Origin of the sequence: Amycolatopsis melonis (assembly GCF_040064235.1) — a bacterium.
Lineage (GTDB): Bacteria > Actinomycetota > Actinomycetes > Mycobacteriales > Pseudonocardiaceae > Amycolatopsis > Amycolatopsis melonis.
On record NZ_JBDZYD010000006.1, the window covers coordinates 224,319 to 449,103 of the forward strand.

Below are 224,785 nucleotides of genomic sequence, written 5' to 3' on the forward strand. Positions count from 1 at the left end.
AGTACCCGGGCCGGGTTTACCGGATTCCTTTTACGTAATCAGATCACGTTCCTTGTTGTCAGTGTTTTCCCAGGTAAAAGACCTTCTTTGAACCTGCGGCCCCCACATGTAGTATCCCTGTAGTTCATGTCCGGATGGAGGTGGGCTAGCAATTTTAATTCGATTCATGGAGGTAGATATGAGTCAGGTTGAGGTTTTCCAGTTTGTGTTGACGATCGTCACGGACACCGGCAACACGGTGCGCGTCGGGGTGTTGATCATGATGCTCGCGGCGCTGCTGTTTGTTTGCCTTCTCGGGATCCTGCAGGTCCCGGGCGTGGCAGCGGCCCTTGGTGGCTGGCTGCTCGGCGGCGGCGCGGTCGGAAGGACTGTTATGCAGCGGAAGCGTGGTGGCCGCGCTCGGCGAGGGCGAGTGGGGAAGTGAGGTCGTCGTTGCCGGTTGGCCGGGGCGCCGGGCCGGGTGGCGGGCGGGGGCGGTGCGCGGGCGGGCCTCGTCCGCAGGGGCCTCGACGTCGGTGCGCGGGGCGCCCGGGCTTGGTGGTGGCGGCCAGGCGGCGGGCCGTCGCCGGGCGGGCCCGCGGTCGGGGTGGACAGGCTCGGCTCGAGAGCGTGTGGTGCTCGTCGACGGGTGCGGCGTGCGGTGGGTGTCACGTCCCCGTGTGTGCGCAGCTGGTGCTGCGGGCTTGACCCGCGGCGGAGCGGTCGGCGCGTGCCCGGCCGTCGGCGGGTTCGGCCGCGGCCTGCGGGCGCTGCGGTGTCTCCGCGGGCCGGGTGTCCAGACCGGTGCGGGCGCTGCTGATGAGGGTCCGTGTGGTGCGTGCCGCGGCCGGGGAGCTGCTCGTGAGCAGCGACGTCACGCCGCGATAAGCCCGGTGACGAAGATGCCCGCCTTGCTGCCGGGCCGCTCAGAACAGCAGGTGCTCGCAGCCGATGTGCTGGCGGGCGCTGAGGAGGTACTCGCCGGGGTAGGCCCTGGGGATCCGGTCCCAGAACGGGCGGGAGCTCGTCTTCTCCGGGGTGATGAACCAGCGGTATCCGGGCAGCTCGGTGCGCAGCTGTGCCAGAACCCGGGTTCCGATCCCGTGCCGCTGCTGGTCGTCGACGAGGCCGATTTCGCCGAGCATCCCGCACTGGCAGGCGTGTAGCTCGACGAGGAAGCGGTAGTTGTCGTCGCGGTGGCGTCGCTGCAGAACGCTCCCGACCTCTATGGCGCGGTCACCGCCGCGGGAACGAGCCGAGCAGAGATTCAGGCGCCGGATCGACGGCGGGTCTACTCGCTCGCCGTGACCGCACCTGCGACGACATCGCCGAACGGTGCGGCAGCTGTGGCTGCGGCTGGGCAGCCGTCGTACTGGTCGGCCAGCCTCGAGGCGCTCGCCGCCGGTCGCAGCGTCCTCGCCGGCGAGGACGGGTTGGTGTTCCTCGACGACGCGGACCAGGACGCGCAGCGGTTGTTCGTCGTGTCGGCCGGCAACGTGCGGTCCTGGCATCCCGGTGAGCAGCACCTCGACCGCAGCGATTTGGAACCGGCGGAAGACCCGGCCCAGGCGTGGAACGTCCTGACCGTCGGCGCGTACACCGAGCTGGGCTCCATGACCGGCGCCGCCGCCGACTTCGCCGGCTGGACGCCCTGGGCACCCCGCGGCGAGCTCTCGCCGTTCAGCCGCACCTCGATGGCGTTCAGCCGGGCCTGGCCGGTCAAGCCCGACGTGGTGCTCGAGGGCGGCAACGTCGCCTGGTCGCCGGACGGCACCTTGTTCGACACCCCGCTGAACCTGCAGCTGCTGACCACCAACGCGCCCTTAGGAACCACACGGCTGCTGACCACGACGCATGCCACCATCGCCGCCACCGCGCAGGCCGCAGCCTGTCGGCGTCGGTGATGGCGGAGTACCCGGCGTTGTGGCCGGAGACCGTGCGGGCACTGATCGTGCACTCCGCCGAGTGGACACCCGCAATGAAGGCCCAATTCCCGGCCAACAAGAAGAAGGCACCCCGCATCGCGCTGCACCGCCGCTACGGCATGGGCGTGCCTGACCTTGCCCGGGCCACCGCAGTGCGACCGATGCTTTGCCCCTGATCGTCCAGGACACCATCCACCCATTCGCCGCTGGCACCATGCGGGAGATCCACTACCACGACCTACCTTGGCCCATCGACGTGCTCGCCGACCTGGGGAGGCGCAGGTCCGTCTGCTGGTGACGTTGTCGTATTTCATCGAACTCAACCCGGGTCGGCGCGGCTGGCAGCGTCGTTACAGCTGCGCCTCCCACGGTCTTCGCTTCGACATCCGCCGGGCGACCGAGTCCAACGCCGAGTTCCAGAAGCGCATCAACGAGAAGGCCCTGGCCGAAGACGAGCAGCGAGCCACTTTCAGCAGTGACACCGGCGAGTGGTTCTTCGGCCCAGACGACGAGCGCGCACCAGGGGCCCTGCACACCGACATCTGGACCGGCAACGCCGCCGACCTCGCCCAGCGCGGCGCTCTGGCCGTGTTCCCGGTCACTGGCTGGTGGAAGGAAAACAAGGCACGCGACCGCAGCGAGGACGGCGCCCGCTACGCCCTGATTCTCTCGATCGAGACACCAGACCTCGACGTCGACGTCTGGACACCCGTCGCCCCACAGATCAACGTCCCCGTAAGCATCACCACGGCAACGTAGCTGCCATCAATTCGACTTGCCGAAGTCACGGCGGTGGCTGGTGGGCCCTGATCGACCCCTCGACCGCCGCGCAGGTCACCGAAGGTCAGGTAGCCTCGCCGCCTGCAGCTGGTCGTGGTGCCATCTGCCGTCCGCGCCGGGGTCGGGCTGATCGAGCTGCGATGGGGCGCGACGATCTACGGCCAGGTCGAGCTGTCGCTGTGCCCGGTCGACCGATGCGGCCTGCTGCTCGGCCTGCACGTCGAGCCCCGGCACCGGCCAGTGACGGCGATAATGCCCTAGGTAGACCCCTGGCGGCTGAGCGGACGTTAGCCATCCACTCGGGCGCCGACGAGCCGACCGCAGAGTTACGGATGCGGCCTGGTTCGGGGACCGTGACTGGAGTGAGGTCCGGCGGCTCGCTGCTGAGGCGTTGACCTGTCTGGCACTGTGATTTCCACAGAGGTCTGCCTGGCTCGGGCAGGCGCGTAGGCCGTAACGGCGCGACCAGCGGCATGAGAGCGCGTTCACGCACAGTGATTGGATGCGTAACGGTGATGGGACATGGCGCGACTAGAACACCACCGGCGCCAGCATTGCCGTAGATCGGTCCGGGCATGGACTGGAGGTACGCGGTGGCCGTGTTCGTCGAGGTGAGTGTGGGCGAGAGTTGCCTTAGGATGGCGAGTTGGCTGGGCACTTTGGGCTGCTCCTTCGCTCCATGGAGCGGTTTGTGCATGGGTGGCGCTGTGGGCCGGGTTGTTACGCAGTCGGTCGGTGCGCGATGGTGATGATGTGAACGCAGGACGTGTGACTCTCGTCATAACACTCTTCGTTGTCGCCGGGCTCAGCGGATGGTTTGCTGTGGCCCGTTGGGACGACGCGAACAAGATCGCGACCGCAGTCTCGGCGCTAGGCTCGCTGGCTGCCGTGGGGGTCGCCGTGTGGGCCGCCTTGCGAAGCCCCTCCGGGCGAACCGCGGAGGCCACGTCTCGAGCCGCGACGCCGCCAGTCACGGCGAGCCGCACGGGGAAGGCCGGATCAGGCCGCGGTGGAGTGGCCAACACTGGTGTTAGGGCCAAGGCGGCGAAGGTGACGGGCTCGGTCCGGGCGATCCGCACTGGCGACGCCGACGCGTCCGACGGCGGGACCGCCAATACCGGCGTCCACCTCGACTGAGGTGCCGAGCATGGGAGCCTCCCGAGCATCCGCGGCGCGGACCGGCGCTGCGACGGCGAGAGGTGGTTACGCGAACACCGGTGTGCACATCGGCGATGTTTCGCTGGTGACCGGTGCGCCTGTACGGACCGCGTACATGGCGCAGGTCCGTCGGATCGCACCGGCGGAGCTCCGCGGCCGGGACGAGGAACTGGCTGAGCTGGATGCTTTCTGCACGGCTCCGGAGACCGCTGGCACCTACCGGTGGGTGCGAGCGGCGGCGTGGACGGGCAAGTCGGCGTTGCTGTCGTCATTCGTTCTCGCGCCGCCACCGGGTGTGCGAGTCGTGTCGTTTTTCGTCACTGCGCGCCTGTCCAGCCAAAACGACCGGGTGGCATTCACCGACAACGTGCTGGAGCAGTTGCTCACCATCTTGGACCAGGAGCCGCCGCGGCTGCTGGGGGAGTCGACCCGCGAGTCGCATCTGCTCCGGTTGCTGGCCCAGGCCGCCGAGGCGTGTCGCGAGCGCGGTGAGCACTTGGTGCTGGTGGTCGACGGCCTCGACGAGGACCGCGGCGTGACTACCGACCCGGACGGCCACAGCATTGCGGGTCTGCTCCCGGCCGAGCCGCCGGCCGGGCTGCGGGTGTTGGTTGCGGGCCGGCCAAACCCACCAGTCCCCGGTGACGTACCTTCCGGACACCCGCTGCGTGACCCGACCATTGTGCGGACCTTGGCGGCTTCTCCGCACGCGATCGCAATCCGCCACGAGATGGAACGTGACCTCAAGCGGCTACTGGGCGGGACCGTCGCCGAGCAGGACTTGCTAGGCCTGCTCACCGCCGCGGGCGGCGGCCTGACCGCAGCGGACCTCGCTGAGCTGACCGGCTGGTCACTTTTCGAGGTCGACGACCACCTGCGCACCGTCGCCGGTCGCAGCTTCGCTGATCGTTCCGCGCACTACGCTCCTACGACCGGGCCCCGGGTGTATCTGCTGGGGCACGAAGAACTTCAGGTGGCGGCACGCGATGTGCTGGGGCTGACACGCCTGGCTGGTTATCGCGACCGCCTGCATACCTGGGCTGATGAGCACCGCCGCCGTGGCTGGCCCACGTCGACCTCGGAGTATCTGCTGCGCGGCTACCACAATTTGCTCCGCGAACAGGCGGACCTACCCCGGTTGGTCGCGCTGGGCACCGACCCGGCCCGCCAGGACCGCCTGCTAGACATTTCCGGTGGCGACACGGCCGCCCTCACCGAGATCGCCACGACGATGGACCTCGTCGCCGCTGCCGATGAACCGGACCTCGAGACACTGGTCCGGCTCGCTGTCCATCGTGATGGACTCCGCGATCGCAACCGCGCCGTCCCGACGGAGCTTCCCGCCGGTTGGACCCTCGTCGGCCGCCACAGCCGTGCGACGAACCTCGCCCTGTCGATGGCGGACAAGGACGATCGGGGGGAGGCCCTACTCGCCATCGCGGCCGCGGCGGCCGAAATCGGTGAACAGGACCACACGACCGATGCCCTTGCCGCGGCTGAGTCCATCGCCTGCGCCGCCCCCGATGATTTCTTGCTGTCGGAGGTGGCCGAGGCCGTAGGCAAGCTGGGCGACCTGCCGCGGGCGGCCCGTCTCGCCCGCGCCGTGGGAGAGCCCGACTGGCGAAGTGACGCTCTGGTGGCGCTTGCTGAATGGGCTGGCATCGACGAGGGCCGGACTTTGATCGGCGAGGCGATGGAGCATGCCAGGACCGTCCGTGGCCCGCAAGCGCGGAGCCGGGCGCTGATCGCCTGTGCGCTGGCGGCGAATAAGCTTGGCGACGCGTCGGATGCCCTAATTGATGAGGCAGGAGAAGCGGCGCGACTGGTCAGCGATCCGCGCTGGCGTGGTCCGGCTCTGGTGGATCTCGCAACCGCGGCAGCGAGAGCCGGCGCGCGAGACCGTGTTGAATCCTTGGTGTCCGAAGCCGTGGCTGCGATCGAGCTGGTCGCTGACCCGCGCCGCCGCAACCAGGCCCTGGTTCAGATCTCGGACAGGGCGACTCGGCTCTGCGGGCACGAGCGAGCTCTGCGAATAGTCAACGCAATCTCGGAGCAAGACGAGCGAGATCGAGCCGTCGAGGAGATCACTGCCGCCGTCGCTGAGGTAGACCACGACCTAGCCGGGAAGCTACTGCCGTCGATCACTAATCCGAAGTCTCGGGAGCGTGCCGCGAGTCGCATCGCCCAGGCTATCGCCAGCACCGCTGCGAAAGCCGGGAATCATCACCGCGCCGAAGAATTGACCGGTGGCCTTGCGGCCGCAGTCCGGGACAGGGCGCTGGTCCGGTTCACCCGGGCGGCGGCCGAGGCCGGGAACCACCAGCGGGCCGAACAGTTGGCGAAGATGGTGGCCGAACCTGCTTCGCGTAGCAGTGCACTGACCGACGCCGGTTCCGCCTGTGCTCGCGCAGGCGATACTGAACGTGCGTCCCACCTTCTCGCCGATGCCGAACGATGCGCTCGGTCGGTCATTTGGCCGGGGATCAGGGCAACGACGCTGGCCGAACTTGCACGCGCGCACGCCTCCCACCCCGGACCGGAGGGGCCCAGCGCCGACCTTGTTACCGGTCTGCTCGAACGGGCTGTGGCGCTGACCGACGATCTCGACGCGGACGAACGCGTCTTCTTGATGGTCACCGTTCTGAAGACCGCAGTTTCGGCCGAGCTGTCCGCCCCGGTAGAGGTCGCTGTCGAGCGTGCGCTGAGGACCATTGAGTCTGTGGCCGACGAGGGCGAGCGGGATGACCTGCGCGGGTGGGTAGCTTCTGGGTTGCTGACCGCCGGTGATCATGATCGGGCCGAAGCGATCGTGCGTTCCATGACCGACCCGGGCGAACTGATCGACGGTCTGTTGAACCTCGCCCGCGCCGCCGCGACAGTGGGCCAGCGAGATCGAGCCCAGGGCCTTCTCGACGAGGCAGGCCGGCACGTCGACTCCACCGGCCACCGCCGCGTCTTCGCGGCCGCGCAGATCGCGTTGGCCGCGATCGACTGCGACGAGCGCCGACTAGCCGAGCAGCTGTTAACGTACGCAGAAGATGTTGCCGACGCTGTCCTGGACACCGATGAGCGGGAAGCGGCTCTCGCCGGAGTAGCGACCGGACACGCCCGTATCGGCAACCTTGCGACTGCGGAGAAGCTTGTCGGCACCTTTTCCAATCCCGGCATTTGCGCAACCGCGTTGGCCCAACTAGCCAAGAGCGGCCCAGCCAACCAGGCAAGCCGACTCCTCGACGCCGGTGAACGGATCGTCGAGGCGGCACCTGATACTGAACCGTGGGTGAGCTCGACCCGGGCCGACCTGGCCGAGGCGGCCCAGGCCGTCGGTGATGCCGACCGGGCCGATCGGCAGGTTCGAGCCATCTCTAAGGCCGATTCGCGAGAAGATGCGATTGACAGGATCGTCCGCGCCGCCCTGGTCCGCCCCTGCGTGGAGCGAGCCGAAGCTGTCGCCCGGATCTCCACCGACGCCGAGAATCGAGCCCTGTACCTGCTGCGACTCCAGCCGTACCTGCCGCAGGAGCGCAAAGTCACGATCGTGGCGGAGGCAATACTCGCAGTCGAGTGGGCTCAAGCTGTGAATCAATTACTCTCGGCGCGGCCAGAGCTGGTGTGGACGATAGCGCAGGAGGTCGACATCGTCTGGAACCGAAGCTAGTCGTCTTAAGCTTTCTCGCTTCTACTGGGCGTTCGAACGTCCCAACTTGTCGTCGACGTAAGAATCTGACTACCGCACACAGTCGCTTCGTCCACGGGACCTGTTACGCACCGTGCTGATCAATCGCTGGCCACCAAGACCAGCTCGAGTTCGCTCATCGGCAGAAGCGGATATTCCAGCGGCATAAACCGGGGTCGCACGATCGATCGACGAGCTGCTCAAGAGGGCGGTTTCCCAGACAATTGATGGCGCCAACGGGCGATGTGGTGGCGGGTGGTCAGGGTGTGGGGATGGTCTGGGCCGAGCACCCGTAGCCGGTCGGTGAGCAACTCTTCGAACGCGGCGACGGCTCCGGCCGGATCACCCGCCTCACCTCGCCATCTGGCGAGGTGGTGGCGAGTTGTCAGGGTGTGGGGATGGTCTGGGCCGAGCACCCGTAGCCGGTCGGTGAGCAACTCTTCGAACGCGGCGACGGCCCGGGCCGGGTCGCCCGCCTTACCTCGCCAGTACGCGATGTTGTGGCGGGTGATCAAGGTGCGAGGATGCTCTGGGCCGAGCACCCGTACTCGGTCGGTGAGCAACTCTTCGAACGCGGCGACGGCCGCAGCCGGATCACCCGCCTCACCTCGCCATCTGGCGAGGTGGTGGCGGGTGGTCAAGGTGTCGGGATGGTCGGGACCCAGCACTCGCTCGTGATCGGTGAGCGACTCCTCGAACGCGGCGACGGCCGCAGCCGGATCACCCACTTCACCTCGCCATCTGGCGAGGTGGTGGCGGGTGGACAGGGTGTCGGGATGGTCGGGACCCAGCACTCGCTCGTAGTCGGTGAGCAGCTCCTCGAACGCGGTCGCGGCCCCACCTGGGTCACCCGCCTTACCCCGCCATCTGGCGAGGTGGTGGCGGGTGGTCAAGGTGTCGGGATGGTCGGGGCCCAGAACTCGCTCGTAGTCGGTGAGCAGCTCCTCGAACGCGGTCGCGGCCCCACCTGGGTCACCCGCCTCACCCCGCCAATGAGCGATCTTGTGGCGGGTGGCCAAGGTATGAGGATGATCCGGGCCTAGTTGTTCTGCGGCGGTGGTGCGGAGCCGGCGATAGTAGGTTCCGGCCTCGGTGACCAAACCTCGGTCGCCGAGGCTGTCCCCCGCCCGGAACAACACGGCATGTCCGTCGGGCTTCCAGAGGTGCTCGCCGGCCATCGCGGCCAGTGCGTCTGTGTTGGCACGCAGTACCTGCCCCAGCGCGGCGTCGCGCTCCGGATCAGGCCAGATTTCCAGCAACGCGTCACCCGCTGCAGCTGCCAGCGCCGCATGCCGCTGACTGGGCAAGGCGTCGTGGGTGGCGCGCTGTACCAACGCGTGCACCCGCACCGTCCGGGTTTCCGACGCAGGGTCCAGGGTGATCAAGTTCAGCCGGCTTAGGCACCCCAGCCCGTCACATGCCTGCTCAGCACCGACTTCCCGTCCCACGTGATCCCCGAGCAGGTCGGTCACGGCTGAGGTGGTGAACAACGCGGCGGGAATGCCGTGGGGGTCCAGCACGCTGACCACCTCCAGCAACACCCCCGCGGTCCCGGCCGGCTCCAGCCGGTTGGCCTGCTCGACCGACAACGACCACGTTGTGGCCACCGTCGCGCGGTGCTCATCGGGCAACCCGTCCGGTTCGGGCAGCAGCGAAGCCAGGCTCTGCTGACGGCTGACCCACCGCGCTAGGTAGCCGGTGCAGGACAGCTCCCGGTCCAGCATGTATGCGGCGGCCTGCGCCAGCGCCAACGGCAAATACCCCAGCTCAACCGCCAGCTCCGCCACACTGTTGGCCAGGTAAGGCCGGTCGGCCAGCGCCGCCCGCAGGTACCCCTCCGCCTCAACCGCGGTGAACACGTCGACCTCGACCAGGCAGCGGCCATGTCCGCGGAGCGCGGCGTCCCGGCGCCGGGTGGTCACCACTACCCGCCCACCTGGAGCAGCTGGAGGCCACAGGCCACGCAGATCGGCCGGGTTCTGCACGTCATCGAGCACGACCAGCCATCGCACAGGGCTGGCGGCCAGCCATTCCAGCAACCACACCGCACCGTGCTCTGGGTCGACGTCCTCAACGCCGGCCAGGTCGGCGGCCAGGCGTGCGTAGCTGGACACGATCGCCTCCCGCGATCCCGCCGTCACCCACACCCACACATCCAGCTCACCCGCGGTCCACAGCCGCTGGGCGTAATTCAGCGCTACCTGAGTCTTGCCGACCCCGCCCAACCCCGACACCACCCCGGTGTGCATCCGCGGCCGGCCGGTCAGCACCGCGGCGTTCCCGCTCTCCAACGCTTGCACCAGAAGGCGTGTCGTCCCGGCGCGGTCCTGAAAGGCCGCTGCTTGCTGCGGAGGAACTCCGGTCCGATGCGGCAGAGGTACCGACGGGCGAGGCTGGTGAAAGTGCACGTTGCCGTAGATAGCCCCGGTTTGAATTACGTTCCCGGATACGTCACCGTCCACGCTGTTGGCCGTGCCACTGGCTGGCGGCACCTCAGGTCGGTGACTCATCGACCCAGTATCCCGATCCCTGCTCCACCAAGAGAGCAAAAGCCGACATGCTGCCCCAAACGGCTGAGCGCACCTCCGCGGCCCCGCCAGCATGCCGAGCCGAATTCAACCCTGAGCTACAGACCACGTCGAGCCGACGACCCGTCTGCTCGTCGGCATGTGAGAGGACGTTGCAAAGCTGGCCTGGGTGCCGCGGCGTCCCGCGATCTCGACGCCGGCGTCCTGACCTGGGCCGTACTTCCTGACACGTCGGCAGCTCATGGCGTGATCTCCGTCCCTGGCGGGCGTCACCCACCCGCCAGCCTCCTCCATAGTCTGTGGTCATGGTGTCGAAGGCGTGGGCGATCGAGGTGGTGGAGCGGCATCTGGCGGGGTGGTCGACGCGGGGTGGTCCAACGATGGTGATCACTGACGTCGGTCCGCACCGGCTCGGTTGGGTGATCCACGCTCAGGGTGAGCGTTATGTGCGCACCCGCGAAATGATCGACATGGTGGTGGGCCACGGTCCCTTCCTGGTCGATGGGGTGGACGGCAGTTTGCACATGGTGCACGCGGCCGGTGATCTCGCGTCCGGTGAGTGGATCGAGGACTATCTCGAGCAAGTTCGCGGGATTGAACGCGGTGACCCGCTGCGGATCCAGATAACTGAGCTGATCGATTCCGGTCAGCGCCTCGACGCGCTTCGGTTCGTGCGGGCGTCCGCATCTGATCTCGGAGCGCAAGGCGCCAAGGAGTACATCGAAGCTGTCGCAGCCGGCGTGCCAGTCCCGGAGCACGTTCGCTCTCACTTGCCCCGGCCGCCGGTCAAGCGCAGGGTGTGGTCGCGTTTGTCAGGACCGAATCTGTACACATGACCGTTGGTTCTTGTCTTGCGCGCCGGTTCAGCCGGCGCGGGCGCGCCTTGAATGGCTTGGCCCGTGTCGACAGTGGGCCAGAAACGGCGGCCTGTGCGTCTCCTATGGGGCTCCGTTGCCGAAGTAGTGCCTGACACTGGGCGACACTTCACGACACCCCAACTCTGTGAAAACACCGATTGACCTGCACTTATCGGTGCAGAACGGCACGCGGCGACACTCACCACTACACCAGAGCGGCGGACTTGTAATCAGATGGTCAGGTCGTCCCTTCTTGGGGGCAGCCGCCCAGAGTGCGTGGCACAACGCCGATGGCGTCGTTGGCGACTGCGGGTAGGCGCGCGGCGGCCTGGCTGTCGAACTAGGGGCGATTTAAGGGCGAAATTGCATGTGGAACCAGGTCGACTGTCGTCGACTCAGAGCATGAGCGATTGCAAATATCCCAGCTAGACCGACTGACGTCGACACGAAACGACTCGAGCCAATAAACCGGAGGGTTCTTGGTTCGAGTCCAAGCGGGGAAGCAGAGGCCCAGGTCATCGACCTGGGCCTTCTTCGCGTCTTGGCTCGATCGGCCCGAGGTGTCCAGAAACTCTCCAGATTCACGCCGCCGTCTCAGTGGTCTCCAGCGCGGCGGCCGACGCCGGGTTCGCCTTCCGCCGGTTGCGGTAGTGCCGCTCCACCACCGCGTCCGTGTTCCCCGGCTCGTCCAGCGAATCGCTGGATGCCTGCCTGTCGCGGGACGAGGTGACCGCGAGCGTGTGACCTCCCCCTTGCCGGAGCGCTGGCGGGCGGTGCCATAGTTGCCGTTCATCGCACTGGGGGAGATGAAGATGACCTGCCGTCTTGTGGCTGCCGTCGTCCTGGCGGCTTTCGGGCTCTCCGCATGTCAAGCCGCACCGGCAGGGCAGCCTGCCGAGATACCCACCTCGCGGGCGGACATCCTGGTGGAGAAGCCGGGCAGCGAGCCGGTGGCGACCTATGCGGGCACGCCCGTGTACTACGCGTGCGCGGTGCTCACCAAGGACGTCGTCACCGCCGCCGGGCTGAAGTACGTCGATCGCGCCACGGTCGGCGGAACCCGGCTCAGCCCGGGCGGGGACCGCCCGGAACTGGCCGGCACCACCTACGAACCCATCTCGTGCGGTGTCCGTGTCCAGCGGCCCGCGGGCCGTGGCGGCAGCGATCCCGAGCTCGTTCTCGCGACGCTCAACGTCAAGCTCTCCAGCGATTTCGCGTGGCGTTCCGCCGCGCTGCCCCGGTCGGGGACCGTCGCGACCGCCCACGGTGTCCGGTACGCCCGCCTCGCCGGCAAAGGGGACGACGAGGTGACCGTGGCGTTCGACGACGGCGGTCACGGTGGCGCCAACGCCTTCACCCTCACCGTGCGCACCTTTTCGGCGATGACCGGCGGCGAAACGGCCTTGGCCAAGCTCGTCGACGGCATCACCAGGAACATCGCCGCGGGCCCCCGGTCGATGCCCGAACGCAGCTACCCGGAGCCCTACAACCTCGTCGCCAGACCGTGCGATGCCCTGCCGCCCGAGGTCTTCACTGCGGTTACGGCTCTGCCGACCGACGGACTCCAGAAGGAAATATTCGGCGAAGGCGAGAACTTCGGGGTGCTTCGCAACGCCATCCAGATCACCTGCAGCCGCATGTCGCTGCTCGACCGGATCCGGCGCGACTCGGCAAGCTTGACCGTCGAGCAGACGATCTACGCAGAGGGCCCGGCGATCGCGGCCGACATGACCCGGCAGCTCTGCGACTACATGGCGACCAAGGGGATGGGCGGTCCGCTGGCCCAGCCTGTCGGCGACGTCAGTTGCGGCATGCCGGGAGAGCACGTGACCGGCGGAGCCACCGTCTACTTCCACCTCGGCCGTACAGTCGTCCGGGTAAGCCTCAACGCGGACACGATCACCGGGCAGCCCGCGGTCGCCAAGGTGGCCGAGGGCGCCCAGCGGATTCACCGCCTCCTCGACCGCTGAGCGGCTTCGGTGCCGCCCTCCGGGAAGGGCGGCACCGCGGTCCTCAGCCCTTGGCCGTCAGGTCCAGCAGGCGGCCGGTGAGGTCGAGGTGCTCGTCCACGCTGCCCGTCAGGTACGTCAGGTCGACGAACGTGTGGTCCGGGTCGATCAGCTCGGTCATCTTCGCCACGGCCGCCGCGATGTCCTCCGGGGTCGTGCCCGGGGCCGCGTTCACGCGCAGGGCCACGCCGAGTGCCTTCGGGTCGCGGCCTGCCTTCTCGGCGTCCTCGCGGATCTTGGCCAGGGTCGAGGTCACCATGTCCACCGGGAACTGCTCGGGCACCGACCAGACCGGGAGCCAGCCGTCCGCTCGCTCGGCCACGCGGCGCAGGGCCTTCTCGCCGAAGCCCGCCAGGTGGACCGGGGGCTTGCGGACCGGCTTCAGTGCCACGTTGGTCTCCGGGATCGCGTAGCCGACGCCCTCGTGGGACACGACATCCTTCGTCCACCACGTCTCGAGGAGGTCGAGCAGGTCGTCCAGGCGCTTGCCGCGCTCGCTCATCGGGATGCCGACCGCCGCGTACTCGTCCGGGGACCAGCCGATGCCGAGGCCGGGCAGGAGGCGGCCGTTGCTGGCGACGTCGATGCTCGTCAGTGTCCTGGCCAGGTTGGCGGGCTGGTACTGGGTCGCGTTGATCGTGCTGGACCCGAGCACCGCCGTCTCGGTCACCGCCGCCGCGATGGTCAGTGCGACGAACGGGTCCTGGGCGGTGTGGAACTCCTCTGGCATCGTTTCGTAGCCGGGGTAGGGCACCGCCGGGGCGACCGGCGACAGCAGGCGGTCGCCGACCCAGAGGCTCGCCGCCCCCGCCTTCTCCGCCTCGCGCGCGTACCGCGCGATCCCGCCCGGGGTGGCCGCTGCCTTGCCGAACACCGGAAGGCTGAAACCAAGTGGCATTGCTTCTCCCCTGAAGCGTGAACGGACCTCGCCGGTCCTGCTGCCAGTAGTACTCCCACCTGGTTGCCCGTTCAAGCAGTTCGGGGCCGGAGGCCGTCCAGCACGAGGTCGAGGAACCGGCGCCAGTCGCCGCTGCCGGTACGCACCACCGAGGACAGGCAGCCGACCAGCAGGAACACGTCACCCACCGTGCAGTCCTCGCGCAGCAGGCCCGCCGCCCGGTCGTGGTCGAGCACCTGCGCCACCGCGGATTCCAGGCCGGCGCGGGCGTCGCCGCGGGGCTCGCTGCCCGCCGAGCCGCGGGCCGCTTCGACGGCCGCCGACAGGCCGCGGTCCCGCGCCAGCACGTTCCCGACGTGCCGGAGATAGCGCTCCAGGCCCGGACCTTCGCCGAGGCAGCGCGTCCGCGCGTACCGCTCGATCTCGGCGAACCGCTGTTCCGCCGCGGCCTCGACCAGCGCCCGCCGGTCGGGGAAGTGCCGGTACACCGTGCCCACCCCGACGCCCGCGGCGCGCGCGATCTCCGGCAGCTGGACCTCGTCGCCGCGCTCGGCGAACAGCGTGCGGGCCGCTTCGAGCACCCGCGCCCGGTTGCGTTCGGCGTCCGCGCGTGGCCTGCGCTCCGTTGACAAGACTCGACCTCCTCCGGCTAATCTGGAATCGGAGTCCGTTTCCACTTAGCGGAGGATACCCCATGACCAAGGCACGTTTCGTCCTGCTGGAGCCCGGCGAGGTGCGCCGCGGGCGCGTCCGGCTGCCGCCCGCGTTCGCGGTGAAGGCGATGACCGAGGACACCGAGGGCCGGTTCTCGCTGCTGGAAGTCACGCTGGTCCGCGACATCCCGCGGCACACCCACTTCGAGGCCGACGAGTGCCTCTACGTCCTCGACGGCGAACTCGGCATCGACTTCGACGACGAGTCGCACGTGGCCGGGAAGGGCGCGTTCGTCGTGCTGCCGCACGGTGTCCCGCACGCCCTGCGTGCGGTTTCCCAGCCACCGCCGCGGGTTCTGCAGATCTCGTCGCCGGGCGGCTGGGAGCACTACCTCGAGGACCTGATCGAGGCGGGCCCGGCGGTGCTCACCGATGGCAGGCTGGACCCGGTGAAGATCAACCCCGTCGCCGCCCGGCACGCCATCGCCTACGACGGGTGAACCAGGTCCAGGCGCGGGGTTTCGCCCGGTCCCGCCGGGAAGTACCCGAGGAACGTGACCCCGTCGTCCTGGGCGGTGAACTGGGCGATGCGCGTCGATTCCGGTTCGTAGAAGATGTCTCCCGGCATGAGCACCGACTCGGCTTCGCCCTCGATCTGGTAGACGGCCGAGCCGCTTTCGATGCTGCCGAAGACCGGTCCATTGTGGACGTGCAGGCCGGGGCTGTGGTGCGGTGCGATCGTGATCCGGCGGACTTCGACGTGACCGACCAGGCGGGGTTCCGGCAGCTGCTGGTCGAGCAGCAGCTGCCGGGTGACGGCGGGGACGGCGGCCGGTTCGCCGACCTCCGTCCGGCGGCCGTCGGCGGGAATCTCCTCGATCGCCAGGTGCGTCATCGGCGTGGTGTCGGTCGCGCCGTGCCAGTGCCATTCGCCGGGCTCGACGCGGACGGTGTCACCGGACCGGATCAGCTGGGCCGGGCCGCCTTCGCGCTGGACGTAGCCGGTGCCGTCGGTGACGACGAGAACCTGCCCGAGCGGGTGCCGGTGCCAGCGGGTCCGGGCGCCCGGGGCGAACTGCACGCGGTCGACCCGGGTGCGCGACGGGCCGTCGGGACCGGCGAGCGGGGTGATCCACGCGCTGCCGGTGATCGCGTCGGCGGGCGCGGCGGTGCTGGTGGCCGGAAGGTGGTGGACGTGCACGGAAACTCCTGAGTCGTCAGAGGGCGGCGAGCAGCGAAAGCACGCCGGACACGGCTTGGTCGAACGGTTCGGGCGCGGCGGCGGCCCTGGCCAGCACGTAACCGCCCTGCAGGACGGCCACGATCGTGGCGGCCAGCGCGGCGGTGTCGGCCGTCGCGGGCAGCTCGCCCGCCGACCGGCCTTCGTCGAGCACCTCGGCCAGCCGCGCACGCAGGCGGCCGAGTGTCTCGTCCACCGGCGCGCGCAGCTCGGGATCGGCCACGATTTCGGGATCCTGGGTGAGCCTGCCGATGGGGCAGCCGCGCAGGACTTCGCGCTCGCGCCGCAGGTAGGCGGTGATGCGGTCGACGGCGGTGCCCGGCGTGCGCAGCTGGGCCTCCGCCGTGGCCAGCAGTTCCGCGGCACTGCGCCGCACGGCCGCCAGCGCGAGGTCCTTCTTGCCCGCGAAGTGGTGGTACATGCTGCCCTGGCCGGCGCCGGCCCGCTGCTGGATGGCCTTGGGGCTCGTGCCGACGTAACCCCGCTCCCACAACAGCTCGCGCGTGCTGTCGATGAGCTGATCCCTGGTCCCCATGGCCTGGACTGTACATACCAGTAGGTACAGAATCAAGTGACCCACGTCATGTCACAACCTCGCGGCGCCCGGTGTCTTGATGGCCGGCCCGGCAATGCGACCCTGGAGAGACCATGAGCGACCACGCCACCGACACCTTCGTCGCGCACCGGAACCTGCTGTTCACGGTCGCCTACGAGATGCTCGGCTCGGCGGCCGACGCCGAGGACGTGCTCCAGGAGACCTGGCTGCGGTGGGTGCGGGTCGAACCGGCCGAGGTGCGGGACGCCCGCGCCTACCTGGTCCGGATCACCACCCGGCTCTCGCTCAACCGGCTGCGCACGATGAAGCGCCGCAAGGAGGCCTACGTCGGGCCGTGGCTGCCCGAGCCGCTGCTCACCACCCCGGACGTCGCCGACGACGTCGAGCTCGCCGAAAGCGTGTCGATGGCGCTCATGCTCGTCCTCGAGACGCTGGCGCCGACCGAACGCGCCGTCTTCGTGCTGCGCGAGGTCTTCGACGTCGGGTACGACGAAATCGCCGAAGCCGTCGGCAAGACGCCCGCGGCGGTCCGCCAGATCGCGCACCGCGCGCGACGGCACGTCGACGCCCGCCGTCCCCGCGAGACCGTCTCCGCGCGCCAGACCCGGGCGGTGCTGGAGTCCTTCCAGCGGGCGCTGGCGGACCGGGACCTGCAGGGCCTGCTCGACGTGCTCGCCCCGGACGTCGTGCTGATGAGCGACGGCGGCGGCGTCAAGCAGGCCGTGCCGCGGCCGGTCACCGGCGCCGACCGGCTGGCCCGGCTGGTCCTCGGCGGCATCGGCAAGGCGGCCGGGGTGCTCACCACCGAGCCCACCACGGTCAACGGGAACCCGGCCCTCGTGCTGCGGCTCGACGGCGAGCTCGACGGGGTCATGGCGGCCAGCGTCGAGGACGGCCGCATCACCGGCCTGTACTACGTCCGCAACCCGGAGAAGCTGACCCGGGTCGGGGCCGAGACGCCGTTGACGCTGCGCTGACCCGGGCGATCAGGACGGGTAGGGAGCCGGGTACTTGCCCGGGTGCGGGGACGCCGGGGCCCGGGGGAGGCTCGCACGTGCCCGCCGAAGATCGAAGGGGACGATCGGCGGTCCCTGAGCCGGCCGGTCGCGTCCCCCTGCTCCGGGGCGTCCGCGCCCCCGCCGTCCCGGAGTCGCGACCGGCTTTCTTCCCCGGCACCGGTTCGCCGGACGCGCGAAAGCGTTGCGGGTCAACGGCACGGGCCGCTCAGCCGTCCCGATGAGCCTGTTGCGACCCCGAGGTGAGCAGCACGTAACCTGCGCCGGCGCCCAGCAGTGCCACCCGGACGACCAGCTGCAGCCGGGTGAAGACCCCCTCGAACTCGCCGAAGACGCCCGCCACGAGGACGGCCAGCCAGGTCGCCAGCACCAGGACCAGGCCGACGACGGCGATCCGGCGCCAGCCGGGCGGCCACCACAGCACCAGGCTGGCGGCGCCGACCACGAACACCGCGTTCAGCAGCAGGGAGAGCACGACGTTGCCGGGGACGGCGGCGTAGCCCAGCACGAGCGCGCCGAACACACTGACCGACATCGCGCCGATCCGCGACTGCCACTGCACCGGAGCGAGCCGGCGCAGCGGCGGCCCGGCCAGGAAGAAGCTGATCCCCGAGACCGCGAGCACGATCCGGAACACCGGCGGCCCGGTCAGCAGCGCGTCCACCGGATCGCGCACCGGCGACACGCCCGTCGGCACGAAGAACTCGAGCAGCCAGCCCGAATACGTGATCAGGCCGGCCCCGACCAGGAGGATCGACGCGATCCGGGCTGTGCGCACAGCGGCAGCCTAATACGGCCGCCGCGGATTGCCCGGGTCACGGTGCGTGAAGCCGCCTTCGACGGCGGGTCAGGAGGCGGTCCGGTGCGAGTGGACACACCACGGTAGGTAGTGGACGAACCGTGCCGAGCCGCGGCGGCCGGCCACAGCGGACGGGACTTACCGGTGCTTCGCCGTTCTGTCCAGGCGGTGTTCAGGTGAACTTGCCGGACGATGAGCACACTCGGACACGACATCTTCGTCCCGTTGTCGCCCCGACAGGGGTAGCGCTAACAGAATCTTCCGATTAATCTGATCGCCAGCCGCAATATCGCGCCACCGAGGGGGCGGTTCGTTGCGCTGTATGTATCAATGGCATACGCAGAATGCGGTATGCACGAATGAACGGTGAATGACAGAACCATGGTCGGAGCGGGTGTGTCGATGGCCACTTTATCACTCTACGAACACACCGGCGGGCAGCTTGACAGACTGACTGAGGTGCTCGGTTTCGACCCCGCCGATCGGCGTCCCCGCGAACTGCTCGGTAAGTTACTCGGACCCGGTGGCGAGAGCAGTCTCGCGGATCCGCCGTCATTCTCCTCGAATGTGGCAGACGACACAACTCCGATCGAATTTTCGGTCGCATTTGACACAACGGGCGAATGTGCGGTACGCGTGCTCGGGGAGAGTGCGGTGCCGTCGGCGCCGCGGGACTTCCTCGACTCCGTCGCCGCCGAGTACCGCCTCGACACCACCCGGCTGGACACGGTGAGTGACCTCTTCCTGCCGCCCGGGGAGCGCCAGGGACCGTTCACCCTGTGGTACTCGCTGATCTTCCGCCCCGGCCGCGACCCGCGGATCAAGGTCTACCTCAACCCCCAGATCAGTGGCCCGGCCCAGGCGGATTCCCTGGTCGGCGAGGGACTCCGGCGGCTGGGCATCCCGGGCGCGTTCGGTCCGGTGACCGAGCACGCTCTTCCCCGCGCCGGGCAGGACAGCTTCGCCTTCTTCGCGCTCGACCTCGACCGGGGGCCGCGGTCGCGGGTGAAGGTGTACGTGGCGCACGAAGCCGCGGACTGCTCCGACGTCGAACGCGCCGCCGCGCTCGTGCCCGGCGTCGACCCGCTGCAGATCCGTGAGTTCTGCGCGGTCCTCGGTGGCGGAAAAGGGCCCTTCCGGGACCGGCCGCTGGTCTCGAGCTACTCGTTCGTCGAAGGTCACCAGGACCGGCCGGGCAATTACAGCCTTTATCTCCCGATTCGCAGCTATGTCCCCGACGACGCTGTCGCGCGGGCGCGGGTGCAGGCCATCCTTGCTCAGTACGACTTCGACGGCGAAAAGCTCGACGACGCGATCTCCGCTGTTTCCGGCCGGAACCTCCGAAACGGTGTCGGCCTGATTTCCCACGTCTCGCTGCGGGTGGGGGAGTTCGGCTCGGGAATCACGGTGTACCTGTCCTCGGAAGCCTATCGGGTCATGCCCGCCCGCCGTCGCCCTGTGCTCGGTGTTTCGCGCTGAAAACGGGATGAAAACACGCTGAAACACCGGGCTTCCCCGGCTCGTTCGTCACAGTGGAGGAAAACAGACATGCGGACTTTTCCGCCGTACCGGGCCCAGGTCGTCACCGAGATCCCGATCACCACGCGGCCGCAGCGGGAGCAGGCGCTCGCCGCGGCGGGCTACAACGCCTTCAACCTGCCTGCGAACATGGTCACGATCGACCTGCTCACCGACTCCGGCACCGGCGCGGTGTCCACCGCCCAGGAGGCGGCTGCGACCGCCGCGGACCGCTCCTACGCCGGTTCCGAGTCGTTCTTCCGCTTCCGGAGTGTTCTTTCCGAACTGACGCACTACCCGCACATCCTGCCGGTGCACCAGGGCCGGGCCGCCGAGCGCGTGCTCTTTTCCGCCGTGCTCGCGCCGGGCAGGATTTCCCTGAGCAACACGCATTTCGACACGACGCGGGCGAATGTCGAACTTCTCGGCGCCGAGGCACGGGACCTGCCGTGCGCCGAGTTCGGTGACCTGGACAGCCGGGAACCGTTCAAGGGCAACATCGACCTCGCCGCCGCGGAGCAAATCCTGACCGGTCCGGACGGGAACCGGGTCGGCATGATGCTGGTGACCATCACCAACAACGGTGGCGGCGGGCAGCCCGTGTCGATGGCCAATCTCAGGGCCGCGAGCAAGCTGTGCCGCGCGCACGGTGTGCCCATCTTCCTCGACGCCGCCCGGTTCGCCGAGAACGCCTGGCTGGTCATCCAGCGGGAAAGCGGGTACCAGGACAAGACGCCCCGCGAGGTCGCCGAGGAGGCGTTCGGGCTCGTCGACGGCTGCGTCGCCAGCCTGAAGAAGGACGGCATCTCGCCGATGGGCGCGTTCATCGGCCTGAACGACGCCGAGCTCGCGCAGCGCTGCGAGACGAACCTGATCGCGACCGAGGGCTTCCGCACCTACGGCGGTCTCGGGGCGCACGACCTCGACCGCGTCGCCCAGGGCCTCCGGGAAGTCCTCGACCCGAACTACCTCGGCGCCCGTGCCGCCGAAGCCGCGCGGCTGGCCCAGCAGGCCAACGATGCCGGCGTCGACATCGTCCAGCCGCCGGGCATCCACGCGCTCTACCTCAACGCCGGACGCCTGCTGCCGCACCTGCCGGCGAGCAGGTTCCCCGGGCACGCGCTGGCCTGCGAGCTCTACCTGGAGGGCGGGATCCGCTGCGTCGAGCTGGGCTCGCTCTACCTCGGGACGCTGGACGAGCACAACGAGCTGGTGACGCCCGCGCCGTTCGAGCTGGTCCGGATCGCGCTGCCGCGCCGCGTCTACACGCAGGGACACTTCGACTACGTGGCCGAGGTGCTCGCCGACATCGCGAAGAACCCCGAGCGGGTGCCCGGTTACCGGATCGTCGAAGCGCCCGCGACGTTGCGGCACTTCAACCTCCGGATGGCACCCGCCTGAGGTTCCCCGCCGACGATCCCCGCACCGGGACTCAGACGCGGACCGGCACCACCGTCATCGCGTGCTTGACCAGCCGGATCAGCGCGAGCTTGCTCGAGTCCCGGTCGCGGGCGTCGCACATGACGATCGGCACCCGGTCCGGCACGACCAGCGCCTCGCGGATCTCGTCGGTGGTGTAGCGCGGCGCGTTGTCGAAGCAGTTCACCGCGACGACGAACGGGATCTTCCGGCGTTCGAAGAAGTCGATGGCGGCGAAGCTGGTCTCCAGCCGCCGCGTGTCGACGAGCACGACCGTCCCGATCGCGCCGCGCGCCAGGTCGTCCCACATGAACCAGAAGCGGGCCTGGCCCGGCGTCCCGAACAGGTACAGCACGTGCCGCGGCGAGATGGTGATCCGGCCGAAGTCCAGTGCGACCGTCGTGGTCGTCTTGCGCTCCACGCCGGACAGGTCGTCCACTCCGGCGCTCGCCTCGGTGAGCACCTCTTCGGTGGTCAGCGGCGGGATCTCGCTCACCGAGCCGACCATCGTGGTCTTCCCGGCACCGAACCCGCCCGCGATGATGATCTTGACCGGCGTGGGGACCAGGTCCGCCCCCGCGGGGTCAGTACTTGATGAGGCCATCGAGAACCGCCTGGAGTGTTTCGAGGTCCGGCGCCTGCACCGGATTGTGGGAGGGGGAGCGCGTGATGACGAGACCGCGTTCGATCAGGTCCCCGACGAGCACGCGCACGACCCCCAGCGGGATCTTCACGTAGACCGCGATCTCGGCCACCGACACCGGACGGCGGCACAGCTGCACGATCGCCTGGTGCTCCGGGCCCAGCCCGGCGGGCTCCTGCTCCGAGCGCAGGGTCATGACCTGGGTGGACAGGTCCAGCCGCGCCGTGTCGGACGGCGTCCGCCCGCTGGTGATGGTGTACGGCCGGACCAGGGGCCCGGCAGCTTCGTCGTACCAGCCGTCTTCGGCACTCATGTGGCCTCCCGCAGGACGCCGGCCGCCTCGCGCGGCGCGGACGCCATGTAGTCCCCGACCCGTTTGACCAGCCGGCTCATTTCGTAGGCGATCATCTCGACGTCGACGTCGTCGGCGGCCAGCACGGCGAGGCAGGCACCCTGGCCCGCCGCGGAGACGAACAGGTAGCCGCGTTCCATCTCGATCATGTTCTGCAGCACCGGGCCGCGGTTGAACTGCTTGCTCACCCCCTTGGCGAGGCTCTGCAGGCTGGAGGCGATGGCCGAGAGCTGGTCGGAGTCGTCCTTGCTCATCCCGGCCGACTTGCCGATCAGCAGCCCGTCGGCGGACAGCACGATCGCGTTCTGCGCCCCGACCACGCGGTTCACGACGTCGTCGAGCAGCCAGTTGAGATCGGGTTTGGCGTTCCCGTACTCGTTCATGCGGCGAGACCTTGACTTTCCTGTGTGGACTTTCCTGGGTGCTGGCTACGTCTCGTCCGGCCCGCCGCGGCCGCGGCGGGTGCCCTTGTGGAACGCCGCGAGCGTGCGCGCGGTGCCTTCCCCCGGTGCGACGACGTCGTCGGAGTCGTCCGGTTCGTGCTCGAGCTGGGCGACGAGGTTCTGCTGCGGTTCGCGCCGCGGCAGCCGGGGCCGGTTGTCGGTCGGCTGCTGCTCCGCCGCGGACGGCGGCGCGGCGGCGGGCTCGGGGTCCGGCACCGCCGCGGGCACGGACGGCAGGGCGTCGGGCTCGGCGAGCGGGCGTGCCGGGTACGGCCTCGGCTTGGTGTCTCGCTTCATCGGGATCTGGCCGCTGAACGAGCTGGGCGTGTCCATCGAACGGAGCGGGCTTTCCGTGGCCTGCGGCGCGGGAGCACCCACCGGGGCGAGGACCGCGGTCTGCTCGGCAGGCGAGGTCTCGGCGGCCGGGGTCCCGTGCTCGCCGGCCAGGTGCTGGGACGGGATGAGGACGGTGGCGCGCAGGCCGCCGTAGCGGGACGGGTCGAAGGTGACGGTGATGCCCAGCCGCGCGGCCAGCCGCGCGACCACGAACAGGCCGAGGCTGGAGTCGGCCCGCAGCGCCATCGCGTCGAACTCGGGTGCCTCCGCCATCATCGCGTTGGCCCACTCGCGGACGGCTTCCTTCATGCCGAGGCCCTGGTCCGACACGTCGACGACGACACCGCGCGCGACCATGCGGCTGGTCACCTCGACCGGCGAGCCGGGCGGGGAGAACGACGTCGCGTTGTCGACCAGCTCGGCGACGAGGTGGATCGTGTCGGCCACGGCGGCGCCGACGATGGCGACGTCCGGCACCTGCTCGACCTGGACCCGCGCGTACTGCTCGGTCTCCGAGACCGCGGCCCGCAGCACCTCCATCAGCGCGACCGGCTTGCGCCAGCGGCGGCCGGGCTGCTTCCCGCCGAGGATGATCAGGTTCTCGGTGGTGCGGCGGGCGCGCGCGGCGAGGTGGTCGAGCTGGAACAGCGACGCCAGCTGCGTCGAGTCGTCCTCGCGGGCTTCCATCTCGTCGAGGATCTGCAGCTGCTGGTGGACCAGGACCTGGTTGCGGTGGGCGATGCCGAGGAACACGTTGTGCACGCCGCTGCGGGCCTTGGCCTCGCTCGCCGCGGCGTTGACGGCGGTCAGCTGGGCGACGTTGAACGCCTCGGCCACCTGGCCGATCTCGTCGCGGCCGTGGTCGAGCTGCGGCAGCTCTTCCTTCAGGTCGACCGGTTCGCCGCTCTTCAGCCGCTGGACGATGTTCGGCAGCCGGTTGCGGGCGAGGTCGAGCGAGTCGTTGCGCAGCCGCGCGAGACGCGTCATCAGCGTCCGGTCGACGAGCGAGCGGGACACCCGGACCGCGACGATGATCGCCGCCAGCGAGGCGAGCAGCGCCAGGATGCTGCCGAGGATGACGTTGCGCAGCTGGGCGTCCCCGGAGTCGATCGCGGCCGCCGACACCTTGTCCGCCTGGGTGATCGTCAGGTCGGTGAGCGCCTTGGAGACCTGGCCGGTGGCGTTCTCCCAGTCGGCGGCGCTGACGGGCACGCCCGCCTGCTCGCCGGTCGACCACGGGCCGTGCTTGAGGAGGGCGTCCTCCTGGGCCGACAGCTGCCGCCACGCGGCGCTGTCGACGAGCTTCTGGTAGCGGTCCCGGACCTCGGGTTCGAGGAAGGGCGCGATCTGGGCCAGCTGCATCTTGTAGAAGCCGGACAGCTCGGCGAACTGCACGTAGTCGTCGGGGGCGAACGTCCCGGCCGCGAACGCGGTCGAGACGAGCGACGTCTCCCGCGACATCATGTCGCCTGCCCGGAACACCGCGGTCGCCGAGATGGCCCCCGGCACGGCGGTGGCGTCGGGCACGATGCGGGCCTGGGTGTCGAACAGGCTCGACGCCGTGTCGAACACGCCGTTGTAGTAGCCGTTGACGTGCGCGCGGTCGATGCTGCGGAAGTTGACCTGCGAGCGCAGCACCGGCAGCTGGTCGAACTGGGCCTTCAGCGCGTTGACCTTGGTCGCGATCTCGTCCGGCGCGCTGGAGATCGTCGAAGCGAAGGCCGCCTGCAGGGCGCCGAGCCGTTCGTCGGTGGCTTTCTGCTGGTCCTGCAGCCGCGCCGGGCCGAGCGCCGGGTTGTCCAGGTACTGCAGGGCCAGCTGGCGTTCCTGCTGGAGGGAGGACAGCGCGGTCACGGCGGGGATGGAGACCTCGCGCACGGAGACCGCGACCAGCCGCACGTAGAGGCCGTTGAAGAGAAAGTACGAGGCGACCGCGGTCCACAGCACCAGCAGCGTGATGCTGGGAATGAGAACGGTCCTGGTCAGCCTTTTGCGGATCGACTTGTCGTACGGCCGGTCCGACTCGTCCTTGTCAGCTTTGTTCAGCACGGCGGTTCACGAACTCCTGAGTGACGGTCGGCGAAGAATGGGGAACCGGACGAGGAAGCGGACACGACGAACCACCACAGCTGCCGCTCGCCTCACCCTCCGTGTTGCCGCGGAATCGATCAGGGTCCGTTTTTTACCACGAACCCCGCTGCCCCGGTGCCGCTGACCCACCTGCCGGACGGCCGTCCAGGGGGCCGCGAACAGCGTTTACTGTCTGCATCGGGGCGATTACCGGTATTTCCTCAGGTACCGGCGCCGCGGCGAAATTCGGTCTACCGGGCATTGGGCCGAACGGGTGAAAGTGAAATGATCGATGCGGCGTCTCGCGTGTCCGGGACGGTGGAAAGAAGGGTGTCACATTTGCCCGGAAGTACCCCGCGGGCGGGCGGGTACCGCTGTCCGGTCTGCCGCCTGCCGATGGTGTTCGCCGGGCACGACTTCGCGACGTCGTCGCGACGGGACGGCTCACGGCTGGGTGGCCGCGCAGGTGTGAGCCTGGCGGCAGGGTGTGACGGAAGCCGAGGCGCTGGCGGCGCGCGACCCCGGCGACCTTGCCGGACGCCTGCGGCGATGACTCCGGCCGGGTGGCTCCGAGGTTCTCGAACGCCGCCGCTGTCGACCTTCAATCCCCTTCAGGACACTTCGCGCCCGCCAGCACTCGACAAAGTGGCTGGGATTGTCAAGCAATCTGTACATCACCTATCCTTCTGTAAACCTCAAGGAGGAGGGTGTGATGAGCGAACCGCAGTGGCGCGACCGCAAGCGGTACCTGTGGCTGATCGGCCTGGTGGTGCCGTCCCTGGCGTTCCTCGCCATCGGCCTGCACGCCGCGACCGGGTGGGGCGGGTGGTTCTGGATCGGCCCGGTCGTGATCCTCGTGATCGTCCCCGCCGTCGACCTGGTCGCCGGGCTCGACCGCGGCAATCCGCCCGACGACGTCCTCGAACGGCTCGAAAACGACCGCTACTACCGGTGGATCACCTTCGCGTTCCTGCCCGTCCAGTACCTCGGCTTCACGGTCGCGTTCTGGCTGATCGCGCGCGGCGATCTCACCGTCGCCGACAAGATCGGGCTTGCCGTCTCCATCGGCTGCATCGGCGGGATCGGCATCAACACCGCGCACGAGCTGGGCCACAAGAAGGAGAGCCACGAACGCTGGCTGTCCAAGATCGCGCTCGCGCAGAGTTTCTACGGCCACTTCTACATCGAGCACAACCGCGGCCACCACGTCCGCGTCGCGACCCCGGAGGACCCGGCGAGCAGCCGCGTCGGCGAGAGCTTCTACCGCTTCTGGCCGCGTACCGTCTTCGGCTCGCTGAAGTCGGCGTGGCGGCTGGAGCGCAAGCGCTACGCCCGGCGCGGCAAGCACCCCTTCCGCCTCGGCAACGACGTCCTCAACGCCTGGCTGATGTCGGCGGTGCTGTGGGCGGCGATGGTCGCCTGGCTCGGCGCCGGGATCCTGCCGTACCTGGTGATCCAGGCGGTCGTCGGATTCTCGCTGCTGGAGGTCGTCAACTACATGGAGCACTACGGCATGCTGCGGCGCCGGGTCGGCGTGCCCGGCAGGCGCCGGTACGAGCGGGTCGATCCCAGCCACAGCTGGAACTCCAACAACATCGCCACCAACGTCCTGCTCTACCACCTGCAGCGGCACAGCGACCACCACGCCAACCCGACCCGCCGCTACCAGACCCTGCGCGACTTCCCCGAATCGCCGGTGCTGCCCACCGGGTACGCCGGGATGATCGTCCTCGCGCTCGTGCCGCCGCTGTGGCGCCGCGTGATGGATCCGCGCGTGCTCGCCCACTTCGACGGCGACATGGCGCGCGCCAACATCCAGCCCGGCAAGCGCGCGAAAGTCCTGGCGCGCTACGGAACCCGCGTCACCGCGTCCGTGCCGGAGGCCGCCGACACCCACGGCGACGCCACCGAGGGCGGCATGTGCCCGGGCTGCGGGTACGTCTACGACGAGAAGCTCGGCGACGAGCGGGAAGGCTTCCCGCCCGGCACGCCGTGGTCGGCGATCCCGGACTCGTGGTGCTGCCCCGACTGTGGCGTGCGCGAGAAGGTCGACTTCGTCGCGCCGGGCCGGGTGGGTGCGTGATGCGGATCGAGGCGGACCGCGGCCGGTGCGACGGTCTCGGCATGTGTGAAGCAATGGCGCCCGACTTCTTCGAGGTCGGCGACGACGGCACGGTCGTGGTGCTCGACGAGCAGCCGGGCGAGGAGCACCGCGCGGACGTCACCGCCGCGGTCGACGCGTGTCCCGTGCTGGCGCTGAAGCTGACATGACGCTGGTCGTCGTGGGCGCGTCGCTGGCCGGGCTGCGCGCCGTGGAGTCCGCCCGCCGCACCGGCTACCGCGGCCGGATCGTGCTGGTCGGCGCCGAGGAGCACCTGCCCTACGATCGGCCGCCGCTGTCCAAGGCGTTCCTCGCCGCCGGCGGGCCGCGGGTGGTCGAGCCGTTCCACTCCGAGGAGGTACTGCGCGGCGAACTCGGTGTCGAGCTGATGCTGGGCGCGCCGGCCGAAAGCCTCGACACCGACGTGCGCGAGGTGACCGTCGCCGGGACGGCTGTGCGCTACGACGCCCTGGTCATCGCCACCGGCGCGACCGCCCGCCGCCTGCCGGGGGCGCACTCGCTGCGCACCGCCGAAGACGCCTTCGCGGTGCGCGCCGCGCTGGACCGAGGGGCGCGCACGGTGGTGGTGGGGGCGGGGTTCATCGGCGCCGAAGTCGCGTCGGCGGCCCGCGCCCGAGGGCTGCCGGTGACCATCGTCGAGGCGGCCCCGGTCCCGCTCGCCCGCGCGGTCGGCGAGACGGCCGGAGCCGTGCTGGCCGGACTCCACCACGCGGCGGGCACCGACCTGCGGCTGGGTACCGAGGTCGAGGCCGTTGTGGCGGGTGGTGTGCGGCTGGCTGGTGGTGAGGGGCGGCTCGGTTCCGGGGTCGGCGGCGTTGTGGCTGGCGGTGAGGGGCGGTTCGGCTTCGAGGCCGACGCTGTCGTGGCTGGTGGTGTGCGGTTGGCTGGTGGTGAGGGGCGGTTCGGCTCCGAGGTCGAGGCCGTTGTGGCTGGCGGTGTGCGGCTGGCTGGTGACGAGGCTCGGCTGGGCACCGGGGTCGGCGGTGCTGTGGCTGGTGGTGTGCGGCTGGCTGGTAGTGAGGGGCAGCTGGGCTCCGGGGTCGGCGGCGCTGTGGCTGGTGGTGTGCGGTTGGCTGGTGGCGAGGGGCGGTTCGGCTCCGAGGTCGAGGCCGGGGTGGCTGGCGGTGTCCGGCTGGTCGGTGGTGAGGTGCTGCCCGCGGACCTCGTGGTCGCCGGGATCGGTGCGGCGCCGGCGACTGGCTGGCTGGAGGGCAGCGGGGTTCCGCTGCACCCCCGGGACCGTGGCGTGGTGTGCGATGCCACCCTGGCGGCCGGGCCGCCGGGCGTTTACGCGGCGGGCGATGTTGCACACGTGGCGAACCCGCTGTTCGACGGCGAGCCGATGCGGCTGGAGCACTGGACGAGCGCCGCCGAGCAGGGGGCGGCCGCGGCTAGGCATGCGCTTGACCCCGCATCGGCGCGGGCGGTGGCGACCGTGCCGTACTTCTGGTCCGACTGGTATGGCCATCGGGTCCAGTTCGTGGGGACGCCGCACGCGGATGAGGTTGTCACCACCGGCGACGTCACGCTGTACCGCCGCGGCGAGCGGATCGTGGGCGCGCTCACCGTCGACCGGCCGCGGGAGATCATGAAGTACCGCAGGCGGATCGCCGCGCGTGGTCGCTGGGCGGAGGCTCTGGACTTCGCGGGTACGGCCTAGAATGACGATCATGAGCGCGGCACTTCCGGCACCGCCCGAGGGCGGTCCGCACCGGCGGCCGATCATCGCCGCGGCGATCGAGCTGACCGCGCGGTCGGGCTGGCAGGCGGTCACCATGGCCCGGCTGGCCGAGCTGGCCGGCGTCAGCCGCCAGACGGTGTACAACGAGATCGGCTCCAAGGCCGCGCTGGCCGAGGCGATGGTCGCGCACGAGCTCGACCGGTTCCTCTCGGTGGTCGGCGCCGCGTTCGACCGGCACCCGGACGACCTCGTCGAGGCGATCTACGAGGCCGTCCGCGCGGTGCTCGAACTGGCCGAGGACAACGTCCTGCTGCGCGCGATCGTCTCGGCGACCCACGGCACGGCCCCCGAGCTCCTCCCGCTGCTGACGACCGACGCCGGCGCGCTGCTGACCCAGGCCAAGGCCGTGCTGGCCGAGCGCGTGGCGGCGTACCGGCCACCCCTCGCGGAGGCACAGGTTGGTGTGGTGATCGACCTGGTGGTCCGCGCGGTCCTCAGCCACGTGATGCAGCCGTCGGACACGCCGGCCCGCACGGCGGACGGCCTGGCCTGGATCGCGGCGCGCGTCCTGGGCGTGGACGCCACGCCGTCGCTGCGGCACACCTGACGCGTCAGCCGGCCAGCTCCCGCATGCGCTCGACCGCCCGCCGCACCTCGGCGAAGCCGGTGGTCAGCGGGCTCAGCCCGATGCGGATGCCATCGGGACGGCGGAAGTCGATCAGCACACCGTGGTCGATGAACACGCGCGAAAGCCGTTCGGCGTCCGGATGCCCGACGGTGACGTGCCCACCGCGGCGTTCGTCGTCCCGCGGCGAGGCGATGGTGAAGCCGAGCGGAACGAGCCAGGCATCGGCGAGTGCCAGCACCCACCGGCCCAGCGCGACCGCCTTGGCCCGCACCCGTTCGATGCCCGCTTCGGCCAGCAGCGCAACGCCTTCCTGCACACCGGCCATGCCGAGCACCGGCGGCGTCCCGGACAGGGCGCGGCGAATGCCGGGCGCGGGCACATAGCGCGCGGCCATGCCGAAGGTGTCGGCGGCGCCCATCCAGCCGGTGATCGGCTGGCCGAAGGCCGCGTGGTGCCGGGCGTTGACGTAGAGGAAGGCGGGCGATCCGGGCCCGGCGTTGAGAAACTTGTAGGTGCACCCGACGGCGAAGTCGGCCCCGGCGGCATCCAGCGCAACGGGAACCGACCCGACGCTGTGGCAGAGATCCCAGACGGCGAGAGCGCCATGGTCGTGCGCCAGCCGGGTAATGGCGGCCAGATCGGCAATCGCCGCCGACCGATAGTCCACATGCGACAGAACAACGGCGGCGGTCCGCGCCCCGATGACGCGCTCGACGTCTTCGGGCAGGACCCCGGCGAGCGGATCGGCGTCGATCCACCGGACGGTCAGGCCCAGCTCGTCGGCGACGCTGTCGACGAGGAACCGGTCGGTGGGAAAGTTGGCGGTGTCGGTGACGATCTCGTCCCGCCCCGGCCGCAGCGCAACGGCGGCCCGGAGTGTCTTGTAGAGACAGACGGAGGTCGAGTCGGCCACAATGGTCTGACCGGGCGCGGCACCGAGGGCAACGCGGCCCAGCTCGTCCCCGATCTCTTCGGGCAGGGTCAGCCAGCGCTCGTCCCAGGACCGGATCAGCCGGCCACCCCACTCCTCGGCAACGAGGTGCTGCAGCCGTTCCGCGGTGGCACGAAGGGGACGGCCGAGGGAGTTCCCGTCGAGATAGGCGACAACACCGGGATCGGTGATGGGAAGGAACCGATCCCGAAACCCGGCCAGCTCGTCTTCGGCATCGAGCAGGGCGGCACGTTCGGCGGAGATGTCGTGCGTCATACCGCCATCATGCTCGGTCGGCTCGGCCGGACGGGCTGGAGATGCCGTTCGACGAACACCTCGGCGGCCTGCCGGGCAAGGTTCCAGAATCCGCACCACGGAACGGATTCCGAACATCACCCCGCCCTGCTCAATCCCCACGAGCAGGGCGCAGATCGCAGCCACCCACGATCGCATGACCGCGAACAGCTCACCGAGACGGTCGGCGATGGCGACCGGGCCGGCGTGCAGGGCGAAGGTTCTGTCCACGACGTCCACGTTACCGGCCGTCGAACAGAAGTTCGACTACACGATCAGGTGTCGAACACCCCCGGCTCAGCCGTTCTTCTTGAGCCGCACCGCTTCCTTGCGGACCTCGGCCTGGGTGGCGCGTTCCCGGACCAGCCAGTCGGGGTTTTCCGCCTTCAGTTCCTCGATCTGCGCGGTCGTCAGCGGTTCGGTGATGCCGCCGCGGGTCAGGCCGCCGATGGAGACGCCCAGCTTCGCCGCCACGACCGGCCGCGGGTGCGGGCCCGTGCGGCGCAGCTCGCGCAGCCACTCGGGCGGGTTGGCCTGCAGTGCGTTCAGCTCGTCGCGCGAGACGACGCCCTCCCGGAACTCGGCGGGCGTGGCTTCGAGGTACACACCCAGCTTCTTCGCCGCCGTCGCGGGCTTCATCGTCTGGGTGGTCTTGTGCGACGTCATGCCGTCCAGGGTAGCCAGCGGCCCGCCCGGTAGCCTGACCCGGTGACCTCGTTCCGTCTCGCGTACGTCCCCGGGGCGACGCCCGCCAAGTGGGTGCGGACCTGGGGTGAGCGCGTGCCGGACGTCCCGCTGACCCTCGTCCCGGTGGCCGCCGCGGAAGCGACCGGCCTGCTCCGGGAGCGCGCTGCCGACGCGGCGTTGCTGCGCTCGCCGATCGACCGGGACGGCCTGCACGCCATCCCGCTCTACACCGAGACGACGGTTGTCGTGGTGCCCAAGGACCATCTGATCGCGGCGGCGGACGAAGTGTCCACAGCGGACTTGGCGGACGACGTCGTGCTGCATCCCCTCGACGACACGCTGGAGTGGCCGTCGCTGCCGGGGCGCCCGGCCGTCTCGCGGCCGGAGACGACGGCGGACGCCGTCGAGCTGGTCGCGGCCGGCATCGGCGTGCTCGTGGTGCCGCAGTCGCTCGCTCGGCTGCACCACCGCCGCGACCTGACCTACCGGCCGGTCGCCGACGCGCCGCAGTCGAGCGTGGCGCTGTCGTGGCTGGACGAGGAGACGACCGACCTGATGGAGCAGTTCATCGGGATCGTCCGCGGCCGCACGGTCAACAGCACGCGCGGGCGGCAGCAGCAGGCGCCCGCGGAACGCAAGCGGCCGGAACGCAAGCCCGCCGCGGCGAAACCGGCGCGGCGCGGCAGTGCCGGCGGGGCCCGGCGGGGAAAGCCGCGCCGCCGGTCCTGAGAATCAGGCGGTCGTGCAGACGCAGTTGCCGTCGGCGCGGTCGGGCAGGTCCGGATCGTCGAACCAGAGGCCGTTCTCGCCGAGGTAGCGGAACTGGATGACCGTGCCCGGCTCGACGTCGACCGACGCCGAGCGGCGGCCGTTCGACCGCGGGGTGAGGTGGTGCCGCCCCGGCGTCCAGTCGTTGAACGAGCCCACGACGCTCACTCGTCCGGGTGGCGCGCCGATCGGCAGGCTGAAGGTGACGCGCTGGGTGCCGGCCCGGCTCTTGCTGATCTTGATCACGCGGTGGCGGCCTTTCGCGGAGACGGTCGGGGAGGACGTGCTCGGCACTGAGCGCCGACATGATCGCACAGCTGTGACGATTTGGTCACGCGCAGTGCCCGATCGGGTTACGGCACGGCCCAACGGGCCGCCACCGACCGGGTGGTCCTGCGGGTGAACCATGATCATCCCGGGGTTGGCGGTGGACGGCGGTGGGAAACTGTCTGCCGTGACCGTCGCCGCTGATCGTCAAGTCAAGGACCCGTGTGCCTGGCTCAGCGCCGTCACCCACGAGCTCGCCGGTGTCCATCCGGCCGACACGCGAGCGGTGCTCCTGACGGTGTGGGACGGGCTGGTCGCCGCCCGGCTGGCCGGGTTGCACGCGGCCGCGGCTTCGCCTCGCTGGCGAGCCCGGCAGTGCCACGCCGAAGCGGTCGAGTTCGATCTCGCCGTGCAGCTGGCGCGCAACTGCACCGTCGGCACCGGCCTGGCCATCCCGGCCCGGCTGCCCGGAGCCGCGGTCGCCTGGTCGAGTGAACGCGCCGACGCGGCCATCGCGGCGGTGATCGCCTTCTGCGGCACGGCGGAAGAGGTGCTGCGGCGGGCGGGCGAGCTGACGCCGGTGTGGGAGGACAGCCTCCTCGGGCCGGTCGCGCTGACCCGCTGGCTCGCGGACTGCTGGGCGGGCCGCCACCCGGGCTGCCCGCTGCGGCTGCCGGTGCCGCCGCCCCCGTGGTGGCGCTGAACCGCCGTCCGTCAGGGGAAGTCTGGGCCCGCGGACGCGGCCCGGAGCGAGAGGAGGCCGGGGTGAGCGAACCAGCGGCCCCGCTCATGAGACTCCCGGACGCGACCCGCGCGGCGGTGCACGCGGTGCTGCTGGCCGAGCTGACGGCCGCGGGAGCGCGTGCCCGGGTGGCGGGCTGGCCGCCGGAGGTGCTCGCGGCGGTGTTCGACGCCCGTCGGCGCGTGGTGGTGGATGGGGTGGCGTGAGGACGTGCCTGGGGCGTGAGGTGTGGTGTTGTGAACGACTCGTTCATGTCGTCAGACGTCATGAACGAGTCGTTCATGACACCACCCTCAGCGGTCCAGGATGGCCAGCACCGTGGCCACGATCCCGTCCACCCGCGCCCGGTCCGCCAGGGCCGCCGCCAGCCAGGCGTCGCGCGATCCCTCCTCGCGCCACCCGGCTTCCGGGGTCACCTCGGTGCCGCCGAACACCAGGCGGATCACCGTTGCGACCGCTGCTGCCGGGGGTTCGCCGCGGTCCAAGCGGCGCTCGATTGCCCTCAGTGCCTTCTCGGCCAGGTCCGCCAGCCTTGCGTCCTCCGCTTCGTGCGGCTCGGCCAGTGGCAGGGCCGGGAACTCCGCCGGCACCGGGGCCACCGGGGCCTGCTTGTGCCCGAGCGGGCGCTCCACGTGCTCCGCGTGCCACTTCGGCCGGGTGCGCATGGCCGCCAGTACCGTGCGGACCTCGCGGTCGAGCGTGTCGCGGGCCGCCGGGGGGTCGCCCGTCAGCTCGATGCGGCGGGCCGCCCAGGCGTCCAGGGGCCACAGCTCCGCGCCCGCCGTGGCCGGCACCCCCACCCACACCAGGATCTGGACCGCCAGGTCGCACAGCCAGCGGTCGCCGCCCAGTTCCGCGGCCAGCCAGGCCGGGAGGCGAGGTCGTTGCAACGCGCCGAGTTCGCCGCGGCGGCGGCGGTGTGCGTCGACCGTTGCCGGGCTGAGGCGGGTGGCCAGCCAGCCCTCGAGGTTCTCGATCGGGCCCGTCGCGCGCCGCAGGGCGTGCTCCACCACCGCTTCGACGTCGTCGTGGAAACGGTCGAGGCAGTCCGGGCGGAGCCACTCCAGCCCGCGCGCGCAGTCGGGGTGACGGCGGCGGCGCTCCAGCGGCTTGGTGATCCGCGTGAAGACCAGCGGCCAGGCCACGGCGTACACCGCTCCGCGCAGCCGGGTCAGCGCGCCCGGCGGGGCGGCCTCGGCCGAGCCGGCGAGCAGGCCGGCGCGGGCCAGCCTGCGGACCCCGGCGACGTCGGCCGGTCCGATGGCCGGGTGGGTGCGGTCGGGCAACCTTCCTCCCGATTGTCGTCGACGGGAAAATGGTCGGTCAGGCGGCGAAGCGGAAAAGGTCACCGGCTGGCCCAATCGCGGCGGAACTGGCCACCGGCTGGCCAATTCCGAATCACCTGATCGGCCCACGGAATACCGCCGATCGCCCGGAACCCCGCGTGTCACAATCGGTTTCCGATGGCACAAGAGGACGGTCTGCTCCGGGAACTCACCACGTTGCGCCGGGGCTGGGGGCTGGAAGCCGAACGGCTGCGCAGCCGGCTCGGGCCGCTCGTTTCCGGCTGGTGCGAAATCCACCGGACGACGAGCGACCGCGATGCGCGGCGCGTGCTGCGCGAAGCGATTTCCGCGGCGATCGCGGAATTCCCGGCCGACGACCGGCTGGCGGTGAACATCGCGCTCGGCATCGCCCCCGGCGCACAGCACGCCCTGCTCAGCGACCGGGTCGGGGTGCTCGCGGAACGGCTGCGCGTTTCCGAGCGCACGGCCCGGCGGCGGATCGACCGCTCGTTCGCCCGCCTCGCCGCGGAAATCGAAGCCGGTACGCAGCCGGGTGTGGACGCGGACCCGGACAGGGGCTGGTTCGTCAAGCGGCTCAAGGCTCTCGTGCGGCTGGATACCGCCGAGCCGGAGCTGATCGAGGAACGCGAGATCGTGGCGACCCGCGAAGGGCTCTGCCTGATCTCCGCGCAGTTCACCGTGCCGCGCCTGGGTGACGGCCGCGACGGCGAACGGTGCGTCGCGGCCGACGCCCAGCACGGCGTCCGGATCCGGCACGGCGAGCGCGAGGGCCTGCGGCACTTCCGCTGGCTGCTCGACCTACCGCGTCCGCTGGCGCGCGGGGAGAGCCACACCTATTCGCTGGTGCTGCGGATCCGCGACGGCAAGCCGATCCGGCCGTCGTACACGTTCCTGCCGCTGGTGACGTGCGAGTCGTTCACCGTGCGGGTCCGCTTCGACCCGCTGCGGCCGCCGCGGGCGGTGTGGCGGCTGGACCGCGTCGCGCCCTCGGTGCTCACCGACCCGCCGCAGCCCGGGCCGGACCTGCCGCTCGACGGCGCGGGCGAGGTGGCGCAGGAGTTCACCGCGCCGCAGCTCGGGTACGCCTACGGCCTGCGCTGGCTGCCTGCCGAAGATATTCCTTGACAGGAATATTCTCCTGTGTGAATACTTAGCGGCATGGAACGGATCGCCGCAGCACTGGGAGACGCCGCCCGGTGGCGCCTCGTCGAGCTTCTCGCCGAGCGCCCCCGGTCGGTCGGGGAGCTGGCGGAGCTGACGGGGCTGCGGCAGCCGCAGACCACCAAGCACCTCCAGACCCTCGCCAGGGCCGGGCTGGTCGCCGTCTTCCCGCTCGGGCAGCGGCGCGTCTACGCCCTCGAAGCCGAACCCCTGGCCGCGTTCGCCGTCCGTCTCGGGGAGCTGGCCGACGCCACGGCGGCGCACGCCGATGAGCGGGACGTCCTGGCGCGGTACCGGGCCGCGGTCGAGGCGGACACCGCGGCCGCGGACCGGGACCGGTGGGCGGACGGGCGCACGTTCGCGTTCGACCGCCTGCTCCCCGTGCCGCGCGACGTCGTCTGGCGGCACTGGACGGACCCGGACCTGCTGGCGTCCTGGTGGGTCCCGCCGTCGATGACGGTCACCACCTGCGTCCTGGAACCGGAGCCGGGCGGGCGAGCGGTGGTCGCCTACCGCGACGCCGACGGCGAATACCGCTCGGAAGGCCGGGTGCACACCGCCGACGCGCCAGGGCACCTCGTGTTCGATCTCGCGGTGACGGGCCCGGCCTCCTTCACCGGCCACTACGACCTTGAACTGACGCCGGACCCGGCAGGTACCCGGCTGCGGCTCGGCCTGCGCATCACCGCGACGACCGTCGAGGCCGTCCCCTTCATCGCCGGCATCGAAACCGGCTGGGGCCAGGTCCTCGACAACCTCACCGAAGTCCTCACGAAAGGCTGAAAACCATGACTCGCACCGTGACCGCCAACCTGAGCCTCACCCTCGACGGGCGCTACCACGGCCCCGCCGGGCCCGCCGACATGGGCGCGATCGTCACCTATGCGACGACCGACGTCGCCCGCCGCCACCTCACCCGCATCTGGGAGGGCGCGACGACGGCGGTCCTCGGCCGCCGCAACGCCGAAGGCTTCCTCGGCTTCTGGCCGACGGTCGCCGCGGACGACAACGCCGACCCGCGTGACCGCGGCTACGCGAAGTGGCTGGTGGACGCGGAGAAGGTGGTCTTCTCGACGACGCTGACCGAGGCACCGTGGGAGCGCACCCGCCTGGTGAACGCCCCGGCCGCGGAGGTCGTCATCGAGCTGAAGGCGTCCGGATCGGGGGACATCCTGGTCAACAGCAGCGCCAGCGTGATCAAGGCGCTGCTCGCGGCGGATCTGATCGACCGGCTGTACCTGCTGATCTGCCCGGAGATCGCGGGCGGCGGACCCCGGCTGTTCGACGACGGCCTGCCGTCGACGAAGTGGCGGGTGGCCCACCAGGAGACGGGCGAGCTGGGGGAGACGGCGGTCGTCTACGACCGGGTGCGCTGAGCGTGGTGGTCCGCGAGCAGCGGGCCGGCGCCGACGGCGTTCCGGTGGTCTCCTACCTGCGGCGGGAGAGCGGGGGACGGCCGTGGGCGGACCGGGTGACGGTCCTGGGGCCCGGCGCCGCCGACGTGATCGTCCGGGAGATGTCCGGCTGGGCGGTCACCGGCCCGCGGTCCCTGGCCGCGGAGCTGGTGGCGCGGGGAGCGACGCTGCTGCGTGCGTCGCACCGGATGACGTGCGACCTGTCCGTGCGGCGCCCGCCGGACGACTGGGCCGGCCCGGCCGCGGCGGCACCGCTGCGCTTCGGGCCGGCGGCCCGGCCCGTCGAAGACCTGTTCCCCGCCTGGCGCGCCGCCTATGCCCCGGGGCACCCCGACTACCGGGCGGAGTACGAAGACGACGCGGCCTTGCGTGACCGGTTCGAGGCACTGGTGGCGGGGGCGGCGTACGGGCCGTTGTCCCCGCTCAGCGCGGTCCTCACCGACGGCGGCGTGGTGGTGGCCGGGCTCCTGCTCAACGACTTTCCCGGGGAGGTGCCGTGGGGCGGGTTCCTGATCACCGACCTGTTCCGGCACCCGGCCTATCCGAAGGCGGGGACGCTCCTGCTCCGGCGGACACTGGCGCGCGCGGCCGCGGCCGGGCTGGGCGCGGTGGGGCTGGTGGTCACGGACGGCAACCCGGCGCGGCGCCGGTACGAGCAGCACGGATTCGAAGTCTTCGACAGCCCGGCCACCGTCCGGATCCTCTGAAGTCCCTTGTGGACACTCCGGGTGGGGACTCATGGGGTTGCGAAGATCGAGTCAGGAGCCGTAAGGTACTCGCTGGGAGCGCTCCCAGAGACCTGCCGGCGCTGTCCGCCGAGTTGTCGCGGGGTATGCGGAGCCCGGACTTCGGAGCGACGTGATGCGGCAGGAAAACCGTGCTGGGCTGCCGGCACCCGTTCGGGCGGGCGTGCTCGCCAATGCCTGTTTCACCGGATTGATCAGCGTCGCGTTGCCCTTGCTGTTGGACGGCCGCGGCGTGGGCAAAGGACAGATCGCGGCCTTCTTCGTGCTCACCGCACTGACCGCGGCGACACTGAACCTCACCGTCGGCCGGTGGTTGCGGGGAATCCCCGCCCGGTGGGCGATCGCGGGCAGCGCGGGTGTGTCGGGCCTGGGCATGGTCGTGCTGGCGGCAACGTCAGGGCACGCGCTGATCTATCCGGCCGGCATGTGCGTGATGGCCATGAGCCTGGTCTACCCGCGTTACGTCGCCATGGCGGACCGGTACTCGGCGCGCTCCGCCGCACGCACGATGGGCGGGCTGCGCTCCTTGTACGTCATCGGCTATGTGGCGGGCCTGGGAGTCTTCGCCGTCGCCGTGGAACTGGAGCGCCTTGCCGGCCCGGTGTTCCGTCCAGTGCACGTCGCGGCCGCACTCGCGGCGCTGAACGTGGCGGTGGCGTGGCTGCCGCCGAAAGAGCACCCCGGCCGAGCCGGTGGCGGATCGACGCCGGCTCCGGTGCGCCATGGTCGTGGGCTGCTGATCGCCGCCGCCGCGGCCGTCCTGCTGCTGCGGGCCGCGGACAGCCTGCGCGGCGTGTACCTGCCGCTGTACGCCGTCAATACCGGTGTGCCGGAGTCGGGAGTTTCGGTGCTGTTCGCGGTCACCGCGGTCGTGGAGTTCGCGGTGCTGCTGCCCTTGAGCAGGGTGAGCGAGCGTTATGGCAGCCGCACGGCGCTGGTTTTCGTCTGCCTGGCAGGCGCGATGTCGTTCCTGCTCGTGGCCGTGAGTTCCGGTTATCCCGTACTGCTCGGCTCACAGGTCGTCTACGCGGTGTTCACGGCAGGATTCCAGAGCATCGGCATGGTGCTGCTGGGCGAAGCCCTGCGCTCCGGCATGGGCGGCGGCGCGGCGCTCTACACTGCGCTGGTCCAGGTCGGCTCCACGATCGGCATCGTGGCTCCGCTGCTCGTGCCCGGCTACGATCCGGCCGTCTTCCTGATCGCCGTGGCGTTCTGCGGGGTCGCCGCCGCGTTGCTGCTCCCCGGCCGGGCCGCAAGAACCCCGGAAGCTCCCCCCGACGCGGTCCAGCGCGCCGAGCCGCGCTGACTGCCACGGAGAACACCTGGCTGCGGTACCCCGCGGCACCGCAGCCAGGGATCCGGTCAGGTGGTGCAGGCCGCCGCGTTGAGGGTGACGGCCGAGGGCGTGCCCGACGGGCCGTTGGCGGTGAAGCCGAGCGACACCGCCGCTCCCGCGGCCAGGGACGGGCTGTACGTCGGCGCGGTCACGGTGACCGTGGTGCCGCTCTGGGTGAAGGTGCCGTTCCAGCCGCTGGCGATGGTGGCTCCGGCGGGCAGGGTGAACACGACCTGCCACGGATTGGCGGCATTCGCCGCGGTGTTGGTCACCGTCAGCGTGCCCTGGAAGCCGCCCTGCCAGGAATTGTCCAGCTTCCACGCCGTCTTGCAGCCGCCGGTGCCGCCGCCGGTCGTGGGCGTGGTCGTCGTCGGGTCGGGATTGCTGCCGGCAGGCGGGATGAGGTAGGGCTGCAGGATGCTCTGCTTGGCCTGGTTGACCGTGGTCCAGTCGTCGTTGAGGATGCCGCCGGTGTCGCCGGAGTTGGGGTTCCACGACCAGTAGGTGAACGAGATGCCGTTGACGCCGGTTCCGGTGTAGGCCATCAGCTTTTCCAGCCACACCTTGTCGACCGGGTTCGCCAGCGTGGTGCCGAACTCGCCCATCATCAGCGGCGCGATGTTCTGCTTGTACAGGTAACCCCAGTACTTGTCCCAGATCCCGGGCAGGTTCGCCGGGTAGTCGGGTGCGCTGAACCACGGCTGGTTGTAGACCGACGTGGCGTACTCGTGCGGGGAGTACACCACCCGGCCGGGCACGGACAGGCGGACCGGGAACTCGCCTGCCTTCGACAGGTTTCCGCCCCACCAGCCGCAGTCCTCGTCGTTGGACGGGTCGCCGTCCCACACGTTCGACAGCCCGCCGCTCGGGCAGCTCACGCCTTCGACGAAGATCAGCCAGTTCGGCTGCACGGCGAGGATCGCGTTGCCCGCGCGCTCGGCGGCCAGCCGCCAGTCGCGCGCGGTGTCACCGCAGCCCCAGCACGCGCCGGTCGCGGCCGGGTTGGTGCCTTCGGCGTGCGGCTCGTTGTGCAGGTCCGCGCCGATGACCGTGGTGTTGCCCGCGTAGTGCTGGGCGAGGGTCTTCCAGTCGTTGATCCAGGTGCTCTCCGGGACGCCCGCGGTGTACCAGAGGGCGGTCTGCCCGGCGCTGGTCGGCCGGTGCCGGTCGAGGATGACGCGCATGCCCTTCTGCCCGGCGTAGCCGATCACCTTGTCGAGGATCTGCAGCGGGGAGAGCCCGACCAGGTCGGGGTTGGTGTAGTCGTTGATGCCGGTGGCCTTGGCATCCGGTTTGAGCGCGTCGTCGGAGAACGGGACGCGCAGGGTGTTGTAGCCCAGCTGGGCCATCTGGTCGAGCTGCTGGCGCCAGGTGCGGCTGGACCACAGGCCGTGGAAGGTCTTGTTGTCGGTCTCCATCCCGAACCAGTTGAGACCGGTCAGCCGAACGGTCGCGCCCGTGCTGTCCAGGATCTTGTTGCCGCTGGTGTGCAGGTACCCGATGCCGGTACCGCTTGCCGCGGCCGCCGCGACCTGGCCGGTCCCGCCGAGGGTGACCAGCCCGCCCGCGGCCAGCACAGCCGCGGCCAGCGCGCCGAGCGCCTTTCTCCACTGCGTCATCTGCTCTCCTTTGAGCAATAGCGTTTCTGGGAGCGCTCCCAGAATGGAGGGTAGCGAACAAGATGACGCTGTCAAGGGAGCGCAGGCCGGACCGAACCTGCCAAGCCGCGCCAGGGGAGCGTGGGCCGGACCGAACCTGCCAAGCCGCGCCAGGGGAGCGTGGGCCGGACCGAACCTGCCAAGCCGCGCCAGGGGAGCGTGGGCCGGGCCGGACCTGCCAAGCCGCGCCAAGGGAGCGGAGCCGGACCTGCCAAGCCGCACCAACGACGGGGGCCGGACCTGCCAGGCCGCACAACGATGGGGGTCCGGGGGCTTGCCCCCGGCTGGGGTGTGGGGCTTGGCCCCACAAGAAACGACGATGATCGAGGGGTGGCGAAGGCGTGCCCGCCGAGTAGGGGATGCCATCGATCGAGTGGGGCGGGCGGGGCTCGAACCCGCGGCCAAGGGATTATGAGTCCCCTGCTCTAACCAACTGAGCTACCGCCCCCGGACCCCGGCGCGCAGGCAGTACGAGTGTTTGCTTACGCACAGAAGACTCTGTTCGCTTCAAGTTATCACAGCGGCCATCCGGGCAGATTCGGTAGGCCGAACAGGTTGTCGTGGCCGCCGACCGGGGCACGCTCGTCTAGGTTGCAAGGGCGTCACCGCTGACCGGAACGGCGGGAGGGAACATGGTCGCCACTCCGCCTCGCCGCCGGGTCGTCCGGCTGGCGTTGCTGGACGCGTTCACCGCGGGGGCGGGCCTGGGCTACCTCGCGCACCAGTACCGGGAGGCGCTCGTGGCGAACTCCGCGGCCATCGGCCTGGCGCTGCTCTTCGTGTTCGTCCTCGGGTATCTGGTGCACGTCGCCGCGCGGGTCCTGCGGCGGGCGGGCTCGCGTGTCGACGCCATTTTCGCCGAGGAACTGCGGAACAAGCCTTCGCCCGGGCCGCGGTGACGGAAGTCGTTGGCGGGTAACGGGAAGGCTGCGGATTCCGCTCAGCTTCCGCCGCTGCTGGACGTGGTGGGCGTCGTGGTTGGCGTCGGCGTGTCTGCGGTCGTTGTAGGCGGCAGGGTCGTCTTCGGTGTCGTCGGCGTTGTCGGGAAGGTCGGTGTCGTAGCGGCACCGTAAGCCGCGTAGGTGAACCAGATCTGGCCGAACGTCTTCGGCGTCGTCTGGGTGAACATCGCGCGCACCTGGAACGTGGTCGCGGTGTAGGAGCCCTGGACCGTGTTCAGCGTGAACGCGTTGAACGCCGCCGGGGTGTTCGGCGACACCAGGATCGCCGCCGGGACCTTGCCGAGGCTGTGTGTCACCGTGCAGAAACCGTTGCCGTCGGTCACGCAAGTGGCTTCCGCCGCCTGCACGATCGGGGCCGGTGACGGCCCGACCGCCGCCGACGCGTCCGAGAACACCACCGCTCCCGCCGTGACCACCGAAGCCCCGGCCAGTGCCGCGAGCGCGATCCGGACCTGACGTCCCATGACGATCCTCCCCCTGAGTCGACTCTCGAATCGCTCCGGCGCCCGCCGTTGTTACGGCCGCGGTTTGTACGTCCCGTGTACGCCGCCGCTGCATGCTCGGCCCATGCGGACTTCGCGTACACAGTGGAAACTCACGCTCGTGGCCGGCACGCTGGCCGCGGCCGCGTTCGCCGGCGTCCCGGCGCAGGCGGCCACGCTGCCGGCCTGCCCGGTGATCGTCAGCCACGGCGGCTACCCGACCGGCGCCGACCCCTGGGACCGCGACCAGCTGCGCGCGCCCAACAACTTCAAGGCGGTCGACACCCTGATCGGCCAGGGTTCGGGCGGCTTCGAGGCCGACGTCCAGCTGACCAAGGTCGCCGTCGGCAGCGACGGCACGGTCAGCGGCAAGGCCGTGATGTGGCACAACACCTCGACGCACGGGCTGAACGGCGTCAAGAAGAACATCACCGACATCTACTGGTCCTCGGGCAGTGACAAGCTCGAAGGCCGGACGCTGCAGTGGGGTCCGTACAAGGGGGAAGGGATCTATTCGCTGCGGCAGTGGCTGGACCACGTCGCGGCGAAGGGCGCGTACGCCGAACTCGAGATCAAGCCGGAGACGAAGGTCTTCCTGATCAACGGTTCCGCGGCGGTGAAGGCCAAGGCGTGGAGCGAGATCACCGACCCGGTGCGCGAGCGGTACCAGAAGCAGGCGATCACGGTGTACTCCCACGACGCGGACATCGCGGCGGCGCTGAAGTCCCGCGTGGCGGCGGGGACGTTCCCGGCTGTCCTCGGCGGCGGTCCGTCGTGGCCGGACACCGTCAAGTGGGAAGAGCCCCCGCCGTCGTGGAGCGGAAACTCGGCGAGCTGGCAGGCGAACCTGGCGACGGCCCCGAAGCGCGTGGCCACCAGCTGGACGCCCGACTACAAGAAGTGGCTTGCCGGCCGCTGTTCCTGACCGTCCACTGAGGACCGGCCGGGGAGCTCAGGCGGGCACGAGTTCCCCGGCTTCGGCGCGGGCATAGCGGCGGGCCAGTGTCGCGCAGACGATCAGCTGGATCTGGTGGAACAGCATCAGCGGCAGCACGATCAGCCCGACCTGCGCGTGCCCGAACAGGACGGTCGCCATCGGCAGGCCGCTGGCCAGGCTCTTCTTGGACCCGCAGAACACGATCGTGATCCGGTCGGCGAGCGGGAAGCCCAGCAGCCGGGCGCCCCAGCCGGTCACAGCCAGCACCACCGCCAGCAGCACGCAGCACAGCACCACGAGCACCAGCAGCGGCCCGAGGTCGAGCCGGTGCCAGATGCCTTCGGTCATGCCCGCGCTGAACGCCGTGTAGACGACCAGGAGGATCGAGCCGCGGTCGACGAGCTTCAGCGGGGCGGCGTGGCGGGTGATCCAGGCGCCGATCCAGCGCCGCGCCAGCTGGCCCGCCACGAACGGCACCAGCAGCTGCAGCACGATTCCCAGCACGGCCGAGCCGTCGACGCCCGCGCCGTCGCCGGCGAGCAGCAGCGCCACCAGCAGCGGGGTGAGCACGATCCCGGCCAGGTTGGACAGCGACGCGCTGCAGATCGCGGCCGCGACGTTGCCGCGGGCGATCGAGGTGAACGCGATCGACGACTGGACCGTCGAGGGCAGCACGGCCAGGAACAGCACCCCGGCGGCCAGGTCGGCGGGCAGGACCGACGCGGGCAGCAGCGTCGCCGCGAGGCCGAGCAGCGGGAAGAGCACGAACGTCGCGCCGAGCACCACCGCGTGCAGCCGCCAGTGCCGCAGCCCCTCCAGGGCCTCCTCCGTGGACAGCCGGGCGCCGTACAGGAAGAACAGCACGCCGACGGCGATGGTGGTGGCCGCGCCGAAGCCGGTGGCCACCGCGCCCGACGCGGGCAGCAGGGTGGCGACGCCGACGGTGGCGAGGATCGCGAGGACGAACGGGTCGAGCCGGAACCGGGACATGGATCTCCTTCCGCAGCCATTCTCGGCGCCGTCGTGGTCATTGTGAACCCCGATGACCGAACTGACTGTCATCGTGAATCGCGATAAAGTGACCTGGTGCTGGACCCTCGCCTGTGCCGTTCGTTCCTCGCCGTCGCCGAGACCCGCAGCTTCACCGCGGCCGCGCGGCGCCTGGGTGTCGGCCAGCCGACGGTCAGCCAGCACGTCCGGCGGCTCGAGCGCGACGCGGGCGGGCTGCTGTTCGCGCGCGACACCCACACGGTGGAGCTGACCGCGCGCGGCCAGGCGATGCTGGGCTTCGCGCAGACGATCGTCGACACCGAGGAGCGCGCGCAACGCCACTTCCGCGGCGCCGAGCTGCGCGGCCGCGTGCGCTTCGGCGTGTCCGAGGACTTCGCGCTCGGCGAGCTGCCGGAGATCCTGCACCGGCTGCGCCGCAGTCACCCGCTGGTGGACGTCGAGCTGACCGTCGAGCTGTCGGACGTCCTGACCCAGCAGCTGCGCGCCGGCCGGCTGGACCTGGTGCTGGGCAAGCGCCGCCCGGGCGCGCACCACGGCAGGCTGCTCTGGCGGGAGCCGCTGGTGTGGATCGGCTCGGCGGCCACGGTGCTGGAACCGGGCCAGCCGGTGCCGCTGGTGCAGTACCCGATGCCGTCGATCACCCGGCAGCTGGCGGTGGAGGTCCTCGAACGCGCGGGCCTGGAGTGGCGGGCGGCGTGCCAGACGTCGAGCCTGACCGGCCTGCGCGCCGCGGCGGCGGCCGGGCTGGGCGTCACGCTGCACGCGCGCAGCCTGGTGCCGGCGGACCTGGTCGAGCTGGACGGGCTGCCCGAGCCCGGGGACATCGAGTTCATGCTGCTGGCCCGGGAGTCGGTCGCCGGACCGGCCGCGGCGCTCGCGGAGTTCATCCTCGACCGGGTCGCGCGCTAGCGGGCGCCGAGGCTCAGCCGTCCTCGCCGGTCAGCAGCCTGCGCAGGCGGCCAAGGGCGCGGTGCTGGGCGACCCGGACCGCGCCCGGTGTCGAGTCCACTGCCGCGGCCGTCTCCTCCGCCGACAGCCCGACCACCACCCGCAGCACCACGATCTCCCGCTGCTTCGGCGGCAGCACGTCCAGCAGCCGGGCCAGCCGCTCGTTCAGCTCGAAGTGCAGTGCCCGCTGCTCCGGGCCGACGGCCTCGCTGACGCCGTCGGGGATCTCCGGGACCGGGTCGCTGCGGTTGCGGGCCGCCGCGCGGTGTGCGTCGGCGACCTTGTGCTGGGCGATGCCGTAGACGAACGCGAGGAACGGGCGGCCCTGGTCGCGGTAGGACGGCAGGGCCGTCAGCACGGCAAGGCAGACCTCCTGTGCGACGTCGTCGGCCGAGGCGAACGAGCGCTCGTGCCGTCCGACGCGGGCGCGGCAGTAGCGGACCACCAGCGGCCGGATCGTGGCGAGCAGGCGGGCGGTCGCGGCCTCGTCGCCGGCGATCGCGTCGGCGACCGGCTCGTCGTGGCGCCGCCAGTGCGGCGGGAACGTTTCGGCGGGCTTGGCCGCGGTGGTGATCTCGCGGACGAGTGCCCGGCTGTGCACCCGCAGCAGCGTGGCCTCCACGTCGAGGCCGCCGCGCAGCGAGTCGTGCAGTGCGGCGTTGGACTCCCGCAGCAGCTCGGTGATCGCCCGATCCCCGTACTCGGTTGCCGGCATTCTGCTCACCTTTCCGTGTCCCGCTGGTCCCCGGGCCGGGCGGCCCGGTGGCGCCGGAGGCGTTCCCGCACGTGGCGGAGGGTGGAACGGACGGTCGCGGGCGCGATCCGCAGCGCCTCGGCGATCTGCGACGGCGTGAACCCGTCGAGTGACCAGGTCAGCACCAGCCGCTGCTGGCCGGGGAGGGAGGCGAGCAGGCCGAGCAGGCCCGAGTGCTGCTCGACCAGCCCGGCGAGGGCCGCGTCGTCCTGCGGGTCGCCCGCCAGCGTCCAGTCCGGTTCCGGGCCGCCCGAGGTGTCGAGCAGCCGTCCGGCGACGCGGCGGACCCAGGCACGGGGATCCCCGGTCACCGGCCACGCCTCCAGCGCGTGCAGCATCGCCTCGGCGGCGACGTCGCGGGCGGTCTCGACCTCGAATCCGGCCTTGCACAGGAACGCCACGAGCGGCGGGAAGTCGGCGCGGAAGAACGCGTCGAAGTCCTCGTGACCACTCACGGCCCCCTCACCACCCCTCGCCTCACAAGACAGGAGCGGTGAGGAGCCGCCTACGTGTAACGATTCGATCAAGACTGCCTGGTTGGAGTAATGCAGTGCGCTGCATTGGTGACGCGAAGTGACGGACGCATGGAGTCGGAAAGGCCGGGTATCCGGATCCGGTGACCGACCGAGACACGATCGAGGACACGATCGAGCACCCGCTCCGGCCGCCGCTGCGGCCGGAGTGCGCGGGCGACGTCGGCGATCGGCGGCCGGGGGATGCGCGAACGGCGGATTCCGGTCAGTGCGGTTCGGCTGCGGGAAGGGCGGCGGCCCGGGGTGGCGACACCGGCGGGAGCACCCGTCCCGCCTGCCGGGTCTTCGGCCGCGCGTGGGCTGGAAAGCCTTGTGGCGTCCGGAAAAGACCCGCTCGTCCCGGCGGGCCGGCGCTGCGCTGAGCCGGCCCGCGCCGCCGTGCCCGTGCTCGCGGGCCGGGTCGCGCCGCGGCCCGGACTCGCCGATCGGGTGACGTGATCGACATCGAGATCCCGGGAAGAAGGGCGTACTCTCATGTGTTGCAGTCTTGGTTGCCCGGAGGGTGAGCCGGGGACCGAAGCCAAAACCCCCTTGACCCAGGCGGATACGCTCGCGCGCCCGCCGCGGTTAAGTCGGTTGACGTGCACCGACAATGGGAAGCAGTAAGAACGAGGGAGGTGAACGAAGGAAATGGAAGCCACGATGACGGGCTGGGCGGAACTCGCGGCCTGCAAGGACGAGGACCCGGAACTGTTCTTCCCGATCTCCGAGGTCGGCCCCGGCGCCCGGCAGACGGCGCAGGCGAAGGCCGTGTGCGCGCGCTGCCCGGTGCGCGCCGAATGCCTCGGCTACGCGCTCGACAACGGCCTCGACCACGGCGTCTTCGGCGGCACCACCGCGGACGAACGACGCCGGCTGGTGCGCACCGCACCGCAGCGGCATCGCGCTGCCTAAGGCTGCGCCGGTGACCTCTTCCCGGCGACCTCGAGCAAAACACCAATCCGGCGGAATACGCTTCCGGAAGTGTGTGTGCCCGGGCGGGTGATTCTCACGGGAATCACCCGCCCGGGCATTTTTTGCGCCCGTGGTGGAATTGTCCCCGTGGGATTTCGCCCGGCGTGCGGTGTTCCGCGGCGGCCCGCGATCCACCCGTGTGCGGCGGGGGCCGGACGTCATGAACGAGTCGTTCACCTCGCCTGACGTCATGAAAGGGTCGTTCATGTCGTGGGGTGGATGCTCACCGGGGTAGGGGGTTCGGACCGGCCGGCTCAAGACTTCGCCGGAACCCTGCGATCGGCCCCGGCGCACCCGGGCTGAAAGACTGCGGGGGTGAGCGGAACGGTGCTGGTACTCGGCGGACGCAGCGAGATCGGGCTGGCCGTGGCGAAACGCCTGGTCAGCGGGGACACCCGGCGGTTCGTGCTGGCCGCGCGGCCGGGCACGGACCTCATCGTGCAGGTCGGCGAGCTGCGCGCGGCCGGCGCCGAAACGGTGGACACCGCCGAGTTCGACGCCGACGACCTCGCCGCGCACGGCCCCTTCCTGGAGAAGATGGCGGCCGCGTACGGGCCGCTGGAGACGATCGTGCTGGCCTTCGGCATCCTCGGTGACCAAGCGCGGGCCGAGCGCGACAGCGCGCACGCCGCCGCCATCGTGCACACCGACTACGTCGCCCAGGTCGGCGTCCTCACCCACGCGGCGAACCTGCTGCGCGCGCAGGGGCACGGCAACCTCGTCGTGTTCTCGTCGGTGGCCGGGGTGCGCGTGCGCCGCGCGAACTACGTGTACGGCTCGGCCAAGGCCGGTCTCGACGGTTTCGCGTGCGGCCTCGCCGACGCGCTGCACGGCTCCGGCGTCCACCTGCTGCTCGTGCGGCCCGGGTTCGTGATCGGGCGGATGACCGAGGGCATGAGCCCCGCACCGTTTTCGAGCACGCCGGACCAGGTCGCCGAGGCGACCGTCGCCGCGCTGCGCCGCCGCCGCGGGGTCGTCTGGGTGCCCGCGGTGCTCCGTCCGGTCTTCTTCGGGATGCGCTTGCTGCCGCGCGCGATCTGGCGGAGGATGCCGCGGTAACGTCCGTTGTGGCCACTGCCACAGCAGCTTCCCGTGCCCGCGCCGGTACGGTGCGTGGTGAAATCCGCCGTACGCCTGGTTTCCGGCTCGGCCGATCGGGCAGCGTCACGGCCTTCGAACAATTTTCTCAGGTGATTCCCAGCTAACGCGGTGATCCTCGAACACGAGGGTCACCAAGGGAAGCAAGGGGAAGTGCCGTGCAGCTGTCGTCGCGGGGCCGCCGCATCGGCGGCCGGGTCGCGCTCGGCGTCGTGTCGACGCTGGTGCTCGCCGCCACCGGCTATGCCTGGACCCAGCTGAGCAAACTGGACCACGGCATCGTCACCGCCGACGTCATCCCGCCGTCCGCGCAGATCGACGACGAGGACGCGACGCCGGGGGAGCCGCTCAAGGTCGCCCAGAACATCCTGCTTGTCGGGATCGACGCGCGGACCGATGCGTACGGCAACCCGTTGCCACAGAACGTGCTCGACGCGTTGCACGCCGGTGGGGGAGACGACGGCGGCGACACCACCGACACGATGATCGTGGTGCACATCCCGGCGGGCGGGGCCGCGGCCACCGCGATCTCGATCCCGCGCGATTCCTATGTGGACATCGCGGGCGGCTTCGGCAAGCACAAGATCAACTCGGCGTACAGCCGCGGCAAGAACGCCGCGATGGCCGGGCTGCGGGCCCAGGGCCTGAGCGGCGCGCAGCTGGAGGTGGCGGCGAACGCGGCGGGCGCGAAGACCGCGATCCAGACGGTCGAGAAGTTCACCGGCCTGACCATCAACCACTACGCGGCGATCAACCTGGCCGGCTTCGACGCGCTGTCGCAGGCGGTCGGTGGCGTCGAGGTCTGCCTCAAGGCCCCGGTGCACGACAGCTACTCCGGCGCGGACTTCCCGGCGGGCACGCAGACGCTGTCCGGCGCGCAGGCGCTCGCCTTCGTCCGGCAGCGCCACGGCCTGGCCAACGGCGACCTCGACCGCATCGCGCGGCAGCAGGCGTTCCTGTCCGGCATGGCGAAGAAGGTGCTCAACGCGGGCACATTCACCGACGTCGCGAAGCTGAACGCGCTGGTCAGCGCCGTGCAGGGGGCCGTCGTCCTGGACAAGGGCTGGGACGTCCTCAGCTTCGCCCAGCAGCTGCGCGGCATGACGTCCGGCGCGATCGCGTTCGCGACCATCCCGGTGCAGAGCCTGTCGCTGCAGACGCCGTCGGACGGCGACGCGGTGAAGGTCGACCCGGCCCAGGTCCAGCAGTTCGTCCGGACGGCGATCAGCACCCCGGCGGTGCAGGCGTCCGGCGCCGACACGCCCGGCGGCGTCAAGCCGGTGGCGGCGACCAGGACCCCGCCGCCGGACACGAAACAGCCGGCGACCAGTACGGCCGCCGGCTGTGTGAACTGAGTGATCAGACGAACGCGGACTGTCCGGTGATTGCCTTGCCGACGATCAGCGTGTTCATCTCGCGGGTGCCTTCGAACGAGTAGATCGCCTCGGCGTCGGCGAAGAACCGTGCCACGTCGTAGTCCAGCACGATCCCGTTGCCGCCGAAGATCTCGCGGCTCCAGGCGACCACCTCGCGCATGCGGGCGGTGACGAACGCCTTGGCCAGCGACGAGTGCTCGTCCTGGAAGATCCCCGCGTCCTGCAGGCGGGCCAGCTGCACCAGCATGCCCCACGACGCGGTGATGTTGCCGAGGCTCTTCACCAGCAGGTCCTGCACCAGCTGGAAGCGGGCGATCGGACGGCCGAACTGCTTGCGCTCCTTGGCGTAGTCCAGCGCCAGCTCGTAGGCGCCGATCATCACGCCCAGTGCCTGCCACGCGACGCCGCCGCGGGTGGCGCGCAGGATCTCCGCGACGTCGCGGAAGGAGTTGATGCCCTGCAGGCGGTTCGCCTCCGGCACGCGGACGTCGGTCAGGGTGATCTCGGCGTTCTCGACGATCCGGAACGCGGTCTTGCCCTGGATCTTCTCCGGCACGAACCCCGGCGTGCCCTTCTCGACGACGAAGCCCTTGACGTGGTTGTCGTCGACGTCACGGGCCCACACCACGACGTAGTCGGCGAAGGTCGCGTTGCCGATCCACTTCTTGGCGCCGTTGAGGATCCAGGTGTCACCGTCCCGCTTGGCGGTGGTGCGCATGCCGCCCGCGACGTCCGACCCGCCGAGCGGCTCGGTCATCGCGAACGCGCCGATCTTGTCCATCGCGGCCATCTCGGGCAGCCAGCGGTCGCGCTGCTCCTGACTGCCGCCGCTGTAGATCGAGTACATCGCGAGTCCGTTGTGGACACCGAAGAAGGTCGCGACGGAAGCGTCCGTGCGGCTCATCTCCATCGCCATCATGCCGGTGAGCAGGTGGCTGACCGCGGGCTTGTGCTCGCCGTAGCCCTCGTAGGGCAGGCCCGCCAGGCCCGACTCCCGGAACATCCCGATCAGCTGCTTCGGGAAGGTGCCTGCCTCCCAGTTCTCGTTCACCAGCGGCTTGACGTCGGTGCGCATGAACTCGCGTGCCTTGACCAGCAGCTTGCGTTCCTCGTCGCTCAGCAGCGTCTCGTAGTTGTAGAAGTCGGCGGTCAGCTGGCCTTCGAGTGCTTCCATGGTCATTTCAGTTCTCCTCCAATGCCTTCAGGACAGCGAGCTGCTTGCGGTCGCGCGTCTCGGCGAGTTCCGGGTACGTGGAGGAGCCGTAAGCCTTTTCGACGGCTTCGATGAGCCGCTCCTGCTCTTCGGGGCTCTGGCTGGGGGTGCCCAGCCCGGCCCACATCTTCTTCATGGACTGGCCGATGTGCTCGGCCATGTGCCGGTAGCCGCCGGGGCCACCGCCGAGGTGCGCGCCGAGGAATGGCCCGACCGTCGCCCAGCGGATGCCGAGCGAGTTCGTGATGACCTTGTCGAGGTCCTCCGGCGTCACGACGCCCTGCTCGACGAGGTAGATCGCCTCGCGGCTCAGCGCGTTCTGCAGCCGGTTGCCGACGAACCCGGGGATCTCCTTGCGTTCCACCACCGGTGTCCGGCCCAGGAGCGTGTAGAAGTCCACAGCGGACTGGACGCTCTCGTCGCTGGTCTGCTCGCCGGGGACGACCTCGACGAGCGGGATGAGGTGCGGTGGGTTGAACGGGTGTCCGATGAGGACACGGCTGCCGTCGATCCCGCCGGTGAAGGCGGTCGAGGGGATGGCGCTCGACGAACTCAGCAGCAGCGCGTGCGCCGGAGCCTCCCGCACGAGCTTCGTGAACAGGTCCTTTTTGAACTCGACGTTCTCGGGCCCGTTCTCCTGCACGACGTCCGCGTCCTGCACGGCTTCGGTGACGTCGGCGGCGAGGTGGACGCGGCTCGCCAGGTCCCCGGCGGTGGTGCCGAGGTGCGGGGCGAACGTCTCCAGGGCGTCGCGGACGGCGTCGGCGAGGTCGGGGCGGGGGTCGGTGACCCGGACGGTCAGGCCGTGGCGGGCGAACAACGCCGTCCAGGACAGGCCGATCGTGCCGGCGCCGATGACCGCCGCGGTGCGGAAACTCATGACTGCGCTCCCTTCAGGTAGTCGAAGACCGGCTTGACCGGGGCGAGCGTCAGGTCGGTGAGGATGTGGCTCGCGGAGACGACCTCCAGCACCGGCAGGTCCGCCAGCGGCGCCAGGACGTGCTGGAACAGCTGCAGCCGCGCGGGCCCGGTGTAGGCCTGCTTGACCACGACGTCGGTGATCTCGGTCCGGACCAGCTCCTGCACGCGCGGGGCGCCGTCGTAGCCGGGGATCGTCTTGAGCATGAACGTCGGGACCGTGATCTGCCGCTCGGCTTCGCGGGCGTCCAGCTCGTGGTGCTTGTAGCCCATCGTCGCGGTGGCCACCCGCAGCGTCCCGTAGTCCAAAGTGCCCACCAGAACTCCGTTGTCGACATAGAGATCGGGGCTGCCGACGGTCTTGGGGTAGGCGCTGACCTCGCGCCCGGACGCGGTGGCCGGGAAGTTGTCGAGGTACATCGCGTGCAGGTACTCGCCGCGCTCGCCGTCGAAGCTGACCTCGATCGCCTGGCCGGACTCGGTGTACGGGCCGTAGCCGGAGACGTCGCCCATCTTCATGACCTCGAAGCGCACCAACGGTTCTTCGACCTTCAGCGGCTCCGGGACGACGGCACGCAGCGCGTCGGCGTCGGTGCGGTAGACGATGTTCAGGTACTCGCGGTCGGTGAACCTCGGGACCACGGGCGCGAACGCCGGGGCGGTCAGCGGGGTCGTCACGTGCCGGCGGACTTCTTCGATCTTCATGGTCACTCGCCCGTCCACTTCGGAGCGCGGCGCTCGGCGAAGGCGGTCATGCCCTCGCGGACGTCGGCGGACTGCATCAGCTTCTCGATCTCTTCCCGTTGCGCGGCTTGGGGATCCGCCGCGCGCACGATCTTCTTGACGGCGGCGAGCGCCAGCGGCGCGTTCTCCGCGAGCTGCTCGGCCAGCTGCAGCGCGACCGCGGCGGCGTCACCGCTCGGCGTCACGCGGTTGACCAGGCCCAGCTCGCCGGCGCGGCGGCCGGTCACCGGCTCGCCGGTGAGCAGGAACTCCATCGCCAGGTGGTGCGGGATCCGCTTCGGCAGCCGGATCACACCGCCGCCCGCGGCGATCAGCCCGCGCTTGACCTCAGGGAGGCCGAACTTCGCGTCTTCGGCGGCGACGATGAGATCGCAGCCCAGCGCCAGCTCGAACCCGCCGCCCATGGCGAACCCTTCGACGGCGGCGATCAGCGGCTTGGCCAGCTCGGCCTCGGTGAGGCCGCCGAACCCGCGGCCGGGGATCTCCGGCGACTCGCCCCGCAGCGCGGCCTTGAGGTCCATGCCGGCGCTGAAGGTGTTGTCGGCGCCGGTCAGGACGCCGGCGCGCAGCGTGCGGTCGGTCTCGAGGTCGTCGAGGGCCGCGGCCAGCCCGGCCGCGACGGCGGCGTTGACCGCGTTGCGGGCCTGGGGCCGGTCGATCGTGATCAGCAGGGTGCTGCCGACCCGTTCGGTGCGTACTTCACTCATGACTTCCACTTCCCAGAGGTGCCACTTTCCCGTGAAAGTGGCGGTGGTTCAGGCCAGTTCGGCGAGGACTTCGGCGGTGTCCTGCCCGGCCAGCGGGGCCAGGCGGCGGATCGAGCCGGGCGTCGCGGAGAACTTCACCGGGATGCCGACCGTGCGGATGGTGCCCTCACTCGGGTGCTCGACGGCGTCGAGCAGGTGACCGTCGCGGACGTACGGGTCCTCGTGCGCCCGGTCCAGTTCGAGCACCGGCGCCATCGGGATGCTGTGCTTGGCGCACACTTCGGCCCACTCCTCGGTGGTCAGCGCGGGCGCGCACTCGGCGATCCGCTCGCTCAGCCACTCGTTGTCGGCGCGGTTGATGGCCTCGCCGTTCACCCGCGGGTCGGCGGCGAGATCCGGGCGCCCGGCCGCGGCGAAGAAGTCGCGGAAGTTCTGCGGGTTGTAGGGGATCACACAGGCCAGGCCGTCCTTGGTGCGGACCGCGGCGTGGCCCTTCGTCATCGACAGCGCGAAGCCGGTGGGGCCTTCGGCGGGCTCGAAGGTGTGCCCGGCGAGGTGCTCGACGAGGTTGAACGCGATGAGCGTGTCGGTCATCGGGATCTCGATCTGCTGGCCCTGCCCGGTCCGGTCGCGGTGGATCAGCGCGGCGAGCACGCTGTAGGCGATGGTCAGCGACGACACCTTGTCGCCGATGATCGTCGGCAGGTAGACCGGCTCGCCCAGCGCGCGGTTGGCGACGTCGACCAGGCCGGAGGAGGCCTGCACGGTCTCGTCGTAGGCGGCGTTCCCGGCGCGGTCGGAGTCGCTGCGGAAGCCCTGCGCGTGGGCGTAGACCAGCCGCGGGTTGCGCGCGGCGACGTCGGCGTAGTTCAGGCCGAGCCGGGCCAGCGCGCCGGGGCGCATGTTGGTGATGAGCACGTCGGCGGTGTCGATCAGCTTCAGCGCCTGCTCGCGCTCGGTCTCGTCCTTGAGGTTGAGGGCCACGCTGCGCTTGTTGCGGTTCACGTTGAGGTTCAGCGCGGTCATGCCCGGCGTGGTGCGGTACTCGCCGACCCGCACGGTGTCGGCGGGGGACTCGATCTTGATCACGTCGGCGCCCAGGTCGCCGAGGATCTGCGCCGCGTACGGGCCCATCACCACGGTCGAGAGGTCGATCACACGCACGCCGTCCAGAGGTCCGGTCGTCATCTCTTCGTCCTTTCGCGCCTTGCTGTTTCGCTCTACAACCGAAGTTAGTAGTGGTCGCGCGAAAAGGGAATGATCATGCTGCGAACAATGGTATGACCGCAGCGGTCATACCATTGTTGCGTCCGTTTTGTCAGGCGGTGAGGTGTTCGCCGAAGAGGTCCTTCGCGGCCTCGACGAGTTCTCGCAGGTCACCGGCCTCGGCACGGTCGCGGCGCCAGAGCAGGCCGGTGTCGAGCTGGGGGCGGAAGTCGGTGAACGGCAGCACGATGACGTTCTCCAGCCCGTACCCGTGCATCGGCGATTTCGGGTCGAGCATCGAAATGGAAAAGGCCTCGCCGCTCGAAATGACTTCGGACGTGCCTGCGTATCCGGTGTTGGTCAGCCGGATACGTTTCTTGATGCCGAGTTCGCCGAGCTGGTGATCCAGCTGCTCGAAATAGGCGGGCACGATTTCCTCCGGCCCGGCGACATAGGGGAGATCGACCAGCTCGGCCAGGCTCACCGCGTCCCGCCCGGCGAACCGGTCGGCGGGCACGACGGCACCGAGCCGTTCGGTCATCACGGGCAGCTGCTCCAGCGCGGAATCGGCGACGGGCAGCCGGGCGAGGGTGAGCGCGAGCTTGCCGTCGTGCACGCCCTGCACGAGATCGGCGGTGGTCCCGGGCCAGCGTTTCAGCTCGTACCGGTCCTTGACGCGCTCGGCAAGGGCGTTGACCCGCTCCCGCAGCGCGGGATGCACCCCGGCGGGCATGCCGAGGAAGACGGTGCTGCGCTGCGGCCGGGTGGCTTCCTTCAGTTTCCACGGAATGGCACTGACCCGCTCCAGGACGTCCCGCGCGAGCGGCAGCAGCGCGGCACCGGCGTCGGTGAGGGTGACGTGGTGGGTGCTGCGGTCGAACAGCTGCTGCCCGAGTTCGTGTTCGAGGTCCTTGATCCGCTGGCTGAGCGGAGAAGCGGCCATGTGCAGCTTCCGCGCGGCGGCGGAGAAGTTGAGTTCCTCGGCGACCGCGACGAAGTAGCGCAGGTGCAGCATCTCCATACCCAGACGGTACCGACCCCACGTCTGCTGAAAGGGACGTTCCTCCCACCAGATGCGACGAACGTCCCTTTCAGCGCGTCTCGTGAGACGAACGTCCCGTTCAGGTTTGTCCACAAGACCCCGGTTATCCACAGGATGCCGGTTCGGGGCTGGTGGTGCCGGTCCGGCGGCGGCGACGATCAGCAGATGCAGACCGGCCATTGGGGCGAAGACCTCGAACTGCTCAGAGACAACAGCGACCACGGGGTGATCCGGGTCCAGCGACTTCAGGAGCTCGGCGTTCCTGCGACGACGGCGTATCGGAGGTGTGGACACCGAGGACCGTGGACGCGCGTCCTGCCGGGCATTGTTCTGCTCTCGAACGCACCTCCGACGCGCCGTCAGCAGGTTGCCGCCGCGCTGCTCTACGGCGGACCGGACGCGATCATCACCGGTGCGGAGGCTTGCCGGGTGCTCGGACTGCGCAACGTGCCCGAGGGGACGGACAGCATCCACCTGCTCGTTGCTCCGGATCGGCGGCTGCACAACTACGATTTCGTGCACGTCGAGCGGACCCAGCGCCGCCCGAAGGTGATCACCCGGCGAGGCCTGCCGCTCGCCGAGCCGACCCGGGCAGTGCTTGACGGGTGTCGGCGGATGACTGAACCGAGGCCGGTGCGTGCCTGGCTGACCGAGGCCGTGCAACGGTCGTACACCACCCTCGAGCTGCTGGACGCCGAGCTGGCGAAGGGAAGCCAGCGGGGTAGCGCGCTCCCGCGTCTCGTGCTGGCCGAGATGGCCGGAGGAGCGGAATCGGTGGCCGAGATCGACGCTGTGCGCCTTTGGCGGCGGAGCGGGCTGCCGGCGCCGCAGTGGAACAAGCCGATTTTCACACCTGCCGGTGCCTTCGTCGGCAAGCCAGACGCCTGGTTTGAGGAGGTGGGCCTGGCCTGGGAGATCGACTCGCTGGCTTTTCATGCCGGAGTGGAAGGGTTTACTCGCACACTCGAGCGGAACGCGAGGTACGCGGCTGCCGGGGTATTGGTTCTTCCGACTTTGCCGTCGCGGCTGCGTACTCACCCTGACGAGGTGATCGCCGAGCTGAAGGCGGCCCACACGGCCGCGGCGGCACGTCCGAGGCCAATCCTCCGGGTGGGCGCCTGAGCTGAAAGGGACGTTCCTTCCATCTGGCGGGAGGAACGTCCCTTTCAGCTCGTCTCGTGAGACGATCGTCCCTTTCAGCCCGCGCCGGTCAGCGGGAAGGTCATCGTGAACGCCGCCCCGCCTTCCGGGGCCGGGCCCGCCGTCAGCGTGCCGCCCATCCGGGTCACCAGGGCGTGGGCCAGGGCCAGGCCGATGCCCGAGCCGACCGGGCGGCGGTCGCGGTAGCGCGCGTTCAGCACGCCCCGCTCGAACGCCACCGGGTAGTCCTCCGGGGCCAGGCCCGGGCCGCCGTCGCGGACCGCGAGGGACGCCGTCGCATCGGACACCGTCAGCGAAAACACCATCGGAGCACCTGACGGCGTGACGCGCAGAGCGTTTTCGGCCAGCCCGTCGACCACCTGACGCAGCCGCCGCGCGTCGGCCAGGACCGGGACCGGGGCGGCCGGTGCCGAAACGGAAAGCCGGACGTCCTCCCGCTCGCAGCGCAGCTGCCAGACCTCCGCGCAGTCGCGGACCAGCGCGCCCAGGTCCAGCACGGCCAGGTCGAGCCGGAACTCGTCGGCGCCGAGGCGGGCCAGCTCCAGCAGGTCCGTCACCAGCCGCTCCAGGCGCTGGGCCTCGCGCTGGATCGTCTGCCCGGCCCGCCGCGCATCGTCTCCGGTGGCGACGCCGTCCGCGATCGCCTCGGCGAAGCCCGTCACGGCCGTCAACGGCGTCCGCAGCTCGTGGGACACCGACAGCAGGAAGTCGCGCTGGCGGGACTCGCTGTGCGACAACGCGTCCGCCAGCTCGTTGAGCGATCCGGCGACCTCCGCGACCTCGCGCGGACCCTGCACCGGCACCCGCACGTCGCGACGGCCCGCCCGCAGCGATCCGGCGGCCTGCGCGGCCCGGCGCAGCGGGCGGCCCAGCAGCCGCCCCGAGCCGAACCCGGCCAGGGCCGCGACCAGCAGGCCGATGCCCAGCGCCAGCAGGATGTTACGGACCAGCGCCCGCTGCGTCGCCTCGGTGTTCCGCGCGGGCAGGACCAGCGCGAACGCCGCCCCGCGCGGCCCGACGACCCGGGTCTCGACCAGGTACTGCGACCCCGCGACCGTGACCCGCCCCGAGTGGTCCGCGGTCAGCCCGAGCTTCCCGGCGGCCTGGACGGCGACCGGTTCCCCGACCGCCTGCCCGCCCGCGCGGCGCACCACCACCGAGATCCCCTGCCCGCGCACGACGTCGGCGACCTTGCCCGCGCCGAGCCGGTTGCCGATGCCGGTTTCGTCCAGCTGGGACGCGACGACGTCGGCCTGCGCGGCCAGCGACGACTGGAGCACGGTGTCCGCCGTGGTCCGGACCAGCCGTGCCGCGACGAGCCCGGCCACGATCACCGCGATACCCGCGACGGCCACGCACACCAGCGCGATCCGCCCGGCCAGGGTGCCCCTCATGCCGGGTCCGCGGCGTAGCCGATGCCCCGGACCGTCCGGATCGGACTGTGCGGGCCGAGTTTCGCCCGCAGCTGCGCCACGTGCACGTCCACCGTGCGCGTGCCCGCCGCCGCGGCGTACCCCCAGACGGCGCTGAGCAGCTGGTCGCGCGAGAGCACCTGCCCCGGGTGCCGGAGCAGGTGCGTGAGCAGGTCGAACTCCGTCGACGTCAGGGAAACCTCGGCCTCGCCCGCCCACGCGCGGCGGCTGGTGACGTCGACCCGTGCGCCGCCCACGGCGAACGTCTCCGCGGCAGGCGTCGCCCCCGACGCGCGGCGCAGCACCGTCCGGACGCGGGCGGCCAGCTCGCGCGGGCTGAACGGCTTGGTCAGGTAGTCGTCCGCGCCGATCTCCAGGCCCAGCAGGCGGTCCAGCTCGTCGTCGCGGGCGGTGACGAACAGCACCGGCGTCCAGTCCCCGGCCGCGCGCAGCGACCGGCAGATCTCGATACCGTCCATTCCGGACAGTCCGATGTCGAGCACGATCGCCACCGGCTTGAGCCGCCGGACCGCCTCCAGCGCCCGGCCGCCGTCCGCCTCGACGTGCACGCCGAAGCCGTCGCGCTTGAGGTAGAGCGCCGCCAGCTCGGCGATGGCGGCCTCGTCCTCGACCACGAGGACGAGGCCGCGCCCCGGTGACCCCATGCCTGCTCCCGTCTCCGCCGTGTTCAGCACGGAGACGCTAGCCGGTCAGGGCGGGCCATCGCTGTTCAAGTCGGCTTCGATGCTGTCGAGCGTCGACTCGATCCCGCTCAGCCCGGACGGCGCGGAGGTGCTCGCGGACTCCGGCGAGCCCATCAGGTTGTCACGGCAGCCCGCACAGCCGAGCACGACGAGCGCGGCGGCCACGACGATCCCGGCGCGCCTCACTTGGCCGGTCCGCAGTGCGCGGCCGCGAAGGCGTCGAGCTTCTGCTTGGCCGCGTCCAGCTCGCCGACCCGGGACTGGCGCTTGGCCGCGCGCTGGTCGAGCTGGTCGGCCCGCGCGGTGTGCCCGGCGGCCCGCTGGTCGGCCGCCCGCGCCTTGAGGTTGGCGACGGAGCCCTTGACCTCGGGGCCGCCGGTGATCCGCTTCTTCAGGGTGTCGGCGCGCTTCTGCAGCTTCGGCACCCAGTCCGAGCAGACCTGCTGCGACTCCTCCGGGCTGAGCGTGATCGGCGCCGTGGTCTCGGCAGCGGCCAGCGGCGCCGCGACCAGCAGGCACACCGCGCTGCCACAGCCTGCCAGCGCCAGCCGCGTCCAGGTGGTTCCTCGCATCGTGTCTCCCTCGTGTGACGTTCCTACGGGGAGAACTTTCGCCGCGCGGTGTTCGGGGAGCGTGGGCCTAGTGTTCGGGGTTTGTAAGGCCGAGGGTGACCGACGTCCGGGCGAGGTCGAACGTCAGCGTGTCGCCGAGCGGGGGCAGCGCGGGGTCGAACAGCTGGCCGTCGGTGCCGCCGAGCAGCAGGCCGAGGCGGTGCCCGGCCGGGACGACGTGGTCGAGCGCGCTCAGGGTGAACGTCATCGTGTACGCCCGCCCAGGCACGAGCGGATGGCCGTGCCGCAGCGACGCGTGGTGCCCGAGGTCCGCCCAGCCCGCGGCGACGATCTCGTGGCCGGCGGGGACGAGGTCGGTCGCGGTGTCGAGGAAGCACGCGCTGTCGGCCGCGCTGCTCGATCCCCAGCAGGACCGCGTCGTGAGGTTCTTGATCCCGCTTCCGTAGTTCGCGGTGTTGCGCACCTCGGCCGGGCCGTAGTCGACGAGCGCGACACCGAGGCGGGCGGCGGTCGTGTCCGACGACGCGGTGATCGTCACCGACGGCGACCCGGCGACCCGCACCGGCGTGGCGAGCGGCGTCCCGGTGAACAACGCCCGCGCGTCCGACGCCTGCGTTGCCCACTGCTCGCGGCCCACGGCCGGGTCGTCGACCACCGTGGCGGTGCCGGAACCGCGTTCGCCCGGCGTGCCGTCACCGGACGGCCGCAGCGTCGCGGGAACCGCCGACGGCGGCCAGCTCCGGACGTCGGTCCAGTGGTCCGGAGCCGTTTCGAGGTGGACGGCGGGCTCCTGCTCGACACCGTTGCGGATGCCCAGCAGCCAGCGGTCGAACCAGCGGTGCAGCGTCCGCACCCACTGCTCGCGCTGCAGGTCGAACGGGTCGACGTGGCCTGCCTGGCTCAGCCACGCCTTGCGCGGGACGCCGGCGCGGCCCAGCGCGTCCCAGTAGACGGCGAACTGGTCCGCGCGCACGACGCCGTCGCCGAAACCCTGCGCGATGAGCACGCTCGCGCGCACCTTCCCGGCCTGCGCGGCGGCGTTCACGCTCTGCCAGTAGGCGTTGTAGTCGCCGTCCGTGCCCGCGCGGGCCTTGAGCTCCGCTTCGAACGGGCGGCACAGCTGCGCCGCGCGCTCGTTGTAGGTGAAGGCCGAGCCGGTGTTCTCCGGCGCGGCCAGTGGAGCGCCGTTGGCGACGAGCTGGGCGTAGTTGTCGGCGACGCCTTCGATCGGCACCACCGTCTTCAGCCCGGGGATCCCGGACGCGGCCATGCCGATCGCGGTGGCGCCGTCCTGGGACTTGCCGATCGCGCCGACGTCGCCGGTCGCCCAGTCCGCGCGCACCGGCGACCCGCCCTCGGGCGCGTCGAAGGCCTTCGCCCGGCCGTTGAGCCAGTTCACGACGGCGTTGCCGGATTCGACGTCGGCGAAGCAGCCGGACGAGCGGTTCGTCCCGCCGACGTCGGCGAGCACCACCGCGTAGCCGCGGGGCACGAAGTAGTTGTCGTAGAAGAGCGGGAACTGCTGCGGCGTGCCGTCCGGCGCGTAGGTCTTCTTCTGTGCTTCGTTGCCGCGGCCGCAGCACGCGTAGTACGGGCTGACGTCGAGGATCACCGGGACGCGCACGCGGGTGGCGGGCCGGATGACGTCGGCGGCGACGCGGTCGGGCCGTCCGTCGTGGTCGTGGTCGGTGCCGGTCTCGACCCAGGCCGTTTCGCGGATCGCGTCCGCGTAGGAGTGGATCGGGCGGCTTTCGGCCGCTTCCGCCGCCGGGACGAGCCCGGCCGTGACGAGCAGTGCAGCGCAGAACCCCAGTAACAGACGCATGTGGTCAGTATTGCGCGGACATCGCCAGGAATCGCTCCATTGCCGCGTCGACGGCCTCGCGGTCACCGGTCGTGACGAGGTCGAGCAGGAGTCCGCGGGTCACGGCCAGGCCGAGCCGGGCGTGCGCGGCGCGGTCGGCCTCCGGGACGCCGAGGCTTGCCAGCAGCGCTTCGACCGGGGCGAGCCAGTCCTCGACGACGCCGTCGAGGAACCCGGTGGTGCCCGGCGTGCCGCCGAGGGCCTGGCCGTAGAGCTGGAAGAAGAGCTTTTCGTTGGCGCGCAGGCTTTCGTCGGTGAGGCGCCGCCAGAACTCGCGGCCCGCCCGCGCCGGGTCGAGACCGGCCAGTGCCGCCCGCTGCCGGGCCTCCACTTCCTGCGCCACCGCCGTGAGCAGGCCTTCCTTCGAGCCGAAGTGGTAGATCAGCATGCGGTGGCTGGTGCCGAGGTCCGCGGCCAGCGCGCGCAGGCTCTTCCCGGCGCCGCCGTGGTGGGCGATGTGCTCGATCGCCGCGTCGAGGAGCTTCGCCCGCGGGCTTGTCTCGATCATGTACCAGATGGTACACGTACCAAATGGTACAACGCATTTCCGTGCACGGCCGGACGTCAGCGTCGGCCGACACCGTGTACGCGCTCCTGCGGGACGGCGCGAGCTGGCCGTCGTGGTCACCGCTGGGCTCCTTCGAGCTGGTTCGCGAAGGGGAGGGCGAACCGGAAGGCCTCGGCGCGCTCCGGCTGTTCCGCACCAACGGCGTCCGCTCGTACGAGCGGATCGTCGCGCTCGAACCCGGCCGCCGGTTCGGCTACGCGCTGGAACACGGCCTGCCGCTGCGGGACTACGTCGCCTACGTCGACCTCACGCCGGGCGACGGCGGGACAGGTATCCACTGGCATTCGACGTTCACCGCGAAGATCCCCGGCACCGGCTGGTTCTACCGGTGGTTCCTCGGGGCGTTCATCAAGCGGGTCGTCGCCGGGCTGGTCGCCGCCACCGCCTGATCGGCGTTACTCTCTCCGGGAGAGTGAGGAGGCCAAGCCCGTGGGACCCGACCCGTACGACCGCAACTGCCCGACCCGCCAGCTGCTCGACCGCATCGGCGACCAGTGGACGGTGCTGATCGTCGGCGCGCTGACCCCCGGCCCGCTGCGCTTCACCGAGATCGCGCGCCGGGTCGACGGGATTTCCCAGAAGGTGCTGACCCAGACGCTGCGCAGCCTGGTCCGCGACGGAATCCTGACCCGCACGGCGTATCCGACGATCCCGCCGAAGGTGGAGTACGAGCTGACCCCGCTGGGCCGCAACCTGTCGGAGCCCCTGGAGATGCTGGACCGCTGGGCGCGCCGGCACATGGCTTCGGTCCAGGAGGCGCGGGAGGCCTACGACGCGGAGCACACCCCCGCTTCGGCCTGAGTCAGCGGGAAACCAGACCTGCTTCGTGGGCCAGCAGACCCGCCTGCGTCCGGTTCGTGCAGTCGAGCTTCACGAGCATCCGCGACACGTAGCTCTTCACCGTCGCCTCGGCCAGGTGCAGCCGGGCTGCGATGTCCGCATTGGACAGTCCTTCGCCCAGGCAGGCCAGCACGTCCCGTTCGCGCTCGGTCAGTCCCGCGGTCCGGCGGCGGGCGTCGTCGGCTCGCTCGCGGCCGTCCGCGGACAACGCCACCAGGCGGCGTGCCGCCGAGGGGGAGAGCACCGTGTGGCCGTCCGCCGCCACGCGGACCAGGCCGATCAGGTCCTCCGGCGGGGTCGACTTCACCAGGAAGCCCGCCGCGCCGGCGCGCAGCGCGCGGATCACGTACGTGTCCGCGTCGAACGTCGTCAGCGCCACCACCGCCGGCGGGTCCGGCAGCTTCGCGATCCGGCCGATCGCCGTCAGCCCGTCCACGCCCGGCATGCGCAGGTCCATCAGCACCACGCGCGGGCGGTGGCGGACCACCGCCTCGACCGCCTCCGCGCCGTCGGCCGCCTGGGCCACGACCTCGATGTCGCCCGCCGAGCCGAGGATCGTGCGCAGGTGCGCGCACACCATCGGCTCGTCATCGACCACGAGCACCGGGATCACAGTGCGTGCCTTCCGCCGTCGGGACGTAGGCGGGCAGTATCGCACCGACCCGGAACCCGCCGCCGGGTGCCGGGCCCGCGTCGAACCGCCCGCCGACCAGCTCGACCCGCTGGCGCAGCCCGGCCAGACCGGCCCCGGAACCGGTGCCCGCCAGCGCCGGATCGGGCGGGCGCGCCGCCGCCGTGCTGGCCACCGAGACGTCCAGCCCGCCCTGGTGGTAGCGCAGGGCGACCGTCGCCGACGCGCCCGGCGCGTGCTTGCGCACGTTCGTCAGCGCCTCCTGCACCAGCCGGTACGCGGTGCGCGCGACGGTCGGGGACACCGCCGCCGGATCGCCGTCCACGACCAGCTCCGTCGGCACGCCCACCGAACGGGACTCCTCGACCAGCCGCGCCGGATCGCCGGGCTCCTCCGGGCGGAGCGTCCGCGGGCCGGTGTCGGTTCCGTTGCGCAGCACGCCGACCAGGTCGCGCAGCTCGTCCAGGGCCAGCGCGCCCTCCCGGCGGATGTCCTCGGCGGCCGTGCGCACCGCCGGGTCGCCGGACGTCACGCCGAGCGCCCCGGCGTGCAGCACCATCAGGCTGAGCCGGTGCGTGACGACGTCGTGCATCTCGCCCGCCAGGCGCCGCCGTTCCTCCGCGCGGGCCTGCTCGGCGAGCAGGTGCTGTTCCCGCTCGGCGCGTTCCGCGCGGTCCCGCAGCGACTGCAGCAGCTGCTTGCGCGCCTCGGCGTAGAACGAGATCGCGACCGGCAGGACGGTGCTGAGCAGCCCGAACGGCGTGATGCTCCAGTTCGGTTCCCACGGCCGGGTGGCGATGAGCGCGAGGACCGCGGTCAGCCACAGCACGGTCCGCCGGTCCAGCACCCGCAGCACCTGGGCCAGCATCACCGGGGTGACGGTCGGCACGGTGGTCATGGCGATCGGCTGCACCGGCACGAGCAGGCCCGGTGCGAACAGGTCGGAGGCCAGCATCGCGAACGCGGCCGCCGTGACCAGCCCGGTCACCAGCACCGGGAACCGGAACAGCAGCACCAGCGAGAGGTCGCAGACCACCTGCAGGACCAGGCCGGCGCCGGGACCGAGTGCCCCGGTCGTCCGGTCGCCGACGAGGTGGTAGAGGACGTTGAGCCCGGTGAACACCAGCGCGCCCGCGAACATCCAGAAGGCGTCGGCGCGGCTCGGCCACCACGGCCGCCGGGTGCTGGTCACGCGGTCACGGTAACGGCTCGCGCGGGCCGCCGCCCCTGGTGCGCAACGAAAGTTGCGGTGTTCCGCGCGGTGCGCAACTTTCGTCGCCGCGAACACCCACCTCTCCCGGTTTCGCGGGGGCCGCCGCGGCCGGTCGGATGGGGGTATGAACGAGCTGTCCCTGCCCGCACGGGCGTACCTGCTGGCGTGCGACACGCGGCGCGACCGGCTGCCGGACCGGGAGCACGTCGCGCTGCTGGTCCGCGCGGCGGCGCTGACGGACCTGGTGCTGCGCGGCCTGGTCACCGACGACGGCGGCCGTCCGGCGGTCACCGGCGACGGCGGCACCGGTCACCTGGTCCTCGACGACCTGCTCGCCGAGCTGACGGCGGACCCGCACCGGAAGTGGCGGGCGTGGGTGCGCCGAGGCGCCCGCGGAACGCTGCAGTCCCTGGAGGCCCAGCTCGCCGCGGCGGGCACGATCGAGCTGCGGACGTCCCGCGTCCTGGGGCTGTTCCCGCGCCGCCACCCCGTCGTCCGCGACGCGGCGACGGCGGCCGCGCTGCACGACGAAGTGGCGTCGGCACTGCGGACCGAGGCCCGCGTGCCCGCGGACGTCGCGGCCCTGACCGCCCTCGCGGCGGCGGTCGAGCTGGGCACGGTGCTGCCCGGCCGGGAGCGCCGCCGCCACCGGGAACGCCTTGCGCAGCTGGAGGAACAGGCGGGCGTGACGGTCCCGGCCCTGCGGAAGGTGGTCCGCGAGTTCCGCGCGGCCCGCGCGGCGGTGGTCGCCTCGTCGTCCGGCAGCGCCGGCGCATAACGCTCCGGACGCCGTGTCGACCCCTCAATCACGCGTGTCGACCCTGGAATCACGCGTGTCGGCGTTCCGCTCACCCCGGTGCGGTTCCCGCGTGTGCGCGAACGGTCGACACGCGTGAGAGAAGGGTCGACACGCGTGATCGGAGGGTCGACACGGGGTCAGCCGCTGAAGAGGCGGTCCAGGTAGTAGTCCACTGTGGCCACTGCTTCGGCCGGGGTGCGGTGACCCATCAGGATTTCCGAGCCCTGGGAGTCCGCGATCGCCCACAGCACCGACGCCTCGGTCTCCGGGTCGGCCGACGCCGGGACGTCGCCCGCCTCCTGGGCCTGGCGGACCTGGTCGGCGAAGAACGCCAGCAGTTCCGGCATTCCCTCGCCGAACGCCTTCGCCATCGCCGGGTCGGCGACCGCGCGGATGAAGTACGCGACGCCGATGAGGAAGTCGCCTTCGCTGTCGGGGTCCCGCGGCAGGATCTCGACCAGGCACGCGCGCAGGATCGACCGCGGCGTCGGCGGTCCCTCGGCCAGGACCTTCGCGGTGATGCGCTCGCTGCGCAGCTTGTGCCGGTGCTCCAGGGCGTAGCGCAGCATCTCGTCCTTGGTCTTGAAGTAGTGCTGCACCGACCCCATGGACATGCCCGCCTCGGCGGCGACCTGGCGCAGGCTGACGCCCTCCAGCCCGGCGCGCGTGGTCAGCCGCTGGAGTGCCTCGGCGATCTGCACCCGGCGCTGCTCGTGGTCCACCTGTTTCGGCACGTCCGCTCCCGTTGTCATGCGACCGCATTGCGAAGATCGGCTCTCCACCGTTACGATGCGACCGCATTGTAAAACAACCTCGGGGGGTTCTCCGGTGACCACCGGATCCGTACAGCTCCGGCCGCCGCGCCACGCACTCGACCGCCGCGCGATCGCCTGGTGGCGGGCGCAGCAGGCGCTCGTCTTCGCACCGGCCGTCCTCGTCCTCGTCCTGCTCGGCGTGCTGATCCCGCCGGCCGCCGCCTGGCTGCTGGTCCCGGCCGCCGTGCTCGCGCTGCTCGGTGCCGCCTGGTGCGTCGTGCTGCCGCTGTGGTGGTACGGCCTGCACCGCTGGGAGGTCACCGACACGGCCGTCTACGTGCGGTCGGGTTTCCTCTGGCAGGAATGGCGGGTGGCGCCGCTGTCCCGCGTCCAGACCGTCGACACGCTGCGCGGCCCGCTGCAGCAGCGCTTCGGGCTCGCCACCGTCACCGTGACCACAGCGTCGGCGCGCGGCGCGGTGAAGCTGCGCGGGCTCGACGCGCGGCTCGCCGCCGACGTCGCCGAGCAGCTGACCGAACGCACCGCCGCCACGCCCGGGGACGCGACGTGACCGGCTGGCGCCGCCTCGACCGGCGCACCCTCGGCGTCACGGCGGTCCTGCTGGCCGGCGTCGCCGTCTCGGCCGGGACGCCGATCGCGATCGGCACCGGGTCGCTCTGGCTCGTCCCGGCGGCACTGCTGCTCGTCGGCGGCGGTGTGCTGGCCGACTACGTCCGCTGGCGGCACACCCGGTTCCGGTGCACGGCCGACCGCCTGGAGATCGAGTTCGCCTTCGTGACGCACACGCGGAAATCCTTGGCCCGCGACCGGATCCGCACCGTCGACCTGACGGCCAATCCGGTGCACCGCGCGTTCGGCGTGGCGGTGCTGACCATCGGCACCGGGGAGCGGGACCGGATCACCCTCGCCCCGCTGGCCCGGGCGGAGGCCGAAGCCCTGCGCGCCGAGCTGCTGCACCGGATCCCGGAATCCGCCGCCGAAGACGGTCCACTTGCGACACTCGACCCGCGCTGGATCCGGTACGCGCCCGTGTCGTTCGTCGCGCCGGTGCTCGGGCTGTCCGCGTTCGGCGGGCTGTTCAAGGTCGCCGACTGGTTCGGCGCCGGCGGCGGGCTCCTGAAGTGGCTGCTGAACCTCTTCGGCGAACTTCCGTTGGCCGCAAGCATTCTGCTGCTGGTGGTGCTTGCGGTGGCCGTCGGCGTCGTGGGCGCGGTGGGCCTGTTCGTCGAGATGTGGTGGCACCACCGGCTCGACCGCGAGCCCGGCGGCACCCTGCGCGTCCGCCGCGGCCTGCTGACCACCCGGTCGATCACCATCGAGGAGCGGCGGCTGCGCGGGGTCGAGCTGGTCGAGCCGCTCGGTGCCCGGCTCGCCGGGGCCGCCCGGGTGGACGCCATCGCCACGGGCATGAAACGCGACGACGACAAGACCGAGTCCAAGACGCTGCTGCCCGTCGCGCCGCGCGCGGTGGCCGCCCGGGTGGCCGCGCAGGTCGCGGGCGAGCCGGTCGCGGACGTCCCGCTGGTGCCGCACCCGCCCGCGGCACGGGGACGGCGGCTGCGCTGGGCACTGGCCGCCGCGCTCGCCCCGGTGGCCGTCCTGCTGATCCTCGGCGCGCTGCTCACCGACGTCCTGCTCGTCGTGGCCGCGGCGGTCGCCGTCGTCGCCGTGCCGGTGGCGGTCCTGCTGGCCCGCGACGCCTACCGCGGCCTCGGGCACGGCGCACGCGGGCGCTACCTGGTGACGCGGGCGGGCTCGGTCCGGCGGAGCACCGCCGTGCTGGCGCGGGACGGCGTCATCGGCTGGACGGTCAAGCAGTCGGTGTTCCAGCGCCGCCGCGGGCTGGCGACGTTCACCGCGACCACGGCGGCCGGATCGGGTGCCTACTCGATCCGCGACGCCGACGCCGCCGAAGGGCTCGTCTTCGCGGCCTCGGCCGTGCCGGGAGTGCTCGCGCCGTTCGCTTCGGTGCCCGCCGAAGCGTCACGGGCCTAGCCTCGACGGCATGGACGAATTCGCTGCCCTGCACGTGCCCGGTGACCCGCTGCTGCTGCCGAACGCGTGGGAGTTCGGCGTCGGCGCCTTCCTGGCCGCGCAGGGCTTCCGTGCCCTCGGCACGACCAGCCTCGGCGTGTCCGCGGCGGCGGGGGAGCCCGACGGCGCACCGTCGTCGCGGGCCGCGACCGTGGCACTGGCCGCCCGCCTGGCCCGCCTGGACGCGCTGATCACCGTCGACATCGCCGACGGCTTCAGCGCGGACCCGGCGGCGGTCGCCGGCCTCGCGGCCGAGCTGGCCGCCGCCGGTGCGGTGGGCATCAACCTCGAAGACGGCCGCGCCGACGGCTCGCTCGCGCCCGCCGACGTCCAGTGCGCGCTCATCACGGCGGTCAAGGAGCGGGCGCCGGGGCTGTTCGTCAACGCGCGGACGGACACGCACTGGCTCGGCGACCGGTCGATCGCCGAGGCGGAGCGGCGGGCCAGGGCGTACGCGGTGGCGGGCGCGGACGGCGTGTTCGTGCCCGGCCTCGCCGACCCGGCGGACGTCGAGCGGATCGTCGCCGTCGGCGTCCCGGTCAATCTGCTGTTCCTGCCGGGGAAGGTCACGGTGGCGGGCCTGGCCGCGCTGGGGGTCGCGCGGGTCAGCCTGGGGTCGCTGCCCTACCGGGTGGCGCTGGCCGCGGCGGTGGAGACGGCGCTGGCGGTCCGGGACGGCCGGGCCCTCCCGGTGAGCCCGCCGAGCTATGCCGAGGTCACGGCGGTGCTGCCGAAAACCGGGTGAACGTCCCAGGCCGCGTCTGCTTGGCTCGGCTCATGCGTGCCTTCGATGCCGACTTCGCCGTCCCCGCCGGATACCTGAACACCCCCAGCGTCGGCATCCCGCCCACGCCGGTCGCCGCCGCCGTGGCCGAGGCGGTGGAACGGTGGCGGACCGGTGCGGACCGGCCAGGGGACTTCGACGAGTACGTCACGCGGTCGCGGGCCGGGTTCGCCCGCCTGCTCGGCGCCGATCCCGCGGACGTCGCGATCGGCGCCTCGGTCTCGCAGCTCGTCGCGAACGTCGCCGCGGCGCTGCCCGCGGGCACCCGGGTCCTCGCCGCCGAAGGCGACTTCACCAGCGTCACCTTCCCGTTCGCGGCCAACCCCGGCGTCACGGTGACCGAGGTGCCGCTGGAGGAGCTGCCGCAGCGGGTCGAGGGCCACGACGTCGTCGCGGTGAGCGTCGTCCAGTCCGCCGACGGCCGGATCGTGGACCTGCCCGCCCTGCGCGCCGCGGCCGAGGCCGCCGGGGCGGCGGTGCTGCTGGACGCCACCCAGGCCGCCGGCTGGCTGCCGCTGGACGTCACGTGGGCCGACTGGGTCGTCGCGGGCGGCTACAAGTGGCTGCTGGCGCCGCGCGGCAGCGCGTGGCTGCTGGTCCGGCCGGACGCGCGGGAGCGCACCCGGCCGGTCGCCGCGAACTGGTACGCGGGGGAAAACCCGTGGGCCACCGTCTACGGCCTCCCGCTGCGGCTGGCAGGCGACGCCCGCGCGTTCGACCTCTCACCCGTGTGGCTGGCCCAGGTCGGCGCGGCGGCGGCGCTGGAGTACCTCGGCGGCCTCGACCTCGCCCAGGTCCGGGCGCACAACACCGGCCTGGCGGACCTGTTGCTGGAGAAGCTCGGACTGCCGCCGCGCGGCACGGCGATCGTGGCGCTCGACGCGGACCCCGGACGGGTGGCGGCGGCGGGCATCGTCTCGGGCGTCCGCGGCGGCCGGGTCCGGGTCGGCTTCCACCTCTACAACACCGCTGACGACGTCGAACGCGTCTTACGCGCATTCGAGTGAACCCCGCCGGGGCGGTGGCCTACCGTATGTCCCCGTGGTTGGTGCGCATTTCACCCCAGGCCCGTCCGACACGGCCCCGCTGGGCGCGGTGCCCCCGCAGCCCCGCCCGCCGGTGCCCGGCCCACCCGCGCGGAACACCCGGTCGCTGCTGCTCAAGGGCGCCGGGCTGGTCGCGATCGCCGTCGTGGCCGGCCTGGTGTGGTTCCTGATCCGGCACGACCCGACGCCGCAGGCGCCGGTCGCGCAGCCGACGGCGCAGAACAGCGGGCAGTTCCAGTTCACCAAGGTGGCCGGCCCGGACAAGGGCGACGACTGCGTCGCGAAGTCCTACGGCGACACCAAGGACTTCTTCCAGGACAACCCCTGCCAGTCCCTGGTCCGCGCGCTCTACACGACCGAGACCGGCGGGGCGAAGGCGCTGGTGTCGGTGGTCGTGGTCGGGATGCCGGACTCGGCGAAGGCCAAGGCCCTCAAGACGCTGACCGAGAAGGACGGCACGGGCAACGTCACCGACCTGGTCCGCGACAAGACGTTCACCGGCGGCCCCAGCGTGAGCGGCAAGAACGCGGCGTACGCGTCGAAGGTGGACGGCACGGACACGACGATCGTGCTGGCCGACTTCTACGCCAAGCACCAGGACAAGGACCTGCTGGAGAAGATCGCCGAAGACGCCCTCCGCCTGTCGGCCGACCTCCACGCCTGACCCGCTCTCAACGCCTCTGAAGGCCACCATCACGGCGTCCAGTGCCGTGATGGTGGCCTTCAGGGGCATCCGGGGTCAGGCCGGCCGGCCGGGGAGCGCGATCGCCTTCGGCTTCTCGCCCGCCTCCGCACGCCACGGCGTGCCCCGGCGGGAGGCCGCGACCAGCGCGTTGAGCGCCGTCGTGCGCAGGCCCGCGTCGTCGGTGTGGCCGACCACCGCCAGCCACGCCGACGCGCAGTCCGCTTCGGCCGTCGCCACCACCTGGGACGCCGACTTCGCGTCCGTCACCGGGTTCTTCGGCACGTACGCCGGCTCCGGGGCCACCGGGGTCGCCCCGGACGCCGACAGCGTTGTCTGCAGGAAGTCGCGGCGCAGGGCGTGTTCGGCCGCGCCGCTCTTCTCCGCGTCGCCGAAGTCGGCCGGGAGGAACGCGCCGACCAGCCCGTACACCCAGACCGCCGCGTGCTCGGCCGCCAGTGCCGTCTGCAGCGGGTCGACCGCCTCCGCGGGCACCGCGCCGCCCGGGGCCGCTCCCACCTTCGGGGCGTCTTCGCCGGGGCCCAGCGCGGGGTCGATGCGCTGCAGCGCCGCGCAGCCCGCCGCCACCGCCGCGGCCAGCCCGGCGCGGTAGCGCGGCAGCGCGGGCACGAGGTCGGCCGCCTGCTTGCGCGCGGCCGCCAGCCGGTCCTTCAGCTCGCCCAGTGCCCCCGGGGCGGGCGGCGCCGGGGAGGGGGACGGCTTGGGCCGGTTCAGCCGGTCCACTTCGGACTTCAGCGCGGCCGCGTGCGCCGCGCGCGCGTCGGCGAGTTCGCCGGCGGCGGCGTTGCCTGCCAGCGCGCGGGCGGCGGCCGCGTCCGCCTCGGCGGCCGCCAGCAGCGGCTGCAGCGGGTCGGGGCTTTCGTCGTAGCCGGGCCCGCAGGCGGCGAGGGGAACGGCCAGTGCGGCCAGCGCCCCCGCGCGGAGGGCGCCGCGGCGGGTCAGCTCGGTCGGTCTTCCGGTCACGCCGCCCCATCCTGCCAGGCCCCGGGGCGGCCCCGCCGCTCGCGCGGGGTGACGGGGGTACCGGATAAGCTGGTCCACCACCGACCCGCGTGACCCCGATCCGAAAACCGGTCCGAAACCAAGGAGAGCCCCACGTGCCAGGAGAACTCGCCAGCCGGCTTCAGCCGATAGTGGCCGAAGCCGTCACCGCCGCGGGTTTCGACCTCGATGCGTTCGAGGTGCAGCAGGCCGGCCGGCGGCAGCTGGTCAAGGTCGTCGTCGACGCCGACGACGGCGTCGGGCTGGACGAGGTCGCCGAGATCAGCCGCAAGGTCTCCGCCGCGCTCGACGAGAACGAGCACGTGCTCGCGAGCGCGTACACGCTGGAGGTCACTTCGCCGGGCCTGGACCGCCCGCTCACGCAGCCGCGGCACTGGCGGCGCGCGCGGTTCCGCCTGGTGAAGATCACCCCGGTCGAGGGGGCGGCGTTCGTGGGCCGGGTCGGGCACGCGGGCGAAGACGCCGTCCGCGTCCTCGCCGGCGGCAAGCTCCGCGACGTCCGCTACGCCGACGTGGCGAAGGCGGTCGTGGAGATCGAGTTCAAGCAGCCGCCCGCCGAGGATCTGAAACTGCTGGAAGACGATGCGTCCGGCCTGATCGCCGCCGGTCAGGCCGAGACGGAGAAGGGGTCGAAGTGAACGTCGACATCGCCGCGCTCCGGGCGATCGAACGGGACAAGGACATCCCCTTCGAAACGGTGATCGAGGCCATCGAGACGGCCCTGCTCACCGCGTACAAGCACACCGAGGGCCACCAGCCGCACGCCCGGATCGACATCGACCGCAAGACGGGACTGGTGCGCGTGCTCGCGCACACGCTGACCCACGACGGCCAGATCGACGAGGAGTGGGACGACACCCCCGAGGGCTTCGGCCGGATCGCCGCCACCACCGCGCGCCAGGTCATCCTGCAGCGGCTGCGCGACGCCGAGCACGAGAAGACCTTCGGCGAGTTCTCCACCAAGGAGGGCGAGATCGTCGCCGGGGTGATCCAGCGCGACGCGCGCGCCAACGCCCGCGGCATGGTCGTGGTCCAGGTGGGTGACACCGAGGGCGTGCTGCCGTCGGGTGAGCAGGTGGCCGGGGAGTCCTACGAGCACGGCAGCCGGATCAAGGCCTACGTGCTCACGGTCTCGCGCAGCAACCGCGGCCCGCAGATCACGCTCTCGCGCTCGCACCCGAACCTCGTGCGCAAGCTGTTCGCGCTGGAGGTCCCGGAGATCGCCGACGGCACCGTCGAGATCGCCGCCGTCGCGCGCGAGCCGGGACACCGCACGAAGATCGCGGTCAAGTCCACCGTGCCGGGCGTCAACGCCAAGGGCGCCTGCATCGGCCCGGTCGGCGCGCGCGTGCGCAACGTGATGAGCGAGCTGGCCGGGGAGAAGATCGACATCATCGACTACTCCGACGATCCGGCTCGCTTCGTCGGGAATGCCCTGTCGCCCGCGAAGGTTGTGTCGGTACGAGTCGTGGACGAACGGGCGAAGACCGCCCGGGTCGTGGTGCCGGACTTCCAGCTGTCGCTGGCGATCGGCAAGGAGGGCCAGAACGCCCGCCTCGCCGCCCGCCTGACCGGCTGGCGGATCGACATCCGCAGCGACGCCGCACCGGCGGACGACGAGGGTGATCAAGACCACGCCAGTCCGTCGCGGCCCGCCGCGACAACCGGTTCGGCTGAGTGAAGGTCGAAGCGCTAGACTCAGGAGTGGTTCAAAGCCCGCGGCGGGTAGCCGAGCACCAGCCCCACCGGAATTTTCCGGTGCGGACTTGTGTCGGCTGCAAGCGGCGGGCCTTGATCGGTGAGCTGCTGCGCGTGGTCGCGGTGGCCGGGCGGGTGGTCGTCGACGAGCGTCGGCGGCTGCCGGGCCGGGGAGCTTGGCTGCACCCCGACCCGGACTGCCTGGCCAAGGCCGAACGGCGGCGGGCCTTCCCGAGAGCCCTGCGGGCTACGGGGGCGCTCGACGTCCGCGAGGTCCGTGAGCACGTCGGGCTCGCCACTACGCACCACGAACCCGGGACGTCCCCGGGTTCGCGAGGAATCAAGGAAGCAGGTCGACCCGTCATGAGTCAGCCGTGAAGCTGAAGCCATGAACGCGCGACGATAAGGACGAGGTCAGCGGGTCCCCCGCCTGGCCTCCCCTAGATGAGGAGAGCTGTGCCAGGCAAGGCCCGCGTACACGAGCTCGCTAAGGAGCTCGGCATCACCAGCAAGGACGTTCTCGCGAAGCTGAAGGAGCAGGGCGAGTTCGTCAAGTCCGCGTCGTCCACGGTCGAGGCGCCCGTCGCCCGCCGTCTCCGCGACGCGTATGCGCCCAAGGGCGCGAAGAAGCCCACGCCGACCCCCGGCCCGTCGGCGCGTCCCGCGCCCCCGGCCGCCAAGCCGGGCGCCCCGGCGCCCAAGCCCGCCGCACCGGCCCCGCAGCAGCAGGCGCCCGCGGCGAAGGCCGCCCCGGCGGCCCCGCAGCAGCAGGCCCCGGCCTCGAAGCCGGCCGCACCGGGCGCCCGTCCCGGCCCCCGGCCCGGCCCGCGTCCGGCCGCGCCCGCACCCCAGCAGCAGGTCCCGGCCGCGAAGGCCGACGCACCTGCCGCGCCCAAGCAGGACACCCCGGCCGCGCCCGCCTCGGGCGGCACCGGCTCGGTCGTCCCGCCGAAGCCGCAGGGCCCCAAGCCCGGCGGTCCCAAGCCCGGCCCGCGCACCCCGCGCGTCGGCAACAACCCGTTCGGCGTCGGCTCCGGCGCCCCGGCCCCGCGGCCGCAGGCTCCGCGTCCCGGCCCCGGCCAGGGCGGCGACAACCGCCCGCCGCGGCCCGGCGGCGGTGCCGGCGGTGACCGTCCGGCCCCGCGGCCCGGTGGTGGCGCCGGTGGCAACCGGCCGAGCCCGGGCAACATGCCCCCGCGGCCGAACCCCGGCATGATGCCGGGCCGCACCCAGCGTCCGGCCGGTCCGGGCGGTGGCGCCCGCGGTGGTCCCGGCGGCGGTGCCCGTGGTGGCCCCGGTGGCGGCGGCCGTCCCGGTGGCGGCGGCGGTTTCCGCGGCGGTCCCGGTGGTGGCGGCGGCGGTGGCTTCCGCGGCGGTCCCGGTGGCGGCGGCGGTGGCGGCGGCTTCCGTCCGGGCGGTGGCACGGGTGCCCCGGCCGGTGGCGGCGGCTTCCGTGGCGGCGGCGGTGGCCGTGGTGGCCCCGGCGGCCGTGGCGGCACCGCGGGTGCCTTCGGGCGCCCGGGTGGTCCCTCGCGCAAGGGCCGCAAGTCGAAGCGGCAGAAGCGCCAGGAGTACATGGACAACATGCAGGCGCCCAGCGTCGGCGGCGTCCGCCTGCCCAAGGGCCAGGGCGAGACGATCCGGCTGCCGCGCGGTGCCTCGCTGACCGACTTCGCCGAGAAGATCGACGCCAACCCGGCTTCGCTGGTGCAGGTGCTGTTCCACCTCGGCGAGATGGTCACGGCGACGCAGTCGGTGTCCGACGACATCCTGGAACTGCTCGGCGGCGAGATGAACTACAACGTTCAGGTCGTCAGTCCCGAGGAAGAGGACCGGGAGCTGCTGGAGACGTTCGACATCACCTACGGCGAGGACGCCGGCGAGGAGGAGGACCTGCAGGTCCGGCCCCCGGTCGTCACCGTCATGGGTCACGTCGACCACGGTAAGACCCGCCTGCTCGACACGATCCGGAAGACGAAGGTCCGCGAGAGCGAGGCCGGCGGCATCACGCAGCACATCGGTGCGTACCAGATCGAGACCGAGCTCGAGGGCACCAAGCGGCTGATCACCTTCATCGACACCCCGGGTCACGAGGCGTTCACCGCCATGCGTGCCCGTGGTGCGAACTCGACCGACATCGCGGTGATCGTGGTGGCGGCCGACGACGGGGTCATGCCGCAGACGGTCGAGGCGATCAACCACGCGCAGGCGGCGAAGGCCCCGATCGTGGTCGCGATCAACAAGATCGACAAGGAAGGCGCGAACCCGGACAAGATCCGGCAGCAGCTGACCGAGTACGGCCTGGTCGCCGAGGAGTACGGCGGCGACACGATGTTCGTCGAGATCTCCGCGCGGCAGAACATCAACATCGACGGCCTGCTCGAAGCGATCCTGCTGACCGCCGACGCCGCTCTGGACCTCCGGGCCAACCCGGACATGGAGGCACAGGGTGTCGCGATCGAGGCGCACCTCGACCGCGGCCGCGGCCCGGTGGCCACCGTCCTGGTCCAGCGCGGCACGCTGCGCATCGGTGACTCGGTCGTGGCGGGTGACGCCTACGGCCGCGTCCGCCGGATGGTCGACGAGCACAACGAGGACGTCACCGAGGCGCTGCCCTCGCGTCCGGTCCAGGTCATCGGGTTCACCTCGGTGCCGGGCGCGGGCGACACCTTCCTGGTGGTCGACGAGGACCGCGTCGCCCGGCAGATCGCCGAGCGCCGGTCGGCCCGGACGCGCAACGCGCTCAACGCGTCGCGCCGCAAGCGGGTCAGCCTCGAGGACCTCGACTCCGCCCTGAAGGAGACGAACAGCCTCAACCTGATCATCAAGGGTGACAACTCGGGTACGGTCGAGGCGCTGGAAGCCTCGCTGCTGCAGCTGGACGTCGGCGACGACGTCGAGCTGAACGTGGTCCACCGCGGTGTCGGTGGCGTGACCGAGTCGGACATCGACCTGGCGACCGCGTCCGACGCGATCGTCCTCGGGTTCAACGTCCGGGCACAGGGCAAGGCGACCGAGCGGGCCACCCGCGAGGGCGTCGACGTCCGGTACTACACGGTCATCTACCAGGCGATCGACGAGATCGAGCAGGCCCTCAAGGGCATGCTCAAGCCGGAGTACGAAGAGGTCGAGCTGGGCCGCGCCGAGGTCCGCGAGGTCTTCAAGTCCTCCAAGATCGGCACGATCGCGGGTTGCCTGGTCATGTCCGGCGAGATCCGGCGCAACGCCCGGGCCCGTCTGCTCCGCGACGGCACCGTCGTGGCGGAGAACCTGCCGATCAGCTCGCTGCGGCGGTTCAAGGACGACGTGGTCGAGGTCCGCGAAGGGTACGAGTGCGGTCTGACGCTGGGCTCGTACAGCGACATCAAGGTCGACGACGTGATCGAGACCTACGAGCAGCGCGAAAAGCCGCGAGCGTAAGGATGTTGGACACCGGGTGTGCGTTCTCGCGCACACCCGGTGTCTCCCTACTACACCACCCAAAAACTTGCCTATGTTCGTCGGAGCTCTCGAGCTCGACATCCTGCTCGGCGACGTCCATTCGCTGAAGCAGAAGCGATCCGTGGTCCGTCCGGTGCTGGCCGAGGTGCGCAAGCGCTTCGCCGTGTCGGTGGCCGAAGCCGGTCACACCGACCTGCACCGGCGGACCCTCATCGGAGTGGCCGTGGTCGCCGAAGGTGGCGAGCACGTCCGTGACGTGCTCGACTCGTGTGAGCGGTACGTGGCGAGCAGGCCGGAGTTCGAGCTGCTGTCGGCTCGCCGGCGGCTGCTCGGTCCGGAAGATTAGACGTTTCCAGGGAGAAGACATGGCCGATCCTGCTCGGGCTCGCAAGCTCGCCAAGCGGATCTCGCAGATCGTCGCGTCCGCGATCGAGCACGAGGTCAAGGACCCCCGGCTGAACTACGTGACCATCACGGACACGAAGGTCACCGGCGACCTGCACGACGCCACGGTGTACTACACGGTGCTCGGCGAGAAGCTGGACTCCGTCCCGGACTTCGCCGGTGCGGCGGCCGCGCTCGAATCGGCGCGCGGCGTGCTGCGCACGAAGGTCGGGCAGGGCACCGGGGTCCGGTACACGCCGACGCTGACGTTCGTCGCGGACACGATTCCGGAGGAGTCGAAGCGGATCGAAGACCTCCTCGCCAAGGCCCGCGAGGCCGACGCGGAGGTCGCCCGCCGCGCGACCGGCGCCCAGCACGCCGGCGACGCCGACCCGTACAAGGCGCCGCGTGAAGCGGCCGAAGAGGACGAGTTCGCGGAGGAGGAGAGCCGGGGCTGACCTGTGCTCTCCCGCCGTGCCCTGCTCGCCGGCAGCGCAGCCGCGCTGCTGGCGGGCTGCTCGTCGCCCGAACCGCCGCCGCCCGGCCCGTCCGCGGTGCCGCCGCCGTCCCGTCCGTCGGCGCTCACCGAGCCGGTGACGGTCCAGCGCATGCACTCGGCGGCCCGCGGCACCGACGTCGACCTCGTGCTGATCACCCCGTCCGGCGTCCCGGCCGCGGGGCTGCCGGTGTGCCTGGCCCTGCACGGCCGGGGTGCCCGGGCCCGCACGTTCCTGGACCTGGGCGTCCCCGCGGCGCTGACGGCGGCGGTGCGGGCGGGCACGCCGCCGTTCGCGGTCGCGGCCCTCGACGGTGACCACTACTGGGTGAACGTCGGTGGCGCCGACGACCCGCAGCGCATGCTCACCGAGGAGGTCCCGGGCTGGCTGACCGGCCGCGACCTGCGTCCGCCGTCGGCGGTGTTCGGCATTTCGATGGGTGGCTTCGGCGCGCTGAACCTCGCCAGGGCCAACCGGGACCTGAAGGCGGTGGCGACGGCGAGCGCGGCGCTGTTCACCAGCTGGCCGGACGCCCGCAGCCGCAAGGTGTTCGACGGCGAGGCGAACTGGCGGGCATGCGAACCCCTGCTGCACACGGGCGAGCTGCGCCCGGCGGGCCTGGGCGTCTGGTGCGGCGAGTCCGACCCGTTCCTGGGCGCGGACCGCAGGCTGGTGCAGGCGGTTTCACCGGAACTGGCCCGGTTTTCCCCGGGCGGGCACAAGGACGGCTACTGGCGCGGAGTGCTGCCGGAAGTCCTGAAATTCGTGGGAGAGCGGCTGTGATCAAGCCCGTGTGGACCGACGCGGACTTCCCGGTGATGGGCTGGCACGACTGCCACATCCGCGCGGTGGCCATCACCGAGCACGAGGACGACACCGTGCCGGCGGCCCGGCTCCTGCTGGACCTGGACTACATCGTGGAGTGGATCAAGCCGGCGCGGCGGCAGAAGTACTTCACGTTCCGGGTCGCCCCGGCGACGCTGGTGTTCGAGCACGTCTGGGACATCACCGGCGAGCTGGGACCACTGCACGAGTGCCTGGAGATCGCGGACCTGCACCGCCTCGACCCACCGGACGGCAAGCCGTATCCGGCATGGCACATCGAGGGACAGGGGTTCGACCTGAGGTTCCGGGCCACCGGCTACCGCCAGTACCTGCGCACACCGCCGCAGCACGTCTCGCAGCAGGTCCTCACGCAGGCCCAGCGCGGCGGCCTCGGCTTCGCGGAGCAGGGCTTCGCCTAACCCACGCCCACGCTCATTCACGGCCTCGAGAACTGGCAGGTGAGGGTGAATCAGGAGCTCGGCCGGGCGAAGAGGATCGCCTGGGGCACTTCGGCTTCCGGCCTGAGCAGCCACTCGGCCTCGACCGTGAACCCGGCCTTCCGCACCCGTCCGGCCAGCCACCACGGCTGCCGCAGGTGGACGTGCACCCGCATCGGGTGGCCGCCGTAGCCCTGGGTCTTCAGCCGGGTCCCGGCGCCGACGTGGTAGCCGATCACCAGCAGGCCGCCGGGCCGCAGGACGCGCCGGAAGTGGGCCAGTGCCGACGGCACGTCGTCCTCCGGGACGTGGATCAGCGACCAGAACGCCAGCACGCCCGCCACCGACGCGTCCGGCAGCGCCAGGTCCGTCATCGATCCCACTTCGAACCGCAGTCCCGGGTGCGAGCGGCGGGCCAGGTCGACCATCCCCGGCGACAGGTCGACGCCGAACGCCTCGACGCCCAGCGAGTGCAGGTACGCCGTGAAGTGGCCGGGTCCGCAGCCGACGTCCACCACCGGCCCGTCGGCGTCCTCGGCGAGCAATGACAGCGCTGACCGCATGTACGGCTGTTTCTCGAGCGCGTCCGCGACGAAGTCGGCGTAGCTTTCGGCCACCGTGTCGTACGACGTGGCGGTGTCGGCGAGCCAGCTCACGGGCGCAATCCTTCCAGCACCATGGTGAGCCCGCGCCGCCAGTCCGGGGTGGCGGTCGCCGCGGCGAACACGATCGCCAGGTCCTCGCCGCGGAAGTCCGGCCGCAGCCTGCCCGCCTCCTGAGCGCGCGCGATGATCCGCTCGATGCGGGAAGCGTTGGCCTGCTTGGCTTTCTCCAGCCCCGACGCCGGGTCGAACGCCCGCGCGCACACCTGCATGAAGCCGCGGTCGTTCACCTGCATCCGGACCGAACGCTCGAGCAGGAGCACGAAGCCGTCCCACGGGTCGTCGCACGCGAGCGCGTCCTCGGCGGCCTCCCGGGCTCCTTCCAGCGCCGGCAGGAACGCGGCCTCGACCAGGTCCGCCCGCGTCGGGAACCGGTTGTAGAGGGTGCCGATGGCGACTTCGGCCCGGCGCGCGATCTCGTCGAGCGGGGCGTCGACCCCCTTTGCGCCGAACACTTCCCGCGCGGCGGCGACCAGTGCCTCCCGGTTGCGGCGGGCGTCCGCGCGGAGGGGACGTTCCTCGACGGTCACGGGCGGAGTATAGCTTTGTCGACTCAGGACGCCGGTTTGACCGCGACCACCAGGTCGCGCAGGATCGCCTGGTCCACCCGGTGCGCGAAGCCCTCCCACGGCCCGCCTTCGCGGACGTCGAGCCCGGCCCGGCGCAGCACCTCGGTCAGCTCCTCCCGCGGCAGCACCGTCGTGTTCCACGAGATCCCGAGCGCGCCGCCCGGGCGCAGCACCCGCGTCCACACCGGCACCGCCGCCGCCAGCAGATCCCGCGGGCTGCGCTGCAGCCCGGCCTCCCGGTGGCTGCCGTGCTGGACGCCGTAGGGCGCGTCGGTGACGATCACGTCGCAGGAGTTCGCCCGCAGCACCTCGTCGGTGGTCAGGGTGTCGGCGTTGAAGTACGTCAGCTTGCGCGTGTCGCCCGCCTTGTACTCCTCCTTGGTCAGCGCGTACTCGATGTCGAGCCGCCGCCCCAGCCGGACCTTGTTGCGCCGCAGCTGGCCGGACTCGGCCGTGTGCTTGACGCGCTTGTTGCGCAGCCACGTCTTGATGAACGCCTCGTACGCCTCGAAGTCCTTCGCGTCGACGTCCAGGCCGGTCGCGTGCAGGCCGTACATCATCGCCTGGTTCAGCGTCGTGCCGCGGCCGCACAGCGGGTCGAGCAGGTACTTCGGCTTCTCCGAGAACGGGTCCGCGGTCGCCAGCAGCGTCACGTTCACCAGCAGCTTCGTGAACAGCTCGTTCGTCTTGCCCGCGTACTTCTGGATGGTCAGCAGGTCCGAATCGGCCTTCGCCAGCGGTGTGACGCGCACCGGGCGCAGGACGCCGTCGCCCAGCTCGAACAGCGCGTACAGCGACGAAACGTTCGACAGCAGGGCGAGGTCGCGCTCACCGAGCGGCGCCGAGCTGGTGAAGCGCACGTAGCCGACGCCGCCGAGCTCGACCTCCTCGATCGCGGACAGCTCGGCGGCCAGTGCCGTGCCGAACACCGCCAGCTCGGCGCGCAGCAGCGCGGGGGCGGAGGCGGCGTAGACCCGGTTGGCCGACGGGTAGACCAGCATCGCGTACTCAGGCATCCCGCAGAGCGTAGCGTGACGGTCCGTGACCCCTACTTTGGCGCAGGACATCCGCGACGCGGCCGCGCTGCTCGCCACGGCCACGGACGTGACCATCCTCGGCCACGTGCGGCCGGACGCGGACGCCCTCGGCAGCGCGCTGGCCCTCGGCCGGGCGCTGCGGCAGCGCGGCGCGGACGTGCGTGTCTCCTTCGGCGAGCCCGACGAGGCCCCGGAGACGCTGCGGTGGCTCGACGAGGACGGCCTGCTCACCCACCCGGACGACCTGCCGGACACCGAGGCGCTGCTGGTCTGCGTCGACACGCCGGTCCCGAAGCGGCTCGGCAGGCTCGCCGGGCGCGTCGAGCTCGCCGGCGCGGTGCTGGTGATCGACCACCATGCGACCAACACCGGCTACGGCACCTGCAACGTCGTCGACGAGACGGCGGAGGCCAGCGCGATCCTGGTGTTCCGGATCCTCGACGAGCTGGGCGTGGAACTCGACGAACCGATCGCGCGCGGGATCTACGCGGGGATCGTGACCGACACGAGCGGGTTCCGCCGGGCCCGCCCGGAGACGCACCGGATGGCCGCGCGGCTGCTGGCGGCGGGTGTCGACCCGGAGGCCGTGGTGCGCCGGATCGTCGACGAACGGCCGTTCGCGTGGCTGCCGATGCTGTCGTCGGTGCTGAGCGAAGCCCGGCTGGAGCCGGAAGCCGCGCAGGGCAGGGGTTTCGTGCACGCGGTGGTGCGGCTGGCGGCGGCGCGCACGGTGCGCGCCGAAGAGGTCGAGTCGGTGATCGACGTCGTCCGCTCGGTACGGGAGGCGGCCGTCGCGGCGGTGCTCAAGCAGGACCCGGTGACGCCGGGCCAGTGGCAGGTTTCGTTGCGCTCCAAGGGAATCGACGTCTCGGCGGTGGCGGCGGAGTTCGGCGGCGGCGGGCACCGGCAGGCGGCGGGCTGCACCGTCGCGGGCAGCGCCGAGGAGGTCCTGGCGGGCCTGCGGGACGCACTGGAGCGAGCGCCGCTGCTGTAGCCGATCCCGCTCGCTCGCCGGATGTCATGAAAGAGTCGTTCATGACGTCCGGCGAGGGGAAAGAGTCTTTCCTGTCGTCGGAGCGGGCGGCGCGTCGGATGGCGGGGCCGGAAAGTTCCCGCGTTCCCGCCCGCGGAAACTGTCGGTGGGGCCGGTTAGAGTCCGGTTCGTGGTGGATGTCGAGGAGACCGAGCGGGTTCCGGCGAAGCGCGTGCTGGGCCTGGCCGTGCCCGCGCTGGGAGTGCTGGCCGCCGAGCCGTTGTACGTGCTGGTCGACACCGCCGTGGTCGGCCACCTCGACGCGCTGTCGCTGGCCGGGCTCGCGCTCGGCGGGGTCGTGCTGGCCCAGGTGTCGAGCCAGCTGACGTTCCTGTCGTACGGCACGACGTCGCGCACCGCCCGGCTGCACGGCGCCGGCCGCCGGGCCGACGCCGTCCGCGAGGGCGTGCAGGCGACCTGGCTGGCGCTGCTGGTCGGGCTCGTCGTGCTGGCCGCCGGGCAGCTGCTGGCCTGGCCGGTCGCGCGGGCGCTGTCGGGCAGTGACGAGATCGCGGCCGCGGCGACGTCGTGGCTGCGGATCGCGCTGTTCGGGGCGCCGCTGATCCTGGTCACCATGGCGGGCAACGGCTGGATGCGCGGGGTGCAGGACGCCGCCCGGCCACTGCGGTACGTGCTGGCGGGCAACGGGATCTCGGCCGTGCTGTGCCCGGTGCTCGTCTACGCCGCCGGGCTCGGCCTGGAGGGCTCGGCGATCGCGAACGTCGCCGCGCAGGTGATCTCGGCGTCGCTGTTCTTCGCGGCGCTGGTCAAGGAGAAGGTGGGGCTGCGGCCGGACTTCACGGTCATGCGCGCCCAGCTCGGCCTCGGCCGGGACCTGGTGCTGCGCAGCCTGGCGTTCCAGGCGTGCTTCGTCTCGGCGGCGGCGGTCGCGGCCCGGACGTCGACCGAGGCGGTCGGCGCCCACCAGGTGGTGCTCCAGCTGTGGACGTTCCTCGCGCTGGTGCTGGACTCGGTGGCGATCGCGGCGCAGTCCCTGGTCGGCGCCGCCCTCGGCGCGAACTCCGCCCGGCAGGCGCGTGGCGTCGCCGCGCAGATCACCGGGTACGGGCTGCTGCTCGGGTGTTTCCTGTGCGTGCTGTTCGCGGCACTGTCGTGGGTGCTGCCGCGGGCGTTCACTTCGGACGCGGGCGTGCTCGCCGAAATCCCGCACGCGTGGTGGTTCTTCGTGGCACTGCAGCCGATCGCCGGAGTGGTGTTCGCCCTGGACGGCGTGCTCCTCGGCGCGGGCGACGCGGCCTTCCTCCGCAACGCGACGCTCGGCAGCGCGGCCCTGGGCTTCCTGCCGCTGATCTGGGCGTCCCTCGGGTTCGGCTGGGGCCTGACGGGCATCTGGACCGGCCTGTCCCTGTTCATGCTCCTCCGCCTGGCGTTCGTCCTGGCCCGCTGGCGTTCGGGCCAGTGGGCGGTGACCGGCGCCATCCGCCCGGCCTGAAAGAGGCATCACGCGTGATCCGGCGGGCATCACGTGTGATCCGGCGGGCATCGGACGTGATGCCCCTCCAATCACGCGTGATGCCTCCCTGATCACGTGTGATGCCCGTGACCTGTGGTGAAAGCCACCCGGGTCACGGCTATGTTTCGACGTTGCTTAGGCGATACAAGTAGCAGGGACGGCAGCGCAGGCGTCCGCACCACCCGCACGCCGAAATCCTGGAGGAACTTGTGCCGCCCGCCACCGGCCGCGCCACGGCCCGGTCCTGGCTGATCTGGCTCGCCGCCGTCACCGTCTACCTCCTCGCCGTCTTCCACCGCACCTCCTTCGGCGTCGCCGGGCTGCAGGCGGCCGAGCGCTTCGGCGTCGGCGCGGCGGCGCTCGGGACCTTCACCGTCCTGCAGGTCGGCGTCTACGCCGCGATGCAGATCCCGACCGGCGTCCTGGTCGACCGCTACGGCCCGCGCCGCGTCCTCACGGCGGCGGTGCTGGTGCTCGGCACCGGCCAGCTCCTGCTCGGCGTCGCCCACTCCTACGGCCTGGGCCTGCTCGCCCGCGGGGTGCTCGGGCTGGGCGATGCGCTCACGTTCGTCAGCGTGCTGCGGCTGGTCGCGGCCCACTTCCCGGGCCGGCAGTACGCGCTGCTGACGTCGTTCACCGCGGCCGTCGGCTACATCGGCAACCTCGCCGCCACCGTCCCGCTGGCGCTGGTCCTCGACGGCGCCGGCTGGACCCCGACGTTCCTCGCCGTCGGTGCCGTCACCGTCCTGTACACGCTGGTCGTGGCGCTGCGCGTCCGGGACGTCCCGGCAGGGGAGCAGCCTCCGGTCCGCGAAGCCGTCCGGCCGCGCGAACTCGCCCACCAGGTCGCCGAGGCGTGGCGGACGCCGGGGACGCGGCTGGGCTTCTGGGTCCACTTCAGCACGATGTTCGCCCCCAACGCCCTGACGCTGCTGTGGGGCGTCCCGTGGCTGGTGCAGGGCCAGGGCCAGTCGAAGGCCACCGCGAGCGCGATGCTGACGGTGTTCGTCTTCGGCTCGATGGCAGGCGGCCCGCTGCTGGGCGGCCTGATCGGACGGCGCCCGTCGCTGCGGATGCCGCTGGTCGGCGGGTACATCGGCGGGGCCGCGCTGGTCTGGGCGGTGCTGCTGGCCTGGCCGGGCCACGTCCCGGTGCCGGTGCTCGTGCCCGCGTTCGCGTTCCTCGCCCTCGGCGGCCCGGCCTCGATGATCGGCTTCGCGCTCGCCCGCGACTACAACCCCCTCAGCCGCGTCGGCACGGCGACGGGCGTCGTCAACGTCGGCGGCTTCGTGGCGACGACGGTCGCGGCGCTCGCCGTCGGCGTGCTGCTGCAGTGGACCGGCGGCAACTTCCGGCTGTCGCTGCTGGCGATCGTGGCGGTGCTGGCGCTGGGCACGGTCCGCCTGCTGGTGTGGTGGCGCCGCACCCGAGCCCACCTGTTCCTGGCTGCGGCCCGTGGCGAGGAGCTGCCGGTCCGGATCACCCGCCGCCGCTGGGACGCCGCGCTGCCGGAGACGCCGGTGGTCGCGGCCTGAGCGGTTCGGCCTGCAGCAGCACCGGCGCGACGGCGAACCCGCGCCGCTGGTAGGCGGGCACGGCCTCCCGCGACGAGTGCACGGTGACCCGTTCCAGCCCGAGTTCCCCGGCGAGCCGCAGCACGGCTTCGATCAGCAGCCCGCCGAGGCCGCTGCCGCGGGCTTCCGGCACGACGTAGACGCTCTGCACGTCCCCCGACGCCCGCGTGAACGACGACGGTGCCGGAACACGCGGGGTGACCGCCAGGAACGCCATCCCGAGCAGCCGCCCGTCGCGCACCCCGACGAGGCAGGGGTGCGTGGCCGCGTTCTCCCGCGCCCAGGTGGCGAAGCCGCGCACGAACGCCTCCCGGCCGTCGCCGGGCAGGCCGTCCCGCTCGGCCACCCAGCGCCACCGCAGCCCGGCGACGGCGGCCAGCTCGCCCGGCCGGGCCGCCCGCACTTCGATCTCCGTCACACCCCGATCATGGCGCGCCGAGCGGCCGATCGAAGCCCAAGCGACGGCCGCTAGGGTTTGCCGCGTGTCGAGCCCGAAACCGCCCCGCCGTCCCGCCCCGCCTCCCGGCCTGCTCATCGTCGACAAGCCCGCCGGCATGACGTCCCACGACGTTGTCGCCCGTGCCCGCCGGATCATGGGTACCCGCAAGGTCGGGCACGCCGGCACGCTCGACCCGATGGCGACCGGTGTGCTGGTGCTCGGCATCGAGCGGGCCACCAAGCTGCTCGGCCACCTGGCCCTGGACCGCAAGACCTACCTGGCCACCCTGAGCCTCGGCAGCAGCACCACCACCGACGACGCCGAGGGCGAAGTCCTCACGCAGGCCGGGACCGGGCACATCACCGACGACGACATCGCCGCCGGCGTCGAGAAGCTCACCGGCGACATCCAGCAGGTGCCCAGCGCCGTCAGTGCCGTCAAGATCGACGGCAAGCGCGCCTACGCCCGCGTCCGCGCCGGCGAGGACGTCGTCATCCCGGCCCGGCCGGTCACCGTCTACCGCTTCGACGTCCTGGCCGTCCGGCACGAGGACGACCACGTCGAGGTCGACGCCGTCGTCGAGTGTTCCTCCGGCACCTACGTCCGCGCGCTGGCCCGCGACCTCGGCGCGGACCTCGGCGTCGGCGGCCACCTCAAGGCCCTGCGGCGCACCACCGTCGGCCCGTTCACGCTGGCCCGGGCGCGCACCCTCGACCAGCTCGAAGAGCAGCCCGAGCTGAGCCTTGACCTCGACGCCGCCGTCGCCGCCGCCTTCCCGCGCCGCGACCTCGACGCCGCGACGGCCAGGGCGGTCCGGCACGGCCAGCGCATCCCGGCGGCCGGGATCGAGGGCACCTACGGGCTCTTCGGACCCGACGGCCGGGTGCTCGCACTGGCCGCCGACGAACAGGGCGTGTCCCGCGCAGTGGTCGTGTTGCTGCCCGCCTAGGGTGGGCGCTGGAGAGACAGGAGGGCGAACGTGCTGCGGTGGCGTGGGCTGGGGGACCTTCCCGGCGGCTGGGGCCGGTGCGTGGTCACCATCGGCGTGTTCGACGGTGTGCACCGCGGGCACCAGGAGCTGATCAACCGGACCGTCGCCGCGGCGGCCGAGCGCGGGCTGCCGAGCGTGCTGGTGACGTTCGACCCGCACCCGTCGGAGGTGCTGCGCCCCGGCAGCCACCCCGCGCAGCTGACCACGTTGCGGCGCAAGGCCGAGATCGTCGAAAGCCTCGGCGTCGACGTCTTCTGCGTGCTGCCGTTCACCCTGGAGCTGTCCCGGCTGCAGCCGGAGGAGTTCGTGCACGAGGTGCTCGTCGACCGGCTGCACGCGGCCGCGGTGATCGTCGGCGACAACTTCACCTTCGGCGCCAAGGCCGCCGGCGACGTCGCGATGCTGCGCACCCTCGGCCGCCGCTTCGGGTTCGCCGCCTACGGCGCGGAACTGCAGGGCAAGGAACTGTCCGAAGAGGACCAGTCGGCGATCACCTTCTCCAGCACCTACGTCCGGTCCTGCATCGACGCCGGCGACGTCGTCGCTGCGGCCGAGGCGCTGGGCCGCCCGCACCGCCTGGAGGGCATCGTCGTCCGCGGCGACGGCCGCGGCCACGAACTCGGCTACCCGACGGCGAACCTGTCCACCCCGCGGTTCGCCGCCGTCCCGGCCGACGGCGTGTACAGCGCGTGGTTCACCCGCTCGGCCGAGCCGGGACGGCGGCTGCGTGCCGCGGTCTCGGTGGGCACCAACCCCACGTTCTCCGGGCGCGAGCGGACGGTCGAGGCGTTCGTCCTCGACGTCGACGAGGACTTCTACGGCCAGCACGTGGCGATCGACTTCGTGACGCGGCTGCGCGACCAGGTGCGGTTCGCCGACTCGGCCGGGCTGGTCGCGCAGATCGACGAGGACGTCGTCGCCACGCGCAAGGCGCTCGCGGAGGCCCCGACCGGGGACGAATAGGGGAATCCGCGGTCACGCACGGGGCAGCGATGGCAAGATGCTCACGGACGGTGTGCGCGAGCGGGGCAAAGGGGAGCGGGAACTGGTGGAGGACCACAAGATCGTCCAGCGCAACATCGCGTTGCAGCGCGAGTGGTACGGGGAGCCGCTCGGCGACCGCGTACGCCGCCTGGTCGTGGCGTTCGACGTGTCGCAGGCCTTCCTGGCCGAGGTCCTCGGGATCAGCGCGCCCATGCTCAGCCAGGTGATGAGCGGGCGGCGGGCGAAGATCGGCAACCCGGTCGTGCTCGCCAGGATGATCATGCTGGAACGCAAGATCCTCGTGCCCGAGGTCGCCGCCGGCAACCGCGACGCGATGCTGGCGGCGCTCGAGGACGTCCGCGACTCCCGTCCCACCGTCGGCCGCGACAACATCCCGGTCGTCTCCGAAGACCAGAAAGTCCTCGCCTACCTGCGTGACGTCGCCGAGGACGAAGACCTCGGCGAGGCCGCCAAGCGCCTCGACGACGAGTTCCCGGCCATCGCCGACCTGCTGCGCCGGGCGGGCAACGGCGCCTGATGCCGGTCCTGTTCAGCGCGCTGGTCCCGCCCGACGACGTCGTCGGCGCGGTCGCCGCCGCCCTGGACGAGCCGGACGGGCGCCTGCGCTGGGAGCCGCCGCAGCGCTGGCACGTCACGCTCGCCTACTACGGGCCGGACGACGTGGAGACCCGCGGGGAGTGGCTGGCCCGGCGGCTGGCCGGCCGTCCCGCCCCCGATGTCCGGCTGGAAAAGGCCGCGACGTTCCCCGGGGTGCTGTGGTTGACTGTCGCCGGATCGGAGCTGGCGCCGCTCGCGCGGGCCGCGGGCGCCGACGCCGAGGCGAGGCCGTACGTGCCGCACCTGACGCTGGCGCGGTTCCCCCGGGAACAACCGGCGCTCGCCACGCGTTGGACCGGTAAGCTCGCCGGCTTCACGAGCCGGCATTGGCAGGCCACCGAGGTGGTGCTGATGACCAGCGAGCGCGAGCCGGGCGGCCCCCGCTACCGGGTGGCCCGCACCTTCGAGCTGGACCGCGCCTGAACACGCTGTTCAGCGGGCTGGTAACCTCGACGATCGGGTCCGGCTGCAGTCCGTGGCGGCCGTGACCGTCTTCCCGGCGCGTCTGCGCGTCCGGGGCCGCACGGCACCGAAACACATCGAGGAGCAACACAAGTGGCGCTGTCCACCGAAGAGAAGAAGTCGATCCTGGCCGAGTACGGCGTGCACGACTCGGACACCGGATCCCCCGAGGCCCAGGTGGCGCTGCTCACCAAGCGCATCGTCGGCCTCACCGAGCACCTCAAGGCTCACAAGCACGACCACCACTCGCGTCGCGGGCTCCTGCTGCTGGTCGGCCGCCGCCGCCGGCTGCTGAACTACGTGATGAAGGTGGACATCGAGCGTTACCGTGCGCTGATCCAGCGCCTCGGCCTGCGCCGATAGCTTTACCCGAGGGGGAGTGACCACGCGGTCGCTCCCCCTCGCCACACAACACGGCGCGAGCGCGCGAGAGGGTCCGTCCGCCGGTCCTCGGTAGTGGCTCCCGGGAAGAGTCCCGGGGGCTTCGATCGAAGACCGGCCTCATTCCTCGAGCGTCCTCAGGCGAAACGGGTCCCAGGGTGGGAGACTCGCGTCGTACGAAGGAACCAAAGAGGAGAACTCTCTATGACCGACTCCACCGGAGTCACCGTGTTCGAAACCGAAGCCGTCATCGACAACGGCAAGTTCGGCACCCGCACCGTCCGCTTCGAGACCGGCCGCCTCGCCAAGCAGGCCGCCGGCTCCGTCGTCGCCTACCTCGACGAAGAGACGATGCTGCTCTCGGCGACGACCGCGTCGAAGCACCCGAAGGAGCACTTCGACTTCTTCCCGCTCACCGTGGACGTCGAGGAGCGCATGTACGCCGCGGGCCGCATCCCCGGCGCGTTCTTCCGCCGCGAGGGCCGCCCGTCGACCGACGCGATCCTCACCGCCCGCCTGATCGACCGCCCGCTGCGCCCGTCGTTCACCGACGGTCTCCGCAACGAGATCCAGGTCGTCATCACCGTCCAGAGCCTCAACCCGGACGACCCGTACGACGTGCTGGCGATCAACGCCGCGTCGGCCTCGACCCAGATCGCCGGCCTGCCGTTCTCCGGCCCGGTCGGCGGCGTGCGCGTCGCGCTGATCGAGGACCAGTGGGTCGCGTTCCCGACCTGGACGCAGCTGGAGAAGGCCACCTTCAACATGGTCGTCGCCGGCCGCATTGTCGGTGACGACGTCGCGATCATGATGGTCGAGGCCGAGGGCACCGAGCACACGCTCGACCTGATCGCCGCCGGCGGCAAGGCGCCGGACGAGGCCGCCGTCGCCGAGGGCCTCGAGGCCGCGAAGCCGTTCATCAAGGTCCTGTGCGAGGCCCAGCAGCGGCTGGCCGCCGACGCCGCCAAGCCGACCGGCGAGTTCCCGCTGTACCCGGCGTACGAGCAGGACGTCTACGAGGCCGTCGCGGCGATCGCGACGGAGGACCTGACCCGCGCGCTGCAGATCCCGGGCAAGCAGGACCGCGACGCCGCGACCGACGAGGTCAAGGCCGCCGTCATCGAGAAGATCGGCCTGGGCGAGGGCGAAGCCTTCGAAGGCCGTGACAAGGAGATCGGCGGGGCGTTCAAGGCCCTGACGAAGAAGATCATGCGCCAGCGCGTCCTGACGGAGAAGATCCGCATGGACGGCCGTGGCCTCACCGACATCCGGTCGCTCGCGGCCGAGGTCGCGGTGATCCCGCGGGCGCACGGCTCGGCGCTGTTCGAGCGCGGCGAAACCCAGATCCTGGGCGTCACCACGCTGAACATGCTGCGCATGGAGCAGCAGATCGACTCGCTCTCGCCGGAGACGACGAAGCGCTACCTGCACCACTACAACTTCCCGCCCTTCTCCACCGGGGAGACCGGCCGCGTCGGTTCGCCGAAGCGGCGCGAGATCGGCCACGGCATGCTCGCCGAGCGCGCCCTGGTGCCGGTGCTGCCGAAGCGCGACGAGTTCCCGTACGCGATCCGCCAGGTCTCCGAGGCGCTGGGCTCCAACGGCTCGACCTCGATGGGCTCGGTCTGCGCGTCCACGATGAGCCTGTACAACGCCGGCGTGCCGCTGAAGGCGCCGGTCGCGGGCATCGCGATGGGCCTGGTCTCCGACGAGGTCGACGGCGAGACCCGGTACGTGGCGCTCACCGACATCCTCGGTGCCGAGGACGCCCTCGGTGACATGGACTTCAAGGTCGCGGGCACCAAGGACATCATCACCGCGCTGCAGCTGGACACGAAGCTCGACGGCATCCCGTCGGAGGTTCTCGCGGCCGCGCTGAAGCAGGCGAAGGACGCCCGGATCACCATCCTCGAGGTCATCGCCGAGGCGATCGACGGGCCGGACGAGATGAGCCCGTTCGCCCCGCGCGTCACCTCCGTGAAGATCCCGGTCGACAAGATCGGCGAGGTCATCGGCCCGAAGGGCAAGATGATCAACTCGATCACCGAGGAGACCGGCGCCGACATCTCCATCGAGGACGACGGCACGATCTACGTGGGCGCGGCCGACGGCCCGTCGGCGGAGGCGGCGATCGACAAGATCAACGCCATCGCCAACCCGCAGCTGCCCAAGGTCGGCGAGCGCTTCCTCGGCACCGTGGTGAAGACGGCCGCGTTCGGCGCGTTCGTCTCGCTGCTGCCGGGCAAGGACGGCCTGGTGCACATCTCGAAGCTGGGCAACGGCAAGCGGATCGCCAAGGTCGAGGACGTGGTCAACGTGGGCGACAAGCTCCGCGTCGAGATCGCCGACATCGACAACCGCGGCAAGATCAGCCTGATCGTCGTCAAGGACGAGGACGCGGCCAAGCCGGCCGAAGCCGACGAGAAGAAGGCCGACGCCGACAAGGCCGACGCCAAGTAGGACAGCTCGTTTTCTGGTTCGTGAAGGCCACCTCGGGATGTCCCGGGGTGGCCTTCACGGCAAGCTGAGTAAGGAACCCATGGCACGGCAGGTTTCCGGGCACGAGCAGCCCGTCGGCAGCACCCGCACGCTGGAGTCCACTTCGGACGGTGCGGTCGTCAAGCGCAGCGTCCTGCCGGGCGGCCTGCGCGTGATCACCGAGCACGTCCCGGCGTCCCGGTCGGCCACGGTCGGGCTGTGGGTGGGCATCGGCTCCCGCGACGAGCCGGTCGCGGTCGCCGGCGCCGCGCACTACCTCGAGCACCTGCTGTTCAAGGGCACGAAGCACCGCGACGCCAAGCAGATCGCCGAGGAGATCGACGCGGTCGGCGGCGAGTTCAACGCCTTCACGGCCAAGGAGCACACCTGCTACTACGCGCAGGTGCTCGACGCCGACCTGCCGCTGGCCATGGACCTGGTCACCGACGTCGTGTTCGACGCGCTGTGCACCGACCGCGACATGGAGATGGAACGCAGCGTCGTCCTCGAAGAGATCGCGATGCGCGACGACGACCCCGAGGACCTGCTGCACGAGACGTTCGTGACCGCGATCCTCGGCGACCACCCGCTCGGCCGCCCGGTGCTCGGCACCGAGAAGTCGATCGTGGAGATGTCGCCGTCGGCGCTGCGCAACTTCTACAAGCGCCGCTACACGCTGCCGCGGATGGTGCTGGCGGTGGCCGGGAACATCGAGCACGGCCAGGTGCTGCGGCTGGTCCGCAAGGCGCTCGGCGAGCGCCTGACCGGCACGGCGACGCCGGTCGCGCCGCGCGAAGGCCGCGCCCGGATCAAGACGGTCCCGAAGCTGGCGCTGCACACCGACGACACCGAGCAGGCGCACGTCATGCTCGGCCTGCGGTCGCTGTCGCGGCACGACGACCGGCGTTTCGCGCTGTCGGTGCTCAACGCGGCGCTGGGCGGCGGGATGTCGTCGCGGCTGTTCCAGGAGATCCGCGAGCAGCGCGGGCTGGCCTACCAGGTGTACTCGTCGGTGGCGAGCTACGCCGACACCGGCCACATGGCCGTGTACGCGGGCTGCCAGCCGGAGAAGCTCGGCGACGTCGCCGGGGTCATCCGCGAGGTGCTCGACAAGGTCGGCGTCGACGGCCTGACCGACGCCGAGGTGGCCCGCGCGAAGGGCCAGCTGCGCGGTGGCCTGGTGCTGGGCCTGGAGGACACATCGTCGCGGATGTCGCGAATCGGCAAGACCGAGCTGAACTACGGCCGCTACCTGGGCGTCGACGACACGGTGGCGCGCATCGACGCGGTGACCACCGAGGAGGTGTGTGCGCTCGCTCGCACTTTGTTCGCCCGGCCCGGTGGCGTCTCGGCGGCGGCGGTCGTGGGGCCGTACGCTCACGCCGACGACCTTCCGGACGACCTGCACGAGGTGATCGCTTCATGACCATCAACGTCGGTGTGCTCGGCGCACGCGGCCGCATGGGCGCGACGGTGGTGAAAGCCGTCGAAGGTGCCGGCGACATGAAGCTCGTCGCGGCGCTGGACGCGGGCGACGACTTCGCGGCGCTGGCCGACGCCGAGGTGGTCGTGGACTTCACCCACCCCGACGCCGTCATGGACAACCTGAAGTACCTGGTGGAGCACGACATCCACGCGGTGGTCGGCACGACCGGCTTCAGCGAGTCCCGGCTGGCCGAGCTGCGCGCGCTGCTGGAGCCGAAGCCCGCCTTGGGCGTGCTGATCGCGCCGAACTTCGCCCTCGGCGCGGTTCTCGCGATGCGGTTCGCGGCCCAGGCGGCGAAGTTCTACGCCTCGGCGGAGATCATCGAGCTGCACCACAACCGCAAGGCCGACGCACCGTCGGGCACGGCGGCGCACACCGCGCAGATGATCGCCGCGGCGCGTGCCGAGGCGGGCGTGACGCCCGGCCCGGACGCGACGACGGCGGAGCTGGACGGCGCCCGCGGCGCCCTGGTCGAGGACGTCCGCGTCCACTCCATCCGGCTGCCGGGCCTGGTCGCGCACGAGGAGATCCTGTTCGGCGGCGAGGGCGAGACGCTGACCATCCGCCACGACTCGCTCGACCGGACGTCGTTCATGCCGGGAGTGCTGCTCGGCGTGCGCGAAGTCCTGCGGCGCCCGGGCCTGACGGTCGGCCTGGAAAACGTCCTCGACCTGTGAAGGCACGCGAAGTGGCGCTGCTGCTGACGGTGGCGCTGGTGGTCTACCTGGTCCTGCTGACCGACCGGGCGTTCGTGCTGTTCGAGTCGGGCACGGGCACCGGCATCGCGCTGGGGGCGGGCGTACTGCTGCTGCCGGTCCTCGGCATCTGGGTCGTGGTGGTGACCTGGCGCAACGGCTTGCAGATCCAGCGCCTGTCCCGCCGCCTGGACGCCGAGGGCGCGCTCCCGGACGTCTCCGACCTGCCGCGCCGCCCGTCGGGCCGGGTGGACCGGGCGGCGGCCGACGCGTGGTTCGAGCAGCGCCGCGCGGAGGTCGAGGCCGACCAGGGCAACTGGCGTGCCTGGTACAAGCTGGCGTACGCGTACGACATCGCGGGTGACCGCCGCCGGGCGCGCGAGACGATGAAGAAGGCCATCGAGCTGGAAGCCGCCGATCGCTGAGGTGCCGGGTAGTTCCGGAGCGAAGACCCGCTCGGCTCAGTGGTGCAGCCACCCCGCGAAAACCGCGGGTGACGCGGCAATCAGGCTGAACCGGATCCACCGCCCGGCGAGCCCGGCGGTCAGGAACGTCGACAGCCGCATCCGGACCAGGCCTGCCAGGACGCTTGTCGCCATGAACGGGGGCAGCCCGAGCAGGGAACTCACCCCGTATGTCCCGGCCATCCAGTGCGGGTGCCGGTGGCAGCGCTCGCGGAGGCGGTCGAGCCACGCCCGGATCCGCTTGGTCCGCAGCTGCCAGCGCACCCGCCTCGGCGTCGGCGGCCGTTCGCGGTGGAGGCGGTCGTGCAGGAACCGGGGGAGCTTGATCGTGCCGCGGGCGGCCAGGTAGTACAGCGTCTTGCCGGCGATCTGCCCGACCGCCACCGCCGCGCCGAGCCACAGCCAGTGCAGGCCGGGCTGGCTCGCGCACAGGCCGAGCAGGAACACTTCCGCGCTGATCAGCGGCACGATGGCCGAACCGAATGCCACGCCCAGCGTCAGCAGGATCCAGCTCATCGTGTCACCTCCCGAAAATCGCTCGCGTTCTTCCAAGTTATCAGCCCGAAATCTCCGCGCACGGGGGTTCGCCCTACTCTTCGGCCGGTGGACGGCACCAGAAGATCACCTGCGGGCCGTCTCGCGGTCACCTTCCGCTGGGACGCTGGCGGGGTGGCCGCCGAGCAGCTCCGTTCGCCTGCCGACCGGTTCGGCGCCCTCTGCCGGGCCGTCGTGCGCGTGCTTCCGCTGGGGCTGTCGCGGATCGTGGCGCCGACCTTCCTGGGTTTCTGCCTGATCAACGGCTTCACGTTCGGCGTCGACCTCGTGCTGCTGACGGTCTTCCACGGGTGGCTGCACTGGCCGGTGTGGCTGGCGATCACGCTGGCGTACGGCTGTGCGTTCGGGCTGAGCTTCGTGCTGAACCGGACGTTCAACTTCCATTCCCACGCCGCCGTCGGAATGCAGCTCGTCCTTTACAACGTGGCGATTGCTGTCAATTACGCCGTGTTTTTGCTGGGTGTGGGCGCGGGCCTGACGGCGCTGGGCGTCGAATACCACCTCTCGCGGCTGCTCGCGGGCGCCGGCGAGGGCGTCTTCATGTACGCCGTGATGCGGTGGGTGATCTTCCGCGGCTCAGGCGAGCGCGAGGTCCAGGGTGCCGGTGAGCCGGACCTCGCGGACCATGCGCTCGCCGGTGTCGAGGGTGCGGACCGTGCCGTCGGGGTTCCAGCCGGCCCGGCGGTAGAAGCCGAGGGAGGCGTGGTCGCCCTGGGCGACCCAGGCGATCCCGCGGGAGGCCCCGTCGGCCCGCAGCCCGGCGGCGGCCGTGGCGAGTAGCCGCCCGGCGTGCCCGCGGCGGCCCCACCGCGGCTCGACGAGCAGGGTGGCGATCAGGCCGGTGGTGGCCGCGTCCTCGGGCAGGCTGCCGTCGGCGGCGGCGACCTCGCCTTCGGGCGCGCGGCCGGCGACGCAGAACCCGACCGTGAACTCGCCCTCGGTGGCGACGTAGACGAAGCTGCCGGGGTAGTCGATGGTCTCGGTCCAGGTGCCGACGAGGTCGGTGGCGTCCAGCTCGGCCAGCGCCTGCTTGCCGAGCAGGTCCTCGTAGGCGGCGTGCCAGGTGTCCCGCTGGATGCGGGCGATCTCCGCGGCGTCGGACAGGTCGGCGGGGCGGACGGCGGCGTCGCTCATGACAAGAAATTAGTACAGCGGAGCGCAGCTCCTCCGTTGAGGGCGGTGGTGGGGGCATGGACGGAGATAGCGGGACACCGGAAATTGTCGGGGGTGGGTGGCACCATGACCTCACCATGCAAACGATCAGCGTCGCGACGGCCCGGAAGACGTTCCTGGCCGCACAGGGCTTCACCGACCCACGTCCGGCCGCCGTGCCGTCACGGCGGCATCTGAAACGCGTGCTTTCGCGGGTCCAGCTGCTGCAGCTGGACTCGGTGAACGTCGCGGTCCGGGCGCACTACATGCCGGTGTTCTCGCGGCTGGGCGCGTACGAGCCCGAGCTGCTCGACACGGCGGCGTGGGCGCATTCGGCGCGGCAGCCGCGGCTGCTGGTGGAGACGTGGGCGCACGAGGCGAGCCTGCTCCCGGTCGAGGACTGGCCGCTGATCCGCTCGGGCGCGAAACGGGACGGCTGGTGGCGCCACTACCGCACGCTGGTGGAGAAGTCGCCGGGGCTGGTCGAGGAGATCCTGGCGGTGGTCAAGGAGTTCGGCCCGATCGGCGCGGGCGGCATCGAGCGTGCGGTGGAGGCGGACGCGCAGCGGCGCGGCCCGGGCTGGTGGTGGGAGCGTTCGGAGGTCAAGCGCGTCTGCGAGTACCTGTTCGGCATCGGCCAGCTGACGACGGGCACGCGGAAGTCGTTCGAGCGCCTCTACGACCTGACCGAGCGGGTGGTCCCGCCGGAGATCCTGTCCCGGACGGTCTCGGCGGAGGAGGGCGCCCGCGGCCTGATCGAGCGGTCGGCGCGGGCACTGGGTGTCGCGACGGAGACGGACCTGCGCGACTACTACCGCCTCGGCCCGGCCCCGGCCCGCCAGGCGGTCGCGGAGCTGGTCGAGGAGGGAGTACTGGAGCCGGTGGCGGTCCACGGCTGGAAGGCGAAGGCGTACCGCCACGCCGGCGCCCGCACCCCACGGTCGGTGACGGGCCGGGCGCTGCTGTGCCCGTTCGACCCGCTGATCTGGGAGCGCGCCCGCACCGAGCGGCTGTTCGGGTTCCACTACCGGATCGAGATCTACGTCCCGGAGCCGAAGCGGGTGTACGGGTACTACGTGTTCCCGTTCCTGCTGGACGGCGAGCTGGTGGCGCGCGTGGACCTGAAGGCCGACCGGGCCGCGGCAGTGCTGCGGGTCCAGGGCGCGTTCGCGGAGGAGGGCGTGGACGTGGCGCGGGTCCTCCCGGAGCTGGCGGGCGAGCTGCGGCACATGGCGGAGTGGCTCGGCTTGTCGGGTGTGGCGGTGGGCAGCCGCGGCGACCTGGCCCGCCCGCTGGCCAAGCTGGTGCGCTGAGAGGCGCTTTTCAACCCACCCCACCGGTCCACGACAAGCCGCGGCAGACCCCGGGCTTCGACGCACCTTCAGAAGCGGGCCACCGGCCGGGCGGAACCAGCCGGGGAAGGCACTCCGCCGCCCGCCTCCGGAGCGCCGGGACGGGAACCCGTACCGGATGCCGGCGCATGCGTGGTCCGGTCGACCCGCGCCGCCGGTGCACACGGCTGCGGGAACAGCCGCCACCCGGCCACCGCGCCGGCCAGGGCCGTCAGGGCCAACGCCGCCGCCACCCTGGTCCGGGCCCGGCGGCGGTGGGCCCGGGCCGCGCGGACCAGGCCCGGCAGCAGTGTCGCCGGGGTGGCCAAGGTTGCCGGGCCCAGCAGTTCCACCGACGTCTCGCGGGGCACTGCCGACAAAATTCCCGGCAGGCCCGCGAACGACGCCACCGCCGCCGCGCACTGGGGGCAGTCCGTCAGGTGGTGCTCGTACTCGCGGCGGTCCGCCGGGGACAGCGCGCCGAGCACGTAGGCCGCGTCCCACTCGCCGTACGGATCCGTCAACGCCTGGTCAACCCCCTCTCCTGCAATGCCAGCCGCAGGGCGCGCAGGCCGTAGAACAGCCGGGAGCGCACCGTGCCCTCCGGTACCTCCAGCTCCTCGGCCAGCTCCGCCACCGACTGCCCCATGTAGTACGCGCGGACGATCACCGTGCGGTGGTCCTCCGTCAGCTGCGTCAGGACGTCGGTGATCACCCACGCGTCCAGTGCCGAATCGATCGGGTCGGACCGGGTCACCTCCGGCACGCAGGACGGCACCTCCCGGCGCGAGCGCGCGCTGCGGCGTTCGTCGATCACCACGTTGCGCGCGACCGTGAACAGCCACGCGCGGGACGCCGGCTCGCCCTGGTCCAGGACCGACGGGCTGTTCCACAGCCGCAGCAACGATTCCTGGACGACGTCCTGGGCGAGCTGGTCGTCCCCGGTCAGGCGCCGGACGTACCGCCAGAGGGCCGGGGCGTGCTGGTCGTGCACTGCCTGCAGCAGCGCGGTGTGCGTCTCGTTGATGGCGCACCTACTCGGCAGGCACCGCGGTCCGGCTGCGGAACGCGGGTTCGCGTTTGCCGAGGAAGGCCGTCGTGCCCTCGCGCATGTCCGGGGTCGTGAACGCCAGCCGGAACGCCGAAAGCTCCAGCTCCAGGCCGGTGTCGACGCTGTGGCCGCGGCCGGCGTTCAGCGCGTTCTTGGCCAGCGCCACCGCGTCGCGGGAATTGCGGGACACCGCCGTGATCGTCGCGCGGGCGCCGCCGAGCATCGCTTCGCGGCTGTCGAACAGCTCGTTGACCAGGCCGATCCGGTGCGCCTCCGCGGCGTCGACGTGCCGTCCGGTGAAGATCAGCTCGCGGGCGCGGCCCGGCCCGACCTGACGGCGCAGCCGGACGCAGCCGCCGAAGCCGGGGATCAGCCCGAGCAGCACCTCCGGCTGCCCGAAGACCGCCTTGGGCGTGGCGTAGACGAAGTCGCACGCCAGCGCGATTTCGCAGCCGCCGCCGAGCGCGTAGCCGTCGACGCAGGCGATCACCGGCACCGGCAGCCGTTCCAGCTCGCGCGTGACTTCCTGGCCGAGCGCGCCGAACCGCGCGCCGCGCTCGGGGTCCATCGCGGCCATCTCGCGGATGTCGGCGCCGGCCACGAACGCCGGCCCCGGCGCGCCCGTCAGGATCACGCCCGCGATGGCGGGGTTGCCGCGCAGTTCCGCCAGGGCGTCGAGCAGCCCGGTCAGCACTTCCGACGACAGCGCGTTACGCGCCCGAGGCCGGTTCACGGTCACGGTCGCGACGGGCGCCTGCACTTCGACTACGACGGTCTGCTGGTCCATGCTGTCTCCCTCACGAGTCCCAGATGGCGCCGAAGGCCGGAATCCCGCGGGCTTCCAGTTCCTCGACGACGTGCCACGTTGTCTTCTTGTTGGAAATGCAGATGACGGCCTCGGCGGCGAAGTCCCGGTGCGCCTCCAGCGCCAGTTCGACCAGGTCGGGCTTGCCGGCACTGTCGGTGTCCCACACGACGGCGCCGGGCTGGACGGCGAGGATCTCGTCGACGAGCGCGTCGCCGTACGTGCGCCGGGGATGCCGGGTCGACCACACCAGCCGCGCGGGGGTCTCGCCGGAGAGCAGGTGCGGCAGGCAGGGCCCGATCCCGCTGCCGGTGGCCACCCAGACCACCCGGCGGAACAGCTTGTCGATGTTGCCGACCCCGGCGGTGGGGATGCCCTTGACCCACAGGTGCGACGGCCGGTCGTCGATCAGCGCCCCGGTCCAGTCGCCCGCACGCGACACGGTCAGCCGGAATCCGGTGCGCCCCGGCGCGGGCACGTTGGCGAAGGAATGCCACTCCAGCAACGGGTTGCGGCTCAGCGCCGTCGACGAACCGGCGAACGGCGTGACGCCGTAGTCGAACGACAGCAGCGCCACGTGCGGCGACGGGCTGGAGATCCGCACCGGCACCCGCCGCAGCCGCAGCCACGGCAGCGCCACGCTCGTGACGACGACCAGCAGCACCCAGAACGCCGCCGAGCCGATGAAGCGCTTTCCCGCGGCGTCGGCGAGCAACACCGCGTGCAAGGCGAACAGCACCAGCAGCGTCCAGCCGCCGAACCGGTGCGATCGCTCGAACAGGTCGTGCCGCCGCGCCCGCACCCGCGGCAGCGCCGCCGCGACCATGACGGCGAGGACACCCGCGATCACCCACGAGACCAGGATCAGCGGCGCGGGCGCACCGCGCACGGTCAGCGTCCCGGTGAGCACGAGGAACCAGGCGGTGGCGCACACCGCGCCGCCGACGTGCAGGCCGCCGAAGTGGTAGACCTTGCCCAGCGTCCAGCGCCACCGCAGCGACCGGCGCAGTGACGCGGCGGTGGCCAGCCGGAACAGCAGGTTGATCACCAGCTGCTGGCGGATCAGCACGGCCAGCGTCAGGTTGCCCAGCACCAGTCCGGTGAGGACGTCGAGGTCGGGCCCGGCCATGACCGCGACGACGGCGTTGAGCAGGACCACCGCCGCGGCCAGCCGGTTGTGGTGAGTCCACGGCCGCCGTTTCAGCCGGGCGCGCAGGGAACCCGGCGCGGGCGTGAGCGTCGCGGTCATGCGACGGTTCCCGCGGGCTCGCGGCTGTCCAAACAGGACAGCAGGGCCCGGCGGTCGACCTTGCCCCGCTCGGTGAGCGGCAGGTGGTCGACCGGGACGATCATCGTGGGCACGCAGTAGTACGGCAGCTCGGCTTCCACCGCGCGCCGGACGACGCCGGGATCGGCGGTGGCGGGACTCACGAAGCCGACGAGCCGCCCTTCGGACACCAGCGTGGCCGCCCGCGCGCAGCCCGGCGCCCGCTCCAGCGTCGCGGTGACCGCGTCCAGCTCGACGCGGAAGCCGCGGATCTTGACCTGGTCGTCGGTCCGCCCGTGGTGCTCCAGCTGGCCGTCCGGCGTCCACCGCACGAGGTCGCGGGTGCGGAACATCCGGTGCGCGCCGCCGAGGAACGGGTCCGGGCGGTAGCGTTCGGCCGTGAGGTCCGCGTTGCCGGCGTAGCCCGCCGTGACGCACGCGCCGCCGGCCCACATCTCGCCGACCTGCCCGATCGGGCACGGCTTGAGCTCGTCGTCGAGCACGTACACCGTCGTGTTCGGCACCGGGCGGCCGATGGTCAGCGGCCCGCGCCCGGGATCGTAGTGCTGGACCGTGTTCACGATGGTCACTTCGGTGGGGCCGCAGGCATTGTGGAACCTCGCCCGCCGCGCCCAGGCGTCGGCGAGCCCGGCCGGGCACCGCTCACCCGCCACCGCGACGGTGCGGACCCGCGCGCAGGCGGCAGGATCCACTGTGGACAGAACGCCGGGCGTGGCGATCAGGACGTCGGCCCGGCGCGCGGTTTCCTCGATGTCCCGGCCGCGGATGAGCAGGGTGCCGCCGTGGGCCAGCGTGCCGAGGATCTCCCAGGCCGCCATGTCGAAGGCGATGTTCAGCAACTGCGCGACGCGGTCGCCGGGCCGGACGCCGAGCGAACCCGGGGCGGTGAGCAGGACGTTGGCCAGGTTGGCGTGGGTGACCTGCACGCCGTTGGGACGGCCGGTCGTGCCGGACGTGAAGATCACCATCGCGGTGCCGCCGCCGGACACCGGCGGGGCGTCGCCGCGGTGCGCCGAGTCGATGGCGACGACCCGGCCGAGGCCGGCGGGCAGCGCGGACTTGTGCTCGCGCGTGGTCAGGACGACCTCGATGCCCGCGGTGGCCACGATGTGCCGCAGCTGGGCCGCGGGCGCGATCCTGATGTCCTGCGGCACATAGGCCGCGCCCGCGCGGAGAATCGCCAGAATGCCGACCACCATCGGGATCGACCGGGTGAGGAACAGTCCCACGTGCTGCCCGGGCCGCACGCCGAGCGTGCTCAGTGCCGACGCGAGCGCGGCGGACCGGCGATCGAGTTCGGCATAGGTGAGGGATTCGCCCGAATGCTCGACGGCGAGCGCGTCCGGACGGGCGCGTGCCTGCGCGAGCACGGCGTCGTGAATGCGGCGGAACGGGACCGCCGCGGGTTTTCCGGTGCCGAACCGCTGGAACAGCACGCGGTCGGCGGGAGACATCCCCGGCAGCAGGCCGGATCGGATCATCGCTGTCACTCGGTCACCTTTCGCCAAGCCGACGCGGTCAACCGAGGGGAACGAGACAGCCCGGCGATTCATTCAACGCGCAACCAAGAAAAGTGGCCGATTTCGTGGAAGCTGCCCGCTGTAACATTCATTCGACGGATTCATCCGTCGTTCGCCGGATTTCTGCGGTGCGGGCTTTCTGGTATTCACGCGCGAACGGGCCGTCCCCGGCACCCCGGCCGGGAACGGCCCGTTCTTCCCCCTTACTCAGCCGGCCGCGCGCGTCACCACGGCGTCGCCGGAGCCCGTGCGGGCGCGGACCTTGAGCTGCACGCCGCCCTCGGGCGCGGTGTCGGCGACGTCCAGCTCGCTGGACACCTTGCCGCTGCTGGAGGTCAGGTCGACCTCGGCGGCCGTCCCGCTGCGGATGCCGATCCGCACCTCGCCGGAGCCGGTGATCAGGTCGAGCGTGCCCGACGCGGCGTCGGCCACCGAGAGGTCGCCGCTGCCGGTGCGGGCCATCACCTCGCCCGAGACCGCGCCCAGCCAGACGTCCCCGGTGCCGGTGGCCAGCGTCGCGGACCCGGCGATCGACGACGCCTCGACGTGACCGCTGCCGCTGCGCAGCTGCAGCCCGCCGAGCGTCGGGCCGAGCTTGATGCCGCCGCTGCCGGTGCGGATCGTGGCCGAGCCGTCGGCGCGGTCGAGCTTCACCTCGCCGGAACCGGTCAGCAGGTCGACCCGGCCCGCGGAGCCGGTGACCGTGACGTCCGCCGCGCCGGCCCGCACCTCGACGTGCGACCCCGCCGGCGCGTGCACCTTCACCGCCAGTGCGACGTTGCGCAGCTGCCACGCCTTGGGTGCCTGGACGACCAGGCGGTTGCCCAGCTTCTCGATCCGGCTCTGCCGCACCGCCTCGGCGGGGGAGGCCGCCGGGTCGACGCCCAGCTGGTCGCCGAAGCGCTCGCCGACCCAGGACAGCAGGCTGTTGACCCCCGCCACCCACGGCTGCTGCTCGCCCTGGTCGTGCCGCAGCTCGACGTGCGCGCCGGACTCCCCGTCGAGGACGACCTCGACGCGGCCGATCGTGACGCCGACGTCCAGCTCCAGCGGGCCCTCGGTCTCGAAGTCGTCGATCCGCACGAGGTCGTCGTTCGGGGTGGTCTGTTCTTCGCTCATCGTCTCTTCCCTCAGCCTTCGACCCAGCCGTGCAGGCGCGACCCGGACCGGTCGTCCTTGCCGTGGTGCTTGGACCCGCCGAGTGCGCCGTGGCCCAGCGCCCCCTGCACCGCCTGGGACACGAACGTGTTCAGTGAGACGCCCTGTGCCGCCGCGGCGCGCTCGGCCTGCCCCTTGATCTGCTCGACCAGGCGCAGGGTGATGCGGGTGATGTCCCCGCCGTCCACCGGCGGTGGCGGCGGCGTGGTGTCACGTGGTGTCGCGCGTGACGTCGTCTCCTCGGCGGTGCCGGTGACGACCACGCGGACGTCGCGCCCGTCGAGCCGCACGTCCACCACCTGGCCCGGCAGGGCGGCCGTGACCTCGGCGGCAAGGTCGGCGAGGGCGTTCATCAGCGTCAGGCGGACAGCGGGTTCGAGCGCGGAAGACAGCAGCGCGGCCGCCCGCCGGGTGTGCTCGTCCCCGGCGGCAGCCGTGTTCGCGAGGTCTTCGCGAAGGTTGGCGATGTACGGCGTCAGGTCCATGACACCACTATGACGTCACCAGTGGTGTCAGTCAAGGCCTTCGTGATGTCACGCGGCTCCGCGGTTAGGCTGCCGGGAGTCGTGGAGAAGGAGTGGACGTGGCCTTGTCACCCAGGGTGCAGCTGATCGCGAAAACCGAGTTCTTCCCGCCCGGGGACGTGCCGTGGTCGACCGACGCCGAAGGCGGGGAGGCGCTCGCCGAGTTCGCCGGCCGCGCCTGCTACCAGTCGTGGAAGAAGCCGAACCCGGCCACCGCGACCAACGCCGGCTACCTCGAGCACATCATCGACGTCGGGCACCTTTCGGTGCTGGAGCACGGCTCGGTGACCTTCTACATCACCGGGATCTCGCGGTCGCTGACCCACGAGCTGATCCGGCACCGGCACTTCTCCTACTCCCAGCTGTCGCAGCGGTACGTCCCGGAGCGCGACGCCGAGTTCGTCGAGCCGGACGTGATCGCCCAGGACCCGGTGCTGCACGAGAAGTTCCTGGCCGCGACCCGGGCGAGCGTCGAGGCCTACACCGAGCTGCTCGCCGGCCTGGAGGAGAAGTTCGCCGACGTCCCGAGCGCGACGCTGCGGCGCAAGCAGGCCCGCCAGGCCGCGCGCGCCGTGCTGCCCAACGCGACCGAGACGCGCATCGTCGTCACCGGGAACTACCGGGCGTGGCGGCACTTCGTCGCGATGCGCGCGACCGAGCACGCCGACGTCGAAATCCGGGAGCTGGCCGTGGAATGCCTGCGGCAGCTGCAGAAGGCCGCGGCGAACGTGTTCGCGGACTTCACCATCTCGACCCTGCCCGACGGCACCGAAATCGCCACGAGCCCGAAGGTGTTCGAAGGCTGATGAAACGACTTGCGATCGACGTCCGGCCCGGCGAGTACGCCGTCGTCCGGCTGCCCGCGGACGCCGCGGTGCCCGCGGAGCTTCTGGCGCCAGGGCAGGACTTCGTCTCGGTGACCCGCACCGCGGGCGAGCTGTCGGTGATCTGCCCGGCGGGCCACGAGCCGCCCGGCAGCACGGCGGCCGAGGACGGCTGGCGGCTGCTGTCGGTCCGCGGCCCGCTGGAGTTCACGCTCACCGGCATCATCGCCGCGCTGGCCTCGGAGCTGGCGGCGGCCGGGGTCGCGCTGTTCTCGATGTCGACCTTCGACACCGACCACATCCTGGTCCGCGCCACCGACCTCGACCACGCGGTGAAGGCGCTGCGCGAGTCCGGCCACGAGGTCGTCCACTCCTGACGCGTCGTCCGTGCGGGCCGCCTCGGTGAACTCCGAGGTGGCCCGCACGGCTTTCCGGGGTACCCGCCGGTGCGAGGGTGGTCACCCTTGCCAGGAAAAGTTCGGCATGCCTAAACTTCGGTTTAGGGTCCCCGACAACCGGTGTCCGAGAGGTGGCGTCATGGCTGTGACCGAGGCTGTCCGGCCGAGCCTGGCGTCCCGCCTGCGCACCGGGTCGGCGCTGCTCGGGCCGGCCTTCGTCGCGGCGATCGCCTACGTCGACCCCGGCAACGTCGCGTCCAACATCAGCGCCGGTGCCCGCTACGGCTACCTGCTGGTCTGGGTGATCGTCGCGGCGAACCTGATGGCCGTGCTCGTGCAGTACCTGTCGGCGAAGCTCGGCCTGGTCAGCGGGCGGTCGCTGCCGGAGGCCCTGCGCGCCCGGCTGTCCCGCCCGGCGCGGCTGGCGTACTGGGCGCAGGCGGAGATCGTCGCCATCGCCACCGACCTGGCCGAGGTCGTCGGCGGGGCCATCGCGCTCAACCTGCTGTTCGACCTGCCGCTGATCGTCGGCGGCCTGATCACCGGCGCGGTGTCGCTGACGCTGCTGGCGGTCCAGGACCGCGGCGGGCAGCGAACGTTCGAGCGGGTCGTCACCGGCCTGCTGGCGGTGATCGCCATCGGGTTCCTGGCGAGCCTGTTCGTCGAGCCGCCGTCGGCCACGCAGACCCTCGGCGGGCTCGTGCCGCGCTTCGACGGCGCGGGCAGCATCCTGATCGCGGCGGCGATGCTGGGCGCGACGGTCATGCCGCACGCGGTGTACCTGCACTCCGGCCTGGTCCGCGACCGCCACGGCCATCCCGAAGGCGAGCGCCGCCGCAGCCTGCTGCGCGCGACCCGCGCGGACGTCGGCCTGGCGATGCTCCTGGCGGGCGCGGTGAACCTGGGCATGCTGCTGCTCGCGGCGACGAACCTCCAGGGCCAGGACGGCGTGGACAGCATCGAAGGCGCGCACGGCGCGGTCGCCCATGCCCTCGGCCCGGGCGTGGCGCTGCTGTTCGCGATCGGGCTACTGGCATCGGGCCTGGCGTCGACGTCGGTCGGCGCGTACGCGGGCGCGATGATCATGCAGGGCCTGCTGCACAAGCGGATCCCGCTGGTCCTGCGCCGCCTGGTGACGCTGACCCCGGCGATCGTGGTGCTGGCACTGGGCGCCGACCCGAGCACGGCGCTGGTGGTGTCCCAGGTGGTGTTGTCGTTCGGCATCCCGTTCGCCCTGGTCCCCCTGATCCGCCTGACGGCCGACCGGACCCTGATGGGCGAGCACGCGAACCGCCGCCTGACCACGGTCGCGGCCTCGGTGGTGGCGGCGATCATCATCGCGCTGAACGTGGTGCTCATCTACCTGACCTTCGCGGGCTGACCGGCCCGGTGCGCCCCAGCGGTGGCCTTGGCGCGTGCTGAAAGGGACGTTCCTGGCGTCTGGCGCGACGAAAGTCCCTTTCACCGCACGGGATGAGACGAAAGCGCCTTTCAGCCTGCCGGGGCACACCCTGCAAGCGCCCTGCCCGGCGCGGACGCCCGGTCTGCTGTCACCGTCACCGCGTCACGGAACCCGCCGCCGGGTCACGAATTCCGCGGAACCTCCGGTGCTTCGCGGCGGTCCGACTAGCATCTGCGCGACCGCCGCCCGAAGGAGCACCGTGACCGACGAACAGACCCGGCCGTATCCCCCGCAGGCGCCCGCCACGCCCGGTCCGCGGGTCGTCGCCGGCCGTTATCTCCTGCTCGGGGAACTGGGCCGGGGTGGCATGGGGGTCGTCTGGCGGGCGCAGGACCAGGTCATCGGGCGGCCGGTCGCCGTCAAGGAGCTGCGGCTGCCCGACGCCGAGTCCGCCGCCGTCTTCTCCGAACGCGCGCTGCGGGAGGTGCGGACCGGCGGGCGGCTCAACGATCCCGCCATCGTCACCGTCTACGACGTCGTCACCGACGGCGGCACCACCTTCATCGTCATGGAGCTGGTCGAGGCGCCGAGCCTGGCCGACCTCGTGCGGCAGCGCGGCCCGATGCCCGCCGCGCAGGCCGCGCAGCTGGGGGAGCGGGTGCTCGCCGCGCTGCAGGCCGCGCACGCCGCCGGGATCGTGCACCGGGACGTCAAGCCCGCGAACATCCTGGTCGCGCCGGACGGCCGCGTGAAGCTCACCGACTTCGGCATCGCCCACGCCGTCGACGACCCGCGGCTGACCACCAGCGGCATGATCGTCGGCTCGCCCGCCTTCATGGCGCCCGAGCGCGTCGAAGGCCGCGAAGCGCTGCCCGCGTCCGACCTGTGGTCCCTCGGCGCGACGCTGTTCTTCGCCGTCGAAGGCACCATCCCGTTCGAGCGCGCCACCACTGCCGCGACCCTGCACGCGATCATGACCGAGATCCCGTACCTGACGCGCGTGCAGGGCCCGCTCGCCGCGGCGATCCTCGGCCTGCTCGTCGCGAGCCCGGACGCGCGGCTGTCCGCCGCGCAGGCCCAGCACCTGCTGACCACCGCGCAGGGCGTGCGGCCGACCCCGCCCCACGGCACCGCGCTGCTGGGCGCCGGGCCGCCGTCGAAGAGCCACCGCGGCTGGTGGCTCGCCGCCGCCGCGGTGCTCGTGGTGGGCGCGCTCGCCGGCGGTTTCTTCGCGGGCAAAGCCGCCGGGGCGCCGGACGTCGACCCGCAGAAGCTGCCGGCCATGACCTTCGGCGTCGGCGGCCAGGTCCGGGCCGAGATCGGCAGCAGCTACCCGTGCTACAACGCCACGGTCCAGGAGGGCGCGATCATCAGCAGCGACAACGAGGTCAGCTGCGAGCGGAGCCACACCCTCGAGGTCTTCGACTCCTCGGACGTCATCGACGTCGAGAACTGGAGCAACGACAGCGCGGTCGTCGCCGCCTATCCCGGCCTGCCTGCCGTCACCGCGGCCGCCGAGGCGCGCTGCGCGGCGGCGTTCCGCTCCTCGATCGTCCCGGACGCCAAGCGGCCGGGCCTGGTCTACCGGGCGCTGGTGCCGACCGAGGCGGAGTGGCGGCGCACGCCCGAGAAGGAGGAGGCGACCCGCTGGACCTACTGCGTGCTCGCCAAGTCCGACAGCGGGCCCATCACGGCCCCGATCGTGACCAAGGTCAAGTAGAAGTTCCGCGACGAGCGGCGCGGTCCCGGAAATCCTCCTGGTGACCAGGTCGACGCGGTTTTCGCCGGACCGGCGAGGTACCGTCTCCCCATGTCCAACCCACCTACCGCAGCGCCCGGACGGCCCTTCGGGCGCGTGCTCACCGCGATGGCCACCCCCTTCGACGCCGAGGGGGCGCTGGACCTGAAGCGGGCGCAGGAGCTCGCCGAGCACCTCGTGGAGCTGGGCAACGACGGCCTGGTCGTCAACGGCACCACCGGCGAGAGCCCGACCACGAGCGACGCGGAGAAGCAGGACCTGGTCCGCGCCGTGGTCGAGGCCGTCGGCGACCGCGCGACCGTCGTGGCCGGCGCGGGCACCAACAACACCGCGCACAGCATCGAGCAGGCGAAGCAGGCCGAGGCGGCCGGGGCACACGGCCTGCTGGTCGTCACCCCGTACTACTCGCGGCCCAGCCAGGCCGGGCTGCACGCGCACTTCACCACGGTCGCCGACAGCACCGGCCTGCCGGTGATGCTCTACGACATCCCCCCGCGCTCGGTCGTCCCCATCGAGGTCGACACGTTGCTGCGGCTGGCCGAGCACCCGCGCATCGTCGCGGTCAAGGACGCCAAGGGCGACCTGATCGCCGGCTCCGAGGTCATCGCCAACACCCACCTCGCCTACTACTCCGGCGACGACGGGCTGAACCTGCCGTGGATCTCCGTCGGCGGGGCCGGCGTGGTGAGTGTGATCGGTCACGTCGTCGCGGGCCGCATCGGCGCGATGATCGACGCCTACGAGAACGGCGACACCTCCACCGCGCGCACCAACCACCGCGGCATGCTGCCGGTGCTGCGCGCGATGTCGCGGGTCGGCGGGGTCGCGTTCAGCAAGGCGGCGCTGCGGCTGCGCGGCTTCGACATCGGCGACCCGCGGCTGCCGATCGTCGCGCCGACGGCCGACCAGACGGCCCTGATCGCCGCCGATCTGGCGCAGGGCGGCGTGCCGCTGGGCGACACGGCGGCCCAGGACTGGCATGGTGAGCGGGTGGCACAAGCAGACTCGCGAGCGGCCTACGTCGCGCCGACCTCGCACACCAGCGTTGGGACACTGCCTCGGTGAGCTCACTTCTCGTCGGCCCAGGCCCCACCAACGCCCCGCCCGCACTGCCCGAAGGAGCCCTGCGCGTCGTCGCGCTGGGCGGCATCGGCGAAGTCGGGCGCAACATGACCGTCTTCGAGTTCGGCGGACGGCTGCTCATCGTCGACTGCGGGGTGCTCTTCCCCGAGGACGACCAGCCCGGCGTCGACCTGATCCTGCCCGACTTCCGCGCGATCGAGGACCGCCTCGACGACATCGACGGCCTGGTGCTCACCCACGGGCACGAGGACCACATCGGTGCCGTCCCGTTCCTCCTGCGCCTGCGGCCGGACCTGCCGATCTACGGCTCGAAGTTCACCAACGCCCTGCTCGCGGCCAAGGCCAAGGAGCACCGGCAGCGGCCGAACCTCGTCACCGTCCGCGAGGGCGAGCGCCGCGACGTCGGCGTGTTCAACCTCGAGTTCTTCGCGGTCAACCACTCGATCCCGGACGCGCTCGCCGTCGCGATCCGCACCCCGGCGGGCGTGGTCCTGCACACCGGCGACATCAAGCTCGACCAGCTCCCGCTCGACGGGCGCCTCACCGACCTGGCCGGCTTCTCCCGGCTCGGCGACGAAGGCGTCGACCTGTTCTGCGTCGACTCGACCAACGCCGAGGTGCCCGGGTTCGTCATGCCCGAGCGCGACATCGGCCCGGTCCTCGACGACGTCATCCGGCGCGTCGACCAGCGCGTCATCGTGGCCTGTTTCGCCAGCCACGTGCACCGCGTCCAGCAGGTGCTGGAGGTCGCGGAGCGGCACGGCAGGCGCGTCGCGTTCGTCGGCCGCTCGATGGTCCGCAACATGGGGATCGCGGCCGAGCTGGGCCTGCTGAACGTGCCGGACGGCCTGCTGGTCGACCTCGACCAGGCCAGCAACCTGCCCGAGAGCAAGGTCCTGTTCGTCTCGACGGGCTCGCAGGGCGAGCCGCTCTCGGCGCTGTCGCGGATGGCGCGCGGCGAGCACCGGCAGATCTCGATCCGCGCGGGCGACACCGTCGTGCTGGCCAGCTCGATGATCCCGGGCAACGAGACCGCGGTGTTCGGCGTGGTCAACGGCCTGACCCGGCTCGGCGCGAACGTCGTCCACCAGGGCAACGCGAAGGTGCACGTGTCCGGCCACGCGTCGGCGGGGGAGCTGCTCTACCTGTACAACGCGGTGCGCCCGAGCAACGTGATGCCGGTGCACGGCGAGTGGAAACACCTGCGCGCCAACGGCGAGCTGGCCATCCGCACCGGCGTCGCCCCGGACAACGTGGTGATCGCCGAGGACGGCGTGGTCGTCGACCTGGTCGACGGCAAGGCGTCCCGCACCGGCCGCGTCGAGGTCGGGCACGTGTACGTCGACGGCCTCTCGGTCGGCGACGTCGGCGAGTCGACGTTGTCCGACCGCCTGGTGCTTGGCGAAGGCGGGTTCATCGCGATCACGGTCGCGGTGGACTCCAGCACCGGCCGCGCGGTCAGCAGCCCGACGGTGTCCGGCCGCGGCTTCTCCGACGACCCGAAGGCACTCGACGCGGTCGTGCCGCTGGTGGAGATGGAGCTGGCGCGCACCGAAGCCGAGGGCATCACCGACACGCACCGGATCGCGCAGGCGGTCCGCCGGGTGGTCGGCCGCTGGGTGGCCGACACCTACCGGCGCCGCCCGATGATCGTCCCGACGGTCATCCCGGTCTGAAGTTCGCGAAGGCCACCGTCACGGCGTCCGCTGCCGTGACGGTGGCCTTCACGGCTTTCCGCGCCCGGCCTTGGCCAGCAGCAGCGCACCGGCCACGATGACGCTCTGCCGCAGCAGCGCGTGGCGGGCCCGGCGTTGTTCGGCACGTGTCGGCTTCATGCCGTCCAGTGTTTCGCCGCGTGCGGCCCGCGGACATCCCGCTGTGGGAGGGACGGTATCCCTCCCGGGGACCAATTTCTGCGCCTGTTACGCCGTCCGGACCACGAGACGGGCCTTCGCCGCGGGCTAACCTTGATCGCACCCCGCCTCGCGCAGAGAGGCCGCGCCGATGGGACGTCACTCGCCGGACGGACGACGCCGGCTGCTCGTTCCCGCGCTGGCCACCGCTCTTGTCGTCGTCCTCGGCGCCGCGGCGTGGGTGACGACGGCGGTGCTCACCGCCAAGCCGTCCTGCGAGCAGCCGCCGCACGTCCTGGTGACGGCGTCCCCGGACATCGCGCCCGCGCTGACGCTGGTCGTGCGCGGTCTCGGCCTGCAGTGCGGCCACATCGAGGTCCAGACCAGGGACGCCACGCAGGCGGCCGAGCGGCTCGCGGTCTCCGACGGCAGCCCGCGTCCGCAGGTCTGGGTGCCCGACTCCACGCTGGCGCTGCGCCGCGCCCGCCAGCTGGGTGCCGCCGACGTCCCCGAAACCGGGGCGTCGGTGGCCAGCTCGCCGGTGGTGCTCGCGGTCGCCGTCGACGTCGTGAAGGGACTCGGCTGGCCCGACCACACGCCGACGTGGGCGGAGGTGCTGGCGGCGCCGGGAGCCGTCCCCGGAATGCCCGACCCGGCGCGCGACGCGGTGGGGGCGCTGGCGCTGCTGGGTTTGCGGGACAGCGTCAGGGCGGTGCCCGAATCCGCGGCCGCGTACGTCCAGCTGCTGCGGCGGTTCTCGGCGAACACGCTGGGCGCGCAGAAGGACCTGATCGCCCGGCTGCCGGAGTCGAGCGGCAGTGACCCGGCCGCGGTGACCGTGTTCCCGGCCTCGGAGAACTCGGTGCTGCGCCACAACGTCGAGGACCCGGCGTCACCGCTGGCCGCCGTCTACTCGACGGCCGTGCCCACTTTGGACTATCCGCTGGCCGAGCTGGGCGGCATCACGCCGCAGCAGCGTCCGCTCGTCGAGGCGCTGCGGGACGCCCTGCTCGGCGACCTCGGCGGCGAGGCGATCGCGAAGACGGGCCTGCGCGCGGCGGGCGGCCAGGCGCTGCGCGAGCACACCGACGACCCGCGGCTGTCGCCGACGGGCATCCGCGCGGCGAGCCTGCCGCCCGCGGCGGACGTCGACGAGCTGCTCAACCAGTGGGCCGGGATCAACCTGAGCGCGCGGGTCCAGGTGCTGGTCGACGTCTCGGGCTCGATGAACGCGCAGGTCCCCGGCACCGGGCTCGACCGGATGCAGGTGACGATGCAGGCGGCGGCGAAGGCGATGCACCTGTTCAAGCCGGCCACGCAGCTGCGCATGCTGGCCTTCTCGACCCGCCTGGACGGCGAGAAGGACTACCGTGAGCTGCTCCCGATGGCCCCGGTCGCCCAGCACCTGGCCGACGGCGCGCTGGACAAGCTCGCCCGCGTGAAGGCGACCCCCGACGGCGGAACCGGGCTGTACGACAGCGTGCTGGACACCTACCGGACAGCGCGCCGCGAGTGGGAACCGGGCAGGCTGAACCTGGTGATCGTCATGACGGACGGCCGCAACGAGGACCCGCACGGCATCTCCCGCGCGGACCTCCTGGCAGAGCTGGCCAAACTCCAGGACCCCCGCCGCCCGATCCCCCTGATCGGCGTAGGCATCGGCCCGGACGCGGACAAGACGGAACTGGACCAGCTGACCGCGGCAACGGGCGGCCAAGCTTTCGTGACCCCGGACCCGGCCAAGATCACCGACGTCTTCTTCACAGCCCTGTCCCACCTGGCCGGCGGCTGACTTACCCGTAACTCGCGTGATCGAAGCCGGATCTCGTGTGATTGAAGCCGGAACTCGCGTGATTGGAGCCGGAACTCGCGTGATTGGAGCCGGAACTCGCGAGTTACGGCCCCAGTCACGCGAGTTCCGGGCTCAATCACGCGAAACACGTGCCGGATCACGGGGTGAGCGGCGGCGGAGGAGGGCGTAGACGGCCAGGATCACGGCCAGGCTGATCAGGCTCAGGTACAGCTGGGCTCGCGTGTCCTCGTCGACGAACAGCATCGACGCCACCACGACCAACGTCAGGACCAGCGTCAGCCAGCTGAGCCAGGGGTATCCCCACATCCGCAGTTTCAGGCGCTCCGGCGCCGAAGCCTCCAGGCGGCGGCGCATCCGGAGCTGGGACCCGCAGATGATCGCGTAGACGAACAGCGCGACCGCGCCCGCCGAGTTGATGATGAAGTAGAAGATCTTGTCCGGGGACACGTAACTCATCACCACGGCCACGTAACCGACCGACGTCGAGGCGAGGATCGCCTTCCACGGCACGCCTCGGGCGTTCGTGTCCGAGATCCACGCCGGGGCCCAGCCGTGCCGCCGCAGGGCGAACAGCATCCGGGAAGCCGTGTACAGCCCCGAATTCAGCACCGACAACGCCGCCGTCAGCACGACCGCACTGACCAGAGTGGACGCCGCCGGGACGCCGAACCGGCCGAACGCCGCCGCGAACGGGCTCGTCTCGCTCGGGATGTCGCGCCACGGCGTGATCATCACCAGCAGTGCCACCGAGCCGACGTAGAACACGATCACGCGCCAGACGATCGTCGAGGTCGCCTTGCGGACCGCCGTCTCCGGCTGGTCGGACTCCGCCGCCGCGATCGTCACGATCTCCGCGCCGAAGTAGGAGAAGATCACGATGACCACGCCGTGCACCACCGAAAACGGGCCGTTCGCGACGAAGCCGTCGAGGCCGATGTTGCCGGCGGAGAAGTGCGCGCCCGGCCAGAGCCCGAGCACGAACAGCAGGCCCAGCACCAGGAACACCACGATGGTCGCGACCTTGATCGAGGCCAGCCAGAACTCCGTCTCGCCGAACGAGCGCGCCGACGCCAGGTTCGTCGCCGTCAGCAGCAGCATCAGCGCCAGCGAGAACACCCACTGCGGCACGGCGGGAATCCAGCCCTGCAGGATCTTCGCGCCCGCGACCGCCTCGAACGCCACGACGCCGACCCAGAAGTACCAGTACAGCCAGCCGATCGTGAAGCCGGCCCAGCCGCCGAGCGAGTCGCGCGCGTACTCCATGAACGAACCCAGCGAAGGCGCGGCGGTCGCCATCTCGCCGAGCATCCGCATGACGAGCACGACGAGCAGCCCGCCGAGTGCGTAGGACAGTACGGCCGCGGGGCCGACGGTGTGGATCACCGCGCCGCTGCCGATGAACAGGCTCGCGCCGATGATGCCGCCGAGGGCGATCATCCGGACGTGCCGCTGCCGCAGGTCGGGCCGCAGCCCGGACTTGGTCGTCAAGGTGCTTCCTCCCCGGGTGAACGCGGATCGCGGAATTCTCGCACCCGGGCGCGTGGTGGTGCAGAATTTGCGCAACTCAGTGCGCGAGCACCGCCGACTTCCGCTGCACCAGGAACGCCCCGGCGAGCAGGACGGCCGAGCCGAGCAGCTGGACCCACGTCAGCTCCTCGCCGAGCAGCGCCCAGGCCGCCACCGTGGTGATGATCGGCTCGACCAGCCCGAGCACGCTCGCCACCGACGCGGGCAGGTGCCGCAGCGACGAAATGCCACAGACGTACGCGAGCACCGTCGCCACCAGCACCAGCAGGGTCAGCAGCAGCCACACCGGCGGCTGCCAGGCACCGAACGCGACGGGCGTGCCGAGCTGCCGGACCGGCCACGTCCACGGCGGGGCGGCGAAGGCGATCGCGACGGCGCCGATCACCATGCCCCAGGTGACCAGGCCCAGCGGGTCGAGGCCGGCCACCGCGCGCTCGCCGAGCAGGAAGTACCCGGCCGAGCACAGCGCCGCGCCGAAGCCGGCGAGCAGGCCGGCGGCGTCCAGGGTGACGCCCTCCCAGACCTGGGCGACCAGGGCGAGCCCGGCCATCGCCAGCGCGATGCCGCCCCACACCGACCGCGGCAGCCGGTGCCGCCGCACGAACCGCACCCACAGCGCGATCAGCACCGGCGAGACGAACTCCAGCAGGATCGCGATGCCGACCGGGATCCGTCCCGCGGCGACGAAGTACAGCAGCTGCACGCCGGCCACGCCGAGCAGGCCGTAGCCGCCCAGCACGGGCAGCTGGTCCCGGCGGACCCACAGCTTCCGCGGCGCCACCACGGCCACCCCGGCGAGCAGCACGAGCCCGGCCAGCCCGATCCGCATCGCGGCCACCTGCTCCGGGGTGATGCCCGCGGACATCGCGGACTTGCCCAGCGTCCCCGACGTGCTGAAGAACAGCGCGGCGAGCAGGACGAGGGTGGTTCCGCGGCCGCGGTGGGCGACCCGGGGTGGCGCGAGGACGGGCAGCTCGGTGGTCACCGTCGCGACTCTAAGACCCGCCGCAAGCCAATTTGCGGTTATTCGGTTCGCTTCAAGCCGGTCGCGACGTGTGTCGTGATCGTGGCCAGCCGCCGCCCCTGGACGCGCAGCGCGCCGAGGGCGACGTCGTCCGGTACCGCCGACTTCCGCGACACGAACGAGCCGCCGTAGGGGTTGCCGGACTCCATCAGGTGCGGGTCGGTGTAGCCGAGCGGCACCACGATCGCGCCCCAGTGGTAGAAGATGTTGTTGATGGCCAGCAGTGTCGACTCCAGGCCGCCGTGCCGGGTGGACGCCGTCGTGAACGACGTCGCGACCTTGTCGGCCAGCTTTCCCTGCGCCCACAGGCCACCCGTGCTGTCCAAAAAGGACTTCAGCTGGGCGGCCGGGCCGCCGAACCGGGTCGGGCTGCCGACCGCGAGGCCGTCGGCCCACTCCAGGTCGGCGAGCGTGGCCTGCTCGTGGTGCGGCCCGGACTCCACCCACGCCTGCCAGCGCGGATTCTGCGCGACGACGTCGGCGGGCACGGTCTCGGGCACCGCCCGCAGCCGGACCTCGGCGCCGGTCTCGCGGGCGCCCTCGGCGAGCGATCCGGCGAGGGCGGCGGTGTTCCCGGTCGCGCTGTAGTAGACGACGAGTATCCGTGTGCTCACGTCCGCGACTCTAGGGCCGCCGGACCGGGCGTCCCAGAATCCGGGATGTACCGGTTTTGTACGCCGGTCGGCTGTGCTGGGCCCATGAAGCTGGTGCCACTCCTGGCCGTCCTGGCCCTCGCCGCCGCCGGGCCGGTTCCCGAAGCCGCCGCGGCCACCGTGCCCGACCCGGTGATCGGGCACGCGGTGTTCAACGACCCCACCGGGACCGCCGCCCGGCAGAACGCGATCGTCGTCCAGCTCGCCGGGCTGATCGACCGGGTGCCTGCCGGCGAGGAGATCCGGCTGACGGTGTTCGGGTTCGACACCCCGGACACCGAGGACCGCGCGGACGCCCCGGACCTGGTCGACCACTTCGTCGCCGCACACGACCGCGGCGTGCGCGTCAAGATCATCCTCGACCAGGGCCAGGCGGGCAACGGCCCGCACACGCGGCTCAAGGCCGCCCTCGGCACCGACGACACGCAGCCCAGCTGGGTCGTCACCTGCGGCGACCAGTTCCCGTCCGGCCCGAAACGCGGCTGTATCGGCACCCGCGTCAAGCAGTGGTCCGACAGCACCGCCTACGCCGACAACCACAACAAGTTCGGGCTGTTCTCCAAGGTGCGCCTGAACGACGGCAGCGTGCGCTCGAACGTCGTGTACGTCGCTTCGGCCAACATCGGCGTGTGGGACGCGAACGAGTCCTACAACAACGCGTTCACCTACAGCGATCCCGGCACGTTCGGCGCCTACGGCCGGTACTTCGAGGACCTGCGCAGCTACCGCTACAGCAAGGACGGGAACAACGACTACTACCGCGATTCCGGCTCCGGCACCGACTACCGCGCGTTCTTCTTCCCGCGGCACGAAGGCGCGGGAAAGCCGTTCGAGGACCCGGGCACGGACACGATCGTCAGCACGCTGAACTCCGTGCACTGCAGCTACACCGAGACCGACGGCTCGAAGCACCAGACCGACGTCCGGATCGCGATGTGGGCGTTCACCCGGCCCGCGATCGCGCAGAAGCTGGCCGCGCTGCGCCAGGCGGGCTGCTGGGTGGACGTCGTGTACAGCACGGCGAGCCAGTCCGTGCTGGACGCGCTGGCCGGCGTCCAGGTCACCAAGTGCGACTTCAACGCCGGGCCCGGCATCGACGTCCGCGTGCACTCGAAGTACCTGCTCGTCGACGGCGGCTTCGACGACGACATCGTGCCGCGCGTCTACACCGGCAGCCACAACTACGCGTGGTCGTCACTGCGCCAGGAGGACGAGAACCTGCTGCGGATCATGGGCCGCGGCCCGCACACCGAGTACCTGGCGAACTTCCACCAGATCCGGGACACCTGCCGCGCTAGGGCCTAGGTTTCCAGGGACTGACGGTGTCGGTCGGCCGCGTCGGGTCGTGGAAGCGGGGCAGATCCGGCTCGTCGCGGCGCAGCGGCACGAGGCCGTCGGTGATCGCCTGCATGATCTTCGCGTGCGCGCGCACCCCGGCCCCCGGCCGCTCCGGCTCCACTTCGGACAGGTCGACGGGCTCGCCGAAGTGCACCCGGAACCGCGGGCGGCGCAGGGGAGCGCTCAGGCCGGAGCGGGCGAGCGGGACGAGGTCGGCCGGGCCGGTGACGGTCTCGGTGCCCCAGTAGACGGCCTCGTGCGCGCCCCACTGGCTGATCGGGATGACCGGCACGCCCGCGGCCAGCGCGAGCCGTGCGGCGCCGGTCTTCCCGCGCTCCGGCCACAGGCCAGGATCGTGGCTGATCCGGCCTTCGGGGTAGACGATGATCGGCTCGCGGGTGGTCCGGAGCGCCTCGACGGCCTCGGCGAACTGCCCCACCGCGGTGCCGGCGTGCTTGCGGTCGACCCGCAGGTGGCCGCTGAGCTTGAGCGCGGGCCCGATGACGGGCGCGTCCAGGATGCCGCCGGCCAGCATGAACCGCGGGTTGATGCCGATCCGCTTGCACGCGGCCATGAGGACGAAGGCGTCGAACACGCCGATGTGGTTGGCGGCCATGAGCAGCGGCCTGCCCCGCAGCTGCGCCGGGATCCGGCCGGTGACGGTGAGCCGTCCGACCAGGTTCACCAGTCCCCGGTCGATGTTCAGCATGGTCCGCCAGATGGCGGGAGCACGGCGGGGCGGTTCGTCGGTGCGCAGCGCGAGCATGGGCAGAGCATGGCAGACGCCGTTTTCACCCGTTTGCGCACTGGCCGGTAGCGCCCCGCCCTCCGCTCCCGAGCGCCACATTGGGTTTCTCGGCAGCGGGCCACGGTGACCGGAGGCTCCGGGCCCGCGCCGCGGGCTGAAAGGGACGTTCCTGGCGGGGGGGGGGGGGGCACGGCCCGTCGGCGCCCCCCCCCCGGCCCCCCGCCCCCGGTGCCGCGCTGCGGGCTGAAAGGGACGTTCCTGGCGTCTGGTGCGACGAAAGTCCCTTTCGCCGCACCAGACGAGACGAACGTCCCTTTCAGCCCACCCGGGCGACCCCATCGGGGCGCTGGGGCCCCGCCGCTGCTGTTCACCCGGATGGCCCCTCAAGGCCCGGTGTGAGGCAGAAGTTCACCGTGCGCTGCGAGTGGCGGATGGGACGAACCGCGAGGGCCGGTTACCGTTGAACCATGGCTGGGTCGGCGACGAGAAAGCGAAGCACGGGAAGCGGCGCGAAAGGGGCAGCGGCGCGTAAGCCGCGTACGCCGGCGAAGCCACGTACCTCCGCCGCGCGCAAGCCCGCGCCACGTGCGCGCCGCAAGACGCCCGGGATCTTCGGCAAGTCCGTCCGGGGGACCTGGAACCTGCTGGCCAAGGGCCTCGGCACGCTGGCACGCACGGTCGGCCGGACCCGCGAGCTGGAGCCGGAACACCGCCGCGACGGCCTCGCGCTCGGGCTGATCGCCGTGGCCATCGTCGCGGCCGTCGGTGTCTGGTGGCGGGCCGCCGGGCCGATCGGGGCCGGGGTCGAGATCGCCACCCGGACCGTCCTCGGCGCCGGTGCGGTGACGCTGCCGCTCGTGCTGGTCGTCGTCGCCGTCGCGCTGATGCGGTCCGAGCCGCATCCCGAGACGCGGCCGCGGATGGTGATCGGCACCATCATGGTCGTGCTGTCCGTGCTCGGGATGCTGCACATCTTCACCGCGCTGCCCGAGACCAACGACGGCCGGATGTACGCCGGCGGCATCGTCGGCGCCTTCTCCGGCGGGCTGCTCACCATGGGCGTCACCACCTGGGTCGCCGTGCCGCTGCTGATCCTCGCGCTGGTCTTCGGCATCCTCGTGTTCACCGGCACGCCGGTCCGCGAGATCCCGCAGCGGCTGCGGAACTGGGGCCTCGACGAGGACGAGATCGCCGAGGCCGAGGCGCTGCGCTCCGGGTTCGCCACCGACGAGGAGAAGGTCACCGAGGCCGACCCGAAGTCCGCGCGGCTGCGCAAGCCGTCGCGCCGCCGCCAGGCGTCCGAGACGGCCGAGCAGCTCGACCTCGACGCCGCGCTCGCCGAGGCGCCGACGCCGATCAAGCCGCCGAAGCCCGTGGCCAAGCCGGCCGAGGTGCCGGAGAAGAAGCCGAAGAAGGCACCGGAACCGCCGCTCGCGGTCACCCGGACCGTCGAGGGCGACTACCAGCTTCCGCCGCCCGACCTGCTGAAGCTCGGCGACGCGCCGAAGTCCCGCAGCAAGGCCAACGACGCCATGATCGAGGCGATCACCGGCGTGCTGGAGCAGTTCAACGTCGACGCGCAGGTCACCGGCTTCACCCGCGGCCCGACGGTGACGCGCTACGAGGTCGAGCTCGGTCCGGGCGTGAAGGTCGAGAAGATCACCGCGCTGACCAAGAACATCGCCTACGCGGTGGCCACCGACAACGTCCGGCTGCTGGCGCCGATCCCCGGCAAGTCCGCGGTCGGCATCGAGGTGCCCAACTCCGACCGCGAGATGGTGCGCCTCGGCGACGTCCTGCGTGCGCCGTCCACGGTCAAGGACAACCACCCGATGGTGATCGGCCTCGGCAAGGACATCGAAGGCCACTTCGTCACCGCGAACCTGACGAAGATGCCGCACCTGCTGGTCGCCGGCTCCACCGGGTCCGGTAAGTCCAGCTTCGTCAACTCGATGCTGGTGTCGCTGCTGGCGCGTTCGACGCCGGAAGAGTGCCGGATGATCCTGATCGACCCGAAGATGGTCGAGCTGACGCCGTACGAGGGCATCCCGCACCTGATCACGCCCATCATCACCCAGCCGAAGAAGGCCGCCGCCGCGCTGGCCTGGCTGGTGGAGGAGATGGAGCAGCGTTACCAGGACATGCAGGTCAACAAGGTCCGGCACATCGACGACTACAACAAGAAGGTGCGCTCGGGCGAGATCACCGCGCCGCCGGGGTCCGAGCGCGAGTACCGGCCGTACCCGTACATCATGGCGATCGTCGACGAGCTGGCCGACCTGATGATGACCGCCCCGCGCGACGTCGAGGACGCGATCGTCCGCATCACCCAGAAGGCCCGTGCCGCGGGGATCCACCTGGTCCTGGCCACGCAGCGGCCGTCGGTCGACGTCGTGACCGGCCTGATCAAGACGAACGTGCCGTCGCGGCTGGCGTTCGCGACGTCGTCGCTGACCGACTCCCGCGTCATCCTCGACCAGCCGGGCGCGGAGAAGCTGATCGGCATGGGCGACGCGCTGTACCTGCCGATGGGTGCCGGCAAGCCGGTCCGCATCCAGGGCGCGTTCGTCGGGGACGAGGAGATCGCGGCGGTCGTCAACTACGCCAAGGAGCAGGCGCAGCCGGAGTACCAGGACGGCGTGACGGCGGCCAAGGCGGGCGAGAAGAAGGAGATCGACCCGGACATCGGCGACGACCTGGACGTCCTGCTCCAGGCGGCGGAGCTGATCGTGACGTCCCAGTTCGGCTCGACGTCGATGCTGCAGCGCAAGCTGCGCGTCGGCTTCGCGAAGGCGGGACGGCTGATGGACCTGCTGGAAAGCCGCGGCGTGGTGGGCCCGTCGGAGGGGTCGAAGGCCCGCGACGTGCTGATCAAGCCGGAGGAGCTGGAGTCGGTCCTGTACATGATCCGCGGCGGCGGCCCGGTGGACGCGGACGCCGACGGCGAGGACGAGTAGCCGAACCGGCGCCCGTGCAACCCGCGCCCGGGCTGCTTCCGTCCTGGGCACGTGGACCTACAGCGATGGATAGCCGGACTGTTCGCCTTCGCCGTCGTCACCGTGGGCGCCGGAAGCTCGGTCGCCGCCGGGCGGGACGCCGCTGCCGGGCCCGCCGGGCCGCCCGCGCCCAGCACCGTGAGCGCGCCGGCCGGGCAGGACGTCACCCTGCGGCTCGGGCAGGAGGCCGCCGTGCAGGGGAAGGACCTGACCGTGCGGTACACGCGGCTCGTCGCCGACTCGCGGTGCCGTCCCGGCATGGAGTGCATCTGGCAGGGGGAGGCGACGCTGGCCTTCCTGCTGAAGGAGCCCGGCCGCGGCGAGAGCACCACGGCCGAGCTGCACAGCGGCCCGCGGACCGGGCCGCAGGCGACCGCCTTCGCCGCCAGCCGGGTCGAGCTGGTGGCGGTCAGCGCGGACGGCCGCGAGGCCACCGTGCGGATCAGCTGAGCGGCGTGCCCCAGCGGTCGGCGTAGGCCACTTCGGACAGCGGGATCCGCGGGGCGGGCTTGAAGTCCGGCACCGTCGTGTACGCCACCGGCAGCAGGCCCACCTGCGTGTGGCCGTCCGGGATGCCGAGGATCTCCGCGGCCTCCGCCTCCCGCGCCAGGTGGTACGTCGTGAGCGTCGAGCCGAGGCCGCGCGAGCGCAGCGCCAGCTGGAAGTTCCAGACGGCCGGGAAGATGCCGCCGTAGAAGGCCGCGTCGAGCGCGTTGTCGCCGGCCGGGCGGCCCGCCAGGACCGGGATGACGAACACCGGCACGCGCTCGATGACGTCGATCAGGTGCCGCCCCGACGCCAGCGCCCGCGGTGGCGCCGTGGCCGCCCGCTCCGCCAGGTAGGCCTCGCCCACCTCGCGGAAGATCGCGCCGAGCCGGTTCTTCACGTCCTGGTCGCGCACCACCAGCCAGCGCCACGCCTGGACGTTGCCGGGCGTCGGCGCCTGCAGCGCGAGGTTCAGGCACTCGTCGAGGACTTCCGGCTCGACCGGCCGGTCGAGGTCGAGCTTGCGGCGCACCGCGCGGGTCGTGCTGAGCAGGTGGTCGATGTCCATGATCACCATTCTGGCCCGGCCCGCGCGGCGCGGCTCAGCCGCCGAACTTGCGGACCGCCTGGTAGTACGTCCAGGCGGCGCCCTTGCACGCCACGTTGGACCCGCAGACGCTCTTGAGGTCGGTGTAGAGGTTCTCGTCGATCTTCAGCCGGTTCGCCTCGGTGAACCGGCCCTGCTTCTTGTAGTTGCGGTAGCCGAAGTCGTGCCGGTGGCAGCCGGGCAGGAACTGCCAGCCGAACGGTGTGTCCGGCGACCACGAGCAGCCGTCGGACGACCAGTCGAGCTGGCCGGAGTACGGCGCCTGGTTGCGGATCGATTCGAACCCGGACAGCGTCGTGTGGAAGAGGTACTGGTCGGTGACCGCCGGAATGTCGACGGCCGCCGCGGTGCCGGTGCCCAGCAGGGCGCCCGCGCCGACAGAAACGGCCACCGTCACGGTGGCCCCCAGGTTCCGCAGTGTCGTGCGCATCGGTGTTTCCCTTGCCGATCGGAGAGAAAGTGTGCGTGATCAGCTTCGGGCCCGCCGTGGCGTTCGTCACCGCCCGAACGGAGGGTGTCGGGAACTTTTCGCTCAGAGTTCGAGCAACATGCGGGAATTTCCCAGCGTGTTGGGCTTGACGTAGGGCAGGTCGAGGAACTCCGCGACGCCGGTGTCGTGCGAGCGCCGCATCTCCTCGTACACCTCGTGCGACACCGGGGTGCCCTGGATCTCGACGAACCCGTGCCCGGCGAAGAAGCGGGTCTCGAAGGTCAGCACGAAGAGCCGTTTGAGACCCAGCTCGCGCGCTTCGTCGACCAGCCGCGCGACGAGCACCCGGCCGACGCCCTGGCCGCGCACGGCCTTGTCGACCACGACGGTGCGCAGCTCGGCGATGTCCTCCCAGAGCACGTGCAGCGCGGCCGCGCCGACGACCTCGCCCGCCACCTCGGCGACCCAGAACTCCTGGACCGCCTCGTACAGCGTGACCAGGTCCTTTTCCAGCAGCACGCGCCCGGCATCCGAGTCGACGAGGGCCTTGATCTTGCGGACGTCGGCGATCCGCGCACGGCGGACGGTCGGGCGGGGCGAGTCGGACGGCACGATCGTCAACCCTGCCACATCGCCCGCCGGGGGCGGCGACACGACCGGCCGTCGCCGCCCGGGACCGCGAGGTGACGGAGCGTCGTATGCTGCCCGGCGGAGGACGACCGGCCAGGGGTCGCGAAGGGGGAGTCGATGACGCGCGCCGGATGGGATGCGTTCCACGCCGCCGAGGCGCAGGCAGCAAGCGGTCAGACGGCGGCGGTCGGCACCCCGGACGGGGTCGTCTGGCTGCTGGTCCCGGGCCAGGCGTGGCAGTGGCGGCGGCCCGGGACACCGTGGCAGTACGGGCACGCGCCCGTCGACCCCGCCTACCGCGCGGCCGGGCGTCCGCTGGTGCCGCCCGGAGCGCCGGGTTCCGCATCCGCTGCGCCGGTGCCGCCCGGGACCCCGCCCGCGGGGCCCGCTTCCGTCGCGTCGGTGCCGCCCGGGACCCCGCCCGCTTCCGCCGCGCCAGTGACGCCTGGAACCCCGCCCGCGGGTGCCGCTCCTGCCTCGCCGGTGCCGTCCGGAACCCCGTTCCCGGGTGCCGCTCCTGCCGCGTCTGTTCCGTCCGGAACCTCGGCCTCGGGTTCCGTTCCCGTCGCGCCGGTGCCGCCCGGGACCCCGCCCTCGGGTCTCGCCCCTGCCGCGCCGATGCCGTCCGGAACCCCGCTCCCGGGTGCCGCCCCCGCCGCGCTGCCCGCCGTGCACGTCGAGCAGCTGAGCGCGCGTACCCGGTTCGTCTCCGGCACCGAATCCGTCACCGCCTTCCTGCAGCGGGCCGCCCAGGTGGTCGGCTGGGCGGACAAGACCCGCCACCCGGACCGGCACCACGCCGGCGCGAGCTGGGGATCGGACCTGCTCGACAGCGTCGCCCGGAACACCCGCTCGCTCACCCTCGACCTGCTCGCCGCGGGCGACCGGATGCGGCGGCTGTTCGACGAGTGGCAGGAACAGCGGCAGGAGCAGGACCAGGCCGGGCGGCGGCTGCCGAACCCCCTGGTCTTCCTCGCCGGACCCCCGAACACCGGCCAGCGGCGGCTCTACCGCGCCCTCTACACCGCCCTCAACGACGCCGGCGTCGGCTTCTCCGGCGGCAGCTTCAGCACGGCAGCGGCCCTGCTGCAGGACGACTACGGCCAGGCGGTGCCCGCCGAGGCGGCCCTGCGCGGATTCGTCGAGGAAGCCGAAGAGACCGACGACCCGAGCTGCCTGCTCGTGGAAGAGATCGACGCGCTGTTCGACGGCAACCCCGCCGGGGTGCTCCGCTACCTCCGCCAGCTCGCGCACGACCAGGAAAGCTGCCGCCTGCTCGTGCTCGCCGGCACCGACCGGGCGCTGGAGACCCTGCGTTCCGAAGCACCCGAGCTGGCGCCGAGCCTGCTGGTGTACCGGATGCCCGAGTTCACCCACCCGGCCCGCGCCGCCGCGCTGCTGGACGTCCTCGCCGCGGAACGGTCGATGGCACTCGCCCCGCCGGTCCGCGACAGCCTGGCCGCGCTCGTGCGCGGCGGTGGCAGCGCCCGCGAGGCCGAGGCCCTGCTCGTCGCGGCGAGCCAGCACGCCATCGCCCGCGGTCCCGCGCCGGACGGCCGGGTCCACCTGCTGCCCGCCGACGTCGAGGCGGTCGCCCGGCACGCGGGACAGCGGGCCGGGAAGCCGGTCGAGGAGCTGCTGGCCGAGCTCGACGCCATGATCGGGCTCACGTCGGTGAAGCAGCGGGTGCGCACGTTGGTGGACGAGCTGGCCGTGGACGCGCGGCGCCGCGAGGCCGGCCTGCCCGTGGCGGCGCGCAGCCGTCACCTCGTCTTCACGGGCAACCCGGGAACAGCGAAGACGACGGTCGCGCGGCTGGTCGGCCGGATCTACCAGGCGCTGGGCGTGCTGCCGAAGGGGCACGTGGTCGAGGTCGCGCGGCCGGACCTGGTCGGGGAGTACATCGGCGAAACGTCGCTGAAGACCCGCAGCGTCTGCGAACGCGCGATGGGCGGCGTGCTGTTCCTCGACGAGGCCTACAACCTCGTCTCCGGCGACGAGGACGACTTCGGCCGCGAGGCGGTCACCGAGCTGCTGCTGCAGATGGAGAACCACCGGGACGGCTTCGTGGTGTTCGTGGCGGGCTACCCGAAGGAGATGGACGAGTTCCTCGAGTCCAACCCGGGCCTGCGGTCGCGCTTCGCCGGGCGGGTCGAGTTCCCGGACTACTCCGACGAGGAGCTCGCGGGCATCTTCCGGGCGATGGCCACCGGCCAGGGCTACCGGCTCGCCGACGACCTGGCGGCGGCGCTGCCGGAGGCGATGCGCCGGATCCCGCGCGGGCGCGGGTTCGCCAACGGCCGCTCCGCGCGTGGCCTGCTCGAAGCGGCGATCGGCAAGCAGGCAGGACGGCTGGCCGCGCGGCCGCGGACGTCCGCCGACGAGCTGGCGACCCTGATCGCGGCGGACCTGCCCGAGGCGGGGGAGTCCGGGGTGGCGGCCACCGACGACGCCGGGCCGCGGCGCGGCCTGGAGGAGCTGCTCGCCGAACTCGACGCCATGATCGGCCTGGCCGACGTCAAGCAGCGGGTGCGCGCGCTGGTCGCCGAGACCCGGCTGGACGCGCGCCGCCGCAAGGCCGGGCTCCCGGTGGCGGCCCGCAGCAGGCACCTGGTGTTCACCGGCAACCCCGGCACCGCCAAGACGACCGTCGCCCGGCTGATGGGCCGGCTCTACCAGGCCCTCGGCGTGCTGCCGTCCGGGCACCTGGTCGAGGTCGCGCGCCCGGACCTGGTCGGCGAGTACGTCGGCCAGACCGCGCCGAAGACCCGCGACGCCTGCGAGCGCGCCATCGGCGGCGTGCTGTTCATCGACGAGGCTTACACCCTCGTGCAGCACTCCCGGGACGGTGCCGACTTCGGCGCGGAGGCCGTGGCGGAACTGCTGGTGCAGATGGAGAACCACCGCGAAGACCTGGTGGTCGTCGCGGCAGGCTACCCGGCTGACATGGACCGGTTCCTGGACAGCAACCCCGGCCTGCGGTCGCGGTTCGGCGGCACGGTCGAGTTCGCCGACTACACCCCGGCCGAGCTGGCGGCGATCTTCACCGCGATGGCCGTCAAGCAGGGCTACCGGCTGGCGCCCGACCTGGCCGCCGCGCTGCCCGGGGTGATGGCCGGGCTCGACCGCGGTCCCGGGTTCGCCAACGGCCGCACCGCACGCGGGCTGCTGGAACAGGCGATCGGCGCGCAGGCGCTGCGGCTGGCGGGGCCGGACGCCGACCTCGACCGGCTAGCCGACGCCGAGCTGGTCCTGCTGACCCGGGCGGACCTGCCCGGCCCGTCCTGAGCCACCCGGGATGGGTGACGCCGTCGTCGGCTCGTCCCGACCCGGCGGCTACCCTGAACGTCGTGCCTTCCCCTGCCACGGACCCAGCCGCCACCCGACGTGTCTCCCTGCTGACCCTGGGCTGCGCCCGCAACGAGGTCGACTCGGAGGAACTGGCGGGCCGGCTCGCGGCCGGCGGCTGGGAGCTGGCGGCCGACCCCGAGGACTCCGACGTCGTGGTGGTCAACACCTGCGGCTTCGTCGAGTCGGCGAAGAAGGACTCGGTCGACACGCTGCTCGCGGCGTCCGACACCGGCAAGAAGGTCGTCGCGGTCGGCTGCATGGCCGAGCGCTACGGCCACGAGCTCGCCGACAGCCTCCCCGAGGCCGACGCGGTGCTGGGCTTCGACCACTACGCCGACCTGTCCGCGCGGCTCGACGACGTCGTCGCGGGCCGCAAGATCGCCTCGCACACGCCCGGTGACCGCCGCAAGCTGCTGCCGATCAGCCCGGTCGAGCGGCCCGCCGCCGCGGAGTCGGTCGAGGTCCCGGGCCACGGCTGGGGCCCGCGCGTACTGCGTACGCGTCTCGACGACTCGCCGGTGGCCGCGCTGAAGATCGCCTCCGGCTGCGACCGGCGCTGCTCGTTCTGCGCGATCCCGTCGTTCCGCGGGTCGTTCGTGTCGCGGCAGCCCGACGAGATCGTCGCCGAGGCGCTGTGGCTGGCCGAGCACGGCGTCAAGGAGCTGTTCCTGGTCAGCGAGAACTCGACGTCCTACGGCAAGGACTTCGGCCGCGACGGCGCCACCGCGCTGGAGCGGCTGCTGCCGCGGCTGGCGGAGATCGACGGCATCGAGCGCGTCCGCGTCTCCTACCTGCAGCCTGCCGAGACGCGCCCGCAGCTGGTCAAGGCCATCGCGACCACGCCGGGCGTCGCCGAGTACTTCGACCTGTCGTTCCAGCACTCCAGCGAGCAGGTGCTGCGCCGGATGCGCCGGTTCGGCTCGACCGACTCGTTCCTGGCGCTGTGCGAGCAGATCCGCGAGTACGCGCCGGAGGCGGGCATCCGGACCAACGTGATCGTCGGGTTCCCCGGCGAGACCGAGCACGACCTGGCCGAGCTGGAGCGCTTCCTGACGGGCGCGCGCCTCGACGCGGTCGGCGTGTTCGGCTACTCCGACGAGGACGGCACCGAGGCCGAGACCTTCGACGGCAAGCTCGACGCGGAAGAGGTCGCGGCGCGGGTCACCCGGATCTCCGCGCTGGTCGAGGAGCTGACGGCACAGCGCGCCGAGGAGCGCATCGGCACGTTCGTCGACGTGCTGGTCGAGCTGGACGACGACGGCGAGCTGACCGGCCGCGCCGCGCACCAGGCGCCGGAGGTCGACGGCGAGTGCGTCATCCTCGACGCGCCGGAGAAGACGCAGGTGGGCGACTTCCTGCGCTGCGAGGTCGTCGACTCGGCGGGCGTGGACCTGATCGTCCGCGCGGTACCGGACGCCGACCGGTGAGTGCGCTCCCCAGCGACGCCGCCGACGAGGGCCTGACGCACGAGGCACCCGCCCAGGTCCCGGAGCCGACCCCGGTCCCGACCCTGAACATCGCGAACCTGCTGACGCTGTCCCGCCTGGTCCTGGTGCCGCTCTTCGTGCTGGCCCTGTTCGTCGACGGCGGCCACGACACGACCTGGCGCGCGCTCGCGACCGGGCTGTTCGCGATCGCGTCGGTCACCGACCAGCTGGACGGCTGGGTGGCCCGCAAGTACGGCCTGATCACCGACTTCGGCAAGATCGCCGACCCCATCGCGGACAAGGCACTGACCGGCGCGGCACTGGTCGGCCTGAGCGTGCTGGGCGAGCTGGGCTGGTGGGTGACGATCGTCATCGCGGTCCGCGAGATCGGCGTGACGCTGCTGCGGTTCTGGGTGATCCGCCACGGCGTCATCCCGGCCAGCCGAGGCGGGAAGGCCAAGACGATGGCCCAGATCGCGGCGATCGTGGCGTACCTGCTGCCGCTGCCGGCCGGCGCCGACCCGGTGCGGTGGGCGTTGATGGGACTGGCGCTGGTGCTGACGGTCGTGACGGGCGTGGACTACCTGGTCCGCGCCATCCGCCTGCGCGCGGCCGGGCGCCGGGTCACCGGGAGCTGAGGGTGCCGGGAACCTGCGCCGGGGTGTCGCGAACGGGTCAGTCGCGACCTTCGGGCGCCGGTCAGAGCGCCGCCGCCTCCGCGGGGATGCCGCGCATGGGCCATCCCGCCGAGACCGCCCCAGCCCCGCCGAGGTGCCGCGAATGACGCAACCTTCCCCGCCCGCCGACAACCAAGCCGCCGCCCTCATCGCCACCCTCACTGCCCGCGGCGAGACCGTCGCCGCGGCCGAGTCCCTCACCGCCGGTCTCGTCTGCGCCACCCTCGCCCGCGTCCCCGGGGCCAGCGCCGCCCTTCGTGGCGGCCTGGTCGTCTACGCCACCGAACTCAAGACCGCCCTCGCCGGCGTCGACCCCGCCCTGCTGGCCGAGCACGGCGCCGTCCACCCCGAAGTCGCCGCCCAGCTGGCCGCCGGGGCCCGCGACCGCTGCGGTGCCACCTGGGGCCTCGGGCTCACTGGCGTGGCCGGTCCGTCGGCCCAGGACGGCGTCGAGCCGGGCACGGTGCACGTCGGGCTGGCCGGGCCGGGAACACGCACAGTCCGTGCCCTGGCGCTGAGCGGCGATCGCGACTTGATCAGGACCCAGTCGGTCTTGGCGGCGTTTGCCCTGCTCGGGGAACATCTGGCGTGAAACACGCGTTCGCCCTTGGCGTACGTGCACACCAACTCCTGCGCCCGGGGCACCGCTCTGGGTAACGTAGGGGGTACTTGTTCGGAAGGGAGGCGCGTGATGACCGTGCTGTTGCGTGAGGCGATCGGTGATCGGCTCCGTCATGCCCGCACCAACCAGCGTCGTACGCTGCGCGACATCTCCCGCGCCGCCAGGGTCAGCCTCGGCTACCTTTCGGAGGTGGAGCGGGGCCAGAAAGAGGCGTCGAGCGAGCTGCTCGCGTCGATCTGCCAGGCCCTGGACCTTCCGCTCGGCGAGCTGCTGCACAACGTGGCGGCGGACGTTTCGGCCCTCGACAACGTCGAGGTCGCCCCGGTCGACGAGCGGATCACGGAAGGCGCCCCACGGGAGAAGCAGGGGGCCGAGGCCTCGTCGGCAGGCATCGAAGGCGGTCGCCTGATGTCCGAGCTGATCGGCAACGACCTCGCCGACCTGCGGGTTTCCCCGGCGCCACGGATGAACACCACCCTGCGGACGACCATCGGCCAGCCCAAGCTGGCTTCGACAATCGCCGCGTAGGCTCGGGGCTGGGCGACGTGTGCTCGCGGAGTGCGCTCGCCGGAACCCCTCGCCGTGTCCTCTGGGGGCCGAGCCCCCAGACCCCCGCCGGGGGCAAGCCCCCGGACCCCCGAAATCGGGCAACGGCCCCGGGCAACCCGCCCGGGGCCGTTCGCGTTGCCTACGGGAAGTGATCAGGGCGATCCCTGAATTCCACCGGGTCGCCTGGAACGGACGTGGCCGACCTGACACGATGGAACCCAACGCCGGGGTCGGAGCGTTGCATGAGCAGGGGAGCGACGCCCCACCCCGAGGATCACTCAAGGCCCGTGGGACGCAAGAAGGCAGGCGGAGGAGATGGCCAACCCGTTCGTGAAGTTCTGGAAGTACATGATGGCGGCGTTCTCGTCGAAGATCGACGAGCACGCCGACCCGAAGGTACAGATCCAGCAGGCCATCGAGGAGGCACAGCGCAACCACCAGGCGCTGACGCAGCAGGCCGCCTCCGTGATCGGCAATCAGCGGCAGCTGGAGATGAAGCTCAACCGGCAGCTCGGCGAGGTCGAGAAGCTGCAGGCCTCGACCCGGCAGGCGCTGGTGCTGGCCGACGAGGCGCGCGCCAAGGGTGACGAGCAGAAGGCCGTCGAATTCGAGAACGCCGCGGAGAGCTTCGCGACGCAGCTCGTCACGGCCGAGCAGAGCATCGAGGACCTCAAGACGCTGCACGACCAGTCGCTGCAGGCCGCGGCCCAGGCGAAGCAGGCCGTCGAGCGCAACTCGCAGATGCTGCAGCAGAAGCTGGCCGAGCGCACCAAGCTGCTTTCTCAGCTGGAGCAGGCGAAGATGCAGGAGCAGGTCTCCGCTTCGCTGAACCAGATGAGCCAGCTGGCCGCGCCGGGCAACACGCCGTCGCTGGAAGAGGTCCGCGACAAGATCGAGAAGCGCTACACCACGGCGCTGGGTCAAGCGGAACTTGCCCAGAACTCGGTCCAGGGGCGCATGATGGAGGTCCAGGCCTCCACCACGCAGCTGGCCGGCCACTCGCGGCTCGAGCAGATCCGCGCGTCGATGCGCGGCGACTCGGTCGCGCAGGTGACCGACGGCGGCAAGGCCGCGCAGCCGTCGACCAGCCAGGCCGACATCCAGCGCGAGATCCAGGCGCGGGTGCAGGCGGAGCAGGGCAAGAACCCGGCCTGACACACAGGCCATCCGTTCGAAGGGGGCGAGCATGGGGCAGCAGGGCAGGCGCCGCGACTTCGGTGAGCTGAGCGCCAAGCTGGAGAAGCACATCGAAAAGCTGCCCGACTACGCCGTGCGCGCCCAGGAAAAGCTCCAGAAGGTGCAGAAGTACTTCCCGCCTGCCGACCCGGCGGGCGGGAAGTACGCACCGCAGCGGCCCAACCCGCTGCAGCGGCCGCCGGCGCGGCGGCCCGACCTGGCCTCGCTGAGTTCGATGGCCAGCCAGGTTCCGGCGTTTGCCGAGGCACGGGCCAAGTGGGAGCGCTGGAACCACCCGGCCGCGAAGCTGGAACGCCGCAAGCGCCGGACGTCCCGCGCGCTGACGCTGTGGATCGTCCTGACGATCCTGTGCGGAGTCATGACCCTGGCCGCCGGGATGGGCTGGATGAGTGCCACGGGCGCGGCGATGATGCCGCAGGCGATTGCGGCGTTCGCCGGAGCCGTCGTGTTCGGCACGTTCGGCGTCCGGTCCGGGATGAAGCTGCGGGAACTCAAGCGGACGCCGATCCCGGTGGCGCCGGCCGGCCCGCCGCCGTTGCCGCCCGCCGGTTCCGCGGCCCGCGAGCCGATGGAACGGCTCGCCGAGTGCGAAGCCTCGCTGACCGAGCTGCTGCGCCAGCTTTCGGTGCCTTCGTCGATCGGGACGATGCCGGTCTCGGAGGTGTCCGTCGCGGACGCCCGCCAGACGGCGACCGAAGCGGCGGCGGCCCTGCGCGGCCTGGCGGCCCGCATCCAGGCCATCGAGCGCGGCCGAAACTCCGCCCCGGCCCGCGAGCAGGCGGCCCTGGACGCGGCGGTGCGCAAGCTCCGCGAGCAGCTCGACGACGGCCTCGAAGGCTACCGCGGCCTGGTAGCCGCGGCAGGCCACACGGTCGCCGCGGCCGGCGACGGCCTGGTGACGTCCAAGCAGGCCCTCACCGACGCCACCGACCGCCTGGCCGGCCTGGCCATGGCTCTCCGCGAACTCTCCTGACCCCCCGTCCGCCGTGACGGAGAAGCCGACACGCGTGAGGGAAGGGTCGACTCGCGTGATTGAACGGTCGACACGGCAGGCAAGCCCGCCCCGCGGCGTGTCGTCTCCTCAATCACGCGTGTCGACCTGTGGATCACGCGTGTCGACCCTTCCATCACGCGGTGGCGGGGCGGAATCCGCGTGATCCGGGGCGGAACTCGCGTGATTGGACCCGTGACTCGCGTGATTGAAGCCGGATCTCGTGACTTACGGCCGCAATCACGCGAGTTACGGCTCTGATCACGCGAGTTGCGGGGTGCGTTGGGCCATCCGGGCGGGGCAATCCGCCGTTCGGGGGCGGCCATCCGGTCGTGCGGCGGGGTTGTCACCGCGCGTGCGTGATCGTGCGTTTCACGTCGGCGTCGCGCCCTGTTCACCTCTTGGTGCCGAAACCCGCGCGTAATCGGAAACTGATGGCTACGGAAACGTCGGCGACCTAACGTTTCTGTCATGCATGCAGAGGTGTCACTCGCCGGGAGGCCCGCCGTGCACTGAGGTTCGCCGGCGCCGACCGTACACAGTGGACTTTCTCCGACCGCCGAGGAAAGGACGCCCCGTGACCACGCTCCCGCCGGATCCGGACCCCGTTCCGACCACTCCACCGTCCGCCACCCAGCGCGTCATCGCGGCCTTCGAACGGCTCACCGAGGCCGCCCGCCCCGAGCTGTGGACCACGCTGCGCGCCGTCGAGGACGTCCTCGTCGACGCGAAGGCCGTCGACGAACGGGTCAAAGCCGGGGAGCGCCTGCCGCTGGCCGGCACCGTTCTCGCCGTGCACGACTCGATCGACGTCGAGGGGGTGCCGGACACCTCCGCCACCGTCGTCGCCCGGCTGACCTCGGCGGGCGCCGTCGTCCTCGGCAGGACCGGCACCGGCCGGCTCGCCGCGGCCTGGGACCGGACCAAGGTCGGCGGCAACGGCGCGGCGGTCGCCGTCGCGCTCGGCATCGTCGATCTGGCACTGAGCACCGGCGGCGCGGTCCCAGCTGCGCTGAACGCCGTCGTCGCGGTGAAGCCGACGCGCGGCCTGTTGCCTGCCACCGGTGTGCGTGCCGACGACGGCGTTTCCGTGTACGCCACCGGCCTGCGTCCCGCCCACCGTGCCCTCACCCTGATGACCGGCGGCGACCGCACCTGGCCCGCGGACGTCCGTCTGGGCGCGGGCGAGCACCCGCGGATCGCCTACCCCCGTGACCTGTGCCTGAGCGAAGCGGCGAGTCTCGCCTTCAAGGCCACCATTGCCCGGCTGACGGCGTCGGGGGCCGTGCTCGAACCGGTCCCCGAAGCGCGGATCCCGGACGGCTTCGACGCCCTGGTCGTGCCCACCGTGCCCGATCACCCCGGGATTGCCGAAGCTCTCGCCGATCCGGACGGCGTGGGACACCGCCTGGCCTCCTGCACCGCGTTCGCGAACCTGCTCGACCTCGCCGCGGTCACCGTCCCGGTGCTGCCGGGCGACCGCCGTCCGTTCGGCGTCACCTTCCTGACGCGGGCCTTCGAGGACCAGATCGGCCTCGACCTCGCGACCGTCTGCACCGACGAGCCGATGACGCCGTACCCGGAGCCGGGCGTGGACGTCGTCGTGTTCGGCGCGCACCTGCGCGGCCAGCCGCTCAACGGCGAGCTGACCGCGCTCGGCGCCCGGTTCGGCGGGCCGGTCCGGACCATCGAGGGCTATCGGATGGTGCTGCTGGACACCGATCCGCCGCAGCCCGGCGTCGTGCCGGGCAGCGCGAGCCTGGACGGCGAACGCTGGCGGCTGTCCCCGGCCGCTTTCGAACGGTTCGCCGCCACGCTCGGGGAGCCGTTCGAGCTCGACCGCGTCGAGCTGGACGACGGCTCGGCGGCGCTGGCCGTCCGCAGCCGTGTCGCGGACGGGCCCGGCCTGGACCGCTACGAGTCCTGGCGGGGCTACGTCCGGTTCGCCTCTACCGCCGGGCCGCGAGACCCCGGCTGACGCGGCGCACCAGCCCTGGCCCGTGCAGCGCGAAGCCCGTGTAGAGCTGCACGAGCGACGCCCCCGCGTCCACCAGCCGGATCGCGTCGTCCGGGCCCATGATCCCGCCGACGCCGATGATCGGCAGGTTCCCGCCGGTGTGGTCGTGCACGAACCGCACGACCTCGGCCGCGCGGGTGGTCAGCGGCCTGCCGGACAGTCCTCCCGCCTGTCCGGCCAGGCCGCTTTCCGCGGGTGCGATGCCCTCGCGCGACAGCGTCGTGTTCGTGGCGATGATCCCGGCGACGCCGTGCTCGAGCGCGACCTCCAGCAGCTCGGCGAGCGCGTCGTCGGTCAGGTCGGGCGCGACCTTCACCAGCACCGGCGTCGGCGACCTGTCGCCGGCCAGCTCGAGCGCCGTCGAGCGCAGCTCGCCCAGCAGCTCGGCGAGCGCGGCGCGGTCCTGCAGCTGCCGCAGCCCCGGCGTGTTCGGCGAGCTGACGTTGATCGCGAAGTAGTCGGCGTAGGGGTACAGCGCGCGCAGCGAGAAGCGGTAGTCCTCGACGGCCTCTTCGAGCGGCGTCACCTTGGACTTGCCGATGCTGATGCCCAGCGGGACGCCGGGCTTCCCCTCGCGGGCGAGCTTCGCCGCAAGCGCCGAAGCGCCGTCGTTGTTGAAGCCCATGCGGTTGATCACCGCGTCGCTGGCGGGCAGGCTGAACAGCCGCGGCTTCGGGTTGCCCGGCTGCGCCAGCCGCGTCACCGTGCCGACCTCGACGAAGCCGAAGCCCAGCGCGGCCCACGCGGGCAGGGCGCGGCCGTTCTTGTCCATCCCGGCGGCCAGGCCGACGCGGTTGGGGAACCGCAGGCCCAGCACGTTCACCGGGTCGTCGATGCGGAGCACGCCGCGGGGCGCGAGCTTGCCGAGCCGCGCCAGGACGGCGATCGTGCGCTCGTGCACCAGCTCGGGGTCGTGGTAGGACAGCCGGTACAGCGCCGGGCGGACGATCTTGTCGAAGAGCACGTCCTTACTCTGCCAAATCGCCCCGGCCGCGCGACCGGAGCGTCACTTTCACGTGAAAGTGACCACTAGGCGCGGGCCTTCCACTCGTCTTCGAGCATTGCGTAGATCAGCTCGTCGGTCCACTCGCCCTTGACGATCTCGTTCTCCTTCAGATGCGCTTCCTTGCGCATGCCGAGGCGTTCCATCAGCGCGGCGGACGCGGTGTTGCGGCCGTCACAGCGGCCGATGATGCGGTGCAGGCCGAGTTCTTCGAAGCCCAGCCGCAGCAGTTCGGTCGCCGCTTCGGCGGCCAGGCCCTTGCCGTGGTGGTCCGGGTGGAAGACGAACCCGATCTCGCCCTGCCGGTGCTCGCTGCTGAGCCACTCCAGGTTCAGGTCGCCGATCAGCTGTCCCGTGGCGGCCAGCTCGACCGCGACGGCCAGGAACTGCCCTTCCTTCGTCAACGTCGAGCTGTGCACCCGTTTCGCCAGCGCGGCGGCCGATTCGGCGCGGCTGCGCGGGCCCCAGTAGAGGTAGCGGGCGACGTCGGCGCGGGACTGGAAGGAGTTCAGCGCGTCGAGGTCGTCGGGGGTGAAGGGGCGCAGGAGCAGACGGGCCGTGGTGATCGGGTAGTCGGGCCTGAGCATGCGTCCAGGCTAGCGAGCTTCAGCCGTCCGGGGGACAGGACGGGTGAACGCCGATCGCCGGACGGTCGTCCTGCGCCGCCGGATGGCATGGTGCGGAAAATAAGGAACCCCCAGGGCGGCTCTCAAGCGCCGTCAAACGCCTGAGCCCGAGCCGGACTGGTGCTCGGGAGCCCCGGGGGCACGGTGACTGCCTGGTATTCGCTATCAGGCACCACGTGAAGCAGGCGATGAGCCGAAGGTGGCTCGGTTGTATCGCTGCTCAAAGTCCTCCACGTGCCATCCGCTAGCGGACAGCCACCTCACGAGTCCTGTTGGAATACAACTTTGGACCACCTCCTTTCTCGTGTACCGCCACGCTAGGTGAAGTCCGCGGTGTCGTGCAACGTCATTTTCCGGATCTCGTTCCGCAGAAGCGCTTTCCGTGCCTCGCCGAGGAAGGACGCGTCGACGGCGTTCTCGGCCAGCCGCGCCAGTTCCATGGCGGTCAACCCCAGCGTCCGGGCGACGGCGACGTACTCGCCGGTGAGGGTGGTGCCGAACATCGGCGGGTCGTCGGTGTTGAGCGTGACCACCAGCCCGTGGTCGAGCATTCGCCGCACCGGGTGCGCGGCGACGTCGGCGACCTGGCCGGTCCGCACGTTCGACGTCGGGCACACTTCGAGCGGGATCCGGTGTGCCGCAAGGTGTTCCAGCAGTGCCGGGTCGGCGGTGCAGCTGGTGCCGTGGCCGATCCGCTCGGCGCCGAGGTCGTGCAGCGCGGACCAGATCGTGGCCGGGCCGGTGGTCTCCCCGGCGTGCGGGACGCTGTGCAGCCCGGCTTCCCGCGCCCGCGTGAAGAACGGCTCGAACTGCGCCCGCCCGACGCCCAGTTCCGGGCCGCCCAGCCCGAACGACACGAGCCCTTCGGGCCGTTCGCGTAGCGCGAACACGAGCGTCTCCTGCCCGGCCTTGACGCCCTTTTCGCCCGGAATGTCGAAGCACCAGGCCAGTTCCACGCCCAGCTCGGCGGCGCGGGCCCGGCCGGTCTCCAGCCCGGACAGCAGTTCGTCGCCGGGCATCCCGTCCAGCAGGTGGTTGTACGGCGTCACGGTGACTTCGGCGTAGCGGCAGTGGTGCGCGGCGAGGTCGGTGGCCAGTCCGGTCACCAGCGTGGTGATGTCGTGGCGGTCGCGCACGAGCGAGGTGACCGCGAGGTAGACGGTGAGGAAGTGGGCGAAGTCGCGGAAGGTGAAGAACTCCGCGAGCTCCCGCTCGTCGGTGGGGACGCCGGCGGCGGGGCGCCGCCGGGCCAGTTCGAGCACGGTCGGCAGGCTCGCCGAGCCGACCAGGTGGACGTGCAGTTCGACCTTGGGCAGGGCGTGCGCGAACGCGCGCAGCGCCTGCCCGGTGAGGATTCCGGGCATGACGAAGCTCCCTGGGATTTCCGGAAAAGGGTGACGGGAAGACGCGGGCGGCTCAGGGAGCGAGGTCGCCGCGTTCGGTGTCGGCCCCGTAGAGCGGGAGCTTGAACGTCGTCACCCGCTCAGCTTACTGCGCCGGGTAGGGCCCTGTCTGGTCCTTCGGGCAGAACCACGTCGGCCGCTGGTGGACGTCGTGGCCCTGCGTGCGCACCAGGAGCTTGCCACCGCAGCGGAAACAGCCCTGGCGGGTCCGCTCGTACACCCAGTTCTTGCGGTTGCGGTCGAGGTGGCCGGTGGTGCTCTGCTCGAACCGGCCGGAGCGGGCGTTGGCCAGCAGCAGCTTGCGGCCGAGCGCGACGGTGCGTGCGGCGTCCACTTCGGACACCGGCGTCCACGGCGTCACGCCGAGCAGGAAGCACATCTCGCACTTGTACAAGTTCCCGATACCGGCCATCACGCGCTGGTCGAGCAGCGCGAGCCCCAGCTCGCGATCCGGGTCGGCGGTCAGGTTGGCGGCCGCGCGGTCCGCGTGCTCGTCGGTCCACTGTGGATCGAGAAGGTCGGGGCCGAGGTGGGCGACGAGGTCGCGTTCGGCGGCCGTGGCCACGAGTTTCAGGTCGTGCACGCGGAACCCGACCACCTGGACGTCGGCCGCGGCCAGCACGACGCGGGCGTGGTGGCCGGGCCGCCGCCACTTCGCGCCCGCCGGGTAGACGTCCCACATGCCGTCCATCATCAGGTGCGAGTGCAGCGTCAGGTCGCCGGAGAAGCGGGTGAACAGGTGCTTGCCGACCGTCCCGACGCCGAGCACCTCACGGCCCGCGAGGTCCACAGTGGCCAGTTGCGGCACCCGGAACTCCCCGCGCAGCAACGTCTTGCCCGCCAGAGCCCGGTCGAACCGGCGGCCGACGAGGTAGACGGTGTCACCCTCGGGCACGGCTCACCCCGCGGATTCGGACACCTCGGCAGGCGCCTCGGGCGTCTCCGGGGCGGGGCCCTCCGGCCAGTCCGGGCCGTCGCCCTCCTCGCCCGCGATGCGGTGGCGGCCCGCCCGGTTCGAGCGCAGGATCTTGGCCAGCACCATGTTGAACGTCAGCGCGATCTCCTGCGCGCCGGGCGAATGCCACTCGTGGATCGGGCTGCACGCGCCCTGCGCCTGCTGCACCGCCAGCCGGTCGGTGATCGCCGTCGGCATGACCAGCGGGCCGAAGTTCTCGCGCAGCTCGGCGATCCGGAACTGGTGCTCGTAGGAGCGCACGCGCAGCTTGTTCACCAGCACGCCGATCGGGCGCAGCTCCGGGTTGAGCTCCTTGCGGATCTTCTCGATCGCCTCCAGGGCGCGGTGCGCGCCCGCGACGGCGTACATCGTCGGCTCGGTGACGATGAGCGCGCTGTCCGCGGCGACCAGCGCCGACTTCGTCAGCCGGCCCAGCGACGGCGGGCAGTCCAGGATCACCAGCTCGTACGGTGTCTCGCGCAGCGGCGTGCGGTGCAGCTCGTCGAGCGCGCGCGAGAAGTTGGCCAGGCGCTCGCTGCCGGCGTCGGGGTCGTTGAGCAGCTCCAGCTCCTCGGCGCCGACCAGGACGTCGACGTCCTCGCTCCAGACGCTCGGCGCGATCGCGCGTTCGAGCATCGCCCGGGTGGGCGTCTCGAGCACGTCCGCGAGGGTGGCGTCGGTGTAGGGCGGGTCGAGCGAGGTGGTGGCGTTGCCCTGCGGGTCGAGGTCCACCACCAGCGTCCGGGTACCCCTACGCAGGGCGGCGGACGCGATACCGAGAGCGACCGTCGTCTTGCCGACGCCTCCCTTGAGGCTGAGTACGGCGACCGTGTGCACGGTGCCCAGCCTACGGGTGCGCGCGAGGGCAGCCGCCGGGCAAGGGGCCTGCGCTCGCCGTCCCTCCTGGTGTCCGGGGGTCGCTTCACTCGAAGGGAGGAGCCCGGGAGGCGGCCGGGGGCCGGGCACTACCCTGTGCGGCATGAAGACGGAGACCGTGGCCGCCCGGGGTTCGGGCGCCGTCCGCCGGGTGCTCGAGGCCGAGCTGAAGGCCGCCCGCGCCCGGGGCGCCGAGCACCCCCACGTCGTCGACGTGGGCGGCGGCAGCGGCGGCTGGGCGGTGCCGTTCGCGGCGGCGGGCTGCCGGGTGACGGTCGTCGAGCCGAGCCCGAACGCGCTGGCCACGCTGCAGCGCCGGGCCGAGGAGGAGGGCGTCGCCGAGCTGATCACGGTGATCGCCGACGACGCCGACGCGCTGGGCCGCCACATCGAGGCGGGCTCGGCCGACCTGGTGCTGGCGCACGGGCTGCTGGAGATCGTCGACGACCCGGCGGCGGTCCTGCGGGCACTGGCGACGGCGGTCGCCCCGGGCGGCGCGGTGTCGGTGCTGGTGGCCAACCGCCACGCGGCGGTCCTCCACCGCGCGCTGGCCGGTCGCGTCGGCGAGGCCCGTCGGCTGCTGGAGAGCGTGGACGGGATCGTCCCCGGCGACACGATCCTGCGCCGCTTCGACCCCGAGGGCCTGCGCGCCCAGCTGGTGGCGGCGGGCCTCGACGTGACCCTCCTGCAGGGCGACCGGGTGATCGCGGACCTGATCCCGGGCGACGTCCGCGAGGAGGAACTGGCGGACTTCGAACGCGCGGCGGCGGGCACACCGGCGTTGCGGGACATCGCCGGCCGCCTGCACGCGGTGGCGCGGCCACCCGCCTGAACCGCGGGTTCGCGTCCCGAAACTGTCGGACCCTCCCGGTACCGTCCCCTCCCGTGGGGCGAAATGCTGAACTACCAGGCGGGATGGGCCGGTTCCGTGTCCGGCCGGGCCACCCGCCGCCGGACGACACCGGGTGCGGGCTGCTGCACGTCGACATGGACGCGTTCTTCGTGTCGGTCGAGCTGCGGACCCGGCCCGAGCTGGCGGACAAGCCGGTCGTCGTGTCCGGCGGCGGCCCGCGCGCGGTCGTGGCCGCGGCGAACTACCCGGCGCGGAAGTTCGGCGTGCGCTCGGCAATGCCGTTCGCCACGGCCAAGCGGCTCTGCCCGCACCTGATCAACATCCCGCCCACCTCGGGGCTCTACGGTGAGGTCTCCCGCGGCGTGATGGGCATCTTCCGCGAGCTGACGCCGCTGGTCGAGCCGCTCAGCCTCGACGAGGCCTTCCTGGACGTCAGCGGGGCGCTGCGCCGCCTGGGTACGACACCGGCGCAGCTCGGCGCCCGGATCCGCGAGCGCGTCGCGGCCGAACACGGGATCACGTGCTCGGTCGGGGTGGCGAAGGTCAAGTTCGTGGCGAAGCTCGCCTCCGGCATGGCGAAACCGGACGGCATGGTCGTCGTCCCCGCGGCGGAAACCCTGGCCTTCCTGCACCCGCTGCCGGTTTCGGCGCTGTGGGGTGTCGGCGCGCGGACCGAAGAACACCTGCGCCGGCTGGGCCTGGACACGATCGCCGACGTCGCCGCGTTCCCGCCGGAACGGCTGAAGAAGTCGCTCGGCGTGGCGGCAGGGGAGCACCTGTACCGGCTCGCGCACGGCATCGACGAACGGGCGGTCGTCACCGAGTCGCCGGACAAGTCGATCGGCGCCGAGCACACCTTCGACGTCGACCGGCACGACCGGGCCGAGCTGGGGCTGGAGCTGCTGCGGCTGGCCGAGCGGGTGGGGGCGACGCTGCGGGCGCGCGGCGTGCGCGGCCGGACCGTCTCGATCAAGGTGCGGTTCGCGGACTTCCGGACGATCACGCGGGCCCGCACGCTGGTCTCGCCCACCGACGTCGCGCGGGAGATCCACGCCGTCGCGGTCGCGCTGCTCGCCGAGCACGCGCCGGCGGGCGCCGTCCGGCTGATCGGCGTCCGCGTCGAAGGACTGGACACCGGGGAGGCGGGGGAGCAGCTGGTGTTCGACTCCCCGGCGCCGCGGTGGCGGGACGCCGAAGTCGCCGCCGACGTCGCCCGCTCGAAGTTCGGGTCGGCGGCGATCCGGCCGGCCTCGCTGCTGGCGCCGAAGGAGCGGTGAGCGGCTGCCCACCCGGCGGGCACGGGTCGTCAAACGGCCACGAAAGGCGGTGGTGACGGTCCGTCAACCCGCACGGGGCGGGAATTAGCCCAATTCGATCCCTTCTGGATGCGGGATCGGGTAGTCGTGCGGGCGCGGGCCTCGTATCCTGGACAGTGCCACCCCGCCTGGGGTTGGCTGTTGGGTCCAGGACGTTGCGCGGCCCGGCGCCCGCGACAGCTGTGCCGGAGGAGGAAAGATGCCACTCTCCGAGCATGAGCAGCGGCTGCTCGATCAGATCGAGCGCGAGCTCTATGCCGAGGACCCCAAGTTCGCATCCACGGTGCGTGGCACCCGGTTGCGTCGCCCCGCTCGCCGACGGCGTATTCAGGGCATCGCCCTGTTCGTAGTGGGCGTGGCCCTGCTGGTGCTGGGCGTGGTGGTGCCGCAGTTCCGGGTGGCCGACATCCCGCTGATCAGCGTGCTCGGGTTCCTCGTGATGTTCTTCGGAGTCATGATGGCCGTCACATCGATTCGGCACGGAGCCGACGGGGACGGCAAGGCCGGTGGGCCGGGCGCGCGCGGAAGCAGGTCATCGGGCCGCCGCAGCTCGTTCACCCAGCGGATGGAGGAGCGCTTCCGCCAACGCTTCGAAGAGCAGTAGCGCCGCAAGACCACGAGATCCGCGTCTCGCCGCCGGGCGGGACGCGGATCTTCTTGTGTGCTCACCCGGCCAGGCTCACGCGGGTGACGGTGGGTGACCCCCGCCCGGGTGACCCGCCGGGGCATCACGCGTGTCTGGAGGGGCATCACGTGTGATTGGAGGGGCATCACGCTGATGCCCCTCCAATCACGAGTCATGCCCGCCGGATCACGCGTGATGCCCCTCGGGACACGCGTGATGCCCGTTCAGTCCCGGTTGCGGAAGAGGGACTTCGGGAACAGGCGGCCCTTCCAGGACAGCGGGGCGTTGCGGTTGAGGCTTCGGCGGAGGTGGTCGAACGCTGGGGGCAGCGTCGGGTCCGGTTCGCCGCCGGCGCCGTACCAGGACCGCTCGACCACGCCGATGACCGTGCGCAGGCCTTCGCGGCCCTCCTCGTCGAGGTGGTGCTTCGCCGCCAGCTTCTGGCCTGCGACCCGGACCGTGTCGCTCGGCGGGATCGGCAGGCCGCGGTCGGCGCACTCCGCCCGCAGCTCGGACCACGCCGCGTCCGCCGCGCCCGGACGCTGGCCGGCGATCTCCTGCAGGCGCCGGCGCCTGCCGACGTCGCGGGCCGCCGACGGGCCGAGCAGCCCGGCCAGCAGCAGCACCACGAGCAGGCTGAACCACCAGGCCACCAGCCAGGTCAGCACGCCGAGCACCACCACCCACAACGCGGCGGCGATCAGCGGCAGCCAGTTCTTGAGCACCGCGCCGAGCCCGGTCGCCGCCGGTTCGCGGTCCGGCCGGTTCCGCCCGCGGACGCCGGAGACGACCACCAGCACCGTCGCCACCAGCGCGAGCGCGACCAGCGCCAGGACCAGCAGCCACACCCAGGACGGCGTGCCCGGGTTCTCCTGCTGCGGGGCCTGCGCCTGCGGGTTCTGCTCGTTGTCGCGCGGGGCACCGGTCGGCGGGGCGCTCGACTGCACCGTGCTCGGCGCCACCTGGGTGTCGTCGGGCTGGGTGCCGTCCTGCGAGCCCGCCTGCAGGTACGACGGCGTGATGCCGCGGCCGTCGGACAACGGCGTCGGGTCGAACGTCACCCAGCCCTTGTCGCCGAAGTACGCCTCGACCCATGCGTGCGCGTCCTGGGTGCTGATCGACAGGTAGTCGTTGACCTGCACGCCCGGGGTGAAGCCGATCGCCACCCGCGACGGGATGCCCGCCACCCGCAGCATCACCGCCATCGCCGAGGCGAACTGCTCGCAGAAGCCGCGCTTGTTGTTGAGGATGAAGTCGGTGAGCGCGTCCGCGTCGGTCGCCGGCCCGGTCTTCGTGTCGTAGACGAACCCGCTCTGCGCCGTGAAGTACCGCCAGATCGCCGACGCGCGGTCGAAGTCGTTGGTCGCGCCGGTGATCAGTTGCTCGGTCTTCGCCTTGACGCGGTCGTCGACCCGGTCGATCCGCGTGTACCGCGGCGGCAGGTCGTCGACGTGCGTGGCGGCACGCAGCTCCTGTGCCGTGGGTTCCTTCAGCGACGCGTATTCGGTGTAGGACGGCGGCACCTCGCTGCGCGTGGTGAACACCGTCCCGCTGACCTGGTCGTAGAGGTAGCCGTTGGCCGCGCCGTCGATCACCCGGGGCGCGCCGTACACCGGCAGCCAGTTGTCCCGCCAGCTGGTCGGTTCCACGTCGATCTTGCGTGCCGCGCCGGTGCCGTCGTCGCCCGGCGCGGGCGGCAGCTGCGGCCCGACCGGGACGCCCTGCTGCGACCGGCCGTCGTCGTGCAGGCCCCAGCCCTTGTTGGGGTAGTAGGTGTCCAGCGTCAGCGCGCGCAGCAGCCGCCGGTCGGTGCCGAGGCCGCGGACCTTGAACAGCTCGCGGTTGGACCCCTGGTCGAGCATGCCGCGCAGCTCCGTGAACGGCTGGATGCCGAACCCGCCCGAGCCCGCGCCCGCGCCGTTTTCCCCGGCACCGAACGGAATCCGCCCGACCGTGCCGACCCAGGTGATCGCCCCGCCGAACAGGCCGAGCACGATCGCCATGCACACCACCGCGACCGGCGCGGACAGCACACCCGGCTTGCCGCTGCGCCCGGGCGCTTCCCGCGTGCGCCAGCGCCGGTGCCGGTGGTTGCCGTCGACGGCCAGCAGGGCGGCGAACGCCGCGCCGCCCAGCAGGAACGTCCACCACGGCAGCATTTCCTCGCTCAGCGCGGCCGGCACGGCGTAGACGCACAGCAGCACCAGCCCGGTCGCGGCGGGCGCCGCGGCAGCCACGGTCAGCGTGTCGACCAGGACGGCGACCAGGCCGATCAGGATCGTCACCAGGCACAGGATCGGCTGGCTGCCCTCGACCGGCGGCAGGCCCACGCGGATCTGCTCGGCCGCGGCCGACAGGGTCGTGCCGATCTCGGCGAAGGCGTCCGGACCCGGGATGACCTGCAGGATCCCGTGCGTGGTGAACGCACCGGTGATGAGGAACAGCAGCACCAGCAGCTGGCCGAGGCCGACCAGGACGGTCGGCACCTGCAGCGAGCGCAGCGCCAGCCCGGTCGCGGCGATCAGCAGGACGGCGACGAACAGGTAGCCGAACCAGGCCAGGCCGGACACGACGCTCGTCACCGACGTCGCCGCGCACAGCGTCGCGATGCCGGCCGCGACCGGCGCCAGGACGCTGCTGCGCCAAGCGGCAAGCGGGCGTGCGGCAGGCCGGCCGGGCGTGCGCGGCGGGGCGGCGGTGCTCATCGCGGACCACCGATCAGCGTGCCGCGGCGGGCGCCCGCACGGCAGAGTTCGGCCCACACCTGCGGCATCGGCGAGCCGGGCCCGGCGATCACCACGCCCCAGCCTGCCGCGCGCAGCAGCGAAGCCGAGTCCTCGGTGGCGGCGGCCCGCTGCTCGGGCGCGCTCACCCCGGCCGACCACGTGGGCGTGTCGAGCAGGACAGCGAGGCTGCGGATGCCGCGCGGGCGGTACTGCGTCAGCTCGTGGACGGCCTCGGTGCTGACCGTGCCGAGCACGGCGATCAGCTCCTGGCCCTCGCCGGGGTCGCCGGCCAGCGTGATGTCGCGCTGGTGGGCGGGCTGCAACGCGGCCAGCGCGTCGAGGATGACGTTGTCGTAGTGGTCGCCGCCCTCGCCGGGGGCGTCGGCCAGCGTGACGCCGTGCTCGCTGATCAGCCGGACGCGGTGCCCGGACCGGCGCAGGTGCAGCGCGGCCGACGCCGCGAAGGACACCGCCCACTCCAGGCTGGCGGCCGGGCCGCTGCCGTGGTGGGCGGCCGCGCGGTGGTCGAGCAGCACCGTGGTGCCGCCGCGCCACGGCCGTTCCTCGACGCGCACCATGATCTCGTCGCGGCGCGCGGTCGAGCGCCAGTGCACCTTCCGCAGGTCGTCGCCCTGGCGGTACTGCCGGACGATCACGTCGGGCTCGCCCTGGCCGGCGTGCAGCCGGACGGTGCCGTCGTCGCCGACGCCGATGCCGGCCCCGCTCGGCAGGCCCCACAGCGGGACCACCCGGGGCACGACGACCAGCCGCGAGTGCCCGATCAGCTCGCGCTCGAACTCGCACAGCCCGAACGGGTCGGTGATGGTTGCGCGCAGCGGCCCGACCTGCTGGACCCCGCGCAGCACCGGCTGCAGCGGGTAGCGCAGGGCGACGCGCCGGTCGTGCGGGAGCCGCTCGACGACGAACCGCGGCCGCGAACCCAGCGCGTACGGCACGCCGTCCTCGAGCAGGATCTCGCCGGCCGGCAGCCGCCCGCTGCGCCACAGCTCCAGCTGCACCTCGCCGTTGCCGCCGACGGCGACCCGCTGCGGGTGCAGCGCGCGGGTGGCGCCGATCCGCAGCCGGGTCGCCGAGATGAACACGGCGACCAGCAGCGGCAGCGCCACCACGAACAGCGCGACCCGCAGCAGGTCGCGTTCGTTCAGCACGAACGAGCAGACGGCGGCGGCGATCCCCGCCGCCAGGAGGCAGCGGCCGCGGGTCGTCAGGCCGGACAGAGCACGCAGCATGCCGTTCTCTTCTTCTCTCCGCCGGCTACTGCCGGGAACCCTGCGGCACCGGCACCCGGTGCAGCACCGCGCGCACGACGTCGGTCGCCGACCGGCGGGCCGCGTGGGCCTCGGTGGTCAGCACCAGGCGGTGCGCCAGGACCGGGACCGCCACGGTGTGCAGGTCGTCCGGCACGACGTAGTCGCGGCCCGACAGCGCCGCCTGCGCCCGCGCCGCGCGGACCAGGTGCAGCGTGGCCCGCGGGGAGGCGCCGAGCCGGATCTCCGGGACGCCGCGGGTGGCCGCGACCACGTCGACGGCGTAGCGGCGGACCTCCGGCGCGATGTGCACGCCGCGGACGGTCTCGATCAGCCGGTGCACGGTCCGGCCGTCGGAGACCGGCTGCAGCTCTTCGAGCGGGTTGTGGCCGGCGTGCTCGTCGACCATGGCCAGCTCGGCCTGCTGGTCGGGGTAGCCGATGGAGACCCGGGCGGTGAACCGGTCGCGCTGGGCCTCGGGCAGCGCGTACGTGCCCTCCATCTCGATCGGGTTCTGGGTGGCGATCACCATGAACGGCGCGTCGAGGTGGTAGGTCGCGGTGTCGACGGTGACCTGGTGCTCTTCCATGCACTCCAGCAGCGCCGACTGCGTCTTCGGCGACGCGCGGTTGATCTCGTCGCCGACCACGATGTTCGCGAACACCGGGCCGGGGCGGAAGTCGAACTCGCCGGACTGGCGGTTGTAGATGGAGACGCCGGTGACGTCGCTCGGCAGCAGGTCCGGGGTGAACTGGATGCGGCTGACCGTGCAGTCGATCGACCGGGCGAGCGCCTTGGCCAGCGACGTCTTCCCGACCCCGGGAACGTCCTCGACCAGCAGGTGGCCTTCGGCGAGCAGCGTGACCAGCGCGATCCGGATGACGTCGGGCTTGCCGACCAGCACCCGCTCGACGTTCGCGGCGATCCGCCGCGCGGTCTCGTGCAGTTCGTCCAGCGACACTCTGCCGGGATGGCCGTGGGCCCGGCCGTTGCCCGAGGACTCCGCCGGATAAGGCGGCCGCCCGGATGCCTGCTCGCCCGATCCGGGCGCGGCAGACTGGATTCTCGACGTCACTCGACCTCCTGGTGGCGCATGGCCGCGCGCACTGTGCGCACCGCCGGGCCGAACGGCCCCCATCGCTGCTGTCCGCGCGCAGCGACCAGCCTTCCATCCAGTGTGTCAAACCCGGGCGAACCAGGGGGCGGAACCCCGGGAAGCCCGGGGCATCACGCCCGGCACTGCGGTTGATGACACTGCGCAAGCAGGGACGATACCCCGATCGGGTGCTTTGTCACCCGGTTCTGGGTGCTCCCGCTGACGCCCTGCTCTGTCGTATGCTGCGGTTCGAGGTCGCCCGGCTACGGAGAGGCGTAACCGCTTATGAGCGAGGTGCGAACGCAGCCACCGTTCGACGTCCGCGGATTCGCGGTCGCGCCCGAACTGGCCACGGACGCGTACGCGAAGCTCGGCGAGCTGCAGGACGTCGTGGGGGAGATGGTCCGCGAAGCGAAGGTGCTGGGCCGCACGGTGCCCCTCGGCGGCGGGTACGCGGCCGAGATCGGCCGGTTCATGGCGGAGTACGGCATCGGCGGCGAGGGCTCGGCCGTCCAGCAGCTGACGGCGTTCGGCAAGGAGCTGGAGACGCTCAAGCACCGGATCGGCCAGGCCTTGGCGAAGTACCAGCACGCCGACGAGCAGGCCGCCGAAGGCGTGGACTGCACGGGTGGCTGAGCGCGTGCACGAGGTGGGGACGGGGACGCGCGGCGGTGGCCCGGGGCGGGTGGTGCCCGGCGGTGGCCTGGGGCGGGTGGTGCGCGGCGGTGGCTCGCGACGGTTGGTACGCGGCGGTGGCCCCGGGCGGGTGGTGCCCGGCAGCGGCCCAGGGCGGCTGGTGCCCGGCGGTCGCGTCCTGCTGTCTCTCGTGCCCCTCTTCGTTCTCCTGCTCGCCGGATGCGGGCAGGCGCCCGCTTCACCGGCTGCCGCGGGACACGCCTCGACGCGGGCCACCGCCCCGGCCGTCCCGCCGCCGTCCGCGACGGCCACCGGCCTGGCCGCCCTCGATCCCTGTGCGCTGCTGTCCCCGCAGGACCGGTCGGCCGCCGGGGTCACCGTGCTCGGCAAGCCCAAGGACATCGCCGGGGCCCGGGCCTGCGACTGGACCGTCCCGGGCACCTTCGGCGTCACCGTGACCTTCGACGACAAGCACGGCCTCGACGGCCTCGACCTCGCCACGAAGAACGTCACGAAGACGACCGTCGGCACCCGCCCCGCGCTGAAGGTGGCGGACAAGAAGGCCGCCGACGGCACCTGCGCCGTGCTGCTCGGGGTGGGCGGCGGCGCGAACGTCCAGATCGACGTCACCAACACCGGCTTCTCGGACACCCCGCTCGCCTGCCGCCGGGCGGGCACGGTGGCCGGGCTGGTCGAACCGAAGCTGCCCTGAGAAGAGGTGCGCCGTGCCCGAACCTCCCGTGCCCACCGCGCGGTACGAGTCCTACAGCCACGAGGCCATGGCCGCCGAGGTCGAGCGGGACAACGACCCGGCCGCCGCGGGCGAGGCGGGCGCGCGCTGGGACGGGCTGGCGAAACGGCTGGCGGAGTCGACCGAAGGCCTGGCCGCGCTGGTCTCGACCGCGGAAGAGCACTGGCGGGGCGGCGGGGGTGACGCGGCGCGGGCGGCGCTGATCCGCGCGGCGAAGTGGCTTTCGCACTCCGCCGCCGTCTCGGCGTCGGTGGGCCGGTCGGTGGGGGCGCAGGCGGAAGCCGCCGCGCGTGCCCGTGCCGACATGCCACCGCCGGTCGAGTACGACCCCGCGGCGATGATCCGCGACGCCGCGTCCTCGGGCAACGTGTTCGTGCTGGCCGGGCTGGCCGAGGAGATGGCGGCCCGCCGCGCCGAGGCGGAAGCCGCGCGGCAGAAGGCGATCGACGTCCTCCGCACCCGCGACGCGGCCCTGCGCGGCCACGTGCCGTCCGAGGCGTTCGCGGCCCCGCCCACGCTGGGGCGGGCTTGATCCGCGTCTCGGCGTCGGCGTTCGACATCCTCTGGGCCGACCTCGGCCACGACCGCCCGCCGGAGCCGCTGACCGTCCGCAGCGTCGGCGCGACCGACGAGGAACGCGCCGAGGTCCGCAAGGCGGTGTACGCCAACCTCGCCGAGCGCGGCCTCTACGACGGCTCGCTGGAACCGGCGCTGGCCTCGCGCCTGGAACTGCTGGCGGAGGCGGAGGTGTACGTGGCGTGCGAGGCACTGGCGGACATGACGGCGTCGACGCCGTTCCGCGCGGTGACGGCGGTCCGCGGCCGCCGCGGCGTCCTGGCGACCCAGCCGGAACAGACGATCGCCCTGGACTCGATCCGCGAAGCCGAGCTGTGCACGGCGATCGTCGACGTCCTCCCGGAGCTGACGGCCGGCCCGGGCTACGGCATCAGCCTGTCCTCCTCGACCCTGGCGGACCCACGGGCCCGCGGAGCGGCTTCGGCGGCGTCGTCCGCCCAGCTGCGCGAGGTCGAGGCGATCCAGGCGCGGCCGGTGTACGCGGCGGGCCAGTTCAGCGTGAGCCGCCGGTCCCCGTCCGGCCGGGTGACCCGCGTGGGCGGCCTGACGTGGTTCGACACGGACATCGGCGCGTACTGCGCGACGAAGACCCCGGGCCGGGGCGGCCAGGACTGGGTGACCGTGACCCCGGTGGACAGCGCCCGCCTCGCGGCCCGCATCGCCGCCCTGCTGACCCCGGAAGCCTGAGCGTCGCTGCTCCAGACGTCATGAACGACTCTTTCATCTCGTCAGAAGCCCTGAACGAGTCGTTCATGACGTCCGGCCAGGACCACCGGCGGGCGCGGACGGGCCGCAGCGGCACGATAGGCGGTCACGAGGTCGTCGACGACCGCGGCCGGTTCGCTGCGCAGGCGGCTCGGCACTGTTTGCACCACCGCGATACCAGCCGCGGCGTAGCGGTTGTTCCGGGCGAGGGTCGACGCGTAGCCGGGTTGCCCGAAGTGGAATTCGTAGGAGTCGATCTCCCAAGCCAGCGCCACATCGTCCCACCAAGCGTCGGGAGTGGCGATATAGCGGCCGCGCTGGTCATGGAGTTCGAAGTTCCACAACGGTGCGGGCAGCCCGCTCCTGCGCCACAGCGCCATGGCTTCGGCTTCCGCGGCCGACCGGGCTCCACCGGCGATTTCCCGCAGGACCGCGCGCGGCAGAGCGGTTCCCCGGCGGCTGCCGTTCTCGAGTTCCGTGGTCAGGGCGGCCGGGTCGAGGCCGAGCTGCTGAACCGCTTCGGCGAGGAGGGCGCGGATCGGCGGGCGTTCGCGCAGGCGCCGGCACTCGTCCAGCACCGCTCGAACGGCCGGGGCCAGTGGCACCCCGTCCGACCACACCGGAACGGGCATCCGCTTGGTCCGCTCGACGAGGACGTAACCGCTGCTGGTGGTCTTCAGGTGCAGAGGAAGGAGGAGGTGGATCGGCTCGCCCGCGCGGACAGCACGCTTCAGTCCTTGCCGACGGCAGGATTCAAGCCCGGTGACCACGGCTTGGTCGCCGCAGTGGAGAAGGGCGCCTTCGACCAGTTGCCGTCGCGTCGGCTCGCCGGTGCGCAGCAGCACCACGCCCGGCAGCAACCGCTGCCACGGCCCGCCCGGCAGGCAGCGCCGGTAGCTGGTTCCCGGTGGAACGCCCAGGGATTCCAGGTGTGCCACCGTGATCACGCCTCTGCGGCTGGCCGCGAAAAGGGCTTCCGCGTCGCGTCTCCACGATCCTCGAGTCACGAATCGATCGTGACCGGCCAGGCCGCCCGAAACCAGGCCTTTCCGTGATCTGTGGACTACTCGGCGTAACTCGCGTGGCCTGTGGACAACTCGCGCCTCGCCGGATGACATGAACGACTCTTTCATGACGTCTGGCGCGATGAACGACTCTTTCATGACGTCCGGGCGCCCCACCCGGCCCCACCGGAGTCCCCACTGGGCCCCACGCCGGGGGCTCGGGTAGGGGTCTCGCGGCCGTTATGCGGACGCACGGGCAGCAGCTGAGGTTGCTCCGGACCCCGGCGCGGGGGATCTTGGCCACCGTCCCCCACCACGGGCCCCACCCGGCCCCACCCTGCTGACCTGCGCAAACGAAACACTCGACGGAGTGGTCTGCCCGTTTGTCGCGTTGACTGTGGTGAAAAGTGGGGTACGGTGGTGGCCAGTGGGGCGGAAGGGAAGCCCCGTGGCCGTCGGAGGTGGCTCGCCACCGAAGGCGGTAGGGAGGTGGAGGCCGTGTTCCTCGGCACCCACACCCCGAAGCTGGACGACAAGGGGCGGCTCGCGCTGCCCGCGAAGTTCCGTGACGCCTTGGCGGGTGGGCTGATGGTCACCAAGGGGCAGGACCACTGCCTCTTCGTCTTCCCCCGCGCCGAGTTCGAGCAGATGGCGCGCAAGGTCGCCGAGGCCCCGTTCACCAACGAGGCGGTTCGGGCCTACCAGCGCTACCTGTTCGCCGGCACGGACGAGCAACGCCCGGACGGGCAGGGGCGCATCACCATCGCGCCCGAGCTTCGCCGGTATGCGGGGCTCAGCAAGGAGTGCGTGGTGATCGGGGCGATCACCAGGCTGGAGATCTGGGACGCCCAAGCGTGGCAGGCGTACCTGGAGGAACACGAAGACAGCTACGCGAAGGCTCGAGAGGAAGTACTGCCGGGCGTCTTCTAGGCGTGCGGTCGCGGTGCACCTTCGTCGTCGGGGGACGAAGAGGTTCGCCCGTCCGCGCGAGGAGGGGAAGCCCACCCGGATGCCGTGAGGCCTCTGTCCGCTCAACAGCCCTGGTGCACCTTCCCCGGTACCAGGTCCGCAGCGGGCGGACAGGGACCTGACGGCATCCGCCATATTTCCCCCGGGCCGCCCAGGCAGAAAGGGGGAGGGAACGATGACGGCACCCGAGCACGTGCCGGTGCTGCTCGACCGGATCGTCGAGCTGTTCACTCCCGTGTTCGCCGACCGCGACGGCGTCCTCGTCGACGCGACGGTCGGCCTCGGCGGGCATTCCGATGCCCTCCTCGAAGCCTTCCCGCGGCTGCGGCTCGTCGCGCTCGACCGGGACCCCGCCGCGCTGGAGAAGTCGCGGGAGCGCCTGGCCCGCCATGGTGACCGCGTCGACTTCGTGCACACCGTCTACGACGGGCTCCCGGAGGCGCTGCGCAGCGTGGGCCTCGCCAAGGCCGACGGGATCCTCTTCGACCTCGGCGTCTCGTCGATGCAGCTGGACCGCGCCGAACGCGGTTTCGCCTACGCCAAGGACGCCCCGCTCGACATGCGGATGGACCCGACCACCGGGTTCACCGCCGCGGACGTGCTCAACACCTACCCGCCCGGCGAACTCGTCCGCATCCTGCGGGACTACGGCGAGGAACGCTTCGCGCAGCGGATCGTCAAAGCCGTCGTGGCCGCACGGGAGAAGGAGCCGTTCACCACCAGCGGACGGCTGGTCGAGCTGCTCTACGACGCCGTGCCCGCCGCCACCCGCCGCACCGGCGGGCACCCCGCCAAGCGGACGTTCCAGGCACTGCGGATCGAGGTCAACCAGGAGCTGGAGGTGCTCCGCCGTGCCATGCCCGCCGCGCTCGGCGCGCTGGCGATGCACGGCCGGATCGTCGTCGAGTCGTACCAGTCACTGGAGGACCGGCTGGTCAAGCAGGCGCTGGCCGAGCTGGCGAAGTCCCGCACCCCGGAGGGACTGCCGGTGGAGCTGCCGGGACACGGACCGGAGCTGAAGCTCCTCACGCGGGGTGCCGAGAAGGCAGGCGAAGAGGAGATCGAACGGAACCCGCGCGCCGCCTCGGTGCGGCTGCGGGCCGCAGAGAGGATCGGAGAGCCGCGATGACCGCTCCCGCGAAGTCCCGCCGCCGGACCGCGCCGGCGACGCGGGGACGCAGCGAGGCCGCCCGCACGGCCACCGCCGAGCCGGACCCGCAGACCCTCGACCCGGGCCAGGCCGCGCCGCGGCGCGCGTCCCGTGGCCGCACCTCGGCCGCCGAGCGGGCCTACGCGCGCCGCGCCCAGCGGGCCGACCTGCTCAAGGACCGCGAGCCGCGTCCCGCGCCGAAGGCCGAGCCGGGTGAGCCGAAGCAGAAGGTCAAGCTCAAGCTGCGGCTGGTGCCGAAGTCGCGGGCGTCGTTCGTGCTGATGATGATGGCGCTGCTGGCCGTCGGCGTGGCCGCCACGCTGTGGCTGACCACGCAGGCGATCGCGGACTCCTACCGGCTCGAACAGCTGCGCACCACCAACGCCCACCTGGCCGAGACCAAGGAACAGCTGCAGCGCGACGTCGCCAAGGCCGAGTCGCCCGCCTCGCTGGCCCCCGCGGCCCAGCAGCTGGGCATGGTGCCCGGCGGCGACCCGGCGCGGATCGTCGTCGGTCCCGACGGCAAGACCTCGCTGGTCGGCGAGCCGAAGAAGGCCAAGGCCGACACGCCGCCGGTGGAGACCGCGCCGCCGGTCGCGGCCGCCGCGGGCACCCAGTCCCAGCAGGGCGCGCCGATCGAGGGCGACCAGCCCGCCGTGCCCGCCGAGGAACAGCCTCCCGCCCAGCCGGGAGGCGGCCAGTGACGGCTTCGAACCGGGGCCGGGCCCGCCCGCGCACCGCGGGGAGCGCGCGCCGCACCTACGCGGCCGGGACCCGCAGCGCGGCCGCGCGTCGCGGCAACGGCGGGCACCGCAGCCGGTTCTCCGCCGTGCGCATGCTGCTGGTCGCCGTCCTGCTGGTGGCGGGCGGGAAACTGGTGCAGGTGCAGTGGTTCGAGGCCGGGGCGCTGTCCGCCGCGGCCGAGCGGCAGCGCACGCAGACCATCGACATCCCCGCCCAGCGTGGGTCCATTGTGGACCGCAACGGCGCGAAGCTCGCGTTCAGCGTCGAGGTCCGCTCGCTGGCGGTGAACCTCAAGGCGCTGCGCAAGAACATGGACGACCTCAAGGCGAAGAACCCCGCCACCAAGCGGACCTTCGACACCGAGACCGCCGAAGCCGCGAAGTACATCGCGGCCAAGGTGCCCAGCCAGCTGACCGAGCAGCAGCTGCTGGACCTGCTCCGCAAGCCGGCGTCGTTCACCTACCTCGAGCACGACGTCGAGCCGTCGGTCGCCACCGACATCCAGAAGCACTTCACCTGGATCAGCATCGAAAAGCGCGCGAAGCGCGAGTACCCGGGCGGCAGCCTGGCGGCGAACATCGTCGGTGCCGCCAACTGGCGCTCCGACGACCCCGACGTGTCCAAGCACAACCTGCACGGCCTGGTCGGGCTGGAGCTGATGCGCGACAACGACCTCGCGGGCACGCCGGGCCGGATGCTGGTCAACACCAAGAACGGCAGCGACAACGTCGTCATCCCCGGCACCGAGCGCGACCTGCAGGCCGCCGTCCCTGGCTCGGACCTCGAGCTGACCATCGACTCCGACCTGCAGTACGAGGTCCAGCGCCAGCTGTCCGACTACGTGCAGCAGACGCACGCCAAGGGCGGGCAGGCCGTCGTCCTCGACGCCAAGACCGGCGAGGTCTACGCGCTGGCCAACGACAAGACGTTCGACCCCAACGACCAGTCCACCTGGACCACCGACGACATGGCCGACCCCGCGGTCACCACGCCGTTCGAGCCCGGGTCGGTCAACAAGGTCGTCACCGCCACCGGGGCGATCGACTCCGGCATCGCGACGCCGGAGTCGACCATGCAGGTGCCCGGCTCGCTGCAGGTCGCCGACCGGACCGTGCACGACGCCTGGAACCACGGCACGCAAACGTTCACCACCACCGGCATCTTCGCCAAGTCCTCCAACGTCGGCACCCTGCTGCTGGCGCAGAAGCTCGGCGCAGAGCACTACAGCAACCTGCTCAAGCTGTTCGGCCTCGGCCAGCGCACCGGCGTCGGCCTGCCCGGCGAGAGCGCGGGCAGCGTCCCGGCCCGCAGCCAGTGGTCGGCGAGCACCTTCGGCAACCTGCCCATCGGGCAGGGCCTGTCGATGACCATCCTGCAGATGGCCGGGATGTACCAGGCGATCGCCAACGACGGCCTGCGCGTCGAACCACGCATCGTCAAGGCGAAGGTCAACCCGGACGGGGTCACCGTGCCCGAACCGGCGCCGAAGGCGGTCCGGGTGGTCAGCCCGCAGACGGCGAAGACGGTGCGGGACATGATGCGGTCGGTCACGCAGAAGGGGAAGGGCCAGCAGAGCGGCACGGCGCCGTCGGCGGCGGTCGAGGGCTACCAGATCTCCGGCAAGACGGGCACCGGCCAGCAGGTCGACCCGCGGACGAAGGCCTACAGCGACCACCTGTACAACATCACCTTCGCCGGCATCCTGCCCGCCGACCACCCGCGGTTCGTGGTGGGCATCCGGCTGGACGCACCCGACACGACGCTGCCTGCCGGGCACAACGCGGCACCGTTGTTCCACAGCATCGCTTCCTACCTCACGCAGCGGTTCCAGATCCCGCTGTCGGACGGCCCTTCGCCGCAGGTCCCGCTCGTCATCCAGTAACGACAGTCCGTCAGGGCCCCCTCACTCCGGTGAGGGGGCCCTGACCGTCCACATCGGTCTGCCGGCGGGAAACCGTTGCGGCGCAAGCGAGTCCCCGGCGCCGCCTAGCACATGTGCCGGAACCGCGTGCAATCGCCGTACCGCGTGCGGGTGCCCGAACCGGCCGCCGGTAGCCTCTTGGCCGTGTCCGTGTCCTCGTCCAGTTCCCAGGTGCCGGAAAGCCCGGTGAAAGCGGTGCCCGCGCCGCCCCGCCCGGCGCGCATCGACCCGGTCCCGCTGGCGACGCTGCTCGCCAGGGCGGACGCGCGTCTCATCGCCGACCGGCCCGACGCCGCCGAGCTCACCGTCACCGGCACCACGCTGCGCGCGCAGCACGTGCTGCCCGGTGACCTCTTCGCCGCGCTGCCGGGCGCCCGCGCCCACGGCGCCGACTTCAGCGACCAGGCCGTCGCGGCCGGCGCGGTCGCCGTCCTCACCGACGCCGCGGGCGCCGAGCGGCCCGCCCTGCGCGACGCCGGTGTCCCGATCCTCGTGCACCCGGACCCGCGTGCCGCGCTCGGCGAGATCGCCGCGTGGATCTACGGCGAGCCGTCCCTGCGGCTGGCCGTGCTCGGGGTCACCGGGACCTCCGGCAAGACCACGACGTCCTACCTGGTCGACGCCGGGCTGCAGGCCGCGGGCCTGACCACCGGCCTGATCGGCACGGTCGAGACCCGGATCGCCGGCGAACGGCTGGCCAGCGGGTTCACCACGCCGGAGGCGCCGGACCTGCAGGCGCTGCTGGCGGTGATGCTCGAACGCGGCGTCACGCACGTGCCGATGGAGGTCTCCAGCCACGCCCTCGCGCTGGGCCGGGTCAACGGCACCCGGTTCGCCGTCGGCGCGTTCACCAACCTCTCCCAGGACCACCTGGACTTCCACAAGGACATGCAGGAGTACTTCGCGGCGAAGTCCCTGCTGTTCGACGGCCGCTCGACGCACGAGGTCGTCGTGGTCGACAGCGCGTGGGGCCAGGCCCTGCTCACCCCGCAGACGATCACGGTGACCACCGACCCGGGCACCGACGCCGCGTGGAAGGCCACCGACCTGCAGGCCACCCCGCACGGGGAGCAGACGTTCACCCTGCACGGCCCCGGCGGCGTCAGCGCGCCTGCCCGGATTCCGCTGCCCGGCGAATTCAACGTCGCCAACGCCGTGCTCGCCGCGGCGATCCTCAGCACCGCGGGCGTGTCCCTGGAGCACATCGTCGCCGGGCTCGCGCAGGTGCAGGTGCCGGGCCGGATGGAGCGGGTCCACGTCGGCCAGGAGTTCACCGCCGTCGTCGACTACGCCCACAAGCCTGCCGCGGTCGCCCAGGGCCTCGACGCGCTGCGGGCCCGCGCCGAGGGCCGGATCATCACCGTCCTCGGCTGCGGCGGCGACCGCGACACCGCCAAGCGCCCGATGATGGGCGAGGCGGCGGCCCGGCGCAGCGACGTCCTGATCGTCACCGACGACAACCCGCGTTCCGAGGACCCCGCGGCGATCCGCGCCGCGATGCTCGCCGGCGCCCGCGCCGTCGGGCCCGCCGAGGGCGGCGAGGTCCTCGAGATCGGCGACCGCCGCGAAGCCATCGCGCACGCCGTCGCGCTCGCCCAGCCGGGCGACATCGTCTTCCTCGCCGGCAAGGGCCACGAGTCCGGCCAGGAGGCAGGCGGCGTCGTGCACCCGTTCTCCGACCGCGACGAGCTGGCCGCGGCCATCCGCAACAAACTCGAGGTGAGTGTGTGATCGTGCTCAGCCTGGCCGAGATCGCCGACGTCGTCGGCGGACGGCTGCACCGCGCCGAGCCGGGCGCGCAGGTGACCGGCACCGTGGAGTTCGACACCCGGAAGCTCACGCCCGGCGGCCTGTTCGCCGCCCTGCCGGGGGAGAAGGTCGACGGCCACGACTTCGCCGCGCAGGCCGTCGAGGCCGGTGCGGTCGCGGTACTGGCCGCCCGCGAGGTCGACGCGCCCGCGATCGTCGTCCCGCCGGTCGGCGAGGGCGAGGCCCACGCCCGGTCGGTCGCGCTGACCGGCGACAAGGACGGCTCCGGCGCCGCGGTGCTCGCCGCGCTGGCCAAGCTCGCCCGGCACGTCGTGCAGCGGCTGTCCGAAGGCAACCTGACCGTCGTCGGCGTCACCGGCTCCTCGGGCAAGACCTCGACCAAGGACGTCATCGCCCAGCTGCTCGAACCGCTCGGCCCGACGGTCGCGCCGCCCGGGTCGTTCAACAACGAGCTGGGGCACCCCTGGACCGCGCTGCGGGCCGACGCCGAGACCCGGCACCTCGTGCTGGAGCTGTCCGCGCGCGGGCCCGGGCACATCGCCCACCTCGCCGAGATCGCGCCGCCGAAGATCGGCGTGGTGCTCAACGTCGGCAGCGCGCACGTCGGCGAGTTCGGCTCGCGCGAAGGCATCGCGAAGACCAAGGGCGAGCTGGTCGAGGCACTGCCCGCGGACGGTGTCGCGGTGCTCAACGCCGACGACCCGCTGGTCGCGGCCATGGCGAGCCGGACGAAGGCCCGCGTGGTGTTCGTCGGCGAGAGCGCGTCGGCGCAGGTCCGCGCGGCGGACATCACCGTCGACGACCAGGCCCGCGCGTCCTTCCGGCTGATCACCCCGGACGGCGAGGCCGACGTCAAGCTGCCGCTGCACGGCGAGCACCACGTCGGCAACGCGCTGTCCGCGGCCGCGGTCGCGCTGGAGCTGGGCGTGCCGACCGAGGAGATCGCCCGGCGCCTCTCCGGGCTGGAACGGCGGTCCGCGCGGCGCATGGAGGTCGTCACCCGCGCCGACGGCGTCACGATCCTCAACGACTCCTTCAACGCCAACCCCGAGTCGATGCGCGCGGGCCTGAAGGCGCTCGCGGCGATGACGCGGGAGACCGGCCGCCGGTCCTGGGCCGTGCTCGGCGTGATGGGCGAGCTGGGCGCCGACTCGGTCACCGCCCACGACGAGATCGGCAGGCTCGTCGTCCGGCTCAACATCAACAAGCTCGTCGTGATCGGCCCCGAGGCGGCGGCCATGCACCAGGGGGCGTTCCAGGAGGGTTCCTGGGGCGAGGAGTCCACCCTGGTACCCGACGTCGAGGCCGCCGTCGCCCTGCTGCATGATCAGCTCCGTCCCGGGGACGTGGTGCTGGTCAAGGCCTCCAAGGCCGCCGGACTCTGGCGTGTCGCCGAAGCCCTGCTCGAACCCCGGGAATCCGACAACTCCGAGAATCGCTCGAACGGTGGTGACGCGTGATCAGCATCCTGATCGCGGCCGCGGCGGGCCTGCTGATCTCCATCCTGCTCACGCCCTACCTGATCCGGGTCTTCTCCCGGCAGGGCTTCGGCCAGGAGATCCGCGAGGAAGGCCCCCAGGGACACAAGTCCAAGCGCGGTACCCCGACCATGGGCGGCGTCGCGATCATCGTCGCGATGGTCGTCGGGTACTTCGCCGCGCACCTGATCAACTGGATGTTCAACTCCCGCAGCGGCCCGCCGACGGCGTCCGGGCTGCTCGTCCTGATGCTCGCGGTGGGCCTGGGCATCGTCGGGTTCCTCGACGACTTCATCAAGATCCGCAAGCAGCGCAACCTGGGGCTGAACAAGACCGCGAAGCTGGTCGGCCAGCTCGTGGTCACCGTCGCCTTCGCGGTGCTGGTGCTGAACTTCCCGAACGAGCAGGGGCTCACCCCGGCGTCGGAGAGCCTGTCCTACGTCCGCGACCTCGCGCTGATCACCTTCCCGTCGGTGATCTTCGTGATCTTCTGCTACATCGTGATCTCCGGCTGGTCGAACGCGGTGAACTTCACCGACGGCCTCGACGGCCTGGCAGGCGGCTCGGCGGCGATGGTGCTGGCGACCTACGTCGTCATCTCGTTCTGGCAGGAGCGCCTCAACTGCGCGAACGGCCCGGCGGCCGCCTGCTACGACGTCCGTGACCCGCTGGACCTTGCCGTGGTCGCCGCCGCGGCGACCGGCGCCTGCGTCGGGTTCCTCTGGTGGAACGCGGCCCCGGCGAAGATCTTCATGGGCGACACCGGCTCGCTGGCCCTCGGCGGCCTGGTCGCCGGCCTGTCCATGACCACCCGCACCGAGCTGCTCGCCATCGTCATCGGCGGCCTGTTCATGGTCGAGATGATCTCGGTGGTCGCGCAGATCGCGGTGTTCCGCACGACGCGGCGGCGGCTGTTCCGGATGGCGCCGTTCCACCACCACTTCGAGCTGGCCGGGTGGGCGGAAACCACGGTGATCATCCGGTTCTGGCTGCTGTCGGCGATCTGCTGCATGTTCGGCCTCGGCCTGTTCTACAGCGAGCAGCTGGGCGTCGGCGGCTGACATGGATGTCGCTGGTCGTCACGTTCTGGTCGCCGGTGCCGGGGTCACCGGCAAGTCGGTGGTCCCCGTGCTGGTCGACCTCGGCGCCCGCGTCACCGTCACCGACGGCAACGCCGAGCGCCTGGCCGAGCTGGACGGCCTCGGCGCCGAGCTGGTGCCCGGCCTGACCGAGCCGCCCGACGACGTCGCCCTCGTCGTCACCAGCCCCGGCTGGCGGCCGACGTCTCCGCTGCTCGTCGCCGCCGCCGAGGCGGGTATCGAGGTCATCGGCGACGTCGAGCTGGCCTGGCGCGTCGGGCAGCTGCGCGAGCACCCGCCGTCCTGGCTCGTGGTCACCGGCACCAACGGCAAGACGACCACCGCGGGCATGCTCGAGTCGATCCTCAAGGCGGCCGGCGCGAACGCCGTGGCCTGCGGGAACATCGGCTACGCGGCACTGGACGCGGTCCGCGCGGGCTACGACGTGCTGGCCGTGGAGCTGTCGAGCTTCCAGCTGCACTGGTCCTCGACGCTGGCCCCGGACGCCGCCGTGGTGCTGAACCTCGCCGAGGACCACATCGACTGGCACGGCTCGATGGCGGAGTACGCCGCCGCGAAGGGCCGGGTGTACGCCCGCGCCAAGGTCGCCGTGCACAACGCCGACGACGACTGGTCGGCCCGGATCGCCGCCGAGCACGCGCCGGACAGCGCCCGGCGCATCGGGTTCCAGCTGGACACCCCGCGGGCAGGCGAGCTGGGCCTGGTCGAGGACCTGCTGGTCGACCGCGCCTTCGTCGCCGACCCGGCGACCAGTGCCGAGGAGCTGGCCACCCTCGCCGACGTCCGCCCGGCGGGCCCGCACAACGTCTCCAACGCCCTCGCCGCGGCCGCGCTGGCCCGCGCGCACGGCGTCTCACCGGAGGCCGTGCTCAAGGGCCTGCGCGAGTACCAGCCCGCCCCGCACCGGGCCGTCGAGGTCGCCGAGATCGGCGGCGTCCGGTACGTCAACGACTCGAAGGCGACCAACCCGCACGCCGCCGCGGGGTCCCTGCGTGCCCACCAGTCGATCGTGTGGATCGCCGGGGGCCAGCTGAAGGGTGCCTCGGTCGACGAGCTGGTGGGCAGCATCGCCGGCCGGCTCCGCGGCGTGGTGCTCCTCGGCGTCGATTCACCCGTGATCGCCGCCGCGGTTGCGCGACACGCGCCGGATGTCCCGGTGAACAGCCTCCGTCCGGGTGACGATGAACCCATGACTGCGGCGGTGAGTGCGGCCAGCGCGATGGCCCGGCCCGGTGACGTGGTGCTGCTCGCACCCGCCGCGGCGTCGTTGGACATGTTCCGCAACTACGGTGAGCGCGGCGACGCGTTCGCCGCGGCGGTGCACGCCCTTCGCGACGACGCAGCGGGGGAGCCGAGTGACCGGACCTGAGCAGAAGACCGAAACACCGCCGAAACGGCCGCGCCGCGAGCGCAAGGAGAGCGGCTTCGTCGCGTTCCGGACCGCGCTGACCGCGTGGCTCTCGCGCCCGCTCGCGTCGTTCCACCTCGTGCTCGCCCTCACCGGCGTGCTCACCGTCATCGGCATCGTCATGGTGCTGTCGGCGTCGTCGGTGGCGTCCTACAACCCGAAGACCGGCAGCGGGGTGTACTCGCTGTTCGTCAAGCACGTCGTGTTCGTCGCGATCGGCTCGGTCGTGTTCTGGCTGGGCCTGCGCGTGAAGCTGGAGCGGATCCGGCGGATGTCGGCCACGATGACGGTGCTCTGCCTCGGCCTGCTGGTGCTGGTGCTGACGCCGCTCGGGTCGGAGGTCAACGGCTCGCGGGGCTGGTTCAAGATCGGCGACTTCACCTTCCAGCCGGTCGAGGCCGCGAAGGTCGCGCTGGCGTTCTGGGGTGCCCACATCCTGGTGATCAAGTACAACGTGATCCACCAGTGGCGGCACCTGCTGGTGCCGGTGGTGCCGATCGCGCTGCTGATGTTCGCCCTGGTCATGCTGCAGCCGGACCTCGGCGGCACGATCACCCTCGCCGTCGTGCTGCTCGCGCTGCTGTGGTTCGCCGGCGCCCCGAAACGGCTGTTCGGCGTGATCCTCGCCGGTGGGCTGGCGGGCGTGCTCGTGCTGGCCGTCATCGCGCCCTACCGGCTCGCCCGGGTCATGTCGTTCCTCTCGCCGGACGCCGACACCAGTGCCGCGGGCTTCCAGGCCAACCAGGCCAAGCTGGCGCTGGCCGACGGCGGGCTGCTCGGCAAGGGCCTCGGCCAGGGCGCGTCGAACTGGGGCTACCTGCCGAACGTGCAGAACGACTTCATCTTCGCCCTGGTCGGCGAGGAGCTCGGGCTGGTCGGCTGCGTCGTCGTGCTGGCCCTCTTCGCCGGGGTCGCCATCGTGGGCCTGCGGATCGCCACCCGCAACATCGACCCGTGGATCCGGATCGTGGCCGGCACGCTGACGGTGTTCCTGGTCGCCCAGGCAGGCATCAACATCGGCTACGTCGTCGGCCTGCTGCCGGTCACCGGGGTCACGCTGCCGCTGATCTCCTACGGCGGCACCTCGCTGGTGATCACCATGCTCATCATGGGCGTGCTCGCGAACGCCGCCCGGCACGAACCGGAGGCGGTGGCCGCGCTGCGCACACAGGGGCCGGGTAAATTCGGGCGTCTGCTGCGGCTGCCCGCGCCCGACCCGTACCGCCCGCCCGCCACCCGCAAGGGGGCCGGGCGCAGCGGGGCGAAGGCGGCCAGGCCCGCGCCCCGTGCGGCGCGGCCCGCCCCGGCGCAGGAACGACGCAGGTCGGTCCGCGAACCGGTGCGCCGCAGCGCGGCACGGACGAGCACGGCCACGTCTCGCGGCGGGGCCGCGCGGACAACAGCGAGCCGTGGTACCCGGAGTACCGCGAACCGGAGAGGTCATAGGTGAGTAACCCCGTCAAGGGAGCCGAGCGGTCCGCCGCGGGCAGGGCGCCCGTGGTCGTGGTCGCCGGAGGTGGCACCGCAGGACACATCGAACCCGCCCTCGCCCTGGCCGACGCCGTCAAGCGGCTGCGCCCGGACGCGACGGTCGTGGCGCTGGGCACCGAGCGCGGCCTGGAGAACAAGCTCGTCCCGGCCCGCGGGTACGAGCTGGAGCTGATCCCGCCGGTGCCGCTGCCGCGCAAGCCGACGCCGGAGCTGATCCGGCTGCCGCTGAAGGTCCGCGACTCGGTGCGCCGGACCCGCGAGGTGCTCGACCGCGTCGGCGCGGACGTCGTCGTCGGCTTCGGCGGCTATGTCGCGCTCCCGGCCTACCTGGCCGCGCGCGGGCGCGTCCCGATCGTCGTGCACGAGGCCAACCAGTCGCCGGGCCTGGCGAACAAGGTCGGTGCCCGGTTCGCCCGGCGCGTGGCGGTGGCCGTGCCGGGGACGCCGCTGCCGAAGGCGGAGGTCGTCGGGATCCCGCTGCGGCGGTCGATCACGTCGCTGGACCGTCCCGCGCTGCGCGCCGAGGCCCGCAAGCACTTCGGGCTGGACCCGGACGCGCCGACGCTGCTGGTGTTCGGCGGTTCCCAGGGCGCGCAGTCGATCAACGCGGCCGTGTCCGGCGCGGCGAAGGACCTGGCCGACGCCGGGATCGGCGTGCTGCACGCGCACGGCCCGAAGAACACGCTGGTGGTGCAGGAGTTCCCGGGCAAGCCGGCGTACGTGCCGGTGCCGTACCTGGAGCGGATGGACCTGGCCTACGCCGCGGCCGACGTCGCGGTGTGCCGCTCGGGCGCAATGACGGTCGCCGAGGTGACCTCGGTCGGGCTGCCCGCGGTGTTCGTCCCGCTGCCGATCGGCAACGGGGAGCAGGCCACCAACGCCCGGCCCGCGGTCGACGCCGGGGCCGCGCTGATGGTCGCCGACGCCGACCTCACCCCGGCGAAGGTCGCCGACCTGGTCGTCCCGCTGGTCACCGACGCCGACCGCGTCGCCAAGATGGGCGCGGCGGCCGTCGGCATGGGCCACGGCGAAGCCGACGAAACCCTCGCCCGCATCGTCCTGGAGGCCGCCGGTGCCTGACCTGCCTGAAGAGCTGCGCCGGGCGCACCTGATCGGGATCGGCGGTGCCGGGATGTCCGGCATCGCCCGGATCCTGCTGGCCCGCGGCGCTTTCGTCTCCGGTTCGGACGCCAAGGAGTCGCGCGCGCTGCTGTCGCTGCGGGCCCAGGGCGCCGAGCTGTTCGTCGGCCAGAGCGCCTCCAACATCTCGGCGCTGGCGCAGCCGCCGTCCGCGGTGGTCGTCTCGACGGCCATCAAGGAGACCAACCCGGAGCTGGCCGCGGCGCGGGCGGCGGGCATCCCGGTGCTGCACCGGGCCGAGGCGCTGGCCGGGCTGATGGAGGGCCACCGCGTCGCCTGCATCGCGGGCACGCACGGCAAGACGTCGACGACGTCGATGCTCACGGTGGCGCTGCAGCACTGCCGGATGGATCCGTCGTTCGCCATCGGCGGCGACCTCAACGAGTCCGGCGCCAACGCCCACCACGGCGAGGGCGGCATCTTCGTCGCCGAGGCCGACGAGAGCGACGGCTCGTTCCTGACCTACACGCCGTCGGTCGCGGTCGTGACCAACGTCGAGCCCGACCACCTGGACCACCACGGCACGCCCGAGGCCTACACGAAGGTCTTCACCGACTTCCTCGACCGGATCGACCCGGACGGCCTGCTGATCGTCTGCGCCGACGACGAGGGCGCCGACGCGCTGGGTGACGCCGCCGCCAAGCGCGGGATCCGGGTGCAGCGGTACGGCTACTGGGTCAGCGGCCCCGACGACGCCAAGGTCATGTCCTACGAGCCGCGGCCGGACGGCGGGGTCGTGCGGATCTCGCTGAAGACCAAGCTGATCGACGTCCCGGTCGCGGTGCCCGGCGACCACATGGCGATGAACGCGCTCGCGGCCCTGCTGGCCGGGATCGAGCTGGGCGCGCCGGTCGAGGGCATGATCGAGGGGCTCGGGGCGTTCGGCGGCGTCCGGCGCCGCTTCGAGTTCAAGGGCCGCGCGGGCGACGTCCGCGTCTACGACGACTACGCCCACCACCCGACCGAGGTGTCCGCGCAGCTGCGCGCGGTCCGCACGGCGGCCGGCTCCGGGCGGGTGATCGTGGTGTTCCAGCCGCACCTGTACTCGCGGACCAAGACGTTCTCGGCGGAGTTCGCCGAGGCGCTGTCCCAGGCCGACGAGGTCGTCGTGCTGGACGTCTACGGTGCGCGCGAGGAGCCCGAACCGGGCGTCACCGGCGCGCTCATCGCCGACCGGGTCACGGTGCCGGTGCACTACGAGCCCGCGTTCGACGTCGCCGCCGGCCTGGTGGCCGGGCTGGCCAAGCCGGGCGACCTGGTGGTGACCATGGGTGCCGGCGACGTGACGCAGCTGGGCCCGGAAATCCTCGCCGAGCTGGACAAGCGCTGAGCCGATGAGTCCGACCAGGGAACGCCGCCGTCCGTCCGAAGAGGACGAACAGGAGCGCGCTGCCCTGGCCAGGCAGCGGCGCGGGCGGCGCTCCGAAGAGGAGCGCCGCCGCACCCGCGCGACGCGTCCGTCGCCGCGCAACCGGCCCAACCGGCAGGTGGAGATCCGCCGCCGGTGGGTCGCGCTGCTCACCGTGCTGACCGTCGTCGCGGCGATCTACCTGCTGTTCTTCAGCTCGATGCTCGGCGTGAAGGACGTCGAGGTCGCCGGCGCGCGGACGGTGCCCGCCGACCAGATCCGCGCGGTGGCGGCGGTGCCGCCGGACAAGCCGATGCTGCGGCTGAGCACGGACGAGATCCGCGACAAGGTGGCGGCGATGCCCGGCATCGCGACGGTCGAGGTGTCCCGCTCGTGGCCGAACACGGTCGAGATCACGGTGACCGAGCGGACGGCGATCGCGTTCTTCGACAGCGGCCCGGGCGGCGACGGCGTCCACCTGGTTGACGGCGGCGGCGTGGTGTTCAAGACGGTCGCGGCGCGCCCGCCGGGCCTGCCGGAGCTGAAGCTGCCCAAGGTGTCGGCCGACGACCCGGTGACCCGCGCGGTGACGGCGGTACTGGGCGTGATCCCGGAGCAGCTGCTCAAGCAGGTCACGACGGCGACGGCGAAGACGCCGGCGAGCGTGGAGTTCACCCTGGCCAGCGGCAAGATCGTCCGCTGGGGGACGGCGGAGCAGACCGACCGCAAGGCGAAGGTCCTGGCGGCGCTGCTCACCCAGGAGGGCAAGATCTACGACGTCGCGGCGCCGGAACTGCCCACCATCACCTCCTGATTTCCGTTTTTCGTGCACCCGGGTTCCCGTATGCCGTACGATCTCGTATGGCATACGGAAAAGAGGAGGGCGCTCATGACGATCCTGGTGACGGGCGCGACCGGCAGCGTCGGCCGCCTGGTGGTCGACGAACTGCTGGCCGCGGGCGCGTCCGTGCGGGCGCTGACCGTCGACCCCGGACGCGCGAAGCTGCCGGGCGAGGCGGAGGTCGTGGTCGGGTCGCTGGCCCGCCCGTCGACGCTGCCGCAGGCGCTGAAGGGTGTCTCGGCGGTGTATCTTGCGCCGATGGCACGGACGGCCGGGCGGTTCTGCGAACTGGCGGCCGAGGCGGGCATCGAGCGGGTCGTCGCGCTGTCGGGCAGCAGCGTCGGCGACGATCACGAAGGCTCCAGCGGCCACGAGTACGGCGCCGTCGAGGCCGCGGTCCGCGAGGCGGGTTTCGCCTGGACGTTCCTGCGGCCCGGCGCGTTCATGAACAACACCCTCGGCTGGGCGGACATGGTCCGCGCGGGCGAGGTCCGGTCCGCCTACGGCGACGCGACCCAGACGCCCATCGACCTCGGCGACATCGCCGCGGTGGCCGCCCGGGTCCTGGTGTCGGACGGCCACATCGGCGTCACGCACGTCCTCAGTGGACCGGAGGCGATCAGCCAGCGCGGGCAGGTCGAGACGCTGGCTTCGGTGCTGGGCAGGGAAATCCGGTTCCACGAGCTGACGCGCGAGGAGCAGCGCGTGCAGTGGGTCGAAGCCGGTATCCCGGAAACGGCCGTCGACTGGCTGCTCGACGGCTTCGAGGAAACCGTGCGGCACCCGCAGGTGCCCACCGGCGTCGTCGAGAAGCTTCTGGGACGGCCGGGAACGACCTACGCGGAGTGGGCGGCGGCGCGGCGGGAGGTGTTCTCCTAGGCGCTCGCACCGGGCCTGCGCTCGGCCGGCCGGCAGTCAGACGCGGGTGCGGGTCATCCCGGCGAGGGCGATCAACGGGAGCGCACCGGCGAAGACGACCACGGCCGTCCAGCCGCCGAGGTGGTAGGCGATCGAGCCGGCCTGGGAGCCGATGGCGCCGCCGATGAAGAACGTGCCGAGGTAGACGCTGTTGATCCGCGCGCGTGCCGACGGGTCGAGCTGGTAGATCGTGTGCTGGCCGGACACCAGCGTGGCCTGCACCGCCATGTCGACGGCGATCGCGGCGACGGCCAGCAGGACGACGCTGTGCGCACCGAAACCGGCGAGCACGAAGGCGGCGGCGCACAGCACGAAGGCGCCCGCGGTGAGCCGGCGGCCGTGGCCGTGGTCCGACCACCGCCCGGCCAGCGGCGCCACCGCGGCGCCGGCGGCCCCGGCCAGCGCGAACAGGCCGACGCCGAGCTGGGTGTAGTTGAACGGGGGAGCGGTCAGGACGAAGGCGATGGTCGTCCAGAAGGCACTGAAGGCCCCGAACATCGCGGACTGGTACAGCGCCCGGTGCCGCAGCGCGGGGTGTTTCCGCGCCATCGCGAAGGTCGAGCGCAGCAGCTGTCCATAGTGGACGTCGGTCTTGGGTGCCCGCCGCGGCAGGCTGAACCGCAGCACGACGGCGAGCACGGCCATCGCGCCGGCCGAGATGAGGAAGACGGCGCGCCAGCTCGTCACTTCGGCCAGCAGGCTGGCGAAGACCCGCGAAAGCAGGATGCCGAAGAGCAGCCCGCTGACCACGCGCCCGACGATCCGGCCGCGGATGTCGTCGGGCGAGAGGTCGGCGGCGAAGGGAATGAGGATCTGCACGACCACCGACGCGGCCCCGACGAGCAGGGAGGCGATCAGCAGGACGGCGAACCCGGGCGCGAGCCCGGTGACGACCAGCCCGCCGCAGGCGAGCGCGAGCAGGGTCGCGACCAGACTCCGGTTTTCGAGGCGGTCCCCGAGCGGGACGAGCAGCAGCATCCCGGCGGCGTACCCGATCTGGGTGGCGGTGACCACGCCCCCGGCGGCGGCCTCGCCGATCCCGAAGGTGTGCCGCAGCTCGGCAAGAAGCGGCTGGGCGTAGTAGAGGTTGGCGACGGTCAGTCCACAGGAGACGGCCAGCAGCAGCACGAGCCACGCGGGTGGAGCGTCCTGCCTGGTCCCGGTCCCCGGTTCGATCATGCGGCCGAGGGTACCAGTTAAACCGGTTCCGGAGTACGGTGGTCCGCATGCCGGAAAGATTCCGCTCGGGAGCGGGCCGCCTGTGCCTCGACTTCGTCCGCACGCTGCGCTACCGCGGCACTCCGTCGGAGGTGGAGGAGCTGCCGGACGGGACGGCCTGGGGCGCGTGGATCGACCAGCTGGGACCGTTTTCCGCTCCGGTACGCCCGGCTTCGGCGCGTGAAGCGGTGGCGTTGCGCGAAGCGGTGTACGAGCTGCTCACGGGCCCGGTGCGCCCCGCGACACGGCAGCGGCTGAACCGCTTCGCGGCGTTGCCCGCGCCCGCGCCTTCGCTGGCTTCGTCGGGCGAATTGCGTTGGCAGGCAGCGGATCCCGCGTCGGCGATGTTGTCGCTGCTGGCCCGGGATGCGCTGGAGCTGGTCACTTCGCCGGAGTTCGCGCGGGTCCGGCGGTGTGCTGGTCCCCGGTGTGGCGCGTTGTTCCTGGACACGTCCCGCCCGGGGACGCGGCGGTGGTGCTCGATGGAGGTGTGCGGGAACCGGGTGAAGAAGTCGACTTATCGAGCCAAGGCCGCTGCTTCTTGAGGGGGTGTGCGTCCGCGCTCCCAAAATTGTCGTACCCCTCTGGCAGAGTCCCTGCCATGACCGAACGACCCCCGCGTCCCGCCATTCCGCTCACCGGCGATGAGCGGGACATCCTCACCGCCCAGCTCGACTACCTGCGTGCCACCGTTGCCTGGAAAGGCGGCGGCCTCACCGACGAACAGGCCCGGCGTGTCCACCTGCCCAGCGAACTGACCACTGTGGCCGGGCTACTGAGCCACCTCACCCTGAACGAGTGGTACTGGTTCGCCGTCGTCGTCGACGGCGAAGAGGACACCTGGGAGGAACGCCTCAAGCACGATCCCGACGCGGAGTTCCGCACCGACGCGCCGGTGTCCCGGCTGCTGGAGGACTACGCGAAGCAGTGCCGACGCAGCCGGGACATCGTTGCCGGGCACGGTCTCGACGACCAGGTGACGCACAACGGCGAGACGTTCAACGTCCGCTGGGTCGTCACGCACATGATCGAGGAGACCGCGCGGCATGCCGGTCACCTCGATCTGCTGAGGGAGCTGACCGATGGCCTCACCGGGGAGTGACCCGCCGCGGTGGCAGCGGGAAGAACCCGCTGGTCCGCTCGACGTAGTGCGCGTACGCTGGGCGGGTACGGGCCATGCCCTTCTCCAGCAACGGTTTTCCCGTCCCGCGGACGAGGGTGAACGTCATCGCGACGGGGGAGAGGATCGTCGCGGCGCCCGGCCACGTCGAGCAGGCCAGCAGGTACAGGCCCCACCACACGCACGCGTCGCCGAAGTAGTTCGGGTGCCGCGTGTAGCGCCACAGCCCCGTGTCGAGCACGCGGCCGCGGTTGGCCGGGTCCGCCTTGAACCGGCGCAGCTGCTCGTCGCCGATCGTCTCGAACGCGAACCCGAGCAGCCACACCGCTGTGCCCAGCCAGCCGAGCACGCCGATTCCCGTGCCGTCCATCGCGAACTGCACCGGCAGCGACACGAAGTACAGCACCACGGCCTGGAACAGGTAGACCCGCACGAACATCCGGAGCGGCCCGTGCCCCATCCGCGCGTACCGCGGGTCCTCGGGCAGCTTGTGGTTGCGCAGGTGCAGGTGCAGCGACAGGCGCACGCCCCAGACCACCGTCAGCGCCAGCACGGTGAGCCGCAGGGACAGCGGGCCGTCGCCGAGAGGGAACGCCGCCAGCGCCACCAGCGCGAAGCCGAGCCCCCAGAACGTGTCGACCGTGTCGTAACGCTTGCGGGCCAAGGCGATTCCGAAGGTCACGACCACCGCCACGAGCGTGACGGCGGCCGTGACGAGCAGCTGCGGCATTCAGCACCACTCCCGCGTCGGCGGCAGGCCCGTCGTGCCGTCCGGGTGCGTCCGCACCGCCAGGATCTGGTCCACGCCCATCCGGTTCTCCTCGAACGCCAGCGCCCCGCCCACCAGGTACAGCCGCCAGACCCGCGCGCCGGACTCGCCGATCAGCGCGACCACGCCGTCCCAGTTCTCCTCCAGGGTGGCCGCCCAGGCCCGGACCGTCCACACGTAGTGCTCGCGCATCGCGTGCACGTCCCGGATCTCCAGCCCGGCCGCCTCCAGGTGGTCCAGGGTGCGGCCGACCGGGCGCATCGTCATGTCCGGCGCGATGTAGCGCCCGATGAACGCACCGCCGCCGGGCTCCGCGGCCCCGCGGGACATCTGCTGGAGCAGCACCCGGCCACCCGGCTTGACCATCCGGTGCAGCGTCGCGGCGTACTGCGGGTAGTTGATCTCGCCGACGTGCTCGCCCATCTCGACCGACGCGATCGCGTCGAACGGCGCGTCCGGCAGCTCGCGGTAGTCCTGCTGCCGCACCTCGACCCGGTCGGCGAGATCGAGCTGGGCGATGCGGCCGCGCGCGTGCTGCGCCTGCTCGGCCGAGAGCGTGATGCCCACCGCCTCGACGCCGTGGTGCTTGGCCGCGTGCACCAGCAGCGAGCCCCAGCCGCAGCCGATGTCGAGCAGCCGCATCCCCGGCCGGAGCCCGAGCTTGCGGCAGATCAGCTCCAGCTTGTCGTGCTGGGCCTGGCCGAGACTGTTCGACTCCGCCGTGAAATACGCGCTGGAGTAGGCCATCGTGTCGTCGAGCAGCAGCTGGAAGAGGGCGTTGCCGGAGTCGTAGTGATGGGCGATGGCGGAGCGGTCGCGGCGCAGGCTGTGCAGCCTGCCCGACAGCCGGGCCTCCTCGGCGGGCGGCTTCGGCGGCAGCCCCACGACGCCGAGGCGGGCGGCGAGCGAGAGCGCCTCGGCCCACTCGCGCGGTCCGAGCCGCGGCCGCCGCAGCTGCCCCGCGCGGGTGAGGGACCAGATCCGGCGGAAGCCGTCCGTCAGGTCTCCCTCGACGTCGAGATCACCGCGGACGTAGGCGCGGGCGAGCCCCAGCTCGCCGGGCGCGTAGAGGAGGTGACGCAGGGCGCGGCGGTTGCGCAGGACCACGGTGGGCGCGTCCACCGGGCCGGCGCGGGTTCCGTCCCAGGTCTTCAGGCCAACGGGAAGCGGCCCGCCGAGGAGTTTCCCGGCGAACGAGGCGAGGCGGTGCGCGGTGCTGTTCGGCATGTCCGTGATTCGCACTCCGCGGCGGCGGGGATTGGTCACCGCTCCCGCCAATCCGATCCGGGCCCGGCTGCGAAGCACCCCTGTGGAGATCACGGGAGAACGCATCGCCGTCATCGGCAGCGGGGTGGCCGGGCTGACTGCCGCCTACCTGCTGCAACGCCAGTACGAGGTCCTGCTGTTCGAAGCCGACGACCGCCTGGGCGGGCACGCGCACACCCACGACGTGCCGAGCGCGCACGGGGGCACCATCGGCGTGGACTCCGGCTTCATCGTGCACAACGAGCGCACCTACCCGACCCTGCTGCGGCTGTTCGCCGAACTCGGCGTGCAGACCCGCGACACCGAGATGTCGATGAGCATCCGCTGTGACGGCTGCGGCCTGCAGTACGCCGGCGCGAAGGGGCTGCCGGGGCTGTTCGCCCAGCGCGGCAACCTCGTCCGCGGCCGCTACCTGCGGATGCTCGCCGAGGTGAAGCGGTTCTACCGGCACGCGAAGCGGCTGCTGGCGGCGAAGGAGGACGCCGGTGACGTCACCCTCGGCGCGTTCCTCGCCGTCGGCGGCTTCACCCGCTACTTCGTCGACCACTTCATGCTGCCGCTGGTCTCGACGGTCTGGTCGGCCGATCGCACCGACACCCTGAAGTACCCGGCGCGGTACCTGTTCGAGTTCTTCCGCAACCACGGCATGCTCTCGATCGGGAACTCGCCGGTGTGGCGGACGGTCGCCGGCGGGTCCCGCGAGTACGTCGAGCGCGCGGCCAAGCAGCTCACCGCGGTCCACCTCTCGACGCCGGTGCGCTCGGTGCTGCGGACCGCCCGCGGCGCCGAAGTCCGCGACGACGCCGACACCCCGCACCGCGTCGACAAGGTCGTCCTCGCCACGCACGCCGACCAGGCCCTGGCGCTGCTGGCCAACCCGACCGCCGCCGAACGCGCGGTGCTCGGCGCCTTCCGCTACTCGGCCAACGAAGCCTGGCTGCACACCGACACCGGCGTGCTGCCCACGCTGCCCGGCGCGCGGGCCGGGTGGAACTACCGCGCCCCGGCCTGCGGTGCGCCGACCGGCGCGGTGCAGGTCAGCTACGACATGAACCGCCTGATGCGGCTCGACGAGCCGACCGGCTACGTCGTCACGCTCAACCCGGGGGAGGGCCCGGAAAAGACGCACCTGGTCGCGCGGATGCGCTACGAGCACCCCGTCTACACGCCGGAATCCGTTGCGGCGCAACGACGGCTGCCGGAACTCAACGACGGCGTGCTCGCATACGCGGGCGCCTACCACGGCTGGGGTTTCCACGAGGACGGCTGTGCCTCGGGCGCGCGGGCCGCCGAAAGCCTGGGAGCGGCCTGGTGACGACCGCGCTCTACGACGCCACGGTCGCGCACGTGCGGCGGATCGACCCGCCGCACGCCTTCGCGCACCGCCTCTACCTGTGGCGCGTCGACCTCGACGACCTCCCGCGGCTGCCCTGGTGGCTGCGGCCCTTCGCGCGCTTCGACCGCCGTGACCACTTCGCCGCCGCGGACCCGCGCGGCATCCGGGAGAAGCTGGACGCGTGGCTCGCCGGGCGCGGTGTCGACCTGCGCGGCGGCCGGGTCGTGATGCTCGCCGCCGCGCGCGTGCTCGGGTACGTGTTCAACCCGATCACCGTCTACTGGTGCCACGACCCCGGCGGCAGGCTGGTGTGCGTCGTGGCCGAGGTGCACAACACCTACGGCGGGCGGCACGCCTACCTGCTGCGGCCCGACGAGACGGGGCGCGCCCGCGCGGCCAAGGAGTTCTACGTGTCGCCGTTCCAGGAAATGGACGGCGAGTACCGGATGCGGCTGCCGCGCCCGGAGGCCCTGCTCGACCTCACCGTGGCGTTGCGCCGCGGGACGGCGACGCCCCTGGTCGCTACGCTGCGGGGAGTTCGCCGCCCGGTGAACCCGCGGTGGCTGGCCCGGCTCGTGCTGGCCCGGCCCCTGCTCCCGCAACGGGTGTCCGTGCTGATCCGCCGTCACGGCGTCGCGTTGTGGCTGCGGAAGGCCGCGGTCGTGCCGCGCACCCCGCAGACCGCCGGAGGACAGCTGCATGGATGAGCAGGCCCGCAGGCGGCACATCGCGCCGGTGCCCGCCGAGGTCCCGGCGGGCCCGACGGCGGAAGAGCTGATGGTGCGCGTGGCCAAGGGCGACGAGCGGGCGTTCGAGCTGCTCCACGACCAGCTCGCCGGCCCGATCTTCGGGCTCGTGCGGCGGATCGTGCGCGACGCGGCCCAGTCCGAGGAGGTCGCCCAGGAGGTCCTCGTCGAGCTGTGGCGCACCGCGACGCGCTACTCGCCGGGCAAGGGCTCGGCGCTGAACTGGGCGATGACACTGGCCCACCGCCGCGCGGTCGACCGCGTCCGCTCGGCCCGCGCCAGCACCGAGCGCGAGCAGAAGGCCACCTTCGAAGCCGCCCGCGGCCGCCCGTTCGACGAGGTCGCCGAGTCCGTCACCGCCCGGCTCGAACGCTCGCAGGTGCGCCGGTGCCTGTCCTTCCTGACCGACCTGCAGCGCGAGTCCGTGCTGCTCGCCTACTACCAGGGCTATACGTATCGCGAGGTGGCCGAAGTGCTGTCGACGCCGCAGGGAACCATCAAGACGCGCCTGCGGGACGGGCTGATCCGCCTGCGGGACTGCCTGGGGGTGACCGGGTGAGCCCGCCCGAGATGCACACCCTGGCCGGTGCCTTCGCCCTCGACGCGGTGTCCGACGTCGAGCGCGCGGAGTTCGCCCGCCACCTCGACCAGTGCGAGTCGTGCGCGCAGGAGGTCGCCGAGCTGCGCGCGACCGCGGCCCGGCTCGGCGCGGCGATGGCCGAAGAGCCGCCGCCGGGGTTCAAGGACCGCGTCATGGCCGCCATGCACGCGACCCGCCAGCTGCCGCCGCGGACCGCGCCCGGCTCGCCCGACCGGCCCCGCCGGACCGTCCGGGCTCCGCGGTGGGCGGTGCTCGTGTCGGCCGCGGCCGCCGTCGTCGGCCTCGCCGCGGGCGGGGTGTTCGGCGGGATCGCGCTGACCCAGCAACGGGAACTTCAGGCCGCGCAGAGCCGCCTCGACCAGGCGAAACGGCAGTACGAGCCGGTCGCGGCGCTGCTCGCGGCCCCGGACGCCAAGGCCGCGCACGGCCAGGCACCCACCGGCGGCGGCGTCACGGTCATTGCGTCGCGGTCGCTGAACCGGGTGATGGTGATGGACGCCGGCCTGCCGGCCCAGCCGGGCGGCAAGGTCTACGAGGCCTGGCTGATCACCGGTTCGGCCGCGCCGCGCTCGGCCGGGGTGCTGCCCGCGGGCCCGGACGGCTCGCTGGTCGTGGCGGACGGCGTCGGCGACGCCGACCACGTCGCGCTGAGCGTCGAGCAGGCGGGCGGTTCGCCCTCCGGCGCCCCCACGGACGTGCTGATGAGCATGGCCCTGCCTGCCTGATCCGGTGCCATAGCAGACGGGCCCGCGGGGGTGCTCGCGGCCCGTCGCTCTTGCGCGCCCGAAGGTGTTGTGGCAAAACACCTTTGCGACACACGGCGTGCCTACTGGATTAGAGCGTGCCTGGTGCCTACCGTCCTGCCTAACGTCGGCAGTTGACATAACTCTCAATCTGGGGTTGAGGTTGAGAGTCGATCACCGGCCGGCGGGCTGTACGGGCACAACGATCAGGAAGGCGGACTTCGATGACGCCCCCGCACAACTACCTTGCGGTGATCAAGGTGGTCGGCATCGGCGGTGGCGGCGTGAACGCCGTGAACCGCATGATCGAGGTCGGCCTCAAGGGCGTCGAGTTCATCGCGGTGAACACCGACGCGCAAGCACTGCTCATGTCCGACGCCGACGTCAAGCTGGACATCGGCCGCGAGCTGACCCGCGGCCTCGGCGCGGGCGCCGCCCCCGAGGTCGGCCAGAAGGCCGCCGAAGACCACCGCGAAGAGATCGAAGAGGTCATCAAGGGCGCCGACATGGTGTTCGTGACCGCCGGCGAGGGCGGCGGCACCGGCACCGGCGGCGCGCCGGTCGTCGCGCAGATCGCCCGCAAGCTGGGCGCGCTGACGATCGGCGTCGTGACGCGCCCGTTCACCTTCGAGGGCAAGCGGCGCGGCAAGCAGGCCGAAGAGGGCATCCAGGCCCTGCGCAACGAGTGCGACACGCTCATCGTGATCCCGAACGACCGGCTGCTGCAGCTCGGCGACATCGGGGTCTCGCTGATGGACGCGTTCCGCTCGGCGGACGAGGTGCTGCTGTCCGGTGTCCAGGGCATCACCGACCTGATCACCACGCCGGGCCTGATCAACCTCGACTTCGCCGACGTCAAGAGCGTCATGTCCGGCGCGGGCTCCGCGCTGATGGGCATCGGCTCCGCGCGCGGCGAGGGCCGGGCCATCCAGGCCGCGGAGAAGGCGATCAACTCGCCGCTGCTGGAGGCGTCGATGGACGGCGCCCACGGCGCGCTGCTGTCCATCGCGGGCGGCTCCGACCTGGGCCTGTTCGAGATCAACGAGGCCGCGTCGCTGGTGCAGGAGTCCGCGCACCCGGACGCCAACATCATCTTCGGCACGATCATCGACGACTCCCTCGGCGACGAGGTCCGCGTCACGGTGATCGCCGCCGGTTTCGACGCCGGCGCGCCGACGCACAAGAAGCTGGACCCGTCGACGTTCGGGTCGGGCTCGCGCTCGTCCTCGACCACCGCGTCGGCCTCGGCAGGCCAGGTCTCGAACCCGCCGACGCCGCCGTCGGGGGCCACCCCGGTGCCGTCGTCCGGCAGCTCCGGCTACCCGGTGGCGCCGCCGCGGTCGCACTCGCCGCTGCCCTCGGCCTCGGGCAACCAGCCGGCCGGCGGGCTCCCGCAGCCCGGCGGCGGCTCGCGCGGCTACTCGCCGCTGGGCTCCAACGCGACCCAGGGCAGCCTGCCCGGCCGCGCGATGCCGGTCCACGACGACCCGTCGGACGACGAGGTCGACGTCCCGCCGTTCATGCGGCGCTAGCCACACCCTCTGAAGGCCATCACCCGCGAACTAGAGTCGTGGGTGGTGGCCTTCATTGACGTCAGGAGGATTCGTGCGGGTTCGGCGAGTGGTCACGACCAGGGCGGGTGGCGCGTCACGGCCGCCCTACGACAGCTTCAACCTGGGCGACCACGTCGGCGACGACGAGGGGAACGTCTACGCCAACCGCAAGCGGCTGGCCGCCGAGCTGGGCCTGGCCGAGGACAAGCTGGCCTGGATGGAGCAGGTCCACGGCCGCACGGCGACCATCGTCGACGGCACCGAGACCTCCGCCGCCGAAGCGACCGACGCCCTGGTGACGGCGACACCCGGGGTCGCGCTCGTGGTGCTGGTCGCCGACTGCGTCCCGGTCCTGCTGGCCGACGCCGAGGCCGGGGTGGTCTCCGCGGTGCACGCGGGCCGGGTGGGCACGCGGGTCGGCGTCGTCCCGGCCGCGATCAAGGCCATGCAGGAAGTGGGTGCCGAACCGCACCGGATCGAAGCCCTCCTCGGGCCCGCCATCTGCGGCGACTGCTACGAGGTCCCCGCCGAAATGGCTGCCGACGTCGAGAAACACGTCCCCGGCACCGCGTGCAGGACGCGTAAGGGGACGCCCGGGCTCGACCTGCGGGCCGGGCTGTGGCGGCAGCTCGCCGACCTGGGTGTCGGCCGGATCGGCGTCGACCCGCGGTGCACGAACGAGGACAAGACACTGTTCAGCTACCGGCGTGACGGGACCACCGGGCGGATCGCCGGCATCACCTGGATCGAAGCATGACCGGTCGCAAGGCCGAGCTGGCCGAGAACCTGCGCGAGGTCGAGGAGCGGATCGCCGCCGCCTGCCGGGCCGCCGGGCGGGCCCGCGACGAGGTGAAGCTGGTCGCGGTCACCAAGACCTTTCCCGCGTCCGACGTCGCGCTGCTGGCCGAACTCGGCGTCACCGACGTCGGCGAGAACCGCGACCAGGAAGCCGGCCCGAAGGCCGCGGAAGTTCCGGGACTGCGCTGGCACATGGTCGGACGCCTGCAGCGGAACAAGGCACGCTCCGTGGTCGGGTGGGCACACCAGGTCCAGTCGGTCGATTCCGCGCGGCTCGCCGACGCGCTCGCCAAGGCGGTGCGTGCGGCTCGCGACGCCCAGATACGTGACGAACCCCTCGACGTGCTGATCCAGGCCAGCCTCGACGACGATCCCGGACGCGGCGGCTGCCCGCTCGGCGAGCTGCTGGCGCTGGCCGAGCGCATCGAGCGGACGGATGAGCTGCGGCTTCGCGGCCTGATGGCCGTCGCGCCGCTGGGTGCCGACCCGGCGGCGGCTTTCGAGCGGCTCGCCCGCGCGGGGGAGGACCTCCGCAAAGATCACCCGAATGCCGCAGACGTGTCCGCCGGAATGAGCCATGATCTCGAACAAGCGATCACGCACGGCTCGACCTGTGTGCGTGTCGGAACCGCGTTGCTCGGTGGACGCGGTTTAGCCTCGCCGTAGGGAGCTCGCGCGGTCGTCACGTTTCGTGGTCGCCCGCACGGGGCACTGACGGCGTGGACAACAGTCAGTGCGGGAGCGGCTAGGGCTAGGGAGAGGCATGAGCGCGCTGCAGAAGCTGAAGGCCTACTTCGGGATGGTGCCCGCAGACGACGACGGCTACGACGAAGACGGCTACCGGCGCGGTTACGACGACGACTACGACTCCTACGAGGAGCCGTCGCCACGCTCGTCCCGCTCACGGTACCGCGACGTCGACGACACCTACGACGAGCCCGTCAGCCGCAGCCGGTCACGCTCCGTGGTCAGCAGTGAGCCTGCCGTCCACGGCGCGCTCGCGGTCGACCGGCAGCCCGAGCCGGTGGCGCGCCTGCGCCCGGTCACCGAGCCCGTCGTGCGCCAGCCGGTGCGCGACCCGCTCAGCCGCATCACCACGCTGCATCCGACCAGTTACGCGGAGGCACGGGCGATCGGCGAGCACTACCGCGAGGGCATCCCGGTGATCATGAACCTCACCGAGATGGAGAACGCGGACGCGAAGCGGCTCGTCGACTTCGCGGCCGGGCTCGCCTTCGCGCTGAGAGGGTCGATGGACAAGGTCACCAACAAGGTGTTCCTTCTCTCACCGCCCGATGTGGACGTCACCGCCGAGGACCGCCGGCGGATTGCCGAGGGCGGATTGTTCCTGCGCGGCTGAAGTCGCCAGGACCGCTGAGCGCAAGCAGACGTGACTTTGCCGACCCGAGGCGGCCGGGAGGCCCTCAACTGCGTCTTCGGGCCGGCCGCCCGGTTAGAGTAGGTGCGTGGAAGCTGTGTGGCTGGTCGTCTTTTACGTGCTGTTCTTCTTCTGGCTGCTGCTGACGTTCCGGATTGTGGTCGAACTCGTCCGCACCTTCGCGCGTGAGTGGCATCCGGCCGGAGGGGTTGCGGTCGCGCTCGAGACCATCTACACAGTGACGGACCCGCCGGTCCGGTTGTTCAGACGGATCATTCCGATGGTCCGGATCGGCGGCGTCGGACTGGACTTGTCGATTATGGTGCTGCTGTTGGTTGTGTTCTTCGCGATGCAACTGGCAACTCCAAGTTGATCGGGGAGACTTGGGTGGACCCTGCAGGCCATGGAGTGCGTGAGGTGATCTGATGTCGTTGACCCCCGCTGACGTGCATAACGTCGCGTTCAGCAAGCCGCCCATCGGCAAGAGGGGCTACAACGAGGACGAGGTGGACGCGTTCCTCGACCTGGTGGAGACCGAGCTGGCCCGGTTGATCGAGGACAACAACGAGCTGCGCCAGCAGATGGAACAGCTCGACGCCGAGCTCGAGTCGACCCGCACCGAGCTGGAGAACGCCAAGGCGAACGTCGGCGCGCCCCCGATGCGCGAAGAGCCGTCGCGGCGCCTGGCGCCGGTGCCGCCGCAGTCGGCCATGGAGCAGACGCAGGCGCACTCGATGGTGCCCGACAGCACCGAGCCGAACGTGCAGGCCGCCAAGGTCCTGGGCCTGGCCCAGGAGATGGCCGACCGGCTGACCGCCGAGGCGAAGACCGAGTCGGACGGGATGCTGGCCGAGGCCCGCACGAAGTCCGAGCAGCTGCTCTCCGACGCGCGGGCGAAGTCGGACTCGATGGTCAACGAGGCCCGCACCCGCGTCGACACGATGCTGAACGACGCCCGGACCCGGGCGGAGACGCTGGAGCGCCAGGCGCGCGACAAGGCGACCACGCTGGAGCGCGAGTCGCAGCGGAAGTACACCGAGACGATGAACAGCCTCAACGCCGAGAAGAGCGGGCTGGGCAAGAAGATCGAAGAGCTGCGCACGATCGAGCGGGAGTACCGCACGCGGCTGCGCGGGTTCCTCGAGTCCCAGCTGCGCGAGCTCGACGACCGCGGCTCGGCCGCACCCGCGTCGGCCTCGTCCGGCTCGGGTTCGTCCTCCGGCTCCTCGAGCGGCGGCCAGGGCTACTCCTTCGGCCCGCGGGCCGAAGCAGGCTGATTCCGGCCGTGGCGCACCCCGCGTCCGGGGTGTGCCACGGTTCGGAGTCGATCCGGTACCGCACGTGGGCGGGTCGGCGGCCGATCATGCCCGGTTCGTGTTGTAATTCAGCGTGCTTTACATCGTGCTGGTGCTCGTACTGGCGGCTCTGGGGTTGCTCGTCACCGCGCTGATCACGGCTTCTTCGCTGTGGGCGTGGGTTTCCATCGGGCTGTCGGTGCTGGCGGGCCTGATCCTGGTCGCCGACTGGCTGCGGCGCCGCCGCCGGGCCGCCGAACCGGCTGCGGAACCCGCGGAATCTGCGGAATCCGCGGAGACCCCGGCTGACGTGGAACAGACGACGCTGATGCCGTCGTCCGGCGACCTGGGCGACCCGGCCGAAGTCCCCGAGCCGGTCACGGAAGAACCGGCCGACGAGGAAACCGAGCCGGGCGAGGAAGCGACCCCGGCCGACGACATCGCGGTCCTGGCCGACCTCGAGGACGAGGTCGTGGTGGTCGACGAGCACCCGCGCTACCACCTGACGACGTGTCCCTGGCTCGGCAGCCGCAACCGCATCCCGATCGGCGTCGGCGAGGCCCGTCAGCTCGGCTTCACCCCGTGCGCCCGCTGCACCCCGGACGCGACCCTGGTGGCCGCGCACCGCTGAGCCCGCCGTCCGGCGGTCACGTCGGCTCGGCCCTGTGCGCCCGCACGCGATCTTGCCGCGCACCGCTGAGCCCGCCGTCAGGCAGCCAAACCAGTCACACCCAGGTGGGTTTCCAGCGCCTGCGTGCCTTCCTCGGTCAGCCGGAGTGCCCGATGTCCCTCGGTCCGCGGCCGGACCCAGCCCGCGTCGAGGAACCGCGTCGCGACGGCCGCGCCCAGCGCGCCCGCCAGGTGGTGACGCTGCTCACTCCAGTCCAGGCAGAACTTCAGCAGCGGACGGCGACCGGCGGCAACCGCGTCCAGGTCGACCCCCAGCTCGCCGAACACCGGCGCCGCCGCCGGGCCCAGCGTGTACGGGTGTTCGCGCAGCGGAGCCGAAATCCGGTCGCCCGGCCGCCGTCGCGTGTCGGCCGGGCCGGCCAGCGCGCCACGGGTCAGCAGCGCCGCCGTCACCGCCACGCCGAGGCGTCCGGCCAGGTGGTCGTAGCACGTCCGCGCCGTGCGCAGCGCCTGCGCGCGCGTCCCTTCGCGCAGCGAGGTCACCGGCCGGGGCGGGGAGAACCGGGCCAGCGTCTCCAGCAGCTCGGCGGTGTCCGGGCCGGCCAGCCGGTAGAACCGGTGCCGCCCCGACTTCTCCGCGACGACCAAGCCCGCCTCCCTCAGCTTCGCCAGGTGCGCGCTGACGCCCTGCGCGGACAGCCCGGCTTCGGCGGCCAGCACGGACGCCGCCAGCGCCCGGCCGTCACCCAGCGCGCACAGCACGCGGACCCGCGCCGGATCGGCGAACAGCGCGGCCGTGCGGGCGATGTCGGCATCCCCGTCCATGCCTCCAGGATGCCCCCGGAACGCTTCCACCCAAACGGAAGTGTCCCTGCGGTCCACTGAGGACATGCTGTTGTTCACGATGTGCGCCGGGATGTTCCTGGTGCAGCTGGACGTCACGGTCGTCAACGTCGCGCTGCCCGCCCTCGGCGCGGACCTGCACGCGGGCCTGGCGGCGCAGCAGTGGGTCGTCGACGGCTACGCGATCGTCCTGGCCGCGTTCCTGCTCACCGGCGGCGCCCTCGGCGACGTCTTCGGGCACCGCCGGGTGGTCCTGGCCGGCTTCGGGCTGTTCGGGGTGGCGTCGGCCGGGTGCGGGCTCGCCGGGTCGGCGTCCCTGCTGGTCGCCGCCCGCGCCGGGCAAGGCCTGGGTGCCGCGCTGCTGCTGCCGGGCACGCTGGCGGTGATCACCAGCGCGTACCCGCGGCACGCCGAGCGCGCGCGGGCACTGGGCATCTGGGCCGGGGTGTCGGCGCTGGCGCTGGCGGCGGGTCCGGTGCTCGGCGGCGCGGTCGTGACGGCGGTGGGCTGGCGGCCGGTGTTCTGGCTCAACGTCCCGGTCGTGCTGGCCGCCGCCGTCGCCACCCGCAGGCTGGTCCCGCGCGGCGAGCGCGTACCCGGGCGGCGCGCCGACGTCGCCGGTGTCGCCACCGCGGTGCCCGCCCTCGGAGCCGCGGTCTACGCGATCATCGACAGGAACGCGGTGGCCGGAATCGTGGCGCTCGCTGCGCTGGCGGCGTTCGTGGCCGTGGAACGCCGGGCGCAGGACCCGATGCTGCCCGCGGACGTCGTCCGGCAGGCACTTGGGCCCACTTTCGTAGCCGCGGCGATGAACTTCGTCGGCATCGGCACGATCCTCGTGCTGACGCTGTACCTCCAGGGCGTGCGGCACGCGTCGCCGCTGACCGCGGGACTCGAAGTGCTGCCGTTGTTCGGGCCGCTGTCGCTGCTCGCGCCCGTCGCGGGCCGGCTGACCGGCCGGTTCGGCCCCCGGCCGTGGATGATCGCCGGGCTGGCGCTGGGGGCGCTCGGGATGCTGAACCTGCTGCTGCTCGACGGAAACAGCGGATACGCGGCCCTGCTGCCGACGCTGCTCGGCCTCGGGACGGGCATGGGCCTGCTGACGACGGCGGTGGTGACGGCCGCGGTCGGCGGCATCCCACCCGGGCGAGCGGGCGTGGCGAGCGGCATCAACAACACGGCCCGCCAGGCGGGCGGCGCACTCGGGGTGGCGGTGCTCGGCGCGGTGGCCGGTGAGCCGGGCGCGGGGTTCGTCGCCGGTCTGCATGCGGTGGGCGTGATTGCCGCGGTGGTGTGGCTGATCGCTTTGGGGGTGACCTTGGGTGGGGTGCGGCCTCGGGTCGCTGCCGGAGTTTGAGGGCGGGCCTCCGCCCCCCGGTTTCCAGCTTACCGGGAGGCACCGACAGTTCCGGCCGACTTCCGGTTCGCGCCGGGGTCGTGAGTGAAAAATAGGGTTCTAACCCTAATTACCACTCACGACCGCGGCGGGCGACAGTTCCGGTCAGCCGTCCAGCTCGGCGAGGACGGCCTCGATGTCCTGGCGCTGGCCCGACGCCTCCTCGGGCAGCCGGGACAACGCCGTCGTCAGGACCTCCCGGGCCTCCGCGTCCTTCCCGAGGTCGCGCAGAAGGCGTCCACAAAGGACGTCCGCCGCGACTGCCGGGCCCTCGGCTTCCATGGCCCGCAACGCTTCCGCCGCCGCCGTTGCTCGGGGGAGGGCCTCGGCCGGGCGGTCCAGGTTGGTCAGCAGGCGTGCGCCGTCGTACTGTGTCAGGGCCTGCTGCCAGGCGAACTCCGGGCCCTCGCCGGTGACCGCGTCCGCCTCGGCCAGTGCCTGCTCGGCCCTTGCCGGCTCGTTTGCGTACAGCCACGACAACGTGGCGCGGCGGCGGCCGCGCAGCTCGTCGGCGGGGAGGCCCGCCGTGTGGAAACACTGTGCCGCCTGGGTGAATGCCTCTGCCGCTTCGTCGTCGCGGTCGAGTTCGTCGAGGACCTCCGCGCGGGACTCCGTTGCCTGGCCCGCCGCTGCCGCGTTGCCCGCCTCCGTGAACTGACCGGCCACCACGGCGTACAGCTCCGCCGCCTGTTCCGGGCGGTCCAGCTCCTGGCACGCCTTTGCCAGCAGGTACCGGCCGCGGGCCAGCTCGTGCCCGGCGCCGGCGCGCTCCAGCACCGGCTCCGCGTCCTCGGCCGCTTCGGCCGCCTCTTCCGGACGGCCGAGATCGAGATACGTCGCCGCGAGGTCGACCCGGGTCGCCGCCGCGTCGAGCGGCAGCCCGGTCGCCGTGAAGTCGGCGACCGCGGCCCGGAACGCCGGGGCGGCGTCCTCCATCCGGCCCAGCTGCGCGGCCAGGTGCCCGCGCAGCTGGTGCAGCCGCGCGCGGGCGGGCACGTCGGTGCCCGTGTCGATAGCCGCCGCCTCGGCCAACGCCGTCTCGCGGTCGCCGAGACCGGCGCGGAACCGGACGCCCAGCACGCGGGCCTTCGCGGCACGCTCGGGCGACCCGGCTTCGGTGTACCGGGCCGCCGCCTCGGCCGTCAGCTCTATCGCGCCCGCCAGGTCGTCCTGGTTTGCCAGCACCAGCGCCCGGCGGTCCAGCCACGCGCCGGTCAGCTCGGGCGTGGCCCGCGCCGGGCCCTCGGCGCGGTCGAGGACCGCCGCGGTCGCGTCGAGGTCGTGGTGGGCGAAGTGGAGGACCGCCAGCCGCAGCAGGGCGCGGGCGTGGTCGGCGGGCTCGCCGATCTCCGCCAGGCGCGCCGCCGACGCTTCGAGCTCCGCGACCGCGTCCGGGCGGTCCCCGGCCAGCGCCGCGAACAGGATTTCCTTGCCACGTTCGGCTTCCGCCGAAACGGCTTCGCCTGCTTCCTCGAACACCCCGGCCGCCTCCGCGAAACCGCGGCTCGCGGCGGCAAAGTCGTCCTGCACGTGGGTGTCCGCCGCCGCGGACAGCCGACGGGCCCGCAGCGCGCCCGACGGTTCCGGGCACACCTCGTCGAAGCGCGCCCAGACGCGCTCGGGCGAACGGCCCAGCCGCGCCTCGCGGTCGGCGAGGTCGGCCAGCTCCGCCGGCGAGTCCGGCAGGACGGGCTGGGCGGCGGGCGTCTCGGCGGGAGGTGCGGGTGCCGTGGTGCCCGACAGCGGCAGCCGGCCGGTCAGCGGCGTGGCGGCGAGCACCGCGCGGATCCGGTCGCCCTGCTCGGACGTGCCGTTGCGGGCGTCGAACCGCGCGGCCACGGCCAGCGCCCGCCCGGCCAGCTCCTCCCGCAGCGCGGCCACCGTGGTCGTGCCGCCGGGACGGCGCACCGGAGCGTCGCCGTGCCCCTCCTCGGCCACCAGCCGCAGGGTCAGCGCCGCCGCGGCGGCGAACTCCTGCTCCGCGTACGGCGTCGGCGGCGCGTCGAGCCAGCCGAGGTGCCGCTCGACCAGGTCCAGCCCGCGGGCGTGGTTGCCGGTCAGCGCGCAGAACGCGATGTGCGTCGCGACCTCCTGCAGCTGCGCCGGGTCGTGCCGGATCGCCCGGTACGCCTGGCGGTGCGCGGCGGCGGCCTCGGCGAACCGTCCGGTGTGGACATACGGCAGCAGCAGCTCGGTCAGGATCAGGTGCGGCTGCTCGATGCAGGTGAACGTCCCGCCCAGCACCGGCTCGGCCACCTCGATCGCCTCGGCGTACCTGCCGAGCCAGTTCAGGTGCGCGACCTTGTCGCTCGGTTCGCAGCCGATGCAGTCGGACATCTCCCCGCGCGGCGCGGCCGACCACAGCCGGTACTGCTCGGCGGCGGTCTCGCGGTCGCCGACGTGCCGGGCGAGCACGGCGCGGTACTGGTGCACCGGGTTCATCGAGTACCCGGCCGCGCGGTACCGGCGTTCCATGTCGTCGAGCACGCCGCGGGCCTGCTCCAGCGGCACCTCCGGGAACGAGGCCATCGACCCGGCCATGAACTTGAAGTACCAGTGCAGGTCGTGGTTCCAGCGCGGGTCGGCTTCCCCGCGGTCGTGCACCGCCAGGCACCAGGCGAACGGCACGAACGCCTTCGCGGGCTCACCACCCTGCTGGTAGGCGCTGGTGATCAGGATCCGGACGCCGTAACGCAGTTCCGCGGAGCCGAGCGCGTCGGCGTCCCGGAGCACGGCTTCCAGCGCAGCTGTCTGGGCGCGGCCGTACGGCAGCCGCTTGGCCGCCCACATCCGCTCCCACAGCTGCTGTTCCTCGGCGACGGGCGCGGTCATCGGCTTTCCTCCCCGGGGACGGCCTGCTCCAGCAGGCCGAGGAACGAACGGTTGAGCAGCGCGGCTTCCGCCGGCCGGATCGGGTGCCTGCCGAACAGCAGGGCCTGGCCGTAGAGCGACTCGACGGCCAGCCCGCGCAGGGTGTCGTCGTCGAGCAGGCAGATCCGCCGCACCAGCGGGTTGCGGTGGTTGAGCACCAGCTGCGGGCGGTCGTCGGCGGGCTTCTCGAACGCCGAGAGCACGCCCGCCCACAGCTCGTCGACCTGGTTCCTGGTGGCACGCAGCTCGCCGGCGAACGCGGCGGCGCGGTCCAGCAGGTACAGCACCGGCAGGCTCGCCGGCTCGAACTCGCGCAGCACGACCTCGCAGCCGAGCCGGTCGAGGTGCCGCTGCGCGGCGACGACGAACGGGCGGGTGGCCAGTGCCGTGGCGCTGTCGAGCTCGGCGAACGCGGTGGTGAGGTCGCTCGGGTCGAGCCGGGTCACCGCCAGGTCCGGCTCCAGCGCCCGCATCCGCTCGGCCAGCTCGCTGTCGTAGGTGTAGCCGCCGTTGATCACGGCGATGTCCTGCGCGGCGGCCACCCCGGCCAGCTGCTGGAACTCGTCGGTGGTGGCGCAGTAGCGCAGCAGCCCGTAGCGGCCGCGGAACTCGGCCATGGTCATCCGGCCGACGTTGGTCTCCACCGGCCACCACTGGTCGACCAGCCGCAGCATCTCGTCGTCGTGCAGGGCCAGCGCCTTGACGCCGAGGTGGTGGATGCCGAGGAAGCGGTTCAGCCGGTCGGGCGCGGTGCGGGCCAGCCCGACGAGCCAGCCGCGCAGCCGGTCGCCGAGTGCCTCGCGCGTCGACTCCAGCTGGCCGTCGTCGTAGAGCGCCTCCCGGCTCGCGGTCGGCCGCAGCTCGCCCGCGTCGACGACGCAGCGGGCGAAGAACGCCCAGTCCGGCAGCAGCCCCGGCGCGTTCTCGGCCAGCAGCATCCGCTTGAGGTAGACGCGGTGGCCGCCGTGCTCGGCCGGGCTGGCCGGGAACGGCAGCACGTAGGCCACCCCGGTCAGCCCCACCTCGGGCACGTCCAGCTCGACGACGTCGAACGGCGTGAAGCCCAGGGTGTCCTGCGCGTAGCCGACGAGGTCGGCCTGGCGCTGCCCCGGCGTGCGGTCGTCGCGGGCCCACGGCACCCGGCCGGTGACCGCGCGGCCGTCGACGGTGATGTCGAACGGCAGCAGCGAGCCGTAGAGGGTGGCCAGGTCGGTGACCGTCGCGGGCACGAACCACTGCTCGGCGCCGGGCCGCGCGCGGAGGGTGACCGTGGTGCCCGGCGTGTCGCGCTCGCCGGGGCCGATGGCGTAGGTGCCGTCGGACCGGCCCGTCCAGCCGACGGCCGGGCCGCCGTCCGCCGAGCGCGTCACGACGTGCACCTCGTCGGCGACCAGGAACGCCGACAGCAGCCCGATGCCGAACTGGCCGAGGAACTCGTGGCGCTGGAAGCCCAGTTCGTCCCGTTTGGAGCTGCGGCCGATCGTCGCCAGCAGCTCGTGCACCTGGGCTTCGGTGAGCCCGATCCCGGTGTCGGTCACGTGCAGGACGCCGTCGCCGACCTCCAGCGCGATGGTGGCGGGCGCGCCGGGCTCCCGAGCGCGGCGCGCGGTCACCGCGTCGACGGCGTTCTGCAGCAGTTCCCGCACGTACACGCGCGGGCTGGCGTAGAGGTGCCTGCTGAGCAGGTCGACGACCCCGCGAAGATCCACCTGAAAAGTGCGGCTCACCGTGAAAGTTCCCCCGTGGTTTCCGGCCGCGGACTCACTCGGCGGCGCGCGGTCATGCTAACGGGGGATCGCCGCGGCGGTCGCCTTCGTTTCGGCGTGCCCTGTGACAACCCGGTTGCGGCGGCCGGTTAACCTGGAAGGCAGCACGGCGTCGATCCGGCCATCACCGGGGAGCCTCCGGAAGAACCGAGCGCACGCTCTCAGTAGAACCGGACGGGTGCGGCCCGTGACAGCCGCCGAACGAGAGGTCCGTGGCGTCGACGCTGCGGGCAAGCGGGGTGGTACCGCGGTACGCCGGAAGGCGTCTCGTCCCCGTGTGGGTGATCGGCGTGGGAGCCGGTCGCCCGTACGCGAGCGACGAACCGAGGAGCACCCGGATGTACCCCCAGGCCTCACTGGACGACGGCGCAGGAGTCCCGTCGCAGCCGTCCTTCCCCGCGCTGGAGAAGCAGGTCCTCGCCTACTGGGAGACGGACCGGACGTTCCAGGCGACGATCGACGCGCGCCCGGCGGGCGAAAAGGGCGAGAACGAGTACGTCTTCTACGACGGCCCGCCGTTCGCCAACGGCCTGCCGCACTACGGCCACCTGCTCACCGGGTACGTCAAGGACCTGGTGCCGCGCTACCAGACGATGAAGGGCCGCAAGGTCGAGCGCCGCTTCGGCTGGGACACCCACGGCCTGCCCGCCGAGCTGGAGGCGATGCGCCAGCTCGGCATCACCGAGACGTCTGAGATCGAAGAGATGGGCATCGCGAAGTTCAACGAGGCTTCGCGCGAGTCCGTCCTGCGCTACACGAACGAGTGGCGCGAGTACGTCACCCGCCAGGCGCGCTGGGTCGACTTCGACAACGACTACAAGACCCTCGACGTCACCTACATGGAGTCGGTGCTCTGGGCGTTCAAACGCCTGTGGGACAAGGGACTCGTGTACGAGGGCTACCGCGTCCTGCCGTACTGCTGGCGCGACGCGACGCCGCTGTCCAACCACGAGCTGAGCATGGACTCCGACGTCTACCGCAACCGCCAGGACCCGGCCGTCACCGTCGGGTTCCGCCTGGAGGGCAACGGCAACGACCTCGACGGCGCCTACCTGCTGATCTGGACGACGACGCCGTGGACGCTGCCGTCCAACCTCGCCGCGGCGGTGCATCCGGACGTGCAGTACGTCGTCGTGGAGCACGACGGCAAGCGGTTCCTGCTCGCCGAAGCGCGGGTGGCCGCGTACGCGCGGGAACTCGGCGAAGAGCCGGCGGTCGTCGCGCACTACACCGGCGCGCAGCTGCTCGGAACCCGTTACGCGCCACCGTTCCCGTACTTCGTCGGCACCGAGAACGCCCACCAGGTGCTCGCCGCCGACTACGTCACCACCGACGACGGCACCGGAATCGTCCACATCGCGCCCGCCTACGGCGCCGACGACAAGCTCGTCACCGACGCCGCCGGCATCACGCCGGTCACGCCGGTGGACGCGAACGGCAGGTTCGACGCGACCGTGCCCGACTACGAGGGCCAGCAGGTCTTCGACGCCAACCCGAACATCGTCCGCGACCTCAAGAACGGCACGGGCGGCGCGGCGCAGCAGGGTGCGGTCCTGCTGCGGCACGAGACCTACGACCACTCCTACCCGCACTGCTGGCGCTGCCGGAACCCGCTGATCTACCGCGCGGTGTCGTCGTGGTTCGTCGCGGTGACGCAGTTCAAGGACCGGATGGTCGAGCTGAACCAGCAGATCACCTGGTACCCGGAGAACGTCAAGGACGGCCAGTTCGGCAAGTGGCTGGAGAACGCCATCGACTGGTCGATCTCCCGCAACCGGTACTTCGGTACGCCGATCCCGGTGTGGCAGTCCGACAACCCCGAGTACCCGCGCACCGATGTCTACGGCTCGCTCGACGAGCTGGAGCGCGACTTCGGCGTGCGGCTGGACAACCTGCACCGGCCCTACATCGACGAGCTGACCCGGCCGAACCCGGACGACCCGACCGGCAAGTCCACCATGCGCCGCGTCCCGGACGTCCTCGACGTCTGGTTCGACTCCGGCTCGATGCCGTACGCCCAGGTGCACTACCCGTTCGAGAACGCCGAGTGGTTCGAGCACCACTACCCGAGCGACTTCATCGTCGAGTACATCGGGCAGACCCGCGGCTGGTTCTACGTGCTGCACGTGCTGGCGACGGCGTTGTTCGACCGGCCGGCGTTCCGCACCTGCGTCTCGCATGGCATCGTGCTCGGCTCGGACGGGCAGAAGATGTCCAAGTCCCTGCGCAACTACCCGGACGTCAACGAGGTCTTCGAGCGCGACGGCTCCGACGCCATGCGCTGGTACCTGATGGCGAGCCCGATCCTGCGCGGCGGCAACCTGGTCGTCACCGACAAGGGCATCCGCGACGCCGTCCGCCAGGCCGTGCTGCCGCTGTGGAACTCGTACTACTTCCTCGCGCTGTACGCCAACGCCGAAGGCGTGGACGGCACGTGGCGCACGGACTCGGCGAACGTGCTCGACCGCTACATCCTGGCCAAGACGCACGAGCTGGTCACCGACGTCGAGTACGCGATGGACAGCTACGACGTCGCGGGCGCGTGCCAGACCGTCCGTGACTTCCTCGAGGTCCTGACGAACTGGTACGTGCGCCGCTCGCGCGACCGCTTCTGGGCGGGCGAGAAGGACGCGATCGACACGCTGCACACCGTGCTGGAGGTGACGTCGCGGGTCGCGGCGCCGCTGCTGCCGCTGACCACCGAGGTGGTCTGGCGCGGCCTCACCGGCGGCCGCTCGGTGCACCTGACCGACTGGCCGAACGCCAACGACCTGCCCGCGGACGCGGCGCTGGTGACGGCGATGGACCGGGTGCGGCAGGTGGCGTCGTCGGCGCTGTCGCTGCGGAAGGCGAACAAGCTGCGCGTGCGGCTGCCGCTGTCGTCGCTGGTCGTCGCGGCTTCGGACGCCGAGACGATGGGCGCCTTCGCCGACATCCTCCGGGACGAGGTGAACGTCAAGGCGGTCGAGCTGACCACCGACGTCGCCGCGCACGGCGGGTTCGAGGTCGCGGTGAACGCCCGCGCCGCAGGCCCGCGGCTGGGCAAGGACGTCCAGACGGTGATCAAGGCGGTCAAGGCGGGCGACTGGTCCTTCCAGGGCGGCGCCGTGGTCGCGGCCGGGATCACCCTGCAGGAGGGCGAGTTCGAGCGGCGGCTGGTCGCCAAGGGCGGCGGCGCGGCGGCGGAGCTGCCCGGCGGGTCCGGCCTGGTCCTGATCGACACCGAGGTCACGCCGGAGCTGGCGGCCGAGGGCGTGGTCCGTGACCTGGTGCGCGTGGTGCAGCAGGCCCGCCGCGAGGCCGGGCTCGACGTCGCCGACCGGATCGCGCTGACCGTCGACGCTCCCGCGGACGTCGTCGAGGCGGCGCGGGCGCACGAGCAGTTCCTGGCCTCGGAGACCCTGGCGACGTCGGTGACCTATGGCCCGGCGCCCGAGGGCTTCGCCGGCACGGTCGGCGACGGTACGAAGGTGACCGCAGCGGTCGCCAAGGCGTGACGTCCGGCCTCCTTCCCGGCTTGGGCGGCCGGGGAGGAGGCCTGCCCGGTGATCACGAATCGGTTGCTTTCTTGCCTGCCCGGCCGGGAATCGGCAAGCTGGGCCCTTGTGCGCGCGGGAGGCGCGCGTGGGGGAGGGGCACGCGAGATGAGTCCTGGCAAGAGACGCGGCATCCTGATCGGCGGCGCGCTGCTGGTCGTGGTGGCCGTGGTGGCGGCGTTCTTCCTGCTCAAAGGCAGTGGAACGGCGTCGGAGGCGGACACCGGGGCCACCGCCGTCGAAAAGCCCGGTGCGGTGGACCCGCATTCGGCGATCACCGAATACCTGCAGGATCTCTCCGAGAACAACACCGACGCCGCGGCCCGGCTGACCGACGACTCCGCGACGGCCGCGGTGGCCCTGCGGGACGCGCGGAACACGCTGAACCCGTCGTCGGTCGCCGCCAAGCTGACCGTCCTGCAGCCGACCCCGGCCGGGGCGAAGCAGACGGGCGGGACGTTCAGCCTGTCGTGGGCGCTGAAACCGGGCAAATGGGCCTACGACGTGCCGTTCCAGCTCGTCCTCGGCGACGGCAAGTGGCTGGTCCACTGGGCACCGTCGCTGCTGCACCCGAAGCTGGAGGCCGGGCAGCGGCTGGTGGTCAGCACCGCGGTGCAGGACACCACCGCCGTCGCCGACCGCGACGGCAAGCCCCTGGTCGTCAGCGGGCCCGCCGGGGTCAAGCCGGTGGACGCCAACTTCGCGCCGCTGCTGCGTTCGGCACTGACCGGGCAGGTCACGGCCGCGAAGGGCGGCGGCTACGCCGTCCAGCGCACCGACACCTCGGGAAAGAGCCTCGAAACGCTGTTCGGGAAGACCTCCGGCGACGACGCCAAGGCGCTGACGTCGAGCCTGAGCCTGGCCGCGCAGAACGCCGCGCAGTCCGCGGTCAACGGCTACAGCGGGTCGGCGATGCTGGTCGCCCTCGACACCGGCTCGGGGGACATCCTCGCCGTCGCGCAGAACTCCGGTGCCGGAGAGTCGCCGAAGGCCCTCAACGGCCTGTACGAACCGGGTTCGTCGTTCAAGATCGCGACGTCGGTCGCGGCGATCCAGCAGAGCGGGCTCACCGCGAACTCGCCGGTCGACTGCCCCGGCGTCGCGACGATCGGCACGCGCACGGTCAAGAACGAGGGCTTCGAGCTGGGCGCGACGAACCTGCAGACGGCCTTCGCGCGGTCCTGCAACACGACGTTCGGGCAGCTCGCGCTCGCCCTGCCTGCCGACGGGCTCGCGAAGGCCGCCGACGAGCTGGGCCTCAACGCCGACTACGAGATCCCCGGGATCAACACCGAACTCGGCAAGGTCGAGCCCGCGGGGAGCAAGGACGAGCAGGTCGAAGACGGGTTCGGCCAGGGGAAGATCCAGGTCAGCGCCCTCGGCGGCGCGCTGATGGCCGCCACGGTCGCCTCCGGCAAGGCGATCACGCCCCGCCTCTGGCACGACCTCGACACGACGGTCGTCGAGGGCTACTCGCCGCCACCGGCGTCGGTGCTCGCCCAGGTGCGGCCGATGATGCGCGCGGTGGTGACGAGCGGCACCGGCCGGGCCGCGGCGGGCGCGGGCAAGGTGTTCGGCAAGACGGGCACCGCCCAGTTCGGCGACGGTTCCCAGGCCGCGGGCTGGTTCGTCGGCTACCGCGGCAACGTGGCGTTCGCGGTGGTCCTGGAGAACTCCAACGACTCGGGCCCGGCGGTCCAGGTGGCCGCGAAGTTCCTCAACGCCCTCTGATCCGTACCCCGGGCGTCGGCCCGCGTACTCGGAGGGTCGGTTCGTCATCCGACCCTCCAGGTACGCAGGCCGACTGTCCAGGTACGCGGGCCGACCCCTCAGGTACGTCCCTTCGGTCCCGGCCGAAGGGACCGGGCCTTACCGTGGTCGGGTGGAGACGATTGCGCTGGCCGAAGTGGCCGCCGTGCTGGCCGACCCGAGCCGGGCCACCATGTGCCTCGCCCTGCTGGACGGGCGGGCCTGGACCGTCGGTGAGCTGGCGAAGGCAGCCGGGATAGCGCTTTCGACGGCCAGCGAGCACGTCACGCGGCTGGCCGACGCCGGCTTCGTCGCCCGGGTCAAGCAGGGCCGGGCCAGCTACGTCCGGATCGCCGACCCGCGCGTGGCCGAGCTGATCGAGCACCTGGCCCAGCACGCCGAGCACCGGCCGGTGACCGGGCTGCGCTCGTCGGTGCGGGTGCGGCGGCTCGGGTTCGCGCGGACCTGCTACGACCACCTCGCCGGGGTGCTCGGCGTCGCGATCCGGGACGGCATGCTGGCCACCGGCCTGCTCGACACCGACGGCGGGCTGACGCTCACCGCGCGCGGCCGCGAGGTGCTGGCGGACCTCGGCGTCCCGGTCGCGGCCGGGCGGCGGCCGCTGCTGCGCGAGTGTCTGGATTGGACGGAGCGGCGGGACCACCTCGCCGGCGCCGTGCCCGCGGCGCTGCTCGACCGGGCCGTCGACGCCGGCTGGGTCGCCCGCGACGGGCATCGCGCGGTCAAGGTGCTGCCACCCGCGGCGGAGCCGTTCGCCGCGCTCGGTGTCGATCTCGGTGCGCTCACCCGGCCTTAACACACCCGTGGTCGCGCGCCGGGCAGCGGTACACGAACGAGTTAATCCGGCCGCCTCACTATCCTGAGTGCCCACGGCACTCGGGAGGAGGCGGCATGGACCAGCTCCCCGTGCTGCTCGGCGTCGGCGGCGTCGTCCTCCTCGCGTCCGTGCTCGCCGTGCGCGTGTCGATCCGGCTGGGGCTGCCGTCGCTGTTGCTGTACCTCGGGATCGGGGTGCTGCTGGGTGAGGCCGGGTTCGGCATCCGGTTCGACAACCCCGCGCTGACCCAGGCCCTCGGTCTCGCCGCGCTCGTCATGATCCTCGCCGAAGGTGGCCTGACCACCCGGTGGTCGGCGGTGAAACCCGCGCTGGGCGCCGGAATCGCACTGTCCACAGTGGCCGTGGTGGTGAGCGTCGCGGTCACCGGCGCGGCCCTGCACTGGCTGCTCGGCCTCGACTGGCGGTTCGCGCTGCTGTGGGGCGCGGTGCTCGCCTCGACCGACGCGGCCGCGGTGTTCTCCGTGCTGCGCTCGGCCGGCATCGGAAAACGGCTGACCGGCGCGCTCGAACTCGAGTCGGGAATCAACGACGCACCGGCCTACATCGCCGTCGTGGTGCTCGCCGAAGGCACCACAGTGGACTGGACGCTGCCGCTGCTGGCCGCCTACGAGCTGGCCGCGGGGCTGGCCATCGGGCTCGGCTTCGGGTTCGCCGGCGGGTTCGCGCTGCGCCGGGCCGCGCTGCCCGCGACCGGCCTCTACCCGCTCGCGACGGTCGCGGTGTGCGTCGTGGCGTACTCGTCGGGGCAGCTGCTGCACGCGTCGGGGCTGCTCGCGACCTACGTCGCCGCGCTGGTGCTCGGCAATTCGCGGCTGCCGCACCGGTCGGACACGCTGTCGTTCGCCGAAGGCCTGGGCTGGCTGGCCCAGATCGGGCTGTTCGTGCTGCTCGGCCTGTTCGCTTCGCCGAGCCGGCTGCTCGACGCGGTCGTGCCGGGCCTGGTCGCGGGCGCGGTCGTGCTGCTGCTCGCGCGGCCGATCTCCGTCGTGCTGTCGATGCTGCCCTTCCGGCTGCCGTGGCGGGAGCAGGCGTTCCTGTCGTGGGCGGGCCTGCGCGGCGCGGTGCCGATCGTGCTGGCGATGATCCCGCTGTCCCACGGCGTGCCGGGCGCGCAGCGGCTGGTCGACGCGGTGTTCGTGCTGGTCATCGTCCTGACGTTGCTGCAGGGCGCGACGCTCGGGCCGCTTGCGCGCCGGCTCGGGCTGGCGAAGAAGTCCGAGCCGCACGAGATCGAGGTCGACTCCGCGCCGCTGGACGAGATGGGCGCCGAGCTGCTGCAGGTCCGGATCCAGCCCGGGTCGAAGCTGCACGGCGTGTACCTGTCCGAGCTGCGGCTGCCGGTCGGGGCGACGATCAGCCTGATCGTCCGCGAAGGCACCGGCTTCACCCCGCAGAAGACGACCCGGCTCCAGGAGAACGACCAGCTGCTGGTCGTCACGACGAGCAAGGTCCGTGACGCCGTCGAGCGCCGTCTTCGCGCGGTCGACCGCGCCGGGCGCCTGGCCCGCTGGAAGGGCGAGTCGGGCCGCTAGCCCGTTCCGCGTTTCGCGAGTTTTTCTCACAAAAATCTCACTCGATCTTCCGTGAGATCCTCCTTTTGGCTTACTGTGCGCTCGTTCCGGTTAGTTCGAATGGGTGAGCATATAGCCTGAGGAGTACGCACGGTGACGAAACTTCGCCTGCCCGGGGCGGGCCTGGCCGCCGCGATCATCGCGGCCGCCGGACTGCTCGCCGCCCCCACCGCGACCGCCGAAGTGGCGCCCTTCCCGACGCTCGCGCTGCCGTTCGCGGCGGGCCAGCAGGTCTACTCGGCCGGCATCCACTCCGACGACGGCAGCACCGGCGTGAAGAACGCGATCGACTTCAGCCCGGCCGACCGCACCGTGCGTGCCCCGCTGGCGGGCACCGTCCACCTCCAGCACTGCGCCGGCGGCGACTGGGTGACCATCGACCACGACGGCGGCTGGCGGACCGGCTACTACCACATGGAAGGCATCAAGGTCACCGACGGCGAGCACGTCGAGGCGGGCACGGTGCTCGGCTCGACCGGCAACGCCCTGCCGTGCGGCGGCACCAGCACGGGCGCCCACGTGCACTTCACGCTGTGGACCCTCCCGGACGCCCCGGCGGCCCGCTCGGACGCGGGCAACTGGAACGGCGTCGCGTTCGGCGCGGTTTCGACAGCCCTGGCAACGGCGTACGGCGAGCCGATCGACGGAAAGGTCCTCGGCGGTTGGCGCTTCACGGCGGGCGAGCAGCAGTACTCGGGAACGGCGACGCACGTGACCGACAACGCGGTCACGCAGCTCCCGGGACGGTTCCGCGCAAAGCTCTGAGACTCGCTCGGGTTTCGGTCGAAGGTGAGCGGCGTCTCAGAATGTGAGTTCGGGGTTGGCCGCCGGGTGCGTTCTCGGTTACCTTTTGGATCAGGTCATGAGTGCCAGCGTGAAGCCCCGGCTTGCTGGCCGGCAACCCTCCTACCGCGGTGGGGTGCCCCGGGTGAGGACCGGGCCGGTCGCGCAGTGCGGCAGGCAAGCGCGGGCCCCTCGCCGGGGTCCCCCGGACTGCCGAGGAGGCACCCCGATGACTCTCGCCATCGCTCGTACCCAGCCCGAAACCGTTGCCGCGCCGGGGATTCCCGCCGTTGCCGGTGCTGCGCTGCGGGTTCCGCTCGTCACCGGCGGGGACATCGGCTACGCCAATCTCGACCACGCCGCGAGCGCGCCGTGTCTCGACGCCGTCCGCCGTGCCGTCGACGAGTTCTTGCCCTGGTACGCCAGCGTCCACCGCGGTGCCGGGTTCGCCTCGCAGGTCTCGACGAAGCTGTACGAACGCACCCGCGACGTCCTGCGCCGCTTCACCGGCGCGCGGCAGACCGACACCGTCGTCTTCACCCGCAACACCACCGACTCGTTCAACCTGCTCGCCCGCAGCCTTCCCCGCCACACCACCGTGATCGTGTTCGACACCGAGCACCACGCCGCGCTGCTGCCGTGGCAGGGACCGAACGTCCGGCGGCTGCCGACCCCGCGCACGCGGCTGGCCGCAGTGTCCGCTGTGGACGAAGCGCTCGCGGATTCCCCGCAGGGACCGCGTCTGGTGGTCGTCACCGGAGCGTCCAATGTGACCGGTGAGCTGCTCCCGGTCGCGGAAATCGCGGCGGTGGCGCGGAAACACGGCGCGCGCGTCGCGCTCGACGCCGCCCAGCTCGCCCCGCACCGTCCGATCTCGATCAGGGAACTGGACGTCGACTACGTCGCCCTCTCCGGCCACAAGCTGTACGCGCCCTTCGGAGCGGGTGCGCTGATCGGGCGTGCCGACTGGCTGCGTGCCGCGCGGCCGTACCTCGCCGGGGGCGGCGCGACCAAGCTCGTCACCGAGGACGCCGTCGTCTGGAACTCCGGGCCGGAGCGGCACGAAGCCGGTTCGCCCAACACCGTCGGCGTGTACGCGCTCGGCGTCGCCTGCGAAACACTCAGCAAGAGCTGGGACGCCGTCGTCGCGCATGAACAGGCCCTGCTCGCCCGGCTGCGCAAGGGACTGGAGGCCATCCCGGGCTGCGCCGAGCTGCGGCTGTTCGACGCGCCGGTCGACCGGGTCGGCACGGTCAGCTTCGTCGTCGACGGCTTCGACCCCGGCTGGCTCGCCGCGGTCCTGTCGGCCGAGTACGGCATCGGCGTGCGCGACGGCGCCTTCTGCGCCCACATCGCGGCCAAGCGGCTGATCGGCGTCGCCGGCGGCGACGGGCAGCAGGCCGTCCGCGTCAGCCTCGGCCTGGGCAGCACCGAAGAGCACGTCGACCGCGTCGTGCTGGCGCTGCGCCAGATCGTCGCCCGCGGTGCGCGCTGGGAGTACACGAAGGTGGACGGCCGCTGGGCGCCCGCCGGCGACCCGCGCGAACTCCCGCCGTTCTGCTGACCCGGGGTTACCCTGTGCCGATGGGGAGAGGGCAGACCTGGGTGCCGCTCGCGCTCGTCGGATTCGCCGAGCTGACGCTGGTCACGGTCGAGTTGTTCCGCCGGTCGGCCGCGGCCGCGGAACTGGGCACGCACTTCTCGGCGACACCGTCCGGCGAGCACTACGAAGGACTGTTCGGCATGTCCTTCGGCGGCTACGGGACTTCGCAGCAGCTGATCGGCATCGGTGATTCGGTGACCGCCTACACCGCGGGCAGCGGCCCAGGCTGGCTCTACGCGCTGATCGCGGCGTTCCTGGCCATCGTGCTCTGGATCGCCGTGACGCGTGACGAGCCGCTGCGGGCCCGGGTGCTGGTGGCGCTGGTCGTGGGCGTGTTCCTCGCCGTCCCGCTGCTGGATCTGGTGGCCTTCCGCCAGTTCGGCCTGGACGCGGGCACGCGCGGCCCGGTGCTGGCGACGCTCGGCCTGGCACTGGTCGCCTGGGCCGGACGCAGCCCGCTGGTGCTCGCGGCGGCCGTGCTCTCCGGCGGGATCGCGGTCGCCGTCGCCGACCTGCCGGGCGTCCTCGTCTCGGCGGCCGTCCTCCTCGCGGCCGCTATCCTGCCCCGGTGGGGAGTGCACCGCGGTACTGGTTCCCGTTGGCCGCGCTGGGATTCGCGCAGCTGGTGATGGTGGTCGTCCACCTGGTCCCGGACGAGCCGAGGCCGCTCGCGGACTTTTCGGCGGGCTATCAGACGCTCAGCGGCTACGGCACCGGCGGGGTCGGCGGCACGACCTATGCGACGGACGTCGTCCGGCTGGGCGGGGTGCCGTCGGCGACGCTCGGCTGGCTCGCCGGGCTCGCCTGCGTGGTCGTCGCCGTGGCGGGCTGGTACTGGTTCGGCCTGCGGCCGCGTCCCGTCCGGTTCGTGCTCGCCACGCTCGGGGCACTGGCCGCCGTCCCGCTGCTCGACCTCGTCGGCTTCCTGGAGCTGCACTGGCCCGGCGACGTGCGCGGCACGCTCCTGGCGACGCTCGGGCTGATCGTGCTGGCGGCGTACGAGCGCAGCTGGTTCGTCGCGGCCGCCGCCGGGGTGTCCGCCCTGGTCGCGCTGGTGTTCCCGCCGGTGCCTGCCGGGGTGCTGTGCTCGGCGGGCGTGCTGCTCGCGGCCGCGTTCGCCGCGCTGCTGTGGCGTCGCGGGGCCGGGCCGGTCACCGCCGCCGACACGCCCTGACCAGCGCCGTGGACAATGGACCGGTGAGCACCGAGCCCAGCCACTCCGAGCCCGACACCGGAACCGCCGCCGAAGCGGTGCCCGACCCCGCCGCCGACGCGCCGGAGAACCCGGAGGTCCCGGCGAAGCCGCTGCTGCCGAAGCGGCGGGTCGGCTGGGTGTTCGCCGTCGCCGTCGTGTTCTGGGCGATCGACCTGGTGACGAAGAACCTGGTCACCGCGAACCTGGAGGGCAAGGAGCCGGTCCGGATCCTCGGCGGGCTGATCTACCTGCAGGTGATCCGCAACCCGGGTGCCGCGTTCTCGATGGCCACCGGCATGACGTGGGTGCTGGCGCTGGTCGCGCTGGCCGTCGTCATCGCGATCGTCTGGCTGTCGCGGCGGCTGCGCTCGATCGGCTGGGCGATCGGCCTCGGCCTGGTCCTCGCCGGCGCGACCGGCAACCTCACCGACCGCATCTTCCGCGCGCCCGGCGGGCTGCAGGGGCACGTCGTCGACTTCATCTCGGCGTTCGCGCCCAACGGCAAGGGCTTCGCGATCTTCAACATCGCCGACTCGGCGATCTGCGTCGGCGGCGCGCTCATCGTGCTGCTGTCGCTGCTGGGCAAAGACTACGACGGCACGTCGACCAAGGACAAGAAGAAGGCGGAGGAGACGGCGTGACCTCGCGGATGCTCCCGGTGCCCGACGGGCTCGACGGGATGCGGGTCGACGCCGGCCTCGCCAAGCTGCTCGGGCTGTCCCGCACGGTCGTCGCCGAGCTGGCCGAGTCCGGCGACGTGCTGCTCGACGGCCGCCCGGCGGGCAAGTCCGACCGCCTCGCCGCGGGCGGCCTGCTGGAGGTCACGCTGCCCGAGCCGGCCAACCCGGTGGAGGTCGTGGCCGAGCCGGTCGAAGGCATGCAGATCCTGCACGACGACGACGACATCGTGGTGATCTCGAAGCCGGTCGGCGTCGCGGTGCACCCGAGCCCGGGCTGGACCGGCCCGACGGTGGTCGGCGGCCTCGCCGCGGCGGGCCTGCGCATCGCGACGTCGGGTGCGGCCGAGCGCCAGGGCGTGGTGCACCGGCTCGACGCGGGCACGACCGGCGTGATGGTGGTGGCCAAGAGCGAGCACGCGTACACGGTGCTCAAGCGCGCGTTCAAGGAACGCACGGTGGACAAGGGCTACCACGCGATCGTCCAGGGCCACCCGGACCCCACCCGCGGCACGATCGACGCCCCGATCGACCGCCACCCCCGCCACGACTACAAGTTCGCGGTCGTCCAGGGCGGCCGCCCGAGCGTGACGCACTACGAGGTGGTCGAGGCGTTCCGGGCGGCGTCGCTGGCCCACATCAAGCTGGAAACCGGGCGCACGCACCAGATCCGCGTGCACTTCTCGGCTCTGCGGCATCCGTGCGTCGGCGACCTGACGTACGGCGCGGACCCGGTACTGGCCCGCCACCTCGGGCTGAGTCGCCAGTGGCTGCACGCGAAGACACTGGCGTTCGCCCACCCGGCCGACGGCCGGTGGGTCGAGTTCGAGTCGGAGTACCCGGCCGACCTGGCCAAGGCCCTGGAGATCCTGCGGGACGAGAGCTACTAGCGCGTCCGGCACCCGGCCGGTCAGTCGTCGATCGACCAGGTCAGGGTGCGCTCGTCCGGTTCCGGGCGGGGACTCCAGCGGACCGAGACCACGCGGGTCGCGTCCGGCAGGACGTACACCGTGTGGCCGCCGAGGGTCTCGCCCGGCTTGACGCCGATCTTGTGCGGGGGCCGCGACGTCAGGGACACCGGGGCCTTGCCGATCGCCTTGCCGTCGGCGGTGAGCAGCTCCAGGTAGTTGTCCGGCAGCGAGGCGAACGGGATCGAACCGCGGTTGGTGATCTCGGTGTGCACGACCACCGCGCGCTCGCCGTCCTCCAGGCGGTAGCCCGCCGCGCTGAACAGGTAGTCCGCCGGGTCCTGGACCTCCAGCAGCTGCACCGAAAGCTGCTCGCCCTCCAGGCCCTGGGTCTCCATCACCTCGCCGAGCCTGCCCCGCTTGCCCGCGGCCGCAGGTTTGGGCGGCTCGTCGCCGCGGGCCCACGACGCCGTCTGCGGCAGGCCCCACGTGCTCACCGCCGGGTCGAGCGGCACCGGCGGCGGCGTGAACGGACGCGAGGGCTGGGGCGGCCGCGGCGGCGGGCCCGGGTACCGGCCGGACGGCGTGCCTTGGACGGCGTGCGGTCCCGAGGGCGTGCCCTGCACGTTGTGCGGCCCGGAAGGCGTGCCGTGCACGGCATACGGTCCCGAGGGCGCGCCTTGCACGTTGTACGGCCCGGAAGGCGAGCCCTGCACGGCATACGGCCCCGAAGGCACGCCCTGGACGTTGTACGGCCCCGAAGGCGTCCCCTGGACCGGCGGCGCCATCGGCGGCGGGGGCTGCTGCGGCACCGGATGCGATGGCGGCACCGGATGTAACGGCGGGGCCGGGACCGGCTGCGGTGGCCGGTTCGCCCACGACGGCGGCACGTTCGCGATCGCCGCCCGCAGCCCCTGCGGGTCGCTCTCGACGCCCACCAGCAGCGGGAGGCCGCTGCCGGACAGCGCGACCAGGCGGTAGGCGACCTCGCGGGGATCCATGCCGACCTTGGCCGCCAGCTCGTGCACCGCGGTCTTGCCGAGGTCGGCGAGCGCGGCGAGCAGGCGGGCATCCACGGGATCGGTCACGGCCACCTGCAGAACGCTACCGCTTCGCCGATCCGGCACCGCCGAAGGCCGTCCGCCGCGGGCGAATACACGGCGTTTCTGTCGGTGCTCTCCGTTAGGGTCGCGGACGAGACACCGACCACCCCGGGGGGCCTGCCCATGACCACGGTCACCGAACTCGCCGACGAGTTCGCCGAAGCGCTGTTCGCCGCCGATCCGCTGACGCCTGCCCTGCTGGGCGTCCGGCCGGCCGAACCCGGCCTGCCGGACCTGTCGGCTGAGGCCGAGCAGGCGTTCCGCGCACGGCTGGTGGACCTCCTGGAGCGGGCCCGCGCGCTCGGCACGGACGAGGACCGGGTCACCCGCGAGGTGCTGATCGCCTCCGCCGAAGCCCGCATCGCCGCGATCGACAGCCGGATGGCCGAGTTCACCGTCACCGACCTCTTCGTCGGGCCGGCCGCGAGCCTGCTCAACGCGCTCCCGATGACGACGGTGACGGCGGGCGAGACCGCCGAGGCGCAGCTGGGGCGGCTGGCCGAGATCCCGCGGTTCCTGCGCCAGGCCGCGCAGCGCCACGCCGAGGGCATCGCCGACGGCCTGCTCCCGGTCGCCCACCTGATCGACGCCGCGGTCGCGCACCTCGACCGCTACCTCGCCGACCCGGCGGCCGATCCGCTGCGCCGCCAGCCCGCGCCGGACGAGGAGTTCGAGCGGCGGCGGGAGCAGCTGCTCGCCGACGTCGTCCGCCCGGCCTTCGCCGAGTACCGCGACTTCCTCGTCACCGAGGTCAGGCCGCACGGACGGCCCGCCGACCGGCCCGGCCTGTCGTGGCTGCCCGGCGGCGAGGAGCGGTACGCGAGCCTCGCGCGGTTGCACACGACGACCGGCCTGACCCCGCAGGAGCTGCACCGGATCGGCCTCGACGTCATCGACGGCCTGGCCGCCGAGTACCGCGAGCTGGGCGCGAAGGTGTTCGGCACCGACGACCTCGCCGAGATCTTCGAACGCCTGCGTACCGACCCGGCGCTGCGATGGACCAGCGGGGACGAAATCCTGGACACCGCACGCACCGCGATCGCGCGGGCGGCCGCCGAAGCCCCGAAGTGGTTCGGCACGGTTCCGGAACAGCAGTGCACGGTCGAGGCGGTGCCCGCGGAGGTCGCGCCCGGCGCACCCGCGGCGTACTACCTGCGCCCGGCGGCCGACGGTTCCCGGCCCGGCATCTACTTCGCGAACACCCACGAGGCCGGCGAGCGGTTCCGGCACACGGCCGAGGCGACCGCGTTCCACGAGGCGGTGCCCGGGCACCACTTCCAGCTCAGCCTCGCCCAGGGCCTCACCGACCTGCCGCTGCTGCGCCGCATCGGCGGCTTCACCGCCTACATCGAGGGCTGGGGCCTCTACAGCGAGCGCCTCGCCGAAGAGATGGGCCTGTACTCCGACGACATCGCGCGGCTGGGCATGCTGACCGCCGACTCGATGCGGGCGGCCCGGCTGGTCGTCGACACCGGGCTGCACGCGCTGGGCTGGAGCCGCGAGCAGGCCGTGGACTACTTCCTCGAGCACACGCCGGAAGCGCGCGTCGAGGTCGAGACGGAGGTCGACCGCTACATCGCGTGGCCGGGCCAGGCACTGGCGTACATGGTGGGGCGGCTGGAGATCCAGCGGATGCGCAGGCGCGCCGAGGAGCGGCTCGGCTCCCGGTTCGACGTCCGCGCGTTCCACGACCTCGTGCTCTCCGGCGGCGCGCTGCCGTTGTCGGTGCTCGGCTCGGTCGTCGACGAGTGGGTGGCCGGGCACGGCGACACCGTGGCCGGCCTGGCGGCCGAGTTCGTCGAGCTGTCCCTCGAGCAGGAGCCGCTGTCGGCCTCGGTGCTCGGCCTGCCCGGCGACCACGACCGGCTCGCCGAGCAGACGCGGGAGGCGCAGGAGCGGTACCTCGCCGCCTTCACCGCTCTCGGTGCCCGCGCGCGGGCGATCCCGGACGACGGGCTGACGCCCGAGGAGGTCGTGACCCGGGAGGTCATCGTCGGCGCGGCCGAGGTCGAGACCGGCAGGCTCGGTGCCCGGACGGCCGACATCGCGGTCAGCGACGGGCTCACCGCGCCCGCGCTGGGCCTGCTGATCCAGCTGCCGTACTACCGGCTGGACGACGAGCGGAAGGCGCGCGGCTACCTGGCCCGGCTCGGCGCGATCGAGCGGTATCTCGCCGACCTGACCGACCGGCAGCGCGAGAGCCTCGCCGAGGGGCTCGTCCCGCCGGCGTACCTCGCCCGGGTCGGTATCGAGTACATCGACCGCTACCTCGCCGCGCCGGACAGCGACCCGCTGAAGGTCGGCACCACGGCCGAGGTCGAGGGCTTCGAAGCCGAGCGCGACCGCCTGCTCGCCGAGGTGGTCCGCCCCGCCTACGCGCGGTACCGCGACTTCCTGCGCACGGAGGTCGAACCGGTGGGGCGGCCCGACACCGCACCGGGGATCTCCCACGTCCCGGACGGCGCGCAGCGGTACGCCGCGCTGATCCGCGCGGAGACGACCACCGAGCGCACCGCGCAGGAACTGCACGAAACCGGGCTGGCACTGATTGAAAAGCTCGCGGGGGAGTACCGCGAGCTGGGGGCGAAGGTCTTCGGCACCACCGATCTCGCCGAGATCTTCGAGCGGCTGCGTACCGATCCGGCGTTGCGCTGGCGGGACGGCGAGGAATTGCTGTCCGCCGCGCGGGACGCGATCGCTCGCGCGGAAGCCGTTGCGCCGCAGTGGTTCTCCCGGATCCCGGCGCAGAAGTGCGAGGTCGCTCCGGTGCCCGAGGCCGAGGCGGCCGGTGGGACGATCGCGTACTACCTGCCGCCGTCGCTCGACGGGACACGCCCCGGCGTTTACTACGCGAACACCTACGAGGCCGCCAAGCGGCCGCGGTTCACCAGCGAGGCGATCGCGTTCCACGAGGCCGTGCCGGGCCACCACTTCCAGCTCAGCCTGGCCCAGGAACTCGGGGACCTGCCGCTGCTGCGGCGGATCTGCATGTTCAACGCCTACGCCGAGGGCTGGGGCCTCTACGCCGAGCGGCTGGCCGACGAGATGGGCCTGTACTCCGACGACGTTTCGCGGCTGGGGATGCTCACGCAGGATTCGATGCGGGCGGGTCGGCTGGTCGTCGACACCGGCTTGCACGCGCTCGGCTGGAGCCGCCGGCAGGCGATCGACTTCCTGGTGGAGCACACGCCGATGGCGCGGCTGGAGATCGAAGCCGAGGTCGACCGGTACGTCGGCTGGCCGGGCCAGGCACTCGGATACATGGTCGGCCGCCTGGAGATCGAGCGGCTGCGGGCCGAGGCCGAGGCGGCGCTGGGCGAGCGGTTCGACATCCGCGGCTTCCACGAGGTCGTGCTCGGGCACGGCATGTTGCCGCTGTCCGCACTGGCCAAGGTGGTCGGCGACTGGGTGGCGAGCCAGGGCGACACGCCCGGCAGGCTCGCCGACGAGCTGGTGGACCTGATCTTCGAGCGGCAGCCGCTCATGCCGTCGGTGTTCGGCCTGCCCTGCGACCACGCCAAGCTGCCCGATCCGAGCACTGAGGCCGAAGCCGGATTCCGCGCCCGCTACGCGGCGATCGCCGCGCGAGCCGAGGCGATCGATCCGGCCGGGCTGCCCGCCGCCGAGCGGGTCACCCGCGACGTGGTGATCTCCCAGGCGCGCACGGCGATCGACGTCATCGACTCCCGCCGGGCCGACGTCGCGGTCAGCGACGGGCTCGGCGCGCCCGCGCTGCAGCCGCTGCTCTTCCTGCCCCAGACGGTGCTGGACGACGAGCCGAAGGTGCGCGGGTACCTGGCCCGGCTGGCGGGCATGGGGAACTTCCTGGACACGCTGATCGCCCGGCAGCGCGCCGCGGTGGCCGAGGGGTTCGTGCCGCCGGAGTTCCTGGTGCGTGTCGGCATCGGTTATGTCGACCGGTATCTCGGCGCGCCGGACAGTGATCCGCTGCGCGTGACACCGCCGTATGCGCTCGACGGGTTCGAGGCCGAGCGCGACCGCCTGCTGGCGGAGATCGTCCGGCCGGCGTTCGCGCGGTACCGGGCGTTCCTGGCCGAGGAGGTGGCGCCGGTGGCCCGGCCGGAGACGTCACCGGGCATCGGGCAGCTGCCCGGTGGGCCGGAGCGCTACGCGGCGTTGATCCGGGCCGAGACGACGACCGAGCGCACGGCTGAGGAACTGCACGAAACCGGCCTGGCGATCATCGCGAAGCTCGCGGGCGAGTACCGCGAACTGGGGCGGAAACTGTTCGGCACCGAGGATCTCGCCGAGATCTTCGAGCGGCTGCGTACCGATCCGGCGTTGCGCTGGCGGGACGGCGATGAGCTGCTGTCCGCCGCGCGCGATGCGGTCGCTCGCGCGGAAGCCGTTGCCCCGCAGTGGTTCTCGCGGGTTCCGGAGCAGAAGTGCGAGGTTGCGCCGGTGCCCGAGGCCGAGGCGGCAGGCGGGACGATCGCGTACTACGTGTGGCCGTCGTTCGACGGGACGCGCCCGGGGGTCTACTACGCGAACACCTACGAGGCGGCTCAGCGGCCGCGGTTCACCAGTGAAGCCGTCGCGTTCCACGAAGCCGTGCCGGGCCACCATTTCCAGCTCAGCCTCGCGCAGGACCTCACCGGCGTGCCGCTGCTGCGGCGGATCGCGGACGTCAACGCCTACGCCGAAGGCTGGGGGCTGTACGCGGAGCGGCTCGCGGACGAGATGGGCCTGTACTCCGACGACGTCTCGCGGCTGGGGATGCTGACGCAGGATTCGATGCGGGCGGCACGGCTGGTGGTCGACACCGGGCTGCACGCGCTCGGGTGGAGCCGTCAGCAGGCCGTCGACTACCTCGTCGAACATACGCCGATGGCCAAGCTGGAGATCGAGGCGGAGGTCGACCGCTACGCCGCGAATCCCGGGCAGGCACTCGGGTACATGGTGGGACGCCTGGAGATCGAACGGCTGCGGGCCGAGGCCGAGGCGGCGCTGGGCGAGCGATTCGACATCCGCGAGTTCCACGACGTCGTGCTGGGCAGCGGAACCGTGCCGCTGCCGGTACTGGCGGACCTGGTCCACGCCTGGGTGGCGAGCCGGGCCTACACGCCCGGCCGGCTCGCCGACGAGCTGCTGGAGCTGATGTTCGAAGCCCAGCCGCTGCTGCGGTCGATCCACGGCCTGCCGGGGGCGCACGACAAGCTCGCCGACCAGACCGCGGAAGCCGCGGCCCGGTACCGCGCCGGGCTGGCCGGGATCATCGCGCGGGCGGAGGCGATCGACGCGGCGGCGCTGTCGCCGTCCGACCGGGTCACCCGGGACGTCGTGATCTGGCAGGCCCGGGTCGAGATCGACATCCGCGACTCCGGCCGCGCCGACCTCGCGGTCAGCGACGGGCTGGCCGCGCCTGCCCTGGAACTGCTGATGGAGCTGCCGCAGACGATCCTCGACGACGAGGCCAAGGCCCGCGGCTACCTGAGCAGGCTGGCCGCGATCGGCACCTACCTGGACCAGCTGATCGAACGGCAGCGGGCCGCGCTGGCGGAGGGCCTGGTGCCGCCGGAGTTCCTGGTGCGCATCGGCATCGGCTACGTCGAGCGCTACCTCGGGGCGCCGGAGGAGGACCCGCTGAAGGTGCCGGTCCACGGGCTCGAGGCGGAGCGCGACCGGCTGCTCGCCGAGGTCGTGCGGCCCGCGTACGCGCGCTACCGCGACTTCCTGGCCGGCGAGGTCGTCCCGGTGGCGCGGCCGGAGACGTCGCCGGGCCTGTGCGACCTGCCGGGCGGCGCGGAACGGTACGCGGCCCTGATCCGGGCCGAGACGACGACCGAGCGCACGGCGCAGGAACTGCACGAGACCGGGCTGCGGATCATCGGGCAGCTGGCGGAGGAGTACCGCGAGCTGGGCGCGAAGGTGTTCGGCACGACCGATCTCGCCGAGATCTTCGACCGGATCCGCACGGACCCGGCGTTGCGCTGGCGGGACGGCGACGAGCTGCTGGACACGGCCAGGAGGACGATCGCGCGGGCGGAAGCCGTGGCGCCGCAGTGGTTCCTGCGCGTTCCGGAGCAGCGGTGCCAGGTCGCCCCGGTACCGCCCGCGGAGGCCGACGGTGGGTCGATTGCCTACTACATCGAGCCGTCGCTGGACGGGTCGCGGCCGGGCACGTACTACGCCAACACGCGGGACGCCGAGCAGCGGCAGCGGACGCTCGCCGAGTCCGTGGCGTTCCACGAAGCCGTGCCGGGGCACCATTTCCAGCTGACGCTCGCCCAGCAGCTGACCGGCGTCCCGCTGCTGCGCCGCATCGCGATGTTCAACGCCTTCGCCGAGGGCTGGGGCCTGTACGCCGAGCGGCTCGCGGACGAGATGGGCCTGTACTCCGGCGACGTCGCCCGGTTCGGGCTGCTGACGCAGGACTCGATGCGGGCGGCGCGGCTGGTGGTGGACACCGGGCTGCACGCACTCGGGTGGAGCCGTCAGCAGGCGGTCGACTACCTGCGGGACAACACGCCGATGGCCCCGATCGAGATCGAGGCGGAGATCGACCGGTACGCCGGGCATCCCGGCCAGGCGCTGGGCTACATGGTGGGACGGCTGGAGATCGAACGGCTGCGGGCCGGAGCCGAGGAGGCGCTGGGCGAGCGGTTCGACATCCGCGAGTTCCACGACGTCGTGCTGGGCAGCGGAACCGTGCCGCTGCCGGTGCTGGCGAACCTGGTGGACGACTGGGTGGCGGAGCGTGCCGCCCGAGACGAGGAGTGAACGTGACCTGGCTCGACCTCGCCGACGACACGCCGTTCGGCCTGGACAACCTGCCGTACGGCGTCTTCTCGGTCGCCGGGGCGCCGGAGCGCCGGATCGGCGTGCCGGTCGGCGACCGGGTGCTCGACCTGACCGCGGCGGCCGCCGAGACCGCCGCCGCGTTCGCCCCGCTGCTCACCGCCGGCGTGCTCAACCCCCTGCTGGCCGTCGGGCCGGCCACCTGGCGGGAGGTCCGCGAGAGCGTCCGGGAGTGGCTGACCGAGCCGAAGTACGCCGACCGCCTGCGGCCGCACCTGGTGCCGCTGGCCGAGGTGACCACCCACCTGGCGTTCGAGGTCGCCGACTACGTCGACTTCTACTCCAGCGAGCACCACGCCCTCAACGCCGGCAAGATCTTCCGGCCCGACGCGACCGAGCTGCCGCCGAACTGGAAGCACCTGCCGATCGGCTACCACGGCCGGGCCGGCACGGTGGTGGCGTCCGGCACGCCGATCGTCCGCCCGCACGGGCAGCGCAAGCCGCGCAACGCCGAGACGCCGTCGTTCGGCCCGTCGCAGCTGCTGGACATCGAGGCGGAGGTCGGGTTCGTCGTCGGCGTTCCGTCCACTGTGGGCACTCCAGTGTCCACAGCGGACTTCGCCGACCACGTCTTCGGCGTCTGCCTGGTCAACGACTGGTCGGCGCGCGACATCCAGGCCTGGGAGTACCAGCCGCTGGGGCCGTTCCTCGGCAAGTCGTTCGCGACCTCGGTGTCGCCGTGGATCGTCCCGCTCGCCGCGCTGGAGCACGCCCGCGTCGACGGCCCGCCGCAGGACCCCGAGCCGTTCGAGTACCTGCGCACCACCGAGAAGTGGGGGCTCGACCTGGCGCTGGAGGTCCGGCTCAACGGCCACCTGGTGTCGAGCCCGCCGTTCGCCACGCAGTACTGGACGGCCCCGCAGCAGCTGGCGCACATGACGGTGAACGGCGCGAGCCTGCGCACGGGCGACCTGTTCGCCTCGGGCACGGTGACCGGCCCGGAGCGCGACCAGCGGGGTTCGTTCCTGGAGCTGTCCTGGGGCGGGCGCGAGCCGTTCGAGCTGCCGGGCGGCGAGACCCGGACGTTCCTGCAGGACGGCGACGAAGTGGTGATCAGTGCGACGGCCCCCGGGCCGGGCGGGTCGCGGATCGGCTTCGGCGACGTGCGGGGGACGGTGGTGCCGGGCTGATCCGGAGGAAAGTGGTGGCGGCCACACCGGCGGGCGGGGGGCATCCCGCATAATGACGGGCGACTAAGCGCTTGCTCAGCACGGGAGGACGTCCATGAGGATCGGGACCGCGATCAGCTACGCCGGAGGCTTCGCCGAAAGCGTCGCCGACATCGTCGAACTGGAGAAGGTGGGCCTCGACGTCGTCTTCGTGCCGGAGGCGTACTCGTTCGACGCGGTGAGCCAGCTCGGCTACCTGGCGGCGAAGACCGAGCGCGTCCAGCTGGCGTCGGGCATCTTCCAGATCTACACGCGCACGCCGACGCTGACCGCGATGACCGCGGCCGGGCTCGACTTCGTCTCCGACGGGCGGTTCATCCTCGGGCTCGGCGCGTCCGGCCCGCAGGTCATCGAGGGCTTCCACGGCGTGAAGTACGACGCGCCGCTGGGCCGCACCCGCGAGATCGTCGAGATCTGCCGCCAGGTGTGGCGCCGCGAGCGGGTCGTGCACGACGGCACGCACTACACGATCCCGCTGCCGCCGGAGCAGGGCACCGGGCTGGGCAAGCCGCTCAAGCTGATCAACCACCCGGTGCGCGAGCGGATCCCGGTGCTGCTGGCCTCGATCGGGCCGAAGAACGTCGCGCTCACCGCCGAGATCGCCGAGGGCTGGCAGCCGATCTTCTTCCACCCGGAGAAGGCCGCCGACGTCTGGGGCGCGTCACTGGCCGAGGGCCGGGCGAAGCGCGACGCGGCACTGGGCGAGCTGGACACGTTCGTCACGGTGGCACTGGCCATCGGCGACGACGTCGAGCCGCTGCTGGACCACCTGCGCCCGGTCCTGGCGCTCTACATCGGCGGCATGGGCGCGCGGGGCAGGAACTTCTACAACGACCTCGCCCGCCGCTACGGCTACGAGGCCGAGGCGAAGCTGATCCAGGACCTCTACCTCGACGGCAAGAAGGAGGAGGCGGCAGCGGCGGTCCCGGTCGAGCTGCTGCGCGCAATCTCCCTGGTGGGCCCGGCGGGCTACGTGAAGGAGCGGCTGGAGGCGTTCAAGGAGGCGGGCGCGACGACGCTGGTGGTGAACCCGCTGCTGCCGGGTCGCGAAGCCCGGGTGGCGGCGGTGTCGCGCCTGCGGGAGCTGATCGGCTGAGCGCTTCAGGCCGGGACCGCGTACACGGCCACCCGCGCGCCGACGCTGGTGGTGAACCCGCCGGGCCGCGAAGCCCGCGTGGCGGCGGTGTCTCATCTGCGGGAGTTGATCGACTGAGCGCTTCAGGCCGGGACCGCGTACACCGCCACCCGCGCGCCGATCTGGCCTGCGATGTCGAGGCTGCCGTCGCTGGTGATCAGCCTCAGCTGTGGTCCCGGGCCGTCCGGGGTCACCAGCACGCTGTCCGGGGTCTCCGGCGGGAACAGCGCCGTCCTGCGGACCGTGAAGCGGGTCTCGTGGCCCGCGTCGTCGCGGACCGTGATCGTTGCTCCCGGCTTCAGGGTGTCCAGGCGGGCGAACGCGCCGTTCGCGTAGCCGAAGCCCGCGTGGCCCGACAGGACCGCGACGCCCGGGGCACCCGGGACCGGGCCGTCGGCGAACCAGCCGACGCCCAGTGCCGTGCCGGGCTGCTCGCGGCGGCCGTCGACGTGCCCCAGTGCGACCACGTGGTCCAGCGCCAGGTCGAGCGCGGGAACGGCCACCGCCGCCGGGGGAGCCGCGGCCGGGGGCCGGTCGGCGGCCGCCGCGCCCGGGGTGACCGTCGTGGCCGGGGTGAACACCGTCGTGACGCCGAGCAGGACGCAGCCCAGCCCGGCCACCACCGCGAGCACGGCGGCGGCCGGCCGGACGAGCTCGGATCGCCGCTCGGGCCGTTCGCTCACGTTCCCCTGCTCCACACCGCTGTCGATGCCCGATTAATCGCCCGGCGGCGGGTGGGCGTTACCGAATCGTGTCCCCCGCCCTCAGAGTTCACTCATTCGGGTTATCACACTGTGACCTTCGTCCCCGCCGGGTGCGGCCGGACGTCCCCAATATCGCGAATGTCCTGCGCCGAAGCGTGAGATCGGACATCATTGCTGGTTTCGAACCGGAGTACTGGGGATATTCATCCGGCGGAAGTGAGGTGCCCCGACCCGTGCGCAAAATCGAAGAGCCCGCCGTGGGCGTGCTGGACGTCGGCTCGTTCAGTGCCCGGCTGGTCGTGGTGCCGGTGGACGGCTCGCCCCGCGAGCCGGTGCTGAACCACCAGACCCGCCTGCGCCTGGACCGCGAGCTCGACGGGCACGGCCGCCTCACCGACCGCGGCGTCGCCGCCGTCACGGCCGCCGTCGCCGCGGGGATGACCGCCGCGTACCGCCACGGCGTCGGGGGCGTCTACCCGCTGGCGACGTCCTCGATCCGCGACGCGGCCAACGCCGCCGACGTCGTCCGGCACGTCGCCGGCGAAACCGGTGTCGAGCTGCAGTTCCTCTCCGGCCGCCGGGAAGCCGAGCTGGCCTACCTTGCCGCCCGCCGCTGGTACGGCGAGGCCGCCGGGCCGCTGCTCGTGCTCGACATCGGCGGCGGGACCGTCGAGCTGGCCGCCGGCCACGGCGAGCGGGCCGCCTTCGCGCGGTCGCTGCCGCTGGGCGCCCGGTCGATGACGCGGGACTGGCTGCCGTCCGAGCGCGTGTCGAACAAGCAGGTCAAGGCACTGCGGGCGCACGCACTCGACGTCGTGACGACCACGCTGGGTGCCGCCGGCGTGCCCGATCCCCGCGTGGTCGGCTGCTCGAAGGTGCTGCAGCAGCTGGCCCGGCTGGCGGGCTCCCGTCCGGGGAAGTGCCGCGAGCTGCGGCTGGACGACCTGCGCGCGTGGATCCCGCGGCTCGCCGCGCTGCCGCCGTCGAAGCGCGCCGAGCTGCCGGGCATCTCCCGCAGCCGCGCCCACCAGGCCCTCGCGGGCGCGATCGTCGCCGAAGCACTGCTGACGGTCGCGGGCGGCAAGGTGACGATCTGCCCGTGGTCGACCCGCGACGGCCTGCTGCTCACCCTGCAGGACAAGGCACGGGAAGCCGGGAGCCGCGCCGCCTGAGCGCTGGCCGTTCCCGGCGAAACCGGGTATTCCGGAAGACATGAGCGAGCAGCAGCGCATCCACGCCCACGACGACGAAGACGACGAGCTTCCGAAGCTGCCGAAACCCGGTCAGCTGACCCACGACGTGCCCACCGCGCCCGACCCGGACGTCAGCCCGGGCGGGACCGAAGAGGTTCCGGCCCCGCCCGCGCGCGACGTCGTCAGCGACCTTCCTCAGTGACCGGATTCGCGGGCTCGACGTACTGACGCACCTTCGCCGCGTCACGCCGCGTCGGGGCCCGGCCTGTTGGCTGCTTCGGCGGTTCGCCCGCATCGATCTTCGGGATCCCGAACCGCTGTGGTTCCGCGGTGATCGTGACGCGCTCGCCGTGGTGCAGCAGTTCCAGGGGACCGCCGTCGAGGACGTGGTAGGTCGCCTGGTCGCGGTCGATCTCGACCTGGAAACGCGTGCCGCGGAAGGTCAGGCGGAAGGCGATCCGGTTCAGCTGCGGCGGCAGCTTCGGCGCGAACGCCAGCGTCCCGCCGTGGTCGCGCAGCCCGCCGAACCCGGCCACCGCGCCCTGCCAAGCCCCGGCCAGCGACGCCATGTGCAGGCCGTTGCGCACGTTGTTGTGGACGTCGTGCAGGTCGGTCAGCGCGGCTTCGGCGAGGTAGTCGTACGCCAGCTCCAGGTGGCCGACCTCGGCGGCGACGACCGCCTGCGTCCCCGCCGACAGCGAGGAGTCGCGCACGGTCCTGGCCTCGTAGTAGGCGAAGTTGCGGGCCTTCTCCTCCGGGCTGAACGAGTCGCCGCACAGGTGCAGCGCCAGCACCAGGTCCGCCTGCTTCACCACCTGCTTGCGGTACAGGTCGAAGTACGGGTAGTGCAGCAGCAGCGGGTAGTGCGCGGGATCGGTGTTCGCGTAGTCCCACTCGTCGTGGTCGAGGAACCCTTCCGACTGCGGGTGCACGCCGAGTTCTTCGTCGTAGGGCACGTGCATGGCCGCGGCGGCCGCCCGCCAGGAGTCCAGCTCGACGGTGTCGACGCCGAACCGCGCGGCCACGTCCGGGTGCCGCTCGCACGACTCCGCCGCGGCCAGCAGGTTCCGGCGGGCCATCAGGTTCGTGTAGACGTTGTTGTCCGCCACCGCCGAGTACTCGTCGGGCCCGGTGACGCCGTCGATGCGGAACGCGCCGTGCCGGTCGTGGTGGCCCAGCGACGCCCACAGCCGCGCGGTTTCCAGCAGCAGCTCGGTGCCGTAGTCGCGCTCGAACTCCTCGTCGCCGGTCGCGTTGAGGTAGCGCAGCACCGCGTCGGCGATGTCCGCGCTGACGTGGAACGCCGCCGTGCCTGCCGGCCAGTACGCCGAGCACTCCGCGCCGTTGATCGACCGCCAGGGGAACGCCGCGCCGCGCAACCCCAGCTGGTGCGCGCGTTCCCGCGCTTTGTCCATTGTGGAGTGACGCCAGCGCAGCGCGTCGCGCGCGGCGTCCGGGATGGTGTAGGTGAGCACCGGCAGGACGAACGACTCGGTGTCCCAGAAGGCGTGGCCGTCGTAGCCGGGGCCGGTCAGCCCCTTGCCCGCGATCGCGCGGCTTTCGCCGCGGGCCCCGGCCTGCAGGATGTGGAAGAGCGCGAAGCGGACCGCTTGCTGCAGCTCGGGATCGCCGTCGATCTCGATGTCCGAGGTGGCCCAGTAGTCGTCGAGGAACTGCCGCTGCTCGGCGAGCAGGCCCTTCCAGCCGGTCTGGCGCGCGCCCGCCAGCGCGGCCTCGACCTGCGAGCGCAGCGCCGGCACCGAGCGCTGCGCCGACCAGCCGTAGGCGAGGAACTTGGTGATGCGCAGCCGCCCGCCCTTCGGGACGTCGACGGCGACGGTGAGCCGCGCGAGGTCGTCCTCGGAGTGGATGCGGGCGCGGATGCCGTCGTCCACCTCGATCTTGTGGTCCATCGCCGCGGCCATCCGCAGCCCGGACCGGCGGGTCTGGTGCACCAGCACGGCGTTGTACTCCGACGCGCGGTGGAACTGGCCCACCAGCGGCGATTCCAGCGCGGCGGCCACCCGCGGGTCGCTGGTGTCGGACTCGATGGGCTCGTTGGCCAGCAGGTCGGACTGCACGACCAGCTGCAGGTCCTCGTCGAGCGGCTCGACCTCGTACCGGATGGCGGCGATCGCGCGCTGGGTGAACGACACGAGCCGTTCGGTGCGCACGCGGACCCGCCGCCCGGTCGGCGACGACCACTCCGTGGTCCGGCTGAGCGTGCCCTTGCGGAAGTCGAGGACGCGGTCGTGCGCGGTGGCCGCGCCGTAGCGCATGTCGAGTGGTTCGTCCTCGACGAGCAGCCGGATGATCTTGCCGTCGGTCACGTTGACGACGGTCTGCCCCTCTTCGGGGTAGCCGTAACCGGCTTCGGCGTAGGGAAGTTCGTGCTGCTCGTAGAAGCCGTTGAGGTAGGTGCCGGGCAGCCCGCGCGGCTCGGCTTCCTCCAGGGTGCCGCGCAGCCCGATGTGGCCGTTGGACACCGCGAACGCCGATTCGGTGCGCTGCAGGGCGTCGACGTCCATGCCGCGCCAGCGCAGTTCCCACGGCGCGCATTCGTAGCCGTGCCGTTCGGTCATCGGTCCTCCAGCAGGTCGGCGAGGTCGTCGACGACGATGTCGGCCCCGTGGGCCTTGAGCGCGGCGGCCTGGTTCGCCCGGTTGACGCCGACGACGTACCCGAAGCCGCCTGCCTTCCCGGCCTGGACGCCGGACTGGGCGTCCTCGAACACGGCGGCGTGCGCCGGCGCGACGCCGAGTGCCTCGGCGCCGGCGAGGAAGGAGTCCGGGGCGGGCTTGCCCTTGAGGTGCCGCTCGCGGATGACGAGGCCGTCGATCCGGGCTTCGACGTATTTGCTGAGGTCGGCGGCATCGAGCACCTTGGCGCCGTTCGCGGACGACGTCACGACGGCGACGCGCAGGCCTGCCGCCTTGACCGCCTCGAGGTAGCGCACCGAGCCGGGGTAGGGATTGACCCCGCGTTCGTCGATGATCTTGAGGACGAGTTCGTTCTTGCGGTTGCCGACGCCGTTGACGGTCGGGGCGTCCACCGGGTCGTCCGGCGTGCCCTCGGGCAGCTCGATTCCCCGTGACCGCAGGAACTCCCGCACGCCGTCGGCGCGCGGGCGGCCGTCCACATAGGCCGCGTAGTCGAGATCGGTGAACTCGGCGAACCCGGCGCCGTCGCGGGCGCGCAGGAATTCGTCGAACGTCCGTTTCCAGGCTTCGCGGTGGAGAATCGCCGTCCCGGTCAGCACTCCGTCGAGGTCGAACAGGCAGGCGGTGATGGCTTCCGGCAATCCCGTCATGCCCGCACGCTACCGGTCTGCGGCGTCCTCTGCGTGCTGGTCGGGGTGGGGGCGCACCCGGTGGATGAGTTCGTGCACCGTCTCGTCCGCGAGCCGGTAGCGCACGACCCGGCCGGCGCGCTGCGGTGTGACCAGGCCGTGGGCGCGCAGCAGCCGCAGGGCCTGCGACACCGCCGTGTCGGTCATGCCGGTGGCCGCGGCGAGGTCCGTGACGCTGATCTCGCGGGCGTAGTGGATGCACACCAGCAGCGCCAGCCGTGACGGGTCGGCGACGACGGAGAAGCGCCGGGCCCATTCGTCGATGACGGCGCGGTCGCCCAGCCCCTCGACCGCCGCCGCAACGCGTTCGGGGTCGATCAGCTTGCGGTCGGTGTTCACCCCCGGATGATTCCATGGCCTGGGTCACGCGCGCTTGACGCGGCCTCGGACGGGGAGCGAGGCTGGGCGTTAAGACAGCTGTCATAATTCGAGGAGCCCGGCATGACCGACGTCGAAGCGCAGGTCCGTTCGAAGACCATCACCTGGCAGGACCCGCTGGAGTCCGCGCGGCTCGGCGCCACGATGTCCGGCCTCGACTACATGCGGGCGATTGCCGAGGGCCGGGTCCCGCCTGCCCCGATCGCGGCGCACTTCGGCCTGCGCTGGGAGAGCGTCGAGCGGGGCGAGGTGGTGGCGGTCGCCGAGCCGGACGAGTCGCTGTACAACCCGATCGGCATGGTCCACGGCGGCGTGGCGGCGACGATGCTGGACTCGGTGGTCGGCTGCGCGGTCCACACGACGCTTCCGGCCGGGGTGGGTTACGCGTCGGTGGAGCTGAAGGTGAGCTACCTGCGCGCGATCCACGCGGGCCGCGGCGAGATCCGGGCGACCGGCCGCGTGGTGAAGGAAGGCTCGCGGATCGCGTTCGCGGAGGGGGAGATCCGCGACGCCGAGGGCAGGCTGCTGGCCACGGCGTCGGGGACCTGCGTCATCACGCGCTAGAGCGGCTGCTTGACGTCCCAGTGCTCGGCGAGCAGGCCGTCCTCGACCCGCAGGATGTCGACGACGGCGAACTCGCTCTCCGGCCGCCGGAGGTGCAGGTGGACCATGACCAGGTCGCCGTCGGTGGCGACGTGCCGGATCTCCGCTGTGGCGTCGGCGAGCGGCGAGTTCTTCACGGCGTCGGTGAAGGCGTCGCGGCCTGAGGGCAGGCCGGGGCTGTGGGTGACGAAGTCCGGGCGCAGTGCGGCTTTCGCCGCGTCGAAGTCCTTGTGCACGAACAGGTTCTCGAGGCACTCGAGGACGATCATGCGGTTCGTTTCGGTCATGCCGCCGATGGTGCTGCCCGCCGGGCCGGGTGTCGATTACCTGCGAGGTCATTCAGCGCGGCGGCCGGACCCGCCGGGCACGGATCGCGTCCTCGCCGCCGTAGCGGCCGATGATCGACGCCAGCAGGGTTTTCGCTTCGGCGACGCGTCCGACGCCGTACTCGTCCTCGAGTTCCCGGTGCAGCTCCTGCCGCAGGGCGCGCGTGGCTTCGACGGCGTTCCGGGCGTGCTCGGTGAGGTGAAGCAGTTTCGTCCGCGCGTCGGCCGGATCGGGCTCGCGGCGCAGCAGCCCTCGCCGTTCGAGGTCGGCGACGGCCTTCGACGCCGCCTGCTGCGTCACGCCCATGCGCTCGGCCAGCGCGGTGATGGACAGCGGGGCGGCCAGGACGTGCTGGATGACGACGCCGTCGTTGAAGCGCAGGTCGCCGTAGCCCTGCGCGGCGAGACGCCGCTGGACCTCGTCGGTCATGGCCCAGCCCGCGAAGAGGGCGGTGAGCGGGAGGTCGAGAGTGCTAGGATGCACAACCATGGTTGTGGAATCTAGCAGAGTGCCGGCCGAGCTGGCCGAGGCGTTCGTCCGGGTGGCCCACCGGATCGTCTGGTGCACGCTGGTCACGGTGGACCGCCGGGGCAGGCCACGCTCCCGGATCGTCCACCCGATCTGGCAACACACCCCGGACGGCCTGACCGGGCGGCTGTTCACCCGCCCGACCCCGCTGAAGGTGGCCCACCTGGCGGCGACGCCGTACGTGTCGTGCTCGTACTGGGACCCGCAGCACGAAGTCGCGGTGGCGGAGTGCCGGGCGGAGTTCACCGACGACGAGCAGAGCCGCAAGGAGCTGTGGGACCTGTTCGCATCAACCCCGGACCCACTGGGCTACGACCCGCGAATCCTCGGCGGCGAGGACTTCCGCGACCCGGCAATCACGGTGCTGACGCTGACACCCTGGCGCATTTCGGCCGGCGGCGAAGCCTGGCGCGCGGCTTAGGCCGCCCCCACCCGGCGGTCGAAGACGAGCCCTTCCGCGGCCTGCAGCCCGACGCTGATCGCCCCGGTCAGCACTGCGTCCTCGCCCAGCTCTCCCTGAACGACCTTCGGCACCAGGGGCGTGAACGCCCGCAGGGCCCGGTCGATCGGCTCCAGCAGCAGGTCCGCCGCCGCGCCCATGCCGCCGCCCAGGACGATCAGTTCCGGGTCGATCACCGCCGCCACCGAGGCGACCGTGTACGCCAGGCGGTCGGCTTCCGCCGTCAGGGCCTGGCGGGCCAGTTCGTCGCCTTCGCGGGCCAGGCGGAACACCTCGCGAGCCGATTTTGCCGTGCCCAGGCCGAGTTCGCGGGCGCCGCGGACCACCGACTGGGCTGCCGTCGCCTCCTCGAGGTGGCCGCGGGCGGGCGGGGCGCCCGGCTCGTCGGCCGAGCGCGTCCGGCCGTATGGGAGGTAGCCGATCTCGCCCGCCGCGCCCGTGGCGCCGCGGAACACCCGGCCGTCGACCATCATGCCCATGCCGACGCCGGTGCCGATCGTGATGCAGCCGAACACCGACGCGCCGCGGGCCGCGCCGCTCTCCCACTCGCCGACCGCCGTCAGGTTCGCGTCGTTCTCCACCATCAGGTCCGGGCCCAGCGCCGCTTCGAGGTCGTCGATCAGGCCCGGACGGCCCCAGCCCGGCAGGTTCGGCGCGTGCCGGAAGCAGCGCTTCTCCGGATCGGCGACGCCGGGGGAGCCGACCACGCGCACGACGATGTCGCCGGCGGACAGCCCGGCCTCGGCCACCGCCGCGGCCGCGATCTTCCCGACCGCGGCCACCAGCGCCGCGCCGGAGCGGGCCGTGTTGCGCTCGTCGCGGCGCGCCACCAGCGTGCGGCCGAGGTCCGACACCGCCACGCGCAAGTGCTCGCGGCCGATGTCGACACCCAGGACGTACCCCGCCGTGGGGTCGGCCTCGTACAGCACCGCCGAGCGCCCGGTGCCGGTCGACGTCTGCCCGGTCGGCCGCGCCAGCCCGGCGGCTTCGAGCGCCAGCAGCGCCTGGCTGACCGTGGGCTTCGACAGCCCGGTGTCCTTCGCCACCTGCGGCCGGGTCGCCGGCCCGCTGCGGCGCAGCAGGTCCAGCACCGCCCGCTGGTTGATCTTGCGCATCCCGGCGGGGGTACCGACCGTGGGGATTTCTACGCCGGCCACCCGTGCCCGCCTCCTGTCGTCCTGCTGCTGCCTGCCACGGTAGCCGCCCCGGCCCGCCGGAATACCTCCCGTCCGGGACCCGTTGACCGGGGCATGAGCACTCCGGGACGCGGCCGGGTCCGCGTGGCACAGGGCGCGAAGCGGGTGCGCGTGTTCCTCCGCGGGCAGGTCGTCGCGGACACGGTGCACCCCCTCCTGGTGTGGGAAGTTCCCTACTACCCCACGTATTACATCCCGCGCGCGGACGTCGTGAGCGGTGTTCTCGTCCCCTCCGGCCGCACGGCGCACTCGCCGAGCCGCGGAGACGCTGTTCTGTCGACGATAAAGGGTGGCGGGACCGAGGCGGTGGACGCCGCGCTGGAGTACCCGGATTCCCCGATCGAGCAGCTGCGCGGCCACGTCCGCTTCGAGTTCGGCGCGTTCGACTGGTTCGAAGAGGACGAGCAGATCTTCACGCACCCGCGCGACCCCGGCGTCCGCGTCGACATCCTGCCGAGTTCCCGGCACGTCCGGATCGAGGTCGGCGGCGTCACGGTCGCCGACTCGGTGCGCCCGCACCTGCTGTTCGAGACCGGCCTGCCGACCCGCTACTACCTGCCCCGCGTCGACGTCCGGATGGACCTGCTGGCGAAGACGGACACCGTGACGCACTGCCCGTACAAGGGCGCGGCGGAGTACTTCTCGGTGAACGGGCACGACGATCTCGCCTGGAGCTACCCGACGCCGCTGCCGGAGAGCACCCGCGCCGCGGGCCTGGTGGCGTTCCTCGACGAGAAGGTGGACGTCTACGTCGACGGCGTGCTGCAGGAGCGGCCGAAGACGAAGTTCGCCTGAGCGGTCAGGCGCCGAAGACGGCCCGCACGGCCGCCTCGTCGCCTTCGACGTCGAGGCCGTCGGTGTCCAGGCCGAGCACGCCCGCGGCCAGCCCGAGCACGAGCGGGGCTTCGGCGCGCACGACGGCGTCGAGGTCCCGGCCGTCGTGCGGGCTCACCTCGACGCCCGAGCGCGTCGCCCGGACCTGGACCACGACGTCGCCGACCGCGATCCCGATCGTGCCCGCCGAAGACCGGCGCGGCCTGCCGGAGAGCAGGGCGGGCAGGGCGACGAGGAGCCATTCCCCGCGGAAGCGGTCGCCCTCGGGCCCGCGCACCATCAGCGGCGTCGACCAGCGGATGAGCCCTTCGATCGGCTCCCGCAGCCCGGCACCCCACGGCGTCAGGGCGTACTCGATCGCGTTGCCCTCGCCGGCGAGCCTGCGCTCGACCACGCCGGCGGATTCGAGGTCGCGGAGCCGGTCGGCGAGCAGGTTGGTGGCCACCCCGGGGAGCCCGTCCTGCAGCTCGCGATAGCGGGCGGGGCCCACCAGCAACTGGCGGACGACGAGCAGGTTCCACCGGTCGCCCACGACGTCGAGCGCCCGGGCGAGACCGCAGTACTGACCGTAGCTTCGGCTCATGCGCTTGACAATCTCAAGCGAGGCTGACTGAATCAAGTCATGAGTGTGCTGCCGGCGATCACTGCCCTGCGTGCCGCGGGCGAGAAGGGCGACGCCGACGCGGTCGCCGGGCTGCTGGCGCCGGGCGTCGTGTTCCATTCCCCGCTCACGGCGCGCATCCGGTTCGAGGGCAGGGAAGCGGTCGCGGCCCTGCACCGCGACATCTTCGCCGTGCTGGAGAATCTCGAGACGGCCGAACCGCTCACCGACGGCGACACCGGGTCGTTCACGTTCCGCGCCCGCGTCCGCGGGGCGGAGATCGAAGCCCTGAACGTGGTGCGCGTCGACGAGCAGGGGCGGATCGCCGAGTGCAAGGTGTTCGCGCGGCCGCTCCCGGGAGTCGCAACGCTGTTCGCGGCACTGCCGCCGCGGGTCGCGGCGAGACGGCACGGGCCGGTGGTCGGGGTGCTCGTCGCGCTCTTGGCCCGGCCTCTCGCCTTCGTGCTGCGCACCGCGGACCGCCTGGTTCCCAAGCTCGTATAACGCCCTATACGGCGCATTGGCTCAAGCGGCGTGGCGGCCGTGGGCCTGACGGCGGAAGACCCGGGGCCGCGGCCGTCCCGCCGCCGGGGTGTCCACAGTGGACCCGCCGGTCGTCGCGCCGTCGTCGGCTGTGGCGGCCGGGAGCGGGGTGCCGCGGTCACGGTGGTGGTGGCGATGCACCGCATACAGCAGCGCCAGCCCGAGGACCACGAGCAGGTGCGTCGCCAGGCGGGACAGGGTCACCTGGCCCGCCGCCAGGTCGCCCGCCGACAGCACCAGCAGCACACCGACGAATCCGGTCAGCAGCGGCAGCTGCCCGGCCGCCGTCTTCGGGCGGGCCACCGCCGCCAGCAGGCCGATGCCGACCGCCAGGTTCCATGCGCCGCTCTCGTGGTCGAGGTGGGCCACGCCGTGTGCGCCCGCCGTGCCCAGCAGCTGGGCGAACGCCAGGCCGAGCTGGCCGATCGCCACCACGGCCAGCGCGATCCGCAGGCCCCAGCCCTCGCCCGACGGTGCCGGCGTGCGTTCGAGGATCGCCTCGGTCAGGTCCGGGACCGGCGGCGCCGGGCGCAGCAGCATCGCCCGCCGCAGCCGCTGGGCGCCCGCGAACCACTCCTGGCACGCCGCGCAGCCCGCCAGGTGCCCGTCCGGGGACACGGGTTCGGCTTCGCCGTCCAGCCGGGCCGACAGCGCTTCGCGGCATTGCTCGCACTTCATGTCCTACTAGTCGGACGGAGGGTCCCCAAGGTTCCCGCTCACTGCTAGATTCCGGATCATGACCCGCGGTGAAGACGACGAGCGCGTCACAGCTCTGGCTCTCCGGGCCGGCCGCGGTGACCGGCGAGCCCTCGAAGAATGGGTCCGTGCCACCCAGGCCGACGTCTGGCGCTTCCTCGCCCACCTCACCGACACCTCCTCCGCCGACGACCTGACGCAGGAGACCTACCTGCGTGCCTTCGGCAGCCTCCGCCGCTTCGCCGGACGCTCGTCGTCGCGCACCTGGCTGCTGTCCATTGCCCGCCGCGTGGTCGTCGACCAGCTCCGGGCCGCCGGCGCCCGGCCGAAGATCGACTGGGACGCCCCGGTCGACCAGGGGCGCGCCACCACCGGCTTCGAGGACCTCGTCGAGCTGCGCGTGCTGCTCGACGGCCTCGACCCGGACCGGCGCGAGGTGCTCGTGCTGACCCAGGTGCTCGGCCTGTCCTACGCCGAGGCCGCCGACGTCTGCGGCGTCCCGGTCGGCACCGTCCGCTCCCGGGTCGCGCGTGCCAGGGACGACCTGCTCGAAGCCCGCCGCGAGCGGGGCGCCGGCTGAACCAGCCGGTTACGCCGTCCGGCACTGTGGCGGCGCACACATTCGGCCGCTTCGACTGTCATCTCGTCACAGAGATGCGCGAACCCGACTACGCCGCGTTGACGACCGGCCAGCGGGCTCCTTAGCGTGGCGCGCACCCCGCCACCTCCCAGCAAGGGATGCCCGATGGCCACCGAACCCGCCGATCCCGGCCGCCGCCGTTTCCTCACCTACCTGATCGCCGCGCCCACGCTGACCGTCGCCACGAAACTGACCGCCGACGCCGTGGCCCCGGCCCGCGCCGACGCCGTCGTGCCGACGCTGCCGCAGCCCGCGGAGATCCTGGACCTCGGCGACGTGCTGACGCTGTCATGCGCCCCGACCGCCGGGATGCTCGTCCTGGAAATCACCGGCGACGGCCGCGCCCGGCTGCAGCTGCCGCGCGCGGAAGTCGGCCAGGGCATCACCACGGCGAACGCCATGCTCGTCGCCGAAGAGCTGGACCTGCCGCTGGACCGCGTCGAGGTCGTGCTCTCCGACGCCCGCACCGAGCTGCTGTTCAACCAGCTCACCGGCGGCTCCAACACGATGCGCTCGCTCTACGACCCCGTGCGCGCCACCGCGGCGACCGCGCGGGCCCGGATGGTCGCCGCGGCCGCGGCGCAGTGGGGGACCGACGCGTCGCGACTGTCCACACGCGACGGTTTCGTGTGGGCGCCGGACGGCCGCAGCGCCGCCTACGGCACCCTCGCCGGGCCGGCGGCGCGGACCGGACTGACGACCGGCGCGGTCCAGCCGAAGGCCGAGTCCGCACACACGCTCGTCGGGACGCCGACCCCGCGCCAGGACGCCCGCGCGATGGTCACCGGCAAGCAGGTCTACACGCTCGACCTCGACATCCCGGGCGCCAACCCGGTGATGGTGCGGCGCCCGCCGACCATCAACGGCACGGTGCAGAAGGTCAACAACGAGGCCGCGGTCCGCGCGATGCCCGGGATCATCGACATCGCCGTCGTGAAGACCGGCGTCGCGGTGATGGCCGAGACGTTCGGCCAGGCCCTCGACGGCAAGAACGCCCTCGACGTCACCTGGGGACCGGGCACGGTCGACGGCGAGGACAACGAGACGATCAAGAAGAAGCTGCGTGCCGCCGCGCTGCCCTTCGCGGTGCCGCCGCTGCTGACCCAGTACGTCGACGGCGAGTTCGACTTCGCCTTCGCCAGCCACGCGCCGATGGAGTCGAACTCCGCGGTCGCCGACGTCCGCGAGGACAGCGCGACCATCTGGGCCGGGCTGAAGTCGCCGATCGTGGCGAAGCAGACCATCGCCCAGGAGCTGGGGCTGCCGGAGAACAAGGTCACCGTGCACGTCCAGCAGGGCGGCGGGTCGTTCGGGCGGCGGCTGTTCTTCGACGCCGCCCTCGAAGCCGCGCACATCTCGAAGGCGATGAAGAAGCCCGTCCGGCTGATGTGGAGCCGGATCGACGACATGCGCCACGGCCGGGCGCGCGCGGCGAGCTACCACCGCATCCGCGCGACGTTCGCGCTCGGGCAGGTGCTCACGTTCGAGCACCGCGTCGCCAGTGTCGAAACCGACTGGAGTCACGGCCTCGGCGAGATTCTCACCGCGTACGCGGCGAAACTGCCCGTCGGCGGCAACCTCAGCTTCGCGCAGACGGTGTTCCTGCTGACCGTGAAGTCGCCGTACAATTTCGGCGTCACCACGCAGCTGCTCAACGAGGTGCCGCTGAAGTTCCACACCTCGGCGTGGCGGTCGGTCTATTCGGCGAACACCCGTGGCGCCGAAGAGATCATGGTCGACGAGATCGCCGCGAAGCTCGGCAAGGACCCGGTGGCCTTCCGCCGCGAGTTCATCAAGTCCGACCGGCAGCGCGCGGTGCTCGACAAGGTCGCCGAACTCGGCGAGTGGGGCAGGAAGCTGCCCGCCGGGTTCGCGCAGGGCGTCGCGGTGCACGGCGAGTACAAGTCCTACACCGCCTGCCTGGTCGAGCTGGACGCCCGCGACCCGAAGCACCCGCGCGTCACCAAGGCGACGATCGCGGTCGACGTCGGCAAGCCGGTGAACCCGCGCGGCATCCAGGCGCAGATGCTCGGCGGCCTGACCGACGCGATCTCCACGACGCTCAGCGCGGGCCTGCACATCGACAAGGGCCTGCCGCTGGAGGGCAGCTACTCGCAGTTCCACTTCGCGCGGCAGAAGAATTCGCCGACCGACGTCACCGTGCACGTCATGCCGGCCAACGGGTCCGACATCGGTGGCGCGGGCGAGCTGGGCCTGCCGGCGCCGGTCGGCGCGATCGCCAACGCCTACGCCAGGGCCACCGGGATCAAGCCGCGCAGCTTCCCGATCACCTTCCCGGTCGACTTCGACCCGTTCCCGCGCTGAGGAGAGTCCCCATGCCGAACTACACGTTCGTGGTGAACGGGAAGACCGTCACCGTCGACGCACCCGCCGACCTGCCGATGCTGTGGGCGCTGCGCGACAAGCTCAAGATCCGCGGGCCGAAGTACGGCTGCGGCATCAACGTCTGCAAGGCCTGCACCAGCCACCTCGACGGCGAGGCGTTCAACCCCTGCGTCACACCGGTTTCGGAGTGCGCGGGCCGGGAGGTCACCACGATCGAGGGGCTGGCCGACGGCGACGAGCTGCACCC

Annotated in this window: 216 protein-coding genes, 1 tRNA gene, 1 pseudogene and 1 riboswitch (1 of these 219 running past the window's edge); of the genes and pseudogenes, 135 read left to right on the forward strand and 83 right to left on the reverse strand. The window is 72.0% G+C overall.

Features of this window, described 5'->3' with window-relative positions; genetic code table 11:
• Positions 1 to 178 precede the first annotated feature (178 nt).
• Positions 179 to 424 (forward strand): hypothetical protein, encoded by a 246-nt coding sequence (locus tag ABJI51_RS17995; RefSeq protein WP_348952179.1) that lies wholly within the window; start codon positions 179 to 181, stop codon positions 422 to 424.
• A 223-nt stretch (positions 425 to 647) separates the two neighbouring features.
• Here ABJI51_RS17995 and ABJI51_RS18000 read toward each other — a convergent pair whose 3' ends face one another.
• Positions 648 to 857: a hypothetical protein gene (locus ABJI51_RS18000; protein ID WP_348952180.1), complete on the reverse strand. Its 210-nt coding sequence runs from the start codon at positions 855 to 857 to the stop codon at positions 648 to 650.
• Between the two features lie 48 nt (positions 858 to 905).
• Positions 906 to 1,124 carry a hypothetical protein gene (locus ABJI51_RS18005; RefSeq protein ID WP_348952181.1) on the reverse strand — a complete coding sequence of 73 codons (219 nt, stop codon included), beginning with the start codon at positions 1,122 to 1,124 and terminating at the stop codon, positions 906 to 908.
• A 51-nt stretch (positions 1,125 to 1,175) separates the two neighbouring features.
• Between ABJI51_RS18005 and ABJI51_RS18010 the strand changes: the two genes are divergently transcribed.
• The 5 genes from ABJI51_RS18010 to ABJI51_RS18030 all read left to right on the forward strand — a co-directional run bounded on the left by ABJI51_RS18010 (position 1,176) and on the right by ABJI51_RS18030 (position 7,500).
• On the forward strand, positions 1,176 to 1,883 hold the full coding sequence (locus tag ABJI51_RS18010; protein WP_348952182.1) for a S8 family serine peptidase: 708 nt from the start codon (positions 1,176 to 1,178) through the stop codon (positions 1,881 to 1,883).
• Entirely contained in the window at positions 1,883 to 2,080 is a 198-nt protein-coding gene (locus ABJI51_RS18015) for a hypothetical protein (RefSeq protein ID WP_348952183.1), read from the forward strand. The genes ABJI51_RS18010 and ABJI51_RS18015 overlap by 1 nt, the downstream gene beginning before the upstream one ends.
• A gap of 118 nt (positions 2,081 to 2,198) precedes the next feature.
• Positions 2,199 to 2,663 (forward strand): hypothetical protein, encoded by a 465-nt coding sequence (locus ABJI51_RS18020; RefSeq protein WP_348952184.1) that lies wholly within the window; start codon positions 2,199 to 2,201, stop codon positions 2,661 to 2,663.
• A gap of 117 nt (positions 2,664 to 2,780) precedes the next feature.
• Entirely contained in the window at positions 2,781 to 2,945 is a 165-nt protein-coding gene (locus ABJI51_RS18025; protein ID WP_348952185.1) for a hypothetical protein, read from the forward strand.
• An 886-nt stretch (positions 2,946 to 3,831) separates the two neighbouring features.
• Entirely contained in the window at positions 3,832 to 7,500 is a 3,669-nt protein-coding gene (locus tag ABJI51_RS18030) for a hypothetical protein (protein ID WP_348952186.1), read from the forward strand.
• A gap of 218 nt (positions 7,501 to 7,718) precedes the next feature.
• On the opposite strand, the gene ABJI51_RS18035 is transcribed toward ABJI51_RS18030, so the two are convergent.
• Complete coding sequence (locus ABJI51_RS18035) at positions 7,719 to 9,818, reverse strand: tetratricopeptide repeat protein (RefSeq protein ID WP_348952187.1); 2,100 nt, start codon at positions 9,816 to 9,818, stop codon at positions 7,719 to 7,721.
• A gap of 533 nt (positions 9,819 to 10,351) precedes the next feature.
• Here ABJI51_RS18035 and ABJI51_RS18040 point away from each other — a divergent pair.
• Positions 10,352 to 10,882, forward strand: a complete 531-nt coding sequence (locus ABJI51_RS18040; protein ID WP_348952188.1) for a YrhB domain-containing protein — start codon at positions 10,352 to 10,354, stop codon at positions 10,880 to 10,882.
• A gap of 833 nt (positions 10,883 to 11,715) precedes the next feature.
• Complete coding sequence (locus tag ABJI51_RS18045; RefSeq protein ID WP_348952189.1) at positions 11,716 to 12,873, forward strand: hypothetical protein; 1,158 nt, start codon at positions 11,716 to 11,718, stop codon at positions 12,871 to 12,873.
• 43 nt (positions 12,874 to 12,916) lie between these two features.
• Here the strand turns inward: ABJI51_RS18045 and ABJI51_RS18050 are convergent, their stop codons facing one another.
• Positions 12,917 to 13,810 (reverse strand): TIGR03619 family F420-dependent LLM class oxidoreductase, encoded by an 894-nt coding sequence (locus tag ABJI51_RS18050; RefSeq protein WP_348952190.1) that lies wholly within the window; start codon positions 13,808 to 13,810, stop codon positions 12,917 to 12,919.
• Between the two features lie 71 nt (positions 13,811 to 13,881).
• The gene (locus ABJI51_RS18055) at positions 13,882 to 14,442 is read right to left on the reverse strand and encodes a TetR/AcrR family transcriptional regulator (RefSeq protein ID WP_348952191.1); all 561 of its coding nucleotides are present in this window, start codon (positions 14,440 to 14,442) and stop codon (positions 13,882 to 13,884) included.
• A gap of 62 nt (positions 14,443 to 14,504) precedes the next feature.
• Here ABJI51_RS18055 and ABJI51_RS18060 point away from each other — a divergent pair, with 62 nt between their 5' ends.
• Positions 14,505 to 14,963 carry a cupin domain-containing protein gene (locus tag ABJI51_RS18060; protein ID WP_348952192.1) on the forward strand — a complete coding sequence of 153 codons (459 nt, stop codon included), beginning with the start codon at positions 14,505 to 14,507 and terminating at the stop codon, positions 14,961 to 14,963.
• Here ABJI51_RS18060 and ABJI51_RS18065 read toward each other — a convergent pair.
• On the reverse strand, positions 14,951 to 15,664 hold the full coding sequence (locus tag ABJI51_RS18065) for a cupin domain-containing protein (protein ID WP_348952193.1): 714 nt from the start codon (positions 15,662 to 15,664) through the stop codon (positions 14,951 to 14,953). The genes ABJI51_RS18060 and ABJI51_RS18065 overlap by 13 nt on opposite strands.
• Positions 15,665 to 15,680: 16 nt before the next feature.
• Entirely contained in the window at positions 15,681 to 16,238 is a 558-nt protein-coding gene (locus ABJI51_RS18070) for a TetR/AcrR family transcriptional regulator (RefSeq protein ID WP_348952194.1), read from the reverse strand.
• 113 nt (positions 16,239 to 16,351) lie between these two features.
• Between ABJI51_RS18070 and ABJI51_RS18075 the strand changes: the two genes are divergently transcribed.
• Complete coding sequence (locus ABJI51_RS18075; protein WP_348952195.1) at positions 16,352 to 17,236, forward strand: RNA polymerase sigma-70 factor; 885 nt, start codon at positions 16,352 to 16,354, stop codon at positions 17,234 to 17,236.
• 247 nt (positions 17,237 to 17,483) lie between these two features.
• Here ABJI51_RS18075 and ABJI51_RS18080 read toward each other — a convergent pair whose 3' ends face one another.
• A complete protein-coding gene (locus tag ABJI51_RS18080) occupies positions 17,484 to 18,053 on the reverse strand; it encodes a hypothetical protein (RefSeq protein WP_348952196.1) in 570 nt (189 codons plus the stop codon).
• 387 nt (positions 18,054 to 18,440) lie between these two features.
• On the opposite strand from ABJI51_RS18080, the gene ABJI51_RS18085 reads away from it, so the two are divergent.
• Complete coding sequence (locus ABJI51_RS18085; RefSeq protein ID WP_348952197.1) at positions 18,441 to 19,553, forward strand: tryptophan dimethylallyltransferase family protein; 1,113 nt, start codon at positions 18,441 to 18,443, stop codon at positions 19,551 to 19,553.
• A 69-nt stretch (positions 19,554 to 19,622) separates the two neighbouring features.
• Positions 19,623 to 20,993 carry a tryptophanase gene (locus ABJI51_RS18090; protein WP_348952198.1) on the forward strand — a complete coding sequence of 457 codons (1,371 nt, stop codon included), beginning with the start codon at positions 19,623 to 19,625 and terminating at the stop codon, positions 20,991 to 20,993.
• A 31-nt stretch (positions 20,994 to 21,024) separates the two neighbouring features.
• On the opposite strand, the gene ABJI51_RS18095 is transcribed toward ABJI51_RS18090, so the two are convergent.
• From ABJI51_RS18095 to ABJI51_RS18110, 4 genes are read right to left on the reverse strand one after another with little or no spacing between them, the layout of a single operon-like run.
• Positions 21,025 to 21,615, reverse strand: coding sequence for a GTP-binding protein (locus tag ABJI51_RS18095; protein WP_348952199.1), 591 nt, complete (start codon positions 21,613 to 21,615; stop codon positions 21,025 to 21,027).
• Positions 21,596 to 21,967 carry a DUF742 domain-containing protein gene (locus tag ABJI51_RS18100; protein WP_348952200.1) on the reverse strand — a complete coding sequence of 124 codons (372 nt, stop codon included), beginning with the start codon at positions 21,965 to 21,967 and terminating at the stop codon, positions 21,596 to 21,598. The genes ABJI51_RS18095 and ABJI51_RS18100 overlap by 20 nt, the downstream gene beginning before the upstream one ends.
• Positions 21,964 to 22,389, reverse strand: a complete 426-nt coding sequence (locus tag ABJI51_RS18105; RefSeq protein WP_348952201.1) for a roadblock/LC7 domain-containing protein — start codon at positions 22,387 to 22,389, stop codon at positions 21,964 to 21,966. Before ABJI51_RS18105 ends, ABJI51_RS18100 begins: the two co-directional genes overlap by 4 nt.
• A 45-nt stretch (positions 22,390 to 22,434) precedes the next feature.
• The gene (locus tag ABJI51_RS18110) at positions 22,435 to 24,834 is read right to left on the reverse strand and encodes a sensor histidine kinase (protein ID WP_348952202.1); all 2,400 of its coding nucleotides are present in this window, start codon (positions 24,832 to 24,834) and stop codon (positions 22,435 to 22,437) included.
• Between the two features lie 733 nt (positions 24,835 to 25,567).
• Between ABJI51_RS18110 and ABJI51_RS18115 the strand changes: the two genes are divergently transcribed.
• From ABJI51_RS18115 to ABJI51_RS18130, 4 genes are read left to right on the forward strand one after another with little or no spacing between them, the layout of a single operon-like run.
• Positions 25,568 to 26,938, forward strand: coding sequence for a fatty acid desaturase (locus ABJI51_RS18115; RefSeq protein ID WP_348952203.1), 1,371 nt, complete (start codon positions 25,568 to 25,570; stop codon positions 26,936 to 26,938).
• The gene (locus ABJI51_RS18120; RefSeq protein WP_348952430.1) at positions 26,938 to 27,126 is read left to right on the forward strand and encodes a ferredoxin; all 189 of its coding nucleotides are present in this window, start codon (positions 26,938 to 26,940) and stop codon (positions 27,124 to 27,126) included. The genes ABJI51_RS18115 and ABJI51_RS18120 overlap by 1 nt, the downstream gene beginning before the upstream one ends.
• Positions 27,123 to 28,637, forward strand: a complete 1,515-nt coding sequence (locus tag ABJI51_RS18125; protein ID WP_348952204.1) for an NAD(P)/FAD-dependent oxidoreductase — start codon at positions 27,123 to 27,125, stop codon at positions 28,635 to 28,637. Before ABJI51_RS18120 ends, ABJI51_RS18125 begins: the two co-directional genes overlap by 4 nt.
• Before the next feature lies 1 nt (position 28,638).
• Positions 28,639 to 29,265: a TetR/AcrR family transcriptional regulator gene (locus ABJI51_RS18130; protein WP_348952205.1), complete on the forward strand. Its 627-nt coding sequence runs from the start codon at positions 28,639 to 28,641 to the stop codon at positions 29,263 to 29,265.
• 4 nt (positions 29,266 to 29,269) lie between these two features.
• Here ABJI51_RS18130 and ABJI51_RS18135 read toward each other — a convergent pair whose 3' ends face one another.
• Together ABJI51_RS18135 and ABJI51_RS18140 are read right to left on the reverse strand one after the other, a co-directional pair.
• A complete protein-coding gene (locus ABJI51_RS18135) occupies positions 29,270 to 30,751 on the reverse strand; it encodes a kynureninase (protein ID WP_489617903.1) in 1,482 nt (493 codons plus the stop codon).
• 57 nt (positions 30,752 to 30,808) lie between these two features.
• The gene (locus ABJI51_RS18140) at positions 30,809 to 31,177 is read right to left on the reverse strand and encodes a DUF5997 family protein (protein ID WP_348952206.1); all 369 of its coding nucleotides are present in this window, start codon (positions 31,175 to 31,177) and stop codon (positions 30,809 to 30,811) included.
• 42 nt (positions 31,178 to 31,219) lie between these two features.
• On the opposite strand from ABJI51_RS18140, the gene ABJI51_RS18145 reads away from it, so the two are divergent.
• Complete coding sequence (locus ABJI51_RS18145) at positions 31,220 to 31,927, forward strand: LysR family substrate-binding domain-containing protein (protein ID WP_348952207.1); 708 nt, start codon at positions 31,220 to 31,222, stop codon at positions 31,925 to 31,927.
• A 3-nt stretch (positions 31,928 to 31,930) separates the two neighbouring features.
• Here ABJI51_RS18145 and ABJI51_RS18150 read toward each other — a convergent pair whose 3' ends face one another.
• Complete coding sequence (locus ABJI51_RS18150) at positions 31,931 to 32,212, reverse strand: early set domain-containing protein (protein WP_348952208.1); 282 nt, start codon at positions 32,210 to 32,212, stop codon at positions 31,931 to 31,933.
• A 208-nt stretch (positions 32,213 to 32,420) separates the two neighbouring features.
• On the opposite strand from ABJI51_RS18150, the gene ABJI51_RS18155 reads away from it, so the two are divergent.
• Positions 32,421 to 32,936 carry a hypothetical protein gene (locus tag ABJI51_RS18155; protein WP_348952209.1) on the forward strand — a complete coding sequence of 172 codons (516 nt, stop codon included), beginning with the start codon at positions 32,421 to 32,423 and terminating at the stop codon, positions 32,934 to 32,936.
• Between the two features lie 62 nt (positions 32,937 to 32,998).
• Positions 32,999 to 33,181, forward strand: coding sequence for a hypothetical protein (locus ABJI51_RS18160; protein WP_348952210.1), 183 nt, complete (start codon positions 32,999 to 33,001; stop codon positions 33,179 to 33,181).
• 87 nt (positions 33,182 to 33,268) lie between these two features.
• Here ABJI51_RS18160 and ABJI51_RS18165 read toward each other — a convergent pair whose 3' ends face one another.
• Entirely contained in the window at positions 33,269 to 34,261 is a 993-nt protein-coding gene (locus ABJI51_RS18165) for a hypothetical protein (protein ID WP_348952211.1), read from the reverse strand.
• A gap of 177 nt (positions 34,262 to 34,438) precedes the next feature.
• On the opposite strand from ABJI51_RS18165, the gene ABJI51_RS18170 reads away from it, so the two are divergent.
• The 5 genes from ABJI51_RS18170 to ABJI51_RS18190 all read left to right on the forward strand — a co-directional run bounded on the left by ABJI51_RS18170 (position 34,439) and on the right by ABJI51_RS18190 (position 38,910).
• Positions 34,439 to 35,407 (forward strand): hypothetical protein, encoded by a 969-nt coding sequence (locus ABJI51_RS18170; protein ID WP_348952212.1) that lies wholly within the window; start codon positions 34,439 to 34,441, stop codon positions 35,405 to 35,407.
• Positions 35,408 to 35,440: 33 nt separating this feature from the next.
• A complete protein-coding gene (locus tag ABJI51_RS18175) occupies positions 35,441 to 36,226 on the forward strand; it encodes a metalloregulator ArsR/SmtB family transcription factor (protein WP_348952213.1) in 786 nt (261 codons plus the stop codon).
• Between the two features lie 5 nt (positions 36,227 to 36,231).
• Positions 36,232 to 36,819 carry a dihydrofolate reductase family protein gene (locus ABJI51_RS18180; RefSeq protein WP_348952214.1) on the forward strand — a complete coding sequence of 196 codons (588 nt, stop codon included), beginning with the start codon at positions 36,232 to 36,234 and terminating at the stop codon, positions 36,817 to 36,819.
• Between the two features lie 2 nt (positions 36,820 to 36,821).
• Positions 36,822 to 37,565, forward strand: coding sequence for a GNAT family N-acetyltransferase (locus tag ABJI51_RS18185; protein WP_348952215.1), 744 nt, complete (start codon positions 36,822 to 36,824; stop codon positions 37,563 to 37,565).
• Between the two features lie 154 nt (positions 37,566 to 37,719).
• Positions 37,720 to 38,910, forward strand: a complete 1,191-nt coding sequence (locus tag ABJI51_RS18190; protein ID WP_348952216.1) for an MFS transporter — start codon at positions 37,720 to 37,722, stop codon at positions 38,908 to 38,910.
• Between the two features lie 56 nt (positions 38,911 to 38,966).
• On the opposite strand, the gene ABJI51_RS18195 is transcribed toward ABJI51_RS18190, so the two are convergent.
• Positions 38,967 to 40,559, reverse strand: a complete 1,593-nt coding sequence (locus ABJI51_RS18195) for a cellulase family glycosylhydrolase (protein WP_348952217.1) — start codon at positions 40,557 to 40,559, stop codon at positions 38,967 to 38,969.
• 413 nt (positions 40,560 to 40,972) lie between these two features.
• Positions 40,973 to 41,046: transfer RNA gene (locus tag ABJI51_RS18200), tRNA-Ile, on the reverse strand.
• 184 nt (positions 41,047 to 41,230) lie between these two features.
• On the opposite strand from ABJI51_RS18200, the gene ABJI51_RS18205 reads away from it, so the two are divergent.
• Complete coding sequence (locus ABJI51_RS18205; RefSeq protein ID WP_348952218.1) at positions 41,231 to 41,497, forward strand: hypothetical protein; 267 nt, start codon at positions 41,231 to 41,233, stop codon at positions 41,495 to 41,497.
• A gap of 41 nt (positions 41,498 to 41,538) precedes the next feature.
• Here ABJI51_RS18205 and ABJI51_RS18210 read toward each other — a convergent pair whose 3' ends face one another.
• Positions 41,539 to 42,024 carry a hypothetical protein gene (locus tag ABJI51_RS18210; RefSeq protein WP_348952219.1) on the reverse strand — a complete coding sequence of 162 codons (486 nt, stop codon included), beginning with the start codon at positions 42,022 to 42,024 and terminating at the stop codon, positions 41,539 to 41,541.
• Positions 42,025 to 42,127: 103 nt separating this feature from the next.
• Here ABJI51_RS18210 and ABJI51_RS18215 point away from each other — a divergent pair, with 103 nt between their 5' ends.
• Complete coding sequence (locus ABJI51_RS18215; RefSeq protein WP_348952220.1) at positions 42,128 to 42,967, forward strand: hypothetical protein; 840 nt, start codon at positions 42,128 to 42,130, stop codon at positions 42,965 to 42,967.
• Positions 42,968 to 42,994: 27 nt separating this feature from the next.
• On the opposite strand, the gene ABJI51_RS18220 is transcribed toward ABJI51_RS18215, so the two are convergent.
• A complete protein-coding gene (locus ABJI51_RS18220; RefSeq protein WP_348952221.1) occupies positions 42,995 to 43,969 on the reverse strand; it encodes a bile acid:sodium symporter family protein in 975 nt (324 codons plus the stop codon).
• Between the two features lie 96 nt (positions 43,970 to 44,065).
• Here ABJI51_RS18220 and ABJI51_RS18225 point away from each other — a divergent pair, with 96 nt between their 5' ends.
• Positions 44,066 to 44,899, forward strand: a complete 834-nt coding sequence (locus ABJI51_RS18225; RefSeq protein ID WP_348952222.1) for a LysR substrate-binding domain-containing protein — start codon at positions 44,066 to 44,068, stop codon at positions 44,897 to 44,899.
• 13 nt (positions 44,900 to 44,912) lie between these two features.
• On the opposite strand, the gene ABJI51_RS18230 is transcribed toward ABJI51_RS18225, so the two are convergent.
• Together ABJI51_RS18230 and ABJI51_RS18235 are read right to left on the reverse strand one after the other, a co-directional pair.
• Positions 44,913 to 45,512: a sigma-70 family RNA polymerase sigma factor gene (locus ABJI51_RS18230; protein WP_431605635.1), complete on the reverse strand. Its 600-nt coding sequence runs from the start codon at positions 45,510 to 45,512 to the stop codon at positions 44,913 to 44,915.
• Between the two features lie 146 nt (positions 45,513 to 45,658).
• A complete protein-coding gene (locus ABJI51_RS18235; RefSeq protein ID WP_348952224.1) occupies positions 45,659 to 46,147 on the reverse strand; it encodes an RNA polymerase sigma factor in 489 nt (162 codons plus the stop codon).
• Between the two features lie 708 nt (positions 46,148 to 46,855).
• Between ABJI51_RS18235 and ABJI51_RS18240 the strand changes: the two genes are divergently transcribed.
• From ABJI51_RS18240 to ABJI51_RS18250, 3 genes are all read left to right on the forward strand, one after another.
• A complete protein-coding gene (locus tag ABJI51_RS18240) occupies positions 46,856 to 47,119 on the forward strand; it encodes a WhiB family transcriptional regulator (protein WP_003056777.1) in 264 nt (87 codons plus the stop codon).
• A 375-nt stretch (positions 47,120 to 47,494) separates the two neighbouring features.
• On the forward strand, positions 47,495 to 48,238 hold the full coding sequence (gene dprE2, locus ABJI51_RS18245; protein WP_348952225.1) for a decaprenylphospho-beta-D-erythro-pentofuranosid-2-ulose 2-reductase: 744 nt from the start codon (positions 47,495 to 47,497) through the stop codon (positions 48,236 to 48,238).
• 197 nt (positions 48,239 to 48,435) lie between these two features.
• Positions 48,436 to 49,632, forward strand: a complete 1,197-nt coding sequence (locus ABJI51_RS18250) for an LCP family protein (protein WP_348952226.1) — start codon at positions 48,436 to 48,438, stop codon at positions 49,630 to 49,632.
• A 4-nt stretch (positions 49,633 to 49,636) separates the two neighbouring features.
• On the opposite strand, the gene ABJI51_RS18255 is transcribed toward ABJI51_RS18250, so the two are convergent.
• The 6 genes from ABJI51_RS18255 to ABJI51_RS18280 all read right to left on the reverse strand — a co-directional run bounded on the left by ABJI51_RS18255 (position 49,637) and on the right by ABJI51_RS18280 (position 55,462).
• Positions 49,637 to 50,833, reverse strand: coding sequence for an acyl-CoA dehydrogenase family protein (locus tag ABJI51_RS18255; RefSeq protein WP_348952227.1), 1,197 nt, complete (start codon positions 50,831 to 50,833; stop codon positions 49,637 to 49,639).
• Between the two features lies 1 nt (position 50,834).
• Positions 50,835 to 51,746: a 3-hydroxyacyl-CoA dehydrogenase NAD-binding domain-containing protein gene (locus ABJI51_RS18260; protein ID WP_348952228.1), complete on the reverse strand. Its 912-nt coding sequence runs from the start codon at positions 51,744 to 51,746 to the stop codon at positions 50,835 to 50,837.
• A complete protein-coding gene (locus ABJI51_RS18265) occupies positions 51,743 to 52,489 on the reverse strand; it encodes an acetoacetate decarboxylase (RefSeq protein WP_348952229.1) in 747 nt (248 codons plus the stop codon). The genes ABJI51_RS18260 and ABJI51_RS18265 overlap by 4 nt, the downstream gene beginning before the upstream one ends.
• Before the next feature lie 2 nt (positions 52,490 to 52,491).
• Positions 52,492 to 53,235: a crotonase/enoyl-CoA hydratase family protein gene (locus ABJI51_RS18270; RefSeq protein WP_348952230.1), complete on the reverse strand. Its 744-nt coding sequence runs from the start codon at positions 53,233 to 53,235 to the stop codon at positions 52,492 to 52,494.
• 48 nt (positions 53,236 to 53,283) lie between these two features.
• Positions 53,284 to 54,423: a CaiB/BaiF CoA transferase family protein gene (locus ABJI51_RS18275; protein WP_348952231.1), complete on the reverse strand. Its 1,140-nt coding sequence runs from the start codon at positions 54,421 to 54,423 to the stop codon at positions 53,284 to 53,286.
• A gap of 130 nt (positions 54,424 to 54,553) precedes the next feature.
• Positions 54,554 to 55,462: a LysR family transcriptional regulator gene (locus ABJI51_RS18280; RefSeq protein WP_348952232.1), complete on the reverse strand. Its 909-nt coding sequence runs from the start codon at positions 55,460 to 55,462 to the stop codon at positions 54,554 to 54,556.
• On the opposite strand from ABJI51_RS18280, the gene ABJI51_RS18285 reads away from it, so the two are divergent.
• Entirely contained in the window at positions 55,448 to 56,605 is a 1,158-nt protein-coding gene (locus tag ABJI51_RS18285; RefSeq protein ID WP_348952233.1) for a hypothetical protein, read from the forward strand. The genes ABJI51_RS18280 and ABJI51_RS18285 overlap by 15 nt on opposite strands.
• Before the next feature lie 74 nt (positions 56,606 to 56,679).
• On the opposite strand, the gene ABJI51_RS18290 is transcribed toward ABJI51_RS18285, so the two are convergent.
• The 6 genes from ABJI51_RS18290 to ABJI51_RS18315 form a co-directional block, all read right to left on the reverse strand.
• On the reverse strand, positions 56,680 to 58,038 hold the full coding sequence (locus ABJI51_RS18290; protein WP_348952234.1) for a HAMP domain-containing sensor histidine kinase: 1,359 nt from the start codon (positions 58,036 to 58,038) through the stop codon (positions 56,680 to 56,682).
• Positions 58,035 to 58,721: a response regulator gene (locus ABJI51_RS18295; RefSeq protein WP_348952235.1), complete on the reverse strand. Its 687-nt coding sequence runs from the start codon at positions 58,719 to 58,721 to the stop codon at positions 58,035 to 58,037. The genes ABJI51_RS18290 and ABJI51_RS18295 overlap by 4 nt, the downstream gene beginning before the upstream one ends.
• A gap of 45 nt (positions 58,722 to 58,766) precedes the next feature.
• Positions 58,767 to 58,946, reverse strand: a complete 180-nt coding sequence (locus tag ABJI51_RS18300) for a hypothetical protein (RefSeq protein WP_348952236.1) — start codon at positions 58,944 to 58,946, stop codon at positions 58,767 to 58,769.
• Positions 58,943 to 59,332 carry a hypothetical protein gene (locus tag ABJI51_RS18305; RefSeq protein WP_348952237.1) on the reverse strand — a complete coding sequence of 130 codons (390 nt, stop codon included), beginning with the start codon at positions 59,330 to 59,332 and terminating at the stop codon, positions 58,943 to 58,945. Before ABJI51_RS18305 ends, ABJI51_RS18300 begins: the two co-directional genes overlap by 4 nt.
• Positions 59,333 to 59,399: 67 nt before the next feature.
• Positions 59,400 to 61,157 (reverse strand): CocE/NonD family hydrolase, encoded by a 1,758-nt coding sequence (locus ABJI51_RS18310; protein ID WP_348952238.1) that lies wholly within the window; start codon positions 61,155 to 61,157, stop codon positions 59,400 to 59,402.
• A gap of 4 nt (positions 61,158 to 61,161) precedes the next feature.
• Positions 61,162 to 61,704: a TetR/AcrR family transcriptional regulator gene (locus ABJI51_RS18315; RefSeq protein ID WP_348952239.1), complete on the reverse strand. Its 543-nt coding sequence runs from the start codon at positions 61,702 to 61,704 to the stop codon at positions 61,162 to 61,164.
• 23 nt (positions 61,705 to 61,727) lie between these two features.
• On the opposite strand from ABJI51_RS18315, the gene ABJI51_RS18320 reads away from it, so the two are divergent.
• Both ABJI51_RS18320 and ABJI51_RS18325 read left to right on the forward strand, forming a co-directional pair.
• Positions 61,728 to 62,153 (forward strand): SRPBCC family protein, encoded by a 426-nt coding sequence (locus ABJI51_RS18320; protein ID WP_348952240.1) that lies wholly within the window; start codon positions 61,728 to 61,730, stop codon positions 62,151 to 62,153.
• 40 nt (positions 62,154 to 62,193) lie between these two features.
• The gene (locus ABJI51_RS18325) at positions 62,194 to 62,565 is read left to right on the forward strand and encodes a winged helix-turn-helix transcriptional regulator (protein ID WP_348952241.1); all 372 of its coding nucleotides are present in this window, start codon (positions 62,194 to 62,196) and stop codon (positions 62,563 to 62,565) included.
• A gap of 1 nt (position 62,566) precedes the next feature.
• Here the strand turns inward: ABJI51_RS18325 and ABJI51_RS18330 are convergent, their stop codons facing one another.
• Positions 62,567 to 63,217, reverse strand: coding sequence for a response regulator transcription factor (locus ABJI51_RS18330; RefSeq protein ID WP_348952242.1), 651 nt, complete (start codon positions 63,215 to 63,217; stop codon positions 62,567 to 62,569).
• Positions 63,192 to 64,427, reverse strand: a complete 1,236-nt coding sequence (locus tag ABJI51_RS18335; RefSeq protein ID WP_348952243.1) for a sensor histidine kinase — start codon at positions 64,425 to 64,427, stop codon at positions 63,192 to 63,194. The genes ABJI51_RS18330 and ABJI51_RS18335 overlap by 26 nt, the downstream gene beginning before the upstream one ends.
• Positions 64,428 to 64,572: 145 nt before the next feature.
• Here ABJI51_RS18335 and ABJI51_RS18340 point away from each other — a divergent pair, with 145 nt between their 5' ends.
• Positions 64,573 to 65,226 carry a GOLPH3/VPS74 family protein gene (locus ABJI51_RS18340; protein ID WP_348952244.1) on the forward strand — a complete coding sequence of 218 codons (654 nt, stop codon included), beginning with the start codon at positions 64,573 to 64,575 and terminating at the stop codon, positions 65,224 to 65,226.
• 158 nt (positions 65,227 to 65,384) lie between these two features.
• On the opposite strand, the gene ABJI51_RS18345 is transcribed toward ABJI51_RS18340, so the two are convergent.
• Positions 65,385 to 65,981, reverse strand: a complete 597-nt coding sequence (locus tag ABJI51_RS18345; protein ID WP_348952245.1) for a TetR/AcrR family transcriptional regulator — start codon at positions 65,979 to 65,981, stop codon at positions 65,385 to 65,387.
• Positions 65,982 to 66,036: 55 nt separating this feature from the next.
• Here ABJI51_RS18345 and ABJI51_RS18350 point away from each other — a divergent pair, with 55 nt between their 5' ends.
• The 5 genes from ABJI51_RS18350 to ABJI51_RS18370 all read left to right on the forward strand — a co-directional run bounded on the left by ABJI51_RS18350 (position 66,037) and on the right by ABJI51_RS18370 (position 70,551).
• Positions 66,037 to 66,573, forward strand: a complete 537-nt coding sequence (locus ABJI51_RS18350; protein WP_431605626.1) for a PH domain-containing protein — start codon at positions 66,037 to 66,039, stop codon at positions 66,571 to 66,573.
• Entirely contained in the window at positions 66,570 to 68,018 is a 1,449-nt protein-coding gene (locus ABJI51_RS18355) for a PH domain-containing protein (RefSeq protein ID WP_348952247.1), read from the forward strand. The genes ABJI51_RS18350 and ABJI51_RS18355 overlap by 4 nt, the downstream gene beginning before the upstream one ends.
• A 10-nt stretch (positions 68,019 to 68,028) precedes the next feature.
• A complete protein-coding gene (locus ABJI51_RS18360; RefSeq protein WP_348952248.1) occupies positions 68,029 to 68,802 on the forward strand; it encodes an isocitrate lyase/PEP mutase family protein in 774 nt (257 codons plus the stop codon).
• A 32-nt stretch (positions 68,803 to 68,834) separates the two neighbouring features.
• Positions 68,835 to 69,848 carry an aminotransferase class V-fold PLP-dependent enzyme gene (locus ABJI51_RS18365; RefSeq protein WP_348952249.1) on the forward strand — a complete coding sequence of 338 codons (1,014 nt, stop codon included), beginning with the start codon at positions 68,835 to 68,837 and terminating at the stop codon, positions 69,846 to 69,848.
• A 112-nt stretch (positions 69,849 to 69,960) separates the two neighbouring features.
• Positions 69,961 to 70,551, forward strand: coding sequence for a hypothetical protein (locus ABJI51_RS18370; protein ID WP_348952432.1), 591 nt, complete (start codon positions 69,961 to 69,963; stop codon positions 70,549 to 70,551).
• 75 nt (positions 70,552 to 70,626) lie between these two features.
• Here the strand turns inward: ABJI51_RS18370 and ABJI51_RS18375 are convergent, their stop codons facing one another.
• Entirely contained in the window at positions 70,627 to 71,553 is a 927-nt protein-coding gene (locus ABJI51_RS18375; RefSeq protein ID WP_348952250.1) for a ferritin-like domain-containing protein, read from the reverse strand.
• Between the two features lie 134 nt (positions 71,554 to 71,687).
• Here ABJI51_RS18375 and rimP point away from each other — a divergent pair, with 134 nt between their 5' ends.
• From rimP to ABJI51_RS18415, 8 genes are all read left to right on the forward strand, one after another.
• Entirely contained in the window at positions 71,688 to 72,230 is a 543-nt protein-coding gene (gene rimP, locus ABJI51_RS18380) for a ribosome maturation factor RimP (protein WP_348952251.1), read from the forward strand.
• Entirely contained in the window at positions 72,227 to 73,273 is a 1,047-nt protein-coding gene (nusA, locus tag ABJI51_RS18385) for a transcription termination factor NusA (RefSeq protein WP_348952252.1), read from the forward strand. The genes rimP and nusA overlap by 4 nt, the downstream gene beginning before the upstream one ends.
• A gap of 110 nt (positions 73,274 to 73,383) precedes the next feature.
• Entirely contained in the window at positions 73,384 to 73,668 is a 285-nt protein-coding gene (locus ABJI51_RS18390) for a YlxR family protein (RefSeq protein WP_348952253.1), read from the forward strand.
• A gap of 78 nt (positions 73,669 to 73,746) precedes the next feature.
• Entirely contained in the window at positions 73,747 to 76,710 is a 2,964-nt protein-coding gene (gene infB, locus ABJI51_RS18395) for a translation initiation factor IF-2 (RefSeq protein WP_348952433.1), read from the forward strand.
• 73 nt (positions 76,711 to 76,783) lie between these two features.
• Positions 76,784 to 77,077, forward strand: a complete 294-nt coding sequence (locus ABJI51_RS18400) for a DUF503 domain-containing protein (RefSeq protein WP_348952254.1) — start codon at positions 76,784 to 76,786, stop codon at positions 77,075 to 77,077.
• Positions 77,078 to 77,096: 19 nt separating this feature from the next.
• Positions 77,097 to 77,573: a 30S ribosome-binding factor RbfA gene (gene rbfA / locus ABJI51_RS18405; protein WP_348952255.1), complete on the forward strand. Its 477-nt coding sequence runs from the start codon at positions 77,097 to 77,099 to the stop codon at positions 77,571 to 77,573.
• Positions 77,574 to 77,576: 3 nt separating this feature from the next.
• The gene (locus ABJI51_RS18410; protein WP_348952256.1) at positions 77,577 to 78,395 is read left to right on the forward strand and encodes an alpha/beta hydrolase; all 819 of its coding nucleotides are present in this window, start codon (positions 77,577 to 77,579) and stop codon (positions 78,393 to 78,395) included.
• Positions 78,392 to 78,856 carry a hypothetical protein gene (locus ABJI51_RS18415; protein ID WP_348952257.1) on the forward strand — a complete coding sequence of 155 codons (465 nt, stop codon included), beginning with the start codon at positions 78,392 to 78,394 and terminating at the stop codon, positions 78,854 to 78,856. The genes ABJI51_RS18410 and ABJI51_RS18415 overlap by 4 nt, the downstream gene beginning before the upstream one ends.
• A gap of 50 nt (positions 78,857 to 78,906) precedes the next feature.
• Here ABJI51_RS18415 and ABJI51_RS18420 read toward each other — a convergent pair whose 3' ends face one another.
• The 3 genes from ABJI51_RS18420 to ABJI51_RS18430 are packed head-to-tail and all read right to left on the reverse strand — an operon-like array spanning position 78,907 to position 81,121.
• Entirely contained in the window at positions 78,907 to 79,530 is a 624-nt protein-coding gene (locus tag ABJI51_RS18420) for a class I SAM-dependent methyltransferase (RefSeq protein WP_348952258.1), read from the reverse strand.
• Positions 79,527 to 80,066 carry a TetR/AcrR family transcriptional regulator gene (locus tag ABJI51_RS18425; protein ID WP_348952259.1) on the reverse strand — a complete coding sequence of 180 codons (540 nt, stop codon included), beginning with the start codon at positions 80,064 to 80,066 and terminating at the stop codon, positions 79,527 to 79,529. The genes ABJI51_RS18420 and ABJI51_RS18425 overlap by 4 nt, the downstream gene beginning before the upstream one ends.
• Positions 80,067 to 80,089: 23 nt before the next feature.
• On the reverse strand, positions 80,090 to 81,121 hold the full coding sequence (locus tag ABJI51_RS18430) for a TRM11 family SAM-dependent methyltransferase (protein ID WP_348952260.1): 1,032 nt from the start codon (positions 81,119 to 81,121) through the stop codon (positions 80,090 to 80,092).
• 25 nt (positions 81,122 to 81,146) lie between these two features.
• Here ABJI51_RS18430 and ABJI51_RS18435 point away from each other — a divergent pair, with 25 nt between their 5' ends.
• The 3 genes from ABJI51_RS18435 to ABJI51_RS18445 all read left to right on the forward strand — a co-directional run bounded on the left by ABJI51_RS18435 (position 81,147) and on the right by ABJI51_RS18445 (position 85,184).
• Entirely contained in the window at positions 81,147 to 82,136 is a 990-nt protein-coding gene (locus ABJI51_RS18435) for a DHH family phosphoesterase (RefSeq protein ID WP_348952261.1), read from the forward strand.
• Positions 82,137 to 82,308: 172 nt separating this feature from the next.
• Complete coding sequence (locus ABJI51_RS18440; protein WP_431605636.1) at positions 82,309 to 83,628, forward strand: MATE family efflux transporter; 1,320 nt, start codon at positions 82,309 to 82,311, stop codon at positions 83,626 to 83,628.
• 230 nt (positions 83,629 to 83,858) lie between these two features.
• On the forward strand, positions 83,859 to 85,184 hold the full coding sequence (locus tag ABJI51_RS18445; protein WP_348952263.1) for an MFS transporter: 1,326 nt from the start codon (positions 83,859 to 83,861) through the stop codon (positions 85,182 to 85,184).
• Here ABJI51_RS18445 and ABJI51_RS18450 read toward each other — a convergent pair.
• A complete protein-coding gene (locus ABJI51_RS18450; protein WP_348952264.1) occupies positions 85,129 to 85,641 on the reverse strand; it encodes a GNAT family N-acetyltransferase in 513 nt (170 codons plus the stop codon). The genes ABJI51_RS18445 and ABJI51_RS18450 overlap by 56 nt on opposite strands.
• A 64-nt stretch (positions 85,642 to 85,705) precedes the next feature.
• Between ABJI51_RS18450 and truB the strand changes: the two genes are divergently transcribed.
• The 9 genes from truB (at position 85,706) to ABJI51_RS18495 (ending at position 94,182) form a co-directional block, all read left to right on the forward strand.
• On the forward strand, positions 85,706 to 86,611 hold the full coding sequence (truB, locus tag ABJI51_RS18455; RefSeq protein WP_348952265.1) for a tRNA pseudouridine(55) synthase TruB: 906 nt from the start codon (positions 85,706 to 85,708) through the stop codon (positions 86,609 to 86,611).
• Positions 86,612 to 86,641: 30 nt separating this feature from the next.
• Positions 86,642 to 87,616 (forward strand): bifunctional riboflavin kinase/FAD synthetase, encoded by a 975-nt coding sequence (locus ABJI51_RS18460; RefSeq protein WP_348952266.1) that lies wholly within the window; start codon positions 86,642 to 86,644, stop codon positions 87,614 to 87,616.
• 85 nt (positions 87,617 to 87,701) lie between these two features.
• Complete coding sequence (locus ABJI51_RS18465) at positions 87,702 to 88,175, forward strand: helix-turn-helix transcriptional regulator (RefSeq protein ID WP_348952434.1); 474 nt, start codon at positions 87,702 to 87,704, stop codon at positions 88,173 to 88,175.
• The gene (thpR, locus tag ABJI51_RS18470; protein ID WP_348952267.1) at positions 88,175 to 88,678 is read left to right on the forward strand and encodes an RNA 2',3'-cyclic phosphodiesterase; all 504 of its coding nucleotides are present in this window, start codon (positions 88,175 to 88,177) and stop codon (positions 88,676 to 88,678) included. Before ABJI51_RS18465 ends, thpR begins: the two co-directional genes overlap by 1 nt.
• 132 nt (positions 88,679 to 88,810) lie before the next feature.
• Positions 88,811 to 89,080 (forward strand): 30S ribosomal protein S15, encoded by a 270-nt coding sequence (gene rpsO / locus ABJI51_RS18475; protein ID WP_003084034.1) that lies wholly within the window; start codon positions 88,811 to 88,813, stop codon positions 89,078 to 89,080.
• 222 nt (positions 89,081 to 89,302) lie between these two features.
• Positions 89,303 to 91,558: a polyribonucleotide nucleotidyltransferase gene (locus ABJI51_RS18480; RefSeq protein ID WP_348952268.1), complete on the forward strand. Its 2,256-nt coding sequence runs from the start codon at positions 89,303 to 89,305 to the stop codon at positions 91,556 to 91,558.
• Positions 91,559 to 91,637: 79 nt separating this feature from the next.
• On the forward strand, positions 91,638 to 93,002 hold the full coding sequence (locus ABJI51_RS18485) for a M16 family metallopeptidase (RefSeq protein ID WP_348952269.1): 1,365 nt from the start codon (positions 91,638 to 91,640) through the stop codon (positions 93,000 to 93,002).
• A complete protein-coding gene (dapB, locus tag ABJI51_RS18490; RefSeq protein ID WP_348952270.1) occupies positions 92,999 to 93,739 on the forward strand; it encodes a 4-hydroxy-tetrahydrodipicolinate reductase in 741 nt (246 codons plus the stop codon). Before ABJI51_RS18485 ends, dapB begins: the two co-directional genes overlap by 4 nt.
• On the forward strand, positions 93,736 to 94,182 hold the full coding sequence (locus ABJI51_RS18495) for a tetratricopeptide repeat protein (protein WP_348952271.1): 447 nt from the start codon (positions 93,736 to 93,738) through the stop codon (positions 94,180 to 94,182). Before dapB ends, ABJI51_RS18495 begins: the two co-directional genes overlap by 4 nt.
• 36 nt (positions 94,183 to 94,218) lie before the next feature.
• Here ABJI51_RS18495 and ABJI51_RS18500 read toward each other — a convergent pair whose 3' ends face one another.
• A complete protein-coding gene (locus ABJI51_RS18500; protein WP_348952272.1) occupies positions 94,219 to 94,737 on the reverse strand; it encodes a hypothetical protein in 519 nt (172 codons plus the stop codon).
• Between the two features lie 306 nt (positions 94,738 to 95,043).
• Between ABJI51_RS18500 and ABJI51_RS18505 the strand changes: the two are divergent.
• Positions 95,044 to 95,286, forward strand: a pseudogene (locus ABJI51_RS18505) (GtrA family protein); the annotation flags it as partial.
• 66 nt (positions 95,287 to 95,352) lie between these two features.
• Here ABJI51_RS18505 and ABJI51_RS18510 read toward each other — a convergent pair.
• The gene (locus ABJI51_RS18510) at positions 95,353 to 95,910 is read right to left on the reverse strand and encodes a GNAT family N-acetyltransferase (RefSeq protein ID WP_348952273.1); all 558 of its coding nucleotides are present in this window, start codon (positions 95,908 to 95,910) and stop codon (positions 95,353 to 95,355) included.
• A gap of 116 nt (positions 95,911 to 96,026) precedes the next feature.
• Between ABJI51_RS18510 and ABJI51_RS18515 the strand changes: the two genes are divergently transcribed.
• On the forward strand, positions 96,027 to 97,241 hold the full coding sequence (locus tag ABJI51_RS18515) for a winged helix-turn-helix domain-containing protein (RefSeq protein WP_348952274.1): 1,215 nt from the start codon (positions 96,027 to 96,029) through the stop codon (positions 97,239 to 97,241).
• 68 nt (positions 97,242 to 97,309) lie between these two features.
• On the opposite strand, the gene ABJI51_RS18520 is transcribed toward ABJI51_RS18515, so the two are convergent.
• The 7 genes from ABJI51_RS18520 to ABJI51_RS18550 form a co-directional block, all read right to left on the reverse strand.
• Complete coding sequence (locus ABJI51_RS18520) at positions 97,310 to 97,783, reverse strand: anti-sigma factor family protein (RefSeq protein ID WP_348952275.1); 474 nt, start codon at positions 97,781 to 97,783, stop codon at positions 97,310 to 97,312.
• Complete coding sequence (locus ABJI51_RS18525; protein WP_348952435.1) at positions 97,780 to 98,304, reverse strand: sigma-70 family RNA polymerase sigma factor; 525 nt, start codon at positions 98,302 to 98,304, stop codon at positions 97,780 to 97,782. Before ABJI51_RS18525 ends, ABJI51_RS18520 begins: the two co-directional genes overlap by 4 nt.
• Positions 98,294 to 99,097, reverse strand: coding sequence for an enoyl-CoA hydratase/isomerase family protein (locus tag ABJI51_RS18530; protein ID WP_348952276.1), 804 nt, complete (start codon positions 99,095 to 99,097; stop codon positions 98,294 to 98,296). The genes ABJI51_RS18525 and ABJI51_RS18530 overlap by 11 nt, the downstream gene beginning before the upstream one ends.
• 10 nt (positions 99,098 to 99,107) lie before the next feature.
• On the reverse strand, positions 99,108 to 100,364 hold the full coding sequence (locus ABJI51_RS18535) for a ferredoxin reductase domain-containing protein (protein WP_348952277.1): 1,257 nt from the start codon (positions 100,362 to 100,364) through the stop codon (positions 99,108 to 99,110).
• On the reverse strand, positions 100,361 to 101,884 hold the full coding sequence (locus ABJI51_RS18540; RefSeq protein ID WP_348952436.1) for an amino acid adenylation domain-containing protein: 1,524 nt from the start codon (positions 101,882 to 101,884) through the stop codon (positions 100,361 to 100,363). The genes ABJI51_RS18535 and ABJI51_RS18540 overlap by 4 nt, the downstream gene beginning before the upstream one ends.
• Before the next feature lie 246 nt (positions 101,885 to 102,130).
• Complete coding sequence (locus ABJI51_RS18545; protein ID WP_348952278.1) at positions 102,131 to 103,042, reverse strand: DUF4097 family beta strand repeat-containing protein; 912 nt, start codon at positions 103,040 to 103,042, stop codon at positions 102,131 to 102,133.
• Between the two features lie 11 nt (positions 103,043 to 103,053).
• The gene (locus ABJI51_RS18550; RefSeq protein WP_348952279.1) at positions 103,054 to 103,566 is read right to left on the reverse strand and encodes a toxin-antitoxin system HicB family antitoxin; all 513 of its coding nucleotides are present in this window, start codon (positions 103,564 to 103,566) and stop codon (positions 103,054 to 103,056) included.
• Between the two features lie 104 nt (positions 103,567 to 103,670).
• On the opposite strand from ABJI51_RS18550, the gene thyX reads away from it, so the two are divergent.
• The 7 genes from thyX (at position 103,671) to ABJI51_RS18585 (ending at position 112,716) form a co-directional block, all read left to right on the forward strand.
• Positions 103,671 to 104,411, forward strand: a complete 741-nt coding sequence (gene thyX / locus ABJI51_RS18555) for an FAD-dependent thymidylate synthase (protein WP_431605637.1) — start codon at positions 103,671 to 103,673, stop codon at positions 104,409 to 104,411.
• A complete protein-coding gene (locus ABJI51_RS18560) occupies positions 104,411 to 104,806 on the forward strand; it encodes an ACT domain-containing protein (protein WP_348952281.1) in 396 nt (131 codons plus the stop codon). The genes thyX and ABJI51_RS18560 overlap by 1 nt, the downstream gene beginning before the upstream one ends.
• Before the next feature lie 160 nt (positions 104,807 to 104,966).
• The gene (locus tag ABJI51_RS18565) at positions 104,967 to 106,208 is read left to right on the forward strand and encodes an Nramp family divalent metal transporter (protein WP_348952282.1); all 1,242 of its coding nucleotides are present in this window, start codon (positions 104,967 to 104,969) and stop codon (positions 106,206 to 106,208) included.
• Positions 106,209 to 106,488: 280 nt separating this feature from the next.
• Positions 106,489 to 107,949, forward strand: a complete 1,461-nt coding sequence (locus ABJI51_RS18570; RefSeq protein ID WP_348952283.1) for a serine/threonine-protein kinase — start codon at positions 106,489 to 106,491, stop codon at positions 107,947 to 107,949.
• Positions 107,950 to 108,039: 90 nt separating this feature from the next.
• The gene (gene dapA, locus ABJI51_RS18575; RefSeq protein WP_348952284.1) at positions 108,040 to 109,053 is read left to right on the forward strand and encodes a 4-hydroxy-tetrahydrodipicolinate synthase; all 1,014 of its coding nucleotides are present in this window, start codon (positions 108,040 to 108,042) and stop codon (positions 109,051 to 109,053) included.
• Between the two features lie 44 nt (positions 109,054 to 109,097).
• Positions 109,098 to 110,747: a ribonuclease J gene (locus ABJI51_RS18580; protein ID WP_431605638.1), complete on the forward strand. Its 1,650-nt coding sequence runs from the start codon at positions 109,098 to 109,100 to the stop codon at positions 110,745 to 110,747.
• Between the two features lie 328 nt (positions 110,748 to 111,075).
• Positions 111,076 to 112,716 carry a substrate-binding domain-containing protein gene (locus ABJI51_RS18585; RefSeq protein WP_348952286.1) on the forward strand — a complete coding sequence of 547 codons (1,641 nt, stop codon included), beginning with the start codon at positions 111,076 to 111,078 and terminating at the stop codon, positions 112,714 to 112,716.
• A 132-nt stretch (positions 112,717 to 112,848) separates the two neighbouring features.
• Here the strand turns inward: ABJI51_RS18585 and ABJI51_RS18590 are convergent, their stop codons facing one another.
• The 3 genes from ABJI51_RS18590 to wrbA form a co-directional block, all read right to left on the reverse strand.
• Positions 112,849 to 114,225: an amino acid permease gene (locus tag ABJI51_RS18590; protein ID WP_348952287.1), complete on the reverse strand. Its 1,377-nt coding sequence runs from the start codon at positions 114,223 to 114,225 to the stop codon at positions 112,849 to 112,851.
• Between the two features lie 76 nt (positions 114,226 to 114,301).
• The gene (locus tag ABJI51_RS18595; RefSeq protein WP_348952288.1) at positions 114,302 to 115,249 is read right to left on the reverse strand and encodes an EamA family transporter; all 948 of its coding nucleotides are present in this window, start codon (positions 115,247 to 115,249) and stop codon (positions 114,302 to 114,304) included.
• Positions 115,250 to 115,287: 38 nt separating this feature from the next.
• Positions 115,288 to 115,902 (reverse strand): NAD(P)H:quinone oxidoreductase, encoded by a 615-nt coding sequence (wrbA, locus tag ABJI51_RS18600; protein ID WP_348952289.1) that lies wholly within the window; start codon positions 115,900 to 115,902, stop codon positions 115,288 to 115,290.
• 84 nt (positions 115,903 to 115,986) lie between these two features.
• On the opposite strand from wrbA, the gene ABJI51_RS18605 reads away from it, so the two are divergent.
• Positions 115,987 to 117,246 carry a phospholipase D-like domain-containing protein gene (locus tag ABJI51_RS18605; protein ID WP_348952290.1) on the forward strand — a complete coding sequence of 420 codons (1,260 nt, stop codon included), beginning with the start codon at positions 115,987 to 115,989 and terminating at the stop codon, positions 117,244 to 117,246.
• On the opposite strand, the gene ABJI51_RS18610 is transcribed toward ABJI51_RS18605, so the two are convergent.
• The gene (locus ABJI51_RS18610; RefSeq protein WP_348952291.1) at positions 117,236 to 118,045 is read right to left on the reverse strand and encodes a lysophospholipid acyltransferase family protein; all 810 of its coding nucleotides are present in this window, start codon (positions 118,043 to 118,045) and stop codon (positions 117,236 to 117,238) included. The two genes, ABJI51_RS18605 and ABJI51_RS18610, sit on opposite strands and share 11 nt — an antisense overlap.
• A 449-nt stretch (positions 118,046 to 118,494) precedes the next feature.
• On the opposite strand from ABJI51_RS18610, the gene ABJI51_RS18615 reads away from it, so the two are divergent.
• Both ABJI51_RS18615 and ABJI51_RS18620 read left to right on the forward strand, forming a co-directional pair.
• Positions 118,495 to 120,984, forward strand: coding sequence for a DNA translocase FtsK (locus tag ABJI51_RS18615; RefSeq protein WP_348952292.1), 2,490 nt, complete (start codon positions 118,495 to 118,497; stop codon positions 120,982 to 120,984).
• A gap of 51 nt (positions 120,985 to 121,035) precedes the next feature.
• Positions 121,036 to 121,473, forward strand: a complete 438-nt coding sequence (locus ABJI51_RS18620; RefSeq protein WP_348952293.1) for a hypothetical protein — start codon at positions 121,036 to 121,038, stop codon at positions 121,471 to 121,473.
• On the opposite strand, the gene ABJI51_RS18625 is transcribed toward ABJI51_RS18620, so the two are convergent.
• The 3 genes from ABJI51_RS18625 to ABJI51_RS18635 form a co-directional block, all read right to left on the reverse strand.
• Positions 121,466 to 122,077, reverse strand: a complete 612-nt coding sequence (locus ABJI51_RS18625; RefSeq protein WP_348952294.1) for a nitroreductase family protein — start codon at positions 122,075 to 122,077, stop codon at positions 121,466 to 121,468. The genes ABJI51_RS18620 and ABJI51_RS18625 overlap by 8 nt on opposite strands.
• A 34-nt stretch (positions 122,078 to 122,111) precedes the next feature.
• A complete protein-coding gene (locus tag ABJI51_RS18630) occupies positions 122,112 to 122,546 on the reverse strand; it encodes a phospholipase (protein WP_348952295.1) in 435 nt (144 codons plus the stop codon).
• 102 nt (positions 122,547 to 122,648) lie between these two features.
• Positions 122,649 to 123,167 (reverse strand): amino-acid N-acetyltransferase, encoded by a 519-nt coding sequence (locus ABJI51_RS18635; RefSeq protein WP_431605627.1) that lies wholly within the window; start codon positions 123,165 to 123,167, stop codon positions 122,649 to 122,651.
• Between the two features lie 126 nt (positions 123,168 to 123,293).
• Here ABJI51_RS18635 and ABJI51_RS18640 point away from each other — a divergent pair, with 126 nt between their 5' ends.
• The 8 genes from ABJI51_RS18640 (at position 123,294) to ABJI51_RS18675 (ending at position 133,968) form a co-directional block, all read left to right on the forward strand.
• The gene (locus ABJI51_RS18640; RefSeq protein WP_348952297.1) at positions 123,294 to 126,464 is read left to right on the forward strand and encodes an AAA family ATPase; all 3,171 of its coding nucleotides are present in this window, start codon (positions 123,294 to 123,296) and stop codon (positions 126,462 to 126,464) included.
• A 62-nt stretch (positions 126,465 to 126,526) separates the two neighbouring features.
• A complete protein-coding gene (rimO, locus tag ABJI51_RS18645; RefSeq protein ID WP_348952298.1) occupies positions 126,527 to 127,954 on the forward strand; it encodes a 30S ribosomal protein S12 methylthiotransferase RimO in 1,428 nt (475 codons plus the stop codon).
• The gene (gene pgsA / locus ABJI51_RS18650; RefSeq protein ID WP_348952299.1) at positions 127,951 to 128,592 is read left to right on the forward strand and encodes a CDP-diacylglycerol--glycerol-3-phosphate 3-phosphatidyltransferase; all 642 of its coding nucleotides are present in this window, start codon (positions 127,951 to 127,953) and stop codon (positions 128,590 to 128,592) included. The genes rimO and pgsA overlap by 4 nt, the downstream gene beginning before the upstream one ends.
• Before the next feature lie 142 nt (positions 128,593 to 128,734).
• On the forward strand, positions 128,735 to 129,223 hold the full coding sequence (locus ABJI51_RS18655; protein ID WP_348952300.1) for a CinA family protein: 489 nt from the start codon (positions 128,735 to 128,737) through the stop codon (positions 129,221 to 129,223).
• 99 nt (positions 129,224 to 129,322) lie between these two features.
• Complete coding sequence (locus tag ABJI51_RS18660) at positions 129,323 to 129,781, forward strand: helix-turn-helix domain-containing protein (protein ID WP_348952301.1); 459 nt, start codon at positions 129,323 to 129,325, stop codon at positions 129,779 to 129,781.
• 336 nt (positions 129,782 to 130,117) lie between these two features.
• Positions 130,118 to 130,957 (forward strand): PspA/IM30 family protein, encoded by an 840-nt coding sequence (locus ABJI51_RS18665; protein WP_348952302.1) that lies wholly within the window; start codon positions 130,118 to 130,120, stop codon positions 130,955 to 130,957.
• 31 nt (positions 130,958 to 130,988) lie between these two features.
• Positions 130,989 to 131,972 (forward strand): phage shock envelope stress response protein PspM, encoded by a 984-nt coding sequence (gene pspM, locus ABJI51_RS18670; protein WP_348952303.1) that lies wholly within the window; start codon positions 130,989 to 130,991, stop codon positions 131,970 to 131,972.
• Positions 131,973 to 132,567: 595 nt separating this feature from the next.
• A complete protein-coding gene (locus tag ABJI51_RS18675; RefSeq protein ID WP_348952304.1) occupies positions 132,568 to 133,968 on the forward strand; it encodes an allophanate hydrolase-related protein in 1,401 nt (466 codons plus the stop codon).
• Here ABJI51_RS18675 and ABJI51_RS18680 read toward each other — a convergent pair.
• From ABJI51_RS18680 to ABJI51_RS18700, 5 genes are all read right to left on the reverse strand, one after another.
• Positions 133,940 to 134,971, reverse strand: a complete 1,032-nt coding sequence (locus ABJI51_RS18680; RefSeq protein WP_348952305.1) for a quinone-dependent dihydroorotate dehydrogenase — start codon at positions 134,969 to 134,971, stop codon at positions 133,940 to 133,942. The genes ABJI51_RS18675 and ABJI51_RS18680 overlap by 29 nt on opposite strands.
• A 65-nt stretch (positions 134,972 to 135,036) precedes the next feature.
• The gene (locus ABJI51_RS18685) at positions 135,037 to 135,597 is read right to left on the reverse strand and encodes a GNAT family N-acetyltransferase (protein WP_348952306.1); all 561 of its coding nucleotides are present in this window, start codon (positions 135,595 to 135,597) and stop codon (positions 135,037 to 135,039) included.
• Between the two features lie 356 nt (positions 135,598 to 135,953).
• A complete protein-coding gene (gene add / locus ABJI51_RS18690; RefSeq protein WP_348952307.1) occupies positions 135,954 to 137,000 on the reverse strand; it encodes an adenosine deaminase in 1,047 nt (348 codons plus the stop codon).
• A gap of 124 nt (positions 137,001 to 137,124) precedes the next feature.
• The gene (locus ABJI51_RS18695; RefSeq protein WP_348952308.1) at positions 137,125 to 137,934 is read right to left on the reverse strand and encodes a DNA-formamidopyrimidine glycosylase family protein; all 810 of its coding nucleotides are present in this window, start codon (positions 137,932 to 137,934) and stop codon (positions 137,125 to 137,127) included.
• Positions 137,935 to 137,937: 3 nt separating this feature from the next.
• Positions 137,938 to 138,831, reverse strand: a complete 894-nt coding sequence (locus ABJI51_RS18700) for a ParA family protein (RefSeq protein ID WP_348952309.1) — start codon at positions 138,829 to 138,831, stop codon at positions 137,938 to 137,940.
• Positions 138,832 to 138,973: 142 nt separating this feature from the next.
• Between ABJI51_RS18700 and ABJI51_RS18705 the strand changes: the two genes are divergently transcribed.
• The 3 genes from ABJI51_RS18705 (at position 138,974) to ABJI51_RS18715 (ending at position 141,643) form a co-directional block, all read left to right on the forward strand.
• Positions 138,974 to 139,702 carry a methyltransferase domain-containing protein gene (locus tag ABJI51_RS18705; protein WP_348952310.1) on the forward strand — a complete coding sequence of 243 codons (729 nt, stop codon included), beginning with the start codon at positions 138,974 to 138,976 and terminating at the stop codon, positions 139,700 to 139,702.
• Positions 139,703 to 139,785: 83 nt separating this feature from the next.
• Entirely contained in the window at positions 139,786 to 141,000 is a 1,215-nt protein-coding gene (dinB, locus tag ABJI51_RS18710) for a DNA polymerase IV (RefSeq protein WP_348952311.1), read from the forward strand.
• A gap of 238 nt (positions 141,001 to 141,238) precedes the next feature.
• On the forward strand, positions 141,239 to 141,643 hold the full coding sequence (locus ABJI51_RS18715; protein ID WP_348952312.1) for an SCO2097 family morphological protein: 405 nt from the start codon (positions 141,239 to 141,241) through the stop codon (positions 141,641 to 141,643).
• Positions 141,644 to 141,888: 245 nt separating this feature from the next.
• Here the strand turns inward: ABJI51_RS18715 and ABJI51_RS18720 are convergent, their stop codons facing one another.
• From ABJI51_RS18720 to ABJI51_RS18730, 3 genes are read right to left on the reverse strand one after another with little or no spacing between them, the layout of a single operon-like run.
• On the reverse strand, positions 141,889 to 144,369 hold the full coding sequence (locus ABJI51_RS18720; RefSeq protein ID WP_348952313.1) for a transglutaminase TgpA family protein: 2,481 nt from the start codon (positions 144,367 to 144,369) through the stop codon (positions 141,889 to 141,891).
• Positions 144,366 to 145,640 (reverse strand): DUF58 domain-containing protein, encoded by a 1,275-nt coding sequence (locus tag ABJI51_RS18725; protein WP_348952314.1) that lies wholly within the window; start codon positions 145,638 to 145,640, stop codon positions 144,366 to 144,368. Before ABJI51_RS18725 ends, ABJI51_RS18720 begins: the two co-directional genes overlap by 4 nt.
• Before the next feature lie 25 nt (positions 145,641 to 145,665).
• Complete coding sequence (locus ABJI51_RS18730; RefSeq protein ID WP_348952315.1) at positions 145,666 to 146,733, reverse strand: AAA family ATPase; 1,068 nt, start codon at positions 146,731 to 146,733, stop codon at positions 145,666 to 145,668.
• Between the two features lie 306 nt (positions 146,734 to 147,039).
• Between ABJI51_RS18730 and ABJI51_RS18735 the strand changes: the two genes are divergently transcribed.
• The 4 genes from ABJI51_RS18735 to ABJI51_RS18750 all read left to right on the forward strand — a co-directional run bounded on the left by ABJI51_RS18735 (position 147,040) and on the right by ABJI51_RS18750 (position 149,404).
• A complete protein-coding gene (locus ABJI51_RS18735) occupies positions 147,040 to 147,390 on the forward strand; it encodes a hypothetical protein (RefSeq protein ID WP_348952316.1) in 351 nt (116 codons plus the stop codon).
• 190 nt (positions 147,391 to 147,580) lie between these two features.
• Complete coding sequence (locus ABJI51_RS18740) at positions 147,581 to 148,102, forward strand: DUF3558 domain-containing protein (RefSeq protein WP_348952317.1); 522 nt, start codon at positions 147,581 to 147,583, stop codon at positions 148,100 to 148,102.
• Positions 148,103 to 148,115: 13 nt separating this feature from the next.
• On the forward strand, positions 148,116 to 148,673 hold the full coding sequence (locus ABJI51_RS18745) for a PPE domain-containing protein (protein ID WP_348952318.1): 558 nt from the start codon (positions 148,116 to 148,118) through the stop codon (positions 148,671 to 148,673).
• Positions 148,670 to 149,404: an ESX secretion-associated protein EspG gene (locus ABJI51_RS18750; RefSeq protein WP_348952319.1), complete on the forward strand. Its 735-nt coding sequence runs from the start codon at positions 148,670 to 148,672 to the stop codon at positions 149,402 to 149,404. The genes ABJI51_RS18745 and ABJI51_RS18750 overlap by 4 nt, the downstream gene beginning before the upstream one ends.
• 41 nt (positions 149,405 to 149,445) lie before the next feature.
• On the opposite strand, the gene ABJI51_RS18755 is transcribed toward ABJI51_RS18750, so the two are convergent.
• Complete coding sequence (locus ABJI51_RS18755) at positions 149,446 to 150,369, reverse strand: hypothetical protein (RefSeq protein WP_348952320.1); 924 nt, start codon at positions 150,367 to 150,369, stop codon at positions 149,446 to 149,448.
• A 555-nt stretch (positions 150,370 to 150,924) separates the two neighbouring features.
• Here ABJI51_RS18755 and mraZ point away from each other — a divergent pair.
• From mraZ to ABJI51_RS18820, 13 genes are all read left to right on the forward strand, one after another.
• The gene (gene mraZ, locus ABJI51_RS18760; RefSeq protein ID WP_004561064.1) at positions 150,925 to 151,356 is read left to right on the forward strand and encodes a division/cell wall cluster transcriptional repressor MraZ; all 432 of its coding nucleotides are present in this window, start codon (positions 150,925 to 150,927) and stop codon (positions 151,354 to 151,356) included.
• A gap of 214 nt (positions 151,357 to 151,570) precedes the next feature.
• Positions 151,571 to 152,524, forward strand: coding sequence for a 16S rRNA (cytosine(1402)-N(4))-methyltransferase RsmH (gene rsmH, locus ABJI51_RS18765; protein ID WP_348952321.1), 954 nt, complete (start codon positions 151,571 to 151,573; stop codon positions 152,522 to 152,524).
• Positions 152,521 to 153,249, forward strand: coding sequence for a cell division protein FtsL (gene ftsL, locus ABJI51_RS18770; RefSeq protein WP_348952322.1), 729 nt, complete (start codon positions 152,521 to 152,523; stop codon positions 153,247 to 153,249). Before rsmH ends, ftsL begins: the two co-directional genes overlap by 4 nt.
• Positions 153,246 to 155,171, forward strand: coding sequence for a peptidoglycan D,D-transpeptidase FtsI family protein (locus ABJI51_RS18775; protein WP_348952323.1), 1,926 nt, complete (start codon positions 153,246 to 153,248; stop codon positions 155,169 to 155,171). Before ftsL ends, ABJI51_RS18775 begins: the two co-directional genes overlap by 4 nt.
• Before the next feature lie 225 nt (positions 155,172 to 155,396).
• Positions 155,397 to 156,941, forward strand: coding sequence for a UDP-N-acetylmuramoyl-L-alanyl-D-glutamate--2,6-diaminopimelate ligase (locus tag ABJI51_RS18780; RefSeq protein WP_348952437.1), 1,545 nt, complete (start codon positions 155,397 to 155,399; stop codon positions 156,939 to 156,941).
• Positions 156,938 to 158,440, forward strand: coding sequence for a UDP-N-acetylmuramoyl-tripeptide--D-alanyl-D-alanine ligase (locus ABJI51_RS18785; RefSeq protein WP_348952324.1), 1,503 nt, complete (start codon positions 156,938 to 156,940; stop codon positions 158,438 to 158,440). Before ABJI51_RS18780 ends, ABJI51_RS18785 begins: the two co-directional genes overlap by 4 nt.
• Entirely contained in the window at positions 158,437 to 159,519 is a 1,083-nt protein-coding gene (gene mraY / locus ABJI51_RS18790) for a phospho-N-acetylmuramoyl-pentapeptide-transferase (RefSeq protein ID WP_348952325.1), read from the forward strand. The genes ABJI51_RS18785 and mraY overlap by 4 nt, the downstream gene beginning before the upstream one ends.
• 1 nt (position 159,520) lies before the next feature.
• Positions 159,521 to 160,927: a UDP-N-acetylmuramoyl-L-alanine--D-glutamate ligase gene (gene murD, locus ABJI51_RS18795; protein ID WP_348952326.1), complete on the forward strand. Its 1,407-nt coding sequence runs from the start codon at positions 159,521 to 159,523 to the stop codon at positions 160,925 to 160,927.
• Entirely contained in the window at positions 160,914 to 162,416 is a 1,503-nt protein-coding gene (gene ftsW, locus ABJI51_RS18800) for a putative lipid II flippase FtsW (RefSeq protein ID WP_348952327.1), read from the forward strand. The genes murD and ftsW overlap by 14 nt, the downstream gene beginning before the upstream one ends.
• On the forward strand, positions 162,413 to 163,537 hold the full coding sequence (gene murG, locus ABJI51_RS18805) for an undecaprenyldiphospho-muramoylpentapeptide beta-N-acetylglucosaminyltransferase (protein WP_348952328.1): 1,125 nt from the start codon (positions 162,413 to 162,415) through the stop codon (positions 163,535 to 163,537). The genes ftsW and murG overlap by 4 nt, the downstream gene beginning before the upstream one ends.
• A complete protein-coding gene (murC, locus tag ABJI51_RS18810) occupies positions 163,530 to 164,927 on the forward strand; it encodes a UDP-N-acetylmuramate--L-alanine ligase (protein WP_348952329.1) in 1,398 nt (465 codons plus the stop codon). Before murG ends, murC begins: the two co-directional genes overlap by 8 nt.
• Positions 164,928 to 164,931: 4 nt before the next feature.
• A complete protein-coding gene (locus tag ABJI51_RS18815) occupies positions 164,932 to 165,759 on the forward strand; it encodes a cell division protein FtsQ/DivIB (protein ID WP_348952330.1) in 828 nt (275 codons plus the stop codon).
• Between the two features lie 75 nt (positions 165,760 to 165,834).
• Positions 165,835 to 166,665: an NAD(P)H-binding protein gene (locus tag ABJI51_RS18820; RefSeq protein WP_348952331.1), complete on the forward strand. Its 831-nt coding sequence runs from the start codon at positions 165,835 to 165,837 to the stop codon at positions 166,663 to 166,665.
• A 36-nt stretch (positions 166,666 to 166,701) separates the two neighbouring features.
• On the opposite strand, the gene ABJI51_RS18825 is transcribed toward ABJI51_RS18820, so the two are convergent.
• On the reverse strand, positions 166,702 to 167,883 hold the full coding sequence (locus tag ABJI51_RS18825; RefSeq protein ID WP_348952332.1) for an MFS transporter: 1,182 nt from the start codon (positions 167,881 to 167,883) through the stop codon (positions 166,702 to 166,704).
• A gap of 47 nt (positions 167,884 to 167,930) precedes the next feature.
• On the opposite strand from ABJI51_RS18825, the gene ABJI51_RS18830 reads away from it, so the two are divergent.
• Positions 167,931 to 168,467 (forward strand): CGNR zinc finger domain-containing protein, encoded by a 537-nt coding sequence (locus tag ABJI51_RS18830; protein ID WP_348952333.1) that lies wholly within the window; start codon positions 167,931 to 167,933, stop codon positions 168,465 to 168,467.
• Positions 168,468 to 168,523: 56 nt separating this feature from the next.
• Positions 168,524 to 169,024, forward strand: a complete 501-nt coding sequence (locus ABJI51_RS18835; protein ID WP_348952334.1) for a DinB family protein — start codon at positions 168,524 to 168,526, stop codon at positions 169,022 to 169,024.
• Here ABJI51_RS18835 and ABJI51_RS18840 read toward each other — a convergent pair.
• Entirely contained in the window at positions 169,011 to 169,772 is a 762-nt protein-coding gene (locus tag ABJI51_RS18840) for a DUF1295 domain-containing protein (protein ID WP_348952335.1), read from the reverse strand. The genes ABJI51_RS18835 and ABJI51_RS18840 overlap by 14 nt on opposite strands.
• On the reverse strand, positions 169,773 to 171,038 hold the full coding sequence (locus ABJI51_RS18845) for a class I SAM-dependent methyltransferase (RefSeq protein WP_348952336.1): 1,266 nt from the start codon (positions 171,036 to 171,038) through the stop codon (positions 169,773 to 169,775).
• Positions 171,039 to 171,120: 82 nt separating this feature from the next.
• Between ABJI51_RS18845 and ABJI51_RS18850 the strand changes: the two genes are divergently transcribed.
• The 11 genes from ABJI51_RS18850 (at position 171,121) to ABJI51_RS18900 (ending at position 180,158) form a co-directional block, all read left to right on the forward strand.
• Positions 171,121 to 172,392: an NAD(P)/FAD-dependent oxidoreductase gene (locus ABJI51_RS18850; protein WP_348952337.1), complete on the forward strand. Its 1,272-nt coding sequence runs from the start codon at positions 171,121 to 171,123 to the stop codon at positions 172,390 to 172,392.
• Entirely contained in the window at positions 172,386 to 173,120 is a 735-nt protein-coding gene (locus tag ABJI51_RS18855) for a DUF1365 domain-containing protein (protein WP_348952438.1), read from the forward strand. The genes ABJI51_RS18850 and ABJI51_RS18855 overlap by 7 nt, the downstream gene beginning before the upstream one ends.
• Positions 173,113 to 173,718, forward strand: a complete 606-nt coding sequence (gene sigK, locus ABJI51_RS18860; protein ID WP_348952338.1) for an ECF RNA polymerase sigma factor SigK — start codon at positions 173,113 to 173,115, stop codon at positions 173,716 to 173,718. Before ABJI51_RS18855 ends, sigK begins: the two co-directional genes overlap by 8 nt.
• The gene (locus ABJI51_RS18865; RefSeq protein ID WP_431605628.1) at positions 173,715 to 174,485 is read left to right on the forward strand and encodes an anti-sigma factor; all 771 of its coding nucleotides are present in this window, start codon (positions 173,715 to 173,717) and stop codon (positions 174,483 to 174,485) included. The genes sigK and ABJI51_RS18865 overlap by 4 nt, the downstream gene beginning before the upstream one ends.
• Before the next feature lie 242 nt (positions 174,486 to 174,727).
• Positions 174,728 to 176,035, forward strand: coding sequence for a cell division protein FtsZ (gene ftsZ / locus ABJI51_RS18870; protein ID WP_348952339.1), 1,308 nt, complete (start codon positions 174,728 to 174,730; stop codon positions 176,033 to 176,035).
• A gap of 73 nt (positions 176,036 to 176,108) precedes the next feature.
• Positions 176,109 to 176,813 carry a peptidoglycan editing factor PgeF gene (pgeF, locus tag ABJI51_RS18875; protein WP_348952340.1) on the forward strand — a complete coding sequence of 235 codons (705 nt, stop codon included), beginning with the start codon at positions 176,109 to 176,111 and terminating at the stop codon, positions 176,811 to 176,813.
• Entirely contained in the window at positions 176,810 to 177,520 is a 711-nt protein-coding gene (locus tag ABJI51_RS18880; RefSeq protein WP_348952341.1) for a YggS family pyridoxal phosphate-dependent enzyme, read from the forward strand. The genes pgeF and ABJI51_RS18880 overlap by 4 nt, the downstream gene beginning before the upstream one ends.
• A 97-nt stretch (positions 177,521 to 177,617) precedes the next feature.
• Positions 177,618 to 178,214 (forward strand): cell division protein SepF, encoded by a 597-nt coding sequence (locus tag ABJI51_RS18885; RefSeq protein WP_348952342.1) that lies wholly within the window; start codon positions 177,618 to 177,620, stop codon positions 178,212 to 178,214.
• Between the two features lie 115 nt (positions 178,215 to 178,329).
• Positions 178,330 to 178,605, forward strand: coding sequence for a YggT family protein (locus ABJI51_RS18890; RefSeq protein WP_348952440.1), 276 nt, complete (start codon positions 178,330 to 178,332; stop codon positions 178,603 to 178,605).
• A 52-nt stretch (positions 178,606 to 178,657) separates the two neighbouring features.
• Positions 178,658 to 179,509, forward strand: coding sequence for a DivIVA-like cell division protein Wag31 (gene wag31 / locus ABJI51_RS18895; RefSeq protein ID WP_348952343.1), 852 nt, complete (start codon positions 178,658 to 178,660; stop codon positions 179,507 to 179,509).
• A 112-nt stretch (positions 179,510 to 179,621) separates the two neighbouring features.
• Entirely contained in the window at positions 179,622 to 180,158 is a 537-nt protein-coding gene (locus tag ABJI51_RS18900) for a hypothetical protein (RefSeq protein ID WP_348952344.1), read from the forward strand.
• A gap of 77 nt (positions 180,159 to 180,235) precedes the next feature.
• Here the strand turns inward: ABJI51_RS18900 and ABJI51_RS18905 are convergent, their stop codons facing one another.
• On the reverse strand, positions 180,236 to 180,982 hold the full coding sequence (locus ABJI51_RS18905; RefSeq protein ID WP_348952345.1) for an ArsR/SmtB family transcription factor: 747 nt from the start codon (positions 180,980 to 180,982) through the stop codon (positions 180,236 to 180,238).
• A 64-nt stretch (positions 180,983 to 181,046) separates the two neighbouring features.
• Between ABJI51_RS18905 and ABJI51_RS18910 the strand changes: the two genes are divergently transcribed.
• Positions 181,047 to 182,357 (forward strand): MFS transporter, encoded by a 1,311-nt coding sequence (locus ABJI51_RS18910; RefSeq protein ID WP_348952346.1) that lies wholly within the window; start codon positions 181,047 to 181,049, stop codon positions 182,355 to 182,357.
• Between the two features lie 144 nt (positions 182,358 to 182,501).
• Here the strand turns inward: ABJI51_RS18910 and ABJI51_RS18915 are convergent, their stop codons facing one another.
• Positions 182,502 to 185,228 (reverse strand): hypothetical protein, encoded by a 2,727-nt coding sequence (locus ABJI51_RS18915; RefSeq protein ID WP_348952347.1) that lies wholly within the window; start codon positions 185,226 to 185,228, stop codon positions 182,502 to 182,504.
• Complete coding sequence (locus ABJI51_RS18920) at positions 185,225 to 186,994, reverse strand: HSP90 family protein (protein ID WP_348952348.1); 1,770 nt, start codon at positions 186,992 to 186,994, stop codon at positions 185,225 to 185,227. The genes ABJI51_RS18915 and ABJI51_RS18920 overlap by 4 nt, the downstream gene beginning before the upstream one ends.
• 377 nt (positions 186,995 to 187,371) lie before the next feature.
• Here ABJI51_RS18920 and ileS point away from each other — a divergent pair, with 377 nt between their 5' ends.
• The 10 genes from ileS to ABJI51_RS18970 all read left to right on the forward strand — a co-directional run bounded on the left by ileS (position 187,372) and on the right by ABJI51_RS18970 (position 199,896).
• On the forward strand, positions 187,372 to 190,530 hold the full coding sequence (gene ileS, locus ABJI51_RS18925) for an isoleucine--tRNA ligase (RefSeq protein WP_348952349.1): 3,159 nt from the start codon (positions 187,372 to 187,374) through the stop codon (positions 190,528 to 190,530).
• Positions 190,531 to 190,677: 147 nt separating this feature from the next.
• Positions 190,678 to 192,300 carry a penicillin-binding transpeptidase domain-containing protein gene (locus ABJI51_RS18930; protein WP_348952350.1) on the forward strand — a complete coding sequence of 541 codons (1,623 nt, stop codon included), beginning with the start codon at positions 190,678 to 190,680 and terminating at the stop codon, positions 192,298 to 192,300.
• A gap of 151 nt (positions 192,301 to 192,451) precedes the next feature.
• Complete coding sequence (locus ABJI51_RS18935) at positions 192,452 to 193,135, forward strand: ArsR/SmtB family transcription factor (protein WP_348952351.1); 684 nt, start codon at positions 192,452 to 192,454, stop codon at positions 193,133 to 193,135.
• Positions 193,136 to 193,230: 95 nt separating this feature from the next.
• On the forward strand, positions 193,231 to 194,709 hold the full coding sequence (locus ABJI51_RS18940; RefSeq protein WP_348952352.1) for a potassium/proton antiporter: 1,479 nt from the start codon (positions 193,231 to 193,233) through the stop codon (positions 194,707 to 194,709).
• Positions 194,710 to 194,841: 132 nt separating this feature from the next.
• Complete coding sequence (locus ABJI51_RS18945) at positions 194,842 to 195,513, forward strand: M23 family metallopeptidase (RefSeq protein WP_348952353.1); 672 nt, start codon at positions 194,842 to 194,844, stop codon at positions 195,511 to 195,513.
• Between the two features lie 93 nt (positions 195,514 to 195,606).
• A riboswitch (SAM riboswitch) is annotated at positions 195,607 to 195,721 on the forward strand.
• 39 nt (positions 195,722 to 195,760) lie between these two features.
• Positions 195,761 to 197,095 carry an aminotransferase class V-fold PLP-dependent enzyme gene (locus ABJI51_RS18950; RefSeq protein WP_348952354.1) on the forward strand — a complete coding sequence of 445 codons (1,335 nt, stop codon included), beginning with the start codon at positions 195,761 to 195,763 and terminating at the stop codon, positions 197,093 to 197,095.
• 20 nt (positions 197,096 to 197,115) lie between these two features.
• The gene (locus tag ABJI51_RS18955) at positions 197,116 to 197,763 is read left to right on the forward strand and encodes a hypothetical protein (protein ID WP_348952355.1); all 648 of its coding nucleotides are present in this window, start codon (positions 197,116 to 197,118) and stop codon (positions 197,761 to 197,763) included.
• Positions 197,703 to 198,308, forward strand: a complete 606-nt coding sequence (locus ABJI51_RS18960) for a hypothetical protein (RefSeq protein ID WP_348952356.1) — start codon at positions 197,703 to 197,705, stop codon at positions 198,306 to 198,308. The genes ABJI51_RS18955 and ABJI51_RS18960 overlap by 61 nt, the downstream gene beginning before the upstream one ends.
• Positions 198,309 to 198,331: 23 nt before the next feature.
• Positions 198,332 to 198,970 (forward strand): signal peptidase II, encoded by a 639-nt coding sequence (lspA, locus tag ABJI51_RS18965; RefSeq protein ID WP_431605629.1) that lies wholly within the window; start codon positions 198,332 to 198,334, stop codon positions 198,968 to 198,970.
• Positions 198,967 to 199,896, forward strand: a complete 930-nt coding sequence (locus ABJI51_RS18970) for an RluA family pseudouridine synthase (RefSeq protein WP_348952357.1) — start codon at positions 198,967 to 198,969, stop codon at positions 199,894 to 199,896. Before lspA ends, ABJI51_RS18970 begins: the two co-directional genes overlap by 4 nt.
• Before the next feature lie 20 nt (positions 199,897 to 199,916).
• On the opposite strand, the gene ABJI51_RS18975 is transcribed toward ABJI51_RS18970, so the two are convergent.
• Positions 199,917 to 201,008, reverse strand: coding sequence for a DUF4352 domain-containing protein (locus tag ABJI51_RS18975; RefSeq protein WP_348952358.1), 1,092 nt, complete (start codon positions 201,006 to 201,008; stop codon positions 199,917 to 199,919).
• 132 nt (positions 201,009 to 201,140) lie between these two features.
• Between ABJI51_RS18975 and ABJI51_RS18980 the strand changes: the two genes are divergently transcribed.
• The 3 genes from ABJI51_RS18980 to ABJI51_RS18990 all read left to right on the forward strand — a co-directional run bounded on the left by ABJI51_RS18980 (position 201,141) and on the right by ABJI51_RS18990 (position 210,101).
• On the forward strand, positions 201,141 to 207,758 hold the full coding sequence (locus ABJI51_RS18980) for a DUF885 domain-containing protein (RefSeq protein WP_348952359.1): 6,618 nt from the start codon (positions 201,141 to 201,143) through the stop codon (positions 207,756 to 207,758).
• Positions 207,755 to 208,966, forward strand: coding sequence for a fumarylacetoacetase (gene fahA / locus ABJI51_RS18985; RefSeq protein WP_348952360.1), 1,212 nt, complete (start codon positions 207,755 to 207,757; stop codon positions 208,964 to 208,966). Before ABJI51_RS18980 ends, fahA begins: the two co-directional genes overlap by 4 nt.
• A gap of 94 nt (positions 208,967 to 209,060) precedes the next feature.
• Complete coding sequence (locus ABJI51_RS18990; RefSeq protein WP_348952361.1) at positions 209,061 to 210,101, forward strand: LLM class F420-dependent oxidoreductase; 1,041 nt, start codon at positions 209,061 to 209,063, stop codon at positions 210,099 to 210,101.
• Positions 210,102 to 210,223: 122 nt separating this feature from the next.
• Here ABJI51_RS18990 and ABJI51_RS18995 read toward each other — a convergent pair whose 3' ends face one another.
• Positions 210,224 to 210,823, reverse strand: a complete 600-nt coding sequence (locus ABJI51_RS18995) for a class F sortase (protein ID WP_348952362.1) — start codon at positions 210,821 to 210,823, stop codon at positions 210,224 to 210,226.
• Between the two features lie 254 nt (positions 210,824 to 211,077).
• Between ABJI51_RS18995 and ABJI51_RS19000 the strand changes: the two genes are divergently transcribed.
• Together ABJI51_RS19000 and ABJI51_RS19005 are read left to right on the forward strand one after the other, a co-directional pair.
• Positions 211,078 to 212,016: a Ppx/GppA phosphatase family protein gene (locus ABJI51_RS19000; protein ID WP_348952363.1), complete on the forward strand. Its 939-nt coding sequence runs from the start codon at positions 211,078 to 211,080 to the stop codon at positions 212,014 to 212,016.
• Positions 212,017 to 212,056: 40 nt separating this feature from the next.
• Positions 212,057 to 212,239, forward strand: coding sequence for a hypothetical protein (locus ABJI51_RS19005; RefSeq protein WP_020646132.1), 183 nt, complete (start codon positions 212,057 to 212,059; stop codon positions 212,237 to 212,239).
• On the opposite strand, the gene ABJI51_RS19010 is transcribed toward ABJI51_RS19005, so the two are convergent.
• From ABJI51_RS19010 to ABJI51_RS19020, 3 genes are read right to left on the reverse strand one after another with little or no spacing between them, the layout of a single operon-like run.
• Positions 212,220 to 214,619, reverse strand: a complete 2,400-nt coding sequence (locus ABJI51_RS19010) for a glycoside hydrolase family 65 protein (RefSeq protein WP_348952364.1) — start codon at positions 214,617 to 214,619, stop codon at positions 212,220 to 212,222. The genes ABJI51_RS19005 and ABJI51_RS19010 overlap by 20 nt on opposite strands.
• Complete coding sequence (locus ABJI51_RS19015; protein WP_348952365.1) at positions 214,616 to 215,347, reverse strand: HAD family hydrolase; 732 nt, start codon at positions 215,345 to 215,347, stop codon at positions 214,616 to 214,618. The genes ABJI51_RS19010 and ABJI51_RS19015 overlap by 4 nt, the downstream gene beginning before the upstream one ends.
• A 9-nt stretch (positions 215,348 to 215,356) precedes the next feature.
• Positions 215,357 to 215,725, reverse strand: a complete 369-nt coding sequence (locus tag ABJI51_RS19020; RefSeq protein WP_348952366.1) for an ArsR/SmtB family transcription factor — start codon at positions 215,723 to 215,725, stop codon at positions 215,357 to 215,359.
• Positions 215,726 to 215,827: 102 nt separating this feature from the next.
• Between ABJI51_RS19020 and ABJI51_RS19025 the strand changes: the two genes are divergently transcribed.
• Entirely contained in the window at positions 215,828 to 216,328 is a 501-nt protein-coding gene (locus ABJI51_RS19025) for a PaaI family thioesterase (protein WP_348952367.1), read from the forward strand.
• On the opposite strand, the gene ABJI51_RS19030 is transcribed toward ABJI51_RS19025, so the two are convergent.
• Complete coding sequence (locus ABJI51_RS19030) at positions 216,325 to 216,654, reverse strand: nuclear transport factor 2 family protein (RefSeq protein WP_348952368.1); 330 nt, start codon at positions 216,652 to 216,654, stop codon at positions 216,325 to 216,327. The genes ABJI51_RS19025 and ABJI51_RS19030 overlap by 4 nt on opposite strands.
• A 52-nt stretch (positions 216,655 to 216,706) precedes the next feature.
• Positions 216,707 to 217,183, reverse strand: a complete 477-nt coding sequence (locus tag ABJI51_RS19035; protein ID WP_348952369.1) for a MarR family winged helix-turn-helix transcriptional regulator — start codon at positions 217,181 to 217,183, stop codon at positions 216,707 to 216,709.
• Between ABJI51_RS19035 and ABJI51_RS19040 the strand changes: the two genes are divergently transcribed.
• Complete coding sequence (locus tag ABJI51_RS19040) at positions 217,182 to 217,643, forward strand: pyridoxamine 5'-phosphate oxidase family protein (RefSeq protein WP_348952370.1); 462 nt, start codon at positions 217,182 to 217,184, stop codon at positions 217,641 to 217,643. The two genes, ABJI51_RS19035 and ABJI51_RS19040, sit on opposite strands and share 2 nt — an antisense overlap.
• Here ABJI51_RS19040 and ABJI51_RS19045 read toward each other — a convergent pair.
• The gene (locus ABJI51_RS19045; protein ID WP_348952371.1) at positions 217,640 to 218,839 is read right to left on the reverse strand and encodes an ROK family protein; all 1,200 of its coding nucleotides are present in this window, start codon (positions 218,837 to 218,839) and stop codon (positions 217,640 to 217,642) included. The two genes, ABJI51_RS19040 and ABJI51_RS19045, sit on opposite strands and share 4 nt — an antisense overlap.
• A 93-nt stretch (positions 218,840 to 218,932) precedes the next feature.
• On the opposite strand from ABJI51_RS19045, the gene ABJI51_RS19050 reads away from it, so the two are divergent.
• Entirely contained in the window at positions 218,933 to 219,673 is a 741-nt protein-coding gene (locus ABJI51_RS19050) for a DUF427 domain-containing protein (protein ID WP_348952372.1), read from the forward strand.
• A 4-nt stretch (positions 219,674 to 219,677) separates the two neighbouring features.
• On the opposite strand, the gene ABJI51_RS19055 is transcribed toward ABJI51_RS19050, so the two are convergent.
• Positions 219,678 to 220,295, reverse strand: coding sequence for a winged helix-turn-helix transcriptional regulator (locus ABJI51_RS19055; protein WP_348952373.1), 618 nt, complete (start codon positions 220,293 to 220,295; stop codon positions 219,678 to 219,680).
• A gap of 39 nt (positions 220,296 to 220,334) precedes the next feature.
• On the opposite strand from ABJI51_RS19055, the gene ABJI51_RS19060 reads away from it, so the two are divergent.
• On the forward strand, positions 220,335 to 220,817 hold the full coding sequence (locus ABJI51_RS19060; protein WP_348952374.1) for a nuclear transport factor 2 family protein: 483 nt from the start codon (positions 220,335 to 220,337) through the stop codon (positions 220,815 to 220,817).
• 21 nt (positions 220,818 to 220,838) lie between these two features.
• Here the strand turns inward: ABJI51_RS19060 and ABJI51_RS19065 are convergent, their stop codons facing one another.
• Positions 220,839 to 221,534: a zf-HC2 domain-containing protein gene (locus tag ABJI51_RS19065; RefSeq protein ID WP_348952375.1), complete on the reverse strand. Its 696-nt coding sequence runs from the start codon at positions 221,532 to 221,534 to the stop codon at positions 220,839 to 220,841.
• Positions 221,535 to 221,592: 58 nt separating this feature from the next.
• On the opposite strand from ABJI51_RS19065, the gene sigC reads away from it, so the two are divergent.
• The 3 genes from sigC to ABJI51_RS19080 all read left to right on the forward strand — a co-directional run.
• A complete protein-coding gene (sigC, locus tag ABJI51_RS19070) occupies positions 221,593 to 222,132 on the forward strand; it encodes an RNA polymerase sigma factor SigC (RefSeq protein ID WP_348952376.1) in 540 nt (179 codons plus the stop codon).
• Positions 222,133 to 222,297: 165 nt separating this feature from the next.
• Positions 222,298 to 224,517 (forward strand): xanthine dehydrogenase family protein molybdopterin-binding subunit, encoded by a 2,220-nt coding sequence (locus tag ABJI51_RS19075; RefSeq protein WP_348952377.1) that lies wholly within the window; start codon positions 222,298 to 222,300, stop codon positions 224,515 to 224,517.
• Positions 224,518 to 224,528: 11 nt separating this feature from the next.
• Positions 224,529 to 224,785: the 5' portion of a (2Fe-2S)-binding protein gene (locus ABJI51_RS19080; RefSeq protein ID WP_348952378.1), read on the forward strand. Its footprint extends 202 nt past the window's final position; only the first 257 of its 459 coding nucleotides appear in the window; its start codon is at positions 224,529 to 224,531; the stop codon falls past the right edge of the window.

What these genes read in the sequence shown, in the direction of transcription:
- ABJI51_RS18990 (WP_348952361.1), top strand. Translation starts at nt 209,061, where the DNA reads ATGAGGATCGGGACCGCGATCAGCTACGCCGGAGGCTTCGCCGAAAGC.
- ABJI51_RS18535 (WP_348952277.1), bottom strand. Translation starts at nt 100,364, where the DNA reads ATGACCGCGACGCTCACGCCCGCGCCGGGTTCCCTGCGCGCCCGGCTG.
- ABJI51_RS18545 (WP_348952278.1), bottom strand. Translation starts at nt 103,042, where the DNA reads ATGAGCGAAGAACAGACCACCCCGAACGACGACCTCGTGCGGATCGAC.
- ABJI51_RS18485 (WP_348952269.1), top strand. Translation starts at nt 91,638, where the DNA reads ATGGCACGGCAGGTTTCCGGGCACGAGCAGCCCGTCGGCAGCACCCGC.
- ABJI51_RS18240 (WP_003056777.1), top strand. Translation starts at nt 46,856, where the DNA reads ATGGAAGCCACGATGACGGGCTGGGCGGAACTCGCGGCCTGCAAGGAC.
- ABJI51_RS18930 (WP_348952350.1), top strand. Translation starts at nt 190,678, where the DNA reads ATGAGTCCTGGCAAGAGACGCGGCATCCTGATCGGCGGCGCGCTGCTG.
- ABJI51_RS18515 (WP_348952274.1), top strand. Translation starts at nt 96,027, where the DNA reads ATGCAAACGATCAGCGTCGCGACGGCCCGGAAGACGTTCCTGGCCGCA.
- ABJI51_RS18140 (WP_348952206.1), bottom strand. Translation starts at nt 31,177, where the DNA reads ATGACGTCGCACAAGACCACCCAGACGATGAAGCCCGCGACGGCGGCG.
- ABJI51_RS18630 (WP_348952295.1), bottom strand. Translation starts at nt 122,546, where the DNA reads ATGCGCACGACACTGCGGAACCTGGGGGCCACCGTGACGGTGGCCGTT.
- ABJI51_RS18120 (WP_348952430.1), top strand. Translation starts at nt 26,938, where the DNA reads ATGCGGATCGAGGCGGACCGCGGCCGGTGCGACGGTCTCGGCATGTGT.
- dinB (WP_348952311.1), top strand. Translation starts at nt 139,786, where the DNA reads ATGGGCCGGTTCCGTGTCCGGCCGGGCCACCCGCCGCCGGACGACACC.
- ABJI51_RS18205 (WP_348952218.1), top strand. Translation starts at nt 41,231, where the DNA reads ATGGTCGCCACTCCGCCTCGCCGCCGGGTCGTCCGGCTGGCGTTGCTG.
- ABJI51_RS18365 (WP_348952249.1), top strand. Translation starts at nt 68,835, where the DNA reads ATGCGTGCCTTCGATGCCGACTTCGCCGTCCCCGCCGGATACCTGAAC.
- ABJI51_RS18295 (WP_348952235.1), bottom strand. Translation starts at nt 58,721, where the DNA reads ATGGGGTCACCGGGGCGCGGCCTCGTCCTCGTGGTCGAGGACGAGGCC.
- ABJI51_RS18735 (WP_348952316.1), top strand. Translation starts at nt 147,040, where the DNA reads ATGAGCGAGGTGCGAACGCAGCCACCGTTCGACGTCCGCGGATTCGCG.
- ABJI51_RS19040 (WP_348952370.1), top strand. Translation starts at nt 217,182, where the DNA reads ATGGTTGTGGAATCTAGCAGAGTGCCGGCCGAGCTGGCCGAGGCGTTC.
- ABJI51_RS18060 (WP_348952192.1), top strand. Translation starts at nt 14,505, where the DNA reads ATGACCAAGGCACGTTTCGTCCTGCTGGAGCCCGGCGAGGTGCGCCGC.
- ABJI51_RS18050 (WP_348952190.1), bottom strand. Translation starts at nt 13,810, where the DNA reads ATGCCACTTGGTTTCAGCCTTCCGGTGTTCGGCAAGGCAGCGGCCACC.
- dapA (WP_348952284.1), top strand. Translation starts at nt 108,040, where the DNA reads ATGTCCAACCCACCTACCGCAGCGCCCGGACGGCCCTTCGGGCGCGTG.
- ABJI51_RS18070 (WP_348952194.1), bottom strand. Translation starts at nt 16,238, where the DNA reads ATGGGGACCAGGGATCAGCTCATCGACAGCACGCGCGAGCTGTTGTGG.
- ABJI51_RS18655 (WP_348952300.1), top strand. Translation starts at nt 128,735, where the DNA reads ATGACGCAACCTTCCCCGCCCGCCGACAACCAAGCCGCCGCCCTCATC.
- ABJI51_RS18095 (WP_348952199.1), bottom strand. Translation starts at nt 21,615, where the DNA reads ATGGCCTCATCAAGTACTGACCCCGCGGGGGCGGACCTGGTCCCCACG.
- ABJI51_RS19035 (WP_348952369.1), bottom strand. Translation starts at nt 217,183, where the DNA reads ATGGTTGTGCATCCTAGCACTCTCGACCTCCCGCTCACCGCCCTCTTC.
- ABJI51_RS18835 (WP_348952334.1), top strand. Translation starts at nt 168,524, where the DNA reads ATGACCGAACGACCCCCGCGTCCCGCCATTCCGCTCACCGGCGATGAG.
- ABJI51_RS18400 (WP_348952254.1), top strand. Translation starts at nt 76,784, where the DNA reads ATGTTCGTCGGAGCTCTCGAGCTCGACATCCTGCTCGGCGACGTCCAT.
- ABJI51_RS18605 (WP_348952290.1), top strand. Translation starts at nt 115,987, where the DNA reads ATGAAGCTGGTGCCACTCCTGGCCGTCCTGGCCCTCGCCGCCGCCGGG.
- ABJI51_RS18045 (WP_348952189.1), top strand. Translation starts at nt 11,716, where the DNA reads ATGACCTGCCGTCTTGTGGCTGCCGTCGTCCTGGCGGCTTTCGGGCTC.
- ABJI51_RS18210 (WP_348952219.1), bottom strand. Translation starts at nt 42,024, where the DNA reads ATGGGACGTCAGGTCCGGATCGCGCTCGCGGCACTGGCCGGGGCTTCG.
- ABJI51_RS18715 (WP_348952312.1), top strand. Translation starts at nt 141,239, where the DNA reads ATGCCACTCTCCGAGCATGAGCAGCGGCTGCTCGATCAGATCGAGCGC.
- ABJI51_RS18215 (WP_348952220.1), top strand. Translation starts at nt 42,128, where the DNA reads ATGCGGACTTCGCGTACACAGTGGAAACTCACGCTCGTGGCCGGCACG.
- ABJI51_RS19065 (WP_348952375.1), bottom strand. Translation starts at nt 221,534, where the DNA reads ATGAAGTGCGAGCAATGCCGCGAAGCGCTGTCGGCCCGGCTGGACGGC.
- ABJI51_RS19010 (WP_348952364.1), bottom strand. Translation starts at nt 214,619, where the DNA reads ATGACCGAACGGCACGGCTACGAATGCGCGCCGTGGGAACTGCGCTGG.
- ABJI51_RS18540 (WP_348952436.1), bottom strand. Translation starts at nt 101,884, where the DNA reads ATGATCCGATCCGGCCTGCTGCCGGGGATGTCTCCCGCCGACCGCGTG.
- ABJI51_RS18340 (WP_348952244.1), top strand. Translation starts at nt 64,573, where the DNA reads ATGAACGAGCTGTCCCTGCCCGCACGGGCGTACCTGCTGGCGTGCGAC.
- ABJI51_RS18105 (WP_348952201.1), bottom strand. Translation starts at nt 22,389, where the DNA reads ATGAACGAGTACGGGAACGCCAAACCCGATCTCAACTGGCTGCTCGAC.
- thpR (WP_348952267.1), top strand. Translation starts at nt 88,175, where the DNA reads ATGCCGGTCCTGTTCAGCGCGCTGGTCCCGCCCGACGACGTCGTCGGC.
- ABJI51_RS18265 (WP_348952229.1), bottom strand. Translation starts at nt 52,489, where the DNA reads ATGAAGATCGAAGAAGTCCGCCGGCACGTGACGACCCCGCTGACCGCC.
- ABJI51_RS18175 (WP_348952213.1), top strand. Translation starts at nt 35,441, where the DNA reads ATGGAACGGATCGCCGCAGCACTGGGAGACGCCGCCCGGTGGCGCCTC.
- sigK (WP_348952338.1), top strand. Translation starts at nt 173,113, where the DNA reads ATGGATGAGCAGGCCCGCAGGCGGCACATCGCGCCGGTGCCCGCCGAG.
- ABJI51_RS19060 (WP_348952374.1), top strand. Translation starts at nt 220,335, where the DNA reads ATGAGTGTGCTGCCGGCGATCACTGCCCTGCGTGCCGCGGGCGAGAAG.
- pspM (WP_348952303.1), top strand. Translation starts at nt 130,989, where the DNA reads ATGGGGCAGCAGGGCAGGCGCCGCGACTTCGGTGAGCTGAGCGCCAAG.
- ABJI51_RS18830 (WP_348952333.1), top strand. Translation starts at nt 167,931, where the DNA reads ATGCCGGAAAGATTCCGCTCGGGAGCGGGCCGCCTGTGCCTCGACTTC.
- ABJI51_RS18955 (WP_348952355.1), top strand. Translation starts at nt 197,116, where the DNA reads ATGGGGAGAGGGCAGACCTGGGTGCCGCTCGCGCTCGTCGGATTCGCC.
- ABJI51_RS18880 (WP_348952341.1), top strand. Translation starts at nt 176,810, where the DNA reads ATGACCGGTCGCAAGGCCGAGCTGGCCGAGAACCTGCGCGAGGTCGAG.
- ABJI51_RS18195 (WP_348952217.1), bottom strand. Translation starts at nt 40,559, where the DNA reads ATGACGCAGTGGAGAAAGGCGCTCGGCGCGCTGGCCGCGGCTGTGCTG.
- ABJI51_RS18640 (WP_348952297.1), top strand. Translation starts at nt 123,294, where the DNA reads ATGACGCGCGCCGGATGGGATGCGTTCCACGCCGCCGAGGCGCAGGCA.
- ABJI51_RS18310 (WP_348952238.1), bottom strand. Translation starts at nt 61,157, where the DNA reads ATGCGTCTGTTACTGGGGTTCTGCGCTGCACTGCTCGTCACGGCCGGG.
- ABJI51_RS18510 (WP_348952273.1), bottom strand. Translation starts at nt 95,910, where the DNA reads ATGAGCGACGCCGCCGTCCGCCCCGCCGACCTGTCCGACGCCGCGGAG.
- ABJI51_RS19030 (WP_348952368.1), bottom strand. Translation starts at nt 216,654, where the DNA reads ATGACCGAAACGAACCGCATGATCGTCCTCGAGTGCCTCGAGAACCTG.
- ABJI51_RS18130 (WP_348952205.1), top strand. Translation starts at nt 28,639, where the DNA reads ATGACGATCATGAGCGCGGCACTTCCGGCACCGCCCGAGGGCGGTCCG.
- ABJI51_RS18980 (WP_348952359.1), top strand. Translation starts at nt 201,141, where the DNA reads ATGACCACGGTCACCGAACTCGCCGACGAGTTCGCCGAAGCGCTGTTC.
- ABJI51_RS19005 (WP_020646132.1), top strand. Translation starts at nt 212,057, where the DNA reads ATGAGCGAGCAGCAGCGCATCCACGCCCACGACGACGAAGACGACGAG.
- dapB (WP_348952270.1), top strand. Translation starts at nt 92,999, where the DNA reads ATGACCATCAACGTCGGTGTGCTCGGCGCACGCGGCCGCATGGGCGCG.
- ABJI51_RS18940 (WP_348952352.1), top strand. Translation starts at nt 193,231, where the DNA reads ATGGACCAGCTCCCCGTGCTGCTCGGCGTCGGCGGCGTCGTCCTCCTC.
- ABJI51_RS18845 (WP_348952336.1), bottom strand. Translation starts at nt 171,038, where the DNA reads ATGCCGAACAGCACCGCGCACCGCCTCGCCTCGTTCGCCGGGAAACTC.
- ABJI51_RS18075 (WP_348952195.1), top strand. Translation starts at nt 16,352, where the DNA reads ATGAGCGACCACGCCACCGACACCTTCGTCGCGCACCGGAACCTGCTG.
- ABJI51_RS18315 (WP_348952239.1), bottom strand. Translation starts at nt 61,704, where the DNA reads ATGATCGAGACAAGCCCGCGGGCGAAGCTCCTCGACGCGGCGATCGAG.
- ABJI51_RS18705 (WP_348952310.1), top strand. Translation starts at nt 138,974, where the DNA reads ATGAAGACGGAGACCGTGGCCGCCCGGGGTTCGGGCGCCGTCCGCCGG.
- ABJI51_RS18270 (WP_348952230.1), bottom strand. Translation starts at nt 53,235, where the DNA reads ATGAGTGAAGTACGCACCGAACGGGTCGGCAGCACCCTGCTGATCACG.
- ABJI51_RS18320 (WP_348952240.1), top strand. Translation starts at nt 61,728, where the DNA reads ATGGTACAACGCATTTCCGTGCACGGCCGGACGTCAGCGTCGGCCGAC.
- ABJI51_RS18610 (WP_348952291.1), bottom strand. Translation starts at nt 118,045, where the DNA reads ATGCTCGCGCTGCGCACCGACGAACCGCCCCGCCGTGCTCCCGCCATC.
- ABJI51_RS19055 (WP_348952373.1), bottom strand. Translation starts at nt 220,295, where the DNA reads ATGAGCCGAAGCTACGGTCAGTACTGCGGTCTCGCCCGGGCGCTCGAC.
- murD (WP_348952326.1), top strand. Translation starts at nt 159,521, where the DNA reads ATGGATGTCGCTGGTCGTCACGTTCTGGTCGCCGGTGCCGGGGTCACC.
- ABJI51_RS18015 (WP_348952183.1), top strand. Translation starts at nt 1,883, where the DNA reads ATGGCGGAGTACCCGGCGTTGTGGCCGGAGACCGTGCGGGCACTGATC.
- sigC (WP_348952376.1), top strand. Translation starts at nt 221,593, where the DNA reads ATGACCCGCGGTGAAGACGACGAGCGCGTCACAGCTCTGGCTCTCCGG.
- ABJI51_RS18170 (WP_348952212.1), top strand. Translation starts at nt 34,439, where the DNA reads ATGGCACAAGAGGACGGTCTGCTCCGGGAACTCACCACGTTGCGCCGG.
- ABJI51_RS18255 (WP_348952227.1), bottom strand. Translation starts at nt 50,833, where the DNA reads ATGACCATGGAAGCACTCGAAGGCCAGCTGACCGCCGACTTCTACAAC.
- ABJI51_RS18565 (WP_348952282.1), top strand. Translation starts at nt 104,967, where the DNA reads ATGGCTGTGACCGAGGCTGTCCGGCCGAGCCTGGCGTCCCGCCTGCGC.
- ftsZ (WP_348952339.1), top strand. Translation starts at nt 174,728, where the DNA reads ATGACGCCCCCGCACAACTACCTTGCGGTGATCAAGGTGGTCGGCATC.
- ABJI51_RS18915 (WP_348952347.1), bottom strand. Translation starts at nt 185,228, where the DNA reads ATGACCGCGCCCGTCGCCGAGGAACAGCAGCTGTGGGAGCGGATGTGG.
- ABJI51_RS18530 (WP_348952276.1), bottom strand. Translation starts at nt 99,097, where the DNA reads ATGGACCAGCAGACCGTCGTAGTCGAAGTGCAGGCGCCCGTCGCGACC.
- ABJI51_RS18275 (WP_348952231.1), bottom strand. Translation starts at nt 54,423, where the DNA reads ATGACGACCGGACCTCTGGACGGCGTGCGTGTGATCGACCTCTCGACC.
- ABJI51_RS18190 (WP_348952216.1), top strand. Translation starts at nt 37,720, where the DNA reads ATGCGGCAGGAAAACCGTGCTGGGCTGCCGGCACCCGTTCGGGCGGGC.
- ABJI51_RS18115 (WP_348952203.1), top strand. Translation starts at nt 25,568, where the DNA reads ATGAGCGAACCGCAGTGGCGCGACCGCAAGCGGTACCTGTGGCTGATC.
- ABJI51_RS18840 (WP_348952335.1), bottom strand. Translation starts at nt 169,772, where the DNA reads ATGCCGCAGCTGCTCGTCACGGCCGCCGTCACGCTCGTGGCGGTGGTC.
- ABJI51_RS18500 (WP_348952272.1), bottom strand. Translation starts at nt 94,737, where the DNA reads ATGAGCTGGATCCTGCTGACGCTGGGCGTGGCATTCGGTTCGGCCATC.
- ABJI51_RS18550 (WP_348952279.1), bottom strand. Translation starts at nt 103,566, where the DNA reads ATGGACCTGACGCCGTACATCGCCAACCTTCGCGAAGACCTCGCGAAC.
- ABJI51_RS18815 (WP_348952330.1), top strand. Translation starts at nt 164,932, where the DNA reads ATGAGTCCGACCAGGGAACGCCGCCGTCCGTCCGAAGAGGACGAACAG.
- ABJI51_RS18090 (WP_348952198.1), top strand. Translation starts at nt 19,623, where the DNA reads ATGCGGACTTTTCCGCCGTACCGGGCCCAGGTCGTCACCGAGATCCCG.
- ABJI51_RS18030 (WP_348952186.1), top strand. Translation starts at nt 3,832, where the DNA reads ATGGGAGCCTCCCGAGCATCCGCGGCGCGGACCGGCGCTGCGACGGCG.
- ABJI51_RS18820 (WP_348952331.1), top strand. Translation starts at nt 165,835, where the DNA reads ATGACGATCCTGGTGACGGGCGCGACCGGCAGCGTCGGCCGCCTGGTG.
- ABJI51_RS18615 (WP_348952292.1), top strand. Translation starts at nt 118,495, where the DNA reads ATGGCTGGGTCGGCGACGAGAAAGCGAAGCACGGGAAGCGGCGCGAAA.
- ABJI51_RS18685 (WP_348952306.1), bottom strand. Translation starts at nt 135,597, where the DNA reads ATGCTCAGGCCCGACTACCCGATCACCACGGCCCGTCTGCTCCTGCGC.
- ABJI51_RS19075 (WP_348952377.1), top strand. Translation starts at nt 222,298, where the DNA reads ATGGCCACCGAACCCGCCGATCCCGGCCGCCGCCGTTTCCTCACCTAC.
- ABJI51_RS18665 (WP_348952302.1), top strand. Translation starts at nt 130,118, where the DNA reads ATGGCCAACCCGTTCGTGAAGTTCTGGAAGTACATGATGGCGGCGTTC.
- ABJI51_RS18260 (WP_348952228.1), bottom strand. Translation starts at nt 51,746, where the DNA reads ATGAGTTTCCGCACCGCGGCGGTCATCGGCGCCGGCACGATCGGCCTG.
- ftsL (WP_348952322.1), top strand. Translation starts at nt 152,521, where the DNA reads ATGACCGCTCCCGCGAAGTCCCGCCGCCGGACCGCGCCGGCGACGCGG.
- ABJI51_RS18825 (WP_348952332.1), bottom strand. Translation starts at nt 167,883, where the DNA reads ATGATCGAACCGGGGACCGGGACCAGGCAGGACGCTCCACCCGCGTGG.
- ABJI51_RS18950 (WP_348952354.1), top strand. Translation starts at nt 195,761, where the DNA reads ATGACTCTCGCCATCGCTCGTACCCAGCCCGAAACCGTTGCCGCGCCG.
- ABJI51_RS18720 (WP_348952313.1), bottom strand. Translation starts at nt 144,369, where the DNA reads ATGAGCACCGCCGCCCCGCCGCGCACGCCCGGCCGGCCTGCCGCACGC.
- ABJI51_RS18180 (WP_348952214.1), top strand. Translation starts at nt 36,232, where the DNA reads ATGACTCGCACCGTGACCGCCAACCTGAGCCTCACCCTCGACGGGCGC.
- ABJI51_RS18100 (WP_348952200.1), bottom strand. Translation starts at nt 21,967, where the DNA reads ATGAGTGCCGAAGACGGCTGGTACGACGAAGCTGCCGGGCCCCTGGTC.
- ABJI51_RS18125 (WP_348952204.1), top strand. Translation starts at nt 27,123, where the DNA reads ATGACGCTGGTCGTCGTGGGCGCGTCGCTGGCCGGGCTGCGCGCCGTG.
- ABJI51_RS18585 (WP_348952286.1), top strand. Translation starts at nt 111,076, where the DNA reads ATGGGACGTCACTCGCCGGACGGACGACGCCGGCTGCTCGTTCCCGCG.
- ABJI51_RS18910 (WP_348952346.1), top strand. Translation starts at nt 181,047, where the DNA reads ATGCTGTTGTTCACGATGTGCGCCGGGATGTTCCTGGTGCAGCTGGAC.
- ABJI51_RS18430 (WP_348952260.1), bottom strand. Translation starts at nt 81,121, where the DNA reads ATGCCTGAGTACGCGATGCTGGTCTACCCGTCGGCCAACCGGGTCTAC.
- ABJI51_RS18305 (WP_348952237.1), bottom strand. Translation starts at nt 59,332, where the DNA reads ATGCGAGGAACCACCTGGACGCGGCTGGCGCTGGCAGGCTGTGGCAGC.
- ABJI51_RS18480 (WP_348952268.1), top strand. Translation starts at nt 89,303, where the DNA reads ATGACCGACTCCACCGGAGTCACCGTGTTCGAAACCGAAGCCGTCATC.
- ABJI51_RS18290 (WP_348952234.1), bottom strand. Translation starts at nt 58,038, where the DNA reads ATGAGGGGCACCCTGGCCGGGCGGATCGCGCTGGTGTGCGTGGCCGTC.
- ABJI51_RS18725 (WP_348952314.1), bottom strand. Translation starts at nt 145,640, where the DNA reads ATGCTGCGTGCTCTGTCCGGCCTGACGACCCGCGGCCGCTGCCTCCTG.
- ABJI51_RS18660 (WP_348952301.1), top strand. Translation starts at nt 129,323, where the DNA reads ATGACCGTGCTGTTGCGTGAGGCGATCGGTGATCGGCTCCGTCATGCC.
- ABJI51_RS18625 (WP_348952294.1), bottom strand. Translation starts at nt 122,077, where the DNA reads ATGGACATCGACCACCTGCTCAGCACGACCCGCGCGGTGCGCCGCAAG.
- ABJI51_RS18905 (WP_348952345.1), bottom strand. Translation starts at nt 180,982, where the DNA reads ATGGACGGGGATGCCGACATCGCCCGCACGGCCGCGCTGTTCGCCGAT.
- ABJI51_RS18560 (WP_348952281.1), top strand. Translation starts at nt 104,411, where the DNA reads ATGAAACGACTTGCGATCGACGTCCGGCCCGGCGAGTACGCCGTCGTC.
- ABJI51_RS18280 (WP_348952232.1), bottom strand. Translation starts at nt 55,462, where the DNA reads ATGGAGATGCTGCACCTGCGCTACTTCGTCGCGGTCGCCGAGGAACTC.
- ABJI51_RS18005 (WP_348952181.1), bottom strand. Translation starts at nt 1,124, where the DNA reads ATGCTCGGCGAAATCGGCCTCGTCGACGACCAGCAGCGGCACGGGATC.
- wag31 (WP_348952343.1), top strand. Translation starts at nt 178,658, where the DNA reads ATGTCGTTGACCCCCGCTGACGTGCATAACGTCGCGTTCAGCAAGCCG.
- ABJI51_RS19015 (WP_348952365.1), bottom strand. Translation starts at nt 215,347, where the DNA reads ATGACGGGATTGCCGGAAGCCATCACCGCCTGCCTGTTCGACCTCGAC.
- rbfA (WP_348952255.1), top strand. Translation starts at nt 77,097, where the DNA reads ATGGCCGATCCTGCTCGGGCTCGCAAGCTCGCCAAGCGGATCTCGCAG.
- ABJI51_RS18360 (WP_348952248.1), top strand. Translation starts at nt 68,029, where the DNA reads ATGGACGAATTCGCTGCCCTGCACGTGCCCGGTGACCCGCTGCTGCTG.
- add (WP_348952307.1), bottom strand. Translation starts at nt 137,000, where the DNA reads ATGCCCGGAATCCTCACCGGGCAGGCGCTGCGCGCGTTCGCGCACGCC.
- ABJI51_RS17995 (WP_348952179.1), top strand. Translation starts at nt 179, where the DNA reads ATGAGTCAGGTTGAGGTTTTCCAGTTTGTGTTGACGATCGTCACGGAC.
- ABJI51_RS18220 (WP_348952221.1), bottom strand. Translation starts at nt 43,969, where the DNA reads ATGTCCCGGTTCCGGCTCGACCCGTTCGTCCTCGCGATCCTCGCCACC.
- ABJI51_RS18040 (WP_348952188.1), top strand. Translation starts at nt 10,352, where the DNA reads ATGGTGTCGAAGGCGTGGGCGATCGAGGTGGTGGAGCGGCATCTGGCG.
- ABJI51_RS19025 (WP_348952367.1), top strand. Translation starts at nt 215,828, where the DNA reads ATGACCGACGTCGAAGCGCAGGTCCGTTCGAAGACCATCACCTGGCAG.
- rsmH (WP_348952321.1), top strand. Translation starts at nt 151,571, where the DNA reads ATGACGGCACCCGAGCACGTGCCGGTGCTGCTCGACCGGATCGTCGAG.
- ABJI51_RS18885 (WP_348952342.1), top strand. Translation starts at nt 177,618, where the DNA reads ATGAGCGCGCTGCAGAAGCTGAAGGCCTACTTCGGGATGGTGCCCGCA.
- ileS (WP_348952349.1), top strand. Translation starts at nt 187,372, where the DNA reads ATGTACCCCCAGGCCTCACTGGACGACGGCGCAGGAGTCCCGTCGCAG.
- ABJI51_RS18350 (WP_431605626.1), top strand. Translation starts at nt 66,037, where the DNA reads ATGCGACCGCATTGTAAAACAACCTCGGGGGGTTCTCCGGTGACCACC.
- ABJI51_RS19050 (WP_348952372.1), top strand. Translation starts at nt 218,933, where the DNA reads ATGAGCACTCCGGGACGCGGCCGGGTCCGCGTGGCACAGGGCGCGAAG.